193 protein-coding genes, 5 tRNA genes, 3 rRNA genes and 2 pseudogenes (1 of these 203 running past the window's edge) are annotated in these 230,686 nt (G+C 47.8%); 106 read left to right on the forward strand and 97 right to left on the reverse strand.

Features of this window, described 5'->3' with window-relative positions:
* Nucleotides 1-269 precede the first annotated feature (269 nt).
* The 4 genes from abc-f (at nucleotide 270) to SPI9445_RS0116690 (ending at nucleotide 3,696) form a co-directional block, all read left to right on the forward strand.
* Nucleotides 270-1,892 carry a ribosomal protection-like ABC-F family protein gene (gene abc-f, locus SPI9445_RS28745; protein ID WP_017305915.1) on the forward strand — a complete coding sequence of 541 codons (1,623 nt, stop codon included), beginning with the start codon at nucleotides 270-272 and terminating at the stop codon, nucleotides 1,890-1,892.
* Nucleotides 1,893-1,970: 78 nt separating this feature from the next.
* Nucleotides 1,971-2,627, forward strand: a complete 657-nt coding sequence (locus tag SPI9445_RS0116675) for a Uma2 family endonuclease (RefSeq protein WP_017305916.1) — start codon at nucleotides 1,971-1,973, stop codon at nucleotides 2,625-2,627.
* 464 nt (nucleotides 2,628-3,091) lie between these two features.
* Complete coding sequence (vapB, locus tag SPI9445_RS0116685; RefSeq protein WP_006622770.1) at nucleotides 3,092-3,310, forward strand: type II toxin-antitoxin system VapB family antitoxin; 219 nt, start codon at nucleotides 3,092-3,094, stop codon at nucleotides 3,308-3,310.
* Between the two features lie 2 nt (nucleotides 3,311-3,312).
* Nucleotides 3,313-3,696, forward strand: a complete 384-nt coding sequence (locus tag SPI9445_RS0116690) for a type II toxin-antitoxin system VapC family toxin (protein WP_017305918.1) — start codon at nucleotides 3,313-3,315, stop codon at nucleotides 3,694-3,696.
* 67 nt (nucleotides 3,697-3,763) lie between these two features.
* Here the strand turns inward: SPI9445_RS0116690 and SPI9445_RS0116695 are convergent, their stop codons facing one another.
* On the reverse strand, nucleotides 3,764-4,033 hold the full coding sequence (locus SPI9445_RS0116695; protein ID WP_006668949.1) for a hypothetical protein: 270 nt from the start codon (nucleotides 4,031-4,033) through the stop codon (nucleotides 3,764-3,766).
* 296 nt (nucleotides 4,034-4,329) lie between these two features.
* Here SPI9445_RS0116695 and vapB (SPI9445_RS0116700) point away from each other — a divergent pair, with 296 nt between their 5' ends.
* Nucleotides 4,330-4,560, forward strand: a complete 231-nt coding sequence (gene vapB / locus SPI9445_RS0116700; RefSeq protein WP_026079868.1) for a type II toxin-antitoxin system antitoxin VapB — start codon at nucleotides 4,330-4,332, stop codon at nucleotides 4,558-4,560.
* A 171-nt stretch (nucleotides 4,561-4,731) separates the two neighbouring features.
* Here the strand turns inward: vapB (SPI9445_RS0116700) and SPI9445_RS0116705 are convergent, their stop codons facing one another.
* The 6 genes from SPI9445_RS0116705 to SPI9445_RS0116730 form a co-directional block, all read right to left on the reverse strand.
* The gene (locus SPI9445_RS0116705) at nucleotides 4,732-6,429 is read right to left on the reverse strand and encodes a DUF262 domain-containing protein (protein WP_017305920.1); all 1,698 of its coding nucleotides are present in this window, start codon (nucleotides 6,427-6,429) and stop codon (nucleotides 4,732-4,734) included.
* Nucleotides 6,430-6,540: 111 nt separating this feature from the next.
* On the reverse strand, nucleotides 6,541-8,061 hold the full coding sequence (locus SPI9445_RS27730; protein WP_017305921.1) for a pentapeptide repeat-containing protein: 1,521 nt from the start codon (nucleotides 8,059-8,061) through the stop codon (nucleotides 6,541-6,543).
* A gap of 224 nt (nucleotides 8,062-8,285) precedes the next feature.
* Complete coding sequence (locus SPI9445_RS0116715) at nucleotides 8,286-8,639, reverse strand: DUF1257 domain-containing protein (protein WP_017305922.1); 354 nt, start codon at nucleotides 8,637-8,639, stop codon at nucleotides 8,286-8,288.
* A gap of 150 nt (nucleotides 8,640-8,789) precedes the next feature.
* Entirely contained in the window at nucleotides 8,790-10,343 is a 1,554-nt protein-coding gene (ycf46, locus tag SPI9445_RS0116720) for a stress-responsive protein Ycf46 (RefSeq protein WP_017305923.1), read from the reverse strand.
* Between the two features lie 230 nt (nucleotides 10,344-10,573).
* Entirely contained in the window at nucleotides 10,574-10,966 is a 393-nt protein-coding gene (locus tag SPI9445_RS0116725) for a slr0373 family blue light stress response protein (RefSeq protein WP_026079869.1), read from the reverse strand.
* A 153-nt stretch (nucleotides 10,967-11,119) separates the two neighbouring features.
* Nucleotides 11,120-11,509 (reverse strand): RidA family protein, encoded by a 390-nt coding sequence (locus SPI9445_RS0116730; RefSeq protein ID WP_017305925.1) that lies wholly within the window; start codon nucleotides 11,507-11,509, stop codon nucleotides 11,120-11,122.
* A gap of 132 nt (nucleotides 11,510-11,641) precedes the next feature.
* Here SPI9445_RS0116730 and SPI9445_RS0116735 point away from each other — a divergent pair.
* Nucleotides 11,642-11,714: transfer RNA gene (locus SPI9445_RS0116735), tRNA-Arg, on the forward strand.
* Nucleotides 11,715-11,735: 21 nt separating this feature from the next.
* Nucleotides 11,736-12,515, forward strand: coding sequence for a photosystem II electron transport protein, Sll1252 family (locus SPI9445_RS0116740; protein WP_026079870.1), 780 nt, complete (start codon nucleotides 11,736-11,738; stop codon nucleotides 12,513-12,515).
* Between the two features lie 38 nt (nucleotides 12,516-12,553).
* On the opposite strand, the gene SPI9445_RS0116745 is transcribed toward SPI9445_RS0116740, so the two are convergent.
* The 4 genes from SPI9445_RS0116745 to SPI9445_RS27735 form a co-directional block, all read right to left on the reverse strand.
* Entirely contained in the window at nucleotides 12,554-13,141 is a 588-nt protein-coding gene (locus tag SPI9445_RS0116745) for a hypothetical protein (protein ID WP_164674543.1), read from the reverse strand.
* Between the two features lie 170 nt (nucleotides 13,142-13,311).
* Complete coding sequence (locus SPI9445_RS0116750) at nucleotides 13,312-14,622, reverse strand: M16 family metallopeptidase (RefSeq protein ID WP_017305927.1); 1,311 nt, start codon at nucleotides 14,620-14,622, stop codon at nucleotides 13,312-13,314.
* Nucleotides 14,623-14,988: 366 nt separating this feature from the next.
* Nucleotides 14,989-15,597, reverse strand: coding sequence for an ATP-dependent Clp endopeptidase proteolytic subunit ClpP (gene clpP, locus SPI9445_RS0116755; RefSeq protein ID WP_017305928.1), 609 nt, complete (start codon nucleotides 15,595-15,597; stop codon nucleotides 14,989-14,991).
* A gap of 132 nt (nucleotides 15,598-15,729) precedes the next feature.
* Nucleotides 15,730-20,412 carry an adenylate/guanylate cyclase domain-containing protein gene (locus SPI9445_RS27735; RefSeq protein WP_017305929.1) on the reverse strand — a complete coding sequence of 1,561 codons (4,683 nt, stop codon included), beginning with the start codon at nucleotides 20,410-20,412 and terminating at the stop codon, nucleotides 15,730-15,732.
* A 93-nt stretch (nucleotides 20,413-20,505) separates the two neighbouring features.
* Between SPI9445_RS27735 and SPI9445_RS30705 the strand changes: the two genes are divergently transcribed.
* On the forward strand, nucleotides 20,506-20,658 hold the full coding sequence (locus SPI9445_RS30705) for a hypothetical protein (RefSeq protein WP_164674544.1): 153 nt from the start codon (nucleotides 20,506-20,508) through the stop codon (nucleotides 20,656-20,658).
* Nucleotides 20,659-20,693: 35 nt separating this feature from the next.
* On the opposite strand, the gene SPI9445_RS0116765 is transcribed toward SPI9445_RS30705, so the two are convergent.
* The gene (locus SPI9445_RS0116765; protein ID WP_017305930.1) at nucleotides 20,694-21,446 is read right to left on the reverse strand and encodes a DUF1995 family protein; all 753 of its coding nucleotides are present in this window, start codon (nucleotides 21,444-21,446) and stop codon (nucleotides 20,694-20,696) included.
* Between the two features lie 98 nt (nucleotides 21,447-21,544).
* Between SPI9445_RS0116765 and SPI9445_RS0116770 the strand changes: the two genes are divergently transcribed.
* Nucleotides 21,545-22,522: a DNA polymerase III subunit delta' gene (locus SPI9445_RS0116770; RefSeq protein WP_017305931.1), complete on the forward strand. Its 978-nt coding sequence runs from the start codon at nucleotides 21,545-21,547 to the stop codon at nucleotides 22,520-22,522.
* 42 nt (nucleotides 22,523-22,564) lie between these two features.
* On the opposite strand, the gene SPI9445_RS0116775 is transcribed toward SPI9445_RS0116770, so the two are convergent.
* The 3 genes from SPI9445_RS0116775 to SPI9445_RS0116785 all read right to left on the reverse strand — a co-directional run bounded on the left by SPI9445_RS0116775 (nucleotide 22,565) and on the right by SPI9445_RS0116785 (nucleotide 26,667).
* The gene (locus SPI9445_RS0116775; RefSeq protein WP_017305932.1) at nucleotides 22,565-23,524 is read right to left on the reverse strand and encodes a glycosyltransferase family 2 protein; all 960 of its coding nucleotides are present in this window, start codon (nucleotides 23,522-23,524) and stop codon (nucleotides 22,565-22,567) included.
* A 441-nt stretch (nucleotides 23,525-23,965) separates the two neighbouring features.
* On the reverse strand, nucleotides 23,966-25,231 hold the full coding sequence (locus SPI9445_RS0116780) for an NAD(P)/FAD-dependent oxidoreductase (protein ID WP_017305933.1): 1,266 nt from the start codon (nucleotides 25,229-25,231) through the stop codon (nucleotides 23,966-23,968).
* Entirely contained in the window at nucleotides 25,228-26,667 is a 1,440-nt protein-coding gene (locus tag SPI9445_RS0116785) for an NAD(P)/FAD-dependent oxidoreductase (protein WP_017305934.1), read from the reverse strand. The genes SPI9445_RS0116780 and SPI9445_RS0116785 overlap by 4 nt, the downstream gene beginning before the upstream one ends.
* Before the next feature lie 879 nt (nucleotides 26,668-27,546).
* Between SPI9445_RS0116785 and SPI9445_RS0116790 the strand changes: the two genes are divergently transcribed.
* The 3 genes and pseudogenes from SPI9445_RS0116790 to SPI9445_RS31795 all read left to right on the forward strand — a co-directional run.
* Entirely contained in the window at nucleotides 27,547-28,263 is a 717-nt protein-coding gene (locus SPI9445_RS0116790) for a Mo-dependent nitrogenase C-terminal domain-containing protein (protein WP_017305935.1), read from the forward strand.
* A gap of 99 nt (nucleotides 28,264-28,362) precedes the next feature.
* On the forward strand, nucleotides 28,363-29,397 hold the full coding sequence (obgE, locus tag SPI9445_RS0116795) for a GTPase ObgE (RefSeq protein ID WP_017305936.1): 1,035 nt from the start codon (nucleotides 28,363-28,365) through the stop codon (nucleotides 29,395-29,397).
* Between the two features lie 385 nt (nucleotides 29,398-29,782).
* Nucleotides 29,783-29,938 (forward strand): annotated as a pseudogene (locus tag SPI9445_RS31795) (RNA-guided endonuclease TnpB family protein); the annotation flags it as partial.
* Nucleotides 29,939-30,027: 89 nt separating this feature from the next.
* Here the strand turns inward: SPI9445_RS31795 and recJ are convergent.
* Both recJ and SPI9445_RS0116815 read right to left on the reverse strand, forming a co-directional pair.
* Entirely contained in the window at nucleotides 30,028-32,085 is a 2,058-nt protein-coding gene (gene recJ / locus SPI9445_RS0116810) for a single-stranded-DNA-specific exonuclease RecJ (RefSeq protein WP_026079873.1), read from the reverse strand.
* 108 nt (nucleotides 32,086-32,193) lie between these two features.
* Nucleotides 32,194-32,466 carry a hypothetical protein gene (locus tag SPI9445_RS0116815; RefSeq protein WP_017305939.1) on the reverse strand — a complete coding sequence of 91 codons (273 nt, stop codon included), beginning with the start codon at nucleotides 32,464-32,466 and terminating at the stop codon, nucleotides 32,194-32,196.
* A gap of 896 nt (nucleotides 32,467-33,362) precedes the next feature.
* Between SPI9445_RS0116815 and SPI9445_RS0116820 the strand changes: the two genes are divergently transcribed.
* Nucleotides 33,363-34,109 carry a CHAT domain-containing protein gene (locus SPI9445_RS0116820; RefSeq protein ID WP_237747977.1) on the forward strand — a complete coding sequence of 249 codons (747 nt, stop codon included), beginning with the start codon at nucleotides 33,363-33,365 and terminating at the stop codon, nucleotides 34,107-34,109.
* On the opposite strand, the gene SPI9445_RS0116825 is transcribed toward SPI9445_RS0116820, so the two are convergent.
* Nucleotides 34,072-34,878, reverse strand: a complete 807-nt coding sequence (locus SPI9445_RS0116825; RefSeq protein WP_017305941.1) for a cell division protein FtsQ/DivIB — start codon at nucleotides 34,876-34,878, stop codon at nucleotides 34,072-34,074. The genes SPI9445_RS0116820 and SPI9445_RS0116825 overlap by 38 nt on opposite strands.
* Before the next feature lie 365 nt (nucleotides 34,879-35,243).
* Between SPI9445_RS0116825 and SPI9445_RS0116830 the strand changes: the two genes are divergently transcribed.
* A complete protein-coding gene (locus SPI9445_RS0116830; protein ID WP_026079874.1) occupies nucleotides 35,244-36,569 on the forward strand; it encodes a P-loop NTPase fold protein in 1,326 nt (441 codons plus the stop codon).
* Between the two features lie 70 nt (nucleotides 36,570-36,639).
* Here the strand turns inward: SPI9445_RS0116830 and SPI9445_RS0116835 are convergent, their stop codons facing one another.
* Nucleotides 36,640-37,359 carry a PEP-CTERM sorting domain-containing protein gene (locus SPI9445_RS0116835; protein WP_017305943.1) on the reverse strand — a complete coding sequence of 240 codons (720 nt, stop codon included), beginning with the start codon at nucleotides 37,357-37,359 and terminating at the stop codon, nucleotides 36,640-36,642.
* A gap of 382 nt (nucleotides 37,360-37,741) precedes the next feature.
* Between SPI9445_RS0116835 and SPI9445_RS0116840 the strand changes: the two genes are divergently transcribed.
* The gene (locus SPI9445_RS0116840; RefSeq protein ID WP_017305944.1) at nucleotides 37,742-38,893 is read left to right on the forward strand and encodes a pyridoxal-phosphate-dependent aminotransferase family protein; all 1,152 of its coding nucleotides are present in this window, start codon (nucleotides 37,742-37,744) and stop codon (nucleotides 38,891-38,893) included.
* Nucleotides 38,894-39,002: 109 nt separating this feature from the next.
* Here SPI9445_RS0116840 and dndE read toward each other — a convergent pair whose 3' ends face one another.
* From dndE to SPI9445_RS31450, 3 genes are all read right to left on the reverse strand, one after another.
* Nucleotides 39,003-39,422 (reverse strand): DNA sulfur modification protein DndE, encoded by a 420-nt coding sequence (gene dndE / locus SPI9445_RS0116845; RefSeq protein WP_017305945.1) that lies wholly within the window; start codon nucleotides 39,420-39,422, stop codon nucleotides 39,003-39,005.
* 100 nt (nucleotides 39,423-39,522) lie between these two features.
* The gene (locus tag SPI9445_RS0116850; RefSeq protein ID WP_017305946.1) at nucleotides 39,523-40,500 is read right to left on the reverse strand and encodes a glycosyltransferase family 2 protein; all 978 of its coding nucleotides are present in this window, start codon (nucleotides 40,498-40,500) and stop codon (nucleotides 39,523-39,525) included.
* A 34-nt stretch (nucleotides 40,501-40,534) separates the two neighbouring features.
* The gene (locus SPI9445_RS31450; RefSeq protein WP_017305947.1) at nucleotides 40,535-41,767 is read right to left on the reverse strand and encodes a pentapeptide repeat-containing protein; all 1,233 of its coding nucleotides are present in this window, start codon (nucleotides 41,765-41,767) and stop codon (nucleotides 40,535-40,537) included.
* A gap of 547 nt (nucleotides 41,768-42,314) precedes the next feature.
* Here SPI9445_RS31450 and SPI9445_RS0116865 point away from each other — a divergent pair.
* The gene (locus SPI9445_RS0116865; RefSeq protein ID WP_026079875.1) at nucleotides 42,315-43,523 is read left to right on the forward strand and encodes an RNA-guided endonuclease InsQ/TnpB family protein; all 1,209 of its coding nucleotides are present in this window, start codon (nucleotides 42,315-42,317) and stop codon (nucleotides 43,521-43,523) included.
* 33 nt (nucleotides 43,524-43,556) lie between these two features.
* On the opposite strand, the gene SPI9445_RS0116870 is transcribed toward SPI9445_RS0116865, so the two are convergent.
* The gene (locus tag SPI9445_RS0116870) at nucleotides 43,557-45,203 is read right to left on the reverse strand and encodes a DUF3352 domain-containing protein (protein WP_017305949.1); all 1,647 of its coding nucleotides are present in this window, start codon (nucleotides 45,201-45,203) and stop codon (nucleotides 43,557-43,559) included.
* Nucleotides 45,204-45,531: 328 nt separating this feature from the next.
* Here SPI9445_RS0116870 and SPI9445_RS0116875 point away from each other — a divergent pair, with 328 nt between their 5' ends.
* From SPI9445_RS0116875 to hpsJ-A, 7 genes are all read left to right on the forward strand, one after another.
* The gene (locus SPI9445_RS0116875; RefSeq protein ID WP_017305950.1) at nucleotides 45,532-45,885 is read left to right on the forward strand and encodes a rhodanese-like domain-containing protein; all 354 of its coding nucleotides are present in this window, start codon (nucleotides 45,532-45,534) and stop codon (nucleotides 45,883-45,885) included.
* Nucleotides 45,886-46,074: 189 nt separating this feature from the next.
* The gene (gene hrcA / locus SPI9445_RS0116880; protein WP_017305951.1) at nucleotides 46,075-47,145 is read left to right on the forward strand and encodes a heat-inducible transcriptional repressor HrcA; all 1,071 of its coding nucleotides are present in this window, start codon (nucleotides 46,075-46,077) and stop codon (nucleotides 47,143-47,145) included.
* An 8-nt stretch (nucleotides 47,146-47,153) separates the two neighbouring features.
* Nucleotides 47,154-50,009 (forward strand): CBS domain-containing protein, encoded by a 2,856-nt coding sequence (locus SPI9445_RS0116885; RefSeq protein WP_017305952.1) that lies wholly within the window; start codon nucleotides 47,154-47,156, stop codon nucleotides 50,007-50,009.
* Between the two features lie 45 nt (nucleotides 50,010-50,054).
* The gene (locus SPI9445_RS27740) at nucleotides 50,055-51,677 is read left to right on the forward strand and encodes a serine/threonine protein kinase (protein WP_017305953.1); all 1,623 of its coding nucleotides are present in this window, start codon (nucleotides 50,055-50,057) and stop codon (nucleotides 51,675-51,677) included.
* Complete coding sequence (mnmE, locus tag SPI9445_RS0116895; RefSeq protein ID WP_017305954.1) at nucleotides 51,677-53,044, forward strand: tRNA uridine-5-carboxymethylaminomethyl(34) synthesis GTPase MnmE; 1,368 nt, start codon at nucleotides 51,677-51,679, stop codon at nucleotides 53,042-53,044. Before SPI9445_RS27740 ends, mnmE begins: the two co-directional genes overlap by 1 nt.
* A gap of 6 nt (nucleotides 53,045-53,050) precedes the next feature.
* Nucleotides 53,051-53,731, forward strand: coding sequence for a cyanoexosortase A system-associated protein (locus SPI9445_RS25955; protein WP_017305955.1), 681 nt, complete (start codon nucleotides 53,051-53,053; stop codon nucleotides 53,729-53,731).
* 44 nt (nucleotides 53,732-53,775) lie between these two features.
* On the forward strand, nucleotides 53,776-54,564 hold the full coding sequence (gene hpsJ-A / locus SPI9445_RS0116905) for an HpsJ-like protein, cyanoexosortase A-associated (protein ID WP_017305956.1): 789 nt from the start codon (nucleotides 53,776-53,778) through the stop codon (nucleotides 54,562-54,564).
* 109 nt (nucleotides 54,565-54,673) lie between these two features.
* Here hpsJ-A and SPI9445_RS0116910 read toward each other — a convergent pair whose 3' ends face one another.
* The 4 genes from SPI9445_RS0116910 to SPI9445_RS0116925 all read right to left on the reverse strand — a co-directional run bounded on the left by SPI9445_RS0116910 (nucleotide 54,674) and on the right by SPI9445_RS0116925 (nucleotide 57,430).
* Nucleotides 54,674-54,994: a DUF3593 domain-containing protein gene (locus SPI9445_RS0116910; RefSeq protein WP_017305957.1), complete on the reverse strand. Its 321-nt coding sequence runs from the start codon at nucleotides 54,992-54,994 to the stop codon at nucleotides 54,674-54,676.
* A 20-nt stretch (nucleotides 54,995-55,014) separates the two neighbouring features.
* Nucleotides 55,015-55,896, reverse strand: coding sequence for a 4-hydroxybenzoate solanesyltransferase (locus SPI9445_RS0116915; protein WP_193379277.1), 882 nt, complete (start codon nucleotides 55,894-55,896; stop codon nucleotides 55,015-55,017).
* A 32-nt stretch (nucleotides 55,897-55,928) separates the two neighbouring features.
* On the reverse strand, nucleotides 55,929-56,648 hold the full coding sequence (locus SPI9445_RS0116920; protein ID WP_017305959.1) for an HAD family hydrolase: 720 nt from the start codon (nucleotides 56,646-56,648) through the stop codon (nucleotides 55,929-55,931).
* 83 nt (nucleotides 56,649-56,731) lie between these two features.
* The gene (locus SPI9445_RS0116925) at nucleotides 56,732-57,430 is read right to left on the reverse strand and encodes a Crp/Fnr family transcriptional regulator (protein ID WP_017305960.1); all 699 of its coding nucleotides are present in this window, start codon (nucleotides 57,428-57,430) and stop codon (nucleotides 56,732-56,734) included.
* Between the two features lie 81 nt (nucleotides 57,431-57,511).
* On the opposite strand from SPI9445_RS0116925, the gene SPI9445_RS0116930 reads away from it, so the two are divergent.
* The 4 genes from SPI9445_RS0116930 to SPI9445_RS0116940 all read left to right on the forward strand — a co-directional run bounded on the left by SPI9445_RS0116930 (nucleotide 57,512) and on the right by SPI9445_RS0116940 (nucleotide 59,974).
* Nucleotides 57,512-58,345: a hypothetical protein gene (locus SPI9445_RS0116930; RefSeq protein ID WP_017305961.1), complete on the forward strand. Its 834-nt coding sequence runs from the start codon at nucleotides 57,512-57,514 to the stop codon at nucleotides 58,343-58,345.
* A 133-nt stretch (nucleotides 58,346-58,478) separates the two neighbouring features.
* Nucleotides 58,479-59,363, forward strand: coding sequence for a formylglycine-generating enzyme family protein (locus SPI9445_RS0116935; protein ID WP_017305962.1), 885 nt, complete (start codon nucleotides 58,479-58,481; stop codon nucleotides 59,361-59,363).
* On the forward strand, nucleotides 59,348-59,476 hold the full coding sequence (locus SPI9445_RS31690) for a hypothetical protein (RefSeq protein WP_272943239.1): 129 nt from the start codon (nucleotides 59,348-59,350) through the stop codon (nucleotides 59,474-59,476). Before SPI9445_RS0116935 ends, SPI9445_RS31690 begins: the two co-directional genes overlap by 16 nt.
* 171 nt (nucleotides 59,477-59,647) lie before the next feature.
* Nucleotides 59,648-59,974, forward strand: a complete 327-nt coding sequence (locus tag SPI9445_RS0116940) for a hypothetical protein (RefSeq protein ID WP_017305963.1) — start codon at nucleotides 59,648-59,650, stop codon at nucleotides 59,972-59,974.
* On the opposite strand, the gene moaC is transcribed toward SPI9445_RS0116940, so the two are convergent.
* Nucleotides 59,961-60,455 carry a cyclic pyranopterin monophosphate synthase MoaC gene (gene moaC / locus SPI9445_RS0116945; RefSeq protein WP_017305964.1) on the reverse strand — a complete coding sequence of 165 codons (495 nt, stop codon included), beginning with the start codon at nucleotides 60,453-60,455 and terminating at the stop codon, nucleotides 59,961-59,963. The genes SPI9445_RS0116940 and moaC overlap by 14 nt on opposite strands.
* A 55-nt stretch (nucleotides 60,456-60,510) precedes the next feature.
* Between moaC and SPI9445_RS0116950 the strand changes: the two genes are divergently transcribed.
* The 3 genes from SPI9445_RS0116950 (at nucleotide 60,511) to SPI9445_RS0116960 (ending at nucleotide 61,627) form a co-directional block, all read left to right on the forward strand.
* Nucleotides 60,511-60,584: transfer RNA gene (locus SPI9445_RS0116950), tRNA-Arg, on the forward strand.
* Nucleotides 60,585-60,695: 111 nt separating this feature from the next.
* Nucleotides 60,696-60,920, forward strand: a complete 225-nt coding sequence (yidD, locus tag SPI9445_RS0116955; RefSeq protein ID WP_017305965.1) for a membrane protein insertion efficiency factor YidD — start codon at nucleotides 60,696-60,698, stop codon at nucleotides 60,918-60,920.
* A 2-nt stretch (nucleotides 60,921-60,922) separates the two neighbouring features.
* Nucleotides 60,923-61,627, forward strand: a complete 705-nt coding sequence (locus SPI9445_RS0116960; protein WP_026079880.1) for a M15 family metallopeptidase — start codon at nucleotides 60,923-60,925, stop codon at nucleotides 61,625-61,627.
* 407 nt (nucleotides 61,628-62,034) lie between these two features.
* Here the strand turns inward: SPI9445_RS0116960 and SPI9445_RS0116965 are convergent, their stop codons facing one another.
* Nucleotides 62,035-63,051, reverse strand: a complete 1,017-nt coding sequence (locus SPI9445_RS0116965; RefSeq protein ID WP_017305967.1) for a DNA cytosine methyltransferase — start codon at nucleotides 63,049-63,051, stop codon at nucleotides 62,035-62,037.
* Nucleotides 63,052-63,262: 211 nt separating this feature from the next.
* Between SPI9445_RS0116965 and zds the strand changes: the two genes are divergently transcribed.
* The 4 genes from zds to SPI9445_RS0116985 all read left to right on the forward strand — a co-directional run bounded on the left by zds (nucleotide 63,263) and on the right by SPI9445_RS0116985 (nucleotide 66,623).
* Nucleotides 63,263-64,705, forward strand: a complete 1,443-nt coding sequence (gene zds / locus SPI9445_RS0116970; RefSeq protein WP_017305968.1) for a 9,9'-di-cis-zeta-carotene desaturase — start codon at nucleotides 63,263-63,265, stop codon at nucleotides 64,703-64,705.
* A gap of 506 nt (nucleotides 64,706-65,211) precedes the next feature.
* Nucleotides 65,212-65,538 (forward strand): Mo-dependent nitrogenase C-terminal domain-containing protein, encoded by a 327-nt coding sequence (locus tag SPI9445_RS0116975; RefSeq protein ID WP_017305969.1) that lies wholly within the window; start codon nucleotides 65,212-65,214, stop codon nucleotides 65,536-65,538.
* Nucleotides 65,539-65,763, forward strand: coding sequence for a hypothetical protein (locus tag SPI9445_RS25960; protein ID WP_017305970.1), 225 nt, complete (start codon nucleotides 65,539-65,541; stop codon nucleotides 65,761-65,763). It begins immediately after the preceding gene.
* A 197-nt stretch (nucleotides 65,764-65,960) separates the two neighbouring features.
* Nucleotides 65,961-66,623, forward strand: coding sequence for a response regulator (locus SPI9445_RS0116985; protein WP_017305971.1), 663 nt, complete (start codon nucleotides 65,961-65,963; stop codon nucleotides 66,621-66,623).
* A gap of 362 nt (nucleotides 66,624-66,985) precedes the next feature.
* Here SPI9445_RS0116985 and SPI9445_RS0116990 read toward each other — a convergent pair whose 3' ends face one another.
* Together SPI9445_RS0116990 and SPI9445_RS0116995 are read right to left on the reverse strand one after the other, a co-directional pair.
* Nucleotides 66,986-68,119 carry a CO2 hydration protein gene (locus SPI9445_RS0116990; protein WP_017305972.1) on the reverse strand — a complete coding sequence of 378 codons (1,134 nt, stop codon included), beginning with the start codon at nucleotides 68,117-68,119 and terminating at the stop codon, nucleotides 66,986-66,988.
* Between the two features lie 79 nt (nucleotides 68,120-68,198).
* Complete coding sequence (locus SPI9445_RS0116995) at nucleotides 68,199-69,746, reverse strand: NADH-quinone oxidoreductase subunit M (RefSeq protein WP_017305973.1); 1,548 nt, start codon at nucleotides 69,744-69,746, stop codon at nucleotides 68,199-68,201.
* Here SPI9445_RS0116995 and SPI9445_RS30710 point away from each other — a divergent pair.
* Complete coding sequence (locus SPI9445_RS30710) at nucleotides 69,745-69,909, forward strand: AraC family transcriptional regulator (RefSeq protein ID WP_071525301.1); 165 nt, start codon at nucleotides 69,745-69,747, stop codon at nucleotides 69,907-69,909. The genes SPI9445_RS0116995 and SPI9445_RS30710 overlap by 2 nt on opposite strands.
* A gap of 110 nt (nucleotides 69,910-70,019) precedes the next feature.
* On the opposite strand, the gene SPI9445_RS0117000 is transcribed toward SPI9445_RS30710, so the two are convergent.
* Entirely contained in the window at nucleotides 70,020-71,924 is a 1,905-nt protein-coding gene (locus tag SPI9445_RS0117000; protein WP_017305974.1) for an NAD(P)H-quinone oxidoreductase subunit F, read from the reverse strand.
* A gap of 1,073 nt (nucleotides 71,925-72,997) precedes the next feature.
* Between SPI9445_RS0117000 and SPI9445_RS0117005 the strand changes: the two genes are divergently transcribed.
* The 9 genes from SPI9445_RS0117005 to SPI9445_RS0117040 all read left to right on the forward strand — a co-directional run bounded on the left by SPI9445_RS0117005 (nucleotide 72,998) and on the right by SPI9445_RS0117040 (nucleotide 80,413).
* A complete protein-coding gene (locus SPI9445_RS0117005; protein WP_017305975.1) occupies nucleotides 72,998-73,309 on the forward strand; it encodes a carbon dioxide-concentrating mechanism protein CcmK in 312 nt (103 codons plus the stop codon).
* 98 nt (nucleotides 73,310-73,407) lie between these two features.
* Nucleotides 73,408-73,743: a carbon dioxide-concentrating mechanism protein CcmK gene (locus SPI9445_RS0117010; RefSeq protein ID WP_017305976.1), complete on the forward strand. Its 336-nt coding sequence runs from the start codon at nucleotides 73,408-73,410 to the stop codon at nucleotides 73,741-73,743.
* Nucleotides 73,744-73,762: 19 nt separating this feature from the next.
* Complete coding sequence (locus SPI9445_RS0117015) at nucleotides 73,763-74,071, forward strand: beta-carboxysome shell vertex protein CcmL (RefSeq protein ID WP_017305977.1); 309 nt, start codon at nucleotides 73,763-73,765, stop codon at nucleotides 74,069-74,071.
* 430 nt (nucleotides 74,072-74,501) lie between these two features.
* Nucleotides 74,502-76,526: a beta-carboxysome scaffolding protein CcmM gene (locus tag SPI9445_RS0117020; RefSeq protein ID WP_017305978.1), complete on the forward strand. Its 2,025-nt coding sequence runs from the start codon at nucleotides 74,502-74,504 to the stop codon at nucleotides 76,524-76,526.
* A gap of 118 nt (nucleotides 76,527-76,644) precedes the next feature.
* The gene (locus SPI9445_RS0117025; protein WP_017305979.1) at nucleotides 76,645-77,304 is read left to right on the forward strand and encodes a beta-carboxysome scaffolding protein CcmN; all 660 of its coding nucleotides are present in this window, start codon (nucleotides 76,645-76,647) and stop codon (nucleotides 77,302-77,304) included.
* Nucleotides 77,305-77,354: 50 nt separating this feature from the next.
* Nucleotides 77,355-77,525, forward strand: a complete 171-nt coding sequence (locus SPI9445_RS30715; protein WP_164674545.1) for a hypothetical protein — start codon at nucleotides 77,355-77,357, stop codon at nucleotides 77,523-77,525.
* 582 nt (nucleotides 77,526-78,107) lie between these two features.
* Nucleotides 78,108-79,526: a form I ribulose bisphosphate carboxylase large subunit gene (locus SPI9445_RS0117030; RefSeq protein ID WP_017305980.1), complete on the forward strand. Its 1,419-nt coding sequence runs from the start codon at nucleotides 78,108-78,110 to the stop codon at nucleotides 79,524-79,526.
* 96 nt (nucleotides 79,527-79,622) lie between these two features.
* Nucleotides 79,623-80,048, forward strand: a complete 426-nt coding sequence (gene rcbX / locus SPI9445_RS0117035) for a RuBisCO chaperone RbcX (RefSeq protein ID WP_017305981.1) — start codon at nucleotides 79,623-79,625, stop codon at nucleotides 80,046-80,048.
* Nucleotides 80,049-80,077: 29 nt separating this feature from the next.
* Nucleotides 80,078-80,413: a ribulose bisphosphate carboxylase small subunit gene (locus SPI9445_RS0117040; RefSeq protein ID WP_017305982.1), complete on the forward strand. Its 336-nt coding sequence runs from the start codon at nucleotides 80,078-80,080 to the stop codon at nucleotides 80,411-80,413.
* Between the two features lie 78 nt (nucleotides 80,414-80,491).
* Here SPI9445_RS0117040 and SPI9445_RS0117045 read toward each other — a convergent pair whose 3' ends face one another.
* Nucleotides 80,492-81,271 (reverse strand): sigma-70 family RNA polymerase sigma factor, encoded by a 780-nt coding sequence (locus SPI9445_RS0117045; protein ID WP_026079882.1) that lies wholly within the window; start codon nucleotides 81,269-81,271, stop codon nucleotides 80,492-80,494.
* A 292-nt stretch (nucleotides 81,272-81,563) separates the two neighbouring features.
* Here SPI9445_RS0117045 and SPI9445_RS0117050 point away from each other — a divergent pair, with 292 nt between their 5' ends.
* Nucleotides 81,564-82,292, forward strand: coding sequence for a Bax inhibitor-1/YccA family protein (locus SPI9445_RS0117050; RefSeq protein ID WP_026079883.1), 729 nt, complete (start codon nucleotides 81,564-81,566; stop codon nucleotides 82,290-82,292).
* Between the two features lie 475 nt (nucleotides 82,293-82,767).
* On the opposite strand, the gene SPI9445_RS0117055 is transcribed toward SPI9445_RS0117050, so the two are convergent.
* Nucleotides 82,768-83,901: a DegT/DnrJ/EryC1/StrS family aminotransferase gene (locus SPI9445_RS0117055; RefSeq protein ID WP_017305985.1), complete on the reverse strand. Its 1,134-nt coding sequence runs from the start codon at nucleotides 83,899-83,901 to the stop codon at nucleotides 82,768-82,770.
* 86 nt (nucleotides 83,902-83,987) lie between these two features.
* Here SPI9445_RS0117055 and SPI9445_RS0117060 point away from each other — a divergent pair, with 86 nt between their 5' ends.
* The gene (locus tag SPI9445_RS0117060; RefSeq protein WP_017305986.1) at nucleotides 83,988-84,770 is read left to right on the forward strand and encodes an ABC transporter permease; all 783 of its coding nucleotides are present in this window, start codon (nucleotides 83,988-83,990) and stop codon (nucleotides 84,768-84,770) included.
* A 91-nt stretch (nucleotides 84,771-84,861) separates the two neighbouring features.
* Nucleotides 84,862-85,614 carry a serine O-acetyltransferase gene (gene cysE, locus SPI9445_RS0117065; RefSeq protein WP_017305987.1) on the forward strand — a complete coding sequence of 251 codons (753 nt, stop codon included), beginning with the start codon at nucleotides 84,862-84,864 and terminating at the stop codon, nucleotides 85,612-85,614.
* Between the two features lie 235 nt (nucleotides 85,615-85,849).
* On the opposite strand, the gene mraY is transcribed toward cysE, so the two are convergent.
* Nucleotides 85,850-86,947: a phospho-N-acetylmuramoyl-pentapeptide-transferase gene (gene mraY / locus SPI9445_RS0117070; RefSeq protein ID WP_017305988.1), complete on the reverse strand. Its 1,098-nt coding sequence runs from the start codon at nucleotides 86,945-86,947 to the stop codon at nucleotides 85,850-85,852.
* A gap of 67 nt (nucleotides 86,948-87,014) precedes the next feature.
* Complete coding sequence (locus tag SPI9445_RS0117075; RefSeq protein WP_017305989.1) at nucleotides 87,015-87,251, reverse strand: DUF3134 domain-containing protein; 237 nt, start codon at nucleotides 87,249-87,251, stop codon at nucleotides 87,015-87,017.
* 120 nt (nucleotides 87,252-87,371) lie between these two features.
* Here SPI9445_RS0117075 and SPI9445_RS0117080 point away from each other — a divergent pair, with 120 nt between their 5' ends.
* Complete coding sequence (locus SPI9445_RS0117080) at nucleotides 87,372-87,965, forward strand: PAP/fibrillin family protein (RefSeq protein ID WP_017305990.1); 594 nt, start codon at nucleotides 87,372-87,374, stop codon at nucleotides 87,963-87,965.
* 8 nt (nucleotides 87,966-87,973) lie between these two features.
* Here SPI9445_RS0117080 and SPI9445_RS0117085 read toward each other — a convergent pair whose 3' ends face one another.
* The 5 genes from SPI9445_RS0117085 to hemB form a co-directional block, all read right to left on the reverse strand.
* Nucleotides 87,974-88,954: an ABC transporter ATP-binding protein gene (locus SPI9445_RS0117085; protein ID WP_017305991.1), complete on the reverse strand. Its 981-nt coding sequence runs from the start codon at nucleotides 88,952-88,954 to the stop codon at nucleotides 87,974-87,976.
* A 34-nt stretch (nucleotides 88,955-88,988) separates the two neighbouring features.
* Nucleotides 88,989-93,656 (reverse strand): CHAT domain-containing protein, encoded by a 4,668-nt coding sequence (locus tag SPI9445_RS27745; protein ID WP_017305992.1) that lies wholly within the window; start codon nucleotides 93,654-93,656, stop codon nucleotides 88,989-88,991.
* Nucleotides 93,657-94,185: 529 nt separating this feature from the next.
* Nucleotides 94,186-94,259: transfer RNA gene (locus SPI9445_RS0117095), tRNA-Val, on the reverse strand.
* 772 nt (nucleotides 94,260-95,031) lie between these two features.
* Nucleotides 95,032-95,367 (reverse strand): hypothetical protein, encoded by a 336-nt coding sequence (locus SPI9445_RS30925; RefSeq protein ID WP_017305993.1) that lies wholly within the window; start codon nucleotides 95,365-95,367, stop codon nucleotides 95,032-95,034.
* A 108-nt stretch (nucleotides 95,368-95,475) separates the two neighbouring features.
* A complete protein-coding gene (hemB, locus tag SPI9445_RS0117105) occupies nucleotides 95,476-96,459 on the reverse strand; it encodes a porphobilinogen synthase (RefSeq protein ID WP_017305994.1) in 984 nt (327 codons plus the stop codon).
* A gap of 259 nt (nucleotides 96,460-96,718) precedes the next feature.
* On the opposite strand from hemB, the gene SPI9445_RS0117110 reads away from it, so the two are divergent.
* Nucleotides 96,719-96,997, forward strand: coding sequence for a YggT family protein (locus SPI9445_RS0117110; protein ID WP_017305995.1), 279 nt, complete (start codon nucleotides 96,719-96,721; stop codon nucleotides 96,995-96,997).
* Nucleotides 96,998-97,175: 178 nt separating this feature from the next.
* Nucleotides 97,176-97,937 (forward strand): HEAT repeat domain-containing protein, encoded by a 762-nt coding sequence (locus SPI9445_RS0117115; RefSeq protein WP_026079885.1) that lies wholly within the window; start codon nucleotides 97,176-97,178, stop codon nucleotides 97,935-97,937.
* 479 nt (nucleotides 97,938-98,416) lie between these two features.
* On the opposite strand, the gene SPI9445_RS0117120 is transcribed toward SPI9445_RS0117115, so the two are convergent.
* Both SPI9445_RS0117120 and SPI9445_RS0117125 read right to left on the reverse strand, forming a co-directional pair.
* On the reverse strand, nucleotides 98,417-101,800 hold the full coding sequence (locus SPI9445_RS0117120) for a CHAT domain-containing protein (RefSeq protein ID WP_017305997.1): 3,384 nt from the start codon (nucleotides 101,798-101,800) through the stop codon (nucleotides 98,417-98,419).
* 315 nt (nucleotides 101,801-102,115) lie between these two features.
* Nucleotides 102,116-105,493 (reverse strand): CHAT domain-containing tetratricopeptide repeat protein, encoded by a 3,378-nt coding sequence (locus tag SPI9445_RS0117125; RefSeq protein WP_017305998.1) that lies wholly within the window; start codon nucleotides 105,491-105,493, stop codon nucleotides 102,116-102,118.
* A 323-nt stretch (nucleotides 105,494-105,816) separates the two neighbouring features.
* Here SPI9445_RS0117125 and SPI9445_RS0117130 point away from each other — a divergent pair, with 323 nt between their 5' ends.
* From SPI9445_RS0117130 to SPI9445_RS0117140, 3 genes are all read left to right on the forward strand, one after another.
* The gene (locus tag SPI9445_RS0117130) at nucleotides 105,817-106,422 is read left to right on the forward strand and encodes a vWA domain-containing protein (RefSeq protein ID WP_026079886.1); all 606 of its coding nucleotides are present in this window, start codon (nucleotides 105,817-105,819) and stop codon (nucleotides 106,420-106,422) included.
* Nucleotides 106,423-106,700: 278 nt separating this feature from the next.
* Nucleotides 106,701-107,747, forward strand: a complete 1,047-nt coding sequence (locus SPI9445_RS0117135) for a polysaccharide pyruvyl transferase family protein (RefSeq protein ID WP_017306000.1) — start codon at nucleotides 106,701-106,703, stop codon at nucleotides 107,745-107,747.
* Nucleotides 107,726-108,568 (forward strand): alpha/beta fold hydrolase, encoded by an 843-nt coding sequence (locus SPI9445_RS0117140; protein WP_017306001.1) that lies wholly within the window; start codon nucleotides 107,726-107,728, stop codon nucleotides 108,566-108,568. Before SPI9445_RS0117135 ends, SPI9445_RS0117140 begins: the two co-directional genes overlap by 22 nt.
* 88 nt (nucleotides 108,569-108,656) lie before the next feature.
* Here the strand turns inward: SPI9445_RS0117140 and SPI9445_RS0117145 are convergent, their stop codons facing one another.
* From SPI9445_RS0117145 to carA, 5 genes are all read right to left on the reverse strand, one after another.
* Nucleotides 108,657-108,941, reverse strand: coding sequence for a DUF1816 domain-containing protein (locus tag SPI9445_RS0117145; protein WP_017306002.1), 285 nt, complete (start codon nucleotides 108,939-108,941; stop codon nucleotides 108,657-108,659).
* Nucleotides 108,942-109,058: 117 nt separating this feature from the next.
* Nucleotides 109,059-110,108, reverse strand: coding sequence for a 23S rRNA (guanosine(2251)-2'-O)-methyltransferase RlmB (gene rlmB, locus SPI9445_RS0117150; RefSeq protein ID WP_017306003.1), 1,050 nt, complete (start codon nucleotides 110,106-110,108; stop codon nucleotides 109,059-109,061).
* Nucleotides 110,109-110,175: 67 nt separating this feature from the next.
* Nucleotides 110,176-110,631, reverse strand: coding sequence for a Mini-ribonuclease 3 (locus tag SPI9445_RS0117155; RefSeq protein WP_017306004.1), 456 nt, complete (start codon nucleotides 110,629-110,631; stop codon nucleotides 110,176-110,178).
* A gap of 200 nt (nucleotides 110,632-110,831) precedes the next feature.
* Entirely contained in the window at nucleotides 110,832-111,203 is a 372-nt protein-coding gene (locus SPI9445_RS0117160; RefSeq protein WP_026079888.1) for an STAS domain-containing protein, read from the reverse strand.
* A 107-nt stretch (nucleotides 111,204-111,310) separates the two neighbouring features.
* Nucleotides 111,311-112,459 (reverse strand): glutamine-hydrolyzing carbamoyl-phosphate synthase small subunit, encoded by a 1,149-nt coding sequence (carA, locus tag SPI9445_RS0117165; RefSeq protein ID WP_017306006.1) that lies wholly within the window; start codon nucleotides 112,457-112,459, stop codon nucleotides 111,311-111,313.
* A 465-nt stretch (nucleotides 112,460-112,924) separates the two neighbouring features.
* On the opposite strand from carA, the gene sigC reads away from it, so the two are divergent.
* The gene (gene sigC / locus SPI9445_RS25965) at nucleotides 112,925-114,289 is read left to right on the forward strand and encodes an RNA polymerase sigma factor SigC (RefSeq protein ID WP_017306007.1); all 1,365 of its coding nucleotides are present in this window, start codon (nucleotides 112,925-112,927) and stop codon (nucleotides 114,287-114,289) included.
* A gap of 770 nt (nucleotides 114,290-115,059) precedes the next feature.
* Here sigC and SPI9445_RS0117175 read toward each other — a convergent pair.
* From SPI9445_RS0117175 to psbD, 5 genes are all read right to left on the reverse strand, one after another.
* Nucleotides 115,060-116,310, reverse strand: a complete 1,251-nt coding sequence (locus SPI9445_RS0117175; RefSeq protein WP_017306008.1) for an RNA-guided endonuclease InsQ/TnpB family protein — start codon at nucleotides 116,308-116,310, stop codon at nucleotides 115,060-115,062.
* A 129-nt stretch (nucleotides 116,311-116,439) separates the two neighbouring features.
* The gene (locus SPI9445_RS0117180) at nucleotides 116,440-116,922 is read right to left on the reverse strand and encodes an RrF2 family transcriptional regulator (RefSeq protein WP_017306009.1); all 483 of its coding nucleotides are present in this window, start codon (nucleotides 116,920-116,922) and stop codon (nucleotides 116,440-116,442) included.
* Nucleotides 116,923-117,071: 149 nt separating this feature from the next.
* Nucleotides 117,072-119,273 carry an iron uptake porin gene (locus tag SPI9445_RS0117185; RefSeq protein ID WP_017306010.1) on the reverse strand — a complete coding sequence of 734 codons (2,202 nt, stop codon included), beginning with the start codon at nucleotides 119,271-119,273 and terminating at the stop codon, nucleotides 117,072-117,074.
* Nucleotides 119,274-119,590: 317 nt separating this feature from the next.
* Nucleotides 119,591-119,872 (reverse strand): 4a-hydroxytetrahydrobiopterin dehydratase, encoded by a 282-nt coding sequence (locus SPI9445_RS0117190; protein WP_017306011.1) that lies wholly within the window; start codon nucleotides 119,870-119,872, stop codon nucleotides 119,591-119,593.
* Between the two features lie 502 nt (nucleotides 119,873-120,374).
* Nucleotides 120,375-121,433, reverse strand: a complete 1,059-nt coding sequence (gene psbD / locus SPI9445_RS0117195; protein WP_017306012.1) for a photosystem II D2 protein (photosystem q(a) protein) — start codon at nucleotides 121,431-121,433, stop codon at nucleotides 120,375-120,377.
* A 257-nt stretch (nucleotides 121,434-121,690) separates the two neighbouring features.
* Between psbD and SPI9445_RS0117200 the strand changes: the two genes are divergently transcribed.
* From SPI9445_RS0117200 to SPI9445_RS0117225, 6 genes are all read left to right on the forward strand, one after another.
* On the forward strand, nucleotides 121,691-121,954 hold the full coding sequence (locus tag SPI9445_RS0117200) for a UPF0367 protein family (RefSeq protein WP_017306013.1): 264 nt from the start codon (nucleotides 121,691-121,693) through the stop codon (nucleotides 121,952-121,954).
* A gap of 99 nt (nucleotides 121,955-122,053) precedes the next feature.
* Nucleotides 122,054-122,716, forward strand: coding sequence for an energy-coupling factor ABC transporter ATP-binding protein (locus SPI9445_RS0117205; RefSeq protein ID WP_017306014.1), 663 nt, complete (start codon nucleotides 122,054-122,056; stop codon nucleotides 122,714-122,716).
* 420 nt (nucleotides 122,717-123,136) lie between these two features.
* Entirely contained in the window at nucleotides 123,137-123,682 is a 546-nt protein-coding gene (locus SPI9445_RS0117210) for an NYN domain-containing protein (RefSeq protein WP_017306015.1), read from the forward strand.
* 310 nt (nucleotides 123,683-123,992) lie between these two features.
* A tRNA-Glu gene (locus SPI9445_RS0117215) sits at nucleotides 123,993-124,065 on the forward strand.
* Between the two features lie 190 nt (nucleotides 124,066-124,255).
* On the forward strand, nucleotides 124,256-125,227 hold the full coding sequence (locus SPI9445_RS0117220; RefSeq protein WP_017306016.1) for an ABC transporter ATP-binding protein: 972 nt from the start codon (nucleotides 124,256-124,258) through the stop codon (nucleotides 125,225-125,227).
* 338 nt (nucleotides 125,228-125,565) lie between these two features.
* A complete protein-coding gene (locus SPI9445_RS0117225) occupies nucleotides 125,566-127,266 on the forward strand; it encodes a hypothetical protein (RefSeq protein ID WP_017306017.1) in 1,701 nt (566 codons plus the stop codon).
* 403 nt (nucleotides 127,267-127,669) lie between these two features.
* Here SPI9445_RS0117225 and SPI9445_RS0117230 read toward each other — a convergent pair whose 3' ends face one another.
* Genes SPI9445_RS0117230 through rsmG form a run of 3 tightly spaced genes read right to left on the reverse strand, consistent with a single transcriptional unit; the run spans nucleotide 127,670 to nucleotide 130,735 of the window.
* Nucleotides 127,670-129,214, reverse strand: a complete 1,545-nt coding sequence (locus SPI9445_RS0117230; protein WP_017306018.1) for an ArnT family glycosyltransferase — start codon at nucleotides 129,212-129,214, stop codon at nucleotides 127,670-127,672.
* A 47-nt stretch (nucleotides 129,215-129,261) separates the two neighbouring features.
* Nucleotides 129,262-129,963: a lecithin retinol acyltransferase family protein gene (locus tag SPI9445_RS0117235; protein ID WP_017306019.1), complete on the reverse strand. Its 702-nt coding sequence runs from the start codon at nucleotides 129,961-129,963 to the stop codon at nucleotides 129,262-129,264.
* 46 nt (nucleotides 129,964-130,009) lie between these two features.
* The gene (gene rsmG / locus SPI9445_RS0117240; protein ID WP_017306020.1) at nucleotides 130,010-130,735 is read right to left on the reverse strand and encodes a 16S rRNA (guanine(527)-N(7))-methyltransferase RsmG; all 726 of its coding nucleotides are present in this window, start codon (nucleotides 130,733-130,735) and stop codon (nucleotides 130,010-130,012) included.
* A 254-nt stretch (nucleotides 130,736-130,989) separates the two neighbouring features.
* Here rsmG and SPI9445_RS0117245 point away from each other — a divergent pair, with 254 nt between their 5' ends.
* From SPI9445_RS0117245 to SPI9445_RS25975, 13 genes are all read left to right on the forward strand, one after another.
* A complete protein-coding gene (locus tag SPI9445_RS0117245) occupies nucleotides 130,990-132,192 on the forward strand; it encodes an HhoA/HhoB/HtrA family serine endopeptidase (protein WP_017306021.1) in 1,203 nt (400 codons plus the stop codon).
* Between the two features lie 232 nt (nucleotides 132,193-132,424).
* Nucleotides 132,425-132,781, forward strand: coding sequence for a hypothetical protein (locus SPI9445_RS0117250; protein WP_017306022.1), 357 nt, complete (start codon nucleotides 132,425-132,427; stop codon nucleotides 132,779-132,781).
* Between the two features lie 46 nt (nucleotides 132,782-132,827).
* On the forward strand, nucleotides 132,828-133,076 hold the full coding sequence (locus tag SPI9445_RS25970; RefSeq protein ID WP_017306023.1) for a Txe/YoeB family addiction module toxin: 249 nt from the start codon (nucleotides 132,828-132,830) through the stop codon (nucleotides 133,074-133,076).
* An 86-nt stretch (nucleotides 133,077-133,162) separates the two neighbouring features.
* Nucleotides 133,163-134,173, forward strand: a complete 1,011-nt coding sequence (locus tag SPI9445_RS0117260) for a FliH/SctL family protein (RefSeq protein WP_017306024.1) — start codon at nucleotides 133,163-133,165, stop codon at nucleotides 134,171-134,173.
* 206 nt (nucleotides 134,174-134,379) lie between these two features.
* Nucleotides 134,380-135,378, forward strand: a complete 999-nt coding sequence (locus SPI9445_RS0117265) for a FliH/SctL family protein (protein WP_017306025.1) — start codon at nucleotides 134,380-134,382, stop codon at nucleotides 135,376-135,378.
* A gap of 15 nt (nucleotides 135,379-135,393) precedes the next feature.
* Nucleotides 135,394-137,046, forward strand: a complete 1,653-nt coding sequence (locus SPI9445_RS0117270) for a phospholipase D-like domain-containing protein (RefSeq protein WP_017306026.1) — start codon at nucleotides 135,394-135,396, stop codon at nucleotides 137,044-137,046.
* Between the two features lie 101 nt (nucleotides 137,047-137,147).
* Nucleotides 137,148-141,434 (forward strand): helicase domain-containing protein, encoded by a 4,287-nt coding sequence (locus tag SPI9445_RS0117275; RefSeq protein ID WP_017306027.1) that lies wholly within the window; start codon nucleotides 137,148-137,150, stop codon nucleotides 141,432-141,434.
* Between the two features lie 55 nt (nucleotides 141,435-141,489).
* Complete coding sequence (locus tag SPI9445_RS0117280; RefSeq protein WP_017306028.1) at nucleotides 141,490-142,572, forward strand: DNA cytosine methyltransferase; 1,083 nt, start codon at nucleotides 141,490-141,492, stop codon at nucleotides 142,570-142,572.
* Between the two features lie 192 nt (nucleotides 142,573-142,764).
* Nucleotides 142,765-144,867 (forward strand): glycoside hydrolase family 10-like protein, encoded by a 2,103-nt coding sequence (locus SPI9445_RS0117285; protein WP_017306029.1) that lies wholly within the window; start codon nucleotides 142,765-142,767, stop codon nucleotides 144,865-144,867.
* A 65-nt stretch (nucleotides 144,868-144,932) separates the two neighbouring features.
* Nucleotides 144,933-146,081, forward strand: coding sequence for a tetratricopeptide repeat protein (locus tag SPI9445_RS0117290; protein WP_017306030.1), 1,149 nt, complete (start codon nucleotides 144,933-144,935; stop codon nucleotides 146,079-146,081).
* 345 nt (nucleotides 146,082-146,426) lie between these two features.
* Nucleotides 146,427-148,217 (forward strand): DUF262 domain-containing protein, encoded by a 1,791-nt coding sequence (locus tag SPI9445_RS0117295; protein ID WP_017306031.1) that lies wholly within the window; start codon nucleotides 146,427-146,429, stop codon nucleotides 148,215-148,217.
* A gap of 9 nt (nucleotides 148,218-148,226) precedes the next feature.
* Nucleotides 148,227-148,565 carry a HEPN domain-containing protein gene (locus tag SPI9445_RS0117300; protein ID WP_017306032.1) on the forward strand — a complete coding sequence of 113 codons (339 nt, stop codon included), beginning with the start codon at nucleotides 148,227-148,229 and terminating at the stop codon, nucleotides 148,563-148,565.
* Complete coding sequence (locus SPI9445_RS25975; RefSeq protein ID WP_017306033.1) at nucleotides 148,562-150,088, forward strand: P-loop ATPase, Sll1717 family; 1,527 nt, start codon at nucleotides 148,562-148,564, stop codon at nucleotides 150,086-150,088. Before SPI9445_RS0117300 ends, SPI9445_RS25975 begins: the two co-directional genes overlap by 4 nt.
* 161 nt (nucleotides 150,089-150,249) lie before the next feature.
* Here the strand turns inward: SPI9445_RS25975 and rsgA are convergent, their stop codons facing one another.
* The 6 genes from rsgA to SPI9445_RS30720 all read right to left on the reverse strand — a co-directional run bounded on the left by rsgA (nucleotide 150,250) and on the right by SPI9445_RS30720 (nucleotide 156,557).
* The gene (gene rsgA, locus SPI9445_RS0117310) at nucleotides 150,250-151,314 is read right to left on the reverse strand and encodes a small ribosomal subunit biogenesis GTPase RsgA (protein ID WP_017306034.1); all 1,065 of its coding nucleotides are present in this window, start codon (nucleotides 151,312-151,314) and stop codon (nucleotides 150,250-150,252) included.
* Complete coding sequence (locus tag SPI9445_RS0117315; protein ID WP_017306035.1) at nucleotides 151,311-151,577, reverse strand: sulfurtransferase TusA family protein; 267 nt, start codon at nucleotides 151,575-151,577, stop codon at nucleotides 151,311-151,313. Before SPI9445_RS0117315 ends, rsgA begins: the two co-directional genes overlap by 4 nt.
* The gene (gene dnaJ, locus SPI9445_RS0117320) at nucleotides 151,577-152,710 is read right to left on the reverse strand and encodes a molecular chaperone DnaJ (RefSeq protein WP_017306036.1); all 1,134 of its coding nucleotides are present in this window, start codon (nucleotides 152,708-152,710) and stop codon (nucleotides 151,577-151,579) included. Before dnaJ ends, SPI9445_RS0117315 begins: the two co-directional genes overlap by 1 nt.
* A 144-nt stretch (nucleotides 152,711-152,854) precedes the next feature.
* Nucleotides 152,855-154,837 (reverse strand): molecular chaperone DnaK, encoded by a 1,983-nt coding sequence (gene dnaK / locus SPI9445_RS0117325; protein WP_017306037.1) that lies wholly within the window; start codon nucleotides 154,835-154,837, stop codon nucleotides 152,855-152,857.
* Between the two features lie 534 nt (nucleotides 154,838-155,371).
* On the reverse strand, nucleotides 155,372-156,148 hold the full coding sequence (grpE, locus tag SPI9445_RS0117330) for a nucleotide exchange factor GrpE (RefSeq protein ID WP_017306038.1): 777 nt from the start codon (nucleotides 156,146-156,148) through the stop codon (nucleotides 155,372-155,374).
* Between the two features lie 238 nt (nucleotides 156,149-156,386).
* Complete coding sequence (locus tag SPI9445_RS30720; protein WP_164674437.1) at nucleotides 156,387-156,557, reverse strand: hypothetical protein; 171 nt, start codon at nucleotides 156,555-156,557, stop codon at nucleotides 156,387-156,389.
* A 204-nt stretch (nucleotides 156,558-156,761) separates the two neighbouring features.
* On the opposite strand from SPI9445_RS30720, the gene SPI9445_RS0117335 reads away from it, so the two are divergent.
* Entirely contained in the window at nucleotides 156,762-157,508 is a 747-nt protein-coding gene (locus SPI9445_RS0117335) for a PEP-CTERM sorting domain-containing protein (RefSeq protein WP_017306039.1), read from the forward strand.
* Nucleotides 157,509-157,678: 170 nt separating this feature from the next.
* Here SPI9445_RS0117335 and ffh read toward each other — a convergent pair whose 3' ends face one another.
* The gene (gene ffh / locus SPI9445_RS0117340) at nucleotides 157,679-159,118 is read right to left on the reverse strand and encodes a signal recognition particle protein (RefSeq protein WP_017306040.1); all 1,440 of its coding nucleotides are present in this window, start codon (nucleotides 159,116-159,118) and stop codon (nucleotides 157,679-157,681) included.
* A 308-nt stretch (nucleotides 159,119-159,426) separates the two neighbouring features.
* On the opposite strand from ffh, the gene SPI9445_RS0117345 reads away from it, so the two are divergent.
* Nucleotides 159,427-160,605, forward strand: coding sequence for a WD40 repeat domain-containing protein (locus SPI9445_RS0117345; protein WP_017306041.1), 1,179 nt, complete (start codon nucleotides 159,427-159,429; stop codon nucleotides 160,603-160,605).
* 7 nt (nucleotides 160,606-160,612) lie between these two features.
* Here the strand turns inward: SPI9445_RS0117345 and SPI9445_RS0117350 are convergent, their stop codons facing one another.
* The gene (locus tag SPI9445_RS0117350; protein WP_017306042.1) at nucleotides 160,613-161,182 is read right to left on the reverse strand and encodes a dihydrofolate reductase family protein; all 570 of its coding nucleotides are present in this window, start codon (nucleotides 161,180-161,182) and stop codon (nucleotides 160,613-160,615) included.
* Between the two features lie 89 nt (nucleotides 161,183-161,271).
* Between SPI9445_RS0117350 and SPI9445_RS0117355 the strand changes: the two genes are divergently transcribed.
* The gene (locus SPI9445_RS0117355) at nucleotides 161,272-162,828 is read left to right on the forward strand and encodes a hypothetical protein (RefSeq protein WP_017306043.1); all 1,557 of its coding nucleotides are present in this window, start codon (nucleotides 161,272-161,274) and stop codon (nucleotides 162,826-162,828) included.
* On the opposite strand, the gene SPI9445_RS0117360 is transcribed toward SPI9445_RS0117355, so the two are convergent.
* Both SPI9445_RS0117360 and SPI9445_RS0117365 read right to left on the reverse strand, forming a co-directional pair.
* A complete protein-coding gene (locus SPI9445_RS0117360) occupies nucleotides 162,825-164,816 on the reverse strand; it encodes a methyl-accepting chemotaxis protein (RefSeq protein ID WP_017306044.1) in 1,992 nt (663 codons plus the stop codon). The genes SPI9445_RS0117355 and SPI9445_RS0117360 overlap by 4 nt on opposite strands.
* A gap of 143 nt (nucleotides 164,817-164,959) precedes the next feature.
* Nucleotides 164,960-165,538, reverse strand: a complete 579-nt coding sequence (locus tag SPI9445_RS0117365) for a pentapeptide repeat-containing protein (protein WP_017306045.1) — start codon at nucleotides 165,536-165,538, stop codon at nucleotides 164,960-164,962.
* A 347-nt stretch (nucleotides 165,539-165,885) separates the two neighbouring features.
* On the opposite strand from SPI9445_RS0117365, the gene SPI9445_RS0117370 reads away from it, so the two are divergent.
* The 3 genes from SPI9445_RS0117370 to SPI9445_RS0117380 are packed head-to-tail and all read left to right on the forward strand — an operon-like array spanning nucleotide 165,886 to nucleotide 169,810.
* A complete protein-coding gene (locus SPI9445_RS0117370) occupies nucleotides 165,886-167,439 on the forward strand; it encodes a phosphomannomutase/phosphoglucomutase (protein ID WP_017306046.1) in 1,554 nt (517 codons plus the stop codon).
* Complete coding sequence (locus tag SPI9445_RS25980; RefSeq protein WP_017306047.1) at nucleotides 167,432-168,562, forward strand: BtaA family protein; 1,131 nt, start codon at nucleotides 167,432-167,434, stop codon at nucleotides 168,560-168,562. Before SPI9445_RS0117370 ends, SPI9445_RS25980 begins: the two co-directional genes overlap by 8 nt.
* A 3-nt stretch (nucleotides 168,563-168,565) precedes the next feature.
* The gene (locus tag SPI9445_RS0117380; RefSeq protein ID WP_017306048.1) at nucleotides 168,566-169,810 is read left to right on the forward strand and encodes an FtsX-like permease family protein; all 1,245 of its coding nucleotides are present in this window, start codon (nucleotides 168,566-168,568) and stop codon (nucleotides 169,808-169,810) included.
* Between the two features lie 5 nt (nucleotides 169,811-169,815).
* Here the strand turns inward: SPI9445_RS0117380 and SPI9445_RS0117385 are convergent, their stop codons facing one another.
* Nucleotides 169,816-170,406, reverse strand: coding sequence for an Npun_F5749 family FMN-dependent PPOX-type flavoprotein (locus SPI9445_RS0117385; protein ID WP_017306049.1), 591 nt, complete (start codon nucleotides 170,404-170,406; stop codon nucleotides 169,816-169,818).
* Nucleotides 170,407-170,591: 185 nt separating this feature from the next.
* Between SPI9445_RS0117385 and SPI9445_RS0117390 the strand changes: the two genes are divergently transcribed.
* Nucleotides 170,592-174,176, forward strand: a complete 3,585-nt coding sequence (locus SPI9445_RS0117390) for a hypothetical protein (RefSeq protein ID WP_017306050.1) — start codon at nucleotides 170,592-170,594, stop codon at nucleotides 174,174-174,176.
* 214 nt (nucleotides 174,177-174,390) lie between these two features.
* The gene (locus SPI9445_RS0117395; RefSeq protein WP_017306051.1) at nucleotides 174,391-175,353 is read left to right on the forward strand and encodes a hypothetical protein; all 963 of its coding nucleotides are present in this window, start codon (nucleotides 174,391-174,393) and stop codon (nucleotides 175,351-175,353) included.
* Between the two features lie 144 nt (nucleotides 175,354-175,497).
* Here the strand turns inward: SPI9445_RS0117395 and SPI9445_RS30725 are convergent, their stop codons facing one another.
* The 7 genes from SPI9445_RS30725 to SPI9445_RS0117430 all read right to left on the reverse strand — a co-directional run bounded on the left by SPI9445_RS30725 (nucleotide 175,498) and on the right by SPI9445_RS0117430 (nucleotide 181,351).
* The gene (locus tag SPI9445_RS30725) at nucleotides 175,498-175,671 is read right to left on the reverse strand and encodes a hypothetical protein (protein WP_017306052.1); all 174 of its coding nucleotides are present in this window, start codon (nucleotides 175,669-175,671) and stop codon (nucleotides 175,498-175,500) included.
* A 54-nt stretch (nucleotides 175,672-175,725) separates the two neighbouring features.
* Nucleotides 175,726-176,871, reverse strand: coding sequence for an ABC transporter ATP-binding protein (locus SPI9445_RS0117405; protein ID WP_017306053.1), 1,146 nt, complete (start codon nucleotides 176,869-176,871; stop codon nucleotides 175,726-175,728).
* A 125-nt stretch (nucleotides 176,872-176,996) separates the two neighbouring features.
* Nucleotides 176,997-178,082 carry an ABC transporter substrate-binding protein gene (locus SPI9445_RS0117410; RefSeq protein ID WP_017306054.1) on the reverse strand — a complete coding sequence of 362 codons (1,086 nt, stop codon included), beginning with the start codon at nucleotides 178,080-178,082 and terminating at the stop codon, nucleotides 176,997-176,999.
* 115 nt (nucleotides 178,083-178,197) lie between these two features.
* Complete coding sequence (locus SPI9445_RS0117415) at nucleotides 178,198-179,076, reverse strand: ABC transporter permease (protein WP_033374986.1); 879 nt, start codon at nucleotides 179,074-179,076, stop codon at nucleotides 178,198-178,200.
* Nucleotides 179,077-179,184: 108 nt separating this feature from the next.
* Nucleotides 179,185-180,054: an ABC transporter permease gene (locus SPI9445_RS0117420; protein WP_017306056.1), complete on the reverse strand. Its 870-nt coding sequence runs from the start codon at nucleotides 180,052-180,054 to the stop codon at nucleotides 179,185-179,187.
* 24 nt (nucleotides 180,055-180,078) lie between these two features.
* Nucleotides 180,079-180,303, reverse strand: a complete 225-nt coding sequence (gene thiS, locus SPI9445_RS0117425; protein ID WP_017306057.1) for a sulfur carrier protein ThiS — start codon at nucleotides 180,301-180,303, stop codon at nucleotides 180,079-180,081.
* Nucleotides 180,296-181,351 carry a thiamine phosphate synthase gene (locus tag SPI9445_RS0117430; RefSeq protein ID WP_017306058.1) on the reverse strand — a complete coding sequence of 352 codons (1,056 nt, stop codon included), beginning with the start codon at nucleotides 181,349-181,351 and terminating at the stop codon, nucleotides 180,296-180,298. Before SPI9445_RS0117430 ends, thiS begins: the two co-directional genes overlap by 8 nt.
* A 65-nt stretch (nucleotides 181,352-181,416) precedes the next feature.
* Between SPI9445_RS0117430 and cas6 the strand changes: the two genes are divergently transcribed.
* From cas6 to SPI9445_RS0117450, 4 genes are read left to right on the forward strand one after another with little or no spacing between them, the layout of a single operon-like run.
* On the forward strand, nucleotides 181,417-182,247 hold the full coding sequence (cas6, locus tag SPI9445_RS0117435) for a CRISPR-associated endoribonuclease Cas6 (RefSeq protein WP_017306059.1): 831 nt from the start codon (nucleotides 181,417-181,419) through the stop codon (nucleotides 182,245-182,247).
* 29 nt (nucleotides 182,248-182,276) lie between these two features.
* Nucleotides 182,277-182,969: an HAD-IB family phosphatase gene (locus SPI9445_RS0117440; protein WP_017306060.1), complete on the forward strand. Its 693-nt coding sequence runs from the start codon at nucleotides 182,277-182,279 to the stop codon at nucleotides 182,967-182,969.
* Complete coding sequence (gene mtnB, locus SPI9445_RS0117445) at nucleotides 182,966-183,577, forward strand: methylthioribulose 1-phosphate dehydratase (RefSeq protein ID WP_017306061.1); 612 nt, start codon at nucleotides 182,966-182,968, stop codon at nucleotides 183,575-183,577. Before SPI9445_RS0117440 ends, mtnB begins: the two co-directional genes overlap by 4 nt.
* Before the next feature lie 39 nt (nucleotides 183,578-183,616).
* Entirely contained in the window at nucleotides 183,617-184,240 is a 624-nt protein-coding gene (locus SPI9445_RS0117450) for a hypothetical protein (RefSeq protein ID WP_017306062.1), read from the forward strand.
* A 184-nt stretch (nucleotides 184,241-184,424) separates the two neighbouring features.
* Here SPI9445_RS0117450 and SPI9445_RS0117455 read toward each other — a convergent pair whose 3' ends face one another.
* From SPI9445_RS0117455 to remA, 7 genes are all read right to left on the reverse strand, one after another.
* Nucleotides 184,425-185,804 (reverse strand): aldehyde dehydrogenase, encoded by a 1,380-nt coding sequence (locus SPI9445_RS0117455; RefSeq protein WP_017306063.1) that lies wholly within the window; start codon nucleotides 185,802-185,804, stop codon nucleotides 184,425-184,427.
* A gap of 164 nt (nucleotides 185,805-185,968) precedes the next feature.
* Nucleotides 185,969-186,148, reverse strand: a complete 180-nt coding sequence (locus SPI9445_RS28770; RefSeq protein ID WP_071525302.1) for a hypothetical protein — start codon at nucleotides 186,146-186,148, stop codon at nucleotides 185,969-185,971.
* Nucleotides 186,117-187,640, reverse strand: a complete 1,524-nt coding sequence (locus SPI9445_RS27750; protein WP_017306064.1) for a peptidylprolyl isomerase — start codon at nucleotides 187,638-187,640, stop codon at nucleotides 186,117-186,119. Before SPI9445_RS27750 ends, SPI9445_RS28770 begins: the two co-directional genes overlap by 32 nt.
* Before the next feature lie 295 nt (nucleotides 187,641-187,935).
* Nucleotides 187,936-188,112 carry a hypothetical protein gene (locus tag SPI9445_RS30730; RefSeq protein ID WP_017306065.1) on the reverse strand — a complete coding sequence of 59 codons (177 nt, stop codon included), beginning with the start codon at nucleotides 188,110-188,112 and terminating at the stop codon, nucleotides 187,936-187,938.
* 81 nt (nucleotides 188,113-188,193) lie between these two features.
* Nucleotides 188,194-189,411, reverse strand: a complete 1,218-nt coding sequence (locus SPI9445_RS0117470; RefSeq protein ID WP_017306066.1) for an ABC transporter permease — start codon at nucleotides 189,409-189,411, stop codon at nucleotides 188,194-188,196.
* A 3-nt stretch (nucleotides 189,412-189,414) separates the two neighbouring features.
* Nucleotides 189,415-190,062 carry a guanylate kinase gene (gene gmk / locus SPI9445_RS0117475; protein WP_017306067.1) on the reverse strand — a complete coding sequence of 216 codons (648 nt, stop codon included), beginning with the start codon at nucleotides 190,060-190,062 and terminating at the stop codon, nucleotides 189,415-189,417.
* 133 nt (nucleotides 190,063-190,195) lie between these two features.
* A complete protein-coding gene (gene remA, locus SPI9445_RS0117480) occupies nucleotides 190,196-190,462 on the reverse strand; it encodes an extracellular matrix/biofilm regulator RemA (protein ID WP_017306068.1) in 267 nt (88 codons plus the stop codon).
* Between the two features lie 56 nt (nucleotides 190,463-190,518).
* On the opposite strand from remA, the gene SPI9445_RS30735 reads away from it, so the two are divergent.
* The 6 genes from SPI9445_RS30735 (at nucleotide 190,519) to SPI9445_RS0117515 (ending at nucleotide 199,241) form a co-directional block, all read left to right on the forward strand.
* A complete protein-coding gene (locus tag SPI9445_RS30735) occupies nucleotides 190,519-190,683 on the forward strand; it encodes a hypothetical protein (RefSeq protein ID WP_164674547.1) in 165 nt (54 codons plus the stop codon).
* Between the two features lie 220 nt (nucleotides 190,684-190,903).
* Entirely contained in the window at nucleotides 190,904-192,664 is a 1,761-nt protein-coding gene (locus SPI9445_RS25990; protein ID WP_033374994.1) for an Rqc2 family fibronectin-binding protein, read from the forward strand.
* Nucleotides 192,665-193,167: 503 nt separating this feature from the next.
* Nucleotides 193,168-193,899 carry a transporter substrate-binding domain-containing protein gene (locus tag SPI9445_RS0117495; RefSeq protein ID WP_017306071.1) on the forward strand — a complete coding sequence of 244 codons (732 nt, stop codon included), beginning with the start codon at nucleotides 193,168-193,170 and terminating at the stop codon, nucleotides 193,897-193,899.
* 88 nt (nucleotides 193,900-193,987) lie between these two features.
* The gene (locus tag SPI9445_RS27755; RefSeq protein ID WP_017306072.1) at nucleotides 193,988-197,122 is read left to right on the forward strand and encodes an adenylate/guanylate cyclase domain-containing protein; all 3,135 of its coding nucleotides are present in this window, start codon (nucleotides 193,988-193,990) and stop codon (nucleotides 197,120-197,122) included.
* 251 nt (nucleotides 197,123-197,373) lie between these two features.
* Complete coding sequence (locus SPI9445_RS0117510) at nucleotides 197,374-198,606, forward strand: RNA-guided endonuclease InsQ/TnpB family protein (protein WP_017306073.1); 1,233 nt, start codon at nucleotides 197,374-197,376, stop codon at nucleotides 198,604-198,606.
* A 239-nt stretch (nucleotides 198,607-198,845) separates the two neighbouring features.
* Nucleotides 198,846-199,241 (forward strand): slr1601 family putative cell division protein, encoded by a 396-nt coding sequence (locus tag SPI9445_RS0117515; protein ID WP_017306074.1) that lies wholly within the window; start codon nucleotides 198,846-198,848, stop codon nucleotides 199,239-199,241.
* A gap of 91 nt (nucleotides 199,242-199,332) precedes the next feature.
* Here SPI9445_RS0117515 and prmC read toward each other — a convergent pair whose 3' ends face one another.
* The 3 genes and pseudogenes from prmC to SPI9445_RS28775 form a co-directional block, all read right to left on the reverse strand.
* Nucleotides 199,333-200,226: a peptide chain release factor N(5)-glutamine methyltransferase gene (prmC, locus tag SPI9445_RS0117520; protein ID WP_017306075.1), complete on the reverse strand. Its 894-nt coding sequence runs from the start codon at nucleotides 200,224-200,226 to the stop codon at nucleotides 199,333-199,335.
* A 112-nt stretch (nucleotides 200,227-200,338) separates the two neighbouring features.
* Nucleotides 200,339-201,070 carry a Tic22 family protein gene (locus SPI9445_RS0117525; protein WP_202803719.1) on the reverse strand — a complete coding sequence of 244 codons (732 nt, stop codon included), beginning with the start codon at nucleotides 201,068-201,070 and terminating at the stop codon, nucleotides 200,339-200,341.
* A gap of 525 nt (nucleotides 201,071-201,595) precedes the next feature.
* A pseudogene (locus SPI9445_RS28775) lies at nucleotides 201,596-201,688 on the reverse strand (element excision factor XisI family protein); the annotation flags it as partial.
* A gap of 47 nt (nucleotides 201,689-201,735) precedes the next feature.
* Here SPI9445_RS28775 and SPI9445_RS0117530 point away from each other — a divergent pair.
* Both SPI9445_RS0117530 and SPI9445_RS0117535 read left to right on the forward strand, forming a co-directional pair.
* Nucleotides 201,736-202,008, forward strand: a complete 273-nt coding sequence (locus SPI9445_RS0117530; protein WP_017306077.1) for a hypothetical protein — start codon at nucleotides 201,736-201,738, stop codon at nucleotides 202,006-202,008.
* 127 nt (nucleotides 202,009-202,135) lie between these two features.
* Nucleotides 202,136-202,459, forward strand: a complete 324-nt coding sequence (locus tag SPI9445_RS0117535; RefSeq protein ID WP_017306078.1) for a PIN domain-containing protein — start codon at nucleotides 202,136-202,138, stop codon at nucleotides 202,457-202,459.
* A 78-nt stretch (nucleotides 202,460-202,537) separates the two neighbouring features.
* Here SPI9445_RS0117535 and SPI9445_RS0117540 read toward each other — a convergent pair whose 3' ends face one another.
* From SPI9445_RS0117540 to SPI9445_RS0117550, 3 genes are all read right to left on the reverse strand, one after another.
* Nucleotides 202,538-204,934 (reverse strand): endonuclease MutS2, encoded by a 2,397-nt coding sequence (locus SPI9445_RS0117540; RefSeq protein WP_017306079.1) that lies wholly within the window; start codon nucleotides 204,932-204,934, stop codon nucleotides 202,538-202,540.
* Between the two features lie 120 nt (nucleotides 204,935-205,054).
* Nucleotides 205,055-205,525: a GNAT family N-acetyltransferase gene (locus tag SPI9445_RS0117545; RefSeq protein WP_017306080.1), complete on the reverse strand. Its 471-nt coding sequence runs from the start codon at nucleotides 205,523-205,525 to the stop codon at nucleotides 205,055-205,057.
* 262 nt (nucleotides 205,526-205,787) lie between these two features.
* Nucleotides 205,788-206,405: a thylakoid membrane photosystem I accumulation factor gene (locus tag SPI9445_RS0117550; RefSeq protein ID WP_017306081.1), complete on the reverse strand. Its 618-nt coding sequence runs from the start codon at nucleotides 206,403-206,405 to the stop codon at nucleotides 205,788-205,790.
* Between the two features lie 292 nt (nucleotides 206,406-206,697).
* Between SPI9445_RS0117550 and SPI9445_RS0117555 the strand changes: the two genes are divergently transcribed.
* The 5 genes from SPI9445_RS0117555 to SPI9445_RS0117580 are packed head-to-tail and all read left to right on the forward strand — an operon-like array spanning nucleotide 206,698 to nucleotide 212,428.
* The gene (locus tag SPI9445_RS0117555; RefSeq protein WP_017306082.1) at nucleotides 206,698-207,345 is read left to right on the forward strand and encodes a hypothetical protein; all 648 of its coding nucleotides are present in this window, start codon (nucleotides 206,698-206,700) and stop codon (nucleotides 207,343-207,345) included.
* A gap of 40 nt (nucleotides 207,346-207,385) precedes the next feature.
* A complete protein-coding gene (locus SPI9445_RS31695; protein WP_083883557.1) occupies nucleotides 207,386-209,731 on the forward strand; it encodes an OmpA family protein in 2,346 nt (781 codons plus the stop codon).
* 2 nt (nucleotides 209,732-209,733) lie between these two features.
* A complete protein-coding gene (locus SPI9445_RS0117570) occupies nucleotides 209,734-210,270 on the forward strand; it encodes a Rab family GTPase (RefSeq protein WP_026079897.1) in 537 nt (178 codons plus the stop codon).
* A 47-nt stretch (nucleotides 210,271-210,317) separates the two neighbouring features.
* The gene (locus tag SPI9445_RS0117575) at nucleotides 210,318-211,817 is read left to right on the forward strand and encodes a sensor histidine kinase (protein WP_017306086.1); all 1,500 of its coding nucleotides are present in this window, start codon (nucleotides 210,318-210,320) and stop codon (nucleotides 211,815-211,817) included.
* Nucleotides 211,814-212,428 carry a TIGR04282 family arsenosugar biosynthesis glycosyltransferase gene (locus tag SPI9445_RS0117580; RefSeq protein WP_017306087.1) on the forward strand — a complete coding sequence of 205 codons (615 nt, stop codon included), beginning with the start codon at nucleotides 211,814-211,816 and terminating at the stop codon, nucleotides 212,426-212,428. Before SPI9445_RS0117575 ends, SPI9445_RS0117580 begins: the two co-directional genes overlap by 4 nt.
* Here SPI9445_RS0117580 and glyQ read toward each other — a convergent pair.
* Complete coding sequence (glyQ, locus tag SPI9445_RS0117585; protein ID WP_026079899.1) at nucleotides 212,425-213,306, reverse strand: glycine--tRNA ligase subunit alpha; 882 nt, start codon at nucleotides 213,304-213,306, stop codon at nucleotides 212,425-212,427. The two genes, SPI9445_RS0117580 and glyQ, sit on opposite strands and share 4 nt — an antisense overlap.
* Before the next feature lie 358 nt (nucleotides 213,307-213,664).
* Between glyQ and SPI9445_RS0117590 the strand changes: the two genes are divergently transcribed.
* The 4 genes from SPI9445_RS0117590 (at nucleotide 213,665) to rrf (ending at nucleotide 218,574) form a co-directional block, all read left to right on the forward strand.
* Nucleotides 213,665-215,153 (forward strand): 16S ribosomal RNA (locus tag SPI9445_RS0117590).
* A gap of 117 nt (nucleotides 215,154-215,270) precedes the next feature.
* A tRNA-Ile gene (locus SPI9445_RS0117595) sits at nucleotides 215,271-215,347 on the forward strand.
* Nucleotides 215,348-215,523: 176 nt separating this feature from the next.
* A 23S ribosomal RNA gene (locus SPI9445_RS0117600) occupies nucleotides 215,524-218,420 on the forward strand.
* 36 nt (nucleotides 218,421-218,456) lie between these two features.
* Nucleotides 218,457-218,574, forward strand: a 5S ribosomal RNA gene (gene rrf, locus SPI9445_RS0117605).
* The 16S, 23S and 5S rRNA genes sit together here with 1 tRNA gene alongside, the layout of an rRNA operon.
* 154 nt (nucleotides 218,575-218,728) lie before the next feature.
* Here rrf and gyrB read toward each other — a convergent pair.
* Both gyrB and SPI9445_RS0117615 read right to left on the reverse strand, forming a co-directional pair.
* A complete protein-coding gene (gene gyrB / locus SPI9445_RS0117610) occupies nucleotides 218,729-220,660 on the reverse strand; it encodes a DNA topoisomerase (ATP-hydrolyzing) subunit B (protein ID WP_017306089.1) in 1,932 nt (643 codons plus the stop codon).
* Between the two features lie 132 nt (nucleotides 220,661-220,792).
* Nucleotides 220,793-222,031, reverse strand: coding sequence for a glycosyltransferase family 4 protein (locus SPI9445_RS0117615; protein ID WP_017306090.1), 1,239 nt, complete (start codon nucleotides 222,029-222,031; stop codon nucleotides 220,793-220,795).
* Nucleotides 222,032-222,284: 253 nt separating this feature from the next.
* On the opposite strand from SPI9445_RS0117615, the gene SPI9445_RS0117625 reads away from it, so the two are divergent.
* The 4 genes from SPI9445_RS0117625 (at nucleotide 222,285) to SPI9445_RS0117640 (ending at nucleotide 226,111) form a co-directional block, all read left to right on the forward strand.
* A complete protein-coding gene (locus SPI9445_RS0117625; protein WP_017306092.1) occupies nucleotides 222,285-222,794 on the forward strand; it encodes a hypothetical protein in 510 nt (169 codons plus the stop codon).
* Between the two features lie 13 nt (nucleotides 222,795-222,807).
* On the forward strand, nucleotides 222,808-223,695 hold the full coding sequence (locus SPI9445_RS0117630; protein ID WP_017306093.1) for a hypothetical protein: 888 nt from the start codon (nucleotides 222,808-222,810) through the stop codon (nucleotides 223,693-223,695).
* 408 nt (nucleotides 223,696-224,103) lie between these two features.
* Nucleotides 224,104-224,910 carry a hypothetical protein gene (locus tag SPI9445_RS0117635; RefSeq protein ID WP_026079900.1) on the forward strand — a complete coding sequence of 269 codons (807 nt, stop codon included), beginning with the start codon at nucleotides 224,104-224,106 and terminating at the stop codon, nucleotides 224,908-224,910.
* A 307-nt stretch (nucleotides 224,911-225,217) separates the two neighbouring features.
* Entirely contained in the window at nucleotides 225,218-226,111 is an 894-nt protein-coding gene (locus SPI9445_RS0117640; protein ID WP_017306094.1) for a hypothetical protein, read from the forward strand.
* Nucleotides 226,112-226,267: 156 nt separating this feature from the next.
* Here SPI9445_RS0117640 and SPI9445_RS0117645 read toward each other — a convergent pair whose 3' ends face one another.
* From SPI9445_RS0117645 to cas7d, 7 genes are all read right to left on the reverse strand, one after another.
* Entirely contained in the window at nucleotides 226,268-227,107 is an 840-nt protein-coding gene (locus SPI9445_RS0117645) for a hypothetical protein (protein ID WP_017306095.1), read from the reverse strand.
* A 97-nt stretch (nucleotides 227,108-227,204) separates the two neighbouring features.
* Nucleotides 227,205-227,477, reverse strand: a complete 273-nt coding sequence (gene cas2, locus SPI9445_RS0117650; protein WP_017306096.1) for a CRISPR-associated endonuclease Cas2 — start codon at nucleotides 227,475-227,477, stop codon at nucleotides 227,205-227,207.
* 186 nt (nucleotides 227,478-227,663) lie between these two features.
* Complete coding sequence (gene cas1d / locus SPI9445_RS0117655) at nucleotides 227,664-228,665, reverse strand: type I-D CRISPR-associated endonuclease Cas1d (RefSeq protein WP_017306097.1); 1,002 nt, start codon at nucleotides 228,663-228,665, stop codon at nucleotides 227,664-227,666.
* Between the two features lie 2 nt (nucleotides 228,666-228,667).
* Nucleotides 228,668-229,264, reverse strand: a complete 597-nt coding sequence (gene cas4 / locus SPI9445_RS0117660; RefSeq protein ID WP_017306098.1) for a CRISPR-associated protein Cas4 — start codon at nucleotides 229,262-229,264, stop codon at nucleotides 228,668-228,670.
* The gene (locus SPI9445_RS0117665) at nucleotides 229,261-229,515 is read right to left on the reverse strand and encodes a hypothetical protein (RefSeq protein ID WP_017306099.1); all 255 of its coding nucleotides are present in this window, start codon (nucleotides 229,513-229,515) and stop codon (nucleotides 229,261-229,263) included. The genes cas4 and SPI9445_RS0117665 overlap by 4 nt, the downstream gene beginning before the upstream one ends.
* Before the next feature lie 30 nt (nucleotides 229,516-229,545).
* Nucleotides 229,546-230,244, reverse strand: a complete 699-nt coding sequence (cas5d, locus tag SPI9445_RS0117670; protein ID WP_017306100.1) for a type I-D CRISPR-associated protein Cas5/Csc1 — start codon at nucleotides 230,242-230,244, stop codon at nucleotides 229,546-229,548.
* A gap of 249 nt (nucleotides 230,245-230,493) precedes the next feature.
* Nucleotides 230,494-230,686: the end of a type I-D CRISPR-associated protein Cas7/Csc2 gene (cas7d, locus tag SPI9445_RS0117675; RefSeq protein ID WP_017306101.1), read on the reverse strand. Its footprint extends 818 nt past the window's final position; 193 of the gene's 1,011 nt are visible here — the last part of the coding sequence; the start codon falls outside the window, past its right edge; it ends in the stop codon at nucleotides 230,494-230,496.

A 230,686-nucleotide genomic window follows, 5' to 3' on the forward strand; every position in this document is an offset into this window, starting at 1 on the left:
GGATTAGATGATTTCATCATGACCTAACGTTTGCTTAAAATTGTTAGGATCTAAAGTTTCATAAACCAACAGCGATGAATGATTCTCGCTATAGCTCCCTAACCTAACCACTTGTCGAATAGTGAGGGGATTTGTTATAGTCTAAAAGTCGGGTTGAAATTTCGCCCTCTCCCTTGTTTCTGTACTATATACCCTTAAAAACATGAAGCATCTTCTGAGCTATATCACCGCAACACGCAACAAGCAGGTCATGAGCCAGAGGATGAAGTATGGAAAAAACGAGCAATATCAGCAATCCCGTTGTTTTATCGGGCGAGAATTTAGCCTATACCGTTGAGCAAACCCGCACCCTGTTTTCTGGTGTGAATGTGGCGGTGGAAAAGGGCGATCGCATTGCCTTAGTCGGAGGGAACGGAAGCGGCAAGTCTACGCTCATGCAGCTATTAGCGGGACAGGTGCAATCCCCGACGGGTTCCGTGCTACGTCGCGGCTCCCTGTATTATTTGCCCCAAGTTAGCACCCTCCGCCACATCGAGCCAGAACAGCCCATTTTTCAGTTCTTAAGCGCCCTGTGTGAGGAATGGTGGCAAATTGATGAGCTTTTAAGGACTCACTTTAACACCCATTTAGATTTATCTTTACCCCTGCACCGCTTGAGTGGGGGAGAATTAACCAAACTCTTTCTCACTGTGGGGTTAGCTCAAGCGCCGGATGTGTTGCTGTTGGATGAACCGACTAATCACCTTGATTTACTGACGTTGGAGAGTCTGCGCGTCAGTTTGAATCAATTTGCGGGGGCTTTGATTATTGTCTCCCATAAACCCTTTTTTCTCGATCAGGTGGTGACAAAGATTTGGGAATTAACGCCTTTGGGGGTGAATGTTTATGGCGGCCATTATTCCTTTTATCGGGAACAGAAACGGACGGCTTTAGCGGCTGCACAGCGATCGCACGAAGTCGCCAAAAAAGCCTTAAAACGCGCTAGAATCACTGCCCTAGCTGAACAAAAACGAGCGGCACAGTCTCAGAAACGGGGGGAACAAAAAGCGGCGAGTGGTAGTATGGGGAAGATGGCGAAACGCTATTTTGCCAATCGGGCTTCTTCAACCGCAGGCAAGGCCGCCGAAAAAAACGAGGCCGCCCTTGAACAAGCGGCGCAAAAGGTGGCCCAGACGAAGATTAAAACGAGGAAAGCGACGAATATTCAACTGGAAGAAAAAAGCCTGAAACGCAAGACTCTGCTTGAGATTCACAACGCTTCCCTGACTGTGGGCGATCGCCTGTTAATCCAGAATTTTCACTTGCATCTGGTTTCCGGGGATCGAGTTGCCCTCGCTGGCCCCAATGGTTCCGGCAAATCCAGCCTGATTAAAGCTCTGTTTACCCCGGATGCGGCCGGGATGGTGACGGCCGAGCAATTGCAACTTGCCCCAGCCATGACTGTGGTTTATCTCGACCAGAACTATGGGTTCATCAATCGTCAGCAAACGATATTAGAGAATATGCAGGCGGCGAATCCCCAGTTATCCTATCAACTGTTACGGCAACAGTTGGGTCATTTTCTCTTCTTTAACGATGGGGTGTATAAGTCCGCAGGGGTGTTAAGTGGGGGAGAATTGGCTAGATTAGCGATCGCCATGATCAGCATTGCCGAGCTTGATTTACTCATTCTCGATGAACCCACCAACAACCTAGACATTGAAACCGTCGAGCAAATGATTCAAGCGATTAATGACTATCAAGGCGCAATGTGGGTGATTTCCCATGATCTTGACTTTTTGAGCCAAATCCAAATTAATCGGGCTTTTAAGCTTCAGGATCAAACCTTACAACCTACTACATTTTTACCTCAAGATACCGAAGCTTACTATCAAGAATTGCTCTATCATTAAAATATGCTACAGGTTGCCAAAGTTCTAGAGGACGAGTAACTTAGAGGAAATATCCATTTCGCCTCCGGGGTGATGAGCATGAATCCACTTTCTACTTTAATCGTTAGTGATACTTGGGTTTCGGCGACCTGGAATGAATACCTAAGTGCTTTGGATGACCCCGCCCATGCTAAATCCAAAGGCTATTATAGTGATGGGCGAATGCGATTAGAAATGCAACTCCCCGTAGGCTTTGACCACAGTAAAGATCATAGTGTGATTTCTCTGGCTGTTAACTTGTACAGCATTTTGCAGGCGATCGCATTTAGAGAATTAGACAACTGTTCTTTCCGCAAAGCGGGCTATGTTGAATTTCAGCCAGATTTAGCCTATTACGTTGGCAACAAGGCAACTGCCATCCCTAGCGGCACGGACATTGTGAATCTGGAACAGTATCCCCTGCCGGATTTGGTGGTGGATGTGGCGAAATCCTCTCTATTGGACGACCGCACCGTTAAGCGAGTATTGTATGAAGAGGTGGGGATTGCCGAATATTGGATTGTGAACGTGGAAACTGGGGAGGTTTTGGCCTATCAAATGAGCGATCGCGGGAGTCAGCGAATCGATGTCTCTCTGGTGTTTCCGGGGCTAGAGATAGGCACCCTAAACCAAGCGCTACAACAGAGTCGCAATCAAGAACAGTCCCAAGTGGGGGCTTGGTTAATGGGTCAGTTTCAGTCCATTGATCATAGATAATGCTCAATTGTAGTTGAAATATTGGCGAGGACGCAGAAACTCTCACAGAAGGTTTCTGAGTCTCAGACGATATGGTATCCGCGCCATTCATAAGAATTGGAGTTAAAATCGGAGCAGGTTAACTGAGTAAAATTATGTCAGAACATACCCTGATTCTATCTGAAAAAACTTATCAAACCCTGCTATAAGTCGCCCAAAAACAAGGGTTAACTCCGGAAAATTGGATTTTATCTCAACTTGAAAAACCCCAGCCTGAAGCGGAACCGTTATCTGAAAAAATCGGTGACTTAATTGGGGCGATCGATAGTCAAGCTGAACCATTACAAGAGCAAAAAAACTGTGTTCAAAAACCGGGTTTATAGCAAAATCTCTGTGTGGACTGACCCCCATCAAATTCCGGCTTTTGTGAAAGCCAGATATGAGAGTTAATTGATTCATAGAGAGGCATATTTTCAAGTAAAAAAATGATAGAAAATGCAATTTTAAAAAATGTGGAAAAACTCCCAGAATCTGTAAAACAGTCAGTTTTAGACTATACAGAATTTTTGGTGAACCGATATGCGGCAGACGCTGTTCAAACCGCCAAAGCACCCCAGCGAGGCGGACTGGGTATTTGGCAGGGTCAAATCTGGATGTCTGATGATTTTGATGAACCTCTGGAAGATTTAAAGGATTATATGTAAAGATGAATTGCCTACTGGATACCCATACTTTACTGTGGTACTTGCAAAACAGTGAAAATTTAAGTGATAGAACCACCGAAATTCTGGAAGATGCCAATAACAATCTCTCGGTAAGTATTGCCAGTTTATGGGAAATTTCAATTAAATTGGGTTTAGGCAAACTTAGGTTACAGAAATCATTCTCAGAATTAGAGGAAGTGCTACAACAACTAAAAATAGGCGTTCTGCCCATTACATTCGGTGATACCGAGTTCTACCTGAGCTTACCCCTCCATCATCGCGATCCGTTTGATCGGATTTTGGTGGCACAAGCCATGAATCATCGCTTGGTTTTGATTAGTCGCGATTCGGCTTTTGATGCCTATTCTATTCACCGAGTCTGGTGATAAGTTGGCAGGGTGTGAATATGGGGAATAATCGGTTCAAAATCTCTATTAACGATTCCAGTAATCATCAAATTCTCTTGCTTAGTCCACCGAAGCGACGGACATAGCCCGAACCGATTCGCACAATCCAGATTTGAGCATCAGGGTGAGTAGCTTCAAGGCGATCGCAGGCGGCAATTTCACTAGCATCGACTTCAAAATCTCCAGTTTCTAAATCAATCGCCACAATCTTGCCCTCATTACCTGCCTCTACTTGTGGGCGAACCTTAAATTCATAAATTTCATCCCCAAGACGAGCGAATTCCTCTTTACTGTAGCGAGGTTGTTTAGTGGTCACAGCTTTAACTTTCCTAAAATGGCTTGACCTGATTAATTTTATCATACCAACCTACGAGGGTTTTGATTGATGGTAATTGGAACTGAGAAACCGGGTTTATAGCAAAATCTCTGTGAGGATGTAGAAACTCTCACAGAAGGTTTCTGAGTCTAGGGGATAGGGTATCTGCAATTAGGAGCGATCGCCTGGACTAGGAAATCTAAATTAATTTTATAGATTGCCATACAGAATTGCTTGACGAGCAGAATATTTGCTATAAATAATAGTATATCCCTTCTGTATATACCGAGTGACCAATGGACACGGCAAAGCTGTTTATGAGCGGCAATAGTCAGGCGGTGCGCTTGCCTAAGAGTTACCGCTTTTCTGGAGATGAAGTGGTGATTAAACGATTGGGCAATGCGGTTGTCCTGCTGCCGAAAGAAGACCCCTGGCAAGTGATGTTTGATGCCCTTCAGGAGTTTCCAGAGGATTTGCAAATTGAGCGCGATCGCTCCCTACCGATGGAACGAGAGCAAATTGTATGAAAATTTTGCTTGATACGGATATTTGTATCTATACAATTAATCGTAAAAACCCCAAACTTTTAGAACGTTTGCGCTCATATTCCATCGGTGAAGTTAGTATATCAGCAGTTACTTACCCTAACACACCCTACCCCAAAGCTACTGAAACAAGCCCTAATTAGGGAAGTTAAATTAAGCACCATCAGATTCTAATTTTGGTGCAATCCAAACATCCAGTGCCATTTGAGAGAGTCGGTCTGCTCGTTGGCAAATAGCATTTTCATCCCACTGCTTAATCTGTCCCAACCCTTGATTCAACTTCAGGGGACTTTCTTTAAAGCCTTTTTCCATATCACGCTTCTCAGGAAAGGATTTATCACTATATCTTGAGTTGTATGCAGTTAGCGTTAGATTTCCTAGGGTGTGCAAGTAAGTTTTGTGAATACGTTGCCAGTCTAGACCCAGTGAAGCCCTCCAGGCGGGAGAAAGATTTGCATTCTGGGGCATAATATGTTCAATGGTGTATTCATCTACTGCTACTCGTTCTTTGCGATCGTGATTTTCTAAACGTCGCAGCCAGTAACTGCGATCACGAATATTGTAAAGGTCTTTAGTTTGCAGCACTCGCTTAAATTCCTCATCATTAGGGAAGCGTCGATAGGACGGTAATCGCATAAAATGAGCCTTAATGGTTTCGAGATACTCATCTTTTTTGATGAATTTCGTAAAGTTTGCAAAAGTTTTATTGACTGAATTAGTAGGAATACCACAAATTGCACGTCGAAAAACATAAGATTCTACCAGTCTAACGGCTTGCAAAAAATCTGTTCTAGGGAACTTACCTGACGCATAATCGTGATAAAGCTCTAAGAGAAATGGATAAGCTACATCTACCTTTAATTCTCGCAAGTCTTGAAAGGCTAGTTTCAGTTCTGGGTTCTGCTCATAGCCCAAAGCCATCGCGCAGTAGTACCGAGCAAAGGTATGAATATCATTGACCAACGCCTCCACACCAGCTTGATCCACTTGTGGGGATATTGAATATTTTTTAAACTCTTCATACACGGCACTTTTATTAGGAATAGCACCAGTTTTTACCGTCAAAAAGTGGCGCATAAAGCTGTCGAATTGTGTTCCATAAGCTTCTTGTCCAAACTCAACTTCCATCGGTCGCCAATATCTCTCATAAAGCTTAGTTTGAAGTTCAGGTTCAAGTCCCATCAAAATGTAATTACGGATTAAGTCTGCTTGAGTTAACTCACGACCCGTGGAGTTCATACTCTCAAAAATAAGTTGGGGATTGTCCTGTTCACGGTTCAGGGCAACATCTACAACCAGTAATTTTGCTAATCCTTTACAGACAATTTCCAAATTGTTTTGAGACTCCTTAATGAGGGACTCAAACAGCTTGAAATTTTGTGTGATACGGATAGAATAGTTTTTGGGCTGTTGATCTCGGTTAAGAATTGCAATCAATGAAGATTTGTCAGTTTGCGACAGAATCAGCTTATAGTGTTTTTCTCCATCCTCTTCCGGATTAAGCAAATAATAGTTTCGCAATTTGCGCGGGGAAAACCCTTCCACGGGTTCAGACTCCCCAAGGGCATTCGCCAAGGCTGCAATTAGTAATGTTACAGTGGTAATGCGTTGTTGTCCGTCAATAACAAGGAGGGGAGACTGACTAGAGACGTGATAAAGTCCTTTTTCAATATAGACAATAGAACCAAAAAAGTGAGAAGTAATTTCATCCTTTGAGCCAGTACGCAGGATGTCATTCCACAACTCCCGACATTCTTTTTCTGTCCATGAGTAGGTACGCTGGTAAATCGGGATAACAAACTGCGGGGATTTTTTAATGAAGGCGAGTAGCTTTGTTTCGGATGCTTTCATTTGAGTAAAATAACATTGACTGGACTGGAGAAAAAGTAGAAAATTCTAGAGATGGGAAAAGATGAGAGGGATGGCTCTATTTTTCCCACCTAATCAGTATTTTATCTGAACTCAACCTGCCCCTTGAGAAAACTTCGCCCGTGCCGTTTTTGCCCCCTCTAAATTCGTACCATCTAAATTAGCCCCGGATAAATCCGCCCCCCTTAAGTCCGATTCCCCAAAATTGGCCCCCGACAAATCCGCTCGTAACAATTTACCCGACTTTAAAACCGCCTCTTTAAAATCACCTTTACTCGCATTTACCCGACTTAAATCGGCTTTTTCTAGGTCAGTATCATTGAAATTGCCCCCCGTGAGATTCGCCCGTTTGAGAATTGTTCGTTCTAAATTAGCCGCCTTCCAAATCGCATCACTCCCATCAATTTGAACCAGACTAGAATTTTTCAGATTAGCTTTATTAAAATTGGCATCACTTAAATCCGCTTTATCCCAATCAAAACGCTTAAATTCAGCCAGTTTAAACGTCGTTTTCGTTAAATCTGCTTTTTCTAAACTGGCTTTTTCTCCCGTTGCTTTAACAAAACTCGCCTCGATGATTTCGGCCTTGTCAAAAATGGCTTCATCTAGAATGGCCTCATCGGCCACAACTTGAGTAAGAACCGCTTTTTCTAGATTAGCCCCAGTTAAATTCGCTCCGGTTAAATTCGCTCCGGTTAAATTCGCTCCGGTTAGATTAGCCCCGGTTAAATTCGCTCCGGCTAAATTTACGCCACTTAAGTCTACGTTTGATAAATCCGCCCCTTGTAAATCAGTTTCCTGTAAATTGGACTCTGCGAGATCGGATTTTTTCAGGTCAGAATCCCTCAAGTCCGTCCCTTGTAGGTTTTCTTCGCTCATGTCGCGATCGCGCAAATCCTGATCACTCAAGTTAGCCGTTTCCCCAATCTCCCCAGTTTGCACCGCTTCCGCCGCTTGATCCGCCTTTTCTTCCAAGTCCCCCCCGGCCGGATCATTCCACGCCTGCACAGGGGCAGGGGATTCCGTCTCCTCTTGGGCTGATTCCCCTTCCACAGCCCCCTGTTGCACCGTATGAACCGCCTCGTGAACAATTAACTCCTGACCTTCAGGAGTGGCAGGTTGATATTCTCCCGCCCCGAAAAAGATATGATGGCCACTGGTAAACGCACGAGCATTCAACTGTTCACACAGTTCATAGGCCACTGCATCATCATGAATCAACATCTGACTGGGATCTGAAACCCCCAGTAACTCCTGCAAGGGAATAGTATCCCAAGCTTCCGGGGGAATGGGAACCCCGCCCGTTTGTTTCGCCCGTTCAATTTGTTCTTCTAAGCTCAGGGGTGCTACATCGGTTTCCTCCGTGTTTTCTGGTGCTTCCACCGGGGCAACCGTATCTTGAGCCTCGTCGTTTTCTCCTTGGGTTTGTACCCCCAAATGACTTAAGCTATGGCCAAACCGCTCGGCCTGTTCCATTTGCGCTTGAATGGTCAGTGGGTTGTTTTTTTTCTCTTTTTTCTGAAGCGTAAACCCACTAGAAGACTGACCAAAGCGATAACGAGGCGGTTTTGAGGAATGGTCTTCTTTTCGTTGAATTCCGGTTTTGGCGCGCATAATCTCAAGTCCCCCTTCATCCAGTATAAGTTCTTGATAGATCCCCTGCCTCTAGTATAAATGCAGGAAGCCTGCGCCAAGACTGGACAGAAATAAGCGTCGGGTAGGTCACAAGAATCAACCAACACGACCCAAGGGGGTACGGAATCCCGCACCCCCTTGGGGAGAAAAAAGGGTTAACCTGTAAACAGTCAACCCATGAGCTTTGGAACGCGCCGCCAAAATTACTTTTGAACAACCAACTTCACGTTGGCATTTTGCAGACCGCGTTGTTTCACTTCCGCTAAGGTTTTGTTCACCGCATACTTTTGGTTGATGGAGTTGATCAACTCAGTTTGGTTGTGTTTTTTAGCAACACCCCAAAGGTCAGCAATCAGGTCAAAAGTACCGTCCGCATTGTGCGACCAACCGAGATCATATTCACCGTCGAGAACGGCAACCAAGTCGGCGCGCACACGCTGACCATTGTAGCCGCGAACATCGGCCTCGGTTTTCACAGAGATCCCCAAGTCACGCAAAGAAGCTTTGAGGATTTCGACATCGGTGATTTTGGTGCGTAAGGTGCTGAAATGAGACATGGGATTTTCCTCTTGAATTAAACGACAGTTGTTGATTTTGAGTTCCGCCTGATTTGAGCAAGAAGGCGGTTTTTCTTTTGCTGCTAGTCTAGGACGGACTAGCCTTTGCTTCTGCCCTCACCCCAAGGTTAAGGAACAGAAGAAAGCCTGTTAAAACTCCAAGCGTTGGTATTCCGCCGTGGAGGCCGCCGCAGGTCTGGCGCGGGTTCGCGCCCAATCTCGTAGGGCTGTGACCTGCTCGGTCATGGTGCGAGATAAGGGAAGGGTGGCCTTAATGGTCGCAATGATGTCCAGTTGAGTAAATTCCCGATCCTGGGCAAAGGCTTCATACATTGCGGCAATAATCGCCTGTTCAATCTCGGCACCGGAAAAACCTTCGGATATTTTGGCTAGCTGGTCGAGGTCAAAGCGGGAAATATCATCCCGTCGCTTGCCTAAATGAATTTGAAAGATGGCTTGCCGTTCTTCAGGTGTGGGCAAGTCTACAAAGAAAATTTCATCAAACCGACCTTTGCGTAAGAACTCACCGGGTAAACGCTCGATGCGGTTGGCGGTGGCCATGACGAACACGGGGGAGGTTTTCTCCTGCATCCAGGTGAGGAATGAACCGAAAATCCGGCTAGAGGTGCCGCCATCGGAATCGGCTGACCCGGTTCCCCCGGCAAAGGATTTGTCGAGTTCATCAATGAACAGGATGGCGGGAGAGATGGATTCGGCGGTTTTTAAGGCGTTGCGCAAGTTGGCTTCAGAACGCCCCACCATTGATCCATCATAGACGCGACCCATATCAAGGCGCAGGATGGGTAAACCCCAGAGGCGAGATGTGGTTTTAGCAATTAAGGATTTCCCACAGCCCGGAACGCCTAAGATTAACATTCCTTTGGGTTGGGGCAACCCGTACTCTCTCGCTCGTTCGGTGAAGGCGTTAGACCGTTGTTTGAGCCAGCGCTTCAGTTCTTCGAGGCCGCCAATCGCGTCGATGGTTTCGTCTTCCTCGATATACTCCAGAATGCCATTGCGCCGAATGAGTTGCTTTTTCTCAGACAGAACAATTTCCACTTCTTCTTCTGTCAGGCGACCGGCTTTAACGTAGGCTTTCCGATACACTTTCTCGGCCTCGTCTTTGGTCAAGCCTAATGCCGCTTTGAGGAGTTTTTCCCGGACTTCGGTGGTAATGCGTCGTCCTTTGACTTTATCGAGTTGGCGGGACAGAACTTGATTGAGTTCTGACATATCCGGTAAGGGAAAGTCTAGCACTACGACATCTTTTTCTAGTTCGATGGGAATTTGCTGCACGGGGGACATGAGAATCATAATTTTCTCTGTACCTTTGGCGGCTAAGATGGCATCCCGTAAGGCCCGTTTTACTCCTGCATCGGCGATGAAGTCGTGTAAATCTTTAAAAATAAATAGCCCGGGTTCTCGTTGCTGAATCACCCATTGAATGGCGGCTTCGGGAGAGATAGTGTTGTGTTGGGGGGAAGGGCGAGTCTGACCGTACTCCACCATGCCACGAGTCATAGTCCAAACAAAAACCCGACTGTATTGAGAACTAGAGGAGTTGCCGGAGTTGGCGGCTGTGTTGGTGGTGCTACCCAGTTGGGCGATTTTGGCGATCGCCTGCTCTGCTCTCTCTTCCTCGGGGGTGACGAGGTAGATTAGGGGATATTGAGCTTGTATGAGAATACTTAACTCTTCTTTCATCGCTGCTGTTTATGGGCTGCTTTCAAATGACTGTACAACTCAGTGGCTCAATGATTGACCCCCTTTGAGATAAGCAATAAGCTAAGATGAGCAATAAGCACTCATGGATTAATGATAGGTTTTGTCACAATTTACTTTGTCACAATTTACAAATTTCCTGAGAAATTCTTGCTTGATTGATGGTTTAGCTACCACCATCAGCTATCAAAATCAGCTATGCTAACCCCAATTCAACAGGGAACCAACGTCTCTTCTCCGTGAGAGTCAGACCGGGAGCCGACAACTTCTCGAACCTGCTCTACTGGAATCTCAATCTCTGGATTAATGTCCTGACCTATCTCTTTCGGCATTTCCTCTGCTAATACAGCAGGTGGTTGGTCGAGGGCGACCATTTCCCCATCACGCTTAACTAGAGGGCTGTGACATTCGGGACAGGAATAGACCCGATGGGTTTTGCCTTGAGAAGCTTCTACATCTTCCACTACTTCCGGATTCTGCAAGTAGAACGCAATTGCTTTTTCTACCATTGCAGACATGGACTCTACCTCAAGGGCGGCCTGAACTTTTAGCCTACGGTGGAGGTTGGGCGGAAGATAAAGTGTAACTTTCTGCTTGTCTTGCATCTCGCACTAATAAGATATCTACCCGGGTATGTTATGCCATGTTAGTCATTCCTTAGAAGACTGTCAAGCTGGTATGCCAGTATGACGGCATAATTGTTACATTTGTTAACAAAGTTATTCATGTAGAGCCTCGGTTTGGCTCTAGGGAATTGGCTACAACACAGCGATACAGTCAATTTCGACCTTAACTCCTTTGGGGAGGCGAGAGACTTCTACGCAGGCGCGGGCGGGGGCGCTGGTGTCCTCGAAGAATTGGGCGTAAACTTGGTTCATGGGGCCAAAATCGTTTAAGTCAGCGAGGAAGACGGTGGTTTTGACGACTCGTTTAAAGTCGGCTCCGGCGGCTTGTAGGATGGCGGCTAGGTTGCGCATGACTTGTTCTGTTTGTTGGCTGATGTCATCGCCGCCGACGATTTCTCCGGTGTGGGGATCGAGGGGGATTTGTCCGGCGACAAAGATGAGGGTTCCGGTGGCGGCGATCGCTTGACTATAGGGGCCAACGGGGGCGGGTGCTTCTTCGCTATGGATAATTTGCTTGGTCATGGATTTTGTCCGATTTAACGGGTTAACCTCGCTATTTTAATCCTTTTCCGGGTTTCTCTAACCAAGGCTTTTTGAGGAGGGACTTGGGAAAATCTAAATAGATGTGTTATTCTAGATGATCGCTGAACAAAAGGGCATGTAGCTCAGAGGATAGAGCACTGGATTCCGGTTCCAGGTGTCGGGGGTTCGACTCCCTCCATGCCCGTTGAATTTTCCCCAGACCCCTATGTTACCGAGAGAAGAATTACTGAAAGGTGTCGAAAATCGTCAAGAAGTCGCCCGCGTGATTGACCAGGCGGAACAGGCGATTAAAACGTGGGAAGTGGTGACGACGGATTTTGTCTCTCCTCCGGTGTTGATGGAGGTGCGGGGGAGGTTTGCCCAACTGACGGAGGTGGAGTTATTGCCTTGGGGCGGCTATCCCCAAGCGGAACGGCAACGAGTGGCGATCGCACGTTCTGAACTACCCATCGATTTTACTCAAGTTCCCCTCGCGCTGTTGGATATTGCGGGAAATTTCCTCTTTGACTCGGCCACCCATCGGGACTTTTTGGGGGCAATTTTAGGCACAGGTTTAGTGCGGGAAAAGGTGGGGGATATTGTGGTATTGGGAGAACGGGGCGCTCAAGTGATTGTAGCGCCGGAGTTGGTGGACTTTTTAACCAGTAGTTTGGTGCAAGTGCGTTCTGTCCCGGTGAAAACCCAACAGGTGGACTTTAGTGAGTTAAAATATCGCCCCCCGACGAAGAAGGAATTAACGACGGTTGAAGCCTCTTTGCGTTTAGATGCGATCGCCTCGGCGGGTTTGGGAATGTCTCGGAATAAGATGGTGGAGGCGATTAATGGGGGAGATGTGCGGGTGAATTGGAAGGAAATCACCCAACCCAGTTATACCATTCAGTCTGGGGATTTAATCTCGGTACGGGGAAAAGGACGGGTTGAAGTCGGGGAAATAATGATTACAAAAAAAGAACGCTATCGCGTCCAATTAACTCGTTTTAAGTAACGGAGTATTTAGGCTCAATTTTCTTCAATTAACAGGCCTTAAATCTCTTCCGGTTTCGGCAAAACAGTTAACAGTTCAAAAACTAAAAATTGCTCACCCGATGATAGGGTTTTTAGTAACTTAATCTTGGCTTCAGGGGTCAAAAAAACTCGGTGTCGGGAAGACAACAAAAAATCACGACCTTCTACATACCCTTCTTCCTCTAACCGTTGGCGCACTAAGGAAAGAGCCAGATGATTTAAGTCTAATTCCGGCATGAGATAGTCCGGGTTTTCCAGAATCCAACGGGCGGCCTCTGGCACAGTCTCAATTAAATGATAAACCCCTTGACTTAAGACTACTTCGATTAAGCTCGGATTGGGTAAAACGGTTAAAAAATCTTTCAAAGACTTGACTAATGCAGAATTGCGACTTTTTAAAACATCAACGGCTAACTCTATATAATATTCATCAACCTGACGACGACTCATGATAATCTGTCCTTGCCGAGTCATGGAGCGATCGCGAAGTACATCGGAAGGAGATTCACCACTAAAAGAAGAAACGGGAATACACTCTGAGCAGGAGACACAAGTCATATCGATACCAGATGATAAATAAAGCCACAAGCAAGAGAAAGGAGTCATAGGGGATTAGCCTCCTGACTCCTGTAACTACCTTGACCTGAGACTTTGTGACCCACAAACTGAAGTTCAACCAATGACTTATTGGGTTACTGTATTCACTCTAGGAAAAGATTGTGAGGATTTTGTGAGCAGTGTTCACAATTTACACAAGTCCCAGACTATTTTTGAGTTTAGTTCGATTTCGCGGTTGGTCGAACGACAACCACCCCATAAGCATCGGGGTTTAAATAACATTGAGCGACGTTTTGAATATCGGCCGGGGTAATAGCCTGAATGCGTTGGGGATAGGTTAAGGCAGGTTCTAAATTGCGCAATTTACAGTAATAGTAGCCGTAAAGACTGGTGCGATCACTCGGGCGCTCATTATTAAACACAAACCGATTCACCGCTTGAGTCCGAATGCGCTCTAAATCCTTGGGATTAACGGGTTCTTGTTGGAAGGATCTCAGGTGTTGTGCGATCGCCTCCTCCACCACCGCCACATTTTCCGTCGGTAACTGAGCCGCAATATAAAACACCCCTTGGAGATGATAGGTCATATTACTGACCCCAATGGAGGTCACTAACTGCCGTTCCTCCCGCAAATCCCGGAACAAACGGGAGAGTTTCCCCTGACCCAACAACGTCGCCAACACATCTAAACCGTAGGTTTTCCCCAACTCCAACAAACCCGGCACCCGCCACACCATCACTAAACGGGCTTGTTGCACGCGAGAATCAACCAACTCCCGACGCACAATTCCTTCAAAAGGCGGTTCTGCCAGAAAATCCTCCCAGGGGGGAGAGTCAAGAACATCAGTCAGGGGGGAGCGTGGTTCATACACCGCCCCAAAACTCTCCTCCACCTGCTCAATCAACGTTTCTACAGGCAAATTCCCCACCACAGCGGCCGTCATTTGGTGGGGTTGATACCATTGGGCATGAAAATCACGCATTTGTTGGGGGTGTAACCCTTGAATCACCGCCGTTGGACCCAATACCGGACGACGATAAGGCGATCGCTCAAAACAAGTCTCCATCGCCTGCATATAGACCCGCCGACTCGGATTATCCTCAGAACGGCGAATCTCCTCCAGCACCACCGACCGTTCCCGTTCAAAGGCCCCATCCGGCATACAGGCATTTAACACCACCTCCAACTGAAGGGGCAGCAAATCCCCAAAATCCTGCGCCGCCGCCGTCAAATAGTAGTGCGTGTAATCCTGACTCGTCGCTGCATTCGTCACCGCCCCCCGTTCCTCAATCCGACGCTCAAACTCCCCACTCGGCAAATTGGGCGTTCCCTTAAAGATCATGTGTTCTAAAAAGTGCGCCATGCCATTAATCTCATCCAACTCCAGCGCCGACCCCACATTGAGCCACAAATTAAACGACACCACCGCCCCCGGCATTTGTTGGGCTACGATCGTTAAACCATTGGGCAATTGATGAATCGTGGGTTGATTTAAAGGCAACGTCGGGGGTAGCACTGTATAGGTCATGGTTGAATCTCAGGAGGGGTTATTCTTAGTCGTGCTTCGCTGTTCTATGCTGGTCGGCTTTTCATCTCATCGGTGTTCGTGAAACGTTGCGCAGCAAAACCGAGAGCCTTTGCTGCGCAACGTTTCACGAACAAGCCGACATTTTAGGTAATCATTCGTGATAAGTAGGGTCTGCCGAATATCCATCTAATCACTGTTAATAGGACTTTCGATTGGGAGCGAGAAACTCAAGGTTTTAGGGATAAATTATCAAAAAGGCTTGCCTTTTTCCGACTCCCCCTGTTCCCTGTTCCCCATTCCCCACCGGGAATAGAGTTATTCAGCAAGCCCTAAGTCAGAGTCAAGAGGGAGGCAACAGGCGCAATTCTAGCCCTCATGGGGAGGAGGATTACTGGCCGAAGGTTTGCGGTCAATCACCTGATCAATTAAACCGTAATCCTTCGCCTCAGCCGGAGACATAAAGAAATCCCGGTCTGTATCCACCTCAATCCGTTCGATGGGTTGTCCCGTATGATGGGCTAAATGTTGATTTAACAGAGCCTTCAAATAGAGAATTTCCTTCGCTTGGATTTCAATATCCGTCGCTTGGCCTTGGGCTCCCCCTAACGGTTGATGAATCATAATCCGGGAGTGGGGCAAACTCAAGCGTTTTCCCTTCGTCCCGGCACTCAACAAAAACGCCCCCATACTGGCCGCCAATCCCACGCAAATCGTCGAGACATCCGGCCGCACTTGATTCATGGTGTCAAAAATCCCCAGTCCTGCCGAGACAGACCCTCCCGGAGAGTTAATGTAGAGATAAATATCTTTTTCCGCGTCTTCGGCTTCCAAATAGAGCAACTGCGCCACAATCAGGTTAGCAATTTCATCCGTTACAGGTTGCCCTAAGAAAACAATCCGTTCTTTCAGCAGGCGAGAATAAATATCAAAGGCACGTTCGCCACGGCCGGAAGTTTCAATAACAGTTGGGATCATGGAAAAGGCTCTATTGATGATGTTGATTGGGTTATTCCCATCAAGTCTAACAGAATATCGCTTGAAGCGGGGAGGGGGTCAAGGTTAGGGAATAGGGAATAATTCTTAATTCCCCGACTGATTCAGCAAACCCTATTTACGCCCCATTAACCAATAGGTGGTCATAATCCCTCGGCCTTTGACTTCAATCTCGCCTCGTTCCTCCAGCCAATAATTCTGTTTTAAGACATCATAGATTTCTGCGGTGACTTGAATGCGATCGCTCATTCCTTGAGATTCCATCCGCGAGGCCACATTTACCGTATCCCCCCAGAGATCATAAATAAACTTCTTAATGCCAATTACCCCAGCCACCACCGGGCCGGTATGAATACCAATGCGGAGACGGAACGGTTTACCATCCATCCGATCAAAACGGCGGATGGCTCGCTGCATATCTAACCCCATATCTGCGATCGCCTCAATATGATGCTGCATTTCCGTTTCCGGGAAACCCCCAGCCACCATGTAAGAATCCCCAATCGTCTTAATCTTCTCCAAATTGTACCAATCCGCCAACTGGTCAAAGGCCGAGAAAATCTGATTCAACAAATCCACCAACTCCGTCGGGGGAATCGCCGCCGAAAGGGAAGTAAAGTCCACAATATCCGCGAACAAAATCGACACATTATCAAACCGTTCCGCAATCGACTGTTCCTCCTGCTTCAACCGTTCCGCAATCGACCGAGGCAAAATATTCAACAGCAACCGTTCCGACTTCTCCCGTTCTAGGTGTAGGGCATCCTCCGCCGCCTTCTGTTGGGTAATATCCGCCACCGTCCCCTCATAGTACAGCGTCGCCCCCTCCTCATCTCGTACCACCCGCACATTTTCCGAAGTCCAGATTAAACCGCCATCCTTCCGTCGCACCTGCGCTTTAAAGCCGGAAACCGATCCCAACTCCTCCAGTCGTTCGATTAACTCCTCCCGTTGCTCCGAACACACATAAAGCTGTTGACCAATATCCTGCACCCCGGCCGCTAACTGTGCAAAATCTCTAAACCCATACATCCGCACTAACGCCGGATTGGCGCTAATATACCGACCTTGTGGCGTAATTTGGAAAATCCCCTCAGCCGCATTCTCAAAAATACTGCGATACTTCTCCTCCGCCTCTTGCAGGGCATTCAACACCCGGCGGCGTTCCGTCACATTACGCGCCACCCAAATTACACTATGATTCGGCAAGGGAGAGACACTAGCCGCAAACCAAGTTTCCTCCATCTCCCCTTCAGCATTGGGAATCAACAAACTGTAATCCGCGCTCACCGTTTGACCCGTATTCAAAGCCTCCTGAATGTGGGTTTTAAACATTTGCGCCTGTTCGGGGGGGTGTACCTCATCCACAGAACGCCCCAATAATTCCATCTGGGGACTATACAATAACTCAGAATTGGTCGTGACAATTTTGGCATAACACCCCGACCCATCAAACACCGTAATCACATCCGTCATGGCGGCAAATAACGCCCGTAACTCCGCCTCCGAGGTGCGTAAGGCGGACTCCACCCGTTCCCGTTCCCCAATCTCCATCAACAACTGTAAATTGAGGTCTTGTAACTCCATCGTCCGTTCATGTACCCGTTGTTCCAACTCCTCACTAAAGCGCCGTAAATCCTCCTCGGCCTGCTTCCGTTCGGTAATATCTTCAACGGTGCCCTCATAGTACAATAACCGCCCCGCCTCATCATGAACAGCCCGAGCATTTTCAGAAATCCAGCGCACCGTTCCATCCCGACGGCGAATCTGGGACTCATAAGCCACCACCGACCCCACTTGATTTAAGATATTGCGGAACTGTTGGCGACTGTTAGCATCCACATAAATTTCTTGGCTGAGGTCGGTGACTTGTTCAATTAAGGCATCGGGGGAATCATAGCCATAGATGCGCGCTAAAGCTGGATTGGCGCTCAGATAACGGCCTTGGGGGGAGGATTGGAAAATGCCCTCGACGGCGTTTTCAAAGATGGTGCGATATTTATTTTCGGCTTCCTTGAGGGCATCTAGTGCCGTTTGCCGTTCGGTGATATCAATGCCGACGGTAAAAGCGGCCCGGCCTTGGTCGTATTTTTGGGCGGCAATCAAGAAATTGCGCCGTTCTCCCCGGACTAGCGTTTGTACTTCCCGGAAAGCATCGGCTTGAGGACTGGCGAAAAATTCCCGGACAAAGGTATTAAATTCTGAGCTAGTTTGCAAAAAGCCGATATCTTGCCCGACAAAATCCTCTGCTTGGAGGTTAAAGGTTTCGGCTAAATGACGATTTACGCCCAAATAGCGCAGGTCGGAACTAATCCAAGAAACAATCCCCGGCACGGCTTCTAAAATGGCTTGGAGTTGGTCTTTTGAGCGGGCGAGGTCATCAAGGGCGCGTTGACGGTCGGTGATGTCAATGCCGACGGTAAAGGCGGCTTGGCCTTGGTCGTATTTTTGGGCGGCGATTAAGTAGTTGCGGGTGTCCCCTTTAACGATGGCTTCAACTTCCCGGAAACTGTCGGTGGCCTGACTGGCGAAGAAGGAGGAGACAAATTGATTAAAGTCGGTGCTGGCCTGTAAAAAGCCGATATTTTTTCCGACAAAGTTCTCAGGACGAAGGTTAAAGGTTTGGGCGAGTTGACGATTTACGCCTAAATAGCGCAGGTCGCAACTAATCCAAGAGACAATACCCGGGACGGCATCTAGAACGGCTTGGAGTTGGTCTTTCGACCGGGCGAGGTCTTGGATGGCCTGCTGGCGTTCGGTGATATCAATGCCGACGGTAAAGGCGGCCTTACTTTCATTATATTTTTGGGCGACTATTAAGTAATTGCGGGGGCTGCCGTTGATGAGGTTGGTGATTTCTCGAAAGTCGTCTTCCTGGTCACTAGCAAAGAATTCCTCGACAAATTGGACGAATTCGGAACCAGCACCTAAAAACCCGATATGTTGCCCAACGAAATATTCTGGGGGACGGTTAAAAACTTTCGCTAAGTGCCGATTTACGCCCAAATAACAGAGGTCAGACCCAATCCAGGAGACAATACCGGGGACAGCATCTAGGACGGCTTCTAGTTGATTTTTGGCGTTACGCAGGGCGCTTTCAGCTAGGCGACGATCTACAATTTCCCCAATCAGTTCATCGTTGGCGGCCATCAGGGCGGTGGTGCGTTCCGCAAACTTTTGTTCTAGGTTGGCGAGGATGCGACTTTTTTCCAGTTCAATTTGTTTTTCTTGGGTAATGTTGCGAATGACCCATAGCACGGATTGAGGGGTAATGGGGGCGAGGGTGGCGGTAAACCAAAAGTTCTCCTTGTGGTTTGGGTCCCGATTTAAGCCCCACTGTTGAGCCTCGCTGGGGGGGAGGGCATATTCACAGGTGACACTTTGACCTGTGGTGAGGGCTTCTTGTACTTTATTCAAGAGGTCTTGGGCTTGTTCGGGGGGGAAGACATCCTCAAGGGTTTTGCCAATTAATTCGGCGGAGGGTTTATGGCTGGGATTGGTGGGGGCAATGCGTAGGTAACAGCCTTGAGCATCGGTGACTAAAATGGCATCGGTGAGGGCGGAAAAGATGGTACGTAGTTCAAGGGCGTAGTCTTGTAGGGCGGCCTCGATTTGCACTCGTTTTTGTCGCTCCCCTTGGAGTTGTTCCCATAAATGGGGGGGGGGAAGGGGTGGGGTGTCTTGGGTGTTGCTGGGGGCGGTGAAATGGGGTAGGGGGCGCACGGGGCCGGGGGTTTGATAAACCAGTTGGGGGGGGTGGGCGCTAGGGATGTATTCAATATAAATGGGTTGTGCGATCGCCTGATTGGTTTCCAGATACACTAACCCTTGGGGGCCAGACCAGCCTAACCCATACAAGGCAGCCCCCAGTCTGCTCCCGTTCACGGTTCCGGCTAGGTCTACTCCCTGTTTCCAGAGGTGGACTTGACTATATCCCTTGAGTAAAGGCGCGCTGGGGGTGCGTTGACTGGCTTGGCAGTGGGCAAGAAAGGCCTGATTAAGGGGATGGTCTAAAGAGGGACTATAGGGGGTAACGCGGTAGTGGGGGGGATAGTCTAACGCGGGGTGGGATTCTTCCCAGGGGTCGGGAAATAGGGTTAACAGGGGGCAAGTTTCCCCCAGTCTGGCCTGGTGATAGTCTCGATAAAAGGGGCTATAGGGGGGGGTGGGGCTGTCCCCTAGGGAATAATGGTGAGGCATGAGCAGATTTAAGACCATATCGGGCTTTTGCTGCTCAATTTCGGCTAAAATGGCGGAAAAATCGGGCTGGGTAACGTTGACACAGCCCGATGCGATGATTTCTCCCCCTCGTTCTTGCCACAGATTAGCGGTTAAACGGCCGCGGTTTTGGGAGTTGGGATGATTATTAGTGAGTAAATAGCAGCGTTGCCGCCCCGTGATTTGTAACCAATCTAAAGCCGGTTCAAGGTGTTGATTGGCACAGCTTCCGGTGTAAAACACTTGGCGAGAACTGGCGACATCTTGAGGACAAAGGGGGGAAAATAAAAGGGTCTGGGTGGATTCTGCTAAATGTACTAGGGCTTGTTCCCCTTGGGGAGTCCACCCCCCGAATAAGGCGCCCACGTCTCCCTCAGCAAGCAGGGTTTCTAGGTCACGATACCAAGTTTCAAAGTGGGTTCTTTCGTCCCAAGGGGGGAGGGGAAGAAAGCGCAATTCAAGGGGTTGACCCAATACGCCCCCTTGTTGATTAATTTCTGCGATCGCCATGAGCATTCCTTCAACCGCCAAGGCTTCTGGGATAGATTGATGGGACTCAGAAACAAAGACAATTTGCACGGCTCAAGGAAGAAGGGATAGAACAAAAGGAATCAGAATCAAAGATGCCCCTAAACTCATCTTAATCGACGGAGGAAAATCCTTGAGTTAATTGTGAAGGCAAGAGGGAGTCGGGAGTCGGGAATCGGGAGTCGGGAATCGGGAGTCGGGAGTCGGGAGTCGGGAGTCGGGAGTCGGGAATCGGGAGTCGGGAATCGGGAGTCGGGAATCGGGAGTCGGGAGTCGGGAGTCGGGAGTCGGGAATAAGTCTTAATTCCCCCTCTCCCTCTCTCCCCCTCTCCCTAACTACTCAAGGCCTTTAAAAACTGCTGAAGACTGCCCAAAACTCCAGTTTTCTTAGGTACAGCCACCGCCGGATTATCTTGATCGGGGTCATTGGCGATCGCACCCATGATAATGCGTTCTAAGCGTTCTCCGATGGGCTTGGTGGCCTCTTCAGCAATCTTTTCGTACCCTTCCTCCTTCTCTAACCAAACCTCCCAAGGAGAAGGATAGGCGCGGAGAATCGTTCCCCCTTCAAACGGACGGAGATAATAAGCCGTTTCTAGGGTACTGAGGAAACGTTCCCGTAGTTGGCGGGCAGCGTAACCAATGCCAATGGTGGCCACGTTCTCCAATTGCGGGATAATGAGAACCACCGGGCGATCGCGCTCTAAAGCCCAATTACATAATTTTTCCACCTGCGCCACCTCCACCGCCGAAGCGGCCACCACCAGAAACACCTCATCATCCTCGGAAAGTTTCACCTCTACCGGAGTCCGACTACTGCCGAGATCCGTCACCTTAAACACCGTCTCCCCCCAATCTCGTCGCGCCAAAGCGGCCGCCCCTGTATCGGGAAACAGGATTTTTAACCCGGCACCGTAAGACTCGAACAGTTCGGCAAATTGAAGAGCGAGGGATTGAGCCTCTAAAGCAATTTCCGGGAGAACAATCTCCACCTGTACCCGTTGACACCCGGCCTCTAAAGCTCTCTGGGTGGCTGCTTTGGCTTGACTAACGGTTTCTTCTAAAGATTGAGGAATTGATAACATAAAATCAAGTTTGGTAATACTGCTTTTTTTCCATCTTATCGGCAAGAGTACGCCCCTTGATGACAAGTTAAGCGCTTTGTCCTATGGTCAATTGATTGATGAATCCTTTTCTTGCGCTGAGAGGACAACCCCAAGCGGTTGAACTCCTCCAGCAAGCCCTCCTGAAAGATAAAATCGCCCCGGCCTATCTATTTGTCGGCTCTCCGGGGATTGGGCGCAAAATCGCGGCTCTGGCTTTTGCTCAACTCCTCCTCGCCCACCATCAACCCCCAGACCAACAGGCCTTAATCTTTAAAAAAGTCGAAGCCAAAAATCACCCCGATTTTCTCTGGGTCGAACCGACCTATCAACACCAAGGCCAACGACTCACGGCAACGGAAGCAGAAGCGGCTGGCCTGAAACGGAAAGCCCCTCCCCAGATTCGCATTGAACAGATTCGGGAAATTAGCACCTTTTTAGCCCGTCCCCCCCTCAATGCTATGCGTGCAGTCGTGGTCATTGAAGATGCCGATACTATGGCGGAAGGGGCTGCCAATGCCCTCCTCAAAACCCTTGAGGAACCGGGGAGAGCCACTTTAATTTTAATCGCGCCCAGTGGGGACTCCTTGCTCTCTACATTGGTGTCGCGCTGCCAACGGATTCCCTTCTATCGTCTCCCTCAAGAGGAGATGGGGGAGATTCTGCGCGCCAAGGGCTACGGGGACATTGCCGACCATGGGGTTTTGTGTGCGATCGCCCAAGGCAGTCCGGGAGAAGCCCTCCTCGCGGCTGAACAACTAGCCGCTATCCCCCCAGAACTCCTCAACACGTTAGCCACCCCACCCACCACCCCCCAACAAGCCCTTTTCTTAGCCAAAGAAATCGACCAAACCTTAGAAGCGGAAACTCAACTCTGGCTCCTAAATTATCTGCAATACACCTACTGGCAAAAGTACCTTAACAATCCCCGTCACCTCCTCCCCCTTGAAACCCTCGAAAAAGCCCGTCAAGCCCTTTTAAGCTATGTTCAACCCCGTCTGGTTTGGGAATGTACTCTCCTAGAGTTCTGTTCACATCCCACCCAGAAACGTCGATGATCCCCCTTCCGTTAAACCGAAGATTCTAACAAAGGACCCCATTTAGCGGAGGTCAGACCGGAGATCAGGAAAAGGTGGAATCTCACGGGCAGCATCCGGTAAAACCGCCTGTTGCTGACCTCTACTCCGAGCATAAAAGGTGACTAAATCAAGGGGCGTGTTAATTAAATCAACCGTTTTAGCCTGACCTACAACTAACTTTAACGTAGCAATAGGAAGTTCTTTCAATAACCAACGACTGAGCCGATAAACGGTTTTTTGAGGGTTAATTTCGGTGCCTAACGCCACACCATGTAAATCATGTAAATAACGGTTAGAACGACCATAACGCCGCCACTGACTGCGTAATTCCGCCAGACTCGCCCGGTGACGATGCTGAACCACCGCATCCTCGACAAACTGGAATTGCCAATCCGTTGCGCGTAAAATGCGCCAACAAATATCCGCATCCCCCCCTGTCGTTAAGTAGGGGCGAAATAACCCCACATCACGAAAGGCTTGTTTCCGAATAGCCAGATTTGCCGTCTGTCCGTAAGGGCAAAAGCTATGATTGAGCGTGTGTTTTTGGGAAAGGGTATCCTTGCGCTCGGCATATTTTTCCAGCAGATTCTCACTGGGGAGGGCGAGGATTTCCCCGACAGCTAAACCGATATTGGCTTGATTAAAGGGTTTAAGCAGGTTTTCCAGCCAGGTGGGTTGGGGGCGACAGTCGGCATCGGTAAAGGCCAATAGTTCGCTCTGGGCGGCACAAATGCCCTTGTTGCGGGCAGCGTAGGAGCTTTGAATCTTGGGTTCTTGTAGGGGGTGCAGGGTTAGCCCTTGTTGGGCAAAGTCTTGACGGGCGGCTTGTAGTTGTTCAAAGGTGTTGTCTGTACTGTTATTATCCACCAGTAAATACTCAACCTGTGAGGCGGGATAGGTTTGGGCTTTTAAGCAAGCCAAGAGGTCTGGTAAGTCTTCGATCCCGTTGTAAATGGGGATAATAACGGAGGCCTTCAGCATAAGCGATTGACGAGTGGGGTTGTCCATTAGGGTATCGCAAAAATACCCCCTAGATAGGGCTTGCTGTTCACTTCGTGACGCTCCGCGTTCGCGTTCGCGTTCGCGAAGCGTTGCGTAGCAAAGCGTTGCGTAGCAAAGCGTCACGAAGTGAACGCGAAGCGTTGCGTAGCAATATAACTCTACTCCGGGTGGGGAACAGGGAACAGGGGGGCAGGGGAGCAGGGGAGCGGGGGAGCAGGGGAATAGTGGCTAGTGAATAGCTAAAACTCTTTTATTTTAGGGAACGGGGAACAGGAGGGAGGTCATAGGTAATAGGTAGGGTCTGCTGAATATCCCTCTAAGCAGTGTTACTAGGACTTTCAGCCATTTTAAGAGCGAGAAACTGCAAGGTTTTAGGGATAAATAATCAAAAAGGCTTGCCTTTTTTCGACTCCCCGTTCCCTATTCCACAGGCAAAACATCAATTTTCAACGCCTCCCCATGAAACTGATGGAGGAAACGGGGACGGACTTTGAGATTAACCATCTCAGCCGGGAAGACGTAGCGCAGGGGTTTTTCGTAGACTTCCCCTAAACGGAGAACGCTTTTTTCTAGGGGTTTGCGCACACGCAAATAAACCGTATGCTCGCGATCGCTAGAAATAGTATGAGGGACACAGTAAGCCACATTTTCCCCCGGAATTAAGCGAATATTATCCGGTGGCAACCGTTGACCTGTGGCATAAAGTCCCGCATATTCCCCCGTTAAACCAGATTCGGCACTCACAAAGTCCACCAAATCATGAATATGTACCACATTCCCACAGACAAACACCCCATCTTGAGAACTTTCCATGCGACTATTCACCATCGGCCCCTGAGTCACGGGATCTAAACGTAAATTCAATTGACGGGAAAGTTCATTTTCGGGAATTAAACCAATGGACAGTAACAGCGTGTCACAGTCAATGTCCCAACTTCTGGTTAAATCCGGGACAAAATGGGAGTCTACCGGGGCGACAGTGACTTTTTCTAGGCGATCGCGTCCTTGAATATCGACCACCGTTGTAGACAAATGCAACGGAATATCAAAATCCTGCAAACACTGAACAATATTACGGTTTAACCCATTGGCATAGGGCATAATTTCAAACACCCCCACCACCTCCACCCCCTCCAACGTCAGGCGACGCGCCATAATTAGACCAATATCCCCAGACCCTAAAATAACCGCCCGTTTGCCCGGTAAATAGCCCATCAAATTGACAAACTTCTGCGCTAATCCGGCCGTTAATACCCCCGCAGGTCTGCGTCCGGGAGTCCGAATAGCCCCCCGTGTCCGTTCCCTTGCCCCCATCGCTAAAACGGCCGCCTTAGTCTGCACCTGCTGCATCCCCGTCTCTCCCGACATTAACGTTACCCGTCGCTGGCGGTCGATATCTAGAACATAAGTATCCTTCGCTACCTGAATATCGGCCGCTAACACTTGCCCTAAAAACCGTTGAGCATATTCGGGCCCCGTCAACTCTTCCTTAAAATGTTGCAGGCCGAAACCGGGATGAATACACTGCAATAAAATCCCCCCCGCTTCCTTCTCACGGTCTACAATCAGAATACGCTCTGCGCCCTGTTTTTTCGCCCCTAAAGCCGCCGCCATGCCTGCGGGACCGCCTCCCACCACAACCACATCATAATCAGCTTCTAGGGGTCGATTTCCATAGGTATTCATCGACTTAAAACCTCCTCTCTATCACGGACAATCCAAGACTCACCCCCCCGTTTCGTCAAGGCCGAAATCGGACACCCTAATTCACGGGAGAGCAATTCTAAACAGCGCCCGGTACAAAATCCCCCCTGACAGCGCCCCATCCCTGCCCTCGTGCGGAATTTAATCCCGTCCAGGGTAGCAGCCCCTCGCCCAATAGCGGCCAAAATTTCCCCCTCAGTAATGCCCTCACAACGACAGACAATCCGCCCATAGGAGGGATGCTCTTGGGTTAAGGTCATCTGTTCTGCCCTCGATAAACTGGCGAAGCGAATCACCGGGGGGTTTTTGGCGATAAAGTCATCCTTGGGAATCAACCCTAGGCCGCTATCTTGGAGGATATCGAGGGCTAAACGTGCGATCGCCGGAGCCGCCGTTAAGCCCGGAGATTGAATCCCCGCCACCTGAATAAACCCCTTGCGGGAACTCGGTTCAATGATAAAATCTTCCCCATCGGCCACCGGACGCAATCCCGCAAATTCCGCAATGCAATCCCGGGGACTAATACCCGGAGCATACTGCATCACCGCCTCAAAAACCCTTTGTCCTCCGGTCGCCGTCGTGGTTAAATCCTCCTTATCCTCCACCCGTTCCGCCGTTGGCCCCACCATCAACGTTCCGTCATAGGTGGGAATGACTAAAATTCCCTTAGAAACAGGAGTAGGACAGGGGAAGATTACCCGTTGAATATGACCTTTTAAGCGTTTATCCAGTAAATATTCCTCCCCTTTACGCGGCTTAATTTTAAAGGTTTCCACCCCCGCCATAGCTGAAACTTCATCCGCAAAAAGTCCCGCCGCATTAATCACAAAACGGCTGTAAATGACACCTTTTTGGGCGTTAATTTGCCAAACATCCTCCCGGTAATCTAAACCCAGTACCGGGTTTTCGGTACTAATTTCTAACCCATTCAATCGGGCATTATCAATCAAAGCAAAACAGGCCTCATAGGGATTCACTACCCCAGTAGTAGGGGCATATAATCCCGCCACAATATCCGGGGAAAGGTGCGGTTCTGCCCTGAGAATTTGCTCAGTATCCCACAACTCCAAACCTGGCACCCCCTTCTGTTCCCCTTGGGTTTTAATCTGGTGTAGGGTGGGAATTTGCTCCTCACTCAGAGCAATTGTAATTTCTCCAATCCGTTTAAAACCAAAGTCCAAATCGTCCCGTAAGGCATCCCACAGTTGATTCCCCTCCCATTCTAATTTTCCTTTCAGGGTATCCGGTGAACTGTGGTGTCCTCCGTGAATAATGCCACTATTGGCCTTGCTGACACCAAAACCGACCTCTATCTCCTTTTCGAGTAAAATCACCCGTAAAGAATAGCGCATCAGTTCCCGTGCGATCGCACAGCCAACTATTCCACCACCAATGATAGCTACATCAAACACTTCCATAACTTAGCTCCTTGTTTTAGGGAATAGGAAAATAGGTAATCGGTAATAGGAAAAATTAACAGCTTTAACCCTATTTCTCCCCCTTCCAAAGGGGGGCTAGGGGGGATAGTCCATTAATTACAAAACTAAGGTAAATTTTTCTCATATCATCCCTCATGTTTTGAAGACACCCAAAAATACCTAGAAATAGGACACTTTTTATTAATCTAGTTTTATGAGTGAGAAAAAATGAGTTCACCCATGGTAATTTTAATTAATTTTTGATATTTTTTTGCAATCTTTACTCATACCACCAGATCCGAATGTCCTTGTTTTTGAGTTTTAGTTTGTTCAATTTCAAGCACTCAATTTTCTTGAAAAATTAACCTATTTCTTGGTATAATTTAACCCAAGTCTGCTGTTTTTACTCTCAGGCTAAAACTCAAATTTTTGATATTTTTTTACCTAGTTTAAACTAACTTACACTAAATTCATTATAGAATAATTTCGGTCATCACAGATTAAATCAATCTAAAATTTTGTGCAAAATGGTAATAAATCCTCTCCATAAAAATCCTCAAGAGGTTGGGGGAGGGGGAGTTCATGAATTCCCCGTAGGAGAATAAATTTAACCTTAAAAAATTAAGCTTGTGTGCATTTTGTCAACTCGTAGGGTGTGTCACAAGGAATAACTTGGGTAACAACCGAATCACTAAAGTCCTGACGCACCATCACTTTCCAATAAATTGGACAATACTATTTAGGGCTTGCTGAATAACTCCGAGAGTCGGGGCGAGGGTGAGTTGATTACTATTACCCCCATTACCTATTCCCCATTCCCTACCCCCCAAACCAGCACGCATATTAGAATAAGAGGGGAAGCATTCCGGGGAAATAGTGATGACCAGCAAGATTGAGCATCAATACACCAACGAACAAATCTCCGTCTGGCTGCGAGGATTATTAACAGTCGCGTGGGCCGATGGACATTTTGATCCCGAAGAACAAGAACTCATCGCTCAACTGACTCAAGATGAACTCGCCCCCCATACCGATTTAGGCGAACTAGAACCCATCAGTGCCGAAGAATTAGCCGCCACCCTCGGTCACGATTCCCAAATGGCGGAAAATTTCCTGCGCACGGCGGTTATGATGGCCTTGGCGAACGGCGTTTACTCCGTCGAGGAATCCAATGTCATTAATCAGTTTTTAGCGGCCTTGGGCTTGGAAATTAAGGCCTTAAAGGTTTTGGAACAGACCCTATACGACCCGACTAAACACGACTTACAAGCCAATGATGCCTTTGTTGCAGAAGCCCAAGAAACCGTCGTTTCTCCCCTCCGACCACCTCAACCGTCTAGTAATGTCCTCAAACCTGTTCAAGATTGGTTAGATGGGATGGAAGTACAAGATCGCCGAGTAGCCCGTTTTGTGTGTAAAATGGTTCCTCCTCAGTGTCCTTTTGAGCGGGATATTAAACTCTTTGGTCGGAAAGTGGTTCACATTCCCCCCATGTGCAAGTTAAACCCCCTCTATGAACAGTTAGTCGGGTTACGTTTTCGGGCGTTGTCCTACTTGGCGGATGATTGTGGAGAGGATGTCTCTAAATACTGTTGAATTCAGTATTTTTGAACCCATCAGCCCAGGGCAGGCGCTCATTTTGGGCGCTGTCTAGGAGCGAATTTTTAGAAACCCCAGTGAGGGGAAGAGTTAAAGATGCAATTTATTGATTACGCACAGATTGAAGTCAAAGCCGGAAAGGGAGGGGACGGGATTGTTGCCTTTCGACGGGAGAAATATGTCCCGGCCGGGGGGCCTTCGGGGGGAAATGGGGGCTGGGGGGGGTCGGTGATTATTGAAGCGGCCGAGAACCTGCAAACCTTGTTAGATTTCCGCTATGCCCGGATTTTCAAGGCCGATGATGGGAAACGAGGAGGACCGAATAATTGCACGGGGGCTTCTGGGAAGGATTTGCGGATTAAAGTTCCCTGCGGCACAATGATTTATGATGCCGAGACGGAGGAGGTCATCGGGGATTTAGTCACGGTGGGGCAAGAGATTTGTGTGGCCAAGGGGGGCAAGGGAGGCCTGGGGAATCAACATTTTTTGAGCAACCAGAACCGCGCCCCAGAGTACGCCCTGCCGGGATTAGAGGGGGAGGAACGGATGTTACGGTTGGAGTTGAAGTTATTGGCCGAGGTGGGGTTAATTGGGCTCCCCAATGCCGGCAAGTCTACGCTGATTTCGGTTCTCTCGGCCGCCCGTCCGAAAATTGCCGATTATCCTTTCACGACGTTGGTTCCGAATTTGGGAGTCGTGCGTAAACCGACGGGAGATGGGACAGTATTTGCGGATATTCCCGGACTGATTGAAGGCGCTCATGCCGGGGTGGGTTTAGGTCATGAATTTTTACGCCACATTGAACGAACCAAGTTATTGGTGCATTTGGTCGATATCACGGGGGATGACCCTTTGGGGGACTACCGCACGATTCAAGCGGAACTAGCCGCCTATGGTCGGGGTTTGGGGGAACGGCCTCAGATTTTGGCGTTAAATAAAACGGATGTGATGGATGAGGATTGGGTGCAGTTTATGCGGGGGGAATTTGCCCAAGTGACTCCAGACCCCATCTGTGAAATTTCGGCGGTGACGGGGGCGGGATGCGATCGCCTTTTACAAACCGTTTGGCAAAAACTAGAGGCCTTAGAAGCCCCAGAGGAAGCCTTTAGTACAGTCAACAATCCTCAGTAATCAAGAGTTAACCCCCACCGTATCAAGAGGGACACCAGAAGCAATCTGATCAAATACCCCCGTCCCTCTTTCCCCATCCCCCCGTGACCCGTTTCATCCACGACCAATTCGCCAAACAGTACCTTACCGAACGTCTCTCCCCCCTCGGCACTGTAGAAAGCAACGCAGAAACTTCCTCCGAAGTCCGTTAGCTCATCGTCGGGAAGCCCCGCACTGTACGTTCGCGTTCGCGTTCGCGAAGCGTTGCGTAGCAAAGCGTCACGAAGTGAACGCAAAGCGTTGCGTAGCAAAGCGTTGCGTAGCAAATGTCAGTGTCGGGATGAAAGACGGTTAATTGAGGGGTTCGATGCCCCGAAAATTAACCAACAATCATTTACTAGGGATTAAAGCTTTAACTCAAGCCAAACAGCAATACCCAGAACTAAAACGAGTTCAGTCTCAGGTCTTGCAAGAGGTTATGGGGCGTTTAGACAAAGCGTTTAACTTTTTCTGGAAAAGAAGTTTTGGTTTTCCCCGGTTTAAGAAATATGGTCGGTGTCGGGAGGATGTCACGTTGACATCTTCTTTAGAGAAGAGCAGGAGTTGATGGGGGAAATTCTTCGTCGTTTTCCCCGTGAGTAATCTAACCAGTTAACCCTGTTTTAAAGCCGCTAAAGCTGCTTTAATTAGGTCATAAAACGGGGCTTGGGTAACATCAACTTCCCGAGCAGAATCCCGGTTAACCCCTAATAATCCCCGTCGTTGTCCCCGCACAATGGCTAGCACTTTCCCCTGATCATTACGGATTCTCAGTTCATTTAAGGACTCCCATAAACTACAAGTGTAACGCCGATTGTTATAGAGAAAAGCCGCTTTTTTTACGACCCCATTTGGCTCAGGTAAGACGGGAGCGTTTATCTCATTAACCCGTTCAGAATGTGCCGTTTTAACCTCAGTTTTAGGGGGCACAAACTGAGGATCTGCCGGACGAACGCCTACAACTTCTAACTCTAAATTGGTCGCCCCATTAAAGGTATTTTCCTTTAATTTATAGGCAATATCTACCCAAGTCGGTAAAGGACAATACTCACCCCACCGCCAAGCAATGCCCTTAAATTCTTTATTTCCTTGGGGCGTTTCCTGTTGAAAGGTGGCTTTTAAATGATTCCCTTTCACGGCTTGCTGTTCCATAATCCGAACATTAGGGCTTAAAAATATAGGGGTTTCATTGCCAATTCCCCAAGGTTGAAGTTCCTCAATTTGTTGATATAAAAGGCTTTGGAGTTGACTAAAATTGACCTCTACATCAATCTCAATTAAAGGTTTAAGATGATGGGGATCTAAACATTGGTGAGCAAATTCGCTCAAACGAGCTTGAAAGGCGGCAAAATTTTCTGCTTTAACACTAAATCCCCCGGCGGCTTTGTGTCCGCCATATTTTTCTAATAAATCATCACAATAATTTAAGGCTTGGGATACATGAAATTCAGGAATCCCTCGGGCGGATCCGCGAATAATAGACCCATCATCTTCTGAGGTACAAATAAACACGGGAACGCCGTACCGTTCCACTAAACGAGAGGCTACAATCCCAATTACGCCATGATGCCAATGGGGTTGAAAAAGGACTAAAACCCGGTCATTTTGCCAGAGAATGGGGTCGTTTTCGATTTTCTCAAGGGCTTCTGACTCAATTTGAGAACACATCTCTTGTCGTTCTTGATTGCGTTGTTCGCAATACATCGCCCGTTCTAAAGCAATGCCGGGGTCATCGGTGGTTAATAGTTCAATGACTATCTGGGGGTCGCCAATGCGGCCGACGGCGTTAATGCGAGGTCCGAGACGAAAGCCAATCGTGTCCGGTGGCATGGGTTTATTTTGATCCCCTACTCCAGCCACCTGCATGAGGGCTTTAATCCCTTCTAAATCGGACTTAGGTAGTTGTTTTAAGCCTCGTTTAAGCCAGCGACGATTGACTCCAACTAAGGGGGCGAGGTCGGCGATGGTGCCGAGGGTAAAGAGTTCAAGGAGGGGATGAATGAGGCCTTTGGTGGTGTCCAGTTGTTGAGCAAGAGTGACGGCTAAAATATAGGCGACCCCGACTCCGGCTAATCCGCGATAGGGGGACTCTTCGGGGATGAGTTTGGGATTCAGGATGGCATCGGCCGGGGGGAGTTTGGGGGGGAGGTCGTGATGGTCGGTGACAATGACGCTGAGGCCTAAATCAATGGCTAAGGCGATCGCATCATAGGCCGAAATTCCATTATCCACAGTCAGAATCAAGCCCACACCCTGCTCGGCAAACTCCTTGACAATCCGTTTATTGATACCATAGCCATCTTTCATCCGGCTGGGGATGGCATAGTCTACATCAGCCCCCAAATGACGCAGCGCCCGAATCAACAAGGCCGTGCTAGTCATGCCATCCGCATCATAATCCCCACAAATAGCGATTTTCTCTCCTTCTTCTATGGCATGGATCAGCAAATCCACACTTTTCTGAAGGTCAGGGAATTCTTCTAAAGGGGGCGGCAATGACTCTGACCCGGGTTTCAGATAAACTTGAGCCGCGTGGGGGGTGGTAATGCCGCGATTGAGTAGAACTTGAGCCAGAATAGGAGAAAGTCCGGTGTTTTGCACCACTTCAGCAACAGCTTCGGGTTGGGCAGGGGCGATATTCCACCGTTGTTGGGGGAGTTTAGGAGTCATGGGTCTATTGCAGTCGTTTGCCTTCTGTTGATTTGCCTTCTGTTGATTTGTGGGCAAAATCCGAGGTTTTTGACGCTCCTCGCTCTTGCATAGATGGGGATTCTTCATTCATAGACTCGCCAAAATTACGTCCCGAAAGTTTGCCAGTTTCTTCGTGACACAGTGATTCACGTCTCCCATGAACCACTTCTCGCGCCCACTCATCGCTTTAAGGCGACGTTTAGCAGAACGAGTGCCTTTTTGCTGCAACGTTTTTCGGTTGTGTAAATACCGTTTCAATGCCCAGTCAATATGCTGGTTAAAAATCTCAGCACAAAAGCCCATGAGGGGCAAAAACCGCTCACCGGGTAAATCAACAGGGACAGAAACGGTACGCTTCATCAGGCAATGATCCAGTATTGAACTTCCGAGATAAAAGGACAATCTAGAGCTATCCATGCTCTACGCTCACCTAGCACATTAACTATTCTACACCTTCCCTGACTTGAAGCGGCGTAAGTTCTGGGGTTCTCGGATGTGGTCAGATGGTACTTATTACGGCAGTGTTGGGCAACCAGACCAAGATATTGTCCTAACGGCTTAGGCGGTTGCTATACCTCTCTTCTGTCACTATTGGATAATTCCACGAAGTTATCTAAAATGTCGGCTTGTTCGTGAAACGTTGCGCAGCAAAGGCTCTCGGTTTTACCGATGAGATGAAAAGCCGACCAATGCTTGACAATAAAACTAAAAACCCATAGGATTGAATTGGTTTGAATTCCCAGAGTGTTGCAGTAAGCCTGAAATAGGGGTGGAGCTTGAACTCGAAAGTGTCGCACAAGGATACAAATAGTGGGTAGCGAAAACCACGAAAAACATAGCTAGGGAAACTAACGTAAGCCCAAATCCAGAAAACTCAAGAATTAGATTGTTTTCAGTAATGTGGGGCGCACATTAACTCTAGGTAATTATCCTAGTACGCTCAGGGAGATAAAGCCCTCTGGGATTGTCTAAACTAGGCTTGCTAATTGGTTGGGCCGAACGGTTAGACGGTTTAGGTAATGCTCGCAAGAGATAGGCAATTGTAAGGCGTGTCGATGAACTGAGAATCCCTCGCTTTTAGCGATGGGAGCGTCAAACCATCACAGCCCAGGAGTTTTAGTTGTTTGACCCCAGTTTGACAGAAGAGAGATACATCGAAACGCAAAAACCGAGAGGTTAACTGTCATTCCGATGGTATTGAACCCCTGGGTCGGCCTTGCCTCTCATCCCCACTCCACTTGCGGGATGGGGTTTTCTTGGCAATTTTTATAAAAAATAAAGTCCTGATGGAGCCGATTCGCGCTCAATTGGGCAATACTAAACAATTACTTATCTCCCCAGATGGACAATTAAACCTACTACCTTTTGCGGCTTTGGTGGATGAAAAGGGAGAGTATCTGGTTGAGAACTATTCCATTACCTACCTCACCACAGGACGGGATTTAATCCGTTTGCAATATACTCCACCCAGCCAAAACCCGCCCCTGATTCTGGCGAATCCTGATTATATCCAAGCCAATCCCTCACAAACAGTCGCCAGTCGGGGAGAGGCGAAACGTTCCATGGATTTAGCTCAATTGCGGGTGGATTCTCTTCCGGGTGCTGCTGAGGAGGGTCAGGTGTTGGCCACTTTACTCCGCGATGGGGTGATATTAACGGGCAATGGGGCGACGGAAAATGTGGTGAAACAAACTCCATCCCCCCGGATTCTCCACTTGGCGACTCATGGCTTTTTCTTGCCGGATATTGAACAATCCACACCCCCCACTAGACCAGTGTCATCGGGGCAATCTCTCTCTGCACTGGGCATTGTGGAGAATCCTCTGTTGCGTTCGGGTTTGGCGTTGGCGGGGTTTAATGAACGGCGTTTATTCCGTCGGGGGATTGGCGGGGGATGGGGAAGTGAAAGATTAATCTGTCTGGCACACCTGACAAAAGATTGGGGGGTGTTTGGCTGTTTTCCTATCAATCTAATTCGATGGAGGGGGAATCAGGACTACTGAGGTCGATGTAACGGATTTTGCGGTCTTGAATGTGGGTGGGAAGGTCGCGCATTTCGGCGAGGACGCGCAATTGTTCGGTGAAACGGTCGCTGTTATAGACTCCCAGATGAACTTTGCCGATTTCGGTAGTTAGGATTAAGTTACCCGGGGTCTGAAGGTTGATCTCTTGGATTTGAACGGTGGAACGTTGGACGTTTTGATAGATTTCTGACCAGTAAGGGAGGAGGAGATGGGTTAATCCGACTACGACTAATTCAGGGGGGTCTGGGAGGCTGTCTAGGTCTTGGTAGCTGCTTTTGGGTAGCCAAACACCCTCGGCATCAATAAAGCCCATTTCGAGTTCTCCGGGGGTGTGGTGGGAGGGGTGGGAGGAACGGGCGATCGCAACGGGACGACGTTCTTGGATGATGACGGTTAAACTAGGGGGCAGGAGCTTCCGGGTGACGGTGGCTTTAGCAATGGGTGCGATCGCCTCAATTTCTTGGGTGAGCTTTTGAGGTTCGAGTTCTATAATGGGTTGGGGATAGTCTAAGGGCAAGAAAGAACGAATGGCCGCTACAGACAGCAGGTGATTCCCCTCAATCTCCACCTGGTCAGGTTCGTAGATCACCCAATTGGGCAAGGTAACAACCCACACTAAACCACTGGTTAAACCCGCAACAAAGAACGATCGCCAAATGGTCTGAATCAGTTTGACCTGGCGACGGCGTTTAAGCTGTTGTCGGCGACTTTTCAAATCGTTGGAGGAGATGGACGCAATCACAGTCATCTAGGGAGCTACGATTTTTTGTATCCTGTTAAAAGTCTGTTGACTTGGGGCATTCTGCTGATACAAGCATCATATCCCAAGTCTAAAAGATTGGGCAGTCCTTCCCCAAATTGATTCTTTCTAGAGAAAATAGTCCAGACCTCTATCTTGTTCACAAAATTTCACACACTTGTCATAATGCCCTGTTAGTCTGTTAGATAATCTTGACATTCAGGGACTGGGTTGTTGTGTGTCTTGCAGGGGGAGGTCAGACAATCTTCTCGTCTAGACTTCGATCATCAGGGAAATCAAAGCATACATCTTGACAACTGGGAATATTTATGGTCACTCAAACTTGTTTAGAGAAACCAGCATCAGGGTCTGACATGAAATTGCATCTACTTCAGTTTTTCAAAGCTTGTAACCCAAGCAAAACCATTAATTCAGCCAATCCCCAGGAACGGCAATATTACATTGATTTTTCGGCCGTGCGGGGGGGAAAAGTAGTGGAGGCACTCGAACGCACCATTACCCGTCTTTCCCCCGATGAACCCACTTGTCAACTGTTTACCGGACATATTGGTTGTGGGAAGTCTACGGAACTGTTACGGTTAAAAGCCCGTTTGGAAGAACAGGATTTTCATGTGGTCTATTTTGAATCCAGTCGGGATTTAGATATGGCTGATGTGAGTGTGAGTGATATTTTATTGGCGATCGCTCGTTCCGTCAGTGAGAGTCTGGAAAAGGCCGGAGTTCGCCTGAAACCGACCTATTTCCAAAACCTGTTTCAAGAAGTGAAAGACTTCCTCCAAGTTCCCGTAGAACTCAATGCCGAAGCAGAATTATCCCTCGGTATTGCTCGAATTACCGCCAAAACCAAAGAAAACCCCAAACTGCGCGAACAACTCAAACAGTCCCTAGAACCGCGCACTGAGAGCATTTTACGCGCTATTAATCAAGAAATTCTAGAGCTAGGCAATCAAGAATTACACTATCAAGGCAAACAGGGGATCGTGGTCATAGTCGATAACTTAGACCGTATTACACCCCGTCCGGCCACCTCCACGCGATCGCTCCCAGAACACCTTTTTATTGATCGGGGATCCCAACTGCGGCGCTTACAATGCCATCTGGTCTACACGATCCCCCTCAATCTGATTTTCTCCAACGATTACCAAACCCTGAAAAACCGTCTGGGGGGAGGAGTCGCCCCAACCATCTTACCCATGGTTCCAGTTCAGAATCGCAAAGGGGAAGAACACAGCCAAGGCATGGGTCTACTGCGTCAGTTAGTCTTAGCCCGTGCCTTCCCCGATCTTGACCCAGAAACCCGTTTAACGCAGATTTCCACCATCTTCGACCATCCCGACACCCTCGACCGTCTTTGTCGCGTCAGTGGGGGTCATATTCGGAACTTACTCGGCCTCCTCTTTACCTGTTTACGTCATGATGATCCCCCCATTTCCCGAGAATGTGTAGAAAGCGTGATTGGGGCCTATCGAGATGATATTCTCTTGGCCGTTGAGGATCACGAGTGGGATTTAATCTTAGAGGTGGTGAAGAAACAAGACCTCAGTGGGGAACAAGATTATCAAATCCTTTTGCGCAGTATGTTTGTTTTTGAATATCGAGATGAACAAGGGCGCTGGTTTGGCATTAATCCCGCTTTAGCTGAAACGGAGAAGTTTAAAGCTTTAACTAAGGTCTGCTAAATAGTAGTAGGGGGAACTCATTAATTCCCCCTAAAATCAACTCAAAAACCCAGTTTTCTTAAGGTTTCCCTCAACCATTCAATGACCGTTTCCGTTTAATAAATAACCCTAACAGTGCCAGAGAGAATAAAGAAATCCCGGCGGGTTCTGGAACTTTTTCTCCCGACAATTTAACTTGATAAGCCAATTCTGAGCCAACCGGAATGGCGCAATCTTTCCAACTCATGACAGATTGACCTGTTAAGGTAAAACTGCCCACAATATCACTAATATGTAAATATTTGGGGGTTGTATCACAATTTTGTCCCCAACGGCAACCTTGGTTAAACGTCCAACCTAAACGACCACCCCCTTGGTCATCCGTTAAAAACAGATTCATCAGTGCCATGCGGCTATCATATTCATAAGCGACAGTCCGAATAAGTAAATCGGAAAAACTGCTAACTCCTAAATTGGTTTTAGATAGTTCCACATCGCCCACAACATAGGTTAAAGTCTTAGCAACACTATCAAAGGTTAGGGAAAAATCCACCGATTTCCCACTGACCCAATTATAGTCTGCTTGTACCCGGTTGAGGTGACTATTTGTACTGTCGTGAATATTCAGTTGATGATCTCCGACACGACCAATACGAGATTCAGCCGTCCATTGCCAAGGCAGGTTTAAACCTAACGCTTCAAATTCAGTTTGAGTATAACGATTTAAGGTAAAAGCTTCTGCCGCACTGTTACCTAGGACTAAACCTAGGGTAGCGAGTGAAAGTGCGATCGCCGTTTGTTTGTATCCCATAATTATGACCCTCTGTGATAGAGCAAATCCTAGAACTACCTCCAATCTCCCCCATCCGTAATTTCAGGGAATACTCAATGGAGTGATAAAACGATAGACTAGAATTTATACTTAATACCCTTCCAAGCTAAGAACTTTTAATCTAGATCGTCAATGAAAACACGCAAAAGCTTATTAAAAATTTACATATAAAACCGCAATTACTTCCGTTCTATTACGGAGTTTTTCAAGTCAGATTGAACCGCTCGGTTTTCTGTCCGTTGGGGACAGGCAGAAATTGACAAGGGTCTAGGCCGCGCAATATAATGGGAAGCTATTTCTTTTTTCCCCCCTCTGTCCCATCAAGGAACGTTGGGGTTAATTTTAGTTATGCAAGGCGCAGATGAAAGATAAAAATATGTTAATGATTCCGGGGCCAACTCCGGTTCCGGCACAGGTGTTACAAGCGATGGCCAAGCACCCCATCGGCCACCGTAGTGGGGACTATAGCAAGATTCAGGAAGAGGTCAGCGCGAATTTAAAATGGCTGCACCAAACCGCCCAAGATGTCCAGATGCTGACTGTTAGCGGCACAGGGGCGATGGAAGCAGGGATGATTAACTTTCTCTCCCGAGGCGATCGCGTTTTAGTGGGATGTAACGGGAAATTCGGCGAACGTTGGGGAGAAGTGGCAGAAGCCTATGGTTTAAATGTAGAACGCATCAGTGCAGAATGGGGCAAACCCCTAGACCCGGCCGCCTTTGAAGAAAAATTAGCCGCCGATACCGAGAAACAAATTAAAGCGGTAATTCTAACCCATTCCGAAACCTCAACGGCGGTTTTAAACGACCTCGAAAGCATTAATAAAGCGGTCAAAGAACACGGGGAAGCTTTAATTATGGTGGATGCTGTCACCAGTATGGGTGCAATTAGTGTCCCTATTGATGAGTGGGGTTTAGATGTGGTGGCTTCTGGGTCGCAAAAAGGGTTCATGGTTCCCCCCGGTTTGGGTTTTGTGGCCGTGAGTGAGAAGGCTTGGAAGGCTTACGAAACGGCTAACTTACCCCGCTATTATTTGGATTTGGGTAAGTATCGCAAAGCAACGGCTAAACATACCACACCTTTTACCCCTCCGGTGAATTTGGTGTTTGGCTTACAAGTGGCCTTACAAATGATGCGGGAAGAAGGCTTAGAGGGGATTTTTGCCCGTCACCAACGGTTAACTCAAGGCACTCGTGCGGCCGTGAAGGCGTTGGGGTTATCTCCCTTTGCTCCGGATGATTGTGCAAGTCCGGCTGTAACGGCGGTTTTACCGACGGGTGTTGAGGCGGAGGCCATTCGTTCTACTTTACGGAACAAGTTTGATATTGCTATGGCGGGGGGACAAGATCACCTGAAAGGGAAGATTTTCCGCATTGGTCATTTAGGGTTTGTCTGTGAGCGAGATATTTTAGCGGCGATCGCCGCCTTAGAAGCCACCTTACAACAATTAGGCTACGAAGGGGCAACCCCCGGCGCAGGCGTAGCGGCCGCCGCCGCCGTGTTTGCAGGCTAAAAAAGAGGCCTCATGGGGGCTTGTTGAATAAATCCGGGAATAGGGAATCGGGAGTCAAGAACCCCTGTTCTCTGTTCCCTATTCCCTGTTCCCTATTACCTGTTCCCTATTACCTCTCCCCCCGTTCCCTGTTCCCTGTTCCCTGTTCCCTAGTTATCAATTGGATTAAATCCTCAATACGCCTTAAGTCCGAATCCCCGGCTAAATAGCCAATGCCTCGGTGGAGATGGAGACGGAACTGAGTGGCGAGGGTTTCGGGGTTGGTGCCGAGTCCATCTTGCTCACAGCGTTGTTTAAGGGCAATAGTCAGGAAATCGGCCATTTCTCCCCCAAAAACCCGCCACGTTAATTCAACATTACTATCGGCAGGTAACGGCACGGGGGAGGGAATGGTCGGTTCTGCCAGAGAACGACAAAACGCCCAACGACAGAGAATGTTCCACTGGTCAATTTTGGTCTGGCGCTTGAGTTTTGTTAGTTGTTCTTTAGCCGTTTGGGACAGTCTAACTCGTTCTACAGGGGGTTCCATAATTTAGGGAATAGGGAATAGGGAACGGGAAGGGAGAGGGGGGGAGGGGGAGAGGGGGAGAGAGGGAGAGGGGGAATTAAGACTTATTACCTATTACCTATTACCTATTACCGACTCCCGCCCCCCGACTCCCGCCTCCCACCTCCGACACCACATAAAGCGGACGGCCTTTGACTTCTTCATAAATGCGACCAATATATTCTCCTAAAATACCAATACTCACCAATTGAACCGCTCCCAAGAAAAACACCGCAATTAAAATCGTCGCTAAACCTGTTACCGGAGAATCAGGGGCGACAATGCGCCAATATAACACCATTCCGGCCATAATTAACGCCACCAGCGCCGCACAAAGTCCGGTATAGGTTGCCAGTCGTAAGGGGACTTTAGAAAAGGAGACTAACCCATCAATGGCAAGGGATAGGGACTTAGTGAAAGTGTATTGGCGATCGCCTGCAAAGCGTGGATTCCGTTCAAAGCGCACCGAGGTTTGAGTAAATCCCACCCAAGATCGTAACCCCCGCAAATAACGATTGCGTTCCGGCAAAGAATTCAACACCTCCACCACCTGCCGATCCATTAAGCAAAAATCCCCACTATCTAGGGGAATCTCTACATTCGCCAAGCGTTGCAAAATACGATAGAACACATAGGCATAAAAGCGTTTTAACCACTGTTCCTGATGTCGTTTCGTCCGTTGGGCATAAACCACCTGATAGCCCGCTTGCCAGCGTTCAATCATCATTAAAGCCACTTCTGGGGGGTCTTGTAAGTCCGCATCCATGATAATCACCGCCTCCCCCCGGGCAAAGTGTAAACCTGCCGTGAGAGCGATTTGTTGCCCAAAATTCCGCGCCAAACTGATATAGGTGACACGGGGATCCTTTTGCTGGAGATTCCGCAAGAGGGCTAAAGACTGATCCCGACTGCCATCATTGACAAAAACCCATTCTAGGGATCCATCTAGGCGATCGCTTAACCCATCCAAACGATGATACAACTCCCCCAAATTCCGTTCCTCGTTATACACCGGAATCACAAAAGAATAACGAGGATTGCCCCCCTCTTGATTGCCCATAACCTCCTGAAAACCCACTCTAGACCATTGTCTCCTAACGTCCTAAATGATTGGGAATGCCCTCACACCCCCCCGGAATCGTCGCCCGGGTTTTTTCTCCCCCCCAACAACAGCAATAATACCGTTGCTCCTCACTCAACCGTTGAACCCCGGTAAAATCGGCTTTTTCCACCACAGCCCCCGTATACTCCCCTGTTTCATAATTGGGTGTGGCATTAGGCAGACGGGGCGTTGCGGTTTCCACAAACCCATAGAATAAACGAGTCCCTTTGAGATCCGCCCCTCGTAAATTAGCATCATAGAGAACCGTCCGCGCCAAATTAGCTCGCACCAGATCACAACGACTCAAATCCGCCCCAATCATATAGGCATCACTTAAATCCGTCCAGCGCAAATCCGTTTCCGACAAATCCGCCCGCGCCAACATCACCCCCAAATCAATCACCCGTAGGCCATGCTGACGATCTTCCGCATAGCCCCCGGCCCCATCTAAAATCGCCCGCCCCAGCAAAGCATCCCGCTTGAGGGGAGTCACCAATTTAGACTGAGAGAGGAAGCGTAAAATCTTGGCCTTTCCTCCCGCGTCTACACTGCTCAAAATGGCGGCCGTGCGTCCTTCGGCAAAAGCGCGTTCTTGGGGCCAATCTTCCAGCAAGCCCTCATCACTCAAGGCCAAATCAGAAATCCCCTGAAAATAAGCATCAATGGTCTGTTGTTGGGTAATGGTATTTTGCCGGATGGTGAGGTCTTTAGAGATCACATATTGCTGCCAGGCTACATAAACGGCAATTACGGCAATCATAATCTGACCTACGGCTCCAAACCACTCGGCCCAGGAGCCAAATTCGTCCCATTTGGCTTGATTTAACCAACTTCTCACCCCTTGATAGACTCCGAACACTTGACCAAAGCCTGCGATCGCCCCCACAATGCCCACAATCCCTAAGAGAGTCCGTCGTTCATCGGGGGTGAGAAACTTGATTAACCAGCGTCGAATGGCTGGGATCGTGATTCGTAAGGAAATTAACAAGGCCACTAAAGCCCCCGCAAATAGCATTAAACCGACATTAAACAGCCAACCAATCATCATCACCGTAATAGCTACAATAATCAGCCAAGCGTTCAACGTTTCCAAGGGAATCACCAAGGGAGTAGATTGGGCTTGGGGGATAACAAAAGGTGTCGTTCCCTTGAGTAATAAGGAAGAGGACTCCTGAGCCACTGAATCGGGTTCTGAGTGAACCGGAGGTTTCCCTGAAGAGGTCATAGGGTTTTACTTTGACGGGGGTAGGTTAAGAGGGTTACTGTGAAACTGTAGTTTATTGTAGAAAAAACATGGAAGATTTTGAAACCCTCAATGGGATCATCGGCGGATTAGCGGTTATTATCGCCATTGGTGCTTTTTTGATGATGTTCACCACGGTATTCACCACCAAGCGCTGAGACTCCCATCGGGAGGGAACAGAAACAAGGGATTGGGGGCTTAAACCTAACTACCAACCCAGTTTGTTGTTGGGCTTTAGCCCTTAGTTTTTCGTTTTTTTGTAGGTTTGAGTAAGTTTTTTGTTACTAGCCAGCACGTCTAGAGCGCTTAAGCGCAACTACGAACCAAATCAGGACACCTTTATCGAGAATGTCGGGGTGAAGACCCTCGGGGACAGCTGCGCAACGTTTCACGAACACCGACGGGATGAAACCCCGACCAGTAGAGAAACAGCACTTCGACAGGCTCAGTGACAGGAAGCACGACTTAAACCTTGACAATTTGTGCTATATAGCATAGCATACAAATAGTTGTTTGGGGTCGAGAAACAATGATTATCTTAGAGATGAAAGCTGTGCTTAAGCCTTATCAGTCATTGGCTATAGACGAAGCTATTCGTACAGTACAATTCATCAGAAACAAAGCGTTAAAGCTTTGGATGGATGGCAAGAGAGAAGACAAAGTAGACAAATATTCTCTCAATAAATACTGTGCAGTTCTCGCCAAACAGTTCAAGTTTGTTGATACTCTAAATTCTACGGCCAGACAAGCATCTGCTGAACGAGCATGGTCTGCTATTGCTCGTTTCTATGACAATTGTAAGAAAAAGGTTAAAGGGAAAAAAGGTTATCCTAAATTCCAAAAGAATAACCGTTCTGTAGAATATAAACACTCTGGTTGGAAGCTATCGGAGGACCGGAAAAAGATAACTTTCACAGACAAGAAAAACATCGGGACGGTTAAACTGAAAGGAACTAGAGACCTAAACTTTTATCCTTTAGACCAAATTAAACGAGTTAGGATTATTAAACGAGCGGATGGTTACTATGTCCAATTCTGCCTTAACGTTGATATTCGGGAATACGCTAAACCGCTAGAACCGACTAAAAGATGTGTAGGATTGGATGTAGGCTTAAAAGTGTTCTATGGGAACAGTGATGGTGAAACAGTAGAGATACCACAATACTATCGCCAGGCAGAAAAAAGATTAAACCGTCTGAATCGGCAGAAATCTAAAAAGTTTAAGAAAGGTCAACCCCAATCAAACAACTATCAAAAGGCTAGAAAGAGATATGCTAGAAAACATTTAAGAATAAGTAGGCAACGTAGAGGCTTTGCTGAAAAAGAGGCATTGCGCGTCATTAAATCTAACGATTTCATCGCCTACGAAAACTTAAATGTCAAAGGCATGGTAAAAAACTCTAGACTAGCTAAATCTATTAATGATGCAGCTTGGTCAACGTTTCGTCAATGGCTAGAGTATTTTGGCTTTAAATATGGTAAGGCTACGGTAGCAGTGCCGCCCCATAACACGAGTCAAAACTGTTCTAACTGTGGTCAAAAAGTGTCTAAATCCCTATCTACAAGAACCCATGTTTGTCCCCATTGTGGTTATACCGAAGATAGAGATGTTAATGCTGCTATCAACATTTTGAAAAGAGGACTAAGTACGGTGGGACACACCGAAACTTATACGCTTGAGGAGAGATTCCCTCTAGCTTGGTTGGATACGTCCTGTCAAGTTAAGGAAACTCGGTGAACCAAGAATCCCTCGCTTTTAGCGATGGGAGTGTCAATTTTTCAGACCCAATTTAAAGAAAATAGTGGCACGACTGACCTCGTTTTGGCGGCCTTGACTGGTGAGGGTGAAGGAACGGAGATGATCTAATAGGGGTTGTCCCACTAATTCTAGGACTTTGACGACGGGGACTTTTTGGGTCAATAAGGGTTTACTTTTCGCCCAGTCTACATAGAAATAACCGTAGTTGGGCAGGGGAAGGGGTGCGATCGCCTCTTTAAATAAATTCGTCTTCACAAGGGGCGTATTATTGGGACTCAGAACCTGTGTAATGGCCTCTAAGGAACTAGCCACCACTTCATAATTCCCCACGCTACCATGCACCCCCTTCACTTGCGCACTTAAACGGCCTCCACTGGCCTCTAATGCTGTCCACACCGTCACGGGATAATCGGCAACGGTGACTTTCCCTAAACTTAAATTCTGGGACTCGGCCAATTCGTCGAGGTGGTCAATGGCCTGTTTCGCTTCTGGGGTGTTTTTTTCCGCTACAAAGACCCAATCGGGTTGGGTTAAGCTGGTGGGGAGTAAGGATAAGGCATATTCTCCTTGTACCCAGCTAAAGATGTCTTGGGGTAAGTCCACCCCCCAAGGTTCTTGTAAATTACTCAAGGCCTGTTCAAATAACCCAGCTACGGGACTATCCTCCCCGAAACCCTGCTGGATTTGCCCCCAGAAGCCCTCTAAATCCACGCCAGAGGCGGTTAATAGGGTACGGGGTGGCAGATAGTTCAACGCGCCCACAGGGGCATTTAAGGAGGGTTTGGAGGCGACGGGCTGCACGAGGCCGGAAATGGCACTTTCTGCGACTAAACCTTGAGGACTGAGGGTAAAGCCTAAAGTGAGGGTGGGAATGGGTTCGTTGGGGTCAATTTCGGCATTTTTCGCCAAGGCCAATAAGTTCACATAGGCCACCCCAATCCGGGGCGCTGTGAGGGTGTCTAGGGCTTGTTGATAGGCCTCGGCATTGGCTAAATTGAGGTTAGGAACTTGGACATTGTTGAGGGCATCCCGTAATACTTTGGGATGATTGGCAAATAATACATAGCGATCGCCCACTACCGCACTGGCCAAGGACGATTCCCCGGTTTCCCGGAGACGACGGTAGATGACGTTAACGCCCTTGTACTGTTCAAAAACTAAATCTGATTCTCCGGCGATCGCACTTTTGGCATAAAACACCTGTAAGAATTCTCGGGCATATTCCCCATCTTTGGCAGAAGCGACCAATAAATAACCCGGTTGTTGGCCATTTTCCCCATTGCGGTCATAATCCAAACTCGTCACCGCAACGGTAATTTCTTCCCCTAACCAGGATTGAACGTCCTTGCGATACTTTAACCCCGTTTTGCTTAACAGTCCCGCTTTAATCTCATCTAACTCCCGTCGTGACTGTTTCCGTTCCCCCACGGGCGTTCCCAACTGAAGCAAGGCCTCTAAACGGTCAGGATTAACCAGTAACGATAACATCGCCGGGGCTTGTCGGGGGACAAACATAGCGGCTGAGGGTGTTTCCTGCACTCCCCCATCCTTCAAGGTTAGAGGACTTTGGGCTAAGACCCAATACACCCCCCCTCCGGCTAAGGATAACAGGACAAGGGAAGCAACCAACAGAGCAAGGAAAAAGGAACGGAGCGTCATGATCGAGACTGTCTCGTAAAATTGGGCAAAATTGACTAGGGGAACGGGGGGAAAGGGAATAGGGAATAGGGAATAATTCTTGATTCCTCGACTCCCGACTCCCTAGGGCGCAAGCATTGCGCCCCTACACCGACTCCCGACTCCCGGACATTTCCAGCAAGCTCTATCTAGTCTACGCGATGTTAGGCGGGGAAAGGGAGAGGAGTTGTTAGAATACATCCATCGCTAGGTGACAGATTCCGCTAGTCTGTATTATTTCAGGTGTTGGTGACAGTTATCAACATTCATCGTTTATTTAATAAATACATCTGAACTTGTTTTTGAGCCTATGAATAATCCTCAAGATCCGATCCCCCAGATTTCCCCGCAAGCGTTAGCGCAACGTATGGCTGAGGCAGGGGAAGGGTTACAACTGGTAGATGTGCGGGAACATCAAGAAGTGGCGATCGCACAAATCCCCGGTTTTACCATTCTCCCTCTTAGTGAATACGAATATTGGTCTAAGGACATTACAGCCCGTCTGAATCCCGAGGCTGAAACCCTTGTAATATGTCATCATGGAATCCGTTCACAGCAAATGTGCCAATGGCTACGGAGTCAGGGCTTTACAGATGTTAAAAATATCCGAGGAGGAATTCATGAGTATGCGCGCATTGTTGACCCATCTATTCCTCAGTATTGAATAGGGAACGGGGAACAGGGAACAGGGAACAGGGAATGGGGAATGGGGGAGATTGATTGCTGTTCAAAAATGGTGCGTCAGGACTACGGTAATTCCTCTTTAATCTAAGTTGTTCCTTCTGACGAACCCTACAATTGACTACTGATTACGGTTAAAAAAATCCTTTAATAAAAGCAAAATTATCTTATGATGTCTCCCCAATTAAAATTGAGTGAACGTCACCAGCAAATTCTTTGGGCGACCATCCGCCATTATATCGCAACCGCCGAGCCTGTCGGTTCTCGGACGATTGCCCAAGAATATGGCTTACAAGTGAGTTCTGCCACCATTCGCAATGCTATGGGGCGCTTAGAAAAAGCGGGTTTATTATATCAACCCCACACCTCCGCCGGACGTGTTCCCTCAGACTCAGGCTATCGGATTTATGTGGATGATTTGATGAGTCTTGATCAGTCTTGGGGAGAACATTTAATAGAATTATATGCCCAGCAATTGAACTGGGAAACCTATAATGTCGAAACCCTTTTAAAACGCGCTGCTCAAATTTTAGCCAGTTTAAGCGGACATATTGCTTTAATTACACTGCCCCAAAATTCTCAAAACCAATTGCGCCATATTCAACTCATCCCAGTCAATGAAAAACAGGTGATGTTGTTAGTGGTGGCTGATGCCTATTATACCCAATCTTTACTAATTGACTTACCCCAACGGGATTCTAATGAAGAGGAAGACTTAGAAAGTGAATTAGAATTGTTGTCAAATTTCCTTAATCGTAGACTCAAGGGCAAATCTTTAGCGGTGTTAAATACCTTAAATTGGGGAGAATTAGACCAAGAGTTTCAAAAATATACCCAATTTGTTCAAGATATTGTTAAAGTCTTGGTGCGAGAAAATCAAGCCAAAGAATCTACACCGATTCTGATTCGCGGCATTTCTGAAGCCCTGCGCCAGCCCGAATTTTCGGAAGTCCAACAGGTGCAAATGTTGCTGCACTTACTAGAAGAAGAACAAGAACAACTCTTTCCGCTTATCTTTGAATATCCCGATTTTGAGGATAAATTTCCGCGAGTTTCCGTAAGAATTGGCGCAGAAAATTCCCTCGAACCCTTAAGCATTTGTACGGTCATTTCTGCCAATTATAAAAAGGGCGATATTCCTGTAGGGAGTATTGGTTTAATTGGTCCGACGCGGATGTTATATGAAAATGCCATTACCTTAGTTGAAGCGGCCGCCTATTCTGTATCTGAGGCGTTAAGTTAAGCCATTTTATGGACATCATTCTCTGTCACCAAACCGTTGATTTTGATGCGTTGGGCGCGGCTGTGGGCTTGACGCGGTTAAGGGTGGGGGCGAAGTTGGTGTTAACAGGGGGCGCTCATCCGGGGGTGAAAAATTTTCTGGCGTTGTATCGGGATGAGTTGTTGTTAATTGAACAGCGCAGTGTTACCCCCCAACGACTGAAACGGATTATGGTGGTGGATACCCAACAGCGCGATCGCCTAGGGAAAAGCGCCGCCTGGTTAGATTTGCCCCATCTCGAAGCCATCGAGGTCTATGATCACCATTGGGACAGCCACAGTGACATCCCCGCCACCCTGCGACAGGTGGAGAATGTGGGGGCGACGACGACGTTAATTGTGGAGAAACTCCAAAGCGCGGGGGTGTCTCTCGCCTCCCCAGAAGCTACGGTGATGGCGTTGGGAATTCATGTAGACACCGGATCCCTCACCTTTGATCAAACTACAGCGCGGGATGTGCGGGCGTTGGCTTGGCTGATGGAGCAAGGCGCGGATTTACAGGGCATTCGGGACTATATCGACCCCGGACTCACCCCCCGCCTACAAAAGCTGCTCTCGGCCGCGCTAGAGGGCTTAGAACGAGTGAAAGTACAGGGCTATACCCTGACTTGGGTTTGTTTAGATACAGAGGGCTTTGTTCCGGGCTTATCCAGTATTGCGGAACGGTTAATGGATTTAACGGAATCCGATGCCCTGTTTTTTGGCGTGCAGTATCAACGGAGTGCGGAAAGTGGGAGTCGTTTAACGGTGATTGGGCGATCGCGCATTCCCAACACAACCATCCTCCCCCTCTTCCAGGCCGTCGGTGGGGGCGGCCATGCCCAGGCCACCTCAGCCACGCTGAAAAATGTAAACGCCAGCGACACTTTACAGGAATTTGTTAACCAACTCATTGATCAACTGCCCCACCCCCTGATAGCACGGGATATTATGTCCTCCCCTGTGCGTACCATTCGCCCCCAGATCACCATCGCCGAAGCCCAACGGATTTTACTGCGTTATGGTCATTCGGGCTTATCGGTGGTGGATGAACAGGATCAGTTAGTGGGCATTATTTGCCGTCGGGATTTAGATTTAGCCCTCCATCATGGCTTCCAACACGCCCCCGTTAAGGGCTATATGAGCCAAACCGACACCCTGAAAACCATCACCCCAGAAACCACCGTGCCGGAAATTGAGTCCCTGATGGTGACCTATGATGTGGGGCGCTTACCTGTGATTGACCAAGGGCATTTAGTGGGGATTGTGACGAGGACAGATGTCCTGAGAGTGCGTCAAGGGGAAAACTGGGGCATGGGGGAAATGGGCAACACTTCGGGGAATGGGAAGCGGCACCGTTGGGCGAGTTGTTTAATCCCCAAACCTCAAGCGCTAATTCCGGGGGCGATTTGGCAGTTTTTAGAACAAGTGAGCCAAGAAGCCGAACAACGGGGCTGGCATTTGTATTTAGTGGGGGGTGCTGTGCGGGATTTAATCATGCAGCAAGATGCCCAAAAAGCGAGAGGAACAACACCCGAGGGCGTTAGGGGCGCAAGCATTACGCCCTCTCCTATCCCCCCTCTTGTCCCCCCCTTCCAAAAGGGGGCTAGGGGGGATAACTCCAACCCCCCCGCCTTCCTCCAAGACATCGACCTAGTAGTGGATGGCTTCCACCGCACCGCCCAAACCGGAGCCGGGGTAGAACTGGCCAAAGCGGTACAAAAACACTACCCCCAAGCCCGCCTAGAAGTGCATGGGGCTTTCCAAACGGCCGCCTTGTTGTGGCATAAAGATCCCACCTTTGGCTCCTTAGCGGTGGATATTGCCACAGCGCGGACAGAATTTTATCCCTACCCGGCCGCCAATCCCGAAGTCGAGGCCAGTTCAATCCGTCAAGACTTGTACCGCCGGGATTTTACCATCAACGCCCTCGCCATTCGCCTCACCTCACCCAGAGAGGGGGAACTGTTAGACTTTTTTGGCGGGTTGTTAGATTTGCGATCGCACACCTTGCGCGTCCTCCATGCCAACAGCTTCATCGAAGATCCCACCCGCATCTACCGCGCCGTGCGGCTTGCCGTGCGTCTAGGCTTTCACCTTGAAGCCCAAACAGAACAATATATCCGCTATGCCATCACAAGCGGCGTATATGATCGTTCTCGTTCCCAACAAAATCCCGCCCCCGCCCTGACGACCCGCCTCAAGGCTGAATTAAGATATATATTAGAAGCCCCCTACTGGAAACCCGCCCTAGAACTACTCAATGATCTCGGAGCCTTGCGCTGTCTCCATCCCACCCTAGAACTCAACCCTCGCCTCTGGTGGCAAATCCGCCTGTTTGACCGAGGTTTAGAACGCTTTGACCCCCAACACCACCTAGACCATTGGCAACTGCGTTTAGAACTCCTGCTGGCAGAGTTACCCCCCTCAGAAGGCTGGAAAGTCGCCCAAAGTTTGGAACTCTCCGCCGATGGTGTCAAACGGTTGAAACTCTTACCAGACGCTCGTCAAAGGTTGGTTAAAGTGTTGGGGCTGTCTGGGGATATCCCCCCCAGTGAGATTGTCCAGACCTTGCGGGATTATTCACTCCCCCTGTTAGCCCTTTTAGCCGTGAAAAGCCCCCGACCCGTGCGGCGGCAGATCTGGCACTATCTAATAGATTTATCCCACCGTCGCGCCCCTCTCACGGGTCATGATTTAAAACAATTGGGTTATAAACCGGGGCCATTGTACCGAGAAATCCTAGAACGGCTTCTTTCTGCTACCTTAGATGGAGTAATTAGCGATCGCCCTCAAGCCGAGGCATTCCTAACCCAATATTTCCCCCTACCCCAAACCAAACAGTAACCCAGTCCCCCTAATCCCCTGTTCCCCATTCCCCAGTACCGAACCATGACAACCACGGCAACCTACAACGATTTCAAATACAGCCTCGACACCACCATTGGTCAAGGAATCTTTAGCCTGACCTACCAAGCGGTAGAAGTCGGTACGGGGAAGCCCGTCATGATCAAAACCCTTGCCTCCAGCTTGCAAGACCATCCCCAATTCCCCAAATTTAGGGAACGATTTCTCAAGCTGGCTCAACAACTGAAACAATGTGTTCACCCCCACTTACCCGGCATTTGGGAGTTTTTCGAGGAAGACGGACAACCCTACATTGTCTATGACAGAATCCTAGGGGTAAACCTTGCCGATCACGTCGCCGCTCAAGGTAGAATCCCAGAAGACCAAGCTAGAGAGTGGATTAATCAAATTGCCTCCGCCTTGCAACGGCTCCATCAACAGGGCTTAAAGCATTTAGATGTCCACCCGCGCAATATTATCTACCGCCCCGAAACCAATGATGTGGTTTTGGTGGATTTTGGCTTTACCGCAGAACTTACCCCAGAAATTCGCCAAACTCACGCCAACTTAATCGCACCGGGTTATTCTGCCCTAGAACAACACAATCCGAAAAAACCCTGTTCTTCCGCAACGGATATTTATAGCCTCAGTGCGACGTTTTATTTTATGTTGACCGGGGATGCTCCCCCTCCGGTTCCGGTTTTGGGGCATATTCCCCCGGAAAAATGGCAGAAGTTCCCCCGGGAGATTAGTTCCCCCACCCGCGCCACAATTTTACGGGGGATGGCTCTCTCTGCCATTGACCGCCCTCAAACGGTGGCGGATTGGTCTTCCTTATGGCGGGAGGTCTGGGAACGAGAACAGCAGGCCTTACAAGCCCAGTTAGAGGCACAATTACAGGCGGAACGGCTGGAAAATGAACGTTTAGCCCGTTTAGAAGCCGAACGCTTAGAAAATGAGCGTCTCGCCCGTTTGGAAGCCGAACGTTTAGAAAATGAACGTTTAGCCCGTTTAGAGTTTGAACGCCTAGAAAATGAACGTTTAGCCCGTTTAGAAGCCGAACGCTTAGAAAATGAACGTCTCGCCCGTTTAGAAGCCGAACGTTTAGAAAACGAACGTCTTGCCCGTTTAGAGTTTGAACGCCTAGAAAATGAACGTCTTGCCCGTTTAGAGTTTGAACGTTTAGAAAATGAACGTTTAGCGCGTTTAGAGTTTGAACGGTTGGAAAATGAACGTCTTGCCCGTTTAGAAACCGAACGTTTAGAAGCCGAACGTTTAGCGCGCTTAGAGTTTGAACGGCAAATTCAACAGGAAATTGAACGTCAACAAGCGCCGACTGGGGAAATGGACCCCTCTCCTACCCCTCTCGAAGAGTTAGAAGCGGGATCTGTTGCCCTGACGGTATCCTCTCCCCAAAAACGCCCCAAAACTAGCCCCCGCCCCACCCAGAAACGGAAAGGGAAGGCGCGCCCCCAGAGCCAAATGGTGAAAGTCCGTTTTCCGATGGGAGCATTACTCATGACCAGTGCGATCGCCGCTTCGGCCGGGGCGGGCTTTGGTTTGTCCCTCCGTCTCAATCGTCCCACGGAGGCGGGATCGTCCTTCTGGCACGTTGAGCAGTCCTTCCCCCCGCGAGAATTTAAGGAACAAGAGACTGGGGATGAATGATGCAGGGTGAGACAATCGCAGCGATCGCAACGGCCATTGTTCCAGAACAGGGGAGCATCGGCATTGTAAGGGTATCGGGCAAAGAAGCCCTCGCCCTCGCCCAGCGTATCTTTCACCCACCGGGCAAGCAACGCTGGGTCAGCCACCGCATCCTCTACGGCTACATCCGCCACCCCCACACTGGGGAACAAATTGATGAGGCCTTATTGCTGATTATGCAAGCGCCCCGCTCTTTCACGCGGGAGGATGTGGTGGAGTTCCACTGTCACGGGGGCATGATTCCCGTACAACGAGTTCTACAGTTGTGTCTGGAAGGGGGGGCTAGACTCGCCCAGCCGGGGGAGTTTAGCCTGCGTGCCTTTCTCAACGGGCGAATTGACCTCACCCAAGCCGAAAGCGTGGCGGATTTAGTGGGGGCGCGTTCTCCCCAAGCGGCCAGCCTCGCCCTCGCTGGACTACAGGGCAAACTCGCTCACCCGATCCGTGATTTGCGGAAAATTTGTCTGGATATCCTCGCAGACGTGGAAGCACGCATCGATTTTGAGGACGATTTACCCCCGTTAGATGAGGAACAGGTCAAAAAAGACCTAAAGGGGGCGTTAAAGGTCGTCGAGGAGATTTTAGCCACAGCCGACCGGGGGGAATTGCTGCGTAGTGGTTTAAAAGTGGCCATTGTCGGCCGTCCTAATGTGGGGAAATCCAGTTTGCTTAATGCTTGGAGTCGGAGCGATCGCGCTATTGTTACAGAACTCCCCGGCACGACGCGGGATGTAGTCGAGTCTAGCCTGATTGTGGGGGGGATTCCTATTCAAGTCTTAGACACGGCCGGAATCCGCCATACCGTGGATACCGTCGAGCAAATTGGGGTAGCGCGATCGCGTCAAGCCGCCCAAAGTGCCGACCTCATCCTCTACACCCTAGACACCCCAAGCGGTTGGACTCCCGAAGATGACGAAATTTACCAACAAGTCAAACACCGCCCCCTCATCCTCATCCTGAACAAAATTGACCTCGCCTCCCCCCAACAAGTCCACTACCCCCCCGAAATCCAGCAAGTCGTTTATACCGCCGTCGCCCACCATCAGGGCATCCCCGACCTAGAACAAGCCATCCTGAACACCATCAAAACAGGACAACTCACCGCCACTAACCTTGATATTGCTATCAACCAACGCCAAGGAGCCGCCCTCACCCGGGCTAAAATTGCCTTAGAACAAGTGCAACAAACTATTAACGAACAACTCCCCCTAGACTTCTGGACAATTGACCTACGCAGTGCCATTCAAGCATTAGGGGAAATTACCGGAGAAGGTGTTACTGAGTCCGTTTTAGACCAGATTTTTAGTCGGTTTTGTATTGGCAAATAGCTAGCCATGAACCAATTTTTTGAACAAAAAATCCGCCTTCCTTTGCTCATCCTCATTTGTGTGGGGGTATGGTTTAGCTTCGTGAAAATTCTGTTTTCTCAACCCTCTCCCTCCATTCCTCAAGCGGTTGTAACAGTACCTGAGTTTCCCGCAAATGTCCCGATTCCTCACTGGAAATCTATCACAAAACCGTTAGAAATTAAGCAAAGGTCAGACCCCGATTTATTCCCCCAAGCCAAGACCTATTACTACCAACAGAATAACCGAGTGATTCAAGTCGAAATGCGCCTTGTTACGAATGAAGAAGATGCCAGAACATTAATGAAACAATATGCTAATATTTCCCAACCTGTAGAAATTCGAGAACATCCTACTCAAGGGTTTTATGCTGTGACCGCCAATCCAGATTATACTTATCTCACAGCCTGTATTAATGCCAGAGGTCATAGCACGGTGACTCATTTACAGTTTAAACAAAATGGTTATCGCTATGGTTTAGACGGAACAAGGCTGCTGGCTTGGTTAACGGGAGAACAACCCCTGCGAGATCCTCGGTGTTTTTGGACTTTAATCATCATGCCTGCATCCGACGTTCCTCTAGCGGATCCCTTAGAGGTGGTTGAGGAGGTTTGGACAGGTTGGTATGATTGGTGGCGATCGCATCTTCGGAATCTCCCCTCTACCTAACCCATCTCTGCTGCATATTTTAGCTTATAAGTCAAGAAAAAAATATGACCTCTTCCCCCCAATCCCCCGATCCTGAACAACCCTTAGAGTCTCAACACTCTAATCAATATTTAGCCGAAATGAGTGGAAAAGTTGAGGAAATCTGGAACTTTTCTCTCGCTCAAGTTCAGTCCATTAAACTATTAAGAACGATTGGCTATGGATTGCTAATTTTTCTGCTGTTTGATGTGATTAATCTCCTGATTCCCCCCAACTTTATGAACCCGACTTGGGAGTTTCAAACCTTTGGCGGCATTGTAGAACGGGTGGCTGTTCCTTTAATTGGCTTTAGCTTTATCTTTTTTGCAGAGAAAAAAGTCCGATCCGCTTGGGAAATTCCCCTCTTAAAAGTATTGTCTTGGTTAGTGTTAGGTTTAGCTTTACTTTTCTTTCTCTTCATCCCCTTGGGAGTCTTTAATACTGTCCGCATTCAAAGACAAGCTAACGAACAAATCACCAGTCGAGTGGCTCAAGGGGTGAGCCAAGTCGAGGAAGTTCAACAGCGTTTAACTGAAGTGAATTCTGTTCAAGAATTGGAGGAGTTAGTCGGACAAATTACCAATCAACCGACACGCCCCACCTTAGACAATCCTGAACAATACGACGAAGTAAAAACCCGTTTAGCGGATACAATGTCACTGGTTGAACAGAATATTAAACAGCAAGCAGAAAACCTCCAAGCGGCTCAACGCTTGTCTTTATTGAAGAACTCTGTTAAGTGGAATCTTGGTTCTTTGTTAGCGGCAGTTCTGTTTCTTTTCATGTGGCAAGGTACACGCTGGGCGAGAAAGTAATACCCATTTAATGTGAGTGGTGTGCAGAAGGGAAATTTTCGGGAATCGGGAGTCGGGAGTTGAGGAATCAAGAATTATTCCCAATTCCCAATTCCCTATTCCCAATTCCCTATTCCCCATGACGGGATTTTTGCTCAGGTGGGTTCTTTTTGTGGTTAATAATGGCTTGACGAAAACCTAACACAACTAAAATATTTGAGAGGGTGAGAAAGGCTTCTGCGCCCCCATGTAACCAGTCTACATTCGCGAGGTTTTCCTGATAGGCGACTTGGGCATAAATTCCGGCCGGAATGGTGACAGCGACGAAGATTAACAGCACATAAAAGCCAATTAAAGCTAGACGGGGGGTTTTGCCGGAACGAGTCATAAACCACAAAAACCCGAGATAGGGAAACAGGGATAAAGCAAAGAGGGTTTCTTTGGATAGCATGGGTAGATTAATTTAACAAATCACAATAAACACCCGGCAATAATACCCCCCAATAGGACAAAACCTAAGCCTACATTTTGCTGGAAAATTTGACCGTAGAGGGGACGGGGAGGGTCTGGTTGTCGCAGTTGGTTAAATTGCCAGAGCCAGCCGATGAGGGCAGCAGTCCACCCCAGCCAAAATGTCCAATGTAAGCCCTCCACAAAGGCTAAATCAGCGAGTAAAGCGGCAGTGAGGGCGAAAAAGACTCCCACGGCGAAAGGGGCGGCTTTGCCGAAGAATAGGGCGCTGGAGTTAATGCCAATTTTTGCGTCATCTTCGCGATCGCTCATGGCGTAGACGGTATCAAAGCCTAATGTCCAACTGACCACCGCCCCCCAGAGTAACCCCGAGGGGAGGGAAAGGTTAGCTGTCACGGCACTCCAACTGATCAACACGGCAAACCCCCAAGCGAGGGCGAGAACTAATTGAGGGACGGGAAAAAAGCGTTTAGCGGAGGGATAAAGGAGGATGAAGGGGACGGCAGCCACACAAAGCCCAAAGCTGAGGGGGTTCAGGTATAAGGCTAATCCGGCCGCACTGAGGAGGGCGATCGCACTAATGGCAAAACCCACCTGTAGCGACAGCGCCCGAGAGGCAAGGGGGCGGGTTTTCGTCCGTTCTACTTGAGGATCAATATCCCGATCCCACAAATCATTCACGACACAACCTAACGCACTGGTGCTAAGGGTGCCTAGGATAATCACCCCCACCAAGGGCCAAGGGGGTACACCATGAGCGGCTAAAAAGACCGCCCACAGTGCCGGAATCAGCAGAATCAATCGTCCTGCGGGTTTATCCCAGCGCAACAAACGGATAATTGTCCACCAAGTTGGTTCTGAGGAAGGTTGAGAGGATGTCACCATAGAATGGGTAATAGGTAATAGGTAAAAGATTAACTATTAACGGGTAGGGTTTTCTGAGCAAATACGGCTTTAACCCGTTCTAATTCTAATTCGGAAAAACGATCTACCGTCCAGTTGGTCTGGCGTTGTAACATATGGAAGGGGTAAGTATGGGCAATTCCCACGACCTGCATTTTAGCCTGTTTAGCGGCCGTAATTCCAGCCGGACTGTCTTCAATGGCTAGACAATTTTGGGCGGTAATATTGAGGTGAGGAAAGAGACGATTTAAACGTTCTACGGCTAGGAGATAACCATAGGGATCGGGTTTACTGGTGGTAACTTCATCCCCGGTTACGAAAACTTGAAAATAAGGGGCTAAATTGGTTCGTTGTAATACGGTGTCCACTTCACTCCGCAAGGCTCCGGTGACTAAGCCAATGATTAACTCCTCCCGTTGTAATTGCTGCAAAAATTCCTCAACTTCTGGGTAAATCGGTAAGGGGTCAAGGGTGGCAATGCGGGCTTGATAGGCTTGAGATTTGCGGGCAATCAGACTGTTGAGGTACTCTTCAGAAACGACGCGACCCCGACGGGCTAGGATTTCTTTGAGACAAACGCGATCGCTTCTCCCTAAACAAATTTCATGGAAGTCATGGGGAGAAGGCCGTAAATTTTCCTGCAAGAGAAGGTCATTAATGAGTTCTTCGTGAACGGGTTCGTCATTAATGATCGTACCGTTGAAGTCCAGTAAAACTGCTTTAAGACTCATGATTCAGGAAAGGGCAATTAGGGGCTGGGAATTATAAGTTGATAATTGATGTTTAATAATTAGTAATTACTAATTGATTTAAGCTAGGTGTCCGGGTCTTGAGATTTTGGCATGGTGGGTAAACAAATCAAATTATCTTCTTCAATTGAAATTAGATTTTGTTGCCGTAAACGACCCATGAGACGAGTGACTGTGACGCGGGTAGACCCGATGGCGCTACCGATTTGGGCGTGGGTGAGGGGATAGGGGAGACAATATCCATTGTCTCTCGGTTCTCCATACTCTTCGACTAAGAGGGTCAAAAAGCCTAGTAAACGGTCAATAGTGCGCCGTTGTCCTAGGGTACTTAACCACAACAGTTTACGCTGGTGTTGGTAACGGAAAGCGTCGAGAATTTCCCGGCGAAAATGAGGCCAGTTGTCGAGATCATGCCAATACATCCAAATGACAGAGGTTTGTTCAACATGGGCGTAAGCTTGGAGGGTAAAGGGCGACTGGGCGACAATTTCAAAGGGATGACCTGCCCCCACAAAGCCTAAAAATGCCTCTTCGGGTTCCGTGGGGATGTTGGCTTGTTTGCGTCGAGACGGCACACTAATTTGAGCCGTCCCCACGAGACGCACCGCCCCCCGTTGCACTAAGTATAACAAACCGGGACGGGCGGGAATCCGTTCGTCTTTGCTAAAGATGCGATCGCGATAGTGAGACTGAGCCCAATCTAAAATACGTTGCCATGTCAGAAAGGGACGGGATGCTTCTGATGCCGAGGGAAGTGATTGCATAGGGCTTTGTGGGATTGAAACAGGCATTTTTCTAGTTTATACTGAGGTCAAATGTATTTTTAAAAACACTATTAAAACAGAGTGACTGAGCCACTTGGGGAACTAAATCCACTTTATCGCTCTTATTCTTTCAAATTTAGGCTAAATCAGCATTTAACCCAAGTTCTGCTGAAGTTATCACGGGCGAAAAATAATTTAGCGGATCTTGTGGATATTACGGATCTTCCTTTGAGACAAGTCCCGGGACAATGGCGTTATCAATCGGCACTGGCCTTAAAAATTAGCGGAAAATACGGAAATAGCCCCGAGGAAATTGCTCAAATTTTGCTCAGTAATTTCCCTGATTCTACTGATTTTCTCATTAAACGGGTACAGATGGGGAGATTAGAGTGGGAAGTGGGGGAAAATGCGATCGCCTCATGGTTAACTCAATGTTTGCACCTTCCCACCAGTCCCGAAAAGCAACAAATCCCTAACCTTTCCCGCCTAAAAGCCCTTGACAAATACACCACTATCCCCATTCATTATACCTATAACCGTTGTGCCTCCTTGCTCCATCTAGGCGCGAGTGAACAACTGATTCAGCTATCCCCCCCCGTAGCCCATCATCCCCGGACATGGCTTGCCCCCCAGCCCGTACCTTGGACGGTAGAGGCTACCTCGACCCTAGCCTTCCAACACCCAGCAGAAATTAAGCTCATTGCCGCCCAAATTCAATTCATGGATGCGCTCACCGACTCCCCATCTGACGACTGGCCGAAATTCGGATTAGTCCTTAGTGAGGCCTTCCTTGAGTTTCATCGGTTTTGTCGGATTTGGGGAGAGGTACAACAGCACACCCCCCCGTTGAGTCAAGGGCGTTTAGGGTTAATCCAAGTCACTCAAAACCTATTGCAGCTTGTGCTAACTCCTTGACCCCCCCTAGGGGGAATTCATGAATTCCCCCGATCCCAACTAGGCCTAGGGCGGAAAGAGTGCTAGGATTTTCCCATTCACAGCCCTAGAACAAGGGTGTTGCGGCATTTTGTCTAGAGATTAACGCGCCATTATGTCTTCATTTTCTGAACAAACCGAAACGATTGAAATTGTCCAAGTGGACGCTTTTGGCACTATTTGCGATCGCCTCACGCCACAACATACCTATTGGGTCGAACCCTTAAACGCCAAAGTTGCCCTACTTTTAAGCCCCATCCCCTCAGGAACTTTTCTCATGGGAACCCCCCAGACTGAACTCGGATGGACTCCTGTACAAAGTCCCCAACACTCCGTCACCTTAGCCCCCTTTGCCCTCAGTAAATACCCCATCACCCAAGCGCAATGGCGGGTCGTCGCCACCTTCCCCCAAGTAGAACGCCCCCTCGTCACCCATCCCGCCTGTTTTGAAGGACGGAATCGCCCCGTGGAACAGATTACCTGGTGGGAGGCCTTAGAATTTTGTGCGCGACTCTCCCAACACACCGGACGTAACTATCGTTTACCCAGCGAGGCCGAATGGGAGTATGCTTGTCGCGCCGGAACCACTACCCCCTTTTGTTTCGGCGAAACCATCACCACCCAACTGGCCAACTACTCCGGCATTGACTGGGACTATGGCGGCAAAATATGCAGTTATGGGGCTTACGGCCAAGGCCCCCAAGGAGCAGACCTGCGAGAAACTACGGTTGTCGGTCATTATTGCGTCGCCAACGCCTTTGGCCTTTACGATATGCACGGTTTAGTCCGGGAGTGGTGCGCCGATGTCTGGTATCCCAACTATAACGAGGCTCCCCCTGATGGACAAGCGCGCAGGACTGGGGGAGAGGAGGATAAACGAGTGGTACGAGGCGGTTCCTGGAACAAAAGCCCCGTTCACTGTCGTTCCGGCGCACGTCTGAAGTTTAACGCTCAAGCCAGTTTATATGATGTCGGTTTTCGGGTGTGTTTGACGTTTTAGGAGAGGGAACAGGGAATCGGGAGTCGGGAGTCGGGAGTCGGGAGTCGGGAGTCGGGAGATTGCTGCTCCCCTGTTCCCCTGCTCCCCTGTTCCCTATTCCCCGATTCCCGTAATCCGGAATCAAGCCCGCTCAATTTGTAGCTCTCTCTTGCGTACAGGAAAACATCTCCCAGTAGGTCAAAATCCTAGGCTTATGCAGCTAACCTAAATTCCGTAATCCCTCGGATTTTCCTCAGAGATATTCCCAGATCACCTCATGATTATTCAACTTTCCCAACCCAAAAATGAACAAAAATAGCCTTGTCTTGTCTTTGGCCGCTCTGATCTTACTGGGTTCTCAACTTCCCTCCTCAGCTGCCTTATTCCGTCCTTCTAGTGGGGTAGAGGAATCCTCCACCCATCCGGGATTAACCCAAGTGGCACAAACCACCCGCACCCGAACCGTCAACAATACAGGGGGAGGTAGCACCACCCGCACCCGAACCACCACCACAACCACCAACGGGGGAAGCAGCACCACCCGCACCCGAACCACCACCACAACCGGGGGAGGCGGGAGCCGCACCACTACTTGTCAATATACTGGGAGGCGAACGATTACTTGTCGCTAGTTTCCCCCTGGTCTTTTGTTTTCTCGATGACCTGAATTCCCTCAATCATCATGGTTTTGTCTAACGCCTTCGCCATGTCGTACAGCGTCAGTGCGGCAAGGGAAACGGCGGTTAGGGCTTCCATTTCTACTCCGGTTTCGGCCTTGGTGCCAACGGTGGCGCGGATTTGATAACCGGGGAGATGGCGATCGCACTCAATCTCTACCTCAATCTTATGCAAGGGCAAGGGATGACACAAGGGGATTAACTGGGCGGTCTGTTTCGCGGCCATAATCCCCGCCAGTTTCGCCGTGGTGATTACATCCCCTTTCGGTGCGTTCCCCTGTTCAATGGCTTCTAGGGTACTTAAAGCCATGCGGATTTTTCCTTGGGCAATGGCTTGCCGTCGGGTGGCAGATTTGCCTGAAACGTCCACCATTTGGGCTTCCCCGCGACTGTTTAAATGGGTTAGACCTTTTTTTTCTGAAAACGCTTGCGCCATTCTTGATTCCTGTGTTATGATTATTAATCGTTGCATAGAGCAGCGCAAAGCGAAAGGGCTTGTAGCTCAGTGGACTAGAGCACGTGGCTACGGACCACGGTGTCGGGGGTTCGAATCCCTCCTAGCCCGTAGAACAAGAACGAGGAGATAGCATTATTCTATCTCCTGTTTTTTATTGGATTCCTGTTTTTTGGGGGGATATCTTATCCTAAAAAGGGCAGGACTTCTCAAAAATGTGCCATGAAAATGCTATTAATTGGGCTAATCCGAGCCTACCGCGCCTTAATTTCTCCCCTCTTTCCGCCGATGTGTCGTTTCCAACCGACTTGTTCTCAATATGGCATGGAGGCGATCGCCCGTTTTGGGGCAATCAAGGGCGGATGGCTGACGGTGCGCCGGATTGCGCGCTGTCATCCCTTCCACCCCGGAGGTTATGATCCCGTTCCCCCCCACAAGGAAGAGTGAACTTGAAACCCTATCAACAGATTCCCATTGTGGAATGTCACGAACCCCTAGCGCCCATTCCCCGCGAGGTGTTTGTTTTGCCCCCTATCCATCCCTACGCGGCCTTGGGGGCAGATTATCAAGGGCGATCGCCTTATTTTTTGCGCCAAGGGGTGATTCAAGCCCTAGAGCAAGCCCAGCAAGCCCTACAAGGGGAACATCCCCAGTGGAAAATCCTGATTTTTGATGCCTTTCGACCCATTAGCGTCCAGCAATTCATGGTGGACTACAGCTTTCAAACACTCCTGCAACAACGCGGCCTCACAGAAGCGCAGTTATCTGAAGGGGAAAAACAAGACCTCTGGCAAGTGGTTTATGAACTGTGGGCGCTCCCCAGTTCTGATCCAGCCACACCGCCCCCCCACAGCACTGGAGCCGCCTTAGATATTACCTTAGTAGATGCACAGGGGAACGTAGTCGATATGGGTTCAGAGATTGATGAGTTATCAGCGCGATCGCACCCCGACTATTACGCCAGCGCCCAAACGCCCCCCGAACAGACTTATCACCAGCACCGCCAACTCCTCCATCGGATCATGACTCAGGCCGGATTTCGTCGTCATCCTAGGGAGTGGTGGCACTTTTCCCTAGGGGATCAACTGTGGGCATGGTTAGGGAAACAGGACGATCCCGGTTTTGATGCGATCGCCCGTTATGGTCGAGTCTAGTTGGTTACCTAAAATGTCGGCTTGTTCGTGAAACGTTGCGCAGCAAAGGCTCTCGGTTTTACCGATGAGATGAAAAGCCGACCAATGTTTGACAATAAAACTAAAAACGCATAGGATTGAATTGGTTTGAATTCCCAGAGTGTTGCAGTAAGCCTGAAATAGGGGTGGAGCTTGAACTCGAAAGTGTCGCACAAGGAGACAAATAGTGGGTAGCGAAAACCACGAAAAACATAGCTAGGGAAACTAACGTAAGCCCAAATCCAGAAAACTCAAGAATTAGATTGTTTTTAGTAATGTGGGGCGCACATTAACTCTAGGTAATTATCCTAGTACGCTCAGGGAGATAAAGCCCTCTGGGATTGTCTAAACTAGGCTTGCTAATTGGTTGGGCCGAACGGTTAGACGGTTTAGGTAATGCTCGCAAGAGATAGGTAATTGTAAGGCGTGTCGATGAACTGAGAATCCATCGCTTTTAGCGATGGGAGCGTCAATTTCCTAGTCTGAACAATTTTCAGACTGTTAATCATTTCACTCGCAATGGACTGAATAACCGGAACCGTCACACTATTTCCCACTTGCTTTCTCAGTTGGGAATAGGGAACCACAATTTTAAAACTATCAGGAAAACCCTGTAATCTTAGCAATTCTCGCGCCGTAGGTCTTCTCACCCCATTGACCACCAAATAATTATAAGAAGCCCCGGCACGTAAAGCACAAGAATATTCTAACGCCGAAATATTCCCGCTTTTATTTTCATGCCAAATGGAAGGAATCGGATAATTAGGTTTAACCTTTGCCAGTCGTTTTTGTTTAATCGATTCCGACAAAAAATATTGAGGATCAACTTGGCTATCCGGTTCTAAAATATCCTCAAGTTGGGGACGGCTACCTAGAGGTTTGGGAAAGGAAAATTGTAAGTTTTCTTTAAACCCCACAATAAACGTCCGTTCTCGCTTTTGGGGAACGCCAAAATCTAGAGAATTTAAAACCCTATGATGGAGGAAATAGCCCAAATTTTCTAAATGCCTGAGAATCGTTTTAAACGTTCTACCCTGATCATGAGACTTTAAATTCTTGACATTTTCTAACAAAAAAGCAGCAGGTTGCTTGACCTGCAAAATTTCTTCAATATTAAAAAACAACGTCCCCCGGGTATCCAAAAACCCTTTTTGCTCACCACAAATGCTAAAAGCTTGACAAGGAAACCCCGCCAACAAAATATCATGATCTGGGATATCCTCCGGTCTGATTTGGGTAATATCCCCTTGAGGAATTTCGCCGAAATTGGCCTGATAGGTTTGTTGAGCGAAGGCATCCCATTCCGAGGAAAAAACACATTGGACACCCTGAGACTCAAACCCTAGACGCATTCCGCCAATTCCTGCGAAAAGGTCAATAAAGGTCAAGGGAACGAGTGAAGTCATAGGCGATTAGATTGGGGAATAGGTAACTTGTAATTTATTGAGCGATTTAAGTTATACCATGGCGGCAATTCATGAGTTCCCCCCACCAACCTAGATTAAATCATTAATTATGAATGATCAACGACCAACCTCCGATCTCTCACTATTTAGCACAAAGGCGATCAATCTAGAGTAGATTAGTTAATGTAACGAAACGTAAAAGGAAAGAGGAATGCGGGTTGCAATTGTTGGTGCAGGACTAGCAGGCATGGCGACGGCAGTGGATCTCGTGGATGCAGGCTGTGAGGTAGAAATTTTTGAGTCTCGCCCTTTTCTGGGGGGGAAAGTGGGGAGTTGGGTAGATGGCGATGGCAACCATGTAGAGATGGGATTACACGTCTTTTTCGGTTGCTACTATAACCTGTTCGGGTTAATGGAGAAAGTCGGCGCCCTTGATAACTTACGACTTAAAGAACATACCCATACCTTCATCAACACCGGAGGACGTATCGGAGAATTAGACTTTCGCTTCATCACCGGAGCCCCGTTTAATGGCCTGAAAGCCTTTTTCACCACCTCACAACTCAATACCCTCGATAAACTTTCTAATTCCCTCGCCCTCGGCACTAGCCCCATTGTGCGCGGTTTAATCGACTTTGAAGGAGCAATGAGACAAATTCGGGATCTCGACTCCATTAGTTTCGCCGATTGGTTTCGTCAACATGGGGGCAACAATAGCAGCTTAAAGCGGATGTGGAACCCCATCGCCTATGCTTTGGGCTTCATTGACACAGAGAACATTTCCGCCCGTTGTATGTTGACGATTTTCCAGTTTTTCGCCGCTAAAACTGAGGCCTCGGTGTTGCGAATGTTGGAAGGCTCCCCAGCCGAATATCTCCATAAGCCCATTGTGGACTATCTGGAAGCGCGGGGGACAAAAATCTACACCCGTCGTCGTGTGCGTGAGGTGTTGTATGAAAATGAGCAGGTAACGGGCTTAGTGGTGGCTGACGGGGAAAGTGAAAGCAAAATCACGGCGGATGTTTATGTGGCGGCCTGTGATGTGCCGGGGATTCAGCGCCTGTTGCCGGAAGGTTGGCGCAAGTGGCCGGAGTTTGACAATATTTATAAGTTAGAAGCGGTTCCCGTGGCGACGGTACAGTTGCGCTTTGATGGCTGGGTGACAGAGATGCAGGATGAGGCGAAACGCAAACAGTTAGAAAAAGCGGTAGGCCTTGATAATTTACTCTATACGGCGGATGCAGATTTTTCCTGTTTTGCGGATTTAGCCTTAACCAGTCCGGCGGATTATTATAAGCCCGGTGAGGGGTCTTTATTGCAGTTAGTATTAACGCCCGGTGATCCATTTATTAAAAAGCCTAATGATGAAATTGCCCAGCACGTTTTAGCCCAAGTGCGGGAGTTGTTCCCTTCGGCGCGGGATTTGAATATGACTTGGTATAGTGTGGTGAAGTTGGCTCAATCCCTTTATCGGGAAGCACCGGGGATGGATCCATTCCGTCCTAGTCAAAAAACGCCGATTGCTAATTTCTTTTTGGCGGGTAGTTATACCCAACAGGATTATATCGACAGTATGGAGGGGGCAACGATTTCCGGGCGACAGGCGGCGAAGGCTATTCTCTCGTCGGTGAAGGTGGAAGCTGTGGCTGTTTGAGGGATTATCCCCCCTAGCCCCCCTTGGGAAGGGGGGAATAGCAAAGACAGCCGGAAGTCTCTTTGAGGTGATTATCCCCCCTAGCCCCCCTTGGGAAGGGGGGAATAGCAAAGACAGCCGGAAGTCTCTATTCGCTAGCGTCTGGTTCTATTCAGCAAGCCCTACCCTAGGGTCTGCTGAATATCCCTCTAAGCAGTGTTACTAGGACTTTTAGCTGTTTTAAGAGCGAGAAACTGCAAGGTTTTAGGAATAAATAATCAAAAAGGCTTGCCTTTTTGCGATTCCCCCTGTTCCCTGTTCCCTAGCCCCACGAGCAGAGTTATTCAGCAAGCCCTACCCTAGGGCAGTGAGGGCGAAAAATTTTTCGCCCTCTTGCTCCTGTCTACTGTGGGCTAAAGCTTAAGTTGCACTTATCAATAATAGATAAAAGTTATATTGTTTTCCTGTTTACATCAGCCTGTTTTATTTATAAGCTAAAAACAAGCCACCCAAAGGAAATAAGTTCTATGACTTTTATAAACAACCTCAAAACCACTCAATCCCCCCAATCCGTGAATCAGCCTCGTGAGTTATCGGTTGATGTCCTCTCCCCTCTGCGCTACTGGCTCAATCGGTTTGAAATCCGCAATGCGGCGATTGCCCAATCAATCTGTCGCTGGATTCCCGATCAATGTCCCTTTGCCCGGAAGATTGTTTGGCAAGGGCGGACGCTGTTGGTGATTCCTCCCTTGTGTAAGCTCAATCCTCTTTATGAAGAGTTGATCGCCTTGCGCTTCCGCGCCCTGTGTTATCTGGCTGACGGGCCCGCTACAGATGTTTGTCTGGAGGGATAAATGCAGAAACTCCAATATCCCGTTAGTTCTGAAGGCTGGTCGATCCAAATTTATGGCAGCGATCGCCGCCTGCTTCTCTCCCTTGATGCTACCCACGCTTGGCTGTTGGGGATTGGGATTTTGGTGGGCTTTGTGATCGCCCTAATGGGGCTACGGAATCAATGTCAGGTATCCCAGCCCCCTGTAGAGTCTCCCCACCTTGTTGCTCCCCTAGAATTAGATTGACGCTCCACAGTAAGGACATATATTTTAGCTAAACGACGAGGATATTTTTGGGGATCAAGCCCCTTCCTGTACAGTCTCCCGACTCAAGGCGGGTGGGTTTCGGAGGAGGGGGCGGGGCTTGGTACAATGAGGAGTAGTTGATTCCGTTCGACAACCGGGTGATCCTTATTGATTTTCTCTGATTTTAACTCGCTCCCATGTCTGACACTGTTTCCCAAGGAAAACTCCGGATTCTGATTGTTGAAGATGAGCCGATGATGCAATTGGGCTTAGAACAAACCCTGAGTACCGTCTCTGATTTCGAGATAGTGGGGCAGGCGGAGGATGGTTATTTAGCGATAGAGGCGGCGGAAACCCTGAAACCAGATGTGGTGGTGATGGACATTGGTTTACCGCGTTTGGATGGGATTTCGGCAACTAAACAGATTAAGGAAAAGTTTCCCACTATGGGGGTGGTAATGTTAAAGTCTCATCGACTACAACGGGAAGTGGTGGCTGCTTTGTCGAGTGGGGCGGATGGGTATTGTATTAAGGGGGCGAATATTGAGCGCTTGGTGACGGCGATTCAAGCGGCCAAGGAGGGGGGATCTTATTTGGATCCACAAGTTGCCCGTTTGGTGATGAATAATCTCCACTCACCCACGTCTATGGAGAAGCGGGAGGCACTGCATACGTTATCGGAACGGGAGATGGAGGTGTTGAAGTGGATTGTGGAGGGGAAGAGCAATAATGAGATTGCGGAGATTCTTTATTTAAGTCCTAATACGATTAAAACTCATGTCCGAGGGTTGATGAATAAGCTTTCGGTGGATGATCGGGTACAGGCGGCGGTGATTGCGTTGCGTTCTGGGTTGGTTTGAGGGGTTTTCGGGGGAATAAATAGGGTCTGCTGAATATCCCTCTAATCACTGTTAGTAGGACTTTTAGCGGTTTATACCAAATTAAATAGACTTGAGGGCAAAAACCTGAATTTCCCCTGTTCCCTGTTCCCCGTTCCCTGTTTTCCACCCAGAGTAGAGTTATATTGCTACGCAACGCTTTGCTACGCAACGCTTCGCGAACGCGAACGCGAACGCGTTCGCGGAGCGTCACGAAGTGAACAGCAAGCCCTAAATCATCAAAAAAGTTTACCTTTTTTCGACTCCCCTTCCCGTTTCCTGTTCTCTAGCCCCACGAGTAGAGTTATTCAGCACGCCCCAAGTGAATTCCAAGACTTGAAAGTTTATCGATTAATGGCTTCTACCCGAGAGGTAATAAAGCGATTCATCCACCCGACTAAATATTCCCGGTTAGCTGCTTTTTCGGCTGGGTCGGTGGTGTTTAGGGGATGGGGGGCTAACCCGGTAATGGCGGCGGTGGTGACGCAAAACATGGACTTTTGAAAGGTGGCGCAAATCTGCACTAATAAATCATCTTCTTGCCGTTGGGTGGTTTGATAAATTTGGTGCAGATAGTCAGGGAGGTAGTGGCGCATATCTTGCATTAACAACGTGGGAGGAATGCCGGAACCGCCAACGGGGAGGGGATCCGCGTAGAGTGCGCCGTAGGTGAAACTGGCTTGGTCGCCGGGGATTTGGTAGGCTTGGGCGTTGTAGGAAATGGTGCCAGGGAAGGGGGTTCCTCGGAAGAAGACGGCCTCAACGTAGGGAACGGCGGTGTCCATGAGGAAGGTTAGGCCAACTTCGGGGGGGATAATGGGGTAGGTTTGGCCTCGGATTTCCACTTGGTAGGTGATGGGGCGGCTGGCATCGGCGACTAAACCATCCAGGATATGCTGCACGACTTGGGGAATATGTTGGATTTCGCCGTGATCGTAGCGATCGCTCAACTCGATAAAAATATCACTCATCACGCGCCAAAACTGACCTAGGGCGCTGTAGTAAGCCATGACCCGCACTTGTTCGGGCAGGAATTCAGGGAAAATTTTATTCAGGGTTAACAGGAAGGGATTACCCTGCCAACGGGCTTGAATGGCTTGTTTAGCCCGTTGTCTAAATTCTGGGGTGTCTAGGTATTCATCCAGCGCGCCCCCCCCGTGCCAGAACATGGCTTTCATGCAGTATTCGGCATATTCAAAGTTAATCCGGTCATGCCACCAATGTTTGACCAGACGGGAGGGGGAGACATCGCCGTTAAAGTATTTAAAGAAGGGAAAGAGGACGAGAAACTGATGTTGTGAGGTGTAGATCAGGTTACGGGAGTAGGCATCCAAGACTACGCCGTAACTTTTGAGGATGCCGACTACTTCGGTGACGTTTTGGGGAGAGTCTTGTAAGAGGGCTTCTCCTCGTTCTAATCGTTGGATGTAGTCAATGAGGGGGTGCCGTTCAAGGGATTTGGTGGGAGTGTTTACCATAGTGTTCTTTAGGGGGGCAAATCAAGATGAGAGGCTGGGAATGGGGTCTTGAAGGGACTGGTTTCAAGGGGAAGTCAGGTTAAGGCAAGAGGGAGAGATCCTCCCCCAGGATGCCTGGGGGGAGGGGTAAGGCGTGATCTTTGGCTTGGGCGACTTGACTGAGTAAACTTGGACTCACGACGAGGGCTGTAGCATCGGTTTCACTCCAGCGCACCATCCAACTGGGTTGTAATCCCAAAATAACAATAAATAAGGCGAGAATCATGGCGGGAATGCGATCGCCCCAGTCCACTTGAGGCAGTTGACTTAAGGACTCAGTTAAACGCCCGAAAAAGACTTTATTAATCATGAGCAGGAAGTAAACAGCCGTCAGTCCTGTTCCCACTAAACAAACTAAGGTTTGCCATGTGAAAATGGGGAAAGCCGCCCGGAAAACCAGAAATTCGGCGATAAAACCCACCATCCCCGGAATCCCAGCACTGGCCATCACACCTAAAATCATTAAACTCCCTGTAATGGGGAGGCCTTTCTCGGGATTCAACAGCCCCCGTAACACATTCACATCTCGGGTGCCGGTTTTTTTATACACCACCCCCACTAAGAGGAACAAGAGGGCAGAGATTAAAGCATGACTAATCATCTGACACATGGCGGCTGTTAGGGCGAGGGGGGTAGAGGCGCTGGCCGCTAAGAGAACGTAGGCCATGTGAGCAATGGAGGAGTAGGCGACCACCTTTTTCATATCTTGTTGTGCGATCGCCGCCAAGGCCCCATACAAAGCACTAATCGCCGCTAAGGTGGCTAACCAAGGAGCAAGGGTAATCCAAGCGTCGAAGAACAACCCCACCCCAAAGCGCAATAAACCATAAGTTCCCAACTTCAACAACACCCCCGCCAAAAGAACCGAAACCGGAGTAGAAGCCTCTACGTGGGCATCAGGCAGCCAAGTATGGAAGGGGAAAATGGGGATTTTGATCAATAATCCCACTAACAAAGCCCCTAATAACCATAGTTGAATCCCCAAAGGAATCACCTGCTCCCGTAAAGGTTCATAGTCAAAGGTACTGGCACCACTAAACCAAACTAAGCCTAAGAAGGCTGCCAAGACTAAAATCCCTGATACGGCCGTATAGATTAAGAACTTCATCGCCGCATAAGTTCGACGGCCGCCCCCCCAAATGGCAATCAGGAAGTAAAGGGGGATAATTTCCAGTTCATAGAACAGGAAAAACAGTAACAGGTCTTGGGCTAAAAAGGCCCCGGCTACCCCAGTGCTTAATAACAAAATCAGGGCGTAGTAAAAACGGGGGCGTTGAATATTGACGTTGCTGCTGTAAATGGCAACAACGGTTAAAAAGCTATTTAAAAACAATAGGGGTAAGGACAGGCCATCTAAACCCAGATGATAGTTAAACCCTAACCAACTAATCCAAGGGATATATTCTGTAAACTGCATGGTTGTTTGACTGGGGTCAAACTGAAACCCCAGAATCACATTCCACAGCAAGATTGCTCCCCCAAAAAAGAGGGCAATGATTCGGGGTCGATTTTGATTGGGGTTGGTATTGGGAATCAGACTAATTAGAATAGCACCCAAGACTGGAAGCAGAATAAAAGCACTGAGCATGGTTTTTTTCGGAGAAGCAACAAATAGAGGGAGTCGGAGAATAGGGAACAGGGAACAGGGAATCGGGAGTCGGGAGTCGGGAGTCGGGAGTCGGGAGTCGGGAGTCGGGAATCGGGAATCGGGAATCGGGAATCGGTGTAGGGGCGCAATGCTTGCGCCCTAGGGAATCGGGTGTCGCGAATAGTCAAGAGTTTTAGCTATTCCCCTGCTCCCCTGCCCCCCTGCTCCCCCGCTCCCCTGCTCCCCTGCTCCCCGTTCCCCGTTCCCCGTTCCCTAATACAATTGACTCAGAATCGAAGACCAATAGTTTAAGATAAACGACCATTGACCGCTAAAGGTGAGCCACAACAAGACGGCAACCCCCAATAAAATGGTCAGAACATAGAATTGGGATTGACCGGAAATGTTGTATTTCAAGGTATTGCCACTGAAAAAGGTGGCGAATCCCACTAAATTAACGGCTCCATCGACAATATACCGATCGACCCAATCCGTGAGTTGAGAAAGGGTAGCAACCGCCCAGACCACCGTTAAATCATAGATTTTGGCAATGTAGAAATCATAGGCGAAGAGGTCTTGAAAAAAGCGGATATAGACCCGACTAGACCTTGCCCAAGACCGATTTAGGGGTAGGGTGAAGCCAATCACACAGCCCAAAACACCCGAGGCCATGAGTAGGGGAAGGGCAAAGGGCAACCAAGGACTATCCGGTTCACTGAGGGGGGCTGTGAGACTCAGCCAAAAGGGCCAGCGAATGGGGACGATGGGGACGAGTAAGGTGAGAATGGTTAATGTCACCATAGGAAAGGCCATCGCCCAAGGGGCCTCGGGGGCGCGTCGGGTTTTGGGTTGGGTGGAGCCTAAGAAGACTAAACGGAATACTCGGGTGAGGTTAATGGCACTCAACAGATTGACGAATAAGAGGATGAGCATTAACCAGAGGGGGATGTGTAAGGAGCCATTTAACCAGCGTTGGAGGGTCCAAAACATTCCCAAGGGGAGTAAACCAATTAATCCGGCGGAACCGACTACAAAGGCGCTGGTGGTGGCGGGCATTTTCGCCCATAAACCGCCCATTTCGGTGATGTTTTGGTTGCTGGTGTTGAGGATAATGGAACCAATGCTCATGAATAGTAGAGCTTTGGCGATCGCATGAGTACAGAGTAAGATAAAGGCGATATCCACTTGTCCCAGTCCCACGGCAATAAAGACTAACCCCAGATAGACGCTGGTAGAGTGGGATAGAGTGCGCTTGATGTCAATTTGTGCGATCGCCATCCAAGAAGCTCCAATCGCCGTCACTGTCCCAATCAAAATCAACACATCCGAAGCAATGGGCGATAAGGTAAAAACAGGTTGCAACTTGACCAACACATAGGCCCCCGCACTCACCACAATAGAGTTGCGCATAATCCCCGCCGGATTCGGCCCTTCCATCGCCTCATCTAACCACAGATTCAGGGGGAACTGAGCGCATTTCCCTGTTGGTCCAGCAATTAAGGCTAATCCTAATAAGGTGGCTGTTAAAGGGGCAACCGGAGCCGTTTCAGCCCAGCTTTCTAAATCACTAAAGTCCAACCCTTCCCCATAACTCGATAGAGCCACCACACCCATTAACAGCATGATATCCCCCACCCGTTTGGTCAGGAAGGCATCCCGGGCGGCTGTCACTACTAAGGGTTGAGCATACCAAAACCCCACTAATAAATAGGTCGAGAGCGTTAAGCCCTCCAATAGTCCGTAACTTAAGAGTAAAGAATCACTAATGGTAATTCCCCCTAATGCTGCTTCAAAGAACCCCATCAGCCCATAAAAACGGGCTAAAGACCAGTCCTTTTCCATATAGCCTAGGGCGTAGATTTGAGTGAGTAAACTAATCACCGTCACCACTTCTAACGCCCCTAAACTCACCGGGGAAATTTCCACCGCTAAGGTTAAGTTTAAATCCGCTACCTGTAACCAATTTAAAATTAATTGCTGGGGCGGATTTCCCCAAATCGATTGAAAGGCAATTGAGCCATGCAAAAAAGCGGCAAAGCTCATCAGGAGGTTAAAGTAAGCCGCAGGTCGCGGTCCTGTTTGGCGAATAACCCCCATAGACCAAGGTAGGGTTAAAACCGCACCAATAAGTCCATAAACCGGAATAAACCAACTCGTTTCTAGAAAGAAGTTTGTCATAGAAGATGAGGGCAAATACAAGAACTAAAAGCCATAAATTAGCTAAACGGAAAATAACAAAATCACAAAAAACACAAAAAAAACCTATTGACCTAGGGATGCCCTTCAAACTGCATAGCATACTTTGGATCTTTAGTCTATTCACCCAGTCCCTCGTTAACTGCTAGGCGACCTCTAAGACTTTTGAGACGGATAGAATATAGAATTCGAGATATTTTTTAACGTTTTTGTGAGCAATTACTCATTGACAAATGAGTAGAGATCAGCAAGTTAAGATCAGCTAGTTAAGATGAGACGCAAGCGGTTAAACACTATACCCAGCCTTGAAGACCATTCTGCCTACACTTCCCTTCAGCCTTCAAGCAACTCCTAACAGGAGTTCCACCTTGTCTACCCCCCTCAAAAATCGCTCCCGACCGCCTTCTAACCCTTCTGAGCTTTAGCCTTTGACTCGCCGAAAATTGACCCGACGGCTTTTGAGGTGAAGAAATTATAAAACACAGTCAAGGCAAGGGAAATCCCCCTCGGGAAAGAACTGTCGCCCCTTGGGACAACGCTTTTCTCTTGACTTATTAATTTTTGTTAACGGTGTCATTTAAAAATATCATAAAGATTTATATTGTCAAAGGTACAACGGTTTCCTATGCTTGTCTCTAGGTTAAAAATTAACCCCCCCCGTGCTTCAAGTCCTAGTCTCAAAATTCATTGCCCAAAATTGGACTGACCCATGTTGGACTGCCCCATGTTGGACTGACCCAGATTGGGGAAGGTTGCGATTAGTGATGCAGACTGTTTATGACTAACTGTTCAGGCTGGGGGTGGGTGGTGAATTCATTAAGAATTAACCCAAGGAATGACACTCAAACTGAGTCAATCCAAAACTGAGTCAATCTGAAACTGGGTGAACCAATTCAGTCAGTTTGTGTCCCCTGCTCATGTAAGCTGGTTATGTGGGTGAAGTTGCCCAGAATTTTGGATCCTGAATTCGCTAAAGCTCAGATCCATTCAGTTTAGTTCATTCATGGATTGTCCTTTTTATTTTGTGATTGCTTGCCCCAGAGGAGTTTTAAGATATGCCAATTGCTGTAGGAATGATTGAAACGTTGGGTTTCCCGGCTGTAGTGGAGGCTGCCGACGCAATGGTCAAGGCCGCTCGTGTAACTTTAGTGGGTTATGAAAAAATCGGGTCAGGTCGTGTCACCGTGATTGTGCGGGGGGATGTTTCTGAAGTGCAGGCTTCTGTTTCTGCGGGAATCGAGTCAGCTCGTCGCGTCAATGGTGGTGAAGTCCTTTCGACTCATATCATTGCACGTCCCCATGAAAACCTAGAATATGTCCTACCTATTCGTTACACCGAAGAGGTGGAACAGTTCCGGACTTATTAGCCTGTGCTGAATAAGGGCGCGAATTCGCCAGTTGAGTGAGCGGGTTCGAGGGGCTTTAAGAACATCCCTTTCGATTATTTAAATAGGAGTATAAACTCATGTCAATTGCTGTTGGAATGGTTGAAACTTTAGGTTTTCCGGCCGTTGTAGAAGCGGCGGACGCGATGGTAAAGGCGGCCCGTGTAACCTTAGTGGGGTATGAAAAAATCGGTTCAGGTCGTGTCACCGTGATTGTGCGGGGGGATGTCTCTGAAGTTCAAGCGTCCGTCTCTGCGGGCATTGAAAACGTTAAACGGGTGAACGGTGGACAAGTGCTTTCGACTCATATCATTGCACGTCCCCATGAAAATCTGGAATATGTCCTACCCATTCGTTACACCGAGGCGGTGGAACAGTTCCGGGAAAGCGTAAACCCTAGTGCTTTAAGACGATAAGGCGATAAGAAATACCATAATGCAGATTGCAAAGGTTTGTGGCACGGTGGTCAGCACGCAAAAACTTCCGACTATGACGGGGGTTAAGCTGTTACTGGTTCAATTTGTTGATCGAGAGGGGGAACTGTTGCCTCGCTACGAAGTGGCAAGTGATCCAGTGGGAGCGGGCTTGGATGAGTGGGTGTTAGTCAGTCGTCGGGCGATCGCACCCCATCCCGAAGGCCCTGATGTCCGTCCCGTCGATGCAATCATTGTGGGCATTATCGACACGGTATCCGTGAGTAATGGTTTGCTGTATAGCAAAAAAGACGAATACCGTTATCGCTAGGCAGTGATCCCTAGGGAAATGAGGGGCTTCTCATTCGCGTCAAGTCTCAAAAAATATGTTCAATGACACCTTTTGACTTGCCGAATTTTAAGACGATTAGCGTTAGGAACTAGCGTTACTGCCTAACGGGAGGCAATGTAAGACCATCATCGGGGGCGCAAGTCATCCGTAAAGGCCGTTGCCGTTAAGTTGGGAAGCCCCATCCCCTTGTAGGTGGGGTAGTTCACCGCAAGCTCGCACCAGCCCAAGACCCTATCCTCTTGACCCGAGCAACGCCTAAAGCTCAAGTTGAGGCGGTCCAGGCCACCGGAAGTGCGATCCTTGCAAGGGGTGAGTGGGGTTGAACCTGAGAAACTAGAACGCTCAAAACCTGACCCCAACCCCCATCCAAACCGCACAAATTGCCCTTAATTTTGGGAGGGATAGAGTCATGGCAGTCCGCAGAACAGCGGCTCCTCCAACTCCGGGTTTAGCCGAACCCCAAATCAACAAAACTGCTCAAATCCACTCGTTCGCCAACATCATTGGAGATGTGCGCGTCGGTGCAAATGCGCGAATTTCCCCCGGCACATCCATCCGAGCCGATGAAGGTTTTCCTTTTTACATCGGGGAAAACGTAAGGATTCAAGACGGGGTTGTGATTCATGGGTTAGAGCGGGGTCGAATCATTGGAGATGATGGACAAATTTACTCCGCTTGGATTGGGAACAACACCTATGTCACCCACATGGCGTTGATTCATGGCCCGGCTTATGTGGGCAATGATTGCTTTATTGGCTTCCGCTCCACTGTGTTTAACGCTCGCATCGGCCACGGTTGTATCGTGATGATGCACACCTTAATTCAAGATGTCGAGATTGCACCGGGGAAATATGTTCCGTCTGGGTCTGTGATCACTAATCAGCAACAAGCGGATCGGCTGCCGGATGTGGAAGAGCAAGACAAAACCTTTGCTCGTCATGTAATGGGCATCGAAAAGGGATTCCATCCGGAATATTGTAGTACAGAAGATCCCTCTTGTGGCTCAACCCACGGTAATGGGGTGAGCCAGTTAAGTCCGGGGAATGGCCAAACGGCCGAGGTTGATTATCAAGTTGATTATCAAACATTGGTAGGAAGTATGAGTTTGAAGACAGAAACAGTTGATCAAGTGCGATCTCTCCTTAGACAAGGTTATGGCATTGGACTAGAACACGCCGATCAGCGTCGTTACCGTTCCAAATCTTGGCTCACTTGTGGAGCAGTCGAAGGACACCGCGAAGACCAAGTTCTCGCACAAATCGAAAACATCTTAGCCGAATATAGCGGCGAGTATGTGCGCTTAATTGGCATTGATACCAACGCCAAACGCCGCGTCCTCGAAGCCATTATTCAACGGCCTGATGGTATCGCCACCCCCCAACGGACTCGCCCCGGGAAAGTTGTCCGCGCTAAAGCTTCCAGTGGCAATAGTGGCAGTAGTTCCGGCGGTCTGAGTCCTGAAGTGGTCGAACAAGTGCGCGCTCTCTTGCGTCAAGGCTACAAAATCGGCACCGAACACGCCGACAAACGCCGTTATCGCTCCAAATCTTGGCTCACCTGCCCCCAAATTCAAGCCACCCACGAAGCCGGGGCATTACAGGAATTAGCCGCCTGTTTAGCCGATCATCAAGGGGAATATGTCCGCCTGATTGGGATTGATGCCAGTGCCAAGCGTCGCGTTCTGGAAATGATCATCCAGCGCCCCGACGATAGCGCCCCCAGCACCCCCTCTAGCAGTTTTACTAGCTCTAGTAATGGAGCTAGTCCTGCGTATAATGGCAACGGCAACGGGAACGGCAACGGCAGTGGGCACTTAAGCCCCGAAACCATCGAGCAAGTGCGCTCCCTGCTCCGTCAAGGCTACAGCATCAGCGCCGAACACGCCGACAAACGCCGTTACCGCTCTAAATCTTGGCTAACCTGTGAAGGGATTAACGGTAACACCGAAGCTCAAGTTTTAGCCGAACTGAAAAGCCGTTTAGCTGAACATAACGGGGAATATGTCCGGTTGATTGGCGTGGATTCTAATGCCAAACGTCGGGTGACACAAACCATCATCCAACGTCCCGCAGAAGCCGCCCCCGCCCCGGCCGCCACCTCTCGCACCGCCACCGCTAGCAGTGCCGTAGAAGCCCCCGCCCCCGCCAGTAACGGTAATGGGAAAGTTCAAGGGAAATTAAGCCCTGAAGTGGTGGACATGGTGCGCTCTATCCTGCGCCAAGGCTATCAAGTGGGAACCGAACACGCGGATAAACGCCGCTATCGGGTGAAATCTTGGCAGTCCTGCTCCCCCATTAACTCCTCCTATGAACCGGAAGTCTTAGCCCACTTAGAAGGCTGTTTAGCCGAACACCAAGGGGAATATGTTCGGTTGTTGGGGATTGATACCCAAGCCAAGCGTCGGGTTGTTGAAGAGGTCATTCAACGTCCATAAGGTGCTTTCATGGTCAGCCCACTGGAGGGGAAGAAGATTCAAGTCTGATCTCCCCCCCAACTTGACCCTTGATAAGAGTGAATTTTCTCTGATCTTGTTTATCCTGCCCCCTTGAACCATGCCTTTGCAACCTTTGCAACTGGTTGATACGCCCACTGTGCGAATCAACGGTGATGTAACCATTCATCCCAGTGCTGCGATCGCTCCCGGAGTTATCCTGCAAGCTGCACCCCAGAGTCGGATTATCATTGCAGCCGGGGCTTGTATTGGTATGGGTGTTATTCTCAATGCCTATCAAGGCATCATTGAATTAGAAGCCGGGGTAAGTTTGGGACCTGGGGTTTTAATCATCGGACAGTGCAAAATCGGAGCTAATACTTGTGTTGGGGGAGCAACCACTATTTATAACGCCAATGTTCCTAAGCTACAAGTCATTCCTGCCGGATCTTTAATCGGGGATCCTTCTCGACAAGTGGTTATTGCAGAAACCCCAGCTTTGGAGCCTAGTCCTGTAGAGTCTAGCGCGGCTGAGTCTAGTTCTTTAACCGAGGATTTATGGTCAGAAGACTCCCCATCCGAAGAACCCTCCCCATGGACAGAGGGAGAACTCCAAACCACTGCTCCTAATCCCGAAGCCAGCGAATTCTTGCAGGATTCAGAAGAGTCCCTCAAACCTCCGGGTACCCCAGTATTTGGCAAGGTTTATGTCAATCAATTATTACTGACCTTATTCCCCCAAGGTCACAGTTTAAATCAGCGCAATAGTGAGGAAAAATGAGTTAAACCTTCCTCCAGTTTCCCGTAGATTGGAGTTTACAAAACAGACTCTTGTTTGAATCTGTTGAGCTAGCTTTATCGCTCATCGCCCAGTCTGCAACAATTCGTAAATCAGGTTCATTTTTTTTACCGTTTGTGAGAGTATGTACTCAGGTAAAAAAAATAAAAATTCAAGAAAAACTTTTAACGGTGATTAGCGAAAGGAGCTTAAAAATTGCCTAACCCGCAAATACAAGGCAAAACATAAGTAATGGTTTTGACTCGGTTTTTGAGTCAAAAACAACTTCAATTGCCTTGATCCCTGAGAATTTTTTTGAAGGACATCTAAAAAGTTTTAAATAGCACATCATCTATCAAGGTTCTCCCAATGAGGATCTTGGAACTTTATGTTTTTTTACACCTATTTACCAATCATTAATTTATTTAATATTACTTAGAAGAAAGAAATATTGAAAAAAAAGCCACAAGTTAAAAATATTTATTAAAAAAAACCAAAGTTCATGGTAAGCTGAAGTCTATCAGAAGCAAATCGTTGACATTAAATTTGACTTCACAGTTAAGAAGAAGTGGGCTATCCGTCTTAGGCATTCTTCAGGCTTAGGGTGAAACAGCAAAATTGTCCAGTTACCCGAATTGTTGGCACAACTTGGGTAGCCAAGGGGTATGGTGTTTTCTCCCGTTGAGTCCGAGTAATGTAGACCGACTTTCCGTCGTGGTCGCTTCTCCCTAACAGATAAATTGCATTCAAATGCAAAAGCTAAGAGTAAGGAATACGCCTCAAAGTTGAAGGAGGAATCGAGGAATATGGTACAAGCGAAATCTGCTCCTGGGTTTAAGGCTGGTGTCCAAGACTACCGCCTGACCTATTACACCCCGGATTACACGCCCAAGGATACAGATCTTCTGGCCTGCTTTCGGATGACACCCCAACCGGGTGTTCCCCCCGAAGAAGCAGGTGCTGCGGTAGCCGCAGAATCTTCTACCGGGACATGGACAACGGTTTGGACTGATGGTCTGACCGACTTAGACCGTTATAAAGGTCGTTGTTATGAAGTCGAAGCCGTACCCGGTGAAGACAACCAATATTTCTGTTTCGTGGCTTATCCTTTGGATCTGTTTGAAGAAGGATCTGTCACCAACATTTTGACCTCTTTGGTGGGGAACGTGTTTGGGTTTAAAGCGCTGCGTGCGCTGCGTTTGGAAGACTTACGGATTCCCGTTGCCCTGCTGAAAACCTTCCAAGGCCCTCCTCACGGGATTGTGGTGGAACGGGACAAACTCAATAAATATGGTCGTCCTTTATTAGGGTGTACCATTAAGCCCAAACTGGGTCTGTCTGCGAAGAACTACGGACGCGCCGTTTATGAGTGTTTACGCGGTGGTCTGGACTTCACCAAAGATGACGAGAACATCAACTCTCAGCCCTTCATGCGTTGGCGCGATCGCTTCCTCTTCGTTCAAGAAGCCATCGAAAAAGCCCAAGCCGAAACCAACGAAATTAAAGGTCACTACCTGAACGTTACCGCCGCCACCTGCGAAGAAATGCTCAAACGGGCAGAATTCGCTAAAGAAATCGGTACCCCCATCATCATGCACGACTTCCTCACTGGAGGTTTCACCGCTAACACCACCTTAGCGCGCTGGTGTCGGGACAATGGCGTTCTGCTCCACATCCACCGTGCGATGCACGCCGTAATTGACCGTCAACGGAATCACGGGATTCACTTCCGCGTTCTCGCCAAGTGCTTACGGATGTCCGGTGGAGATCACCTGCACTCTGGAACCGTTGTGGGTAAATTAGAAGGGGAACGGGGCATTACGATGGGCTTCGTTGACCTGATGCGCGAAGACTATGTAGAAGAAGATCGTTCTCGCGGTATTTTCTTCACCCAAGACTGGGCTTCCATGCCTGGAGTGATGCCTGTAGCATCCGGTGGGATTCACGTCTGGCATATGCCCGCCCTAGTGGAAATCTTCGGCGATGATTCCTGCTTACAGTTCGGTGGTGGTACTCTGGGACACCCCTGGGGGAACGCGCCTGGTGCAACCGCTAACCGTGTGGCTCTCGAAGCTTGTGTCCAAGCTCGGAACGAAGGTCGTAGCTTGGCACGGGAAGGCAACGATGTCATCCGTGAAGCTTGCCGTTGGAGCCCTGAACTGAAAGCCGCTTGCGAACTCTGGAAAGAAATCAAATTCGAGTTCGAGGCAATGGACACCCTCTAAGAGGGAAGGACAAGTAAAAAGGAAAAAGTACCTAGAGTTACTTTTCTCCTTTTTGCTTGACTTTAAAATCAGTCGGGTTGGGACAGCTTATGCAGCATGAATCCAAAGCAAATTGCCAAAGACACCGCGAAAGTTCTGCAAAGTTATTTAACTTATCAGGCAGTACGGACGATTGTTGATCAGTTATCGGAAACGAACCCCACCCAAGCCCTTTGGTTAGGTCAGTATTCTGCGGGCAAAATGCAGGATGGTGAAATCTATCTAGAAGGCTTGATGTTGGAACATAAGGATCTGGTTCTGAGGATTCTCACTGTACGAGAGACGATTGCTGAGGCGGTTCTAGAATTTTTACCGGAGATGGTGCAAATCGGCATTCAACAGTCTAATGCTGAGTATCGTCGCCAAGTCTTGGAGCGCTTAACTCGTTCTCAACCCTTGACTGAGATCCCTTCTTTAGAGTCCATGACTGAGTTAGAGGGGGGTAGTCCTCCGCTACAAGATGAGCCTAGCTCTACTGATTAATTATTACCATCCACGAGGAAGAGAAACCCATGAAGACATTACCTAAAGAGAAACGTTACGAAACTCTGTCTTATTTACCTCCTTTGACCGATCAGCAAGTGGCCAAGCAGATCGAGTATATGCTGGAACAAGGCTTTATCCCGGCGGTGGAATTTGAAGAAGATCCCAGCCCGGCGGATCACCACTGGACCCTGTGGAAACTGCCTCTGTTCTCTGCGAACTCTGCTCAAGAAGTGCTCAACGAAGTGCGGGAGTGTCGTCAAGAGTATCCTAACAGCTATGTGCGTGTGATTGGCTTTGACAATATTAAACAATGCCAAACCATGAGTTTCATTGTTTACAAGCCCGGAATGAGCCGTTACTAAGGTTCTCGATTTCATACTGAACTCAAGAAGGGGAAGTCTTAAATGATTTCCCCTTTTTTTCGGTTAACGGTGGGAGTGTTAACACGCCACCTGTGAAGGGGTGAGCAGTGACTCTAAGTGTTTCATCCCTTTGTTCACATAACGAGTGACTGTCATGGGACTAATACCAATGGCTTGGGCGGCCTCGCGACGGGAGTATTCTTGTAGAAAGACTAATTCAATGGCGAGTTTTTCTTTGTGGTCTAATTGACTTAAGGCACTTTGGATATTGATACGATCTTCTTGTTGTTGACGACGGGAAAACTCGTCACCATCGGGCAAAATGTCGGCGAGGGTGAGGGGAGACTCACTCGAAGCGGTCAGATGAGCGTCTAGACTGACTAGGTTACATTGTTTGGCGGCGGCCTTACAATCTCGCCATTCTTCTAGGGAAACGCCTAATGATTGTGCGAGTTCGTGATCGCTCGGTGTATGACCTAAACAAGCGGTTAACTGCTTCTGCTGCTTTCTCCCCCGAGAATATAACTCTTGCCAACGACGAGGAATCCTCACGGTGTTGGCTTTATCTCGTAAGTAGTGCAGCATCGCTCCTCGAATATAGGGCAGGGCAAAGGAACTAAAGGCATAACCTTGTTGAATATCAAACCGTTCAATGGCTCGAATTAAGCCTAAGTAACCTGTTTGTTCTAAATCTTCGTAGGGTTCATTGCATTGCTCCCTCATCTGATGGGCTACTTTCCGCACTAACCCTAAATTTAGTCGGACTAATTGATTTCGTAACTCTAATGACGGATTTTTGGCGTAAGCCATCAATAATTCAAGTCCACGAGTTTGGAGAGATGCAGCAGAAGTTAACATAATAGTCCCAACAATTTGCCCTAGAAAGTAATCCCAACTACCTCTATTGTCGAAACTGAACGGGGTATATACCATCGTTGTTTCACGGAAATCCGATTCACCCACTTAAAGATTGCCCGTGAAAATACTGGATCTGAAGTCAATATCTTAAAGAATTGTTAAGTTGTGTAGACTGTAAGGGGTGCTGTTGGGGTTGGGATCTCCTCACCTCCCCTCCCGAAATTGGCACGGTAGAATAGAGAAAACACTGTTCATCTAAAGTTTTTCCGGATTGGAGTTACTGGGAGAAAATATGGCTAATAGTAGTAATTTCCTAGAAACCGCAAAAGCGGCACGCAGTAAAGCCCTGGTTGGGCCGAATGTGATCTCTAATGCTTTGCCCTATTTAGGGGGTGGTTTAGTTTTAACTGCCGTAGGCGTTTATGGTGGGTTGGGGGTTTTACAAAGTTACCCCAGTATTTTCTTCCCCACCTTTTTTGCGGCTATGGTCGTGGAATTGATTCTATTTTTTGTGGCGCGGGGTGTAGCAGAGAAGGGGAATAACTCTGTTGCTTTGCCTTTGCTGACTACTTATAGCCTGTTATCGGGCTATACTTTGAGTGGTTTAATCGCCTATGCTTTAGGGACTTCTGGTGTTGGATTCCGGGGAATTGCGATCGCCGCCTTGGGTTGCGGGGTTGCCTTCATTGCCGGACGCCGCATCGGTTCCAACCTCTCAGAAGAAGATGGTTTTGCCCTGGGCAAGACGATTAGTATTGCCCTGATTGCCCTATTGGTGGTCTTGGTGGGTCAACTGGGTTTTGCCCTGTTTGGTGTAGGGACTCCCACTTTCTTGGAAGTTGGCATCTCTGCGGCCGGGGTGTTCATTTTTGCCGGGGCCTCGGTGTTAGACTTCTTTATTCTGCCCCGTGCCTATCGTGACGAGCAATACCTGTCTGCGGCACTGTCGATGTATTTGACCTACATCAACCTGTTTATCTTCCTTCTACGGCTAATTATTGCCCTCAATGGTCGTGATTAGTGTAGATAATTAGGGCTTGCTGAATAACTCTACTCTGGGTGGAAAACAGGGAACAGGGGGAGTCGGAAAAAGGCAAGCCTTTTTGATTATTTATCCCTAAAATCTTGCGGTTTCTCGCTGTTAGAAGTCAAGGGAATAGGGAACAGGGGAAATTCAGGTTTTTGCCCTCAAGTCTATTTAATTTGGTATAAACGGCTGAAAGTCCTAGTAACAGTGCTTAGATGGATATTCAGCAGACCCTAATTAAGCTCTATCCTTTAGGGACAAGGGAAGAGGGAAGTTAATTCCTCTTCCCTATTATTCGCCCGATAATCCCCCTCCTCTAGACAACAGCAAGCTCTAACTGGGCGCTGAAGCGCAACTACGAACTAGACCGATAACCCCCCTCCTCTAGACAACAGCAAGCTCTAACTGGGCGCTGAAGCGCAACTACGAACTAGCCCGATAATCCCCCTCCTCTAGACAACAGCAAGCTCTAACTGGGCGCTGAAGCGCAACTACGAACTAGGGATTGTAGGGTGTTGGCGACTCGTTCCTGTTCACTGGGGGAGAGTTCAGGGAACATGGGCAGGGCGAGGATTTGGCGGGCGACTTGTTCGGAGTGGGGGAACGAATCGGGGGGATAGTTTAAGTGCTGATAAACGGGTTGTTGGTGTAGGGGGATGGGATAGTAAATCATGCTACTAATGCCCTGTTCAGCGAGTTTGGCTCGGATGTTGTCCCGCTCTCCCGTTAAAATCCGAATACTGTATTGATTCCAGACGGCTTTCCCTTGGTCGGGATTGGAGGGGAGGGCGAGGGTATCGAGGGGTGAAAGCAGTTGGTGATAGCGTTCTGCCACTCGTGAACGCCCTTCGTTCCACTGGTCGAGGTGGGAGAGCTTAATGGTTAAGATGGCGGCTTGGAGCGCGTCTAAACGGCTATTCACGCCGATTAATTCGTGGATGTAGCGTTCTTTGCTGCCATGTTCTCGTAACATCCGCAATTGGGCGGCTAGGTTGGGGTCGTTGGTGGTGATGGCTCCCCCATCTCCACAGGCCCCAAGGTTTTTGGTGGGGAAGAAGCTAAAACAGCCTAAATGCCCGATACTGCCCACTTTTTGCCCTTGCCATTCGGCTCCGGTGGCTTGGGCGCAGTCTTCAATGACAAGGAGGTTGTGGCGCTGTGCGATCGCCATTAAAGCATCCATGACCACCGGACGGCCAAATAAATGCACGGGAATAATGGCTTTAGTGCGTTCGGTAATGGCGGCCTCAACTTGACTCACGTCTAAGTTATAACTCTCGGGGTCAATATCCACAAAAACGGGTTTAGCCCCCACCAAGGAAATCACTTCTGCTGTGGCAATGAAGGTGAAGGGGGAGGTGATCACTTCATCCCCCGCGCCAATATTCAGGACGCGCAAGGCTAAATAGAGGGCATCGGTGCCGGAATTACAGCCTACGGCGTATTGGGTTCCGGTATATTGGGCAAAGGCCTGTTCAAAATCGCTGACGGTTGCCCCCCCGATGTAGCGACCCGAGCGCAAAATCTCTAGGACTTGGGTACTTACTTCTGAGTCAATTTGTTGATACTGTCGAGTTAAATCAAGAGGCGGAATGTTGTTCACTCGTTTACACCATGAAATAATTACAAAACTTTGGGGATGTGAGTCTCATGATAAACGCTCAATAGAATTCCTGTGAATCAAATCCTATGGATGCTTCTTTTATTGCTTTGGATTGGCTCGATATTGCCTTAGCTTTGGGACTGATGGGTTTAGTGGTGGTGTTGTCTCTTTGGCAAGGGTTAACACTGGCTGGGCAATGGGTAATGGCAACGGGGCGGACTATTTTGCAATTGTTGGTAGCGGGGTATTGGTTGACCTTGATTTTTGCCATAAACCAACCTTGGGCGGTTTTGTTGGCAATTGGGGTCATGGTGACAATTGCCGCGATTGTAGCCCGCAATCGTATTAGCAAGAAGATTAAAAACCTGTTGCCCTTGTTGTGGGTATCCTTGGGGGCGAGTAATGCTATCACTTTAGCCTATGTGATTGTGGTGATTATTCAACCCCCAACGTGGTACAGTCCCCAGTATTTAATTCCCTTAACGGGGATGGTGTTGGGCAATGGCATGAATGCGGCAACTTTGGCGGGGGAACGTTTGGTGAGTCGCTTAAAAGAGAGTCCGGGGGAGATTGAAACCTATCTCAGTTTGGGGGCAACTCCTCAACAGGCGATCGCATCTTATCGGAAAGCGGCCATGCAGGCGGGACTGATTCCTATTATCAATCAAATGATGGTTGTGGGTTTGGTCAGTTTGCCGGGGATGCTCACAGGTCAAGTTTTGAGCGGGATTGACCCCCTCACGGCGGCACTCTATCAGATTTTGATTATGATTATGATTGCCTTTGGGAACTTAGTTGCGGTGATTCTGGTGACTCAAGGCATTGCTCGGAGTTTTTTTAATAGTGCCGCTCAATTTGTTAATCATTAGACTGGATTAATCCGTAATGCCACAGGTGATTATTCCTCAGTTTTTGGTACGATAGTCAATGGCTGATTACAGAAAAGATTAAGATTATTCGATGCTCTCGACCCTAATTGCTGACTTTAAAATCATCTTCGAGCGAGATCCGGCGGCTCGCAACGGGTTAGAAGTTCTCTTTTGCTATCCCGGTTTGCAGGCGCTGCTCTTGCATCGCGTCGCCCATTGGTTATGGAATCTTGGCCTCCCGTTTATTCCCCGTCTTCTGTCTCATATCAGTCGCTTTTTTACAGGGATTGAAATTCATCCGGGTGCCACCATTGGAGAGGGCGTGTTTATTGATCATGGCATGGGTGTTGTGATCGGTGAAACAGCGATTGTGGGGGATTACTGTTTGATTTATCAAGGTGTGACTCTGGGGGGGACAGGGAAGGAAAGCGGCAAACGCCACCCTACCCTCGGGGAAAATGTGGTAGTCGGTGCCGGAGCAAAGGTTTTAGGGAATTTGTTGATTGGGAATAATGTCCGCATTGGTGCGGGTTCCGTTGTGCTGCGGGATGTTCCCTCGGATTGTACGGTGGTGGGTGTACCGGGACGGGTGTTATATCGTTCTGGTGTGCGGGTTGACCCTTTAGAACATGGTCGTTTGCCGGATTCTGAAGCGACGGTGATTCGCGCTTTAGTAGACCGGATTGAGGGGTTAGAACAACAGATCCAAGCTCTCCAAGAACAACAAAATCAAGATCGGGTTTTGGTGGGGGTTGCTACCCAAGGCATTCAAGGGTTGGAACGTTCCTATTGTCGGGTGGGCGATCGCGAGTTACAAGAATTTTTTGACGGCGCCGGGATCTAATCCAGTGATTCCTGAACCTCCTCCACTTGATCACGGTGGGGGAGGTTCTCGTTTCAATGGGGGTCAAAAATCAGCCCGGGACGAGGGCCGTACAGGGGAAGCTAAATCACGGGAGTCGGGAATAGGGAATAATTATCAATTCTCCCCTGCTCCCCTCCCCCGTTCCCCGTTCCCTCAAACTAGAGACGTTCTAGTTCACCAGTAGAGGAACGGCTAGATCTGTCTTGAGCATGGATTAACGCAGGATAAGCGTCAGTAAGACGAGACAACAACTCAGGACATAGAAGGCTCCGACAATTTGGGTTTCCTGCCAGCCTGTGATTTCTAAATGGTGGTGAAGGGGAGCCATTTTAAAGAGGCGCTTCCCTACACCATCGGGGCCTTTGGTGGCTTTGTAATACCCCACTTGAGCTAAGACGGAGAGGGATTCGACGAAAAATAAGCCACTGAGGAGGAATAAGCCCCAAAGATGCTGGGAAAGGAGTCCAACGGCGGCTAAGGCACCCCCTAGGGCTAGGGATCCGGTGTCGCCCATGAAGACTTTAGCGGGGTTGCGGTTGTGGAACACAAACCCCAGACAACCCCCACTCAGGGAGGCGCAGAAGATGGCTAAATCGGGGGAATTGGGGGCAATAAGGGCGGCGAGTCCGAGGAGGGCGATCGCACCTGTTCCCCCAGCGAGTCCGTCTACTCCGTCTGTAATATTGGTGGCGTTACTTTCGGCGGCAAAGACGAACACGGCTAAAAACCAGAAGAAAATGCCAAAGGGAATGGCTACCCCAAAGGGTAAGGCAACGGTGGTTATACTGTTGGGTTGGGTGAAGGTCATCCAGAGACAAAAGACGATGGCTCCGGCAAATTGAAAGAGCAGTTTTGCCCGGGGTGAGATGCCTTTATTGGACTTGAGGCGGAGAATTTGCCAGTCGTCTAACCAGCCTACTAAGCCGTAAAATAGGGTAATCAGGGAAACGGCGAGGACATTGGCACTAAACCCGGAGAAAATGAGGGCGATCGCAACGGCCACAGGAACAAAGAAAATACCGCCCATCGTCGGGGTTCCCACCTTTTTCAAATGGCTTTGGGGGCCATCTTCTTGGAACACTTGGGCGGCTTTTAGTTTTCTCAGGAGGGGGATCACCCAAAATCCTAGACTGGCGCTGGCGATCGCACTGAGGGCAAAAGGCAGGGTTAATCCGATGGTTTGATGGGTTAACAGTCCTAAAACGCCATCACAGAGCAGAACAAACCCCGTTAAGACGAGGGCTAATAACCCTAGTAACTGTTGCCCTGAAGGCTTGGTTAGAATCTTGCGCGATAATAATTTAGCTTCCACAACTCACTCACCCACTTGATCTCTTAGCCTTTGTTATACCAGCCAACGGGCAAACTTCAGCAAAAAATTACTCGTCGAGATCAATCAAATCATCATCATCGTCGTCGAAGTCCCGATCATCGACATCCATCAATTCTGCAATTTCCTCATCGCTGTCTTCTTCCTCAAAAACATCCTCTAGGGGTTCCCGAGGTAACAGACGACCTTCTTTTTCCAACCAATCCAAGAGAGAACCATCGCGCTTGAGGGGGATCACAGAAGCGGGTTCGTAGCGGGGTTCTTGGCGTAATGCGGGGTTTTGCATGGGCTTAAATTCCGTGCTGTGCCAGTTGTTGTTTACAATTTATCCTTTCCGAGTTTACCCCATCCGGGGAGTTAAATGGTAAGTTCAAAGATGGACTGTTTCAAATCGGAATGTAGGGAGATGACCCAGAAAGCTAAACTTTTAAGCGCGATCGCCGGGAAAAATCGCGGTCTGCTGGCTCGGGAATTGGATAAAGTGGAAATTCTGGGGGCGATCGCAGAATTAGAAGACTTAAACCCCACCCCCAAACCCCTCGAAGCCACTTCCTTATTAGATGGCAACTGGCGACTCCTCTACACCACCAGCAAGGAGCTTTTAGGATTGGATCGGTTTCCCTTGTTTCAGTTGGGGCAAATTCACCAATGTATCCGCACGGAAACTAAGCGCATTTACAACATAGCGGAGGTGGTTGGCGTACCTTTTTTAGAGGGGTTTATTTGTGTGTCCGCGCTGTTTGAACCCATTTCTGAACGACGGGTTAATGTGAAATTTGAACGCTTAGTCGTGGGATTACAACGTTTAGTGAGTTACAAATCTTCTCAGGATTTTATTAAGCAGTTGGAAGCTGGAAAACGCTTTTTCCCAACGGATCTTTCCATTGAAAATCGCGACCGTCAAGGCTGGTTAGATATTACTTATTTAGACGAAAACTTAAGGATTGGACGGGGCAATGAGGGCAGTATTTTTGTGTTGACCAGAGATGATCAAGGCTAAATGATGAATTAAAACTCTACCCAACAGGCTACTTGATGCTCCTCCTCGACGGTTCGTAATGTAGGATTTTCTTGTTGGCATTGAGGAAGGGCAAACTGACAACGGGGCGCAAAAGGACAGCCCGGGGGATAATCAGTTAAATCTGGGGGTAAACCTTCAATCGTTGACAACGGCTGGGGATTTTCGGGATCTTTCGGGTCATCTAAGCGGGGAATACTGGCTAATAATCCCCTTGTGTAGGGATGTTGGGGGTTTTGATAGAGACGACGCAAGGGCGCAATTTCCACAATTTGCCCTGCATACATGACCATAATCCGATCCGCTAATCCCGCCAAGAGCGATAAATCGTGGGTAATCCAAATCACCGCCATCTCTAGATCCTGCTTTAATTGCTTGACTAATTCGACAATCTGTGCTTGTATCGTCACATCAAGGGCGGTGGTGGGTTCGTCGGCGATGAGTAACTTGGGGTGACAAGCTAACCCCATTGCAATCATCACCCGTTGTCGCATCCCCCCGGAGAACTGATGGGGGTAGTAGCGGATTCGTTCTCGCGCTCCGGCAATCCCCACTTGCGTTAAAAGTGCGATCGCCCTCTCCCGTGCTTCCTCCTCATTAACCCCCAAATGTCGCCGCATTCCCTCCGTCAGTTGTCGTTCCACCCGCAACACGGGATTGAGGGAAGTCATAGGATCTTGAAAAATCATTGAGATTTCATTCCCCCGCACCCCTCGCATTTGCCGATCCGTCAACTGCAAGAGATCCCGTCCTTCAAACCACACCTGGCCCCCCGTCACCTTCCCCGGAGGAGAGGGAATCAAGCGCAGCATGGACAACATTGAGATACTTTTACCCGATCCTGACTCCCCCACAATCCCCAGCGTCTCCCCTTTATTGACCGTGAATGAGATGTCATTCACCGCTTGAACGACACCCCCACGAGTATAAAAGCGCGTTTCTAAATTCGAGACTTGCAATAAGGGAGACATTGAGTCATTACCCATGATGTAAATGCCCCACAGTTTACCAAGGATTGCCAATCAGGGTAAAGCCACTCCAGTAGTAGGGATGATCAAAAATGCGATCGCCGACATTCTCCAATCCCGGAGGCAACGGAAAGCGCTCCTCCCCAATCACCAAGTTTCCCCCCTCCGTGCGCACTCTCCCCCGCATCATCGCGATTTGTGCCTGTCGTAGCGCATCCGCCTTAATCGGAGCATGATGTAACTGTTCATACAACATCGTCATCAATCCCAATGTTCCCAAATCACTCACATACCACAAACTGCCAATTGCTGATTTAACCCCAGAAGCTACCGTAATCCCCGCAAAACCCAACTCTACCGATTTATCCCCCAAACCCGTCCGACAAGCACTTAAAATTAACAACTCCACCGGAGGTTCATATAACGTTAACTCTCGCCAACGATCCAAAGTTAAAGCCTCATCCCAAAACTGAATAAACGACTCCTTTAAACTGCCGGGATTGAACTCCGCATGAGTGGCTAAATGAATTAAAGGATACATTCCCCGAGAACGATTGGCTTGTAAATTTTCCAGGGTAAATGCTTCATTTAATAGCGTAGTTCCTCGCCAAATCTCCTCACTAATTAACGACAGTTCCACCGACACACCCGGTAAACTAGGCAACCGTTCAAAACGATCCGCCCCCATCGCTAACACATCAAAACTGCGCAAATCCTGATAGTCCGTATTCGTCAGCGCTAGGCTAGGCATTTGACCCAAACTATAGCGCTCAATTAAAAACCTCTCCCCATCATGGAGTACCGCCAAAGGAAACGTTCTTAGACCACTGTCCATAATAAAGGAAAGATTCGCAATCCCCAAACGTTGTAAATCCTTGGCTAGGGGTGCAATTAACCAAGCATGGAGTTGTTGCGCTGAATTCAGATAGCGATCGCGGCGACTCACCGTTTTAACCGTCCGATTCAGCGCTTCCACCTGCTCCATCACCCGTCCTCGCGTGGCTTCCGGCACAGAATAACGCAAAACATCCCCCGTCTGAGTCACTAACACCAACTCTAACGAATCCATCGGACTTTCCGCTTCCGAAACACTAATAAACTGCTCCCGATTCGTATTAAATCCAGTTTCCGTAAACTGCCATAAAATACTGCCCTCTGACAATGCTGCATCGCTACTTTGAACCGTAACAGGTCGAAAGAACGCATAAATTAAAGCCGGACGAATTCCCGTAATTTCTTCAATTTCTTTTAGCTTAGATTGGGCTTGATCTAACGTGACCATTTCAGACTCATCATCCGGCACATTAAAGTGAGTTTTAAACTCCGATGCCACCCCTTCATCTAAACTTTGAACCCTATCTATGCCCTCAATTCTCTTCTCCTCATGGCCGAATGATCCAACATCACTCCACTGTTCCCGCCAAGGACGCAAAGATAGAACAAACTCTCGCACTATCGGATCATTCTGATTTAATTGATTCCCTTCAAAAGTAGGAGGCTCTGCCGTAAATAGAACAATCTGATCGGGAATCGGTGCAGAATTAGGGGGCGGTGTCGGTAACAAAAACCTCAGCGTTAATGTCACCTCATTTCCTTGAGGTAACAGGTCAAAATTGCCATCTAATTGGGGAATTTGCCAAATCCCCGTCAGGGGGTCATAGCTGCCGTAAGAAGGAGTAAAATCCAATAAACTGGCAAAATTTTGTAAGGCAATAGTTTGAATAATATTCCCAATGGCATCCGGCCCCAAATTCCTTAAAATAATCGTTGTTGAAACAATATTTCCAGTCACTTGGGGGGGAGTAGTGGTTAAACTTAACGCCGCATTTACTTCAAACGATCCTAAATCAGGAATTCCCCTCTGTTGTCCCCGTTGATCCGTTGTAACTCCCCCAACGTTAACCCCAGCATTAATGGCAGGACTTCCGGGTAAAAGTGCATGAGTTTGAGTCGCCCCCCCATAGTTTCCCAAAGGGGCTAATTTGGGATCTTGATTTAAGATATTGGTATTCGATAAAGTAACCCCGGTTAACCCGTTTGTATTGCCAATTAAATTATACTCAAAAACTAGATTTGCGCCAAAATTACCCCCAAAATCAGGATGAATTGAGCCAGTACCTGAATTGCCCGGACTATCAAAATTCCCCGCAATAATACTATTGCGAATTGTTAAAGCTCTTGTGCTATCATTATTATAAATACCCCCACCATCTCCCGTTCCGCTATTACTAGCATCCGCCAAATTATTTGTAATAGTAGAGAAATTAATGCTCATATCTCCCAAACTTAAAATACCTCCGCCAAAGAAATTCGCGGAGTTGCCAGAAATGGTACTATTCGTAATCGTTAAATTATTTGCACTATGAACACCACCACCACGAACAGCCGCAGAATTGCCCGAGATTGTACTATTATTAATAGTAATGTTGCTCGTTGGCGTTATTCCAGAAATCCCACCCCCCATCAAAGCAGCAGTATTATTAGAAATAGTAGTATTATTAACAGCAATATTAACAGCACTGACCCCACCTCCTCCATTAGAAAGACTTCTATTTTGTGATATAGTGCTACCATTAATCGTCGCCGTAGTTGCCGCAATTCCCCCGCCATCAAAATCAGCTACATTATTAGAAAATGTGCTGTTATTAACAGTAACAGTTCCCCCAATATGCACACCCCCACCACTGCTATTGGTTGACGTATTATTAGAAATGGTGCTATTCGTAATCGTTAAAGTGCCGCCCATGTTAATCCCCCCCCCAGCATTGCCTAGGGCGGTATTATTGGCAATGGTGCTATTGGTGATAATCGCATTTCCTATGCTGCTAATTCCACCCCCCCCATAATTTAATCCACTAACATTGTTTGTAATGACACTATTATTAATAGTCAGTGTACCGGGACTTTGATCTAAAATTCCCCCCCCCGGGCCAGTCATACCGTTGCCATTACGAATCGTCAAATTCTCTAACGTAACATTAGGACTCCCTCCAGTTCCCTGAATTCTTAAAACCCTAGTGTTATTTTGACCATCTAAAATAATTTGATTTGCCCCCCCATTAATGGTTAAAGCTCCACCATTAGAGGCAATCGTTAACTCGGAATTTAATAAAATTGTAAAACTCTGAGCAAAGCGAATTTCATCGGCTACGGTGGTTCCATTCGCCGTAATAATTTGCTCCCTTAATGACCCTAGACCACTATCATTATTATTAGTTACCGTGTAAAGTAAAAACGTATTTTGATAATTCTCTAAAACCCGAGCATCTATGCCGAGGGTTGAATTAATTTCTCCTAGCTGTTTTTCTAACACCCAATCCCCCCCTAATTCAGCCCGACCCGTCAGGGTAGTAGAACCCGCTATATTTGCCCCCGTTGCGTTGGCAATATTGGCTAATAAGATATCCCCCTGAGTGCCTAATGCGGTGTAACAACTCCATAATAAAATATCCGCACCAATGGCTAAAGATTGACCCCATTGCTGCATCTGTTCTTGATATTGTCCGATATTTTCAGCACTTATAAAGTCTTTGCCTAACCAAAAATTACCCTCGTTTCCTTCCGAAATAATTTGTAAGGAATTAATCCCTGTAATCCCGGTTAAACTATCGGTAATCTTGCGGATACCTGATTCTCTGGGAGTAACCACAATATGGGTCGTTCCAGAAATGCCACCATAGAGAAACTGCTCATAATCTTTGACTGTGGCATCAATAAATGTAAAAATTTTGAGGTCTTGAGGGGTTCGAGGAAAAATTGTCACAGTGGGGGCACTTTCTGTGCCATCTCCGGTTAATATCCAAGGGCTGGAAGCGGGGAGAGGATAGACTTTTTCTTGTGCAAATAAGTTAACCGTTTCCCCTTGAATTTTTCCCCCAATGGTAATTTCTCCGGGGTAGGTTGGGGGGAGATTGCCTGTTATTTCGGTAACAGCAGGAGTAGTCAATAGGGTGGGTAAGTCGAGGGATGAGAACGGGATAATATGACCTTGGCTATCTCGCGGGGGAGCAATTTCTAAGCGTAATAAATGACCGGGTTGGGAGATTTGGATTAAATGGCTACCGGGGACGGCGGCAAGGGTAACAGTTCCGGCTTGAATGCTCCCTGTATTGACAATATTTCCCGCCAAAAAGGTTAAATTTTGTCCGGCCGTGAGGGCTAAATTTCCGGCGTTGAAAATGGGGGCAGATTGAGTTAAATCAAAGGCAAATTGTGAGGGTGTTCCGATCAGGTTTTGATAGTCGTTTTCTCCCCATACATTAAACCAGTTATTATTGAAGCCGATGCCTGTGGCTGTGGTAGCGAAAAAGTCTCCAGGAATGTTGAGTTGTGCATTTTGCCCAAAGATAATCCCGGCAGGATTCATGAGGTAAAGGTTAGATGAACCTCCGATGACTTGAATTAAACCGTTGATGAGGGAGGGATTGCCTCCGGTGACTCGTCCGAGGATGTTCTGGATTTCAGGGGTGGTGAAAAAGTTGGCGGTTTGTCCGGTTTGCAGGCTAAATTCTTGGAAACTGTGGAAGAGGTTGCCACCGTCTCCCGAGAGGGTGCCTCCGGTGATGTTGAGGTGTTGTCCGTCGGAGGTGATGTGGGTGTTGGCTTCGGGAAGAATTTGACTGTGGACGGGGATGAATGGGTCGGTAAGCAGGGCAAGGGTGGAGAGGAGACAGACTGTAGGGGTCAGGTGGCGAGTGAGTGGCATAGGTTTCTGGGCTAGGGCAAAGGATGGCTGTGCAAAACAGAGCAGATGTTCTGCTCTAAATGGCTATAGTGGAGGGTGAAATGTTGTGAGGACTGGTTGAAATGCCCAGTCGGATGCACCATCCCGTTGATGACTGATACTGTCCCACAGCATCGGGATTGCTTGATGATAACAAGTTTTTTGGGATTTTTTTGTGGACCAGGTGTGGAGTAGCCAGAGAACCAGCCATTTAGCGGAACATAAGGGTTAATTTCAAGAATAGGGGGGCTGCTTCTCTGTACAAAACCTGTACATAATAGCTCTTGTAGACAATACAGAGTTTGTACAGGACGCTCTCAAACCTTTATTACTAAGATAGGGCTTGCTGAATAACTCTACTCTGGGTGGAAAACAGGGAACGGGAAGGGGAATCGGAAAAAGGCAAGCCTTTTTGATGATTTATCCCTAAAACCTTACAGTTTCTCGCTCTTAAAACGGCTAAAAGTTCTAGTAACACTGCTTAGAGGGATATTTAGCAGACCCTAAGATATGGACGCAACTGGGTTCGAACCAGTGACCCCTACGATGTCAACGTAGTACTCTAACCAACTGAGCTATGCGTCCTTGCGACTTATTAATATAGCACACCCCCCCAGCTTTGACAAGCAAAATGGACAGCTAAATCATCAACACAATGGTTAGAAACCCTGTCCTTCTAGCACGGCTTTACCTAAAATGTCGGATTGTTCGTGAAACGTTGCGCAGCAAAGGCTCTCGGTTTTACCGATGAGATGAAAAGCCGACCAATGTTTGACCATAAAACTAAAAACCCATAGTATCGAATTGGTTTGAATTCCCAGAGTGTTGCAGTAAGCCTGAAATAGGGGTGGAGCTTGAACTCGAAAGTGTCGCACAAGGATACAAATAGTGGGTAGCGAAAACCACGAAAAACATAGCTAGGGAAACTAACGTAAGCCCAAATCCAGAAAACTCAAGAATTAGATTGTTTTTAGTAATGTGGGGCGCACATTAACTCTAGGTAATTATCCTAGTACGCTCAGGGAGATAAAGCCCTCTGGGATTGTCTAAACTAGGCTTGCTAATTGGTTGGGCCGAACGGTTAGACGGTTTAGGTAATGCTCGCAAGAGATAGGTAATTGTAAGGCGTGTCGATGAACTGAGAATCCCTCGCTTTTAGCGATGGGAGCGTCAATTTGCCTGATCTTCTTCTGCCCACCCTTCCCGAAAATTTTGGGCTTAAAGCCCCGTCCTTCTAGGACGACTTGTGAACTACCCCACCCTGCCTAGGCGCGAGGATGGAGCTTCCTGATTCAATGGGAAGTGCTTTCTATACCGAAATATAGCGAGTCTTATCTTCCCTCCCCAGGCAGAAGTCCTAGTGCCTAAGACCCAATTTTTCTCTTGCAACACAGCCCTTTTTAGCTTGGTTTTCGCTTTGGGAGTTAGTGGTCAAGTCCATCCCCTCCCTGCAAGCGAGGAAGGGGAATTCCGCAACATTTTTGTTAAAATAATCCCAGACTAGAGGGTATTCCAGTCCTGCATTGACTCCAATGCTGTTGGCTTGGTCGAGCAACGTGGACTTGCAGCCCTTGGACTGGGGGTCAAGCTGCCTGTAGAGGAAGAGGTTATTGCTACGCAACGCTTTGCGTTTGCTACGCAACGCTTCGCGAACGCGAAGCGTCACGAAGTGAACGCGAACGGGGATGTCCATAAAAAGACATCTAGAGCCTCCCGTAGAAGCACCGAAAGCCTCATAGTGATATGGGGAAGCCCGCACCGTACCCCTAGGGTCGGTGTCGGGAGGATGTCACGGCGCTCTCTAATCCTTTAACCAACGTGCTGCATCTTTGGCGTGATAGGTCAAGATTAAATCAGCCCCAGACCGTTTAAAGGCGGTAAGGGTTTCTAGGACAATCTTCTGTTCATCCACCCAACCCTTTAAGGCCGCTGCTTTGACCATGGAATATTCCCCAGACACATTGTAGGCGGCGACAGGTAACTGGGTGATTTCCTTAACCCGCCAGATAATATCCATATAGGCTAAGGCCGGTTTGACCATTAACATATCGGCCCCTTCAGCGATGTCTAATTCTACTTCCTTGAGGGCTTCGCGACCATTGGCGGGGTCCATTTGGTAGGTTCTGCGATCGCCAAATTGAGGAGCAGACTCCGCCGCATCTCGGAACGGCCCGTAATAAGCTGAGGCATATTTCGCCGCATAGGACAAAATAGGCGTATCTTGGAATCCGGCCTCATCGAGTCCTTGACGAATCCCCTGCACAAAACCATCCATCATGCCCGAGGGTGCAATAATATCCGCCCCTGCTTTAGCTTGGGAAACGGCGGTTTTCTTCAACAATTCCAACGTCGGATCATTTAGCACTCGTCCCGTCAAATCGCCCACCTCTAAATAGCCACAGTGACCATGACTCGTGTATTCACAAAGGCAAGTATCTGCAATCACCACCAAATCCGGCACCGCTTCCTTAACCGCGGAGGCGGCCTTCTGGACAATGCCGCAATCATGCCAGGCTCCCGTTGCGTCGTCATCTTTGCTGTCGGGAATACCAAATAGAATAATGCTGGGAATGCCTAAATCATAGACCTCCTTGGCTTCCTCCACGATTTTATCCACCGACAACTGATAAACTCCGGGCATGGAAGTCACTTCCTTGGCAATACTGCTCCCCGGGACGGCAAATAGGGGGTAAATTAAATCATTGACTGTGAGAAGATTTTCCTGCACCATCCGGCGAAGATTAGCCGTTTGCCGCAGACGACGAGGACGTTGGATAGGAAACATAAGGTTTTGATCTAAAAAGTTTGTGTGAAAGTATCTGCTCCAAACAGTTTAAGGCGATCGCGTTCCCCCCTTTACTCCTAGCCGCCTGTTTTGTAATGTTTCGCAACACACCTCATAGGGGTTGACACTTCTTCTCCAGTCCATCATCATACTGATGGGGATATTGTGGTGCAATAGTCCAGAAACTTGGTCTTGTAGCACTTGGACAGGACGACAGCGCATCCCCAAAAGCTCAAAGCACCACCCGGCTCAAAACACTATGTCAGATTGGCTAATCTTAGGAGTTGGACTCCTTTTAGGTCTATTCGTTTTCTTATTCATCTTCCGTATCGTCCTCACTTGGTATCCCCAAGCCGAAACGACCCGCTTTCCCTTTAACGTCGTCGTCCTACCCACAGAACCCTTTTTAGCCCCCACTCGCAAAATCGTTCCCCCCCTAGGAGGAGTTGACATTTCTCCCATTTTATGGGTGGCGATTATCTCCCTCCTGCGGGAAATTTTAGTGGGACAACAGGGACTGCTACGAATGTTTTTGTAGCACCAGTGCTTTCTTCCTTGAGATTATTTCCTTGAAGTTCACAAGCCGTCAAAAGCCGATACAATAAGAGGCATGACCGAATGATAGCCCGCCAAAATCTGCCCCTCCCCCAATCCAGAGGAAAGGGCGAGGAGCAGCCCGGTCAACGTGACGCAATGTGATTTTTTTGCAGATTCCTATGAATGATGATGGCCTTAATCCAGTGAACTGGGAGGATGATTTAGATAGTCCACTTGATGAACTTGACGCAATCAAAGAAGAAGCGGCACCAGATCCCGAGGAAATGTTACGCTTGTTATCCTCTGACGATACCTCTCAACGCATTGTAGCCGCCCGTGCCTTTAGTCAGATTCAGGATTCACGAGCGATTCCCCACCTCATGGAAGCTTTAACGGATATTTGTCCCTTAGTCCGTGTCAGTGCCGCCTATGGTTTAGGCCGTAATCCCAGCCCCGATGCAGTAGAGGCCTTAATTACTCAGTATTACCAAGATTGGAATGGTTATGTCCGCAAAGGAATTGTCTGGGCATTAGGCAACTGTTTAGATCGTCGCACCTTGACTCCCCTCACCCAAGGCTTAAAAAGGGACATCTCTGCCGTGCGTCTCTGGGCAGCTAGTGCCTTAGCCCAGATGGCTAAGTTGGATTATGAGGTAATGATCGCTGCAATTCCCCCTTTAATTGAGGCACTCCGTCAAGATTCTGTAGCCGCTGTGCGCAGTAATTGCGCTTGGGCATTGGGGCAGTTGTGCCGGGAGTTACCCTCTAATGTGGTCTATGCGACGGCTATTGATGCTCTGTTAGAGTCTTTAGTTGAAGATTCTGATCTCGGGGTGCAGGAAGATGCTAAGGCGGCGTTGCTTAAAGTGGGAGATCCCCGAGGTTTGCAAATGATTGAGGAATTGGAGTTAGAAGGTTTAGTTCACTTCTTAAAAGATTGATTGGCACTCCCCACTCCTGCATAGAATCTGCTGAATAAAACACCTACGCTAGACTCAGCAAGGGAACGGGGAACAGGGGGAATCGAAAAAAGGCAAGCCTTTTTTATTATTTATCCCTACAACCTTGCAGTTTCTCGCTCCTAAACCGCTAAAAGCCCTAGTAGTAGTGCTTAGAGGGATATTCAGCAGACCCTACGCTAGACTCAACAAAGCAACGGGGAACAGGGAACAGATCATCCAAAACTCCCACAAGTGCCTATTCCCAACTCTCCGACTTATGCAGCAAATCCTAATCACTATTGCCTCTTGTCTATTCCCTGTTTCCTCAAACTGATTAGCAAAGCTGATGAGCCATTGAAGCTCCCCACCCAGGAGGGGATGGGGCTTTCAACGCAACCTTGCTGTAAAACCAGCGAGTCACCCTACCCCTCGCTCGAAAGACGAGGGCTTGCGCGTCCCATGTTATTTTCGTCAAGGATTCACTCTCCTATCTTTCGCCAATCCCCCGACGGAATAAACGCCGACCAATAGTAAGGATGCCCATAGCGCTCACTCCCCAACATCCCCAACTGCACCCGACGCAGCGCCTCCCCTCGTCCCTCACCCCTCCCAATCCGCCCATAATACTCCACCATAAAATCCCTCGTCCCCCCATCCGACACATTCCACAAACTCATCACCTGACTCTCGGACCCCGCCATCACCAGCGCCCGACGCAATCCATACACCCCCTCCCCATTCTTCACCTCACCTATCCCCGTCTCACAAGCCGACAGCACCACCAACTGAGTCCCCCACAAATTCAACCCCGCCACCTCCAACGCCGTTAAAACCCCATCCTCGCCCCCACTACGGCGTTCATTAAACCCCGCCAACGCCAAACCCGAACGCAACAGAGGATTCTCCACAATGCCCAGTGCAGAGAGAGATTGCCCCGATGGCACTGGTCTAGTGGGCGGTGTGGATTGTTCAATATCCGGCAAGAAAAAGCCATGAGTCGCCAAGTGGAGAATCCGGGGGGATGGAGTTTGTTTCACCACATTTTCCGTCGCCCCATTGCCCGTTAATATCACCCCATCGCGGAGTAAAGTGGCCAACACCTGACCCTCCTCAGCGGCACCCGGAAGAGAATCCACCCGCAATTGAGCTAAATCCATGGAACGTTTCGCCTCTCCCCGACTGGCGACTGTTTGTGAGGGATTGGCTTGGATATAATCAGGATTCGCCAGAATCAGGGGCGGGTTTTGGCTGGGTGGAGTATATTGCAAACGGATTAAATCCCGTCCTGTGGTGAGGTAGGTAATGGAATAGTTCTCAACCAGATACTCTCCCTTTTCATCCACCAAAGCCGCAAAAGGTAGTAGGTTTAATTGTCCATCTGGGGAGATAAGTAATTGTTTAGTATTGCCCAATTGAGCGCGAATCGGCTCCATCAGGACTTTATCCAACTCCCGCGCTAGAGGCTTAACAGAAGCGTCTGGGGAACGAGTGCGAGTCGTGAGGGCGCGGTGGACTCGCACCCTGAGCGCATCAATGGGTTTTGCTAATCCTAAGTCTACCCATCGGGGGTTTCCGGTGGATTGGAGCAGATAAGCCCCATAGTGAGGTTCTCCCCATCGTTCTCCCCGCCCTGCTTTGGGGTTAAAGGGTCGATAAACCACCAGTTCAATTAAAGCCGCATCACGGGGAATCAGGGCTTGAATGGCTTCGATGGTAACGGGTGCTGTTTGTAGGCGAAATTCTGCACTGTTGCGGGCGAGTTGGGATTCTAGGTCATTAGCTTGGGTTTCGAGTTGGGTCAGTTGTTGGCGATATTGTTCTGGGGGGAGGTTTGCGGGAGGTTTGAAGGTGAGGGCGGCCAGTTGGGAACGGGTGTTCGTGAGGTTATCCAGGAGTTGTTGATTGGCTGGGGTGAGGTGTTGGCGCAGGGTTTGCAAGTTATCGGTAACGGCTTCTAGGATGCGTCCTTTACGACGGAGGAGGGTGGTGAGGGCAAGTTTTGCGGCGTCTGGGTCATTGGGGGCGCTTTGGAGGTGGAGGGAAATTGCTCTATCTGTTGTCCCAGAGAGGGTGTTCATATAATCTTGTTTCTGGGATTCTGACCCGGTAACAATGATCGTGTTAAGGTTGTGTTCTTGAACTTCTAATGCTTGGCGAAGGAAGTTAACCGCACGAGTGACATCGCCTTGGGATTGGTACAATACCGCTAAGTTATTTAAACTATTGGCTACATTCGGATGTTCTTGTCCTAATAAACGTTGATATATTTCTAAAGCCTGAATATACAGGGGTTCAGTTTCTGTGTATTTGCCTTGGGAGTGGTACAATCCTGCTAAGTTGTTGAGGCTAGTGGCTACATCAGGATGTTCTGTCCCTAATAGGCGTTGATTCATCTTTAAGGCTTCAATATACAACGGTTCGGCTTCTGTGTATCTGCCTTGGGATTCGTACAATTCTGCCAAATTGTTGAGGCTAGTTGCTACAGAAGGATGTTCTTCTCCTAACAATCGTTTCTTCATCTCCAATGCTTGAAGGTAAAAGGGTTCAGCGTCTGTGTATCTCCCTTGGGAAAAGTACAATCCTGCCAAATTGTCAAGGCTAGTGGCTATATCAGGATGTTCTGTTCCGAACAGACGTTTCATCATCTCCAAGGCTTGAATATAGAGGGGTTCGGCTTCTGTGTATCTCCCTTGGGATTGGTACAATAATGCTAAATTGTTGAGGCTGCTGGCCACATCAGGATGTTCTAATCCTAACAGTCGTTTCCTCATCTCTAAGGCTTGAATATGGAGGGGTTCGGCTTCTGTGTATCTCCCTTGGGAACGGTACAATCCTGCTAAGTTGTTGAGGCTAGTGGCCACATCAGGATGTTCTGTCCCTAATAGGCGTTGATTCATCTTTAAGGCTTCAATATACAACGGTTCGGCTTCTGCATATCTCCCTTGGAATTCGTACAATCCTGCTAAGTTGTTGAGGCCAGTGGCTACATCAGGATGTTCTGCTCCTAATAAGCGTTTCCTCATCTCCAAGGCTTGAAGATAGAGGGGTTCGGCTTCTGTGTATCTCCCTTGGGAACGGTACAATGCTGCCAAGTTGTTGAGGCTAGTGGCTACATCAGGATGTTCTGTTCCTAATAGGCGTTGATTCATCTCTAAGGCTTGAATATAGAGGGGTTCGGCTTCTGTGTATCTCCCTTGGAAAAAGTACAATACTGCCAACTTGTTGAGGCTGATGGCTACATCAGGATGCTCTGCCCCTAACAGTCGTTTTCTCATCTCCAAGGCTTGAATGTAAAAGGGTTCGGCTTCTGTGTATCTCCCTTGGGATTCGTACAATACTGCTAAGTTGTTGAGGCTAGTGGCTACATCAGGATGTTCTAATCCTAACAGTCGTTTTCTCATCTCCAAGGCTTGAATGTAAAAGGGTTCGGCTTCTGTGTATCTCCCTTGGGATTCGTACAATACTGCCAAGTTGTTGAGGCTGATGGCTACATCAGGATGTTCTTGTCCCAATAGGCGTTTATACATCTCCAAGGCTTGAAGGTAGAGGGGTTCAGCTTCCGTGTATCTCCCTTGAGAATTATACAATGCGGCCAAGTTGTTGAGGCTTTGTGCGACATCAAGATGTTCTCTTCCTAAGACTTGCTGACGAAGGGCTAAGACTCTTTCAGCGAGGGGAATGGCTTCCTCATATTTCCCCGCTTGATAAAGTTCAATCACTTGCTGATTCAGTGCTTCGGCTTCGGTGAGTCGGGAATCTTGAGGGATAGACTGAGTGGGGGGAGTTTGGGCGAGAAGTGGCGGAATAAAGCCGCCCCAGAGTCCTACTGTTGCTAGAAATCCTAACCAGATGCTGGGTTTCATTGCTCCCTCCTTGATTCGATGCTCGCTCAAACATCGCCTTAAGTATGGCAACTCTACTCTGAAATGTCGAGACAATTCTTGATTATTTTTGTTAAATTTATGAAAATTTGGGAGGAATATTTAAACATTGATTGACCTTTATTTACTCTGCTTAATCCATTTTTGCGTTGAAAAAATGACGAATTTTGTGACAGAAATGTGTAAAATTTAATTCAACTGTTGTTCTAGGAGTGTGTAGAGTGCGTCAGACCAATTAACTGGTGGGAGAAACAGTCATCTTACAGTTATTTTAATGACTGACGCACGGTTCACGGTTCACTCTCCTATCTTTCGCCAATCCCCCGACGGGATAAACGCCGCCCAATAGTACGGATGCCCATACCGCTCACTCCCTAACATCCCCAACTGCACCCGACGCAGCGCCTCCCCTCGTCCCTCACCCCTCAAAATCCGCTCATAATACTCCACCATAAAATCCTTCGTCCCCTCATCCGACACCTTCCACAAACTCATCACTTGACTCTCGGACCCCGCCATCACCAGCGCCCGACGCAATCCATACACCCCCTCCCCATTATTCACCTCACCTATGCCCGTCTCACAGGCCGACAACACCACTAACTGAGTTCCCCACAAATTCAACCCCGCCACCTCCAAGGCCGTTAAAACCCCATCCTCATCCCCACTGCGGCGCTGATTAAACCCCGCCAAGGCTAAACCAGAACGTAAGAGGGGATTTTCTTTGGAGAGTAACCTACTGAGGGATTGGGGCGCAGCAAATTCTGGACTGGCTATATCCGGCAAGAAAAAGCCATGAGTCGCTAAGTGAAGTATTCGAGGGGATTGGGTTTGTTGGAGGGCATTTTCCGTCGCCTCATCCCCCATTAAAACAACGGCCTCCGGGAGTAAGGTTTGCAGAGCTTTCCCTTCTACTTCTGTATAGGGAAGAGCCGCAAAGGTTAATTCCCCCAAATCTAAAGACCGTTGAGCCTCTCCCCGGCCACGACTGGCCACAATTGATAGGGAATGGGCTTGGCGATAATCGGGATTGGCTAGGATGAGGGGCGGGTGTTGGCTGGGGAGAGACTCTTGGAAGCGAATTAAATCGCGTCCCGTGGTGAGATAGGTAATGGAGTAATTCTCGACTAAATACTGTCCATTCTCATCCACCAAGGCCGCAAATGGCAGCAAGTTCAAGGCTCCATCAGGAGAGAGTAGGAGGTGCTTGGTCTTGCCCAGTCGAGCGCGAATGGGCTGCATGAGCATTTCATCCAATTGACGGGCATTGGGTTTGAGTGAATTTTCAGGACGACGAGCAGAATTGGTGAGGTCGCGGTGAACTCGCACTCTAAGGGCATCAATGGGCGCTGCTGGTCCTAAGTCTACCCATTGCGGGGGGCCACTCGATTGGAGAAGATAAGCCCCATAGTGGGGTTCTCCCCATTGTTCTCCTTGTGGCACTTTGGCGTTAAACGGTCGATAAATCACCAGTTCAATTAAAGCGGCATCACCGGGGATGAGGGCTTGAATGGCTTCGATAGTAACGGGTTTTGTTTGTTGACGAAATTCTGCACTGTTGCGAGCGAGTTGGGATTCTAGTTGATTGGCTTGGGTTTGCAGTTGGGTCAGTTGTTGGCGATATTGTTCTGGGGGGAGGTGTTCGGGGGGATTGAAGGTAAGGGTGGCGAGTTGGGAACGAGTTTTAGTGAGGTTATCAAGGAGTTGTTGATTGGCTGGGGTGATGTTTTGGCGTAGGGTTTGCAGGTTGTTCGTAACGGCTTCTAGGATGCGTCCTTTGCGACGGAGGAGGGTGGTGAGGGCGAGTTGTGCGGCTGCGGGGTCGTTGGGGGCGGTTTGTAGGTGGAGGGAAATGGCGGATTGAGTGGTACCTCGGAGGGTATTCATATAATCCTGTTTTTGGGATTCTGAACCTGTGGCGAGGATGGTGTCAAGGTTGTGTTCTTCTATCTCTAAACCTTGACGAAGGAAGTTAATGGCCGGAGTGACATCCCCTTGGGATTGATGGAGTAAGGCCAAGTTGTTAAGACTGGCCGCTACATCGGGATGTTGTTCTCCTAATAGATGTTTTCTCATGTCTAAGGCTTGACGGAACAGGGGTTCTGCTTCTAGGTATCTTCCTTGCAATAAGTACAAAAAGCCCAAGTTATTCAGGCTGGTGGCTAGAGCGGGATGTTCTGTTGTGAAGAGGCGTTTCCTCATTTCTAAAACTTGAATATAGAGAGGTTGAGCCTCTCTATATCGACCTTGAGAACGGTACAATTCCGCTAAGTTATTGAGGCTGGTTGCAATATCAGGATGCTCTTTTCCCCAGAGGCGCTCTCTTATCTCTAAGGCTTGGCGTAGGAGGGGTTCGGCTTCTGGATATCGACCTTGGGCATAATACAATGTGGCTAAGTTATTGAGGCTAGTGGCGACAGACCCATGTTCTGTTCCTAATAGACGTTGATTGATCTCTAAAGCCCGGAGATACAAGGGTTCGGCTTCGGAATATCGGCCTTGAGATTCATATAGTCCGGCTAAGTTATGGAGGCTTTGGGCGATGAGGGGATGTTCTATCCCGAATTGGCGTTTTCTCATCTCTAAGGCTTGAAGATACAGGGGTTCGGCTTTTGGGTATTGGCCTTGGAAACGGTACAATTCGGCTAAATTGTTGAGGCTGTCTGCGACGGAGGGATGTTCTGCCCCGAGTAGACGTTTTCTCATGCCTAAAGCTTGAAGATATAAGGGTTCGGCTTCTGGATACCGACCTTGGGATGAGTATAAAACCGCCAAGTTGTTCAGGCTTTGGGCGACGGAAGGGTGTTCTGCCCCGAATTGGCGTTTTCTCATCGCTAAGGCTTGAAGATACAAGGGTTCGGCTTCTGCGTATCGCCCTTGGGATTCATATAATCCGGCTAGGTTATTGAGGCTATCTGCTATATCAGGATGTTCTGCGCCTAACAGCCGTTTATATAGCTCTAAGGCTTGAAGATAGAGGGGTTCGGCCTCGGAGTATCGATCTTGGGATGAGTATAAGAAGGCTAAGTTATTGAGGGTTGCTGCTATATTAGGATGTTCTGCACCTAATAACCGTTTATATAGCTCTAAGGCTTGAAGATAGAGGGGTTCGGCTTCTGCATACCGACTTTGAGAGGAGTATAAAAAGGCTAAGTTATTGAGGCTGGTGGCTACGGCCGGATGTTCTTCTCCTAAAAGGTGTTTTCTGATCTCCAAAGCTTGAAGATACAGGGGTTCGGCTTCGGAGTATCGACCTTGGGAGGAATACAATCCGGCTAAGTTATTGAGGCTGGTTGCTACATCAAGATGTTCTGTTCCCCAGAGGCGTTTCCTCATTTCCAAGGCTTGAAGATAGAGGGGTTCGGCTTCGGAGTATCGACCTTGGGCTTCATATAAAAAGGCCAAGTTGTTGAGGCTATTGGCGACATCAGAATGTTCTGTTCCTAATACCTGCTGGCGAAGGGTTAAGACTTTTTCCATCAAGGGAATGGCGGCTTCATACTGCCCCGCTTGATAAAGTTGAATCACTTGCTGATTCAGTTGTTCCGCTTCTTCAAGGGCGGCGGAGTTGGGGGCTTGGGCTATTTCCACGGTTGCTCCTTTCACCTTGGCTGCATTCACCCCCAGCCCCGACAACAATACCCCACCCACTACCAACCAACTCCAAGGCTTCATTACTGTATCCTTCTATCGCTTTAAAATTCCCCTAGATTAACCCACGTTTTCCCCAACTGCAACCCTCTTTTTCCCCGTTTATCCGCTGTCGTTTGTAGTTGCGCTTTAGCGCGTTGGATTCAGGGCTGAAGCCCAATAACGAACATTGGAGAGGATGCAGGTCTAGGATAGGAGAATTATTTGTCTGGGAGATTCTACCGGATAGACTTGGGAATCAGGGACTAGAAACTTTTGCTTTTTCTCAAGGTCTGGAGGGGACAGAATCCGCTAGATTAAGAACAGCACCAAAAGAGGAGGTTAATCCAACTGTGGGTAGTGGTTCAATTGTTGAACAACGGGATTATACGTTGATTATCGATAAAAGCGGCAGTATGTCCACTCAAGACCAACCGGGGGGCAAAAGTCGCTGGCAAGCTGTGCAAGAATCAACCCTTGCTTTGGCGAAACGCTGCGAGGAGTTGGATCCTGATGGAATTACGGTTTATCTGTTCTCGGGTCGGTTTAAACGCTATGACAATGTTACGTCTGATAAAGTCTCTCAGGTGTTTGAAGAACATGATCCTATGGGAAAAACTGATCTGGCTAGTGTTTTGTTTGATGCGTTAGATAATTATTTCCAGCGCAAGGAGGCCGGGGAGACGAAACCTAATGGGGAAACCATTGTGGTGATCACGGATGGGGAACCGGATGAGCGGAAACCTGTGATGCGCTTGATTGTGGAAGCGTCGCGCAAAATTGATCGGGATGAGGAATTAGGGATCTCTCTGATTCAGGTGGGACGGGATAAGTTGGCGACCCAGTTTCTAGTGGCTTTGGATAAGCAACTAGAAGACATCGGGGCTAAGTTTGATATTGTCAATACGATTACGATTGATGATATGGAAAGTATGAGCTTAACGGATGTGTTGTTAAAGGCTGTCACTGACTAGGCTAGGGATTTTGGGAGATGGTGTTACGAGTGGGGTGTTCGGTTGGTCTTGGGGGATGATTTTGGTGTTGGAGTTTTAATGTTGCGATCGCGTCAAGACCCTTCTGGGTGAATTGCCCTTGACACGACTGTAAGATGTTGATCTCCTCATCGGAAAACCAGTTCTTTTCAACTAATCAAGGCTAGAATGGTTCAAGGGGTCAACCCCTCTTCATCGCAATAGATACCCCATTCAAGCCGGAGAACCTATTCATCATCAAAATGACTTGAAACTAGCTTATGAAAATTCTGTTGATGGGTTATTACGGACAGAAAAACCTCGGAGATGATTTATTTGTCAAGCAGCTTACTAATTATTTTGATCAGAGACTTGATGTGACTCAAGTTGATGTAATATGTAAAGCAAACTATTACCCTAAAACTAGCAACAAGATTGATTTTTGGTCAAGTCAGCAACTCTCTAAGCTAAAACGTCTAGGGTTGATTTTAAAAACGGACAAGATTTTTTGGGGTGGGGGAACTTTAAATATTGATAGTAAACCGACGAATTTACTGAGAATGCAGGGTCTTACTCAAATCATGGGGAAGCAATTTGGGTTCTTAGGAATTGGTTTGGAAGGAATAAAGTCAGAAGTACAAGATTCAAGTTATGACCTATTTAAAAAAGCTAACTTTCTGTATTGTCGGGACTCTTCTTCCTATGAGTTAGCTAAAAACTTGAACAAGGATCATAGGAATGTTTGTTTAGGTGGGGATTTAGCTTTTTTAGATTTAAGCATATACGATCCATTTTTGAGCAGTTTTCGTCGTTCTGAGATTAAGGAAATATCATTTTCTGGAATGTTTTGGTGGGGGGATGGTCGAGCTAAGTTTTATAGTCAGCAATTAATGCCACTGATCGAAAAATATAATACGGTTATTCATCTACTCCCCTGTCATGTTGGACAAGAAAATAATGATAATCGTTTTCATGAGTTGTTAAGGAAGTATATTCCTGAGAAAAACTGTATAGTTCATTCATGGAATCAGACCGAAGAAGCTTTAGAAATTTTGGGTAAAATGGACTTCCATTTTGGGAATCGTTTACACTCAATTATTGTGGCTGATATTTTAGGGATTCCTAATATTGGAATTGGTGAGAAGAATTCTAAAATTGGTAACTATATTTATAAAACAGGTTTATTATACGAGGAAAGAAGAGTTGATTTTATGGAAGAAATCTCTCTAGAAAGAATCGAAAAAATTTTTAGGGAGTATCAAAGACCCGAAGATTTTAGTAAAAATGAATCTGAGCAGGCTAAAAAATGTTTGGAGCAAATTTGTTAGGGAGTCGTTCCATCTACACTCACGTTAAGGGGGAGGGTTTTCCGGTGTTATGTATACATGGCCATCCGGGATCAGGACGGGCTATGTCGGTTTTTACGGATCCCCTCTCCGAGCAGTGTTTAACTCTGGCTCCGGATTTGCGGGGCTATGGTCAAAGTCGGACTCCCATCCCTTTCACCTTGTCTGAACATTTGCAGGATTTGGAGGCATTACTAGATCAGAGGCAGATTGAACGGTGCTTGCTGTTGGGCTGGTCTTTGGGGGGAATTCTGGCGTTGGAGTTAATGTTGCGATCGCCTCAACGCTATTCTGGCTTAATTCTCATCGGCACCGCTGCCCGTCCCCGAGGCCGTCATCCCAAAACCACCCCCTTTGAATTATGCGCCACAGGCATCGCCGGATTCCTGAACAGTTGGCGACCGGGCTGGCATTGGAATATTGAACAATGGGGCAAACGCTCTCTTTTTCGGTATCTACTTCAACAACACACCGCCGAAGCTTACGGCTACCTAGCCCGTGAAGGAACCCCCGCCTATTACCAAACCTCTCCCTTGGCTCATCAAGCCCTGCGCCAAGCCCTCCGCTCTGGGTATAACCGACTGCCGGATCTCCAACAGATCACGGCCCCTTGTCTCATGCTCGCCGGGTCAGAGGATGTTCACATTACCCCCGAGTCGAGTCGAGAAACCGCTCTGGCTTTACCTAACTGTGAATGGCACTGTTATCACAACACAGCCCATTTATTCCCTTGGGAAGTTCCCAGCGCCCTACAAGCACGCCTTCAGGAGTGGCTCAAGGCTCATCCTGAAGTGACGCAGTAAGGAGATGAATGTCGGGCAAGCTAACACCCACTGACCAGACCCTAACAACAGGGTTTAGACTGCCCTTCATTTCTCCTCCCCTGCGCCCCTAGGATAACTGACCACTAAGAGTGGGGAATCTCTCATGGTCAGGAGTCTCCCCCAACTCATCAAAGACCGTTAATTCATCCGGTTTCATGCGTTGGATATAAACACTAATGCCTTGCGCTCCCTCGTCTTTGAGGTCGTCAACGTATCCACTACTCATTTCTTGGGCTTCTTGTTGATTGGCGAACGGGCCAAAGTAATAGGTGCAACGGGGGTTTTCGGTTTTCACTTCCACCCACCATGCCCAGCCAAAGAAGTTAAGAATCTGAACCACAGTATCTTTCATGTTCTTCCCCGATTTAGCAGGATTCAACCCGGCATTATAACGCCTTGCTCTTTACAATACTTAACGATGACGGATTTTTCACTCTCTTTATACTCTGGATGCTCATTTTTTTAAAGTCTATTCAGACACAGTTTCCAAATAAACCGCTTCGCTCCAGCGTTGGCGATAGACTTCATAGAGGGTCATGGCGGTGGCAACGGAAGCATTGAGACTGGGGGTTTTTCCCGTGGTGGGGATGGAAACCAGAACATCACAGTTGCGCTGGGTTAATAAATTCAGACCTTTGCCCTCGGAACCAATGACTAAGGCGATCGCACCCTCAAATTTCACCTTATGCAGGGGGGTTTCTGCCCCGGCCGTAGTGCCGTAAATCCAAAAACCCGCCGTCTTCAAGTCTTCTAAGGCTCGACTGAGGTTAACCACCCTCGCTACGGGGAAATTTTCTAATGCTCCCGTGGCGGCCTTCGTCACCCCAGACGTGATCCCCACAGCGCGCCGTTGGGGGATCACCAATCCTTGCGATCCCATCGCTTCGGCCGTGCGAATCATCGCCCCTAAGTTATGGGGATCCTCGATCCCGTCGGCGACTAAAATCACCGGATGCTCTGTTTTGCTTTTTGCTTGGGCGATTAAGTCGGCTAATTCCCAGTAGGTATAGGGGGCAACTTGGGCGGCCACGCCTTGATGGTTTGCGCCTTGGGTCATCTGTTCGAGACGACGGGGGGCGACTTCATCGACGACGGTTCCTTTGGTTTTAGCCTGTTCAATCAGGGAGTGGAAATGGGGATCATAGCGTAGACGGGGAATAATCCAGAGGCGATTGAGTTGGCGATCGCTTTCTAAGGCCGCTAACACCGCATGACGACCATAGATCAAGTCTGGATTTTCCGGTGTTTCTAGGTGATCTCCTGCTCCAGAATCCCGTTGATGGCTGGAGGTGACAATTTTCTTCCGACTGGCAAAATCCCGACTCTCGCCCTGTTCTGAGCGTTGTTCTGAACGTTTGGCGACTCGATGGGGGACAGGTTTGGCGTGAGAAAACCGCTCCTCTCCGCGCCGAGCGGGTTTCCCTTTCACCCGAGCACGAATCCGTTTCCCAACAGCCTTACCACCGCCCCGAGTGGGACGGGCAGGAGAAGATTTAGGGGAAGAACGAGGCATATCCATAATACAATAGTCCTAGTATAGAGTTGACAAAAAAACGGGTAGAAGTTAAAGGCAAAACTTAAAAACTCTAATCCAATGGCAACTGCACCAGCAAATCATGAAGGCGCTGGGGATTCGTTAAATACAAATAGCCAACCAAAGCTTCTAAACTGGTTGCCTGCTGGTAAATGGCCGGAGCTAAACGGGAAGGACGGCGATGGGTAGCATTACGTCCCCGTCTGACAATGGTTAACTCTTCCTGCGTTAATTGAGGCAATAGTAATTGTAACTGAGCGGCCTGGCGTTCTGCACGGACTTGAGACACTACAAGCTGGTGATACTGAGCAATCCGACGGGGGGGAAATAGATAATACTGACGAATATAAAGCTCATAGATGGCATCCCCGAGATAGGCCAAGGCGAGGGGAGAGAGACGTTCCACAGGTTGCCCTTTGAGGGAAGAGGTCAGCGCACCAACTCCCCCCCACGGTTCCGCTAACCAGGAACTGGGATCAGATTGGCTGGAGGGTGAGGGTTGAATCACAAAAACCGACCTTCCCGTAGAACCGGGATTTGAGCAGGGTAGGAGGGGATAAGACAACAAAACCCCGTCTCCCCTCCTGTTGGCGGACGCGATCGCAATGATTTAAGACTTCTAGACTCGGGGAAACACCTGCTAAAACGCCTTCCTAGCATATTACATCAGAAAGCGTTTAACAGAGCATGACTGTTGGGTCTTACCCCCTAGGAGGCACTTTGAATATTCTCTAGTGCCTCCTCAACCGAGGGTTGTAAAGACAGAAACTTCTCTAAGCGAACCAGTTTCACCGTTTGGGTTACACGGGCGTTCGTCACAATTTGAACCGTTCCATTCTGGTTTTGCGCCTGCTTGACTAACTGCACGAGCGCACCGAGTCCGGAACTATCCACAAAGTCAATTTGCGATAGCACCAGAATAATATGTTTGGGGCCGGTCTCAATACAGCCACTTAACACTTTCCGAAAAGTGGGTTCAGAAAAAGCGTCAAGCAACCCAGTTAGCCGAAATATTTGGCAATCTTCCCTAACTTCTCGCGTGCCCCTTAAGCTTACGGTTAGGTTAAGTGCTTCAGGAATAACTTCCTCCTCACTGTAGCCTTATAGAATCAATGCTCTAGTATATCGGTTATTCGGTCTTTTTGGGCAAAAGAAATCGAAAAATCGCGATCGCCCCCTTCCCCCGTCTAATTCTGGGCAGCCCGATTTTCCGCCATCAGACGGACGAACTTCTCAAACAAATAGTCCGCATCATGGGGGCCAGGACTGGCTTCCGGGTGGTACTGCACCGAGAAAAAGGGCAGATTCTTATGAGCCAAACCCGCCACCGTCTTGTCATTCAGGTTAAAATGGGTGATCTCAATCTCCTCCCCTAATGATTCCGCCGTCACCGCAAAACCATGATTTTGGCTGGTAATTTCCACCTTCTGACTCAAACCACAGGGTTGATTTAACCCCCGATGACCGAACTTCAACTTAAACGTTTCCGCCCCCAGTGCCAGCCCTAAAATCTGATGCCCCATACAGATGCCAAACATGGGTTTTTGACTTTCCAAGAGGCTTTTCACCGTAACAATGCCCTCCTGAACCGCCGAGGGGTCGCCAGGACCATTAGACAGAAAGATACCATCAGGGTTGTACTTGAGAATCTCGTCCGGGGGCGTATTCGCCGGAACCACCGTAATCTGGCAGCCATAGCTAGCCAAACGCTTGAGAATGTTCCGTTTTACCCCGAAATCTACCGCCACCACCTTTAACGGTTCATCAGTGATAGCTTCTCCTTCTTTGAATTCCCAGTTTCCCTCGGTCACATCAGACCATTCATAGGGTGTTTTGGTCGTCACTTCCTTGACTAAATTCTGTCCAGCCATGGAAGGAGCGCCTTGGACTTGACGGCACAACTCATCGGGATCCAGAATTTCCGTTGATATACCCCCATTCATTGCCCCCACTGTGCGAATTTTTCGGGTGAGAGAACGGGTATCAATGCCATAAATCCCCGGAATGCGATGTTGTTTGAGATAGTCCGGTAAGGATTGGGTGGAGCGCCAATTACTGGGACGATAGCAAATATTACGGGCAATCACGGCGCGGATTTGGGGATGGGCGGACTCTTCATCCTCGGCATTTACTCCCGTGTTCCCCAACTCCGGATAGGTAAAGGTGATAATTTGGCCGCAATAGCTAGGGTCAGTCAAAACCTCTTGGTATCCGGTCATTCCGGTGTTAAACACAACTTCACCAATCGCTGTGCCGGGCGCACCGAAGGAAAAGCCACGGTAGGAGGTACCATCAGCCAGCACCAGTAGAGCAGGTTGAGCGTGGGAAATGGGCATAGGTCTTTTCAGATGAATCGATTAAAGATGGCTAGTTTCAGCCATCCTCCACTTTACCAGTCCTTTTTTCCAGACCCACTGGAATTAAACAATTGATTCAGAGTTGAGGGGGCCCAATTTTCAACTCGCAGTGATACTAAAATAGTTATAATTTTAACCCTAGATAAAATTACTCACGTTTCAGGAATCTGGGGGACAAGTGATGTAGATTAACATATCCTTTGACGAAAGTCACTACTGAGAAGGTATTTTCTCTCTATACTGAAGGTCAAGGATGTTCTCATGTCCTCACTGTGTTCACACAATTCCCTTCTATCATTGATACGCGATTTGCTTAAACGCATTCTATCCAGGGGAGATGGATCACAGTTTGCATCACAACACCAAATCTTGACTAGGATTAACTTAAATCAGACCAATCGGATTAATGCTGTTGTTGCCCCCGCTTGTTATTGAGAAATTACCATGCCAACCCCTCCTTTCTCTATCAGCCCCCCGGAAGACAATTTAGAATTGTCTCAAACCCCTGATTTCCCCTTTGAGGAGTCTAACGACTCAGCCCAAGGGCTGTCGTCGGATTTCATGGAGGAGGATTGGGACGGCTCAGACTCCAACCTAGAGACTCCGAAAAGGTCGGGTCGCTACACGACTGACCTTGTGCGTTTGTATTTAACCGAAATTGGTCGCGTCCCCTTATTGAAACGCGATGAGGAAGTCTCCGAGGCACAAATTATTCAACGCTATGTGACTTTGCTGAATGTGCGGACTCAGAGGGCGGTGGCGGCTCGCCGACCAACTCCTGTGGTGCTGATTAAAGCCATTTTAGAGGGGGCGGGTTCTCCTCTAGTCCAAGAACAGTTACTGGTTGGTCATCTACTGGCATCCTATCAAAACTCGGTAATGGCGCGCTTTGTGGGTTTAATAGAAGCTCATGATCGTTTAGCGGCGCAGTTAGGCCATCGCCCCTCTTGGGAACGTTGGGCCGGGGCGTTGGATTTGGATGTGGTAGACCTCAAACAAGCCCTCTGGAGTGGGAAACTCCACTGGGCAATTTTGGCGGATTTGAGTAGTGAGGAGTTGGAGCAGATCCAAAAATTGGGGATTCGCGCCAAGGAACACATGATTAAGGCGAATTTGCGCTTAGTGGTTTCGGTGGCCAAGAAATACCAAAATCGGGGTCTGGAGTTGTTGGATTTAATCCAAGAGGGAACGCTGGGATTAGAACGAGCGGTGGAAAAATTTGACCCGACGAAAGGGTATCGTTTCAGTACCTATGCTTACTGGTGGATTCGTCAAGGAATTACTAGAGCGATCGCCACTCAAAGCCGCACCATTCGCCTCCCAGTCCATATCACCGAGAAGTTAAATAAGATTAAGAAAGCCCAACGCAAGATTTCCCAAGAAAAGGGACGGACTGCCAAAACGGAGGACATCGCCAAAGAACTAGATATGACCCCGGATCAAGTGCGAGAAGTCTTGTTAAAGGTACCCCGTTCTGTATCTTTAGAAATTAAGGTCGGTAAGGAAAAAGACACGGAATTAGGGGATCTCTTAGAAACGGAAGAAGCTTCTCCTGAAGACGCCTTAATGCGGGAAGCCTTGGTTAGAGAACTGCAAAATATGCTCACGGATTTGACCAGTCGGGAACGGGATGTGATTCAAATGCGGTACGGTTTGAACAACGGACAGCCCTATTCTTTAGCAGAAATTGGGCGAGCGCTGGAGTTATCCCGAGAACGAGTGCGACAAATTGAAGCCAAAGCCTTACAAAAACTTCGTCAACCGAAACGGCGTAATCGGGTGCGAGACTATTTGGAGTCTTTAAGCTGAGTTTTTAACCTGAGTCTTTAACCTAATGTCGGGCAGAATTCCCTTCTCCTCAAGTTGAGTTGTTGCTGGAAACCCCAACTTCGGCCAAGCAAGTTGGGGTACTTCGTGTTGAACTTCCTGCAATGCCTTTGCTTTTCATCCGTTACCTAAAATGTCGGATTGTTCGTGAAACGTTGCGCAGCAAAGGCTCTCGGTTTTACCGATGAGATGAAAAGCCGACCAATGTTTGACCATAAAACTAACAACGCATAGGATGGAATTGGTTTGAATTCCCAGAGTGTTGCAGTAAGCCTGAAATAGGGGTGGAGCTTGAACTCGAAAGTGTCGCACAAGGAGACAAATAGTGGGTGGCGAAAACCACGAAAAACATAGCTAGGGAAACTAACGTAAGCCCAAATCCAGAAAACTCAAGAATTAGATTGTTTTTAGTAATGTGGGGCGCACATTAACTCTAGGTAATTATCCTAGTACGCTCAGGGAGATAAAGCCCTCTGGGATTGTCTAAACTAGGCTTGCTAATTGGTTCAGCCGAACGGTTAGACGGTTTAGGTAATGCTCGCAAGAGATAGGCAATTGTAAGGCGTGTCGATGAACTGAGAATCCCTCGCTTTTAGCGATGGGAGCGTCAAATAAGACTTACCCGAAGTTACCCACAAGTGGACATCTTTGGAACCTACTTCCGGCTTCCCACGTGGTACTCTACGACTAATTGTAGGCAAGCACTCGAATGTTTTAAGCCAACCCATCACAGGAACTTTAACTCAGGTGAACTACCCCACCCTGCCTAGGCGCGAGGATGGGGCTTCCTGATTCAATGGAACATCTAGCAAAACCGAAGTTTTACCAGGTTGTCTTACGTTCCCTCCCCAGGCCGTATCGCTGGTTCCCAACGACAATATCCGCAAGGCTTCATTTTTAATGTTTTGTGCTGCATTAATATCACGGTCGTGGTGAGTGCCACAATTTTGACATTCCCATTGCCGAACTTCTAACGGTAAGCTATCCACTCTGTTAAGGCAAACATGACAAGTTTTTGAAGACGCAAAAAAGCGGTCAACTTCAATATAGGTTTTGCCTTCCCACTCGGCTTTGTATTTCAGCATTGTGGTAAACATTCCCCAACCCACATCACTAATTTCCTTGGCTAGTTTAGGGTTTTTTACCATCCCTTTGACGTTCAGATTCTCTACAGCAATCACTTGGTTTTCGTTAACTATCTTAAGGCAGCGCGTTGCGGGGGTTCCCCCCGTTGTAGCGACTGCCGTGCGGGATAGCTTGTGTAGAAAATCCTCACGACATCGGGCTATCTTACTATGAACCTTAGCTACTTTTTGCTTCGCTTTAATCCGGTTCTGACTACCTTTTTGTTTGCGGGATAGCTTTTGTTGTTTGCGTTTGAGGTTGTTCTGATGCTTGGCAAAATGGCGAGGGTTGTCGTACTTAGACCCATCGCTAGTAATGGCAAAATGGGTTAGTCCAACATCAATGCCAATAACTTTGCCCTCAACCGATGGGCTAATGGCATCTTTCCCGTCATCCACTAACACCGAAGCATAGTATTTGCCATCAGGATTTTTGGAGAGAGTAACTGTTTTGATTGTCCCTTCAAGTTCCCGATGACGACGGCAATACACTAACCCAATCTTTCCCGGTATTTTGATGTAATCCCCCTCCAACTTAACGTTAGCAGGATAACTTAAAGACTGCCGACCATGCTTTGACTTGAAACGGGGTAACTGCGCCCGTTTCTCAAAAAAGTTTTTGTAGGCAGTAGAAAGATTAAGTGCAACCACTTGTAAGGATTGGGAGTAGGCATCTGTTAGCCAAGGATATTCCTTTTTTAGTTTAGGTAACAGGCTTTGAATGTATCCACGAGACAATCCTTTCCCCGTCTCGATATAGGTTTTTTGGCACAAGTCTAAGGCAAAATTCCAATACCAACGACAGCATCCGAACGCCTTAGCCAGGGATACTTTTTGCTCGTCAGTAGGATAGATACGATACTTGTAAGCCTTATACATTATCGAGAACCAGTGTTGCCGATAACAGTATAACCGATTATCTAAAGATTCGCTGTCGCTCAGTTTATTACTGGGTTGCTATCCATCCCCTCCCTGCAAGCGAGGAAGGGGAATTCCGCAACATTTTTGTTAAATGTAATACATAATATCTAATTTTTCTTGACGAGCATCCCGTTTGTCTAATAAATCTTGCAACGTATAGCTCTGTAACATTTTCTGCATTTGGTCATATATTTCTCCCCAAACTTCCTCCACAACCATCCCCTCCACTGTTTGAGGCAATCCTTCAGGTTTCATGCGACTATCCCCCTCCAAACAGTTAATAATATCCAACAGGGTGATTTTCCACGGGTCCTGTGCCAAAAGATAACCCCCCTTCGCTCCCCGTTGACTTTGCACAAATCCCCCCCGTCGTAAAATGGCTAAAAGCTGTTCTAAATAACGATGCTGTTCTAAATAACGATCTGGGATATTTTGCTGGGCAGCAATCTGTTTAATTTGTAATGGTTCTCCTTGGGGATAGTGGCGTGTTAATTCCAACAAGGCCAAGAGCGCGTATTCGGTGCGGCAAGAAAGTTCCACAATGGTTTTAATCCCTTGGGAATAGAGCATTATCTCCAGTATACTCCCATTCTCCGGTCGGGTTTGCAGGATTCGTTCACAAAATGACAAGAAACCCCACTTAGAGCAAGTGGGGTTTTTGCTGTTCTGACACTCACCCCATTGTTAGGGCGGTGATTCAAGAAACATTAAGTTAATCTCTAGAAGGAGAAGGTGGTTCTCAGGGTTCCGATAATCGCAGAATCATTCCCTTTCCGTTGGTTAGGATCGGTAATCCAAACCACACCGGGGGTAATAGTGATATTGTCGGTTAACTGGAACTTGTAGAACCCTTCAATGGTCCAAGAGGTGTCACGAGTCACCAGATTACCATTCACTCCGGCGGCTTCGATGCTGCGTAAGGTCGGTTGAACCCCACCAAAGAGCCCGAAGACACTACCGGGTCGTCCTAAATCAGGAACCGCAAGCCCTGCACCATAGGTCCAAATATCGCCATCACCACGACCCAACAGACGGAAATCGGTGCGAGTGACGAAACCACTCAAGGACAAGCTATTGCCTAAACGGAAAGCCAATTCTGCCCCGTAGGAGTTGGTGACTGTGGGAACTGGACCGCCATCTAGTAAGGCAGAGGGATTATTGGCAATAAAGCTGCCTACGGTTCCGGTTTGGGTATTCCGAGCGCGACCTTCAGCAAAGATAGGGCTGTTGGTGGCGTGATAACCATGAACGTAGGTCAAGCCCAAGGCGATGGTGTCGCTGATGTTGGCGTTGATTTGACCGAGGATGGCATAATCCCCATCGACTAAACCAGCACCCGCTTGAGGGGTTCCAGGGTTGCCTGCCATGTAGCCTATGGTTACGGTGCTAGGCCCAAGAACATTTTCCAGAGGGCTGAAACCAAAGCTCAGAGCCGCCCCTGCTCCACCACCAATGCGGTAGATAGGGTTTCGTTGGGCAAAACTGGATAGAGAACCTTTCCCACCATCAAAGTCTTCAAAGTAGGGGTTCAGAGTGGGGGCAATATCACTCCATTTCCCACCGACGGCGGAGATATAGGCTTGAGAGTTACCAAAGGGGAAATAATACCCTAACCAGCCTAAATCAACGTTGTTGGGACGGGCTCCTGTGCCGAAACCCAGTTGAGGATTGTTGAAGGTTTGACCTGCTTCAAAGCTGCCGGAGTTGGCTAAGGTGGCTCCTGTCAGGGTGTTGGCGACGTTAGCCGGTCTAAACACGCCTAAGTTACCAGCTTCTAAGCGAGTCACTAAACGATCTCGACCTGTAAAGCTGGTGTTTAAGTCTAAACGGACACGGTTGCCGAGGACGGCTTTCCCGAGATCCCCCACGACAGCAGACACGCCGCTATCACTGCCGAAGTTGGTGGTGACGGCAATAATGGCTTCCCCAGATAGTTTGGTAGTGGTGGAGAATTGATTATCTTCGAGGAAGGCCACTCGACCTTCTAAACTATCGACTCGGGTTCCGAGGGTCGCTAGTTCTGCTTCAAACTCTTGGATAAGGCGTTGCAGAGTTTCTAGGTCGGCTTGGGTCACAAAGTCGGCAGTAGAAGCGGCAATTAAACGCTCAATTTGTTGTAAACAAGCGTTCAAACCTGCGGCGAATTCAAAACGACTCAGGGGACGTTGACCGCGATAGGTACCGTCGGGATACCCCTTTAAACAGTCATAGCGACGAACTAAGTCGTCTAAGGCTTGGAATGCCCAGTCGTTAGGGGAAACATCGGTAAATTGCGCAGCACCGGGGACTCCTTGACCCATTGAACCGTTGACATCTTCGTTGCTATAACGGTTCAGTTGATCCAGCAGAGCGGGATTGGTTTCGGAGGGTAAGGCTTGAGCGACTTGGGAATTTTGCCCGGTCTGAATGCTCAAAAGTTCGGCAACGGAAGGTTCGTTGCTGGACTCGGTGCGCGCTAATTCTTCTAAGTTGTCGGGGTTAACGCGAACTTGACTTAAGTTGGCCTCATTTTGACGAGTTAGGGGTTTAGCGGCAGTGGTTACGGGAACTGTTCCTGTAACTTCTGGGGTTTCACGGTCTGAACGAGCTAGTTCCTCTAAAACTTCTGTGGTGTCGTTCGTTCCTAAGAGGGCTGAGAAATCAATTTCTGTGGCCGTTTCAGGTGCTACAGAAGCGGCAGCAAGTTCTAAGGGTTGCTGCTGGGTTGCTTTCTTGGCTGATTCTTGGGATACACTCTCGGCTACTTCCTGAGAGAATAGATCTTCCGAGAGTGTGGAAAATTCAGTGGAATCGGAAAATTGAGAAAATTGACTGGAACTACTGGAACTCGGAACTGATTGGGTTTCAGTCGGGGAACCTGCTGCGATCGCAACAGTTGAAGAAGAAAGTACAAGAGCCGCCCCCATTAGGGCAGGACTCATCAATTGCAGTCTCCAAAGCTTGTTAAACATTGTCCTACTGGTCCTCACACCTTGCTAACAAGTGACATCCTGATTGTGTTTTAGCCTATCATACACTACTAGAATCCAGACTAACAGTTCTAGACCCTGACTCGGCTCTCACGATTCAGATGGCTCGGTTCAGATTGCTCGGTTTACCGATTATCCTCCATTATAGATTGACCCGACAACCAATCAAGACGATACATAATAGAAATAATTAAGTTTCCCGTTCAACTGACCTAAACCCCCTTGAGGGTTTCCATCATCCAATGATAGCGATTTCTCAAGGAATCGACCTAAATGATTTGTGCGATTTCCTGAGCGAGGGCGAAATCCTTGCTCGTTAAGCCCCCAGAGTCATGGGTGGTTAGGGCGACGGTGACTTTATTGTAGGAAATTTCTAGATCCGGGTGGTGTCCGGCGGCTTCGGCGGGGTCTACTAATTGGTTGACGAAGGCGATCGCGGCCACAAAATCTTTAAACTTAAAGGTTTGATAGATTTTTTTCCCGTCCTGCTGCCAGCCCGGGAGTTGGCTGAGTTGTTCCTGAATTTGGGTTTCTGTTAACAGTTGCGCCATGTCCTAACCTCCTGTGTGCCTCAAGATAAACGGCCTCAAAACAAACTATCCGCCCTTACAAAAAAGTTAGTTTAGCAAAGTTCGTGTAACTTTGTGGCTTTAACTCTTTTGTAAGGGCGGTCTAGCGGGTTTCCTCTGTTGAAGTCTGACTGCTGGATGGAACTCTACCAGCCCAGAAAACGTACTCGGTACTGTGTTCCCAAGGGGTTAATCCCCATTGGAAATTTTTCTTAGCTGTTAGAGAACAGCCCCAGCGCACAGCCGACTATTACCAACTTGGAAACCCATGCTTTTACTACTATCACTCATGGGCATCACCTCCTTGTTGCCTAGACGGTTCTTGATTTCAAAAATTTAGCAGGCGTTCAACTTGAACGGCTTGCCCCATAGGATAGCACAAACTTTTCCCAGGGGGCAAAAATTTTTTCAATTTGGGGCAAAAAGCCTAAAGACTCCCGACCGTAGCCGGAAGTCTTAGGATGTTAGAAAAAAAGCTTAACCCTTACAGAGCGTTACCGCGAGGTAGAACTTCTTCGGGGAATTCAAAGTTTTCGTGGGGTTGGTCTTGAGGAGCCATCCAAGCTCGCAGACCTTCGTTTAATAGGATGTTCTTGGTGTAGAACGTTTCAAATTCGGGGTCTTCTGCTGCCCGGATTTCTTGGGATACGAAGTCATAGGCGCGTAGGTTTAAGGCTAAACCGACGATACCCACTGAACTCATCCACAAGCCTGTTACGGGAACAAACAACATGAAGAAGTGTAACCAACGTTTGTTAGAGAAGGCAATCCCGAAGATTTGGCTCCAGAAACGGTTAGCTGTGACCATGCTGTAGGTTTCTTCGGCTTGGGTGGGGTTGAAGGCGCGGAAGGTGTTGGCTTGGTCGCTGTCTTCAAACAGGGTGTTTTCTACGGTGGCTCCGTGGATGGCACAGAGTAACGCACCGCCGAGAATCCCGGCTACGCCCATCATGTGGAAGGGGTTCAGAGTCCAGTTGTGGAAGCCTTGCAGGAACAGGATAAAGCGGAAGATGCCCGCTACCCCGAAACTGGGGGCAAAGAACCAACTGGATTGTCCCAAGGGGTACATTAAGAAGACGCTGACGAAGACGGAAATCGGACCGGAGAAGGCGATCGCATTATAAGGACGAATCCCCACTAAGCGAGCAATCTCAAACTGACGCAGCATGAAGCCAATCAGCCCGAATGCGCCATGTAAAGCCACGAAGGGCCACAGGCCACCGATTTGACACCAACGGGTGAAATCCCAGTTGGCTTCGGGTCCCCAAAGGAAGAGTAGGGAGTGACCGAAGGCATCGGCGGGGGAGGAAACCGCAACGGTGATAAAGTTTGCCCCTTCAAGGTAGGAGGAGGCGAGTCCGTGGGTGTACCAGGAGGTAACGAAGGTGGTTCCGGTGAGCCATCCGCCTAATGCCATGTAAGCACAGGGGAAGAGCAATAAACCCGACCAACCGATAAATACGAAGCGATCGCGCTTTAGCCAGTCATCGACTGAATCAAACCAGCCTCGTTCCTGCTGTACGCGCCCGACTGCAATTGTCATAGTGCGTAAATCTCCAAATGGTTATATATGACTTTTCAACCTTACTCCTCACCCAAGCTGAGAACATTAAGCAGATAAAGGGGTGAATTGTGAGTAAAGTTTACTTTTCTTTACTTAACTATAATAAGGGATACTGTTCAAGATGGCTACCCCAATCCTTAACAAAAGCTTAAAAGTCCCTCGGCAGCCTAAGCAGATGGAAGGGTGACGGGGTAGCGGATAATCTAATCGTTAAGTGAAAAACTGAGAAAAGCTGAATGTTCACCATTGATCTCGTTCTAAAATTTTCCCCCATCCCCGTTTCCGTGCAACGGAAGGAAGAAGCCGACGCGAAAGCCCTCTATCAGCAAATTGTTCAGGCGTTATCCCAAACCCCCCCCCAACTCATTCAACTGACCTGTGAAAAGCAACCGGATAAACAGGTGGCGGTGATGAGTGATCAAATTAGTGCTGTTGTGGTATCGGAAAAATCGGCAGCGATGGCCGGGCGTTCTACAGGGTTCTTTGTATCTGGTGAGTGAGTCTCACTGGGATAGTATGATCGATGCTCCTTCGCCCTAGGCGGGGGAGCAAGTCCACTCTAAGGATTCGCCCACAAGCCCCTAGACAATTGCTGAAAGATGAAACAATCCGCCATTAGTGTCCATGATCTTTATTTTAGTTGGCAGCCCAACGCCAGCGTTTTAGAGGCTTGTTCCCTCAATATTCCTCGGGGAGAATTTTGGATGTTGTTGGGAACTAACGGCAGTGGCAAATCTACCTTACTGAAACTTTTAGCGGGTTTATTAACCCCCCAAGGGGGAGAAATTGATATTTTGCAGCCTGTGGGCTTTGTCTTCCAAAATCCCGATCATCAGTTAGTGATGCCCACTGTGGGGGCTGATGTGGCCTTTGGTTTGGTGGCGGAACAGTTGTCTGATGAGGCAGTTGTGGAACGGGTGCGGGAGGCTTTGCAGGCGGTGAACTTGTTGGAATTCCAGCGCCGCCCGATCTACGCCCTCAGTGGGGGACAAAAACAACGGATTGCCATAGCTGGAGCCCTTGCCCGTCATAGTGAAGTTTTGATTTTAGATGAACCCACCGCTCTTTTAGATCCCGACACCCAAATTGAATTAGTCGCCCAAGTGAAAAACCTAGTCAAAAGTCGGGGGATTACTGCCCTCTGGGTAACACACCGTTTAAATGAACTGGACTATTGCGACGGGGCGATTTTATTAGAAGGGGGTCGAATTGTGGATCAAGGAGAACCCGAACGCCTCAAACAGCGCTTAATGGGGTATTAGCGAGAAAAGTGAGTCAGGTGGCCAAGCATTGTGGTAGTTTGACACAACAATTCTAGTATTTTGGCTTTCGTGAATCAAAGTATAGACGGTTTTTCAAGGCTTAGAGCCATATTCAGCAGACCCTAGTGAGGGTCTGCTGAATATGGGAACGGGGAACAGGGAATCGTCACCCTCGTTACTGGACTCGGGCCAAGTAACGCCCTCTTGGAGGCTCTGCCTCCATTCCAAGCGGCAAAGCCACGCAATGCCTGTGTCGCGGCTCAGACCATGACGCGAGACGGATTGATTAATAATCCCCCCTTATTGCAAGAGTGCCTCTTGCCTTCTCATAGGAACAAAATTGAATTTGCTGTTAAGATTGATGAAGCCAGATAAAGACTATGACTGCAAATCCTTTGACCTTTAGATCCTATTTAAATCATGAAACCCTCTACTACTCGGGCTTTTCTCCTGGTTGATGGCTACAACATCATCGGTGCTTGGCCCACCTTAAAAGAAATGCGCGATCGCGATAGCCTCGAAGCCTCCCGTCAACACCTGATTGAAGCCCTGATTAATTACAGCGCCTTCCAAGGCCTCGAAGTGCAAGTTGTATTTGACGCACATCTCCAACGCACCCCCGCCTACCGGGAACCCCATACCGAGCATTTATCCGTTTACTACACCCACTTTGAGCAAACCGCCGATACTTATATAGAAAGAACCTGCGCCACCTTTAGAGAGAAACTAGAAGGCTTTCAGCGTCGGCTCATTGTCGCCACATCAGACCGCGCTCAAAAACAGACCGCCATCGGCTACGGTGCTGAATGGATGTCCGCCCTACAACTGGTGAACAATCTAGAACAAGCTCATCACCAGCGCCGCCGCCAACACCGACCCCAGAAAAAACATCAGGGTCGTTTTTTATTCCATTCCCTCGATGCCCAAGCTCAAGAGCGTTTAACCCAGTTGCGGATCGGCTTGTAAACTCCCCAACTCTACTCACGGGAGCAGGACTTCCTAGCATTTTTGGGTCAGGTCTCTAAATTAGGGTCTGCTGAATATCCCTCTAAGCACTGTTACTAGGACTTTTAGCCGTTTATACCAAATTAAATAGACTTGAGGGCAAAAACCTGAATTTCCCCTGTTCCCTGTTCCCCGTTCCCCGTTTCCCACCCGGAGCAGAGGTATTCAACAAGCCCTAAATCAATTATCAAGACTTCGCAAAAAAAAATTTAGGGAAAAGGTTGACATATCCTGACGAGTTCGCTATATTTAGAAATGTCCGAAAAAACAAGCCCCCATCGTCTAGAGGCCTAGGACACCTCCCTTTCACGGAGGCGACAGGGATTCGAATTCCCTTGGGGGTACTCAAAAAGAGAGCTTAGGAAACTATCCTGAGCTTTCTTTTTTTGGGGGTTCTTTTTTTGGGTTCTGGTTTCCGAGTGAATCCGGGAGGGAAAGGCCTCACGCCCAATAAAAACAGCAGGAGAAATGATCCGAAATTGCTAGACTAGACTCTGAAGAAGGGCCTAAAGTGCAATGGATTCGATCTGACCTATGATGCAACCGGAAACGACCCCTGACCGAGAATTAGCGATCGCCACCTACGGACTAACCAAGCAATTTGATCGCCAGATTGCCATTAATGACCTAGACTTGCGCGTAGAAGCTGGAGAAGTTTATGGTTTAATTGGTCCCAACGGAGCCGGGAAAACCACCCTCATCCGAATGTTAACCGCCGTCGAAGAACCCACAGCCGGGGAAATTTATTTATTTGGCGATCGCCTCCTGCGAGACGACAGCAACCCCAAACTCAAGCAGCGTCTAGGCTACCTCCCCGACGATTACCCCCTCTACGACGATCTCAACGTCTGGGACTACCTCGATTATTTCGCCCGTCTCTACGGTTTAAAAAACCCCCGTCGTCGTGAACGCATCTATGAGATCCTCGAACTCATTCAACTCGCCGAAAAACGCCACAGTCCCATCACCACCCTCTCCCGAGGCATGAAACAACGCCTCAGTTTAGCCCGTACCATCATCCACGAACCCATCCTACTCTTCCTTGATGAACCCGTCTCCGGTTTAGACCCCATCGCCCGGATGCAGTTCCGGGAAATCATCAAAATCCTGCAAGAAGCCGGAATGACCATCCTCATTTCCTCCCACGTCCTCAGCGACCTCGCGGAACTCTGTACCTCCGTCGGCATCATGGAACTAGGATTCCTCATTGAAAGCACCTCCCTCCAAGACCTCTACCAACGTCTCGCCAATCCCTACATCACCCTAAAAGCCCTGAACAACCTCGACACCCTCAAAACAGAACTGAATAACTGTCCGTGGGTGTCCAGTTGGGAAGCCCTCCCAGAAACCGGACACTTTCGCCTCCACTTCTCAGGCACCCCCGAAAACAGCGCCACCCTCCTCCGTACCCTTGTTCAGTGCGATATTCTTATCACAGAATTTACATTAAGTCAAGAGACTTTAGAAAGTATTTTCTTAAAAATGGGACATAAACAGGCCTCCTAGGGGAAATTTCCCAAAACCCGAAGCCGTCGGCTAATCTAATAAAGTAAAGAGGATCTCACCCGACCAGACACTTTTTCTCGTCCTTCACGTCATCAACAGTTAATTCATCGACGGTTCATGTCGCCAAAGTTTATGATGAACAGGTCTAGGGAGCATTCAATCTTTCCCCATTAGACCTTTCCAGTTGGGACAATCTTTGAACAGAATAGTGTAAGTATCGCCTTTTTTTCCTCTAGTCTTATAGGTCATCTACCCCCCGAATAGTAACTATTTTTCAATCCTTCAGGTGGATCTAAACTCGGCTAAAAACTTAACCCAATTGGAGATTAATTTACACTATGCCGCTTAATATTTTAAATACCATAGGGGAATGGAATCCCCAAATCTTTCGGGAATTTAAAGGTCGTTGGAAATCTCGCAATGTCATTGTCACCCTTGGAATTTCTGCGGCAACTCAACTCATTACCCTCCTCTTTTTCTGGAGTCAAATTCCCTTAGTTAAGCAATACACCAGTCGTTATTGTTTACACCCTGATGATTTTGACAATAAATGTCTTCAAGATGCAAGGGGTTACGTCCTAACTGCATCCATTAACCATGAACTCTTATGGCTTGATTGTTTTGTGACCATTGCCATTGGAATCATAGGGATTCTCTGGATACTGGGGACTTATTTCTTAATTGAAGATATCTCCAAAGAAAGCAACCGAGGCACTTTAGAATTTATCCGTCTCAGCCCTCAAAGTGCCGGAAAAATTATCGGGGGAAAATTAGCGGGAGTTCCCTCCTTGTTATTCTTGGCCGTCCTTGCTGCCCTCCCCTTTCATCTCTGGACAGGATTAGCCGCCCGTATTCCCTTACACCTGATTTTGAGCTTTTATCTGTTAGTCGCCCTGAGTTGTTTATTTATCTACAGTGCCGCTTTATTAGTGGGTTTTGTCAGCAGTGGGTGGGGAGGAATGCAAACCTGGTTAGGCAGTGGATTACTAGCGATAGTCTTCGGTGGTTTTACCCTCTTTAGTCTAGGATTGAATAACTCATCTAATGTCGTTATTCACAATGCCCTCGACTGGTTCACCATCTTACTCCCCCAGCGTGTATTACCCTTTTTAGTCAGTCAAACCCCCCATAGTTTAGGCACGATTGGCTATTTAAATATCAATGATTTGACCTTGAAATGGTTTGGGTTCTCCCTAGGACAATCCTACAGCATGACCTATGCTTTTATCTCCGTTAACTATTTGTTAGGAACTTATTGGCTGTGGCAAACCTTAATCCGACGTTTTCATCAGCCCAACGCAACCCTTTTAAGCAAGGCTAAAAGTTACTGGTTTTCTGGGGGACTAAGTATTGTATTATTAGGGTTTACTACCCAACAACCTCCTTGGGGAACAATGAATGATCATTTGCCCAGAAATGTGGGGGTGTTTTGCTTCTTAATCGCGCTGTTTAGTTGTCTATTGATGGCCGTTTTAACCCCTCATCGGCAAACCTTACAGGATTGGATGCGCTACCGTCACCAACAACCCAAGGAAAAACGGGCATTGTTGCGGGATTTGGTGTGGGGAGAAAAGAGTCCAGCGCCTGTTGCGATCGCACTCAACCTCTTGATCATTTTCTCCATCTTACACCTCGGTCTGATCCCCTTCTTCCCCTATCTGACCCTGCGCTTCTTAGAAGCTAGTTTAATCACCACTACAGTGATTTTAATTTATGCCAGTGTGATTCAATGGATTTTACTCATGAAATCCCCCCGTCGTGTTGCTTGGGCATTAGGGACTTTATGTGGGATGGTTTTCACTCCCATGTTGCTTTCTTTGCTCTTTGCCCTCCATTATCCCAACGAGGGGCTACTCTTGTGGTCAATTATATCCCCTACCATCGTATCTGAACGGACTCTCGCTTCAACCTACCTCTGGTTGAATGTCATTGGTCAAATCTTAGTGATTGTCGTCGCGAATGTAGAAATGTCCCGTCAACTGCGCAAACTGGGCGCTTCTCAAACACAAATGTTGCTCACCGCTAAATCGGCAACCTAAAAGCTTGTCTCCGCTAAAAGTTACGATTTTTAGACAAGGCAAAGGGAGGAAAAATGTATTTTTTTCCTCCCTTTCTGCTGGGTGAGTCAGAATAACTGGAGGATTGGTGAGGATAAAATCTCTTAACCTATTGACGGTTTACGGTTGTGTTGGGTTTCGCTGTCGCTACACCCAACCTACTAATACTATAGGGTTTTTATGGGATAAGTCCTGTTTTGTTGGGTTGCGCTGTCGCTACACCCAACCTACGAATACTATAGGGTTTTTATGGGATAAGTCCTGTTTTGTTGGGTTGCGCTGTCGCTGCACCCAACCTACGAATACTATAGGGTTTTTATGGGATGAGTCCTGTTTTGTTGGGTTTCGCTGTCGCTACACCCAACCTACGGGTTTTGTTGTTGTTTCAGTTTTTCATCAGGTTTTGCCGTAAATAATGGGTTGCACCCTTATAACGTTTTACCTCATGATAATCAATAATTGGAGACTGTTCAAAATAGCTGAGAACCTCGGGAAAACGAGCCATTAAAACTTGCTCCGGTTGATATTTTAAAATTAATTCGTCTAAATACTCACGGGTAAATTCATCCGAGGCCACTCGTTTACGGGAAAGTGTGGCAATTTCTGGGGGAACTTGCCAATGAGCATAAACCGCATACATGGGAATATCTGTAAAGAGCCATTGAGTGTTAGGATAGGTTTTAATTAGAGCTTGTAAAATACTGTTTTCGGCTTGGGATGCCCGCAGTAATGACTGATTATTGAGATGAGTTATTGCTAACTTAACGGGAATAACAGCTAGGGAAAAAATAAGAAAATAAACGGCAACATTGCGCGGCATTACTTCTGACCATTTTCGTTGTTGAAGGGCGGGTAAAACTGGATGTTTTTCGAGGGTTTCTAGAACAGATTTGATGCTAAAAACGGCTAACCAAGTGAGGGGAATAGAAATTAACTGGGCGTGGTGATACCAAATAGGTTTATGATTGATCAGCATGATGGTAGCTACAATCAGCCAAAACAAGGGAAATTGTTTCAGTTCAATCTGCTTAAATTGGAAGAGGGAGGGAAGGGTTAAAGCGGCGAGTAGGGTATAGTCCAATTCTTGCAGGTACATGACTAAGGTATCTAGAACACTATTTTCTCTGGCAAAGACGCTCTTTAAGTCAGTATCAATATGATTCTGAAAGATTTGTTCTAAGCTGAGTTGAGGAAGGAGAAAGAAGGGGAGAAGGTAAGTCAGACTGAGGGCAAGAAAAAAAGAAATTATGGGGGATAATATGGTGAAAATTTGAGTAAAAGAGCGCGGCAGGTATTTAGGGATTAAGTCGGTCTGGTTTTGCTGCCAAGAAAATATAAATAAATAGGCTACAATAAGGGGAATTAATAAAAGAGTGAACATTTTAAATTGTAGCGATATACCAAAAAATAGCCCTGAAAAAATTAGCCAATAACCTTTTTTTTGTTGCTCTAAATAACGAAATAGACTGTAGATAGAAAGTAGGGCAAATGCTAAGGCAGGTAAGCCAATCATTACGGAAACACTCAGTCGGAAAAAGTTGCAAGAAATGGCGAGGAGGAATGCTCCTAAGAGGGCGTATATGTTGCCAAGGGTGAGGCGTAATAGTTGGGCAAATGTCCAGATGAGCAGGGTGGCAAAACAGAGAATTAAGCTGCGTGCGGCTAAGATAGAATTGCCCCAAATCTTAAGCCATTGGTCTAAAATAAGGGTGAATAATGGCGGTTGATCGCTCCAAATTTCGCTATAAAGAGAGTATCCCTGCTGATAGAGTAGGGCTTTAATCATTTCCTGTCCTTCGTCGGTGTCGAATTGGAAAACGTCTCCCATCGGCATCAAAACAAAGGTGAAGAGGAAAAAAGTTAGGGGCAAGAGGCTATGAAAAATGAGGAAACGGTGATGATTCAAGAATTTTTCAACAGAGGTTAACATGGAGGGATTCAAATAAGGCTATAGATTGGCTTTGAAGGGGGATCTAATCACATCAAATTACCGTAGATATTAATATCCTGTTGCGCTGCATTTTGTAGTAAGGTTTTGGTCAGGGTTGCTAACTGATTGAGTTGGGTTTCTAGCTTTTGGGCTTGTTTTTTATAGTTGAGTTTACGTTGAAGGGCAGCCCGGGCTAAATCTTCGCGGTTTTGTTGTAGGGCGTTTTGGGCGACTTTTTGCCAAGTTTCCTGTTCTGCGATCGCCTGTTTATAGCGCGGTTGTAAATTATTCCACAATCCCTTAATCTCCCCAAGGGCTTGATGAACTAACTGTTCAGCATTTTTGCGATCTGTACCTTGTAGGGCTTCCCGTAAAGGTTGTTGTAGGTTTTCCGGTTTCCACTGACTCACCACAGGCACAAAATCCTCAACTTGTTGACTAAAACTAATCCCGGTTTTACACCAAGTCGCAAAATGTTCACAATTGTTGAACAGTAAGTTATAGTTGCGTTCTCCTAACCGACTCATAGCACGATGGAGTACAACATCAGGAATAAAGCTGGTGGGGTAGGTTTTCACATAAATCCGATTCCCTTGGCTAAACAATCCTAGAGAAGTCCGTTCGACGGTTTCACTGGGTTTGCGATAATGAATCACCGTCCCATCCCCGCAATCAATCCCGTGATGTTCATACACCCCTTGGAGATTTAAAAACTCACGATTTACATAAATCTGATCCCCTCGTGCCATGTAATAGTTCCTCAAACTGACTCATCTCTAGGATACAACCCCAGTCCTAAAAGGATAGGGGGCGCTGCTGGGGAACTCCCACACGACGGGGAAATTGAGGAGGAGTGGGGTGGGTTTTCTGAAGATAGACTGAGTGCCGGATACTGTGAGTTAGGGGGGTTTCGTAGGGAATCGTTGCGATCGCCTGACCTCCCAATTGTGGCGCAACTTGTGCGAGTTGTGCCGCTTCCTCCTCGGTCCACTGTCCACGATAGAGGAGGGCAATTCCACCAATTTTGACCAAGGGGAGGGCATACTCCAAACAGGTGACCGGGGAGGAAACCGCCCGCACAACCGCGAGGTCGTAAGTTTCCCGGTGTTGGGGGGTTTGACCCATTTCCTCCGCCCGGGATGCGATCGCCTCTACAGAAGACAGCGACAACTGTTCAATCACTGTCTGGAGAAACAGCACCTTTTTCTGAGTTGAATCTAGGAGGGTAATCCCATAGTCAGGATAAGTAATCGCCATCGGCACCCCCGGAAAGCCCCCTCCTGTCCCAATATCAATCACCCGCGCTGATGGGGGAATCGTGAGAGAGGGCGGCAAGTGCCACAGTCCAGCCAGAGAGTCCCAGAGATGCTTTTCCAGAAACTCCAAAGGCTCCGTAATCCGGGTTAAATTGAGAGTTTTATTTTGCGCTAACAAAATTTGATAGAATGCCTCACATTGGGCTTTTTGCGCCTCATTAAAAGCATTTAGGGGGAGTTCCTGCCAAGGTAGAGTCACGGTCATGGGGAGAGGGTAATTAAGAAAAATTTAGCGGAAAATCGCCTCCAGACTAAAGCATAAAATGCCCCCATTGTCAACCTTATCCGTGGGAGGAAACAGAGAGCTTCTACCTCTCCCCTTGGAACAGAAGGGAGGGGGAGGAAGTCGTAGAAACCGACCTTCTAGGATGACGGAAAACGGCTATCTTAGAGAGTAGACCGACTTTTCCTGTGTCTGCAATGTAAGTCAATTGAGATGTGACAATACATTTTTCTACAATGCGTTTTTCTAAAGTTATGACCCGAATTAGCACTCATATACTGGCGTTGATTGTAGGGGTAGCCCTGACCTTTGGAACGTTGCGGGTGGCGGCATCTCAAGCGGAACCTGCCCCCGCTAGTCCCTTGGTGGCCAGTTCTAGCCCCACTTTACTCGCCCAAGCGTCTCCCTCTCCCGGACGAAGTAGTTTTGTCACCCAAGCCATCGCCCGGACGGGGCCGGCTGTGGTGCGCATAGATACCGCCCGCACCGTGACCACAAATTTTAGTCCCTTTTTTGAAGATCCCTTTTTCCGGGAATTTTTTGGCGATCGCTTTTCCCAACAAATGCCCCAAGAACGTCGAGAACAAGGGCAAGGATCCGGTTTCATTATCGACAGCAGTGGGATTATTTTAACCAACGCCCATGTAGTCAGTGGGGCTGAAGAAGTAACCATTACCCTACAAGATGGGCGAGAATATGAGGCCACCGTGCGAGGAAGCGATCCCGTAACCGATTTGGCCGTAGTGAAAATTAATGGCTCTCCCAGTAACCTCCCCGTGGCAGCATTAGGGGATTCTGGACAGGTACAAGTGGGAGATTGGGCGATCGCCGTCGGCAGCCCCGGAGGCCTGAATAATACCGTCACCTTGGGCATTATCAGCACCCTCGATCGTCCCTCCTTCCAAGTCGGTATTCCCGACAAACGGGTGAACTTCCTGCAAACCGATGCCGCCATTAACCCCGGAAACTCCGGCGGCCCCCTGCTCAATGATCGGGGAGAAGTCATCGGCATTAACACCGCCATCCGCGCCAATGCCACCGGAATTGGGTTTGCCATCCCCATTAACAAAGCCAAGGAACTCAAAGATATTCTAGCGGCCGGGAGACAAGTTCCGCATCCCTTCGTCGGGATTGAAATGCGGGATATGACCCCAGACATCGCCAAACGGTTCAATCAAGACCCCAACTCTACGATTATTCTCCCAGAAGTAAACGGCGTATTCGTGGCTCGGGTTTTACCCAATACCCCCGCAGAACGAGCCGGACTAAGACGGGGTGACGTAATTTTAGAAGTAGAGGGTCAACGAGTCACCAGAGGGGTGGAAATTCAGAACAAAGTAGAAAATAGTGGGGTCGGAAAATCCCTTAAATTCAAAGTACAACGCGGGAATCAAACCCTAAACCTCAACATCACCACAGCCCAGTTACAAAATAGCTAATCTGACAGTGATTTGAACAAAAACCCAACATTTCCCCTGAAGGAATGTTGGGTTTTGTACCGTCAACTTTCAACTCCTCTCACCGCTAACCTTTCAGGTCTAGCGGAAGCCCCCTCGGAATATTTAGTTGGGTTGAGGGGAATGGACGAGTCGCTTAAAGAGTTGCCTTTGCATCGTCGGATAGACGCGCTAGACTAAATCTAATCGACTTTCTTTTCCGACTGAGAGGAATATGATGGTTGCTCAAATTCAGGCTGAGAAACCCAACCTACAAGACCCGATCGCAGTGGGACAGGCAATCCTGCTCCTTCCCGTTGGTGTGGATGCAAAGCCTTATATCAGACAAATTCTTTGGGTTGAGTTGGAAGCGATAGAGCATCCAAAGGCAAGAGAATGTTTAGAATTCGGATTGCGTAATGCTCAAACAGATGAGGATTTTTCGAGCTTGATTGAGTCATTTCATTTGTGTCGCAGTTATGCCAATGCAGAAGTTTTGTTTAATTCCTTGGAAAATGACGTAGCGACGGCGGTTTATGCCTCAGTAGATGAGTTGCGACGGGAGTTTGGTCTTGAAGAAGAAGCTTCCTAAATCTCAATCTTCACCGGATGAGTCTCAGAAAACTCGACGGATTGAGATGGAACCCCGTTTTCTGGAAGATCTGCGGTTTTGGATTGAGTGCGATCGCAAAGTGGCGCTACGAATTATAGGATTGGTCGATGCAGTAATGCGCAATCCTGTTGATGGGATTGGGAAACCAGAGTCGCTGAAGTATTTGCGCTCCAATACTTGGTCGAGAAGGATTACAGATGAGCATCGATTGGTTTATGTGGTTGAGGGTGATCGGGTATTGTTTAAGTCAGCACGTTTTCACTATGAAAAATGAGTGCTAAAAAGTTCGCAATGCCATCAGACTAAAGCACTACAGCTACGGCATGGTAAAATCTGGCTAATTTTGACCGAAAAAACCCCGTGACTCGCTTCCTCCATGACCAATTCGCCAAAGACTACCTCGAAGAACTACTCACCCCCTACGGCACCATTCAATCCCCCCGTCGTATCCCCGCAGAAGTGCGAGAAGTAGACCTTTGGTTTTCCCCCCATCCAGCATTCACCCTTTCCCCCGACTCCTTGGGCATCTTAGCCCGTGCCATTGAAACCCCTGCCCTATTTGAACCCTTCCGCAATCCCGCCACTCCCCAAGCCATCCTAGATTGTTTAGTCAAATTAGTGGAAATTGACCGAGAATGGGAACGGGACAGTAATCGTCAAGGGGGGAGCATTGCCCTGGGTACTCCACCCCCTCGCTTGTGGATTCTCACCCCCACAGCCTCTAGAACCCTCTTATCGGGATTCGGTGCTACCCTAGATTTAGAATCTTGGCCAATGGGGGTTTACTTTCTCCCCTCAACCTTGCGGACAATTATTGTCGCGATTCATCAACTGCCCCGAACGCCAGAAACCCTATGGTTAAGGGTATTAGGACGGGGAAGAGTACAAACCCAAGCGATTGAGGAATTAGAGGCCTTATCGCCAGAGAATCCCTTTCGAGAGAGTACATTGATGGCATTGAATCGCTTAAAAGCTCATTTAGACGAAGATGTTAATCCAAATTGGGAGGATAGAGAATTAATTATGCGGTTATCTCCTCTTTTTGATCAACAGTTAGAAGCAGCCAAACTATCGGGTTTGGAACAGGGTCTAGCACAGGGTCTAGAACGGGGTCTAGAACGGGGTCTAGAACGGGGTCTAGCACAGGGTTTAGAACGGGGTTTAGAACAGGGTTTAGAACAGGGTCTAGAACGGGGTGAACGTCTGGTTGTGGAGAATTTGCTTCAGTTTCGTTTTGGAGTAGTTGATGCTGAGTTAGCCGAAATTATAGAGGCTATCTTGAGTTTGCCCGCTTCAGAATTTACGCCCTTGTTAATGCAGTTATCTCGGGAAGAATTGATTGAGCGTTTTGGTGGCGCATCTCCCCGTTAAATTGAGTCTGAATCCAGGAAAATGGGGCGTTTCTTCCTTGAATGGGTTGTGGGGGATTCGTGGCTCGGGTCTTACCAATACCCCCGCAGAACGAGCCGGATATAAAATGGGGTAATGTAAGGGAATGTTGGGTTTTGGGTTTGAATTCTCCCCTCACTTGGATCACAAAATGGTAAAATCTGGCTAATTTTGACCGAAAAAACCCCGTGACTCGCTTCCTCCATGACCAATTCGCCAAAGACTACCTCGAAGAACTACTCACCCCCTACGGCATCATTCAATCCCCCCGTCGTATCCCCGCAGAAGTGCGAGAGGTAGACCTTTGGTTTTCCCCCCATCCAACATTTACCCTTTCCCCCGACTCCTTGGGCATCTTAGCCCGTGCCATTGAAACCCCTGCCCTATTTGAACCCTTCCGCAATCCCGCCACTCCCCAAGCCATCCTAGATTGTTTAGTCAAATTAGTGGAAATTGACCGAGAATGGGAACGGGACAGTAATCGTCAAGGGGGGAGCATTGCCCTGGGTACTCCACCCCCTCGCTTGTGGATTCTCACCCCCACAGCCTCTAGAACCCTCTTATCGGGATTCGGTGCTACCCTAGATTTAGAATCTTGGCCAATGGGGGTTTACTTTCTCCCCTCAACCTTGCGGACAATTATTGTCGCGATTCATCAACTACCCCGAACACCAGAAACCCTATGGTTAAGGGTATTAGGACGGGGAAGAGTACAAACCCAAGCGATTGAGGAATTAGAGGCCTTATCGCCAGAGAATCCCTTTCGAGAAAGTACACTGATGGCACTGAATCGCTTAAAAGCTCATTTAGACGAAGATGTTAATCCAAATTGGGAGGATAGAGAATTAATTATGCGGTTATCTCCTCTTTTTGATCAACAGTTAGAAGCGGCCAAACTATCGGGTTTGGAACAAGGTCTAGCACAGGGTCTAGAACGGGGTCTAGAACGGGGTCTAGCACAGGGTTTAGAACAAGGTCTAGAACGGGGTTTAGAACAAGGTTTAGAACGGGGTGAACGTCTGGTTGTGGAGAATTTGCTTCAGTTTCGTTTTGGGGCAGTTGATGCTGAGTTAGCCGAAATTATAGAGGCTATCTTGAGTTTGCCCGCTTCAGAATTTACGCCCTTGTTAATGCAGTTATCTCGGGAAGAATTGATTGAGCGTTTTGGTGGCGCATCTCCCTGTTAAATTGAGCCTGAATCCATGAAAATGCGGCGTTTGTTTCTTGGACTGGTTGTGCTGAGTTTTTTAATCGTCCTCCTGTTGGGATGGGGGCTGAAATCGGGTTTTTTCTCGTCCCCTAGCAGTGCCTTAAATCGTCCGGATCCTTTGCCTCAAGATCCTTGGGTGAAGGTGTATATGAACCAAAACCAAGCACGGGGGGCGGACTATACTGAACCTTACCGCCAAATAACCCGACCGGGGGATGATTTAGAACAGATCATGGTGGAGGCGATTAATCAAGGACAACGGCGGATTGATGTGGCGATTCAGGAGTTCCGCTTGCCGCGATTAGCCCAAGCGTTAGCCCAACGTCATCAAGCGGGGGTGAGGGTGCGTGTTATTCTGGAAAATCTTTATAGTCGCCCTTGGAGTAGCTACAGCGCGGCGGAAGTTGAACAACTGGATGAACGGCAACAGAACCGTTATCGGGAGTTTATGGCGTTAGTAGACCAAAATCAAGATGGTCAACTGAGTGCGGAGGAGATTAATCAGGGGGATTCTTTAGTTATTCTCAAAAATGCGGGAATTCCGGTGATTGATGATACCGCAGATGGGAGTAAGGGGAGTGGTCTGATGCACCATAAGTTTATTTTGGTGGATGATGCCACGGTGGTTACAGGGTCGGCGAATTTCACGACCAGTGGGGTGCATGGGGACTTTTATAATCCCGAAAGTCGGGGTAATGCTAATAATTTAGTACGGATTAATAGTGAGGCGATCGCAAATTTATTCCGCCAAGAGTTTGATCTCATGTGGGGCGATGGACCGGGAGGACAGCCGGATAGTTTATTTGGGCTACAAAAACCTTATCGTCCCCCCCAAACGGTCACGGTTGGTCACTCGACGATTACGGTACAATTTTCCCCGACTTCTCCCACTCGCCCCTGGAGGGAAAGCACCAATGGTTTAATCGCTCAAAACCTAGAACAGGCGAGGGATTCGGTTAAGTTGGCTCTGTTTGTCTTTTCTGAACAGTTCATTACCAATATTTTGGAGGAACGTTCTCTGGCGAATGTCTCTATTCAAGCTCTGATTGACCCCGGTTTTGCCTATCGCTACTATAGTGAGGGGCTGGATATGATGGGGGTTGCCCTACTCCACAATTGCCAAGAAGAGGCCAATAATCGACCTTGGGCAAATCCGATTCAAACGGTTGGGGTTCCCCTGTTGCCCCGTGGGGACAATCTCCATCATAAGTTTGGGCTGGTGGATGGTCATAGGGTCATTACAGGTTCTCACAATTGGTCAAGGGCGGCGAATCATACCAATGATGAGGTGGTGCTAGTGATTAATAATCCGGTGGTGGCTGCCCACTATGAACGGGAATTTGACCGTCTCTACAGTCGTTCTAATCTGGGGCTGCCGCCTTTTGTACAGGAACGTATCGAACAGGCGGCGGAAAATTGCCCCTCTCCCTTGCCTGCGGCGACGCCCTCTGTGGGGGGTTTGGTGAATGTTAATCGGGCGTCTCAAGCGGAATTGGAAACTTTGCCGGGAATTGGTCCAGCGCTGGCTGGGCGGATTATAGAAGCGCGTCAGGAACAGCCTTTTCGCTCTCTGGAGGATCTCGAACGGGTGCGGGGGATTGGTCCGAGGGTGCGGCAAAATTTGGCGGGGAAGGTGACTTGGTAAGGGGTCGGCATAATAGATTGTCTGTTCTATCCGTCACAAATCTCAAAAGTATTGGACAATGGAAAATGGAGGTATCAGCAGATACAGATTAGGATTTTGGGATGTACGTTTATCGCACCGACACTTTTAATGAGCAGGTTCTAGAAAAGGGGGTGGGGGATCATGTGGATCGCCTCTGTGAAGACCTCAAAACGATGAATTTAGAGCAGGTTCTCGCCCGTTTTGAGCGGGTTTATCCCTATCTGAAGCGTAAGGAGGGGAATTTACGCCTGATTGCGCGGATTCGACGCATTGGGGGGGAACCGGTTCTCTGTTGGTTAAAGGTGTTTCGTCGGGGCGATCGCGAATATGAGGAGTTTTTGCGCGATCGCGAAAATTTTGCCAATCATGCGCTGGAAAGTCAAATCAAGGAGGGACACCTCTGGCAATGGTTGAATCAACAAAAGACGGCGACTCTCAATTTACACGCGATCGCTACCCCCCTGCCCGATGAGTTGCGCCCTTGGTTAGATCGTCCCAGTTTACGCATGGATTTAACGGGGGTGGTAATTTATGAAAGTGAGGTCTGGTTAACGCGCTTCATGACTCCCGAAATTCAAGCCCGGTGGATGACGTTTAATCGGCTGATTGCGGACTTGGCGGATAGTATCGAGAACATGGGAGAGGCTACCCCCTGGCCAGGTATTCAACGCTATCAAGAGGGGGATTGCTGGGTTTTCTATCAACAAATTACCACCCTAGAACCCCCAGAACGGAACATTTTGTTACTTTTGACCCTTTTTGCCCATTCCCCTAGCTCAGAGGAGCTACAAGAGGACTTACAGGCGATTTTTGGGGAGGATACCCCCCCCCAATCTCCCTTGAATTTTGATGAATTAAGTGCGATCGCCCGTCGTGCTTACCCCAGTTATTTATTAGCCGATGAACGCCACTGGTTAGCCATTGAAAAAGACGAAATGGCTAATCTCGCACTCTCTGCCGAAGAAGAGGCTATTTTACATGATGTTTCTACCAGCAAACCCTCTTTACCCCTCTTTTTAAACGGACAAGCTGGCAGTGGAAAATCTACCCTTTTATTCCATCTATTCGCCGACTATGCCCACCGCCATCTCCGGGAACGTCAACAACAAAAACGACGACTTTTAGACAAACCCCATCCCCTCTTTTTAGCCTATAACAACCGTCTTTTAAAAGTCGCTCAAGAGCGAGTGATTCCCCTTTTAGCCTCTCATCACCGCTTCCTTGCCAAACGAGGTTATTTAGAAGAATTACCCGATATTCGCCCCTTTTTCCAGTCCTTCCGTAGCTTCCTCCGTAACTTATTGCCTTTGGAAGAACGGGACTATTTTAATGATGCCAATTATATCTCATTTCATCAATTTAGACAACTGTTTTATAAAACCACTTGGCGGGACTATACCCCCGAACAGTGCTGGCAAGTTATCCGCACCTTTATTAAAGGGTATCATTTAGACGAACGGGATAGTTATTTAGAACCAGAAGACTATCAAGAAATTCCCAAAAAAGAGCGCACCGTTACCCCAGAACTCTTTGAGCAAATCCATGAAACCGTGTGGAGATGGTATGATCATCATCTCAAAGAAACCGGAAAATGGGATGATCAAGACTTAATTCGTCGGGTGTTGCAACTCAAATGTTATAAAGCCGAATATACCGCCATTTTCTGTGATGAAGCCCAAGACTTCACCCGTTTAGAATTACAGTTAATTATGCGCCTGTCGGTACTTTCCGAATATGACTTAGAACATCAACATATTGAAAGTTTACCCTTTGCCTTTGCGGGAGATCCCCTACAAACACTCAACCCCACGGGCTTCCGTTGGACGAGTTTAAAAGCCGCGTTTTATAATGAAGTGATTACCACCCTTTCCCCCACTGGGCAACTTGACCTAGAAATGAACTTTGCGGAGTTAGAATGTAATTATCGTTCAACTCCCGCTATTGTGGGACTTAATAACTTAATTCAACTCTGGCGGCGGGTATTATTTGACCTGCCAGAAATTAACCCCCAAAAAGCCCGCAGACATGGAGATTTTCCCATCCAGAAACTCATCTTAGGGGAAAATATCGCCCCTGATGAATTACAAGATTATTTGCAGGATACCATCATCATTGTTCCCTGTGATCAAGGGGGAGAAGCGGATTATATTCAACAGGATTACTTACTTTCTAATCTCTGTCACTCTCGCCCCCAACAGGGCTTTTCTCCTTGGAATGTTCTGAGTGCGATTACGGCCAAGGGATTGGAATTTAAGCAGGTAATTTTATATAAGTTTGGGGAGGCCTGCCATCGGGATGTCTGGACAATTTCTGAGAGTCATTCCGAAGAGGTTAAGTTCTTTTTCAATAAACTCTATGTGGCCACCAGTCGGGCAACGGAACGGTTGTTTGTTGTAGACACTCCCCTGGGTGATCAACGACTCTGGCGCTATGGCAGTCATGAGTTAGAATTAGAGCGGTTTTTAACCCGTTTAGCTGATGAGGAAGAACGGGAAAAATGGCAGAATCGGGTTTACTTGTTTGGGGTGAGTAATGGGATTGCGGCCATGAGTGCGGATAATATTGCGGCCATTGCCCTAACGTTTGAAACCGAGGGCATTAATAGCGAAAATCCCGATCTCCTGCGTCGCGCACAGGCGGCTTATGAACAGATTGGTGATGAATTTAAGGCGGTATCTTGTGAGGCTTGGGCGTTAAAATTAGAGGAGCATTACCAAGAGGCGGGGAAATTATTCCAAGGGGTGGAAAATTGGGCGGAAGCGTGGAATTGTTTCTGGGCAGGGATGAACTGGGAGGAGCTTTGGGCGTGGTATAATCATCCGGGGGAGGTGGAGAAAAAAGCCCAAACGATGCGCCCTCTGGTGGAGTTTTTAGCGACGGATCAACCCACTTTTAAGCAGATTGAACAGTTGACAGATTTGTTCTGTCAGGAAGTGGCGGCCAATACTCTCGATAGTCACCGTTTCCAAGCCCAATGGCAAATAGCAATTCAAGGCTATGCTCAGGCCATTGAGAAGATTTTAGAGCCTGCTGGGGAGGTAGAACGGGAACAGTGGCAACAATTCGGAGAAGTTTTAGCCCATTTGGTCACGGGGAAGGATCCTAGAATGTGTGCTTTAGCGGGGGATTGTTTCTATCGGGCGAAAAACTATGAACAAGCGGTTCACTGTTGGGATAGGATCGATCAGACGGCAACCTTAGATTATCAACTAGCAAAAGCGGCAATTGTGGGACTTCCTGAGAGTTTAGAATATTGGGCGCACGCTCAACAATTTGGTCATATTCTGACGGCATGGCACGGCGAAAATCAACCCCGTACTCCGGATTGGTTAACCTATGTGGGGCCGGCGTTAGAATCGAGTCAACTCTGGTTAGAGGCTTTGTTAGTGTATGCGGAGTTGGGGAATCGGGACAAGGTGGGGTTTTGTTTGGAACAGGCGATCGCCGCAGGGGAACACAAAGTCGCCCTTCAGTCGGTGTTGTCTGATGAAATCGAACATCACCAATGGGGGGAGGCGATCGCACTTTTAGAAAAATATCCCCTTCCCGGAGAGGAACAAGTGGCGTTAACCGGATGGTTTGCCCAACAGTTGGCCTATTCTGAATTAACCCCAGATCAACTCTCTAAGGACGTACAACGGCAGTATCAACAGGTCTTGAAGGATTATATCCTCCTGCACCCTGACTGGTCTTTATGGCTCTCTGTGCCGCAATTGGGCGTTACCTTAGAACGAGTGGGTATTTTAGGCGATATTTTGGACTATTACGACCGTTACACCCAGCATGAGGAGGCAGAGATTGCTGATTTTGCCCGTCATCGTTGGTTAGCCAATAAGAAAACCCAAGAAGAGGACTTTAGTCAACAGGGACAAGTGAAAAAAGCCCTCAAAAGTCGGGCTGATTTGCAGCGTAAATCCCAACAGTGGGGGATTGCCTTAGATCACCTCTCTCGTCCGATTCCGGTTCCTCCCGATGCCACTCCGACGGTCCCTTCTCCCCCCCCCAGTGACAGCGACACCTCGATTCAAGGACTCCCCCCGGATGTGGTGATTGAGTCTGTGCAACCGAATATTCTCAGTTTTCAGGTGCGTCATTTGCTATTCCGGGTGATGCCCTTGACCCAACAGGTGTTAATTTTGGATCAATTAGGCGATCGCGAATTGCGCATTGATGCCCACCTGCAACAAATCACCCTCGGCAGTTTCACCCTCCACACCCAAGGTCAAAGTAACTTATTATTCAGTGATAGCAGTGGTAGCTATAGCGGAATTTTACTCTGTCACGAGTCCCCCCCCCGTCTCGAAATTACCATTCAGGCGATCGCCAACAAAATCGTCATCCCCTTTACCTGTTCGCACCCCAAATAAAAGATAGGGCTAAAGCCCAACAACCAGCCAGCCTTTCCTTATTTCCTATCCGCCCTTGAACGAGCATAAACCCATAAAATTTATAGATATTTTTGCCGGAATCGGAGGATTTCGTTTAGGATTTGAACCCGTTGGCTACCACTGTGTTTATTCCTGCGAAAATAACCCCCATTGTCAAACCGTGTATGCTCAAAACTTCGGAGAACATCCCGCCGGAGACATTACTCAAATTAACCTAGAAAAAATTCCAGATTTTTCGGTTTTAACCGCAGGATTTCCTTGTCAACCCTTTAGTATTTGCGGCAAGCGCGAAGGATTTAATGATACCAGAGGGACATTATTCTTTTATGTATGTCAGATCATTAAAACTCATCAACCGACCGTTGTCATTTTAGAAAATGTAAAACACCTATTACATCATGATCAGGGCAAAACGTTTGACGTTATTTTATATGCCCTAGAAGATTTAGGCTATCACGTCAACTACAAGCTTTTAAACGCCAAGGATTTTGGCGTACCTCAAAATCGAGAGCGGGTGTTTATTGTCGCGTCGTTGTTTAAAAAATTTGATTTTACCAAACTTGAAGCCAATGCCGTCACACCCCAATTAAAAGAATATTTGGTAGAACAAGGAGATTTTGAATATCTCAACCCCGAAGACTATACATTAATTGAAAATCCGAAAAAACAAGACTCTGGTTTAATCTTTGTCGGATATCGGAATAAAGGAATTTGGCGCAAAGGCATTCGACCTAATACCAAGCATCTGTCGAGAGTGCATCGCCAACCCAATCGAATCTATTCCATTGAAGGAGTACATCCTACTCTTCCCTCTCAAGAAACGTCTGGACGCTTTTTTATTTATTTGCCTGACGAAAAAAGAGTCAGAAAACTAACCCTTAAAGAATGTTATAGAATGATGGGTTTTCCTGATGACTTTTCCATTCATTCTAACTCAAGTGAAGCGTACAAACAAGTTGGTAATTCGGTTTGTATTCCGTTAGTTAAAGAACTCGCTCATCAAATTAAGCAACAGTTTTTTTCTCCCCCGGAAACTTCAGCCAAAAACCAACAGAGGCAAGCCCTTGTTCAAAAAGTGCTGGAGATATTGAAATTTTTAATCAAAAGATTCGCTTAGAATTCATAACGTTTTTTAGTTAAATAGCTATTTTCAGGTGTAAAGATTTCATGAAGTTTATTTTTATTCATAAAATCCAACGGGTTTCATGTAGTAATGAATCATTAATGATTCCTCCCCCCACTCTCCCCAGCAATTTCAGTGAGAAAATAGAACATGGATTTAGAAAACGCTTAAGGATTGCCACCTGTTATGAAAACCCTGAAAACCACCGCCACAGTCACCGCCGATGGGATGTTAATTGCCAGAACGCCCAATGTGTCTCCGGGCGGTTATCAGGCCGTGATTGCGCTGGATAACCCCAGTAGTGCGCCGCTTTTCCCGGATATTCGAGGCCATTGGGCGCAACCGTTTATTGAGGCTTTGGCGAGGCAAGGGATTATCACTGGGTTTCCCGATGGCACGTTTCGCCCCAATCAAGCGGTCAATCGGGCGCAGTTTGCGGCTTTGATTCAAGCGGCGTTAAGGCGGCCGGCGGTGCGGCCAGCGATTCAATTTAGAGATGTGGCGGGGACATTTTGGGCGGCTCAAGCGATTAATAATGCTTACACGATGGGCTTTATTTCGGGGTTCCCGAATCAAGAGTTTCGCCCCCATCTGGAAATCCCTAAAGTTCAGGTATTGGTGGCTTTGGCGAATGGTTTAAGGATTGAACTGCCCCACATCCCGGATGTGAATTTAACGGACTATTATCTTGATGCGGCGAGCATTCCGGCCTATGCGATTGAACCACTTAAAAATGCTACTCGCGCCAGTTTGGTGGTGAATCATCCCAATGTGAGGCAATTAAGCCCTAATCAGCCCGCGACGAGGGGGGAAGTGGCGGCGATGATTTATCAGGCGATGGTTTACTCTGGGCAGGTGGGGGATATTTTCTCTAATTTTATTGTCAGTCCTCCCCAACCGGCGACGGTGGCGGTGAGTCATCAACGGGAGTTTCGCGGGGTGTGGGTTCCGGCGATTTGGAATCGGACGTTCCCCTCAAAACGGGGGATGTCTACAGCCGAACAACAGGCAGAAATTCGGAAAATTGCTGATGCGATTCGGGATGTGAAGTTAAATGCGGTTTGTGTGCAGATTCGCCCGGAAGGGGATGCGCTGTACGCGTCGGGGCGTGAACCTTGGACGGCTTGGTTGTCGGGGGTTCAGGGACAACCGCCCCATCCGTTCTATGATCCGTTGGAGATGTGGATTCAAGAATGCCATGCGCGCAATATTGAGTTTCACGCTTGGTTTAATCCTTACCGGGCGAGGAGTGGCAATCAAACCTATACGACGATTCCTCCCCATATTGGGGCGGTTCATCCCGAAGCGGTTTTGAAGTATGGCAATGAGGAATGGATGGATCCGGGTCAGCAGGTGGTGATTGACCGGACTTGTGAGGTGATTCTGGATGTGGTGCGTCGTTATGATGTGGATGGGATCCAGATTGACGATTATATCTATCCTTACCCGATTCAGGGGGTGCCGTTCCCGGATCAGGAGACGTATCGGGCTTATCAGGAGCAGGGGGGGACGTTATCGTTAGCGAATTGGCGCAGGGATAATGTGAATCGTTTGGTGGAACGTTTGGCGCGGGAGATTCGGCAGGCGAAAGCTCATGTGAAGTTTGGGATTAGTCCGTTTGGGATTTATCGTCCGGGGGAACCGGAGGGGATTCGGGGGTTGAGTCAGTTTGATGATCTCTATTCGGATCCGAAAAAGTGGTTGGCGGAGGGCTGGGTGGATTATATGGCACCTCAGTTGTACTGGAAGATTGACCCTCCAGCGCAAAGTTATCCGGTTCTGTTGAAGTGGTGGACGGATAATAATCCGAGGGGGGCGCATATTTATGTAGGAAATAATGTGGCGCGTTTGTCTAGTAATACTTGGGATGTGAATGAGTTTGAACGGCAGGTGGAGATTACGCGGGGGATGGCGAATCAACGGGCGCTGGGCAATATTTTTTATTATATGAGTCCGTTTCTGGAGAATTGGCAGGGGTTGACGGAGGCGTTTAAGAGCCGGGTTTATGTGAAACCGGCGTTGGTGCCGTTGATGGCAGGGAAACCGAGTCAACCGCCGATGATTCCGGCTCGGGTGCGGGTGGTGAATGGTCAGTTGTCGTGGGATGCGACGAATGTGGGGGAGGTGCGGGCTTGGTCGTTGTATCAACAGGTTTCAGGTCGTTGGGAGTTACGGGATATTTTGCCGTCTGGCACGCGCCGGGTGACGGTTCCGGCGGGGACTTATGGGGTGTCTACGGTGAATCGTTTGGGGGTGGAAAGTGAGGCGGTGGTGGTAACGGTGCGGTAATGGTGGTTTTTCTGGGTCGGGGTGTGTTGGGTTTTGCCTCGACTGTCCATTGATGGGAGGTTGTGATGCGTTTATTCTACGGTTTGGCGCTGGTGTTGGGTTTGACGGGATGGGGGGGGGCTGTGTTGGCGCAGTCTGTGCCGACGGGGTTACGTTGTGAGGGGGTGGAGATGCCGTCGGTGGTTGAGGAGCCGATGGATGGGGTGAGGGTGGGGGATTTTCGCTTGTGTGGGGGAGATGTGGCGGGGGCGATCGCGGCTTATAAGGAGGTTTTGGCGCAATTGTTGCCGGAACAGGGGATGGAGGGGGTTTATGTGCGGTTACGGTTAGCCCGGGCGTTGGTGGTGGCGGGTGAGTTGGAGGGGGCTTGGGGGATGTATCGGGGGGCTATTGCTCAAGATCCGTTCTATGGTCGAATTTTGGATGATCGTCAGTACACTCCTTTGGGGGAACCGGTGACGGATGGGGGGGTGGAGGGGGAGGCGAATAAGGCTCCGGTGTTTGTAGAGGGACCGGTGGATGCGATCGCCTATTTTGAATTAGGTTGGGCGTTAGAACAAGGAGAACGCTGGACTCAGGCGGTGGAAGCCTATCAAAAAGCCCTAGAAATTAACCCCCAGTTTGCCTTTGCTTACAATCGCCTCGGATATACTCTATTTCGTTTAGAAGACTATGAGTCAGCCCAGGCCGCTTTAGAACGAGCGCTCGACCTCAACCCAGAATTAGTCTGGGCTTATTATGATTTGGGCTATCTTTTCACGTGGATTCATCAAGCTAATTTAGCCTTTCCTCTATTTCGTCAGGTGGTGGAGTTCCACACAGCCTTACAGCCGTTTACTGATGATGATAAGGACGCCATTGTTTATCAAATGATTGCTGATGTTTTCATGGAACAAGGCACCTTTGCCCCGGCTGCCCAAGCTTATGAACAAGCGATTTTCTTAGCCCCCCAACAAAGTTGGGTCTATTTCCGTTTGGGGGTGGCTTTTTTGAACTTAGAGCAGGAATCCAAGGCAAGGGAGGCGTTCCGTGAGGCCTTATCCCGCTTACCCCATGATGTTATTCCCGATAACAACACAATGGCGTTAGATTTAGCCCAAGCGTTAATCTTTGAACAGCAATGGACAAGAGCAAAAGCGGTGATTGAGGAGGTGTTACGGCGATATCCCAATTCTATTCGAGGCCAACAATTGTTAGAACAAGTCGAGCGTTAGCGTTGAGCAATCTTGTGAACTCCAGTGATCAAAGATTCCGGCTTATTAAGCACAGTCCTTGGTTATAGACTTCACAAGCAGAGTGGCTGTACTTGATGGTATGGTTAAAAGCTCTATATTGGGACAAATCCAGTTCTCCGAATTCATACCGAGTCAGAATGGCCACTTTAATACGAATTGCTACGCTACGCTATAATCAGGACAGCATAGAAACTTTCTCAAATTGATTAGAGGTCTTATCCCATTAGGTTAAAACTTCTGTACCACTGCAAAAGAAAGGCTATCAGAGGTTTCTGTTTATAAGCTGTTGACAGTAACGTAACTAAAGACACCGCAATCAGAATTATGTCCAATACTCCAACAATTGAATCCCAAAACTTAAGCATTTCAAAGATATTTCAGGATTTTTATATTGTTCCTAGCTTTCAGCGTGAGTATGTCTGGAAAGAGGAACAGGTTGAAAAACTGCTCCAAGATGTTTTAGAGTATCTGGATTTAGATGAAGGAGAAAGCAGTTCATCGGAGTATTTTTTGGGTTCAATAGTTGTATGCCCCGATTCTACTGATAACAAGCAAACTTTTCAGTTAATAGATGGTCAGCAAAGATTAACTACAATTTATTTGATATTTTGTGTCATAAAATACTTTATCGAGAGTTTAGATGGTCAGTCTAAAGCCATAGAAACCTACTTACAAGGTACCACACAAAATACTGAAACTGGAGATGACATTGATAAACCAAGATTGTTTTTAGAATATGATGGTGACGCGCAACAAGTTATTACCAATTATATTTCTTCTGCAAAAGAACCATACACGGAACTATTGAACCGTTCAGGATCTGCACGTAATTTAGCAGACGCATGGGATGTGATAAGTAAGTTTCTTTCAGAAAATCTTGAGCAAGATGTTAGAATTTATAAAAAATTTTCAACTGCAATTGCTAATCGTACTAAGTTAATCCGCATTGAAACTCCTAACCTACGAAATGCTTTAAAAGTTTTTGAAACTATTAATGAAAGAGGAATCGGTCTAACTCCAGTTGATTTATTGAAAAATTACCTGTTTATTCATACAGCCAACCAGAAAGATAGAGAAAATCATTGGCAAACTTTAACACGAAAATGGCAACAACTTTTGAATATATTATATAAAGATAAACAACAACCTTTACAGTTTTTACGTTATTACCTAATGTCTCATTATGACGAAATTGATTTTTCTAATAGTTTTCCTGAAGATGAAATCTATGACTGGTTTTTAAAATATGGACAGCAGAAAGGTATTCAATCAAATCCCATTAATTTTCTTGACAACTTAATTAGTGCAGCTAGTGATTATTGCAAGTTTCTCAACGGCAAAAATGTTGATGGTTCGGATAATAGTCATCTCAAAGCCATCTCCAAAATTCAAGGTAGACTTAAGTCTCATCTTGTATTGTTGCTAGCTGGTCGAAAACTCGGTCGTGAATCATTTGAAAAATTATCATATTATACTGAGAACCTATTTTTTATTTTTTCTATTACCCGTAAGACTAGACGAAAAGATTTTAACATTACTCGTGAATTTACTTATTGGTCTAGAAAATTAAGAAAATTGAAAACGGATCAAGAACTAGATCGTTTTATCAAAGAGCATTTCTTAGTTCAAATACAAGAGCTTAAATCGGAATTTAAGGAAACTGTAAACGTGACTTCTGGGGCAAATTTAGCTAAGTATAGACTCCGTTATTTATTGGCTAAAATAGCACAATATGTTGAGCAAAGGTGTTTCGGTAACTGTGAATCTCTAGATTTTTATTTAGACAAATCTATAACAATTGAGCATATTCTACCACAATCTCAAAAAGATGTTATATGTAATAATCTTGGTAATCTTACGCTACTCGAAAAAACGATAAACAGTTCAATTTCTAATAAATCCTATGATGAAAAAAGAAAAGGTTATAAGCAATCAAAAATATTAATAACTCGCTCCCTATGTGAACAGCCGTCTCTTGGGAATAATACTCAGTTAAATCGTGCTGTCAAAGCTTTGTGTTTGACAGAATTTCTGGAATGGGATCATAACTCTATTCAGAAGCGTCAAAAAATCCTAGTTAATATTGCTATGAAAGTTTGGGGTTTAGAAAATTAATAGGGCTTATTGCTTCGAGGGATATTCAGCAGACCCTATTTAGCAGGATATGCCATTGAATGCAGTTTAAAAGCACTTTTACAAAAGCGGGGGACAGGTTTTCCAAAACATGGTCAACAGGGGCATAATTTGCGAGGCTTATGGGAAGCGGCCAACTTTCAACTTTCTGATCTTGCCGATCCTACCGGAGCAAAAACATTCTATCTGGAAAAATGGGACACTTCCCTACGATATGAAGTCAGTTGTGATAGTTCTTTGAGCCATCAAGAATTAGTAGAGGGAGCTAAACAGTTAACAGTTTGGATACGAACTCAAGTGCGTCGTAATCGACTGAGGAAGCGTAGATGAACTATTTAGAAATTAAAGATAAAATTGAGCAAAATATGTTAGCGGCTCATCTAAAAATTGAAGACTTACGCATTCAACAGGATGAATATACCGGGTGGCGTATTGTAGTTATTTCTTCAGATTTTGCCGAAAAAGCTCACTCCGAACGGCAAAAAATAGTCCTAAATGGACTTGAATCTCTAACCATTCAATGGTTAGATTTACTCACCCCTCAAGAGCAAGAATGGGCAGGTTCTCTTCCCTTAGATGCCCCCTTAGAAAACTTGCCCTTATGGCCTGAAGCATTGGAATCTTTTAAAGAGATTGATAGGCAGTTGGAAGTCCATCAAAAAAGTTGGCGTGAATTTTGGCTGATTCAAATGTGCCTTGCTTGTTATTTGTCTTGGTCAGAGGAAAAACCTCGACCTAACGAGGCTTTAGATGATGTTTTATCCAGTCCATTAAAGACTGAACTTGACTTAATTAACTGGATTGAAAATTTATTACAAAAACCAAAATGTGGTCTTTTGATGAAAGATTGGCTGATGGGGTTTGATCAGGCTGCTTCGGATAGAACTTTTTTATTAATTGATGGGTTAGATACAGGTTTTGGCAGTGGTAAGCTGGAACAAGCAATCAGAACAAAATCTATTGCTAATTTACTTTCCTTAATCAATGATTTAGAATATGATTTGACTCACTTTAAGTTTAAAGTGATGTTACGGGAGGATATTTGGCGCAGATTGCGGTTTGAGAATAAAAGCCATTTTTTTGGTCGTTCAGTCACGCTGCAATGGTCAGAATCGGTGGACTTCTTTAAGGTAATTGCTAAAACAGCGTTACAGGCGAATACGTTTAAACTTTTAGTGCAATCCCTTGAAGAACAACACAGTCAAGGACGTTTTTTATTCCACAGTGATGATTTCAACTTAACGGAGCAACAAGTCTGGAATATTTGGAATCTGCTTGTAGGTGAACGAATGCGGGGAGGAAAATCAGCCTTTACCCGGAATTGGGTTTGGAAACGAATTGCGGATGGGAGTAATAATCATAGTCCCCGTGCGTTGTTACAACTTTTTGCCCAAGCGAAGGATTGGGAAAGGGGGGAACAAGAAAAGAATAGCTATGGGAAAACAGTGATTCGACCGAAAGCGTTGATTGTCTCGTTAGAAGAGGTATCAAGACAGAGTTTAGATGCTTTGATTCAGGAAGAGTTTCCTAATCTAGGCAACTTGGTTGAATGTTTAAGACAAATAGGACGTTCTCCTTTTAAAGCCAATGAGGTGGAAGGATTAGAGGACGAGTTAAGTCTGGCAATAGAAGTCGGTTTATTGTCGGTTTATGAAGGGACAAATGATGAAGTTGAACGCTATAAAGTACCGGATTTATATTTATCAGGGATTGGGATGACTAGGAAAGGTCAAGCGCGAGCAATATCTCTCAATGACAGAGGCTTTAACATGGGATCAAGGGTGCAGAAAAGCAGTAAAATAAGAGATTATTTCGCCTTACCTTGGGGAAAAATATATCAAGAGTCTAAGTAGGGTCTGCTGAATATCCCTCTAACTTTTGTTCATAAGGCTTTAGGCTGTTTTAATGGCAAGGTTTTAGGGATAAATAATCAAAAAGGCTTGTCTTGTTCCGACTCCCCCCTGTTCCCGGTTTCCCGTTCCCTAACCCCACGAGTAGAGTTATTCAGCAAGCCCTACCTATCCAATTCCTCACTCTGTACTTCTTCCACTAAATCTTGTAAAGCTTGGTGACGGGAACGACGGGAACGACGGCGGTATTTTTTACTCTCTAAACGGGGTTCATAGACCCGTTCCCCAGACCCCTTAATTTTCAACTTCACGCTGTCCTCTTCGTCGGGGCGCTGTTGGCGTAATTCTTGACGGGCGATCGCCTCTGCCAGAAACTTGAGATAATGCTCGTACCGTTCCCAGTCCCCTCGAACCTGACAATTCGGCTCGTCCCGATGTAAACAATCACTAAACTGACAAGCACCTTGTCCCAACACCTCCCGCGCTTCCGGGAACGCATAAACTAACTCCGTGGGATCACAATCTAAATCCGGCTTATTAAACCCCGGACTATCGGCCAATAATCCCCCCATCGGTAACTCGAATAACTCCACATGGCGGGTCGTGTGGCGGCCCCGTTGCAGTTTCCCGGATACTTCCCCCACCCGTAAGGCCACATCAGGAATCAGTTGATTAATTAAACTCGACTTACCCACCCCAGAAGGCCCTGCAATTACCGTAATTTTGCCCGCTAACTGCCCCAAAACACGGTCTAACCCCTCCTGTTGCTCCACACTGATTAAAAGGGGGTTATAGCCCCATTTTCCCAGCCGTTCCTGCCAGGCGGCTTGTTCCGAGGGGGAGACTAAATCCTGCTTGTTTAAACATAAACAGGGGGTGAGTGCCGTTAATTCCGCCTTGATTAAAAAACGGCTTAATTGCCACGGGTCTAGGGGGGGTTCAGCCAAGGAAAAAACCAATAAAATCTGCTCGGCATTGGCTACGGGAGGGCGTTCTAATTGGGTTTGACGGGGGAGAATTTCCGCGATCGCACCCCGTCGCGCCACCTCGTCGATTTCCTCCACTACCACGCGATCGCCCACCATCACTTTCTGACCCAATTTCTTCAAGCGCGATCGCCGGGTACACAATACACTATCCCCACCCCCCACCAAACGCACCTGATAAAAATTCGCCTGCACCGCCACCACCGTCCCCCGGAGCAATTCGGCCCCCCCCTCCGGTATCATACCGACTGAGGACGACAAACCTGCAAGGCGAAAAACTCCCCTCGGTCTTCAATCGCCGCCAAATGATACCCCTCCATCACCAAACTATCCGGCACCTGTTCAATGGGTTCCCCCCCATCTAACCAGACCTCCAACCATTCCCCCCTCGGCATTTGCTCTAAACGCAACTTCGTTCGCACAAAATTAATCGGACAAGGCGTTCCTCGCAAATCCAACTTTGTGGCAATCTCTTCCGTAATCTTCCCTGCAACTGACTCGTTCATCATCCCCGGAACATCTTCCCTAGAAAACCCTCTAACCCACCTTTCCCAGTGCTTTCACCCTTCAAGTGCGCCAACTGCTCCAATAACTCTCGCTCCTCTTGGGTAATCCGCGTCGGAATATCCACCTTAACCGTAATCAAATGATCCCCCCGACTCACCGCATTACCTAAACGGGGAACCCCTCGGTCTTCCAACTTAATCACCGTATTGGGTTGAGTCCCCGCCGGAATGGTCATTTCTACATCACCATCCACCGTATTCACCAACAACTTACAGCCCAAAATCGCCTGTAAATAACTCACCGTAATTTCCGAGAGGATATTCACCCCATCCCGTTGGAATTCCGCATCCTCTTCCACAAACAAATACACATACAAATCTCCCGACGCGCCGCCGCGAGAACCAGCATCCCCTTCTCGGGCAACCCGTAAGCGCGTCCCATTATCCACACCAGGAGGAATTGTAATCTTTAACTTCTTCGTTTCCTGCTTGCGGCCTGCCCCACCACAAGCCTCGCATTTCTCCTCAATGACTTGTCCGTCCCCGTTACAAGTCGGACAAACTGACACCTGAGCAAAACTCCCAAAAGGCGTGCGTGTTGCTCGTCTCACCTGACCCGTCCCGTTACAAGTCGGACAAGTCCGCGCCCCCGTCCCCGGTTTCGCTCCCGTACCGTTACAAACATTACAATTTTCTAAATGGGGAATACGGATTTCCTTCTCACCGCCAAAAATGGCCTCGCGAAACTCCAATTTCAAATCCAGCCGTAGGTCATCCCCACGCACTGGTCCCGTGCGGCGGCGGGTGCTAGTGGTGCCGCCCATGCCCCCAAACCCACTAAAAATTGTCTCGAAAATATCGGCGAAACCGCCCATATCGCCGAAGTCTGACCCATACCCTGCACCAGCCCCAGAAGCCACTCCCGCTTCACCAAAGCGATCATATCTCGCCCGCATTTCCGGATCCGAGAGAACCTCATGAGCGCGATTAACTTCCTTAAAACGGTCTTCTGCCCCCGGTTCTTTATTGACATCGGGGTGATATTTGCGAGCCAAACGGCGGTAAGCCCGTTTAATTTCATCTTGTGAGGCATCACGCGAGATACCGAGAGTTTCGTAGTAGTCGCCTGCCATAGAGCGGTGATAGTTTGGGTAAATAGTCCTTACTCAGTGTATCAAAAATCGGTTCACGATTGGGGAATAGGTGATAGGGAATAGGTAATAGGGAATAGGTAATAGGGAATAGTCTCCCCCTCTCCCTTCCCGTTCCCTCTTACATTAATCTACAGGCTCATAATCGACCGCAACAGTTTCGTCCTCATCGTCAAAATCAAAACTAAACTCGTCTTCTTCCTCCTCGGGTTCTGGTTCAGGGTCAATCGTGGTCGCCTGTTCCGAGAAGGGGGATGGAGTATCGGCCACGGCCTCAAACTCCTCGCTGACCCCTTGATTGGCTCGATTATATAAATCCGTCCCCACCGCTAACACAGCTTGTTTAAATTCGTCTAAACAAACTTTAACGGTTTCCACGGTCGCTTTGGGATCGGCAAAGGCTACATCTAAGGCCTTGCGTTTTCGTTCCGCTTGGACTTTTAAATCTTCCCGGATTAACGCCGCGTTGTCCTTCAGGGTGGAGTCGTGGGTGTAAGCGATACTGTCGGCTTGGTTGCGCAATTCCACCAATTCCATGCGCCGACGGTCTTGTTCGGCGTACTGTTCGGCTTCTTGGCGCATCCGTTCCACTTCGTTGGAACTTAATCCTCCGGTGTTGGTGATGCGGATACTTTGTTCTTTTCCGGTAGCCTTATCTTGGGCTGAAACCCTGAGAATCCCATTAACATCAATCTCAAAGCTCACTTCAATTTGCGGCACTCCCCGAGGGGCGGGTAAAATCCCAGTCAGCAGGAATTTCCCTAGACTCTTATTATCCCGTGCCATTGCTCGTTCCCCTTGCAGAACGTGGATTTCTACGGATGTTTGCCCATCAATGGCGGTGGAGAAGATTTGCGATTTGCTGGTGGGGATGGTGGTGTTGCGTTCAATAATTTTGGTGAACACTTCGCCTAGGGTTTCAATCCCAAGGGAGAGGGGGGTCACATCCAATAACAGCAGGTCTTCTACTTCCCCGCCGAGGATACCCCCTTGAATGGCAGCCCCCAAGGCAACGGCTTCATCGGGGTTAACGGAACGGTCGGGTTCTTTGCCTTTGAAGAATTTTTTGATCGCATTGGCGACGGCTGGAATGCGGGTAGACCCTCCCACTAACAAAATCCGGTCAATGTCATCAACGGTAAGATCACAATCTTTTAAGGATTGATTGACCGGGAGAACAGTTCCTTCGATGAGATGAGAGGCGAGTTCCTCGAATTTGGAACGGGTGAGTTCTGTTTCAAGGTGTTTCGGTCCGGTTTCGTCGGCGGTGATGAAGGGCAGGTTAATGGAGGTTGTCCCCATGCTGGATAACTCGATTTTGGCTTTTTCGGCGGCTTCCCGTAGCCGTTGTAAGGCCATTTTATCGTCGCCTAAGTCCACCCCTTGTTCTTCTTTGAAGTTTTCGATCATCCAACGGACAATCACGTTGTCGAAGTCATCGCCGCCGAGATGGTTGTTGCCGGAGGTGGATTTGACTTCAAATACACCGTCGCCTAGTTGCAGGACGGACACATCAAAGGTTCCTCCGCCTAAGTCGAAGACCAGAATATGCTGATCTTGATCTTGTTTATCTAGCCCATAAGCTAGAGCGGCGGCGGTGGGTTCGTTGATAATCCGCAGCACTTCTAACCCCGCGATGGTTCCCCCGTCTTTGGTGGCTTGGCGCTGGGCATCGGTGAAGTAGGCGGGAACCGTGATCACGGCCTGGGTTACGGGTTCTCCGAGAAATTTTTCCGCGTCGGCTTTTAATTTCTGGAGGATCATGGCGGAGATTTCTTGGGGGGTGAAGTTTTTCCCCCGGATGGCTACGTCCACGGTGTCATCCCGACCGCGTACACAGTTGTAGGGGACTCGCGATCGCTCTTCGACGGTGTCATCCCAACGCCGACCAATGAAGCGTTTAATACTATAGACGGTGTTTTCCGCATTGGTGACGGCCTGACGTTTAGCTAATTGCCCAACCAAGCGTTCTCCTGATTTGCCAAACCCTACCATACTGGGGGTGGTTCGCCCGCCCTCTGTATTTTGAATCACGAGTGGTTTTCCACCTTCTAAGACAGCAACGCAACTATTGGTTGTCCCAAGGTCAATCCCGATGACTTTTCCCATAGCACTTCGGCTCTAAATATTTGTGCAGTAGACTGGATAAAAATGGGGAATAAAGCGATGAAATATTAGGTTTACTCAGCGATTGAAATCAATAGACTAATCTCAATTGAGATCAATAAATAGACTGATCTCAACCCCGTTAAGGAACGAGCAAACTGTTGATGACTAGACATTCCATGGAGTTTGTTATCTAGAGCTTAAGGGATTAAACCCTTTTTTTCAATGAATTTTACCTTCACTCAGTTCTCTAGATCAGTTTTGAGCCTTCACGGATTTTTATTCCCCAGTATTCGGGCTAACAGTAGGGGCTGTTCAACTGTATTCCCTCAATAATCGATTTAAACTTGCTTTTAAATTGCTTTAAAATCGATTTTTTTAGTCGATAGACTAATTTATGATGTAGCCCTTTTGGTTTGATCGGTTTGGTTGAATTGAGTGGTTTCAAGACCCCTAGGATTCTAACACAAGCCCTAGAAGGCTTCCCCCAAAATGCCCCACAACGTAAATAGACTTTACTCCGAGGGGAGAATGGATTTATTCCCCTTCCCCGGCTTCTGGGGGGGCTTCTTCTTCTGAAACCATTGGCGGTTCTGGGGCAGCAGCGACTTTAACCATCGCGTGCCGTAAAACCCTATCATGGAGAAGATACCCACGAACTAGCTGTTCCATAACAGCCCCTTCTGGATATTCGTCGGTGGGCTGTCGTAACATGGCTTCATGGAAGTTGGGGTCAAATTCCTGGCCTTCGGGGCGCATGGCTGACACTCCAATCCGTTTGAGTCCATCGACTAGGTTTTTGTAAACGCTTTGATAACTCTTGTGGATGACCATTTCCGCTTCGGTGGCGGGTTTAATTTGCGATCGCGCCCGTTCAAAGTTATCCACCACAGGCAAAAGCTCCGTAATGGTATTCCGTTTAACGTGATACTCCTGTTCTTCTTTTTCCTTTTGAGTTCGCTTACGAAAGTTATCAAAGTCGGCGGCGATTCTCAAGGACTGGGCTTTATAGGTTTCGAGTTGTCTCCCCTGTTCCGCGAGTTGCTGACGCAGGGACTCGACTTCTAACTGAAGCGCTTCGATAATTTGGGCTTGTTCACTAGAAACAGCATGAGTTTCCGGTGCATGAGTTTCCGGTGCAACTTTTCTAGCCTCTTCCCCTTCAGGGATAACTGTTTCCCCGTCAGGGCTAGGAATTGCTTCACTCGTGACCTGCTCATCTAAGCTGGTTTCCGAGTCTAAAGAATCTGTATTAATCTCTGCTCCTTCATCAGGATGATCTATATTCACTTCTGGCTGCTTTTGCTCGTCCATCATAACGTCTTGTATCTACCTCGAACACGCTGTACAGCATACCTGCACTCACGCCGTTAAGAATGACACGCATTCCCTTTCAATATCATACCCCCTCTCTTTGAGGGATGTATCAGCTTTTTTTCTAGAAACGAGGAAACCCGGAACTTTCTCGCTTGTCAAAGGGGAGCAGGGGAGCAGGGGGGCAGGGGAGCAGGGGAATAGCTAAAACTCTTGACTATTCGCGACACCCGATTCCCTAGGGCGCAAGCATTGCGCCCCTACACCGATTCCCGATTCCCGATTCCCGATTCCCGATTCCCGACTCCCGACTCCCGACTCCCGACTCCCGACTCCCGACTCCCGATTCCCGATTCCCGACTCTTGCCTCTCTAGTTCTCTGGGCTAGAATAGAAAAGAGGCAATTCACCCCCCTTTTTGTCTGATTTAACTCTATGGGGTGTTTACATTTCCCCTAGTGTTCTTAAAGATTAGATAAATTTGCCGGGATTGCTATAGACAGTCCGCAATTCCGTTGTTTAACCTTGAAGATAAGAAGAGAAGGTTTGAACAACCGGATTCTGTTTAGGGAAAAGAAGGCTGGATCAATTACCGAAAAGGGCTAGGAGAACAAATGAACAACTTATCTACTCTTGTTAAAAATACTGCCATTTCTGCTGGTGTTGCGATCGCCGCATCTACATTCTTCGCCGCTACCCCGGCCGATGCGTTTACGATGAGATTCGACCCCGCTTTAGGTGGAGCAGCAACAAGTGATTATACTGGATCCACGGGTGAATTAAAATTTGACTTTTTGGATGCAGGTAACGACTCTGTTAAAATTTTGCTGACCATTAGCAACACCACCCCCTCTGAAATCGGTTCAAGCTTAGTGGGTTTTACTTTTGATCAGTTCGACTGGATGGAAACGCTGTCCTACACCTATGACGACATGGGGACAAACTTCACCCGCGTCTTTGATCCTGTTACAATGCAGCCTTTTGGCTCTTTCGACTTTGGGATTCGCACGACGGGTAATGGTAATTTCCAAGGGGGAAGTGCTAACCTCGGTTTGAGAGAAGGGAATTCGGCTCAGGTTGCCTTTACCTTCCAAAAAGTGGGTAAAACAGCTAGTGAATTAGAAAGCCTGTTTTCCAGTGCCTACGAAAAAGGCGAGTTACGCTCCGGCGCTCGTTTCCAACAAGTTGGTCCAAATCAAGCAGATAGTGACATCGTTTTGGGTCACTACTTCCAAAGTGTTGAAATTCCTCCTGAAGAGCCTGTTGTTTCTGTTCCTGAACCCACCGTTACCCTTGGTTTAGGGATGTTCGCCCTTGGCGCTTTAGGGGCTGGTCGCAAAAACCGCAAGTCTGAGTGCTAATTCACCCTCAACGGTAGTCAAGCTTTTTACCCAACATCAGGAATCCAAATGAAGGAGCATGAGGAATAACACTCATGCTCCTTGTTTTTGGCAGAATCATTAGGGCTTGCTGAAAAAGTCAGAGAGTCGGAGTCGGAAATGAGAGACATTAAACCCCTCAAATTCCCACCCTACAGCGTGCCGAATCCTTTCTTTTTCTTCTTCTTACCCGCCTTTTTCTTACTGCCCCCACTGTAGCCTCGGAAACCGGGCTGAGGTCCACCGCCCAGAGGATTGCCCATTCCCGGCATCCCCGGCATCCCCGGCATTCCGCCCCCCATGCCCATTTGTTTCATCATGGCGCGCATCCGGGTAAAGTCGGCAATCAGTTTAGACACTTCCGCTTCACTATGACCCGACCCTTGGGCAATACGACGGCGACGACCGGGGGATTTCGCTAATAAATCGGGGTTGCCGCGTTCCTCTTTGGTCATGGAATTAATCATGGCCTCAGTGTGTTTCAGTTGACTTTCGCCTTTTTGCAACACATCACCGCTAATTTTGTTCATCCCGGGGATTAATTTCATCACCCCCGCTAAAGACCCCATATTTTTCAAGAGGCGCATTTGTTTGAGGAAATCGTTAAAGTCAAAGCGGGCTTCGAGGATTTTTTCCTGCATCGCCATGGCATCGGACAGGTCAATTTCCTCCTGGGCTTTTTCGACTAGGGTGACAACATCGCCCATGTTGAGGATACGGGAGGCCATGCGGTCGGGATAGAAGGGTTGTAGGGCTTCGACTTTTTCCCCCACCCCGATAAATTTAATCGGTTGCCCGGAAATACAGCGCACGGAGAGGGCGGCCCCCCCGCGACTATCCCCGTCCATTTTGGTGACGATGGCTCCGGTGATGCCGATTTCTTCGTGGAAGGTACGGGTGAGGGTGGCGGCCTCTTGTCCGGTCATGGCATCGACGACCAGTAGGGTGTCGTGGGGTTGGACGGTGGCCTTAATTTGGGCTAATTCGGCCATCATTTCCGGGTCGATTTGTAACCGTCCGGCGGTGTCGATGATAACGGTATCTACGCCCATTTCTCGGGCTTTGGCTACCCCTTGTTTGGCAATTTCAACGGGGTTTACGTCTTTGCCGAGTTCAAAGACGGGGACATCAATTTGTTGACCGAGGGTGATGAGTTGGTCGATGGCGGCGGGGCGGTAAATATCGGTGGCCACCATTAAACAGGTGCGCTTTTCTTTGCGTAAATAGAGGGCGAGTTTAGCGGTGGCGGTGGTTTTCCCGGTACCTTGCAGCCCGGCCATGAGGATGACGGTGGGGGGGGTGTCGGCTTGGGCGAGGGGGGCGTTGCTTTCCCCCATGACGTTTACTAATTGGTCATAAACAATTTTGACAAATTGTTGGTCGGGGCGCACTCCGGAGATGACTTCTGCACCGAGGGCTTCTTTTTCAACTTCGCTGATGAAGGTTTTAACGACTTGCAGGTTTACGTCGGCTTCTAGTAGGGCGCGCCGGACTTCTTTGAGGGCTTCTTTTATATTATTTTCGGAGATTTTATCTTGACCGCGTAGTTTTTTCCAAGCGTCTTCTAAGCGTTCTGCTAGAGCATCAAACATAATTTTTCATTCCTGCGTTTTTCAAGTGATCTCTGGACTCGGGAGAGTCCGGGATTAGCATAAGATACCCCCACCTCGCGCCCTCGCAGGTGAGGAGAGCTTTATCCAGCCTCTATCATGTTTAGGTTTCAGCGTTTTGGGCTTCTTGCGATTTTAGCATTTTCAGGGTCTAGGGGGGAAATCCTCATGGATTCGGCTGTGTTCTGGTTGAGGTTCCCCTGCTTAAAGGCGAAGGAATTCTTCATTCACAGACTCGCCGTAAGTCAAAATAGGAGGAGAGTTCTTCAGATGGTGAAACTTCTGTCCTTATGGTTCATGGTCAACCCCAACAACCGAGAGATTTTGATGTGGTGATGGGATCCCAATCTGTCACTCCAGAGACGGCGTTAGTTCTGGGGGGTCTAGAAGGGGTGAGACGGCGGGTGAGTAGTCCGGTGGTGGAATCGCGTAAAATGGCGCTGCAAGAGGCTTTAAAGTACGGAAAAGGGGGCTTAGAGCTAATTATTTCGGCGCTCTATGATGAGTCGGAACAGGTGCAACGGGTGGCCTATCAGTTGTTGCGCTATCGGACGGAGGGGGATGTGCTGGGGGCGCTCAGGGCTTATTTGCCCTATCATCTGTTTGAGGAACAGGGGGGGATGCGGGTAGGACGGGGGGCGACGGTGGATGGGCTGGGACGGGCGATCGCACACCTCAAGGGAAAAACCCTAGAAGTCTTGGATATCGCCACTCGTGAGGTTTTATATTCCCTCCCCCGACAGCGTAATGAACGTTTATTTCTCTGTTCTCCTGACTGTCTGATTCGCGTGATTCAACAGAAAAATGCTCGGATTGAAGTGTGGGAGGAGGGGGAGTTAAAATGGGAGTTTTCGGGTCATCAAGGCCGCATTGATGCCATGGCTTTTTCCCCGGAACAACAAATCCTTGCTACCGGAGGCAGTGATACAGTCATTCGTCTCTGGAACCTCAAAACCGGGAAATTAGTCGGAACACTGGGGAAACATTTAGTTTTAGGCGCTCATAGCGATCGCATTTTTGCTTTACAATTCAGTCCCACAGGCAATACCCTAATCAGTAGTAGTCAAGATGGTACCCTTAAACTTTGGGATCTCCGCACTCGGGATCGACCTCGCACCCTACACACCTATACCCTCCACTTTGCCTTAAGTCCCGATGAATTAACCCTCGTCACTACCGACTGGTCTGGAAATCTAGCCTTTTGGGACTTATCCTTACAGAAAATTCAGCGCACTATTGCTGTTTCTTATACCCACTGTCTCACCTTTACCCCCTATGGTCGCATTCTCATCACAGCCGGAGGGGATCGGATGATTCATTTCTGGAATCCCTACACCGCAGAATTAATTCATTCCCTTTCTGGTCATCATCAAAATATTACTTCCCTCATCCTAACGGCTCAGGGTCAACAATTGATTAGCCTAGGACAAGACAACGAGCTAAAAATTTGGGCTGTCCTTGAACAGTAAACAGTCATCAGGACATTAATTCATCTCCCAAAATATGATAATGACTCTGCACAAAACCATTAGCAAAATACTTTGTCTCACCATGCTTTAACCTTATATCCCGGGACAGAGAACCAAATAAAGGAATCCCTTCCCCTAACAAAATTGGAACTCTAGTAATGATCAAATTCTGTAATAATCCCTCCCGTAAAAAATGTTGAACTGTCTGACCACCATCCACATATAAATGCTGAAATCCCTGTTTTTCTAGTTGTTGGACTACATCCCGAGGATTCGCACAAAGAGAGGACACCGTTTGAGCTAAAACCGGAGGAATTGCAATTGACTGATGACTTAAAACCACAATCTTTTTATGCCCATAAGGCCAGAAGTCAAAAGATAATACCACCTCATAGGTATTTCGTCCCATCACCATCACATCGACAGAATTCATAAACATCTGATAACCATAGTCTTCTATTTCAGTTCCATCAGAGGAGGTGGAACTGTAATCTGGATCATTCAGCCAATCAAGATCGCCATTTGTGCGAGCAATAAATCCATCTAAACTGGTAGCAATATAGCTGGTAATTTTCATGGTATTTGATTAATCCAATCTAAAATCAGTTAAAAACAAGCTCAAAATGTTACAATTGACAGAGGCTTGTCAAGACATTATCTATTAACATGAAACCTATTGTTACAATTGCCCTGCTATTGGGACTGTTAAGTGCCTGTGGGAACGAAGGAGGTTCTAATGGGGTGGGACAATTACCTGCGGGGAGCAGAAACGACGGGAATTGTCCAGCACCTCCCGCGTCTCCTGTGGAATTAACAGCCGTTGAAAATGTGGAATTTTATGCAGATCGCTTCAATTTTCAGATTCGAGACATTCAACAGGATGGTCAAATTTTACGGTTTCAATCCTCAAATTATGATTTTGTTTACTGTAACGAAACCTGGACCGTTCAACGGGGAACCTATCAAGCGCCACCCCCCAAAACATGGGAAGAACAACAAGCAGAACTTGAAGATCCAACCTATCAATCCTTCGAGGTAAACGGACAGCTTTATTATTATCGCGCTTATTTAGATCCGAGTCCCCTAGCGAATCCCAATCAACTCTCCCAGAGAGTCATTTTTGAGATCGTTCCCCCCGGTCAAGATGAACCCATTGTAACAACACTCTACACCGTGCAGCAGTTAAGAAACGCCAATCTGGGGGCGGAATTATCGGATCCGCGAGAGATTCATGGAATTGTTTATCGCGATCGCCCGCTTTGGGTAGTTTCCGCCTATAAAGGAGAAGGATTTAGTGGAATTGCCACCTTCATCACCTACGATCCCGAACAGGAAACCGTTATTATCAGTCAACCCCCAGAAATTGCGGGTCAAGTAATCACCGATCTCAAAGTGAGTCCCGATGATACCCTCTGGATGACCACCCAACTCTCTGGGGAAGGGAATCCCTTCTATCCCGGAATGGGGTTAGTCTCCTATCAACCCCCTGCCAACAGTCTCCAAGGGGGACAAGTGCGCTCCTTCCATGTGCGCAATAGTCCCCTCCTTGGAGCCATTCCCACCCGGATTCACATGGATGGAAATACCCTCTGGGTGGGTACTGGCAACGGCATCTGTCAAGTGAACACCCAACAAGTCGAAACAGCCCAAGGATGGGATTGTTGGCGCTTTGCCTTAATGGTCGAGGGTGACAATAGAACCATTGCACTCCATAGCCATTCCCAAAGTGAGAATCCCAGCGCGGAAATGACCCTAAACGACCCCCTAGAGGTGTTATGGTGGGTACCCGGGGGTGAATCCGTCTCAGATCCCGGACGGTATGAAGTCCGCTATGAACCGGGATTTGAAGCCACCTTACGGGAAGGTCGCCGATTTTGGGGGTTTGACCCTGAAGACTTCCCCCCCGATTATCTGTATCCCCTATATTGGTCTGGGTCAGAATGGCATTGGAATGGCGATCGCTTTATTCGGGGATTTGATGCCGTTAGCTTGAACTTCTTCGGAGGAGGCCCCCCAGCCATCCGACAAGATCCCGACAATTACGACTTTCCCCCCGATTTACGCGCTGTGCGAGGAGACTTAACCATTCTAGACATCCAAGACGAAACAATGAATATTCGGCACCATTCCGCTTGGATAGACGACAAACAACTCTCTCCTTACCTCACCCTTTTACCCGTCCAACAGGTCGAAAATCCCCAAGGCGATCCACTCCTCCCCTAATCCCCCTCTTTTCCCATCCCCTTTAAATGTTTCATGGTCGCTAAAATTTGTTCAATAGCGACCGATTGCTGATGAGTATTCAAAGAAATCTGCTCCGAATTGACCACAATATGATTGACTGCACTAACCACCGTTTGCAAAGCATCCTGACTATCAGAAGTGACTTGGACTGTTGAACTCATCGCAGATTGGATCTTTTCCACTAAGTGATTAATCGCTGCCGCAGAACTTTGACTTTGGTCTGACAAACGACGGATTTCCTCGGCAATAACATTAAATCCCGCTCCATTTACCCCTGAACGAACTGCTTCAACCGCCGCATTCAACGCCAGCATATTCGTTTGATTCGCTAAATCACTAACCACAGCAGAGATTATGCCAATTTTATTAACTTGCTGATTTAAATCACCAATTTCTGTAGTCAATCTTTTGACATTCTCTTGTAAGCTAAAATGATTATAACTTTCCACTAAATTGTCTTGTCCCTCAATCAAAGATAATACCCTGTGCGCTCCCTTCGCTGCCTCTGAAGCTTGATCGGCTGAACTACGAGAAGAAGCACTTAGCTCATCCATACTCGTTGTGACTTGCTGCACAGATGTCTCTTGATTCTCTAAGGTTTCAGTTACTTTTTTAAGCAATTGCTGCTGTTTCAATAACGCACTTTCTAAGGCTTGATTTCGCTGAGAAATTTCATCCGCCATCAAATTAAAAGCCTTTGCCAAAATACCGATTTCATCTTGACGATCATTTTGAATTAAAACAGAATAATCCCCCGCAGAAATTTGACGAGTAGCCCTGATAAGTTCTTTTAAAGGTGTAGCAATTTGTGACCGAATAATGAATCCTAGAGCAACACTTAAACACCCCAGAAATATCAAAGCAAAAATGGCATTAAATACAGCTATACCTAGCACTTTTTCTCGTAAAGTATTCTTAGGTAGAACGGTCACAAAGTACCAATTAGGTGTCGGAATACTTTGTACAGCTAAATATTCACCATTCAATTTATTATCGATAATCCCTTCTTCAGAAGGTGCATTTGTTACTAATTCAAAAATATGGCGTAGATGGGGATCTTCCGATTCGGCTATACTATAAGCAACAGTGCTTTCTGAAATTTTTTCCATTAAATTAGGATGAGCAATTAACTTTCCTTCCCGATTAAAAATGAGATTATATCCTCCCTCGATATGATCATCAATGGTGCGCTCAATTAAACTGTTTAAGCGAATATCATGGGCTACTGTAGCAATCGGTTGATCATTTATTTCTACCGGAGTAGAACAACTAACTAACCAAATTTCACTGACTTCTTCAAGATAGGGAGACGTGCAAACTGTTGTTCGTTCCGGATTATTTGCAGGAGTAGCAACCTCATACTCTTCTTGATCTGGCATATTTAAAGTAGCCGATGTTTCTTGACTCCAAGTGGGGAATTCTGGCCAATAAACAATAATAATATTGTCAGGAGTCATGACAAAAGTGCTTTGAAAACGATTATGCCATGCTCGACCATAGGATTCTATCAATCTCTGAAGCATTAAAACCCTGCCCTGAAGCTCAGGAGTAATTGATAAAGACGGATCAATATGTACTCCAGCTTGACGCTCCCCATCGAAATTTTCAGGACGATTACGCACCACACCATCGGGAAAACGGACAAACAAACTATTAAATTCCTCTTCTAAATTATCCGTAGCGAGATCCTCTATTTGTTCAATAATTTGCTGTTTTAGAATTTGGTGATTATCCGCCGCCAATTGAAATACTTCCTGTTCTCGTTCTACCCTTGTTGTTACAGAAGAACTGAGTTGTTCCAGGCGCTGATCTCGCAATAGGGAAAACATTTGTTGATAACCAACAAAGGTTGCCGAAACGACTAAAATACTCGAAGCAATCACAATTCTTGATAAAGTCTTTTGCGTTATTGAACCTTTGATCAGGTCGTCTTGAGTGAGTTTTTTGTTATCGGGAAAGTTAAACATAATTGACCTCGCCTTGTTATCTTGCCTTAGTATTTTTGCCTAGATACTTTGACAAAATATAGGTTGATTGCTCAAATCGCAGGAGGAATTCATAAATTCCCCCTACCATCACCTATTTAGGATTGTTATAAGTAAGCCAACTTCTACAATCCTACTGATTGATATTGAGGGCTACTATTGCTGGCAATAAACACAGCACCTTGACTCATAAACAATGTCATCAACTCAGCAGATAATCCTTCAACACTGATAAATTCTGCTTTCTCTACCCCCACATCTACCCAAGTTGCACCTTGAGCATTAGTCTTAATTAATTTGGCGTGATTTAACGTCGTATCGACTAACTTGGCTCGCTTCAAAGTCGCATTACTTAAATCCACATAACTTAAGGTAGCATGACTTAAATCCGCCCCACTTAAATCTGCCCCACTTAAATCCGCCCCACTTAAATCCGCCCCACTTAAATTTGCCCCAATTAACTCCGCTTCACTTAAATCCGCCCCACTTAAATTTGCATTACACAGATTGGCATTAATCAAGTTAGCGCGGAATAAATTGGTTCCTAATAAATTCGCTCGATAGAGATTGGCACTAAACAGGTTACAGCGAAACAAACTCGCACCGCTTAAATTCACCCCCTCTAAGTCACAACGAAAGAGATCCAGATCCCGAAAATCTCTGGCTCCGGCTGCATATTTTTGTAACAAAGTATTTACATCCATGATGGTTTGTATCGCTAAGGTTGACCAATACTTCTATTGTCCCAAAATCCTACAAATTCATGGCTTTTGTAAAGTTATTTTGCAATTTTCGGTAATCTGGGGTGTTTTATTGGCAACTCTACCCCCATTCTAGGGGGAATTCATCAATTCCCCCTACCATTACCTATCCACCTATTTAGAGTTTGCGGAAAAAACCGTTCTCTGCGAGACGCTAGACTCAACAAGGGAATAGGGAATAGGTAATAATTCTTAATTCCCTGACTCTCGGATTTATTCAGCAAGCCCTATTTAGGATAGGTTTTGCTAGGGTGTTCTATAATATTTGTGCAGTTGTACCGATTGAGATGATGATCACAATCCCAGCAGATTTTAACTGGAAAAAGCTACAAAATGGTTCAGATATTCGTGGTGTTGCCTTGGAAGGTGTGCCGGATGAAGTGGTCAATTTAACGCCCGAGGTGGCGACAGGTTTAGGGCAAGCTTTTGTTCAGTGGTTGAGTGAAAAACGGGCAAAATCTACGCCAGAATTAAAAATAGGAGTAGGGCGAGATAGTCGATTGTCAGGGGTTGAATTAATGGGGGCTACGATTAGGGGAATTCAAGCTTTGGGGTGTCGGGTGTATGATTTTGGTATGGCTTCAACTCCGGCGATGTTTATGAGTACCGTAACGCCAGATTTTGAATGTGATGGGGCGATTATGTTAACGGCTAGTCATTTACCCTTTAATCGCAATGGATTTAAGTTTTTTACGGCCGAGGGAGGGTTAGGAAAGCAAGATATTAGTGCTATTCTCAGCTTGGCGGAAGGTCAAGATTTTCCCGAAAAGGTAGAGGGGGGAAGTATTGAGCAACGGGATTTTATGGCGGTTTATGCGGCGGGTTTGGTACAGAAAGTTCGGGAGGGGGTGAATCATCCTCAACGATTTGAACGGCCGTTAGAGGGGTTAAAAATTATTGTCGATGCGGGTAATGGGGCTGGGGGTTTTTATGTGGATCAGGTGTTGAAACCCTTGGGGGCAGATACCACAGGAAGTCAATTTTTAGAACCGGATGGAATGTTTCCTAATCATGTGCCGAATCCTGAAAATAAGGAGGCAATGGCGGCAATTTGTCAAGCGGTTTTAGCGGAAAAGGCAGATTTAGGGATTATCTTTGATACGGATGTAGACCGGGGGGCGGCGGTTGAGGAAAATGGACAGGAGTTAAACCGGAATCGGCTTATTGCTTTGATTGCAGCGATTGTTTTAAGGGAACATCCGGGGTCAACAATTGTCACGGATTCGATTACCTCGGATGGATTATCTCGGTTTATTGAGGATGAGTTAAAGGGGGTTCATCATCGGTTTAAACGAGGATATAAAAATGTGATTAATGAGGCGATTCGTTTAAATCAAGCGGGTCAAGAATCTTGGTTAGCGATTGAAACTTCAGGACATGGGGCTATGCGAGAAAATTATTTTCTCGATGATGGGGCTTATTTAATTACAAAGTTATTGGTTGAGTTGGCGAAGGCGAAACAGGAGGGGAGACAGTTGGGGGATTTGATTGCTCAGTTGGAAGAACCCCTAGAAAGTGAGGAGTTCCGGCTTAAGATTAAGGGGGAAGATTTTAAGGAGTATGGAAAACAGGTAATTGAGGTGTTGGAAAGGTGGGCTGGGGAACAAGAAAATTGGGGGATTGTGTTGCCCAATTATGAGGGGGTACGGGTGAATTGTCACGGGGAGAAAGAAAGGGGCTGGTTTTTGTTGCGTTTGTCTCTGCATGATCCGGTGATTCCGTTAAATATTGAGTCGAATGTTAAGGGGGGAGTGAGCAAAATTGCGGGGCTGTTGTTTGAGTTTTTGCGCGGTTTTGATCGCTTGGATTTATCGGCTTTTCAGGTGAATTCTGGGGATGCCTAGTGAAATTGTCCAGTTTGCCGATTTTTCCCGGATTCGTTATGCCCAATGTTGGGAGGATGCGGATGTTTTATTACGGGGATTGGAGATACAATCGGATGATGTTTGTTTGTCGATTGCGTCGGCGGGTGATAATACGTTAGCACTGTTAACTTGTTCTCCGAAACGGGTGATTGCGGTGGATTTGAATCCCGCCCAGATTGCTTGTTTAGCGTTGCGGGTGGCGGCTTTTCGGGTGTTGAATCATGGGGAGTTGTTGGCGTTTCTGGGGTCAAAATCTGCGACGAGGGGGGAACGTCGGGCGTTCTACGGGCGCTGTCGGGGGCTGCTGGATGAGACGGTGCGGGAGTTTTGGGATAGTCGGGAGGGGGCGATCGCACAAGGTTTCGGTAGTGCAGGAAAGTTTGAACGGTACTTGACAATTTTCCGTAAATATGTATTGCCTTTAATAAGCGATCGCACCACCCCGGAACATTTCCGACAAAACCACCCCCAGCCCGTCCGGGAGGCCTTTTATCAAACCTACTGGAATAATAGGCGGTGGCGCTTACTCTTCCGCCTTTTTTTCTCCCGTCCCCTCTTAGGTCGTTGGGGGCGAGATCCCCAGTTTTTCCGTTATGGAGAGGGCGCAATCAGTCAACACCTCCTAGAACGCACCGAGTACGCCCTGACCCAGCTAAATCCCGCAGAAAACCCCTATCTGCAATGGATTCTCACGGGATACCACCCCCACGCCCTGCCCTTTGCCCTTCGTCGGGAAAATTTTGACCCCATTCGGGATCATCTCGACCGTCTGGAATGGCACAATTTAGCCCTAGAAGACTTTTTAAGCCAAAATCCGGAGCTATCCATTAATCGCTACAATTTGAGCAATATTTTTGAATATATGTCCCCAGACAACAGCGAAAAATTACTCCGACAAATCATCCAACACAGTCCCCCGGGGAGTCGTTTATTGTATTGGAATCTTTTCGTCCCCCGTCAGCGTCCAGAGAGCCTAGCGGCGGATTTACGCCCCCTGACTGAGTTAGCCCAGACCTTATTTCAACAAGATAAAGCCTTTTTTTATCAAGCTTTAGTCATTGAAGAAACAACAGCCCCAACATCTGCCCCCAGCCCCCATTGATTCATGGTATCTATCGCCCGCAAAAACCTATTTGAAGACCTGCCCCGTTTTCTCGTAGCCCAAGCAGGCATCATGTTTGCCGTTAGTCTTGTGACTATTCAAACCGGACTCCTAAACGGGTTTACCCGTTCCACCGCCCTCCTCATTGACGCATCCCCCGCCGATATTTGGATCACCTCCGACGAATTAGTTCACATGGAACTTACCCTTCCCCTCCTTTTAGAACAGGTGAACCAAGCAAACCAAGTCCCCGGAGTAGCGCGGGCTGAACCCTTAATGACGGGATTAGGGCGCTGGCAAATTCCGGGGGGGGAACTCACACCCCTACGATTATATGGCTTTGACCCCAACGGGGTGCTATTCCGTCCGGGTCAGTTACAATCGGGTCAACTAGCCGACTTAAACACACCCTACAATGTGATGGTAGATCAAGGGAGTTTGAATAGTTTATCGGTTCGAGGCTTGGGCGATCGCGGTTTTATCGGCAATCTCCCCGCCACCATCGTGGGCATTACCTCCGACTCCCAAGCTATTACCTCCGCCACTTATATCTTTTCCTCCCTCGAAACCGCCAAAGCCTTCGCCAGTGCCGGATTCTCCTCCAGTGTAGACTGTCGAATGCAGCCCGACGGAACCATCCAATGCACCACCTTATATGAAAAACAAGACCAACCCCTTGAGGGAGTCCCGACACCCGAACCCATGAGTTCCACTGACCCCATTCAATATATCTTGATTCAAGCCGAACCCGGTCAAGATATTGGCGAATTACAAGCCCGTTTAGAGGCCACGTTTCCGAATACTAAAGCTTGGACTCAAGAAGAACTTTCCCAAGCCACGCGCAATTATTGGCAAAAGCGCACAGGGATCGGTTTTATTCTGGGTTTAGGGGCAACGGTAGGGGTCATTGTGGGCATAGTCATTGTAGGACAGATTCTTTATTCTTCCGTCGCCGATCATTTAAAAGAATTCGGCACCTTAAAAGCCATGGGAGCCTCGAATCGAATGTTATACGGAGTGATTATTGAACAAGCCGTTTATATGGCTGTTTTAGGGTATATTCCCGGAATTTTGCTCTGTTTAGGCTTAGGAAAATGGACAATGGCCAGTCAAGGAATCATGATTTTAATTACCCCCTCTACAGCAATTGTCGTTTTGGGGATTACCCTAGTGATGTGTGTTGGGTCTGCCCTCTTTGCTATTCAAAAAGTTACCCGTGTTGATCCCATTATTGTGTTTAAAGCCTAGGAGAATCAAGGATTAACCCCCTGCTGTTGCCAGAGATTCTCCTCATCTAACCAAAAAAGCCAACGATTTTGGGGTTCTCCCCGTAACTCCAAATGTTCCACCCGTTGGGGACTCAAACACAATAGGCAAAAGGTAGGGAGGGGCATCTCTGGGGAAGGGGGAGGAGGGCGAAAAGCTTCGGGATTTGGCTCTCGGGGAGCCTTGGGGGTGGGCCAAGCCAATTGGAGACGGGCGGCCTCGCTGAGACTTTGCCAAGTCTCTAAGCGCCATTGTTGCCCTGTAGCATCGGGAGAATGGGCATCAATGACTTGAATTGACCCAAATAGGCGGAATTGTTCCCGAGTTTGGCTGAAATACCAGCAAATTTCACCCCAAGGGCAATGGTGTAATTGTTGGAACTTCTCACTACGAACGTCGGTAATGATTTTGAGCTTATTTCCTTGGGGGGTAAAGCCCCGAAAAACCACCGTCCGATTGGCGGGATACCCCTCTGGGGTAATGGTGGCCAGTTGAAGGTAGCGGGAGAAGGGCTGGCTTCGATTACGATGGAGGGCGCGGGATAAAGGCGATCGCCAAGGGGCAAGAACATTAGACATGGGAGAGTTGATTGACCCGTAATCATGGATTTGAGCGGATATGATCCGACACAGCGCGAACTACAATGGGGGAGGGTTTATCCCCTAAAATGGGGTAGCAATGCCCCCTCTGGGAATCTCCGCGACCATCTGGGTGGACGCTGGAGGATGTCAAGCCATTCTGGATTTTAGTCCCTAAAACTACTATGTGCCGTAACTTTAACGCTTTCCTGAGTCCTGTCAAAATCGAACACCTGTTTTTTACCAAAAATCCAGAAACGGGACGTTATGAGATCCGTCCTCGTGAAGTGATTCAGGCGGATTTACAAGATCGGATTCATTATGCCACGGCTTTAGCGGAAGATTGTTCTAAGAAAAGCACCAAGGCGGGTTATGATGCGGCGGGAATGGCGATCGCATCCATCCCCCTTGACCCCATTTTTGACCTCCTCTCCCACTACCCCCACAATAACGGCGGATTCGCCCTTGGGGAAATGGAGGAGATCATTGAGCAAATTCAAGGCCAAGTAGAAACAGGAGTTAAAGTCGCCCGAGATGGGGGAGATTTATTAAAAACGTGGGACACCCTCTTAAGTCGCATTGCCCCCCAGAATACAGAATTTATCACCAACTGGGAAACCCATGTCCGCCAAGCCTCTCAGGGGGATATGTACTCCGAAAGTAACGCCCACCCCCATCAAGAATTGTGGGCAACAGACAGGATTCGGATCTATCAGGTGACGGAACAAGGGGAGTTATTTTTTGCAGAAGGCGATCGCACCCTCAGCCCCAGTTTATTCTCCGACACCCACAACGGCGACATCAACGACGCAGCCCGTTATAAACGCTTCCTCACCTACGAAGGATTCCGCTTCTCCTCCAACTCCGATTCCTGCGTAGAACCTGCCCTCAAACGCTTTATTTACGAGCATTTGCGCGCCCAACAACTCCCCGGCGTCCTCCATCGTCTCGCCTACATTGACCCCGATTATTTAAACCAAGATACCGCCGTAGTCGATAGTAGCGGGCATATTGGCTATTACTTCCTCGGAGAAACCTTCGCCCATCAAACCCTACGAGTCACCTTAGAAGGCAAAAAAATCACCTTCCGTCACAGTACCGGACAAGAAATTCAAACCTTTATTCAACAGGGTTTTTTACGCGATGATGACTATTCTTCCGCCTCCGAAAAAATCCAAGAACTCTTAACCTTAACCCAACAACTCACCGAAGCCGGAGCGCAATCCGTCACCATTGCATCGGCCTTAGTTGCCCGAGTTTTAGAATATTCCAACCCCAAAAATAAATTCACCTTTCAATCCTTTACCCCCCTTGGACAGCCCGATCAAGCCTTACTTAGTGGCGGAACTTATAATATGTTGCGCGGAGGCACAGAACGAGGAGGAGAAGAAGGCGGCGAACTGATTTTTTATCGTCCCAAACCCTACGACTTACGCAACTATAACCGCGTTGCCTTTCTCTCCGCCTCCGAAGAAAACGCCATTAAAGAACAAGTAATTCTCCTTAAATCCGAATCCGTTTATACCGAAAAAATCGAAGTCGCAGAAAAAATTTCTCAAGAATTAGGCTTTCTCTCCGGTTTACGGGCAACCGCCTATATTACCGAAGGAGTCGCCCCCATTTATGATGTATTACCGGGAGAAATTGTCGAAGTTACCCCCGATGGGAACGTGCGGATGTTCAATATTTATCGCGGGCAAGAAATCCCCTTAGTGAGTATTGAAAAACAAAAAAAAGACGAGTTTATTAGCGCCGCAACCTTTCGGAAAGAACGCCTTGCTCCGCTCAAAGTCTTTAAAATTGAGTACCGCGACTTAAACAATCAAATGATTCCCTGTCCTTACAATAAATACGGGGAAGAAATTATTGTTATTCAACCCCTCGCCCTACGGAAAAACACCGAAAAATTATTTTTTAAAACCCCCGATGGGAAAGTGAAAGTCCGAAGTGGAGAACAGGGAATCGGTTTAGTCATGGGAACCGAACACGAGGAACTCCGACTCCATCGGATTAAGCAAATTGATCAGATTCTCACCGGAGCCGCCGGAACTTCCTTTTTAATTAATATGATTGCCGGGAATGTCGCCCGTAAACTCTGCTTAAATACCCTGCCTGTGGTCAATTTAGATGGTTTTACTGGGTCGGATACTATTCCCCCCTCGGTGAGTCATAAAACCCTGTTTTTAGCTAACTCTAACTCTGGGGGAACATCCGATACGATTAAACTCACCCATGAGTTAGCGAGTCTTCCTTCAGTGGTAGAACGGATTGAGCAAGAAGTAAACCGACGAGATCCCATGTTGGGCGAAGTGATTATTGCTCAAGCCCGTTTAGCTGAGATTAAAACCTACTTAAAGCCAGACACAAAACGGCAAGATTTACCCCAACATTTACAGGATTTTATTGCCCAATATACCCCTTGGATTTATGTAGTCACTAACATTGAAGCCAGCGCATTAGGCAATATTGGACGGGGTTTAGATGGAGTAATTCAGCCCGCGGCCGGGGCAGGAATTACCAACTTACCAGAAGAGGAATGTGTAGGCTCTACCTTTGCGGCGATGGCCTCCTTACAATGGCAATTAGCCCTACATACTTATTTAGGGGAAATTCGAGGGGATATTTCCCCCGATTATGCCTCCCAAGTTTATGCAGAATTAGCCCAGTTGCCCGATATTGTGGAAACCATTGTGAGTGACACCCGGTTAATTGCTGAAATTAAACAGATGTGTGATGAATTAGTGGGGGGGAACTTCGATTTTGTTTATACAGGTTATTTAGACGGAGTGCCAGAAGAACAAGCCCACAAAGCCGCAGAAATGATTCAGGAAATGTTTGCCGGGTGGCATTTCTTCCAGTTTCAACATGGCAAATATGCCCACATGAAACGGCGCACTCGTCACACTTTGGGGTCAATTTTAGGACACAATGCACCCCCTCCCTCCTGGCCCTTTTTCAATGCCCGGGCGATTAAGTCAGCGAGTGAAATCGGTCCCCGGGTGGCGACTTCGTTCTTTATTGCCCACGAAAGCGATCGCGAAACCTTACAATCTATCCCAGACTACGCCCCCGACTACGTTTTCACCTACCCGGCTGATAGCATTGTGTTATATCCCTTTCAGGTCATTATTGTCAGTCATTTAATCTCCTATTTCTGGGGGCTGAAAAAGAAAGAACTAGCGCGCAAAATTGAAGGCTGGAATCAGCCCTTTGTGGATTTACTTTGTCAAGTTTCCCCCCAAGGAACTCAGATGCCCGAAGGATTACGTCAACAAGTTGCCCAACAAGCTAAACAGGTATTACAGGAATTTGTCCAGTTATACCAAACGACTCATTATTTTGACCGCATCGAAGGGCAGCGCCGCGAAGTGATTGTGAATAATCTATCAATTTTAGCCGAAGAAAACGCCAGTTATGAAATGGGGCAAGAAGTCGGGGGCTTTTTTCATAGTTCACCTCGTCAAGTATCGGTCACAGTGCAGCGTCAAATGGCACAATCTCCCAATGATGAAACCTACTTAGCCGTGTTAAAAGATTTGGCATTAGAGTTGAGTAATGGGGAACAATCAAAACAATTAGCCGATCATTTCTTGATTGATGAGTTTGGAGCAACAATTCCCACACAAATTGAAATTGAACGACCTCATGGACGCAATCGTAAGGTTTATGAAAGTGATTATTTGGCGGAGTATGAAGGATTAGGTACATTTTATGATGTTGAACCCGTACATCCGCCCAAAATTGCTAAAGCAAAGAAAGGATGGTTGTAAACCCAATTTATCAGTTGAGTAGAACGAAGTGAAACCCAACCTTTTCCCCAGAGCAAGGTCAATAGTTTTGCCCCATCAATGATTAGGAAACCCCCACCCGGTTGGGTTGCGCTATCGCCTCACCAAACCTACAAACCTAAATCTTTGACCTCATAAATTATTGAGCATTCACCGCCAATGGTAGAATTTTTATCGTTCCCTTTCTAAACCCCCCGTGACTCGTTTTCTCCATGACCAATTTGCCAAAGACTACCTTGAAGAATTGCTCACCCCTTACGGCACCATTCAATCCTCCCGTCCAGTTTCCTCGGAAGTCAGAGAAGTAGACCTCTGGTTTTCCCCTCACCCTGAATCTACCCTTTCCCCCGACTCCTTGGGTCTTTTAGCCCGTGCCATCCAAACCCCTGCCATCTTTGAACCCTTCCGCAATCCGGCCACAACCCGGGAAATCCGAGATTGTTTACTCAAATTATTGGAAATTGACGCAGAATTACGACGGGAGAGTAACCGTCAAGTTAGCCTTGCTCCCGACACTTCACCCCCCCACCTCTGGATTCTTACCCCCACTGCCTCAAGAACCCTCTTAGGGGGATTTGGTGCTACTCTAGACTTAGAATCTTGGCCGAGGGGGGTTTACTTTCTACCCCCACAATTGCGTACAATTATTGTAGCGATTCACCAGTTGCCTCGTACCCCAGAAACTCTATGGTTAAGAGTTTTAGGACGGGGCAGAGTTCAAACTCAAGCGATTGAGGAACTAGAAGCTTTATCACCGGATAATCCTTGGCGAGCCAATGCTTTAATACTGCTCAATCGCTTAAAAGCTCATTTAGAAAGAAACCTCAATCCAGATTGGGAGGATAGACAATTAATTATGCGGTTATCTCCTCTTTTTGATCAACAGTTAGAAGCAGCCCAATTGTCAGGTTTACAACAGGGTTTACAACAAGGTTTACAACAGGGTTTACAACAGGGTTTACAACAGGGTTTACAACAGGGTTTACAACAGGGAGAAACTCTGGTAATTGAAAATTTACTACGGTTTCGTTTTGGGGAAGTTGATGAAGAATTAGCCCAAATTATACAGGCTATATTACGCTTACCCGCTTCAGAATTTACCCCGTTGTTGATGCAGTTATCTCGTGAAGAATTAATTGAGCGTTTTCGTGAGGAGTGATTAACTGATTGGGGATTGGTCGATTGAGTAGAACGAAGTGAAACCCAACCTTTTCCCCAAAGCAAGGTCAATAGTTTTGCCCCATCAATGATTAGGAAACCCCCACCCGGTTGGGTTGCGCTATCGCCTCACGCAACCTACAAACTATTGATTGATAAACTTTTCAATTTTTTGCAAATGTTCTACAACTTTATCAAATGTAGGAGCATTTTCTAACATCATACCCTGCATGGCCTCGTAATCTTTCATCAGATTTTTCAATAATTGACCCTTTGGCGCTAAGTTCAAAGATCCGGGAATTGCTTCATCTAATTTCATCCAAGCTCTTGAAAAAAAATGCTGAGGACGCTCCCATCGCTAAAAGCGAGGGATTCAACGATTCTCTCGACGAGAAGCGGTGAAGGTTTGAGAGGGTAATAACTGACCCTCCCCTAAAATTTGAATACTATCCGAGGCCATTTGAATCTGTACCGACTCACCCACCGCGAAACAGTCCAAATTACTGCGATAAATATTCTGCCGTCGTACCACAATCGCACTTTGCGGGGTGAGACGAATCACAAAACGGGTATCTGTGCCTAAATAGACCACTTCCGTTACAGTTCCCGCTAAACAAGGCTGATCTAAATAATGGGCGGGGTGAATGGTGGCTTTTTCCGGGCGAATGACTAAGGTCACAACTTTTCCCACGGGGAAGGTTTCGGAACAGGGGATGGAAATGGGTAGGGTTTCATCCACCAACACTACAACCCCCCCACTATCTTGTTCAATCACACGACCCACCAAAAAGTTACTTTCCCCAATAAAGTCGGCCACAAAACGACAGTTCGGTTGTTCGTAAATTTCGGTGGGAGTGCCAACTTGTAGCACTTTCCCCTCTTGTAAGACGGCAATTTGATCGGACATAGTAAGGGCTTCTTCTTGGTCGTGGGTGACGTAGACGAAGGTAATGCCTAGCTGTTGCTGCATATGTTTCAGTTCAAGCTGCATTTCCTTACGCAGTTTGAGGTCAAGGGCGCCGAGGGGTTCGTCAAAGAGGAGGACTTGAGGCTGTTTGACCATTGCCCGCGCTAGGGCGACTCGTTGCTGTTGCCCCCCGGAAAGTTGGCGGGGGCGACGATCTTCTAGACCGTTCAAACGCACTAAGGCTAAGGCATCCCCCACCCGAGTACGGATTTGTTGCCGGGGGAGATTTTCCATTTCTAGACCAAAGGCCACGTTTTCGGCGACGGTTAAATGGGGGAACAGGGCGTAGTTTTGAAAGACGGTGTTCACGGGACGATGAAAGGGAGGGCGATCGCGCATTTGTTCCCCCTGTATATAAACCTCCCCCGTCGTGGGCAATTCAAACCCCGCAATCATGCGTAAAATCGTTGTTTTCCCACAGCCCGATGGCCCCAGTAAGGAAAAAAACTCCCCCTCGGGAATCTGTAAACTGACTTGATTCACTGCCCGAAATTCTCGGTTATTTTTGCCCGGAAAGACTTTGCTAACCTCAACTAATTCTACGGCCTTCATTTAATCCACCCCTTGCGCGTCACTCCAAAACAGCTTAGGTTTTCACCAATCACCGTTATTTTTAACATTCCCTATTTTCGCGAAAAAATGTAGCTCAAAGCCAGTTTTTACCCAACTCTACTCTTTCAGCTTCCAATGGCTACTTTTAACTCCGTCCAAATATCATCATAAAGCGCGGTATCTCGCCCTAAATCTCGGGCATATTCCAGACGATCTAAGGTTTCCTCTGGGGGGTAAATCCCCGGATTGGCTAGGTCTGCTTCATCAATTAAACCTTGTTCAATAGCCGCTTTATTAGGAGTGCCAAACTTCACATAATTAGAAATGGCTGCCCCAATTTCCGGTTCTAAGATGAAATTAATAAAGGTTTCCGCCAGTTTTTTATGGGGGGCATCTTTGGGAATGGCGAGATTATCCGTCCAAATAATCGCCCCTTCTTTAGGAATCACATAACGAATATTTTCGTTTTCTTCCATCACTTGAAACACATCCCCACTCCACTCTAAAGCAATATCAACCTCGCCTTGATCTAACAAATCCTGTCCCGTATCTGGAGCAAAAGTCGCTACAATAGACCGATGTTCAATCAGAAAGTCTCGTGCTTCTTCTAATTCTTGCCGATTGGTCGTATTCGGACTATAGCCCAGCATAATTAACACTGACCCTAACATAGCCCGAGAGTCTTCCATTAAGGCGACTCGTCCCCGGTATTTATCATCAAAAATCTCGCGCAAGGATTTGATTTCTCCCCCAGTGGCTTGGATATTATAACCAATGCCAAAAGTTCCCCACTGGTAGGGAACGCTGTATTTATTGCCGGGGTCAAAAGGATTATCTAAAAACCGAGGATCAACATTTTCTAAGTTAGGAATATTCTCATGATTAAGTTCTTCTAATAACCCTTGATTCGCCATACTTTCCACATAATCATCGGTGGGGACAACAATATCATAACCGGGGTTTCCGGGTTGAATTTTGGCTAATAAGGTGTCATTACTATCATAGGTGTCATATTGAACCCGAACATCAAATCTTTGCTCAAATTCTCGAATCACCTCGGGATCAATATAAGTAGACCAATTATAAACATTCAGGACATTACTAGCGCGGCTTAGTTGACCATCAGAACCACCGGGGCGACTGGCGGCACAAGCGACGGGAAATGTCACCCCGATGATGAATAAGAGGACTAAAATGAGCAGTCGTTTCATAGACGGTTCCTCGCTAGAAAAATGGTGATGCTATAAAGTTCTCTTTAGTCTAACCTAGGTTTGCTCAAACGGCTGGTTTAGGGGGACAATTTTTAAATTTTGTTGCAATAAAGCGTTAGGTTTTCTGTCGTTGAAGGACAAGGGAGCAAGCGAGAATCATTAAGGAGGCCACTAACATCAGGGTTGAAATGGCGTTAATGGCCGGGGTAACAGATAATTTAATCATGCCGTAGATGAAAACCGGGAGCGTTGTTGCTCCTACTCCGGCGGTAAAAAAGGTGATTACAAAATCATCAAGGGAGAGGGTGAAAGCTAATAATGCTCCGCTTATAATACCGGGAGCAATTAAAGGTAATGTAATCCGGTAGAAGGTGCGCCATTCGTTGGCTCCAAGGTCTAGGGCGGCTTCTTCTAAGGTGGGATCAAGTTCAGCAATTCTGGTTCTGACGGTGACGGCAACGTAGGAAATATTAAAGGCAATATGACCAATAATAACGGTGGGTAAACCGAGGACTAAACGGACTCCGGTGAGGGTTTGGATGAGTTGAAAAAATAGGCTAAAAAAGATGAGGAGGGAGATTCCCATTGTAATGTCAGGAATAATAATGGGGAGGAAAAGGAGGGCTTCTAAGGCAGATTTTCCTTTGAATCGAAACCGTTCCATTGCCAGTCCGATTAGGGTTCCCATTACGGTGGCGGCAATGGTGGCAATTCCCCCGACCCAGAGGCTATTAAAGAGGGCGTTCCAGATTTGCTCTGTGGCAATGTCTGCTTGTCCAGCAACCCCTTCAAATAGGCTTTGATACCATTTTAGGGTAAAGCCTCGCCAAACGGCGTTTAAGCGCGATTCATTGAAGGAATAAATCACTAGGATAATAATGGGAAGATAGAGAAAGATAATACTAACAATTGCTGTTAATTCTAGGAGCTTTTGTCCTACAATTCGTGTCCATTTGTCAATTTTTTGATTGGTTTTTAGGCAAGAAGTGATCATGATCATGGTAGTGCGTAGGGAATGGGGAATTAGCAAGGGAGCATCTCACAAAGTGGACTACCAAAGATTGGACAAGACTATCCCTAAGTGATGCTCTTGCTCTGCACCCTATAACGGATTACTGTTTTCTGAGTTGCGGAAGTAAAGCAAAATGGGGGCGAGAACAATGGCCATCATGACAATGGATAACACAGAACCAAAAGGCCAGTTTCTCGCGCCTAGAAATTGATTCTGGACGAGGTTTCCAATCATGATGGATTTTGCACCGCCTAGAATATCGGGGGTAATAAATTCCCCTACGGCGGGAATAAAAACGAGTAAAGATCCGGCGATAATTCCCCGGAATGTGAGGGGAAGAACGACACGGATTAAAGTTTTTAAATCGTTTGCGCCGAGGTCGTGAGAGGCTTCGATGAGAGAAAAATCGAACTTTTCAAGGGTGGCATAGAGGGGTAAAACCATGAAGGGTAAATAACCATAGACTAAGCCAATACTGACGGCAAAGGAGTTAAAAAGGAGGTCTAGGGGTTGATTAATGAGGTTTAAACTTTGTAGGAGGGTGTTAACTACCCCTTCGTTGCGCAAAATGATAATCCAGGCGTAAATTCGGATTAAAAAGTTAGTCCAAAAGGGAATAATAATTAATAGAAGTAGGGGGTTTTGCCAACGGGGGGGGCGGGTGGCGATGAAGAAGGCGAGGGGATAACCGACGAGGAGACAGATGGCTGTGGTGAGGAAGGCCAGACTGAGGGAACGAGTGAGGACTCCCCAGTAAATGGGGTTAATCAGTCGTTGATAGTTTTCGAGGGTAAAAACCCAACTTACCCCCCCATAGGTGCCGCGTTCGAGGAAACTATAGAGGAAGACGATGAGAAGGGGGAGGAGGAAGAAGAGCATCAGCCAAAAGGTGGCGGGGAAGAGGAGGATGGAGAGGTTAATTTTTTGTCGGAGGGTTTGGGAGGGGGAGGAATGGGTCATGATGGCCAAGGGGAGGTAGAAAGGCTAAAGACCACCGCCAACGATGGTTACGATTTCGAGGCGATCGCCTGTTTGTACGATAGTGGCTTCCCAATACTGACGGTGCAGGATTTCGCCGTTGTACTCAATGGCAATGAGACGGGGGTTTAAGTCCAGTTGGGTCAGCAGTTGGGGGAGGGAACTATTAGCCGGACAGCTAACGCTTTCTCCGTTCACTTCTAAGGTAATCAGCGAGGTTGAACTAGACATAATGCACCGGATGTTGCAGTTGAGCTAAAAAGTATTGGGTCATTAAGGTGGGTTGTTCCGCCTGCATAATAGCGCGAACAATCGCAATGCGTCGCGCCCCAGCTTTGAGAACTTCGGGGAGATTTTGGCTATTAATCCCCCCAATGGCAAACCAAGGGATAGGGCAGTTTTCGAGGGCGTGGCGGACGTATTCAAACCCGGCTGGGGCTTTGTCGGGTTTGGTGGGAGTTTCGTACACTGGACCCACGCCGATATAATCTGCCCCTTCTGCGATCGCCTTTTGCATTTCCCCCGGATTCGTTGTGGAACGGCCGATAATACGCTGCGGCCCCAAGACCTGCCGCGCTAGGGCAATAGGCGCATCTTGTTGGCCTAAATGCACCCCGTCAGCCTTCACCGCCAAAGCAATATCAATCCGATCATTGACAATAAATAAAGCCCCATACTGGTGGCACAATTGACACAGTTTTTGCGCTTGGCTAAAACGCACCGTATCATCAGCATTTTTTTCCCGATACTGCACCAAAGTTAACCCCCCCTGTAAGGCCGCCTCAACCACCGCGAAGAGGTTCTGAGACGGGGCAGTGACCAGATAGAGGGATGACTGTTTCAGCAGATGATGGCGTTTCTTTCCCAACAGTTCACTTTCCAAGCTATACACCTCATAGCGCATCTGCTTACAACGGGCTGCCATGTCGCTGTTGTAAAGTTTGGCATACTCTTCCAAAACCCGTAAAGCCTCTTGAACCCGACAGAGATTAACTTGTAACAGGTGGTCAATGTCCGTTCGTTCCACTTCTTGGGGATGGGTGAGGTGGGTTCCTGGGTCGCCGGGAGTATCTCGGGCTTGGCGCAACTCGTTACTGTGCCACTGTCCCAGTTGTTGGCGCATTTGTTTACAGAGTTGGGTCAAGTCACTATCATTCAACCCGAAACGGCACCACTCCTCAATGATGCGCAGGCCTTCACGGGCCCGGTCTAGGTTAGCATCTAAAATGCGGTAAATGGCTTGACTGTTATTCAAGGGGGGCTTGTTTTGTTCTCCCATTACATTTGATTCAAGTTTTGCATTTTCAGAATATATCAATCTGTTGTCTTTGCACCTGATTTTCCATGCCCTATAGTCTCGTTTTGAACCTAACCCCCACCTCTCCCATTTATCCCAACTTCCTGCAAGGGCGACATTTCCACGCCCTCTTTCTCAAATTGGTGCAGGCCGTAGATCCCGAACTGTCCGCCCATCTCCATGATTCCTCCGCCAACAAGCCCTTTAGTCTCAGTCCCTTACAAATCCAATCCCCGAAAAAACTGCCCCTGCAATGGCACCATAAAGAACTTATCCCCCCCGGAACCCCCTGTTGGTGGCGGGTGTCCCTGTTGGATGATGGCTTATTCAAACGCTTAACCCAACTCTGGCTAAATCTCAATCCCGAACGCCCCTGGCATTTGGGGCCGGCGGATTTAAAAATCACCAGTATTCTCGGCACCCCCCAATCCCGACAACCTTGGTCTAATGCCTGTTTATATGACCAACTCTACGAACAGGCCTCGGCAGAGAATACCCTGTTGGCGTTTTCCTTTGCCACCCCGACGGCTTTTCGTCAGGGGAAGTATGACACGGCGTTTCCCTCCCCGGAGTTGGTGTTTAACAGTTTGCGCAGTCGTTGGAATAAGTACAGTTCCGTCCCCATTGAATCGCTCAATTTAGAGTCTATTTTTCCCAGTTTTTTTGAGGTTCACAGCGAGATGATTAATGATGGACGGACTAAGTTTATCGGCTGTGTGGGGAGTTTAACCTATCGGATTTTCGGTCGGTTGGAACCCGAGGAGATCAAGAATTTTAATGCTTTGGCGGATTTTGCCCTCTATGCGGGGGTGGGACGAAAAACCACCATGGGGATGGGGATGGTGCGCCGATTGGAGACGGGGGCTAAATCTGGTTAAATAAGAGTCTGTGAGTTTGAGGAAAGAGTTTGTCTAAGGAAGTCGAGGGCGGTTCGGCGCAAAGAGCCGTTTTTTGTGATTTTGATGGCACAATCACGGCAGTAGAAACCTTTGTGGGGATGTTAAAGGAGTTTGCTCCGGAACAGTCGGCGGTGATTTTGCCTCAGATGTATGCAAGGACGTTAACGCTACGGGAGGGGGTGCGGCAACTGTTGGAGTCGATTCCTACGGCCTATTATCCGGCGATGCTGGAGTATGGGGATCATAAACCTCTGCGGCCGGGTTTGCCGGAGTTGTTGGATTTTTTAGCCCGTCAAGGGGTGCCGTTTCATGTGGTGTCTGGGGGACTGGGGGGGATGGTTGAACGGGTTTTGAGTCGGGCAAGGGCGGGGGAAACGCCTATAATAGAAGGTGTGGCTTCTATTACGGCTGTGGAGGTGGAGGTGAATCTGAGTCACCCTTGTTTAAGGGTTCCGGTTCAGCCCTTTGAGGCCGATTCAGAATTGGTGGCGAAAGTAAAGGTTATGGAACAGTATCCAGCCCGGGAATGGGTCGTGATTGGGGACTCTCTCACGGATATTAATATGGCGTTGCGGGCTGATCTGGTGTTTGCACGCGATCGCCTGATTGATTATCTGGAGCAAGAACAAAAGCCCTATATCCCTTGGCAGGATTTTCTAGATGTGCGCGATCGCCTAAGTGAACGATGGGGGGTATCATGACAACAACAGCAACAGTACGAGCCGATTTAGTCGCCTCAGCCCAGCAATTTTATCAGTTAGGTTGGATGTTAGGCACAGCCGGGAATTTATCCGCTAAAAATCCCGATGGGAGTTTCTGGATTACCGCCAGTGGCAAATCAAAAGGCCGTCTGACTGAACAAGATTTTGTGCGACTTTCTCCCCACGGACAGGTTTTAGAAACCCCCTTACCGGAGAATCGCCCCTCGGCAGAAACCAGCATTCATCAAGCCATCTACGACTTATTCCCCGAAGCCCAAGCTTGTTATCATGTCCACTCCGTCGAGGCCAATTTAGTCACCCAATTTTGTGAGGGAGACTGTTTAAGTTTACCCCCCTTAGAAATGATTAAAGGCCTGGGAATTTGGGAGGAAAATCCTCACGTTTCTATGCCTGTGTTCGAGAATTATCTAGACGTGCCGAAAATTGCCCAGGCCCTGCGCGATCGCTTTTCCCAATCCTGTCCTGAAGTCCCCGCCCTCCTCATTCGCCATCACGGAGTCACCGTCTGGGGAACATCCCCCACCGAAGCCCACAATCGAGTGGAAATCGCCGAATATTTATTCCGTTATATCGTCGCCCTCGGTTAGTTCTATCTTAAATGTCGCAACTTTGGGGGATTCCAAGTTATGAACCACAATTCACTCAGCGCTAGAATCGCGGCACAATTTCATTTAAACTATCAAGAACAGTCTTTTATTCCCACACTCAAACCCACCTTTTTGAGTCAAGAATTGTGTCAAAACTTGACGGAGATAATGCAAGATCATCAGGTAAATATTTCTCAGCCTGAAGCTCGGAATAAACTGCTCATTGATATGGTCATCCGTGGGGTTTGTCATTACTACCGAGATCATTTAATCCTCTGGCATCACGTCACCACAGAGGAGGATTTCACCCAACCCATGATTCCCAGTTATATTGTAGCAAGACGTTCACCTTTACAAGGGAAAACAGTTTTTGATCAGCCCTATTTACTACTGTGTGAAGTACAAAAAGGCAATTTTGATGATGTTTGGGCGGTCTGTTTAAATAAATTAGTTAAGGTGCAACGCATCAGTCAAGGTGAATGGACAAGAACTCTATTCGGCGTTGTTTCTGATGGAGAAATCTGGCAATTTAGCAAGCTTCAAGGGGGCTTATTTATTCGAGAGCCGAATGATTATAAAACGGCTGAATTGTCTCAACTTTTAGCGGTGATGTTCTATCTTTTTGAGAAATGTCAGTTACAAATTATCTCGAATTTTTATTAAAAATTGGGACAGAAACCGGGTTTTTAAGAGAGGTTGGAGGCACTCATGATAAGATGAACACAACCCGGTTTCTTGCTGTGGTTATACTCATTTAAAGCGTCAAATCCTACTGGGTTGGTGTTGGGTTGCGCTTTTCCTGTGCCTAACCTACAAATTACGATGAATACTGTTCCCCATTCCCTAATTACCTTAACAACATCTTGATATATTTTAACTTGCCCTCATAGGGAGGATAACGTAACTTGAGGTCAAACAGAAAAGACCGAGTTAAAACACTCTTATAGTGGGAAAAAGTGTCAAAGGTAGCCTTCCCGTGATACGCCCCCATGCCACTATCTCCTACCCCTCCGAAAGGCATTTCAGGAGAGGCAATGTGCATGATGGTATCATTCACACAAACCCCACCGGAAGAGGTTTGAGTTAATACCTGTTGTTCCGTCTGCTTGTTGGTTGTAAAGAGATACAGCGCTAAAGGTTTGGGGCGTTGGTTAATTTGGGCGATCGCATCTTCCAAAGACTCATACTCTAAAATGGGTAAAATCGGGCCGAAAATCTCATCAGCCATCACCTTATCCTCCCATGTCACCCCATCTAACAGCGTGGGGGCAATATAGCGGGTTTTAGCCTCAGACTCTCCCCCATAAATGACCTTAGCTGGCTCTATTAAGCCCGTTAAGCGTTGAAAATGCCCCGCCGTGATGATTCTGGCATAGTCGGGACTAACGGCCGGATTTTCCCCATAAAACGCCTTTATCTGTTCCACCATTGCCGCGATTAAAGGCTGTTTGATACTGCGGTGAACCAATAAATAATCCGGGGCAATACAAGTTTGTCCGGCGTTGATAAATTTCCCCCACACAATGCGCCGTGCTGTATAGTCCAAGTGGGTGTCTGGGGTGACAATACAGGGGCTTTTTCCCCCTAATTCAAGGGTGACAGGGGTTAAATGTTGGGCGGCCGCCTGCATGATAATTTTGCCGATTTTTGTTCCGCCTGTAAAGAAAATATGGTCGAATTTGTGTTTTAACAAATCTTGGGTAATTTCTTTATCCCCTTCCACAACGGCGATGTATTCGGAGGGGAAGCTACTGCCCAGAATTTTGGCGATAATACTGGAGGTGTAGGGGGCGAGTTCTGAGGGTTTCAGGATAGCACAGTTTCCGGCGGCGATCGCACCAATTAAGGGCGCAATCCCTAACTGAAAGGGATAATTCCAAGGACTAATAATTAAAACCACCCCCAAGGGGTCAGCCATAATGCGGCTAGAAGCGGGAAATTGGGTAATTAAGGTTTTCGCCTTTTTCGGTTTTGCCCACTTTTTAATGTGTTTCAGGCTATAGTTAATTTCTTCGAGACAGAGGGTTAATTCTGCCGCAATGGCTTCAAAGGATGGCTTATTTAAATCCCGTTGCAGGGCTTCTAAAATCTCGTTTTCGTGGTTTTCAATAGCAGATTTTAGGGTTTTAAGTTGGGTGATTCTAAACTCAATAGCTTTGGTCTGACCCGTCGCGAAAAAAGAACGTTGTTGTTGAATTAGGTCAAGGTTAGAAGCAATGGTTAACATAGGTAGGGCTTGCTCAATAACTTTACTCGTGGGGCTAGGGAACAGGAAGGGGAATCGAAAAAAGGCAAGCCTTTTTGATTATTTATCCCTAAAACCTTGCCGTTTCTTGCTCCCAAACCGCTCAAAGCCATATTAACACTGCCTAGAGGGATATTCAGCAGACCCTAGGCACAGTAAACGATGGGGTTTAGGGAGAGAGGGGGAGCAGGGGAGATGTCTATTCGTCCGACTCCAGATTCCCGACTCCAGATTCCCGATTCCCGACTCCCGATTCCCGACTCCCTGTTCCCTGACTCCCGACTCTTGCCTATCTTAGAGCGCCTGACCCGAACGGTGTTGGGCATACTCCCAATAGGCCTGATACTCTACCGCTTTTTCTTGAGCGAGATTGTAGTGGGGACTTCTCGAATCAACCGCCTGCATGAACTGAATGGCTAGTTCCCAGTGCGTGGCCGCTTTTACCCAGTCTTCAGGACTCACAGCCCCTTGACTCGATTGAACCGCTTGTAGGGCGTTATTCACGGCAATTCGGAACACTTCATTAGGGTTAGTTGCCCGATCCTTAGCATAGGCCAGATAGCCTTGATACTCGTGAATTTTCTTCTGAGCCAAGGCATAATTCCGATCCGTAGATGGCACAATTTTGAGCAGTGCGATCGCCTGTTGCCACTGTTGAGCAATTTGATCCCAATCTTGGGGCAATTCCGCCCTCTCCAATAATCGCACCGCGTCACTGGCCGCGTTAATCGCCAGTCGGTAAGCTTCCTCTTTCGGCACTTCTGGAGTCGGGGCTTGCCATAAATTCCCCGCAATCGTAGCTGGGGTTAAGGGGTTATTCTCCCAACTCCAGCCCAACATGGCACTAACTCCCCATCCCCCCAAAACAACCGGAATCAGGGCTAATAACGCCGCTTCTGGGATACGATTTCCCCGTTGGTAGCGTTTCTGATACTCTAGCTGGAGAGAACGGGCGATTTTCTGCACAGGTTTTTCTGCCACAGTCGCCGGATTAGCGGCCGGAGTCTGAGGGGCTATCACTTCCCCCTCTGGGCGGGTGGAATTTGTCCCCAGATCAGATTCCTCTCCTTTAGCTTCTACATCGGGTTCCTCTGTGAGCAGTAAGCTGGGAATGTCTTGCCACTGTTCAACCGCGACCTGATTAGACTGTAGGGCGATTTTCTCTTTTAACCAAGTCTCAAATTTATCCTCAATCAGTCGTTGCCGTAAGGGTGGGGTTAACTCAGCCGGAATATAACGCTCTAGCCGCACAATTACCAACCATTGATCGACCCGAAAGGGCGGGGAAATTTGCCCCGGCTGACTGATGCGCAACATTTGAGCCAGTCGAGGGTGAATATTTCGTAATTCCAACGGCCCCACTAAACCATTGGTGCGCGCCTCAGGGCCTTGGGAATACTGGGTGGAAAGTTCCGAAAAAGAGGCCTCGCCCTCTTGTAAGCGAAAATAGAGTTCTTGCACCACTTCCACTACTTCACTTTGAATCAAAGAGAAGAGAACTTGATCATAAACGTGGGAGTGATTGCGAAATTCTTCCTCGACTTGCGCCCCCCAAGTTTCCTCCTTAAATTTGCCTAATCTCAGTTGGCGTTTTACCAACCAGTCCATCTGTTCGGGAGAATGGTTAGCAAATTGGGGGAGTTGGGCGAGTTGTCGATAAGCGAGTTCAAATTCTGCTGGAGTATAGGAAACGGAGGCGATCGCCTGTTCAATCGCCAATTCGCGTAAAAGGTGGGGCAGGATTTGAGGAGACGTAAGCAACGACACCACTTCATCCGCACCTAGTTGTTGATTGCCAAGTTGTAACGCTGCACTCATCGGTTGCCTCCAACTAGAGAGTAGTTGGGTGGATAGATGGGGAATTGAATCATCGGGGTACTTGTCAGTTTAACGTTATCTTTTCAATTCAGCCAGTTTTTCTCTGTTAGTAGGTTTAGAGTCGGGGATAGGAAATAGGTAGGGCTTGCTGAATAAGTCGGAGAGTTGGGAGTCGGGAATTGGGAGTCGGGTTTTTCAGTCAGCCCTATAAACGGAAAAGGATATGGTGAGCATATCCTTTTCTGGCTTAGAGTTTGTTCAGTGTTATGGCCTATCCGTCACCGTCACCCTACCACTACACAACATAAGTCGTGTGACGGGCTAACAACCAGCACAGAATCGGTGACAGGATTGTACTGAAAATCGTAACAATCAGAATCACCCACAGGGCATCAATTAAATCTGGACTCATAAACTTCTCCTCCCCAAAATAAAACTGGGCTGCAATAGTGATGGTTTGATCTTTCCCCATCCATCACCATTCCCCCCCTTGAGCCTAACCTAGCTTTTCGGTAATTCGTATCTTTTGTTACAGAAAAGCAACACGGGAGTATCAAAGACGACGTAACGCAACAATGGGGTCAAGTTGGGCGGCTTGTCGGGCGGGGAAGACTCCGAAAAATAGACCAATGCCACCGGATACACCCACAGCCAGCAGAATCGACAGGGGGGAGATAATGGAGGCCAAGGGACTGACGGCTCCGATGAAGACGATGCCGCCAATGCCGATGACAGTTCCGACGACTCCCCCCACAGCAGAGACAATCACGGCTTCGATGAGAAATTGACTGAGAATGTCTTGTTGAGTTGCCCCTAGGGCTTTCCGCAGTCCGATTTCTTGGGTGCGTTCGGTGACAGAAACGAGCATGATGTTCATAACACCGATGCCCCCGACGAGGAGGGAAATGGCCGCGATCGCCGCTAACATGATAGTCAGGCCTCCGGTGACAGTTCCCACAATGCTCAGGACATCTTTTTGCGTGCGTACAGTAAAGTCATCTTCTCCGATGATATTGTGGCGCAGACGGAGTAAGTTCTCGATTTGGAATTGAGCGGCCCCAATGCTTTGGGCGTTGCGGGCGGAAACGGTAATCACAGACACTTCCAGACCATAGGGGGAGGTACGGCCGACGATTTGATTGGCCATTGTGGTGAGGGGAAGATATACGGCTTCGTCTTGATTGGTGCCTAAAAAGGCTCCTTTAGACTCCATCACGCCAATCACTTCTAGGGAAATGTTCTTAACGCGGATGCGTTCGCCGAGGGGATTGCGATCGCCAAAAAACTGATCCGCAATGTCTGATCCTAACACCACAACCCGAGCATTGCGCCTTAAATCGGAATCTTCTATAAACCGCCCCTGCTCGACTTGGAACGTCCGCACGGGGGAAAATTCCGGCGTTACTCCTAAAACCGTGATATTGGTCGTTTGCTGTTGATAGGAGACAACTTCCCGGGCGTTGATTTGGGGGGCAACTTGGGAGACAGCAGGGACTTGACGGGCGATCGCGTCGGCATCCTCTAAAACCAGCGTTTTGGGCAACTCAAAGGTTGTCCGTCTGTCCTGTTGTGTGCCGGGGATAATAAACAATAAGTTAGGGCCGAGAGCTTCAAATTCCTCCTCGGCCAAACGTTGCGCCCCTTGTCCAATGCCCACCATCGTAATCACGGAGGCATTGCCAATCACAATCCCTAACATGGTTAAAGCACTCCGCAACTTATTACTCTTTAAAGCGCGGGTGGCCATCTGGACACTTTCGAGCAACTGCATAAATTAGCCCTGACCCAAAATTGCTTTTTCTAGTTTAGCTAAGGCGCTTTCTAAGTTGTCGTTGACCACTTGTAAATCAAATTCATGACTCGCAGCAATTTCGGCCTCGGCGTGTCCCAGGCGCTTCACGATGGCTTCCTCCGAGTCTTGACCGCGATCGCGCAGACGGCGTTCTAATTCCGCACTAGAGGGGGGTAAAATGAAAATACGGAAGGCTTTGGGGAAGGTCTGCTGAATCAAGCGCGCCCCCACTAACTCAATTTCTAGCAGCACAATCTGACCCCGGGCAATTTGTTGTTCTACATTTTGCCTCGGGGTACCGTATAAGTTCCCCGCATATTCCGCCCATTCGAGAAACTCACCCGCCGCCACCATTTGCTGAAAATGGCTGCGTTCCAAGAAAAAATAGTGTTTCCCCTCCACTTCCCCCGGACGCGGTTGGCGAGTGGTTGCGGATACGGAAAGATGCAGTTCCGGATGACGTTCTAATAGGGCTTTAACCAGTGTTCCTTTCCCTACCCCACTGGGTCCCGTCAGCACAATTAATTTACCTTGGGGAGGAGGTTCAAGGGTTAGGGTGGCGGGGTGTTCAAAGGAGGGGGTGAGTTGGGTTGTAACTCCCTCCTTGGTTAAGGTGTTCTTCTGTCTCATGATTAATCTGGGGTTAGCCGCTTACGGTGCAGGAAAATTAGGGTAGGTGCTGGGTGTCTTCAGAAAACTGAAGACCTTAATTTTGCCCTGACTGTTTAGATAGGGACTTCGCTCAATTTTAAGCCATCGGACGTTAATTGCTCAAATGGCTATCTTTGGGGTTCGTCACAAAACGATGGGCAACGGTTTCCGGTTGAATCGCTGATAATACCACATGACTTGAATCTGTAATAATCACCGCCCGGGTGCGACGGCCATAGGTGGCATCAATGAGTTGACCGCGATCGCGAGCATCCGTGATAATGCGTTTAATCGGTGCAGATTCAGGACTCACAATAGCAATAATGCGATTCGCAGAGACGATATTGCCAAAACCAATGTTAATCAGTTGAATATCCATAAGGCATAAACGGCCCTGCCGTTTGAGTGTGAATCATAAATTTAGGTTCAATTTTCATGGTACCCACAAAAATTGGGCTTTACAATTATAACGGCCACAAATTTGGGATTTCTTTGGATTTTTGCCCTTTTTATGGTCTACAAGGAGAAAAAAGGCACGTTTTTGACCTAGGGTGTGGGGGAATAGGGAATAGGGAGTCGGGAGTCGGGAGTCGGAAGTAATTTCATTGCGTTTGCTGCGCAACGCTACGCGTTCGCGAAGCGTCACGAAGTGAACGCGTAGCGTTCCGAAGGAAGGTACGAAGCAATCTAGTCAGGAGTCAGGAGATTGCCTCTCCCTCTCTCCCCCTCTCCCTCTCTCCCCCTCTCCCCCTGTTCCCCGTTCCCTGTTCCCTGTTCCCTGTTCCCCGTTCCCCGTTCCCCGTTCCCTCTTAACCAATTTATGCAAGCCGTTGACCTTACCACATTAATAGCAATCTGTCAAGAGTTACGGGAGAATTGGATTCCAGCGCGACTCGAACAGGTTTATCAGCGCGATCGCCACACCCTCAGCCTAGCCCTGCGCACCCTGCAAGGTCGGGACTGGCTCACCCTCGCCTGGCATCCCCAAGCCGCCCGAGTTTGTGTAGATCAACCCCCGCCCCGCACCCCCGACACCTTCACCCTCAGCGATCAACTACGCCATCAACTCAACGGCCTCGCCCTCATTGCCGTGGAAACCCTAGCCCCTTGGGAAAGAGTCCTCGACCTTCAATTTGCCCAGCGCCCCGGAGATCCTCCCCTCTGGCACATTTATCTAGAAATTATGGGCAAATATAGCAACTTAATCCTAACCGACAGCAACCAGCAAATTGTCACCACTGCCCAGCAAATCAACGAGAAACAATCTAGCGTCCGCACCATTCAAACCGGACAACCCTACACCCCCCCACCCCCCCTTTTAGGGGCAATACCCAGCCTCTCTGAACCCTTAGAACGCTGGCAAGAACGAGTGAGCCTCATTCCCGGCCAATGGTCGAAACAGTTGCTCAAAACCTATCGGGGAGTGAGTCCCCAAGTGATTCAAGCCCTCGCTCAATTCGCCCAACTCGACCCCAGCCAAGAAGTGCAAACCCTCTCCCCGCAACAATGGCAACACCTTTTTAACGCTTGGCAAGCTTGGTTAAATATCCTTGACTCCGGCCAGTTTACCCCCCTTGTCACCCCCCAAGGTTATAGTGTCTTGGGCTGGGGAGAAGGGGAGCAGGAGAAAAGCCTGCAAACCTTAGTCAGTGGTTACTATAGCCGACAACTCGCCCAACAGGACTATCAACAATTGCGCCATCAACTGCAACAAAAACTCAAGGGATGGCTGAAGAAATTGCAGACCAAAGCTCAAACTTTTCGCGATCGCCTCAGTCAATCCACAGAAGCCGATCTCAAGCGCCAGCAAGGGGATCTGCTCATGACCTATCTCCACCAATGGCAACCCGGAATGACCACCATTACCCTAGAAGACCTCACCACCGGGCAACCTGTCACCATCCCCCTCAATCCCGAAAAAAACGCCGTCCAAAACGCCCAACTCCTCTATAAACAGCACCAAAAACTCAAACGAGCGCGCCATGCTGTCACCCCCCTCTTAGACAGTGTGGAAGCCGAAATCTTCTACTTAGAGCAAGTGGAAGACACCCTAGGGCAACTGGGACAATACCAAACCCCCGACGACGGGCAAACCCTAACCGAAATTCGCGACGAGTTAATCCAACAAGGCTATTTAGAGGCCGGGAAAGACCGTCAAAAAGTAACGGATCAGGAATCCCAACCCTATCGTTATCAAACTCCCTCGGGGTTTGAATTATGGGTCGGGCGCAACAATCGGCAAAATGATCATCTGACCTTTCGCGTAGCTGGGGATTATGACCTCTGGTTTCACAGTCAGGAAATCCCCGGCAGTCATATCCTGTTACGTTTAGAACCCGGTGCCCTACCCGAAGAGGTTGATCTCCAATTTGCCGCCGACTTAGCCGCCTACTACAGTCGTGGCCGGGAGAGTAATCAAGTCCCCATTGTTTACACTCAACCCAAATATGTCTATAAACCCAAGGGCGCTAAACCGGGCATGGTGATTTATAAACAGGAAACCGTCCTCTGGGGGAGTCCGAAACAAGGGGAAGTCTTGGTCAGTGGGAGAATTGAGAAGAAATACTTATCAGGGGCTTAAAAAAGTTTGTATTAGCTGCTACAATGCCACTAATGAAGAAATATTACAGGCTACTGCATTAATCCTGCTGCTCCGCCTTTGGCTTGCAAGATAGAATTGCCAAAGTGGAAAGGGGGGAAGTTGTCGCTTGGGTTTTCTCAGAATTAAACGACAGACTACGAACTAGCAAAACCCGCAGTTTTTTCAACTGGGGGTTTTTTGTTTGCTAGGGAACGGGGAATAGGGAATAGGGAATAGACATCTCCCCTGCTCCCCCTCTCCCCTGCCCCCGACTCCCGGACTTTTTCAGGGGGAGCTTTTTTCCGGGTGTTTCGATAGGATCAAGAAGTTCAAGGCATCGGGAAAGTATTTCACGACTTCCTGTTCTTGTCATCCGTTTGAGGGATAGCTTTCACTCGTCGCTGTGACACTGAGAAAATCCAGCGTCGAAAAAATCATCATTATCCGGTTGTGTCTCCGGGAATCTCTAACTATTCTGTTCCTATAGCGAGGAAAACAGACCGATGAAATCCTTTAAAACCTTCCTGAGTTTAGTAATTATCACCTTCCTCAGTTGCTTGTTATTCGCCGCTTGTAGCCCTAAAACGCTGGTGATGGGAACATCGGCGGATTATCCTCCCTACGAATTTAAAGAACAGTCAGGGGAAATTGTGGGCTTTGATGTGGATATTGCCCGCCGACTGGCCGCAAAGTTGAAGTTCAATCTAGAAATTGAAGACATGAACTTTGATAATTTAATCCCTGCTTTGACTGAGGGTGAGGTTGATTTTGTCATGGCGGGAATGTCCCCGACGGAAGAACGAAAACAGCAAGTCAACTTTACGGAAATTTACTATAAAGGGAGCAGTATTTTATTAACTCGTCGCGGGAGTAATTTTACCCTAGGGGATAATGCACCGGGGGCGAAAATTGGGGCGCAAAAGGGATCGACTCAAGCTAGTGCTGTGGGTAAACTAGACGGGGTTGAGTTGGTGGAGATGGATCGTATTGGCAATTTAATCCAAGGGGTGAAGGAGAATCAACTTCAGGGGGCGGTGATTGAGGCAACGGTGGCTGAAACCTATGCCGCGTCTAATCCTGATCTAGATTTTAGTGTACCCTTTGACACCGGGAGTCAAGGCAGTGCGATCGCTTTCCCCAAAGATTCTCCTCATCTGGAATCTTTTAACAAGGCATTGAGGGAAATGGAGGAGAATGGAGAAATCACAGAACTGATTCGCAAATGGTTCGGGTGAACTACTCCGCCCAGAAGGGGATGGAGAATTCCCGGCAAATTGATTGAATTAACGATTCTACCTTTCCCCTGTTTTAGAGTCATGGCGAATGTTCAAATGGCTTACTACCGCGAAATTACGCCCACAACTCCCTAAAATTCCCCTGGGGGTGGTGTTGGTTGTGCCGTTTGTGCTGCAAATTTCTGGGGCTGTGGGGCTGACGGGGTGGCTAGCTCTGCGCAATGGACAGCGAGCGGTGAATGATGTCACTCGTCAACTGCGGCAGGAAGCGACAGAACGCATTCAACAGGAGGTGAGGAATTATATTGAAGCCCCCTATTTAGTCAATCGGATTAATGGGGATTTGGTGGATTTGGGACGATTGGATGTGGGAGATTGGGAAGGCTTAGAAGCTTATTTTTGGCGACAACTGCAAGCCTTTCCGACGGTGAACGGGGTGCGCTTCAATGATGCAGAGGGGGGCTATTTGGGCATGGAGCGTTTACCCGATGGTTCCGTTCAAGTGGCGATCGCCAACTCCACCACCCCAGACACCCTGAACACCTACCTCCTCGACTCCCAAGGACAACAGAAAACCCTCCTCAGTTCTACCCCAGCCCATGACCGCGCCTATCAAGTGGGGTATAACGAAGCGGTAGAAGCGGGAAAAGTGACCTGGGGGGGGATTTATACCCATCAACGCTCTGAAACCCTCGCCAGTACCGTTAATCAGCCTGTGTATGCTGAAAATGGGGAGTTATTGGGGGTGTTTGGGGCTGAGTTTTTACTCTCGGAAATTAGCGAATTTTTGCGGGATCTCTATGTTAGTCCTTCCGGTCAAGCGTTTATCATGGAACCGTCGGGTTTTTTGGTCGCCAGTTCTACCCTAGAACGTCCTTTTCTCGTGACTTACGGCACCACCCTACGCATTCGAGCAACGGCAAGTAGCGATCGCCTCATTCAAGCCTCTGCCCAATATTTACAACGACAATTTGACGATTTAGCCGCCATTCAACAGGTTAGACAGTTGGATTTTTTCCTAGAGGGACAGCGCCATTTTTTACAAGTAACACCCTTACAAGATCAACAAGGCATTGATTGGTTAATTGTCGTTGTTGTGCCGGAGGAAGATTTTATGGCACAAATCCACCGCAATACTCGCCTGACTGTTTTACTCTGTTTAGCCGCCCTGTTTGGTTCAATTTTCCTCGGGATTCAAACTTCGCGCTGGATTAGTCGCCCCATTTTACGCCTCTTAGGAGCTAGTCAAGCGATTGCTCAAGGAAAATTGAATCAACAAATTAAATCCAGTCGCATCCGGGAATTAAATATCCTCTCCCATGCTTTTAACACCATGTCCCAACAACTCACCGAGTCTTTCACCATTTTAGCCGCCAGCAATGAGGAGTTAGAGCGACGGGTTGAACAAAGAACGGCTAAATTAGCGGAAGCAGAATCAGAACTGAGAGGGCTATTTAGTGCCATGATTGAATTAGTTATTGTTAAAGATATTGAAGGATGTTATTTAAAAATAGCCTCAGCCAATCCCCAATTACTTTATAGCCCAATGGATGATTTAATTGGCAAAACAGAATGGGATATTTTTCCCCCAGAACAAGCGGAACAGTTTGTGCAGTATATTCAAGAAGCCATCCGAGAACGTAAAACCCTTTCAGTAGAATATAAATTAGCGTTAAAGGAGGAAGAAGTAGATCAAAGTGGTTTAAAAAATGTCTGGTTTGCCGCCAATATTTCTCCCATTTCGGATACAACTGTTGTCTGGGTCGCCCGAGATATCACCCAACGGAAACAACTGGAACAAGACCTCTATCAATCGCAAAATTTCCTCGATAGTATTATTGAAAACCTACCCTTAGCTCTGTTTGTCAAAGATGTATCGCAACGCTTCCGTTATGTGATCTGGAATCATGCGGCTGAGAGTTTATATGGAATTCCCGCCAAAGATGCCCTCGGACAGAATAGTTACAGCACCGTTAATGCAGAATTGGCGGCTCAGTTTGAAGCCGAAGATTGGGCTGTGGTCAAAGAGCGTAAATTAACGATTATTGAGGACGAATCAATTGTCAATGTCTTGAATCGCAAAATTAGACAACGACTTTTAAAAGTTCCTCTACAAAATCAAGAGAGAGAAGTGACCCATCTGCTCTGTATGGCCGAGGATATTACAGAACGCAAACGAGCGGAAGAAACCCTCCAAAAAAATGAGGCAGAATTTCGCCATTTAGTCCATAATGTAAATTCGGCAATTGTACGCTGGGAGGCATCGGGTGAAATCTGTTTTATTAATCAATTTGGCTTAGAATTTTTTGGCTATTCTGAAGAGGAACTGATTGGCAAAAACTTAATTGGAACTATTGTCCCCGAGGTTGATTCATCGGGTCTTGCCATTGGACAAATTATCCTTAATGCCCGTTATAATCCTGAACAATACTTGCTTTATGAAAATGAAAATATGCGCAAAAATGGGGAGCGGGTTTGGGTGACTTGGGCGAATCAACCCATTTATAATGAACAAGGGGAACTGATCGAGTTTTTGTCGGTAGCAACGGATACAACAGAACGACGATTAGCTGAGGAAGCGCTGCGCAATGAACAAAAACGCTCTGAGCGTTTGTTGCTCAATATTTTGCCAGCCGCTATTGCCCAAAAACTTAAACAAAATTCGGGAGCTATTGCTCAACAATTTGATGAGGTAACGATTATTTTTGCTGATATTGTAGGATTTACTCCCCTTTCCGCCAAAATGGCCCCGACGGAGTTGGTCAGTTTATTAAATCGGATTTTTTCGCTGTTTGACCAATATGCAGAATGGCACGGACTGGAAAAAATTAAGACGGTGGGGGATGCCTATATTGCGGTGGCGGGGCTTCCGGTGCCAAAATTAGATCATGCCGAAGCGGTGGTTGATTTTGCCTTGGATTTGCAAAATGCGATCGCCATCTTCCAAGACCATGATGGACAATCTCTCAATCTCCGCATTGGTATCCATACTGGGTCTGTGGTGGCTGGGGTGATCGGGATTAAAAAGTTTATCTATGATTTATGGGGAGATACTGTTAATGTGGCTTCTCGTATGGAGTCCCAAGGAGAACCGGGTAAAATTCAGGTGACAGAAGCTATTTATCAATGTCTTAAAGATAAATATTTATTTGAGTGTCGGGGGAGTCTTAATGTGAAAGGAAAAGGGGATATGACGACTTATTGGGTATTGCGTCGTCTTTGAGGGATGCTAGACTATTTTTTCCATCCCCTTTTCTCCTTTCTTTTGACCGTTGATTAATACAGAAGCGCTGATGATTAAAGTTGAATATTAAGTCAATCCAAAACTTCCTTATTATTTAAGGGTGGGGGGTTTCAGGGTCTGGCAATATCTTCAGTAGAGTGTTATCAAAAAATTGGGTCTAAAATCTCGTCCTTTTAGAACGACTTTATGCTTTGTGTGTTAACATAAGGTAAATTCAGGTGGTTTATACCATGATTGTTTACGAGTTCAAGCTTAAAGGGGAAGATAAGCAATATCGGGCATTAGACGAAGCTATTCGTACTAGCCAATTCATTCAAAATAAGTGCTTGCGCTACTGGATGGATAACAAAGACATCAAGGTAGACAAGTACGCATTGAATAAATATTGTGCCGTATTGGCGGCTGAGTTTCCTTTTGCGAATGAACTCAACTCAATGGCTAGGCAATCGGCGGCGGAACGTTCTTGGTCGGCAATAGCTCGGTTTTACCACAACTGCAAGAAGAGGATTAAGGGGAAAAAAGGGTTCCCTACATTTAAAAAGAATTGCCGTTCAGTTGAATACAAATCATCTGGATGGAAGCTTTCAGAGACGAGAAAAGTGATTACATTTTCAGACCAGAAAGGAATCGGTACTCTGAAGCTAAAGGGGACTTACGATCTTAACTGCTATGACATCAAACAAATTAAGCGAGTGCGATTAGTGCGACGTGCTGACGGTTACTATGCTCAATTTGTAATTAGTGTTGATGTTAAGATTGAGACTCAACCAACAAATCAAGCTGTTGGTATTGATTTGGGATTAAAATACTTCATTGCCGACAGTCAAGGCCATGTGCAATCTTCACCCCAGTTTTACCGTCGAGCAGAAAAGCAGTTAAATCGTGCTAATCGTAAGAAGTCCAAGAAGTTTAGTCGAGAGCGAAAAAAGGCCAAGGTTAAACAATCGAACAATTACCACAAAGCTAGAAATAGATATGCCCGGAAGCATTTAAGGGTAAGTAGGCAGCGAAAAGAGTATTGCAAGAGACTAGCATACTCCGTTATCCAATCTAACGATTTGGTGGCCTATGAAGATTTGAATGTCAAAGGGCTGGTTAGAAATCGACATCTAGCGAAATCAATTAGTGATGCGGGTTGGTACACTTTCCGCAGTTGGTTAGAATACTTTGGGCATAAATATGGGAAGGTAACTGTTGCAGTTCCTCCCCATAACACAAGTCAAAAATGCTCTAGCTGTGGCGAAAAAGTGAAAAAATCTTTGTCTACTAGAACCCATGTTTGTCCTTATTGTGGGTATGTGGAAGACAGAGGTATCAATGCCGCTATCAATATCTTGAAATTAGGACTCAGTACGGTAGGGCATACCGGAACTTACGCTACAGGAGATTTGCCCTCTTGGGCAGTTGGCGCAAGCCTGCTGTCTAACGGCGAGTCGGTGAATGTAGAATCCCCACGCCTTTAGGCCCGGGAGTGTCAAATTTGTGTCCATCCTGTCTGTTGTTTTTGGTCGAAAACAAAAGAAAAAAAGCCCATCGCGGTAAGTTAAACGACACATTAACCCATTATTCCCAAATTTCCTAACCCCGAAATGAAAAGACCCGTCAGCATCGGGGCATAAAGGGAAAAAATTGACGGGATCTTGTGCAATGTGTTTTGCTAAGTTAGAACCGCAACCTGCTGGTCAAAAAAGATTGTGATTCCATGAACGCACTTAGAAAACCTGTATTACCTTTAGAAGCTGTCCCCCAACGTCGGGTGGTCCCTCTCCATCACCGTCGGCGGAAGCCCCGTCGTTCCTATGGCTTGGTCGTGGCTGAAATGACGGTCAAGTTCGCTGTGAATGGAATCTTATCGGCGGCGGCCTTAATGGCACTGGGGAATTTATTTCCCTATTATTGGGCGCAACAAGCCCGGTTACAAGAACTCAAACTGGAGATTCGAGAAACGGAAAAAGAAGTGAGTCAACTTCAAAGTAAGGTGAATCGCAGCTTTGACCCATCTCAAGCGAGAACTATGATGAAGGAACAAAGTGCCATGCTTGCCCCGAATCAACGCCGTGTAGTGTTGTTAAATCGTCAGGATGCCAATACCCCTTAAGATTGAGTCTCCCTTTTGGGGAAATCAGAATAGAGGGGGATTAACCTAGAATGCCAAGTCGGGAGTCTCAGACTCTCTGGCTAAAACTCCCTTAAGGGGAGTTCGTAAAAGCACTCACAAAGCGCTCTCGTCCGGTCAAGTCAGGTCGGATTTTCGGGTCTTGGTAATGCCCGGATTCTCTTAAAAGGTCGAGGATGGCTGTTCCTTGACCTACCATCATTTCCACGAGCCAAAACCCCCCCGCTTCTAGGTAAGCGGGGGCTGTTTTTATGAGGTGTCGTAAGGCGTTGAGGCCGTCTGCTCCTCCATCAAGGGCGAGGTGGGGTTCATGGTGGGCGACTTCGGGTTGGAGGTGGGGAATTTCGGCGCTGGGAATATAGGGGGGGTTGGATACCATGCCTTTAAGGGTTCCCTGTAAGCCCTCTAGGGGCTCCCACCACGAGCCTTGATGGAATTGGATACGGGAGGTCAAGTTGAGGGTTTGGGCGTTCTCCTGAGCCACAGAGAGGGCTTCTGGACTACAATCAACGGCGTGTACGGTGATCTGGGGGAGGGCTTGGGCGAGTCCGAGGGCGATCGCACCACTGCCTGTTCCCAAGTCTACCCAATCCCCGGAGGCAAGGTGAGGGTGGGTTTCTACGGTTTCCAACACCAGATCAATGATTAATTCCGTTTCTGGGCGAGGAATTAACACTCCGGGGGTTACTTTTAGCTCAAACTCGCGCCAGGGGGTAGTTCCGAGGAGATATTGTAGGGGAAGGCGATCGCCTAAGCGCCGTTGCCAAAGTGCATTCAACTCCGACAAGGACATTTTGAGTTCGATCTGGGGCTGGGTTTTATAGGTTTCTAATCGTAAACTCAAACCATCTAAACCCGCCACAGCGCGTAAAAGCCAGTTAATTTCTTGGGGGGGGATGTTAAAGGCGATCGCCTCCTCTCGCGCCCCTTTTTGCCATAGCCACAATTGAGATCCGGAAACCCACATAAGCCGTCCACACTAAACAAACCAAAAACAATCAAAGCGAAAAGGTCTGAGGGACAAACCACAGACCTAATCTGCATTAATCTTCTATTGGTCTTTTCTCAATCCTCAGCCCCTAACGAGGTTGACGAGATTGGATGTATTGAATCGCCGACTGGGAAGGCACTAAAACGATTTGATTTAAACCAGCATTATTACTCGTTTCCATCGCTTGAATCACCCCTTCTAACGGCACGGCTTGAATCGACACCGTAGAAGCCAGACTAGGTTCTTGTTCTTTAAACCGCTCAATCATTTGTTGCAACTGTTGCTTGTCAAAGAAGAAGGGAATCACCTGTTCCTCCCCTTGTTGCAAGGTTAAATAACCTTGTTCCGGGCCTCCCCGTGCCACAAATAACGGAGTCCCTTGGAAATCTTGACTCAGTTGGCGGGCTTGTTGAACCTGTTGCTCCGTGGGAACATAGGTAAAACCGAAATTCGCTTGAGTATTTTGGCTTGCTTGGCGATCTAACTGGTAAATCTCCGCCAAGGACACTACAACCACTTGTACTTGATTCCCCAAGGTCGGATTATCACGTTTGAGATTCTGCACAAAACGTTCTGCATCTTGGGGGCTAATGAACACACCCGCCACACTCCCCGCACTAGGGTTATCTGCATCAACTTGAGCCACTAACGGTTTCCCTTCGCGGTCTGCAACGGTGAATACAGGGACATTTTGTAAGCGTTCCACAATTTCTTGTTCCGTTAAAGCTAACACTTCAAGCGCTCCACCGAATAGAGTTCCTGCCATTGCAGCACCCGCAATTCCTAACACAGCAAACCGACGTAAAAGTGACTTCATCATAACCTACCTCAAAATACATTGTCCTGAATATTAAAGGGCATCCTCACGGCAGAACGCCTCACAAAGACAACCGTAGCAAACTGGGATTATTGGGGACTCCACTCTAGGAAACCCTCGTTTTAGGGCTAATCTAAAAGCGAGTTTGTTTAGACTCACAACCCAAGGGAGTGGAATTTTTCTCCACAATACCGCATTTGTTTGTCCTTTGTGTTTCCTTTGACCCTCATCCCCTCGATAGAGTTCCGGGAATTGCTCGGCATTTCTGCTGAACTTTCTCGCCTTTTGACATCCTCCCCGGCAGTAATCGCCTAGGCGGTGGGGTGCGGGGCTTCCTCTGGGCTGCCCCAGACTTGGGCTTTATCCTAACAAATTAAGGAGCGTTTTGGAAAAGCACCTTGATACCCACCCCCACTGACCCAGGGCGATCCCGGATTATACTGGTCTGGGGAGGCGATCGCACCACTCGGGCCAGACTAGCTTAAACCAGCGATTCCCTAGTTTCCACTTGTGAAGATTGATCATAATTTAAGCCATCGCAAACTCAGTATATTCACGAGTTTCAGGAGCATGAAACGCCAACACAATATCCGATTTAGGTACACCTTCCCTTAACAACTCAAGTAGGTTGGCCATAATTGAATTATGGTTTAAAAAATAAAAAAAGCATGAACAACCTTGACTTACAACAAAAAATCACTCAAGAGTTATCAACACTAAGCCCTGATAGTCTAAAAATTATTGCTGAATTTGTGCAATTTATCAAACAGAAACAACAAACAAACTTATCAGAACCAATTAACTATAAACCAGCTTCAGGACGTTCAATTTTACGTCATGGGGGTAAATGGGAAGGAGATGACTTAGAAGACTGTCTTAAATTAATGTATGAAACCAGAGGTAAATTAACAGTAAACAATCCCATCGATCCCTTTCAATAATGTATCTTTTAGACACTAATTATTGTAGCTTAATTATCCTCAGAAATCAGGAGATTTTGACTGTATAAGGAGAGTAAAAGAAACCAATATAGCTACCACAATTATAACTGTAGGTGAACTGACTTTTATGGCTGAAAATTCCAAGTATCGAGAGCAAAACTTAGCTCATTTTGATGGATTTTTAGCAGACATTAGAGTTTATTCTGTGGACAAACAAACAGCTAAAATATATGGACAAATTAAAGCAAATTTAATCAAAAAATTCGGACCAAAACAAAAAACGAAACGCCAGACCACGAAAATCAATAAATTAGGTTTTGATGAGAATGATCTTTGGATAACAGCAATAACAATTCGTAATCAATTAACATTAGTTACTGCTGATAGTGATTTCTCTAGAATTAAAACCATTATTGATTTTTCCTTAGAAAATTGGCTGGACAATAATTAATAATAATGCTCATGGATTTAATCTATATGGGAGATTATTAGTAAAAAAATGTTCTGATCAATCCATAAGGTCCCTGGGTCAAACCAAATAGGCAATAGTAACACCAGAACCCCCTTCATTTTGTGGGGCCAGTTCAAAGCGCTCGACTTGGGGATGGCGAGTAAGCCACTCATGGACTCCTTCCCGCAATTTCCCGGTTCCTTTGCCGTGAATCACCCATAAAATACCGCTTTGAGTCGCCTTATTAATCGCTTGTTCTAGATCCGATTCCACTTGATGAACTCGTTTCCCGCGAATATCTAGGGTATTGCTAGAAGTACGAATAGCGACAGGGGGTTTTGCTGGGGGCGTAATCGAAACGGTGGGCGTTTTGCGCGGTTCTTTGGGGGGGAGTTCTACTTTTTTACCATCGAGTGACTCAATATCCGTGATGGGGATGGTCATTTTCATTAAACCAAAACGCACCGACAGTTCCTCTTGATTGTCACTGAGGCTCAAAACTTCTGCCGTTTGCCCTAAACGAGGGACCCGCACCCGTTCGCCAATTTTGGGGAGGTAGCTGGGTTTTTTCCGGGCTGGAGGGGGGGGTAAATGACGCTCCTGCACTTGCTGGAGGGCTTGGGTGGCTTTTTGGGCATTTTGTCCGGTTTTGGGCTGTTGTTGCAGTTCTCGGATGACTTGGGCGATTTCGGCTTTGGCTTGGGCGATCGCATTTTGGACGGTCTGTTCCTGAGATTGTTTCAGGGCTTGTTCTCGTTCCTGTAAGGATTGGGCGCGTTCGGATACTTCTTGATAAAACCGTTCGGCTTTGGTCAATAATTGGGCGGCGGCATCGGCTTTATTTTCCTGTCGTTTCCGTTGGGCTTCTAGTCCGGCAATTACTTCATTAACATCCTGTGAGAGGCCTCCTACGCGCTCTTGAGCAAGGCTTAAAATGGTCTGAGGCAGTCCGAGACGTTGGGCAATAGACAGGGCGTTAGAGCGGCCAGGGATGCCCCACAACAGGCGATAGGTGGGGGATAAACTGGCTTCGTCGAACTCTACGGAGGCGTTTTCAAAGCGTTCGTCTTGGTATTTGAGGGCTTTGAGTTCTCCGTAGTGGGTGGTGGCGATGGTGAGATGGACGTGAGCGGCGAGGTATTGGAGAAGTGCGATCGCCAAAGCGCTCCCTTCGGCGGGATCGGTTCCGGCTCCGACTTCATCTAAGAGAATTAAATTCGGGGTAATGGTTTCTTCTGGGGTTTGAATAGCGTCTAAAATCCGACTAATACGGCGGATATGACCGGAAAAGGTGGATAAACTCTGCTCTAAGGATTGTTCGTCCCCAATATCTGCCAAAATATGCTCAAACCAAGGCAGTTCGACCGGTTCACGGGCGGGGATAAATAGACCCACTTTCGCCATCAGTGCCGCTAGTCCAATGGTTTTAAGGGTGACGGTTTTTCCCCCAGTGTTGGGGCCGGTAATCGCCACAACTCGGGTTTTCGGATTGACTTGTACATCAATGGGAATCACGGCGCTCCCCTGTTCGTGTTTGTGTTGCCACACCAGCAGGGGATGGCGCAGTTGGCGCAGGGTGATCCCTTCGCTCTGCTCAATGAAGCGGGGAGGATTGCCTTCTAACCAGAGACTATAACGGGCTTTGGCGGTGGCGAGATCCAGTTTAATGGCGGTGGCGAGTAAATGTTCTAAGTCGCCTTGAACTTCGGCGATTTTTAGGGTTAAGGCTTGTAAGATGGCTTCTTGTTCCCGTTGTTCTTGCCGTTGGAGTTGGCGCAGTTTGTTTCCCGTTTCTACAATGGCGTAGGGTTCAATGTAGAGGGTGACTCCGGTGCTGGAGGTATCATGAACAATGCCCGGAATGGTGTCTTTATGGGAGGCTTTAACGGCTAACACGAAGCGATCGCCCCGTTGGGTAATCACCATCTGTTGTAAGCTGGTGGTCTGCCGTTGGATGATTTTGTTGAGGCTCTGATAAATGCGATCGCGCACGGTCTTCAATTGTTGCCGCAGGTCTGCTAATTTAGCACTGGCTCGATCGGCTACCTCCCCCCGATCATCAATACAATGGTGGATGTGCTGTTCTAATTCCGGGTAGGTACGAATTTCTGATACTAGGGCTTGTAGGGTGGGAACATCCTCCTGTTCATCCAGCATCCGCCGTAAACGCCGCATTCCCGCCAACGTGGTGGCAATATCGAGTAATGCTTTGCCGCTTAAAATCCCTTGCCGTTCTGCTCGTTCTAAAGAATCCCCAATATCCTGAATCCCTTCAAAGGATAACCCCGTAGTGGTGCGACTTTCCAATAAATAAGCCTCTTTGGTCTGTTCTAGGAGTACCGCGCTCTCGGCCGGATGGGAGGGCAACTGTAAATGACGAGCGGCGATCGCACCTAATTTTGTGGCCGCGAAGGTTGCTAAATGTTGACACAAACGCGACCATTCCAACAGTTCTAAGGTTTCCGCTTGAATCAATGTCTTACCCTTAAGTACCTACAAACCTTTATTATAGGCGATTCTCCCGAGGCTTGGGCTGAATGGAACTGGGGGAATTGATAATTGATAATTATTAATTCTCCATTGATCAGCCTTATTTCAGGCCAAACTTTCTACAGATTCCGGGATAGATTGAGAGGTGATTAACACCCCATGATCTGAACCATGAAGTACCATCGTTGTACTTCCATTGGTTTCAAACCCAATGCGTCGATAAAATTCCTGTTGATAGGTCGTCATTAAATAAATCCGTTCCACGCGATTCATCTTGGGATGAGCGATCAGGGTTTCCACTAATTTACGACCTAATCCTAGCCCTTGGTAATCCGGATGAATCACTACATCCCAAATAGTTGCACGATAAACCCCGTCTGATGTAGCCCTCGCACAACCAATTAACTGGTCTTTATCCCAGACCGTAATCACCGGATCACTGTTCATAACAGCCGTCGATAAGTCTTCTAGATTGCGGGATTTCGCCCAAAAGGCTGTAATTTGAAATAAATGCTGAAGCTGATGTAGGTCGATCGAAAACTTACAATCCCGAAACTGGATATGTCTACAATCCATTGTAGGTGTTCCTAGATTTTATCGGATAGTTGGGCAGAACTTTACCCTGTAAAATTCTACCGAATTCTTGAAAAAATACAATAAATTTTTTATTAACTTTGTCTGTATTTCCTGACATTTAACGCCATCTAAACGGTAATTATTACCCCCTAAAAGGAAAGGGAGAAGACCGGAAAAATATCCCGTTTTTCCGGTCTTCTCCCTCCCGATAATCAAACCCTTGGCGAACCTTTAGAGAACCCCAAGGGCAAGCCCCCATTGATTACTGGGATAATTCTGTATTAAACTCATTCAGGGTGCGGCGTTTCAATTCCACCGACTCAGAACGAGGCAAGAGGTTAAAGATTTCCCGCAATACATCATCCGCCTTTTCGTAGGCAATCATTCCCACCTCATTTAACCGAACCTTGCCCTCTTGGTCAAAAATCACGGTTTGGGGGACTCCTCCCTGATAATAATATCCCGGTTCATTGGGTTCATAACGGTCTTTAACCGGAAGGGCATCCACACTGATGGGGATGATAGAAGCCGCACGACCATAATATTCTTGGAAACGGGAGACTACGATAGCATACTGTTTACAATCTCGACTGTCATCTACATAAAACACAAGAATAGCAGGTCGCTGTTGTTTGAGAGAGTCCGCTAGGCTAGTAGAAGAGGGGACTAAAGAGCCATTTCCAGCGTAGATGACAAATATATTGCCATCGTAGCGATCATCATCTAAATTAGCCCAAGCGGGTGCTACCCAGCAAAACAGGGCGATCGCACCAATCAGTAAACCGAATACACTTTTTTGAACACTGTTTTGAACAATGGTTTGCCAAATATTTGATAATTTCTGTTTATTAAAGAACTTTTGTACTTGCAAAACCCTCATATCGTCCTTATCTTAATCCTTAGTTTCCCAATCCCCTATCCTATAACGATATTGGCACGGAAAACCCATTAAGATGGCGATGGGGTTCATCGCGAGAAATCAAGGAGAAAGGGTCAACACCGGAGGTTATCCCGTGAGCCATGATAGAGCGGCAGATCCGAAAGCAGAGGGGTCAATCCCCTTTATGATTTAAGAGAACGCTTAAAGAAGCAGTATAAAGTAGGATAACTTAATATCATTTAGGGCAGATCCCGCTCAATGTACATAGGTTAAACACAGTAGAGGAGTAGAAATGGCTGAACTCAACAAACGAGAAATGCGCGATCGACTAGGAAACGTCGAGCAAATCCGCGACATTCTGCTAGGGTCAGAACTGCGAGGGTATGAACAACGCTTTCAACGGCTAGAAACCGACTTGTCCTCCCTCCAGAAAGAAGTGCGCGATCGCCTTGATCTCATACAAGACACTCTCTCCTCTGAAATGAAAGCGATGGCCGATGCTTTGGAGAAAAAACTCAAGTATCTCAGCCTGACTACCCACGACGAAACCACCAAATTATGGCAAAAAATTGACCAAACGAACCAAAAGACCTACAACACCATTGAAGCCATCAACAAAAACTTCGCCGCGAAAACCTCCACCCTCAAAGACGACATCACCCAAACCCGTGAGCAACTGCAATCGGAAACCCAAGTTCTCAAAGCTAGAATTTTTGAAGAACTCGAAAAAGGATTCTCTAATTTAGTCGAAAATAAAGTTTCTCGCGCTGACTTAGCTGAAATCCTCTTTGAACTCTGTATTAAGGTAAAAGGCACTGAATTTGTCCCAGACCTACAGGAAGCCATGGAAAACCGACTTCAAGCTGAGTTTCTCTTACCTGAAAACGAAGACGATTCAGAAGAACAGCCTGAAACAGCATCTCCTTCTGGTGTTGTCTAGTCTGAGGAAATTTGGGCAAGGTTGCCCAAATTTCTAAATCTTGCCTTTTTCACTCTTCCATCCCGAGCCATTAATTTCCCAAGTCATTTGGATGGCCGTTATGCCCTTGCCCCCGGAAAATCCTGTATCTCCATCTCCTGGAGACAGAGAAAGCCCATCTAAAACCATCGTGGACAGCCCTCAAACCCCAGAATCTCTTGAGGGCTTGTTCAGTCTTTTAGATGACCTTAATCTGATGGAAAAACCGACCTCTGTCTCTCCCCCCCCAGCCCCTAAACCTCCCCAAAAAAAACGCCCTAAAGCCCCACCTCCGCCGAAAAAGGAAAAGACCAAAACCCAAAAAATTATTCCCCCCCCGCCCCCACCTGAAGAGCCTAAAACCAATGGCAAAACAAGCACTAGGGATTCTCGGTCAGACCTTCGGCTTCCTGAAACCCAGCCCCCCGAAATCTCTCTAGGGCCGAATTCGTCGCCCGATGGCCAACCCCTCTCCGAGGAGGCCGTGGAACAACTGCGCGCCCTCTTCTTAGACTTACTACTAGGGGATAATAACTATCCGGCCAATGAGTTAGAGGCCAAAGTCGCTCAACTAGAACAAGAACTCCATAGCCCCAATACCCTCAATCGTCTGCTTTCACCGGGTTTTCTGCAACTCTTCGCCAGTCAAGTCAATCAAGCTCCCCAAGAAGTTGTACAAGCCCTATTTCCGATTATTGATTTAGTCATTGGGGCTAAAAGCCACCAAGACACCCAAGCCATGAGTAAAGCCTTGGCTTCAGCCATTCCGGGGGCTTTTTCCAAACAACTCGGCGACGCACCAGATGAAATTATTCAGGCGATCGCACCCGCTATGGGACGCGCCATCAAAGAACAAATCCGTCTAGAAAAAGATGCCATGGTAGACGCACTCTATCCTGTCATTGGGAACACCGTTTCCAAATACATGGAAGAAGTCGTCAGCCAAATTAACCAACGAGTCGAAAGTGCCTTTAGCCTTCAAGGCATTTACCGCAAAATCCGCGCCAAAATGCAGGGCGTCTCCGACGCAGAACTCATTCTCAGCGAATCCCTCCCCTTCACCGTCCAAGCCGTTTTCCTCATCCATAAAACCTCCGGCCTAGTCATTGCCGAAGTCCAACAAGAAGGCAACGACACCACCCTAGAAGCCGATATGCTCGCCGGAATGCTCACCGCCATCCGGAGTTTCGCCAGTGAATGCACCGTCCACCCCGACAACACCTCAGAACTCACCGAAATTGACTACGAGAACTTTAAAATCATCCTCGAAGTTGCCGGATACTGCTACATCGCCGCCGTTACCCAAGGGGATCCCCCTCCCGCCTTCCATACCAAACTGCAACAAACCCTCAGCACCATTATTCTTAACTATGGTTACGGCAACCTGATTGAAGAATTCAACGGCGACCCGGATAGTATCCCTCGGGCCGTCTATGATCTGCTAAACACCATCCTCAACAGTCCCCTAGAATTAGAACCAGAAGAAAAAACCCCCTCCTCCTCCAAACCCCGAGGAGTAGTGATTATTTTCTTACTCTTGCTACTCCTCATTAGTATCCCCCTGAGTCTCTATCGCACTCGTCAGCACAAAATCCAGGAACAAATTGCCACCGTCCTCAACGCCTTATCCACTACCCCAGAATTAGCCATTTACCGACTCGATGCCACCATTGAGAAAAATCAACTGATTTTAACCGGAAAACTCCCCAATAGCTATCTTCAGGAAAAAGCCGCCGTAGTGGCGGGGTCAGTCGTGCCGAATCTAGAAATCGATAATCAAATCCTGGCCGTTCAAGTGCCTCCCGATCCCACCCAGATTGAAGCCGAAGTACGACGACATACCAGCGTCCTCAATCGGATCGGGGGGGTCTATATCATTGCCGTTTATGACCCCATCAACAATAAAGTTTCCGTCGAGGGGAGTATTCGCCAAGCTTCCGCAGAAAACATTGTCACTGAAGCGTTTACCCAGATTCCCGGTGTCACTCAAGTTGTTTTCCGTTTAAGCGATCGCCTTCTCCCCGTTAAAGAACGGATTTACTTTGATACCAATGCCACCGTAATTTCCCAAAACGACCGCGACAACAAGTTAATCCCCCTCGTTGATTTCCTCCAACGCTACCCCTACATCAAAATCCGTCTAATTGGCCATACTGATGCTAGTGGAGATGAGCAATATAATAGAACATTGGCCCCAAGACGGGCAGAAGTGGTCAGAGAGGCTTTAGTTGCACAAGGCATTCCGGCCGAACGCTTGGAAATCAAAGGGGACATCGGCTCTCCCCCTGATGTTGCAGGCACTGATCCCTTTTGGAAAAGTCGATGTGTTCGCTTTGAGTTGATCGGATTAATAGAAAATAACGAGTGATTATGGCGATTATTTCTAAAAAACTGTGTATGATTGGGGATTTTGGGGTCGGGAAAACTAGCCTAATCCGTCGTTTTGTAGAACGTCAATTTAGTGATCAATATCTCTCCACGGTTGGGGTTAAAATTTCCCGTAAAATCATAAACTTGCAACACATAGAAGCCGATTTGTCTCAAGAAATTAAGCTACTGATTTGGGATATTGAAGGTCAAACTAAATTTAAAGCCATTGCCTCCTCCTATCTACAAGGAGCCAGTGGAATTTTAGTCGTGGCCGACTCCACCCGACCGGAAACCATTGATCACCTTCAGGATCATGTGAAACAGTTTGTCTCCATTAACAGCAATGGTATGATTGCTGTTGCTTTAAATAAAATTGATTTAATGGACTCTGAAGATATCGAACAAATTCGCAAAAATATATCTTTTTCGGAACATCAAATGCTGGGAATTTATAATACTTCTGCTAAAACTGGGCAAAACGTCGATCATATTTTTGAAACCCTAGCTCTAAAAATTTGGCGACAGGATAACGAGTAAACTTCCGCTAAAAACAGGTTCAGTGAATTGTAGGAATCAACAACATCATGAACTCCCTCTTACAAAAACTTTATGTCCCCGGTCATATTGAATATCTGATTCTCGATCCCCATTTAGTCATTCTTGACAAATCCCCTCGGGTAGAACGCTTTGCCGAGTTTCCTGAAGATTTAGCAATCGGTCAAGATGCTCGCTTAAGTTTCCCGGAATTAGTAGGCAGTGAAACCATTGTTCAACAAATCATTGCGGGAAATACTCAAAACTCCTACCTCGAAGGGATTACACGCTCATCTCAAGCGGGAACTCCCCTCTATATTGATTTTAATTTTGAACGCATCGGTAATAATGCCATTCTGTTGATGGAAGATGTCACAGAAATTATGGTCTTAAAACAATCACTTTTACAAAGAGCCAATGAAGCAGAGTTATTACTCTGTGCTTTAAGAGCATCGGAAGATTACAATAAGAAAATTATTTCTTCTATGGGGGATGCTTTATTTGTTACCACAGGATCAGGAAAAATAAAAACAATTAATCAGGCAGCACAGCGACTGTTTGGTTATAGCGGAAATGAACTAATGGGTCAGCCGATCGCCTTAATTATCGAAGATGAAAAGTTTTTATTAGAGGCCAGTCAACAGAAGTTAAGCTCTCAGGAGTTTTTGGCTGATGTAGAAGTCCTTTGTCACAAAAAAAATGGACAAGAATTGATTGTAGAGTTTTCCTGTTCTGTGATTCAAACCAGAATTCAAGGTTCTCCAGCTTTTGTTTATATTGGTCGAGATATTACAGCCCGCAAAAATGCTGAAATTGAAATGAATAAAGCCTTAGAGAAAGAGCGGGAACTCAATGATTTAAAATCACGCTTTATTTCCATGACCTCCCATGAGTTTCGCAATCCCCTTTCTAGTATTCTAATGTCTGTTGATATATTAGAAAATTTTGCTGATGAATGGTCAGAAGATCGTAAGAATAGTCATTTACAACGTATTCGACAATGCACCACCACCATGACCAGTCTGCTCGATGATATCTTAATCATTGGTCGTGCAGAAGTGGGAAAACTGGAGTTTAAACCAACTCCCTTAAACCTGATAGAATTTTTGCAATATATTGTAGAAGATATTCAATTATTGGCTGGCTCAGACTATAAAATTTCCTTGAATCTACCCCCTACTTTACAGGGAAAAGTTTTTCAATTAGATGAAAAATTACTGCGTCATATCTTGACAAATTTACTGACTAATGCTGTGAAGTATTCACCCCAAGGGGGACAGGTTGATTTTGAGGTGAAGATTAAGGACAGTTGGCTACATCTCACCATTCGAGATTATGGGATTGGTATTCCACCAACAGATCAAGAACATCTCTTTGAATGTTTCCACCGTGCGGGTAATGTGGGAGGGATTTCTGGGACAGGATTAGGACTTTCTATTGTGAAAAAAGCGGTTGATTTGTCAGGAGGCACTATTACCTGTCGTAGTGAATTGGGTGTGGGGACTAGCTTTCAGGTGGACTTGCCTCTGAATGGACCCCCAAAATCATGAACAGCTTAATTATTTTTACTCGTTATCCAGAACCGGGGAAGACAAAAACTCGGTTAATTCCTGTTTTAGGTGCAACAGGGGCGGCTGAAATTCAACGGCAAATGACGGAACATACCCTTAAACAAGCGCGCTGTCTATCTAATCTTTCTCTAGATATCTACTTTGCAGGGGGGAATCCTACCCTGATGGCAGAATGGTTAGGCAGTGATTTACACTATAAACCCCAATCTCAGGGAGACTTGGGGCAACGGATGGCGGAGGCTTTTCGTCAAGCGTTTCAGGAGGGACAAGAGCGGGTTTTGATCATTGGCATTGACTGTCCTGGCCTGACTCAGACCATCCTAGAGCAAGGATTTCGGGCTTTACAGCATCATGATCTGGTGATCGGTCCGGCAGAAGATGGGGGGTATTATCTGATTGGCTTAAATCGTCTGATTCCTGAACTATTTCAAGGGATTGCTTGGGGGACAGACCGGGTTTTTGCTCAAACTGGCGAGATTGCCCAAGGGTTAGGATGTGCGATCGCCACCCTCCCCCAACTCCCCGACATTGACACCCCCCAAGACCTCCCCCTCTGGGAGCAATACTATCCTCTCCCCCCCATGCCTTAAGACACCTTCTCCAACAACGGATAACCCAGATTTTCCCGTTGCTGTAGATATAAATGCGCCACCTCTCTGGCTAAATTGCGAATCCGGCCGATGTAGCGCGTGCGTTCCGTCACCGAAATCACCCCCCGCGCATCCAACAGATTAAACGTATGAGAGCATTTCAGGACATAATCATGCCCCGGAAACACTAACCCCCGCTCAATCAACTGCTTCGCCTCCTGCTCATACAACATAAAGAGATTCAACAGTAAATCGGGATCCGAAGCCTCAAAATTATAAGTACACTGCTCAATCTCCCCCTGGATGTAGATATCGCCATAGGTTAACTGATCATTCCATTGGATTTTGGCGATCGCATCCACATCCTGTAAATACATCGCCAACCGCTCCAACCCATAGGTAATCTCAATCGACACCGGACGGCAATCAATCCCCCCACACTGTTGGAAATAGGTAAACTGGGTGATTTCCATGCCATCCAGCCAGACCTCCCAACCCACACCCCAGGCCCCCAACGTCGGAGACTCCCAATTGTCCTCCACAAACCGGACATCGTGATCTTCCGGCCGAATCCCCAACGCCCTCAACGAATCGAGATAAACCTCCTGAATATTATTCGGAGACGGCTTAATCAAAACCTGATACTGATAATAGTGTTGATAGCGATTCGGATTTTCCCCATACCGTCCATCCGTCGGACGACGACAGGGTTCAATATAGGCCACCGACCAAGGCTCCGGTCCAATCGCCCGCAAGAACGTATGATGACTCATCGTTCCCGCCCCCTTCTCCGTATCATAGGGTTGAGCAATCAAACAACCGCGATCGCTCCAAAAATCATTTAACCTCGCAACAACCGCTTGAAAACTAATAGACACCACTTTTCCTATCCATACCTATAGTTCCCCCCCATTATCTCAACTCCAGACCTTCCCCCCCATCAAAAAAAACATTTTTAATCTATAAGCCTTAGCCAGCAGTGATTCCAGCGAATGAAGAGAGGCAGACGAAAAAAAAGTTAAAAAAAGGGGTTGACAACCTTGGGGAGAGTGGCTATATTGGTAAATGCGCACAACGGAGGAACACAACGCCCCGACGCGCTGAACCTCGAAAAATCAATAGTTTGAAAGAATTTTAGCACCCCCCAAGTCAAGAAGAAACAACAGGAAAAAAACACCTCCTAGAAGTTTCGGCAAGGGGAAAATAAAACTCAAGCCAAAAACCATCTAGAGAGCCAAAATGGAGAGTTTGATCCTGGCTCAGGATGAACGCTGGCGGTATGCTTAACACATGCAAGTCGAACGGACTCTTCGGAGTTAGTGGCGGACGGGTGAGTAACGCGTGAGAATCTGCCTCTAGGTCGGGGACAACAGTTGGAAACGACTGCTAATCCCGGATGAGCCTGCGGGTAAAAGATTAATTGCCTAGAGAGGAGCTCGCGTCTGATTAGCTAGTTGGTGAGGTAAAAGCTCACCAAGGCGACGATCAGTAGCTGTTCTGAGAGGAAGAACAGCCACACTGGGACTGAGACACGGCCCAGACTCCTACGGGAGGCAGCAGTGGGGAATTTTCCGCAATGGGCGAAAGCCTGACGGAGCAATACCGCGTGAGGGAAGAAGGCCTTTGGGTCGTAAACCTCTTTTCTCAGGGAAGAAGTTCTGACGGTACCTGAGGAAAAAGCCTCGGCTAACTCCGTGCCAGCAGCCGCGGTAATACGGAGGAGGCAAGCGTTATCCGGAATTATTGGGCGTAAAGCGTCCGTAGGTGGCCTTTCAAGTCTGCGGTTAAAAACTAGAGCTCAACTCTGGGTCAGCCGTGGAAACTGAGAAGCTAGAGTACAGTAGGGGTAGAGGGAATTCCCAGTGTAGCGGTGAAATGCGTAGAGATTGGGAAGAACACCGGTGGCGAAAGCGCTCTACTGGGCTTGTACTGACACTGAGGGACGAAAGCTAGGGGAGCAAAAGGGATTAGATACCCCTGTAGTCCTAGCCGTAAACGATGGAAACTAGGCGTAGCCTGTATCAACTCAGGCTGTGCCGAAGCTAACGCGTTAAGTTTCCCGCCTGGGGAGTACGCACGCAAGTGTGAAACTCAAAGGAATTGACGGGGGCCCGCACAAGCGGTGGAGTATGTGGTTTAATTCGATGCAACGCGAAGAACCTTACCAGGGCTTGACATCCCGCGAATCCTGCTGAAAGGTAGGAGTGCCTAAGGGAACGCGGAGACAGGTGGTGCATGGCTGTCGTCAGCTCGTGTCGTGAGATGTTGGGTTAAGTCCCGCAACGAGCGCAACCCTCGTCCTTAGTTGCCATCATTAAGTTGGGAACTCTAGGGAGACTGCCGGGGACAACTCGGAGGAAGGTGGGGATGACGTCAAGTCAGCATGCCCCTTACGTCCTGGGCTACACACGTACTACAATGGTTGAGACAAAGGGCAGCGAACTCGCGAGAGCCAGCGAATCCCAGCAAACTCAGCCCCAGTTCAGATTGCAGGCTGCAACTCGCCTGCATGAAGTAGGAATCGCTAGTAATCGCCGGTCAGCATACGGCGGTGAATCCGTTCCCGGGCCTTGTACACACCGCCCGTCACACCATGGAAGCTGGCAACATCCGAAGTCGTTACTCCAACCGTTAGCGGAGGAGGGCGCCGAAGGTGGGGCTAGTGACTGGGGTGAAGTCGTAACAAGGTAGCCGTACCGGAAGGTGTGGCTGGATCACCTCCTTTAAAGGGAGACCTGTTGAATGGAGAAAAACCCCAAAAGAATCCATTTGAACACAAGCAGGTCAGAGTTGGGGGACTAAACTTTCAAACTATTAGATGGGGTTCACCTATCAAAGAAACGGGCTATTAGCTCAGGTGGTTAGAGCGCACCCCTGATAAGGGTGAGGTCCCTGGTTCGAGTCCAGGATGGCCCACCACATCGAAAGAGACCCAGCAATTGAGCAACTCAACCTGCTGGATTCTCGAATCCAGTCCAGAACCTTGAAAACTGCATAGAAGAAAAAAGAGCAACTCAAAATAGAGAAAGCTGGAATCAATCGAAAGAGAGAAGAAAGCGAAAAACTATGAGTAGGGAGCTCACAGACAATCAAGAGGTCAAGATAGAAAGAGCTAACGGCGGATCCCTTGGCACACAGAGGCGAAGAAGGACGTAGCGACCGACGAAACACTCCGGGGAGCAGGAAGCAGGCATTGAGCCGGAGGTATCCGAATGGGGCAACCCAAAAACGGCTGGTTGAATCCATAGACCAGCACGAGCGAACCTGGCGAACTGAAACATCTTAGTAGCCAGAGGAAAAGAAAGCAAAAGCGATTCCCCGAGTAGCGGCGAGCGAAAAGGGACAAGCCTAAACCCTCGGTTTTAATCGAGGGGGTAGTGGGACAACCAAAACGACCGTGAAAATTAAACGAAGGAGTTGAAAGCTCCACCAGAGAAGGTGAAAGTCCTGTAGTTGAAAATGGAAGCGGCGAGGTTGAATCCCGAGTAGTCCGGGGCACGTGAAATCCCGGGTGAATCAGCCAGGACCACCTGGTAAGGCTAAATACTCCTGTGTGACCGATAGCGAACCAGTACCGCGAGGGAAAAGTGAAAAGAACCCCGATGAGGGGAGTGAAAGAGAACGTGAAACCGTTAGCTTACAAGCAATGGAAGGACGATTAAACGTCTGACCGTGTGCCTGTTGAAGAATGAGCCGGCGACTAACAGGTTATGGCAGGTTAAGGCGGGAAAAGCCGAAGCCCAAGCGAAAGCGAGTCCGAAAAGGGCGAATAAGTCATAATTTGTTGACCCGAACCTGGGTGATCTAACCATGTCCAGGATGAAGCTTAGGTAAAACTAAGTGGAGGTCCGAACCGACCAATGTTGAAAAATTGGCGGATGAGGTGTGGTTAGGGGTGAAATGCCAATCGAACCCAGAGCTAGCTGGTTCTCCCCGAAATGCGTTGAGGCGCAGCGGTTAAGAGAAAACTTGAGGGGTAAAGCACTGCTTCGCTGCGGGCTGCGAGAGCGGTACCAAAGGGAGGCAAACTAAGAATACTCAAGTGAACTTAACCAGTGAGACGGTGGGGGATAAGCTTCATCGTCGAAAGGGAAACAGCCCAGACCACCAGCTAAGGTCCCCAAATGGTGACTAAGTGAGAAAGGAGGTGGGAGTGCATAGACAACCAGGAGGTTTGCCTAGAAGTAGCCATCCTTAAAAGAGTGTGTAATAACTCACTGGTCAAGCGCTCCTGCGCCGAAAATGAACGGGGCTAAGTCACTTACCGAAGCTGTGGACTTACTGTAATACTACATAAGTGGTAGGGGAGCGTTCTGTATTGGGAGAAGCATTAGCGGCAAGCAGATGTGGACGATACAGAAGTGAGAATGTCGGCTTGAGTAGCGAAAATAGGTGTGAGAATCACCTACCCCGAAACCCTAAGGGTTCCTCCGCAAGGCTCGTCCACGGAGGGTAAGTCAGGACCTAAGGCGAGGCTGAAAAGCGTAGTCGATGGACAACGGGTTAACAATCCCGTACCGTTAAAGAATAGGAACTGGGGGACGGAGAAGGTTAAGACCAGCCAGGGGATGGAAGTCCTGGTGCAACTGAACGAGGTGTTGAGGTTGGGAGAAAACCAACTGAGCTGAGTCAGGAGTCCGAGTGGCCACGGCCGCGAAGTGGAAACTAATCATGCTTCCTAGAAAAGCCCAAAATTCCGCTTGAAGTCTTTAATGCCTGTACCCGAAACCGACACAGGTAGGGTGGTAGAGAATACCGAGGGGCGCGAGATAACTCTCTCTAAGGAACTCGGCAAAATGACCCCGTAACTTTGGGAGAAGGGGTGCCAGCGAGAGCTGGTCGCAGTGAAGAGGCCCAGGCGACTGTTTACCAAAAACATAGGTTTCCGCCAAGTCGCAAGACGAAGTATGGGAGCTGACGCCTGCCCAGTGCCGGAAGGTTAAGGAAGTTGGTCAGGAGAAATCTAAAGCTGGCGACCGAAGCCCCGGTGAACGGCGGCCGTAACTATAACGGTCCTAAGGTAGCGAAATTCCTTGTCGGGTAAGTTCCGACCCGCACGAAAGGCGTAACGATCTGGGCGCTGTCTCGGAGAGAGACTCGGCGAAATAGGATTGTCTGTGAAGATACGGACTCCCTGCACCTGGACAGAAAGACCCTATGAAGCTTTACTGTAGCCTGGAATGGGGTTCGGGCTTTGCTTGCGCAGGATAGGTGGGAGGCGTTGAAGTATTCCTTGTGGGGGATACAGAGCCAACGGTGAGATACCACTCTGGCAAGGCTAGAATTCTAACTTCTGCCCGTGAGCCGGGAGAAGGACAGTTTCAGGTGGGCAGTTTGACTGGGGCGGTCGCCTCCTAAAAGGTAACGGAGGCGCGCAAAGGTTCCCTCAGGCTGGTTGGAAATCAGCCGCAGAGTGTAAAGGCACAAGGGAGCTTGACTGCGAGAGAGACATTTCGAGCAGGTAGGAAACTAGGCCTTAGTGATCCGACGGCGCTGAGTGGAAGGGCCGTCGCTCAACGGATAAAAGTTACTCTAGGGATAACAGGCTGATCTCCCCCAAGAGTCCACATCGACGGGGAGGTTTGGCACCTCGATGTCGGCTCATCGCAACCTGGGGCGGAAGTACGTCCCAAGGGTTGGGCTGTTCGCCCATTAAAGCGGTACGTGAGCTGGGTTCAGAACGTCGTGAGACAGTTCGGTCCATATCCGGTGCAGGCGCAAGAGCATTGAGAGGAGCCTTCCTTAGTACGAGAGGACCGGGAAGGACGCACCGCTGGTGTACCTGTTGTCGTGCCAACGGCAAACGCAGGGTAGCTATGTGCGGAGCGGATAACCGCTGAAAGCATCTAAGTGGGAAGCCCACCTCAAGATGAGTGCTCTGTTTGGGTTAACCAAGTAAGGTCACGGGCAGAACACCCGTTACATAGGCGTTCGGTGGAAGTCCTGCAAGGGATGAAGCCAAGGCGTACTAACAGACCGAGGGCTTGACCTCTTTCTTCTATGCAGTCTTGAGGGGATTCTCCCCCGGCTTGGTGAGTTTAGCCTAGCGGTCCCACTCCGATCCCTTCCCGAACTCGGTTGTGAAACGCTAGCGCGGCTACGATACTTTGAGGGTTGCCTCCTGGGACAATCGCTCCTTGCCAGGCCTAAATATTCTCCACAACGCTCTACTGCTTTTTCAGTGGGGCGTTTTGGCTTGGTGGTGGTCTGTATTTTCAAGGTCTTAGGGCACAAGTGCTGAAGAAACCCGGTTTCTTAAATCAGAAACCGGGTGAAGAAAAGCTTTAAATACCCCAAGCCCTAAATATCGAGATCCGTGAGGTTGAGACGAGGGCCGTGGGTTTCGATATATTCCCGTCGGGGGGCGACTTTATCGCCCATTAGGGTGGTGAACATATTTTCGGCTTTGGCGGCATCTTCAATGTCTACTCGTTTGAGCATTCGGGTTTCAGGATTCATGGTGGTTTCCCAAAGCTGTTGGGGCATCATTTCCCCTAACCCTTTGAATCGTTGGATGGTGTAGTTGGCGTTGGCGGGGAATTGTGCGATCGCCTGTTGTAATTCCCGATCGCTATACAAGTATTGATGACTGCGGCCGCGTTCTAGCTTATACAGGGGCGGACAGGCAATATACACATACCCCTGATCGACTAATTCCCGTTGATAGCGGTAGAAAAAGGTCAGTAACAAGGTGCGAATATGCGCCCCGTCTACGTCCGCGTCAGTCATTAAGACCACGCGATGATAACGCAGGTTAGAGGGATCAAATTCTTCCCCTTTAATGCCTAATCCGAGGGCTGTGATTAGGGATTGAATCTCAGCGTTTTTATAGATTTTCGCGTCATCGGTTTTTTCAATGTTCAGGATTTTACCCCGTAACGGGAGAATGGCCTGAAAACGGCGATCGCGTCCTTGTTTTGCTGAACCTCCGGCCGAATCCCCTTCCACAATGAAAATCTCCGACTCAGACGGATCCCTCGTACTACAATCCGCCAATTTCCCCGGCAACGGAGAAGATTCTAACACCGACTTCCGACGCACCAACTCCCGCGCCCGTCGTGCCGCTTCCGCCGCCTTATAAGCCTGCACCGCCTTCTCAATAATCGAGTCGGCCACTTGGGGGTTAAACTCTAAATACTCATTGAGGACTTCCCCCACCAGAGAATCCACAATCCCCCGGACTTCCGTATTCCCTAACTTGGTTTTAGTTTGTCCCTCAAATTCCGGGTCCGGAACCTTCACGGAAATCACCCCCGTTAAGCCCTCCCGCACATTCTCCCCGGCTAAATTGGACTCATTCTCTTTAATCTTGTTGCGCTTGCGCCCCACAGAATTCAACGTGCGGGTTAAAACCGTCTTTAAGCCCTCTAAATGGGTTCCCCCGTCAATAGTGCGGATATTATTGGCAAAGCCCAATAAATTATCACTGTAGGCATCAATACACCACTGAAGCGCCACCTCAACGGTCACACCATCCCGTTCTCCTTCCACATAAATAATATCCGGGTGTAGAGCCTCTTTCTCCCGCGTCATATAGGTCACATATTCCCGAATCCCCCCCTCATAACAATAGCTTTCGCTGCGGGTTTCGGCGGGGCGGTCGTCAGTAAAGGTAATCCGTACCCCTTTATTTAAATAAGCTAACTCCCGCAATCGTCCGGCGAGGGTGTTGTAGTCAAAATCTCGGGTTTCGGTGAAAATTTGCTCATCGGGGAGGAAACAAACAGCTGTCCCCGTGCGGTTTTTCTCCTTGCTGGGAGCCTCGGTGAGATCCCCCATCGGCACGCCTCGTTCATAGCGTTGGGTGAACACTTTATTCTCGCGGTAAACTGTAACATTCACCCAAGCGGAAAGGGCATTGACCACAGACACCCCAACCCCGTGTAATCCCCCTGAGACTTTATACCCGCCTCCGCCAAATTTCCCCCCTGCGTGTAACACTGTCATCACGGTTTCTAGGGCGGATTTCCCGGTGGTGGGGTGGGTGTCGGTGGGAATGCCCCGTCCGTCATCAGTGACTGCAACAGAACCGTCGGCATTAATTTCGACTTCAATATGGGTACAATAGCCTGCTAAGGCTTCGTCAATGGAGTTGTCCACCACTTCGTAAACTAAGTGGTGGAGGCCACGGGGACCGGTTGAGCCTATATACATCCCGGGGCGTTTCCGCACTGGCTCTAGACCTTCTAGAACTTGAATCTGGTCGGCGCTATAACTGCTGCTGCTAGTCATGGACATTCCTCAGTAAAGCCTCAGAGTCAGATTTGACTCGTGAAATGACAAAATCAATCAAAATTCTAACACAAAAGCGTTCAAGGCGACGCTAGGGCAGTTCTCTTGAATGTTTGGGGAGGGGATGCACCGTTAGGGTTTTAACTTCTGTTTGAAGCTTTGGAACAGTTGTTCGTAGCGGTCTAGGGCGGACTCGAAGGAATAATTTTCGATGGCGTATTGACGGCTATTTTGACCTAATTCTTTGACTTTCTCTGGATGATTATACAGATCCCGGATGGCTTCGGCGAGGGCGGCTGGGTCTTCGGGGGGAATCACTACGCCGCCTCCACTGGCTTTGAGGGCTTTGGCGGCGGTGCCAATGGCGGGGACGGAACCGATAATGGCGCGACCACTGGAGAGGAGGACTTGAATTTTTGAGGGCATATTAAAGGCTACCACATTGCTCTTTTGGACGACTAGCCCCACGTCGGCGGCGGAGAGCATTTCGGGTAGTTTTTCTCGGGGCTGGAAGGGGCAGAGGGTGACGTTGCCGACTTGTTGTTTTTGGCGGTATTTTTCCAGTTTCTCTAGGCGCTTTTCTTCGCCAACGATGACCAGTTGAATGTCGGGGGTATCTTGGAGGTAGGTGGCGGCATCAATGACGGTTTCTATGCCTTGGGTGAGGGCAATGTTACCGGAGTATAAGACAACAAATTTGTCGTTGAGGTGGTAAGAGGAGCGAAAATAGTTGTTGTCCCGGGGGTAGGGTTTGATGAAATCGACTTTCACCCAGTTGGGAATGAGGGTGATTTTCTGGTCAGCAACACCTTTTTCTAGGAGGTTATCCCGGAATCCTTCGGCAATGACGCTGATTTGGCGCGCCATCCAGTAGTTGTATTTTTCGAGGGCGGAGAAAATGGCGATCGCTTTTTTGCTGGTAATTAACCCCACATGAACGGCGGCATCGGGCAGGATATCCTGTAAATTTAAGACTACCGGGCAACGATAAATCCAACCCAATAGGGAGGCCGGCACCCCCACAGGTAAACCGGGTACGGTGAGCAAGATAACATCCGGTCGCCATCCCATGAGGGCTTGAAAAAAACTCAAACTGGCGAAACTGAGTTCAAAGAGAGCCCGATTGAACAGGCTGCGTTTGGGGCTACAACGCACATAACAGCGTTGAATTTTTACCCCGTTGCGTTCTTCGGTGAGGTAGAGTTTCCCCCGGTAGGGTTCATAAATTTCACTTTCGGGGTACCAAGGCATGGCGGTAACAACGCGCACCCGATGCCCTCGTTGCACTAATCCCTCGGCTAATTCGGTCATGAGGGGGGCGATGCCGATGGGTTCTGGGTGATAGTTGTAGGAGTAGATCAGGATACGCATGGACTCTCTAGAATTGGGGTGACGGGGGGAGGGGGAGCGGGGGAGCGGGGGAATAGTGAATAGCTAAAACTCTTGACTATTGCCTTTTCCCAACTCCCGCCTGTTCCCTTGGGTAGCCTTGAGCCGACCCTCGTTATCTACCTTAACTTTGCCCCGTTTTTCAGTCAGGGTAAACATTTTTAACAGAATTTACGGTCGGGCAGGAGTTCGGTCAAAATAGACAGAATATCTCTCATCCCACAGAATACGGTGAATGGTTATGTTCCGACTCAAGAAATTTTTAGCTCCCTTATTATTATCCCTGCTGTTGTTGATTACAGCCTGTGATTCTGCGCCGCCTTCTGATTTTCAACAGGCCCAACAGGAGAGTACCCAACGGGGGGCCAGGGCAGTGGATCGCGAGGCTGTGGCCGGAGGGGAGTTTAATAAATTCTTCCCCCGTTCTCAAGAGGATTATGAGGTGGTTTATGCTCAGGAGAAAAAGGGCTTTGCGGAGGCGAAGTTAAAACAGGGGGGGAAAGATGTAGCCATGTTGGCGGTGTCGGATACGGTGAGTAATCCCGAAGCGGCGCAAAAGTTCGCCAACAGTACGGAGCAGATTCAGGGCTATCCGGTGGTGGCTCAAGGGAATACGGCGACGGCGTTGTTGGTGGCGGATCGGTTTCAGGTTAAGGTGTTGTCGCGGGATCCGGAGTTTACGGAGAGCGATCGCAAAACTTGGTTAGGAAAGTTCGATCTCAATGGTTTAGCACGGTTGAAGTAATTGGAGGCCTGTGATGAGTAAGCCCATTTTTGAGTTAGTGGATGAATTGCCGACGGATAATTTCACGGTGAAGGTGTTGCGCAGTCTGGATTTTGTCATTCCGGGGCAGTGGAATAATTTGGTGGGGTTTAAAAACACCATTCGGGAGGTGACGGGAGAAACTGATGCGGATTTGATCCAACAAATTGGCGATCGCGCTGTTTGGCTCTACAATGACAAATCCCAAGGCTATCAACGGGCGATGTGGCTTTACCAAACGGTAGATCGCACAGATTCAGCCCTCGGTGCCGCCGCTTTAGCCAATAAGGTGGGGGAAAAAGTCCCCCTCTTGGGCTTTTTGAGCAATATTACCCCCAAAGCCGACAAAGCCCAAACCATTGATCTCTGCTTAAAGTTAGTGGTGGAAGTGGTGGCGTTTTGCCAAATTAACGGCATTCCGGGGGACAGTTTGGGGGATTTTGTCCGTTCTTTAGCTGACTATGGGGGAGAATCCTTAATGCGGATGTCCGCCCTCGTCTGTTTAGATGCCTTGATTCCCCTGGGCCCGGATTTTATCCAAAAAGCCCAAGGACTGTTAGGGGATTTAAGCCCTAAAGAATTGGAAAGTAATGGCACCTTTAGTAGTATCAAGGATTCCATTCCGGGGAATAATGCCGCCAAAAAACTGGACTTTATTGGCCAGAGTTTTGATTCTGTGCAAGGGTGGATGGGGGGATTGGTGCGCGATCGCAATTTAACCCCTCAAAACGTCACCAGCAACCTCACCCGCTTTGTGGAAATTGCTGATGATAAACTAGACTACCTCGCCGCCTTTCTGGATATGAGTACCAATTACTACGAACACACTGGCACTCAAACCCTCGCACGGCGTTTAATTGAACGGGCTGTAGCGGAAATCTAACAGCCTCTGCCCCTAAAATTCTCTGCGCCCACTTAAAAGACAAGGCCTAGCCTTGTCTTTTAATTTTATCGCTCACTGCATCAAACTTCTGGGAATCTCAGAGAGAATAATAGACCGACGATTGATCATCATTCTTCCATAATTAAGTACAATTACTTAATTTAAAATCCTAGATTCTAACAGAGTTTGCGTAAAAACTTCAACTCCCTTTAAACTTCATCAAAACTTTAAAAATTTTCCTAGAAAATTCACAGAATATTCCGTATAATCTCTGAGTATGAGATGGAAAAAGTGCGGTTGACAAGTTTAACATCCGTAAATCAAGGGAATCGTGTTTTCACTGTAAGTGTTTCCATCTAGGCGTGCAGCATCGTTGAAAACCTCAATCTTAAAACAGGGACACACTGTATGAAAGGGCTTCTAAAACCGACCAGCACTAAATACCATTATCACACCAGCCAACCCGTTCAAAGTAGCACCATTTGGGCAGCTGGCGGTATTTTTTTAGTCGTCGCCTACTTCATCGGGGCTAGTTCCCATTACCAGTATTTAGACCACATGAAAGCCGAATTTCTGGAGTCTAAAGCAGAAAAAATAGTCTCCCTTGAAGAACAGATTGATTGGGCTGCCGTACAGTATTTACATTCTACTGATCCCTCCCTTGATCAGTTTTTTGAACCGCCAACCCCCTCCTCCTCACAAAACACTCCTCAATCCCCTGCCCTCTCTTCCTCAGAATCCCTCACCCCTTCCCCCAAAACCCTAACCTCCTCCACTCAAACCCCACAGCCATCCTCCCCGTCCCGCCCCTCTTCGGTCTTCTCTGGGGCAAAACCTACTCCTTCCCTCCAACCCCCCTCCCGTCCCACGACAAGCCAACCCCAAAACAACCCCGCTCCGGTTGCCGTTGCCCAGAATAGAAGACCGACGGTCACTCCCGCCAGCAGCGCCGGAACTTATCGCCCTCCCCAGCCCATCACCTCCACAGATTTAGAAAAAATGCCCGTCAATACTGATGTCGCCCAACAAGTGCGTCATCTACGGCAGGCCGTCAAGCAAGGAGCCTTAGAACCCACCCCCCAACTCCAAGAAGTCCGTCAACGGATTACTGGCTTACAAAATGAATTAGAAGGCACAGAAGAAGCTCGCCAAGTCCGACAATACCTAGAAAATTTACGGAGTTCAACCGTTAGTCAGGCCAAATTTCCCCAATAAAACCCACCTTTTTCTCTACCCTATCCCCAAAGTTTACATACCGTTATACAAGAAGAATCACTTAATATTCTTGAATTTTATCTTCCGTCACAAAAATTAACCCGTAATTACACTTAAATCACTTACAATAGGTCGTCACAGGGTGAGATGTAAGAGATGTAAATGCTCCAGTAGAACCTATAGATTTTCAGCCAAATTGCGGGTTTTACTGGCAGGCGGGTTAAGTTTTAATGAAGTTCTTGGTGGAATCCTCAAGCAACCTATCGGGTGGACTTGGGGTGCTGTGATAGGGGGAGAGAAAAGGGCCATGACGAATATACCTGCATTCAAAACACATCACCATCGACAACCTCAAGATTGTAGTAATCGTTTTTTAGTGACCGGGGGGTTAGTGTTGCTGGTGGCCTATATGATTGGGGCCAGTTCTCACTATGGGGATTTAGATCGGTTGAAAGCAGAGGCACTGAATCCACCGGATAGAGAGAGTCTAACCCTAGAACAGCAGGTGGGGTTATGGGCGAGTCAATCTCTTGATACTCGTTTAGGCCATCGCTCCGAAAATGGAATTTCCTCGGCATTAGATCAATTTTTTAATCCTCCGATGACCCGTTCTGAGCCAGATCAAGCCAGTGAAACGACCCTTTCTGCTGCTCCAAAACCCTCTGATGGAAGGGTTTCCCCTCCTTCCACCTCTTCCACAACCCGTATTAATCGTTCAGCGTCTAGTGTAGCCGTGTCCCACCCTGTAACACCCAGTCCGTTTAATCGGAGTCGAGGGGGTTCTCCCGTCGAATCAGACAGGATGGAAGTGAAAGCTAGGCAGGTTTCCCAGAGTAAGCGTACTCCTTCGAGAGTAGCGGAAAACCCAATCCAACCCACTCCCTCAAGGAGTCAACCTGTGGTCACGACTCCCCAACCTGTGGTCGTACAAACTCCCCTACCTACTCCCTCTGTTGCTCCTGTTGAGGAAATTCCCCTCTATAACAGTCCCAGTCAACGGATTGTGACAATGCGAGAAGCTTTAAGACGAGGTGAAATGACTCCCTCGCCTGATTTCCAAGAAGTTCGTCAGGGTGTTACGAGGATACGCCACCAAGTAGAAGGAACTGAGGCTGTCACCCGCAGACGGCAACAGTTAGAAGAGTTAAGGAGTCAAAATGCTCATTCCACCTCGGTGGCTGGACAAGTGAGAGGGGAATAGTGCTGAGAGTAGTTGGTCGTAGCACTTAGAATCCCGAAGAGAGAGGGAATTAGCCCTCTCTCTTTTTTGTTCAGAACTCCGGGATGGAGTTGTTTTCCTCTTGACCCAGTAACAAGAATCTCCCACCAACCCTAACGGGTATGCTGGGAGAGTATGTCAACGACGACGACCTCCGACTGAGCGACGGGTGCCACTGCCAAAACTGTTCCGAGAACGATTGGCGGGACGATTGGTTTGGGGGCGAGATTGACCCGAGGATCTTAAATTGCTTGACCCAAACCCGGAGCCGGTGGAACGATTGGCGTTAGGATTATTGCGGCCTGTGTTGGCGTTATTGCGCAAATTGCCCGTTGTGCGTAAGGTTTGACGATTTCTCACGGCGGCGGGTGGGGCGTTATTTTGTTGTTGGTAGCGGTTGACGGCCTGATTGTAACTCGACCCATAGCCACCATATCCGGTCATGACTCCACCGGTATAGACGGGGGGAACGTAGTATTGGGGGGTGAACAGTAAACTGCCTAATGCTTGACCCGCTAAGGCTCCAGCAAAGGGAGTCCAGAAACTGGATTCTCGACGGACAATGACGGTTTCGGTTTGTCCGGTTTGGGGATTGGTTTGGGTTTCGGTCACATTATGGACGTATTCAATTTTAAAGTCTTCGGTAAGGTGCAAAACGGCTTGGTCGTTGTCAATTTTGAGATGGGTTTTTTGACCGGCTTCGATTTCCTCATCTGTCAGTCGTGCCATTTGTAAGTCGGTGGTGCGATAGAGGGGAGGGGTGCCGGGGGGAGTATTTAGCACCATGAGGGTATATTCCCCGGTGGCGTCGTCATATTGCGCTTGTTGGACGGGATATTCTCCCCCGGCGAGTTGGGAACGGGAGGCGGCAGGGGGTGCATTGTTGGCGCTGGGACTTTGACTGACGGTGGAACTACCACAGGCTACGGTGGTCCAACAGAGGGTTAGGGTGAGAAATAGGACAAGAATTTTTCGCATGAGGATTTAATTCAGGGTATTGAGTGAACTTTTTCTATCTTAATGGAGTGAGAAGCCCCCCGGACGGATGGGGGAATACGGGGGGAATTCTGGGGGACTAGGCAAAAAAGACGGTAGCATCTCGCACCGCTTCTCCTCCGATGCGTTCTACCTTGCCTTGACAGCAACCACAGAGGAAGTAGAAGCGGATGCTGTCTGTCTCGGAGTTGATGATTTTGTTGAGGCGCGATCGCAGTTTAGCATACTGGGTAGGGGTTAAATCGCACTCAAAGACGCTGTATTGCATCCATTGTCCATAGGATTTAAGGATATTATGAATTTTGGTGCGGCGTTTATCCTCGGAGATATCGTAACTCACAACAACAAACATAAATGATTGAGCCTCGTTACAGAACTTCGTAGGTTGGGTGAAGCGATAGCGTAACCCAACAAAACAAGAAACCAGCCATTCGTAGGTTGGGTGAAGCGACAGCGTAACCCAACCAAGTCGGGAGTCAGGGAGTTGATTACTATTACCTATTATCTATTCCCTGTTCCCTTATTCAGCAAGCCCTCTTTACTTTAAAATGAGGGGTGGATATTGCTCCGTTTCTGCCATTAAGTATTTAGCTAATAAACGTCCTTGAATTTCAAAGGATTCTTGATAGGTACATTGACGACCTAAGACGGGATGCTTAAATTTAGCTTGTTTTTTTTCTTCATACAAACGGAGGAAAATTTTTAAGCCTTCTGGGGTTAACGAAACAGCTTCACTTAAGGATTCTGTGCTGAAATGGTCTGGTTTTAATTTTTGTTGGTTCAGACTGGCTAGGACGACGGCATCAACGACGAGGGGGCGAAACTCTTCCATGAGGTCTAAGGCTAAGGCAGGACGACCGTAATGGGGAACGTGAAGATAACCTAGGTAGGGGTCAAATCCGACGATATTAACAGCGCTTTGGATATCATGACGTAGGAGAGCGTAACCCAGACTCAATAAGGAGTTAACGGGATCAGTAGGAGGGCGACGATTGCGGGTTTTAAAGCTAAATAAGGGGTTTTGGATGAGTTGATTAAAGCAGGTGAAGTAAGCGGCACTTCCCGCCCCTTCTAGACCGCGTAAGGAGTCTATCTGGTCGTTTTTGGGCAGGGGGTTTAGGGCTTGTTCTAGCTTCTGGATGGTGGGTTTAAGGTTTAGGGCGGAATTTTGGCGATCGCGCCGTAATAACGCATTTTTATAATTCTTGAGTTTTCCGCGAATAAACCCCCGCACAACTTGAATGGCTTTATCTGTTCCTCGGGCTTCCCATTGCGCTTTTCGGACGAAGATATTTTTAGTCATTTCGGGTTCTAATCGTCCTAAATATTTCCCGGTTACTTTAAGAAAACTGAGGGGAATTTTGCGCTCTAATAATTCGGTGACGACGGCAGGAGAGACGGTGGCACGTCCTAATGCAACGATTCCTTCTACTTTAATTAAAGGAATATCTAATAGTTGTTTTTGGTCTGCTTTAATGGTTAATCGTTCATCGGTTTTGCCAATAAAAGCATCTTCTTGTGTAACGTAGACTGTACCCATGATTACGGTTCCTCGTGATAGGTGTTGACTTTTTTTACCGCTTGGGGGAGACAATTCTGATACAAACTGCATCCCTTACAACGCTTGCTATAATTGGGTTTTGGGATTTCCCCGGTTTGGCTGATTTGGTGAATTTTTTGGAGAATTGCGATCGCCTCTTCCCGTAATTCCCCCAAAATTTGCACCCCTTGCCGTTGGTGAGACTGGGCATAATAGAGATACCCTAACGCAATCTTTTGTCCCGTCATTTCCTCTAAACACAGTGCTTGTGCGCATACTTGCAAAGCATCATTTCCCCACTCTCCCTTTTTCCCCCGTTTATATTCAATGGGGTAGAATTGCCCTCCTTCTGCTTCAATTAAGTCTGCTTTTCCGATGAGTTGATATTGCTCTGATTTGAGCCAAATGGAGCGAATTTGCCAAGTTTCCCCTTGATTGGCTGTGCCGAATTGGTGAACGCGATCATGTAAACTTGTCCCTTCAATAGTGTATTGATTGTCGGTAAATTCTCCTGCTTCAAACATTCGCCAATAGCGATGGGGACAATAGCTATACTGATTTAAAGCCGCAATGGGGATGTATTCATCTGTTAGATTCATGGGGTTTTATCGGGTGAGTAGTTAGGGTTATATCCTCCGAGAAAAATCGCCGATGCTTGCTGATTTTTCGGGAGATTGAGGGAAGCCAAAGAATGAGCGCCGTTACAAGGATGACGCTGGGTGTTCAGTTGCAGGCAGACGGGATAAATGGTGAAAATATCGTTATATCCACTATGGTATCCAGCGATAACGACTCGCATTTTGGGGTCATATTTTTGCAGGTGTTCGATGAGTTCTTGAACGGTAATCATTGGAGTTTGATGGAGGGAAGATGAGGGGATTTAATGACTGAAACGGTAGGTCATAGTGGCGGGAATTTTTAAGCTTTCTATTTCGTAGTATTCCCCTTGTAGCGTCACATTGCGAATGAGGCTAACTGGGGGCATATTAATCACATCATAGCTAACTACTTGATGACTAAACATGACATCTAAAGGATTGAGGGCATTGGGATATAAAAAGATTCCAGATTTTTGACGAGGTTTTGGTAATTCTTTAACGTTTACTTCTGCTTTACTTGACCATTTCCCTAAACGAATCCATTTAGGCAGTTTTAGAGGGTTAGCAGATATGACAAAACACTCAAAAACACTCTCTGGTGCAATTTCTTTTGCTCTGCCAAAACTCGGAATATTTTTCTGAGTTTTTTCCATTTCGACATGGTAGTTATTATTGGCATATTTCCAAGTGTTTAAAACAGCCGTATGGGAACAAGAATGAGCGGGAGTTACATAAATTTTTTGTTCATTGAGGGGGGTCAGGTGTTCTTCATATTGCGGAACTTGTGTCGGGCAGAAGTAGCGGTATTCTTGCTCTGGAGACGCTACACGGGTATGATGGCGATCGCTATCCACTAATCCCAACGCATAACACAAAGCATAATTATGTAAAACAGGTTCAGTTTCATATAATCTGCCTATTTCTCGCGTTGCAAAATAGAGACTATCATGCAATTCAATTAAACAGCGATAAATGTACATAGTTTCACCAAAACTTCTTAGAAAGTTTATGAAAGGTCAAAAGTTCCAAAAGGCTTAATACAATAAACTCCTACAGTAAAAAATGTTGTAGGGGCGTATTGCATACGCCCAAAAGTTTAGTTAGGGTGCATCAGCTAGCACAAATGTTGTAGGGGCGTATTGCATACGCCCAAAAGTTTAGTTAGGGTGCATCAGCTAGCACAAAGTAGAGCAAAACCAGAGTCAATTGTAAGCTGACGCACCACATTTTTAAGCTTTTGCTTTTGCTTTCTCTTTCTTTTTAGCAATATGTCGCTCTGCATAAGCTTTCGCTTCACGATCTGCCTGTTGCAAAATAGACAGAATCCCTTGCTCTGTTCCCGTCAAGGTTTTAACTTCAGCTAATAACCCTTGAAAACTTTCCCCAATAAAATCAGTATGCACAATAAACTCATTCTCCATT

The organism is Spirulina subsalsa PCC 9445 (genome assembly GCF_000314005.1).
Classification (GTDB): domain Bacteria; phylum Cyanobacteriota; class Cyanobacteriia; order Cyanobacteriales; family Spirulinaceae; genus Spirulina_A; species Spirulina_A subsalsa.

Bases quoted from the DNA above. Each gene is read 5' to 3' on its own strand.
- SPI9445_RS0117455 (WP_017306063.1), bottom strand. From the start codon at position 185,804: ATGTTAACCATTGCTTCTAACCTTGACCTAATTCAACAACAACGTTCT.
- SPI9445_RS25975 (WP_017306033.1), top strand. From the start codon at position 148,562: ATGAACTATTTAGAAATTAAAGATAAAATTGAGCAAAATATGTTAGCG.
- SPI9445_RS0117145 (WP_017306002.1), bottom strand. From the start codon at position 108,941: ATGAAAGATACTGTGGTTCAGATTCTTAACTTCTTTGGCTGGGCATGG.
- SPI9445_RS0117225 (WP_017306017.1), top strand. From the start codon at position 125,566: ATGCCGCTTAATATTTTAAATACCATAGGGGAATGGAATCCCCAAATC.
- carA (WP_017306006.1), bottom strand. From the start codon at position 112,459: ATGCCCATTTCCCACGCTCAACCTGCTCTACTGGTGCTGGCTGATGGT.
- clpP (WP_017305928.1), bottom strand. From the start codon at position 15,597: ATGATCCCAACTGTTATTGAAACTTCCGGCCGTGGCGAACGTGCCTTT.
- SPI9445_RS0116935 (WP_017305962.1), top strand. From the start codon at position 58,479: ATGTCTTCATTTTCTGAACAAACCGAAACGATTGAAATTGTCCAAGTG.
- mnmE (WP_017305954.1), top strand. From the start codon at position 51,677: ATGCAGGGTGAGACAATCGCAGCGATCGCAACGGCCATTGTTCCAGAA.
- SPI9445_RS0117495 (WP_017306071.1), top strand. From the start codon at position 193,168: ATGAAATCCTTTAAAACCTTCCTGAGTTTAGTAATTATCACCTTCCTC.
- SPI9445_RS0117250 (WP_017306022.1), top strand. From the start codon at position 132,425: ATGATGGTTGCTCAAATTCAGGCTGAGAAACCCAACCTACAAGACCCG.
- SPI9445_RS0117030 (WP_017305980.1), top strand. From the start codon at position 78,108: ATGGTACAAGCGAAATCTGCTCCTGGGTTTAAGGCTGGTGTCCAAGAC.
- yidD (WP_017305965.1), top strand. From the start codon at position 60,696: ATGAAAATGCTATTAATTGGGCTAATCCGAGCCTACCGCGCCTTAATT.
- SPI9445_RS31450 (WP_017305947.1), bottom strand. From the start codon at position 41,767: ATGACCTCTTCAGGGAAACCTCCGGTTCACTCAGAACCCGATTCAGTG.
- SPI9445_RS0117430 (WP_017306058.1), bottom strand. From the start codon at position 181,351: ATGGGAGAACAAAACAAGCCCCCCTTGAATAACAGTCAAGCCATTTAC.
- dnaJ (WP_017306036.1), bottom strand. From the start codon at position 152,710: ATGGCAGGCGACTACTACGAAACTCTCGGTATCTCGCGTGATGCCTCA.
- SPI9445_RS0117000 (WP_017305974.1), bottom strand. From the start codon at position 71,924: ATGACAAACTTCTTTCTAGAAACGAGTTGGTTTATTCCGGTTTATGGA.
- SPI9445_RS0117010 (WP_017305976.1), top strand. From the start codon at position 73,408: ATGTCAATTGCTGTTGGAATGGTTGAAACTTTAGGTTTTCCGGCCGTT.
- SPI9445_RS0117050 (WP_026079883.1), top strand. From the start codon at position 81,564: ATGGCTAATAGTAGTAATTTCCTAGAAACCGCAAAAGCGGCACGCAGT.
- abc-f (WP_017305915.1), top strand. From the start codon at position 270: ATGGAAAAAACGAGCAATATCAGCAATCCCGTTGTTTTATCGGGCGAG.
- SPI9445_RS0116840 (WP_017305944.1), top strand. From the start codon at position 37,742: ATGAAAGATAAAAATATGTTAATGATTCCGGGGCCAACTCCGGTTCCG.
- SPI9445_RS27730 (WP_017305921.1), bottom strand. From the start codon at position 8,061: ATGCGCGCCAAAACCGGAATTCAACGAAAAGAAGACCATTCCTCAAAA.
- SPI9445_RS0117185 (WP_017306010.1), bottom strand. From the start codon at position 119,273: ATGAGTCCTGCCCTAATGGGGGCGGCTCTTGTACTTTCTTCTTCAACT.
- SPI9445_RS0117025 (WP_017305979.1), top strand. From the start codon at position 76,645: ATGCCTTTGCAACCTTTGCAACTGGTTGATACGCCCACTGTGCGAATC.
- SPI9445_RS30735 (WP_164674547.1), top strand. From the start codon at position 190,519: ATGGTACCCACAAAAATTGGGCTTTACAATTATAACGGCCACAAATTT.
- SPI9445_RS0116925 (WP_017305960.1), bottom strand. From the start codon at position 57,430: ATGCAATCACTTCCCTCGGCATCAGAAGCATCCCGTCCCTTTCTGACA.
- SPI9445_RS0117570 (WP_026079897.1), top strand. From the start codon at position 209,734: ATGGCGATTATTTCTAAAAAACTGTGTATGATTGGGGATTTTGGGGTC.
- SPI9445_RS0117220 (WP_017306016.1), top strand. From the start codon at position 124,256: ATGATGCAACCGGAAACGACCCCTGACCGAGAATTAGCGATCGCCACC.
- SPI9445_RS0117335 (WP_017306039.1), top strand. From the start codon at position 156,762: ATGAACAACTTATCTACTCTTGTTAAAAATACTGCCATTTCTGCTGGT.
- vapB (WP_026079868.1), top strand. From the start codon at position 4,330: ATGGACACGGCAAAGCTGTTTATGAGCGGCAATAGTCAGGCGGTGCGC.
- SPI9445_RS0116885 (WP_017305952.1), top strand. From the start codon at position 47,154: ATGGACATCATTCTCTGTCACCAAACCGTTGATTTTGATGCGTTGGGC.
- SPI9445_RS0117110 (WP_017305995.1), top strand. From the start codon at position 96,719: ATGTCAGATTGGCTAATCTTAGGAGTTGGACTCCTTTTAGGTCTATTC.
- sigC (WP_017306007.1), top strand. From the start codon at position 112,925: ATGCCAACCCCTCCTTTCTCTATCAGCCCCCCGGAAGACAATTTAGAA.
- hrcA (WP_017305951.1), top strand. From the start codon at position 46,075: ATGTCTCCCCAATTAAAATTGAGTGAACGTCACCAGCAAATTCTTTGG.
- SPI9445_RS0116910 (WP_017305957.1), bottom strand. From the start codon at position 54,994: ATGCTATCCAAAGAAACCCTCTTTGCTTTATCCCTGTTTCCCTATCTC.
- gyrB (WP_017306089.1), bottom strand. From the start codon at position 220,660: ATGACTAGCAGCAGCAGTTATAGCGCCGACCAGATTCAAGTTCTAGAA.
- SPI9445_RS0117295 (WP_017306031.1), top strand. From the start codon at position 146,427: ATGTCCAATACTCCAACAATTGAATCCCAAAACTTAAGCATTTCAAAG.
- SPI9445_RS25980 (WP_017306047.1), top strand. From the start codon at position 167,432: ATGCCTAGTGAAATTGTCCAGTTTGCCGATTTTTCCCGGATTCGTTAT.
- SPI9445_RS0117530 (WP_017306077.1), top strand. From the start codon at position 201,736: ATGAACAACCTTGACTTACAACAAAAAATCACTCAAGAGTTATCAACA.
- SPI9445_RS0116690 (WP_017305918.1), top strand. From the start codon at position 3,313: ATGAATTGCCTACTGGATACCCATACTTTACTGTGGTACTTGCAAAAC.
- SPI9445_RS0117450 (WP_017306062.1), top strand. From the start codon at position 183,617: ATGAACCACAATTCACTCAGCGCTAGAATCGCGGCACAATTTCATTTA.
- SPI9445_RS0117575 (WP_017306086.1), top strand. From the start codon at position 210,318: ATGAACTCCCTCTTACAAAAACTTTATGTCCCCGGTCATATTGAATAT.
- SPI9445_RS0117345 (WP_017306041.1), top strand. From the start codon at position 159,427: ATGGTTCATGGTCAACCCCAACAACCGAGAGATTTTGATGTGGTGATG.
- SPI9445_RS0116725 (WP_026079869.1), bottom strand. From the start codon at position 10,966: ATGCAAGACAAGCAGAAAGTTACACTTTATCTTCCGCCCAACCTCCAC.
- SPI9445_RS0117360 (WP_017306044.1), bottom strand. From the start codon at position 164,816: ATGTTTAACTTTCCCGATAACAAAAAACTCACTCAAGACGACCTGATC.
- SPI9445_RS0117125 (WP_017305998.1), bottom strand. From the start codon at position 105,493: ATGAAGCCTTGGAGTTGGTTGGTAGTGGGTGGGGTATTGTTGTCGGGG.
- SPI9445_RS0116780 (WP_017305933.1), bottom strand. From the start codon at position 25,231: ATGAATACCTATGGAAATCGACCCCTAGAAGCTGATTATGATGTGGTT.
- SPI9445_RS0117510 (WP_017306073.1), top strand. From the start codon at position 197,374: ATGATTGTTTACGAGTTCAAGCTTAAAGGGGAAGATAAGCAATATCGG.
- SPI9445_RS0116965 (WP_017305967.1), bottom strand. From the start codon at position 63,051: ATGACTTCACTCGTTCCCTTGACCTTTATTGACCTTTTCGCAGGAATT.
- SPI9445_RS0116770 (WP_017305931.1), top strand. From the start codon at position 21,545: ATGAATCCTTTTCTTGCGCTGAGAGGACAACCCCAAGCGGTTGAACTC.
- SPI9445_RS0116995 (WP_017305973.1), bottom strand. From the start codon at position 69,746: ATGCTCAGTGCTTTTATTCTGCTTCCAGTCTTGGGTGCTATTCTAATT.
- SPI9445_RS27755 (WP_017306072.1), top strand. From the start codon at position 193,988: ATGTTCAAATGGCTTACTACCGCGAAATTACGCCCACAACTCCCTAAA.
- moaC (WP_017305964.1), bottom strand. From the start codon at position 60,455: ATGGCGCAAGCGTTTTCAGAAAAAAAAGGTCTAACCCATTTAAACAGT.
- mtnB (WP_017306061.1), top strand. From the start codon at position 182,966: ATGACAACAACAGCAACAGTACGAGCCGATTTAGTCGCCTCAGCCCAG.
- SPI9445_RS27745 (WP_017305992.1), bottom strand. From the start codon at position 93,656: ATGCCACTCACTCGCCACCTGACCCCTACAGTCTGTCTCCTCTCCACC.
- vapB (WP_006622770.1), top strand. From the start codon at position 3,092: ATGATAGAAAATGCAATTTTAAAAAATGTGGAAAAACTCCCAGAATCT.
- SPI9445_RS25955 (WP_017305955.1), top strand. From the start codon at position 53,051: ATGAACCAATTTTTTGAACAAAAAATCCGCCTTCCTTTGCTCATCCTC.
- hpsJ-A (WP_017305956.1), top strand. From the start codon at position 53,776: ATGACCTCTTCCCCCCAATCCCCCGATCCTGAACAACCCTTAGAGTCT.
- SPI9445_RS0116675 (WP_017305916.1), top strand. From the start codon at position 1,971: ATGAATCCACTTTCTACTTTAATCGTTAGTGATACTTGGGTTTCGGCG.
- SPI9445_RS0117470 (WP_017306066.1), bottom strand. From the start codon at position 189,411: ATGCAGTTGCTCGAAAGTGTCCAGATGGCCACCCGCGCTTTAAAGAGT.
- SPI9445_RS0116765 (WP_017305930.1), bottom strand. From the start codon at position 21,446: ATGTTATCAATTCCTCAATCTTTAGAAGAAACCGTTAGTCAAGCCAAA.
- SPI9445_RS0117020 (WP_017305978.1), top strand. From the start codon at position 74,502: ATGGCAGTCCGCAGAACAGCGGCTCCTCCAACTCCGGGTTTAGCCGAA.
- SPI9445_RS0117535 (WP_017306078.1), top strand. From the start codon at position 202,136: ATGGCTGAAAATTCCAAGTATCGAGAGCAAAACTTAGCTCATTTTGAT.
- cas4 (WP_017306098.1), bottom strand. From the start codon at position 229,264: ATGAATCTAACAGATGAATACATCCCCATTGCGGCTTTAAATCAGTAT.
- SPI9445_RS0117415 (WP_033374986.1), bottom strand. From the start codon at position 179,076: ATGATCACTTCTTGCCTAAAAACCAATCAAAAAATTGACAAATGGACA.
- SPI9445_RS30925 (WP_017305993.1), bottom strand. From the start codon at position 95,367: ATGGACATCCCCGTTCGCGTTCACTTCGTGACGCTTCGCGTTCGCGAA.
- SPI9445_RS0117045 (WP_026079882.1), bottom strand. From the start codon at position 81,271: ATGTTAACTTCTGCTGCATCTCTCCAAACTCGTGGACTTGAATTATTG.
- zds (WP_017305968.1), top strand. From the start codon at position 63,263: ATGCGGGTTGCAATTGTTGGTGCAGGACTAGCAGGCATGGCGACGGCA.
- SPI9445_RS0117060 (WP_017305986.1), top strand. From the start codon at position 83,988: ATGGATGCTTCTTTTATTGCTTTGGATTGGCTCGATATTGCCTTAGCT.
- SPI9445_RS0117175 (WP_017306008.1), bottom strand. From the start codon at position 116,310: ATGTATAAGGCTTACAAGTATCGTATCTATCCTACTGACGAGCAAAAA.
- SPI9445_RS0116705 (WP_017305920.1), bottom strand. From the start codon at position 6,429: ATGAAAGCATCCGAAACAAAGCTACTCGCCTTCATTAAAAAATCCCCG.
- SPI9445_RS0117615 (WP_017306090.1), bottom strand. From the start codon at position 222,031: ATGCGTATCCTGATCTACTCCTACAACTATCACCCAGAACCCATCGGC.
- SPI9445_RS0117080 (WP_017305990.1), top strand. From the start codon at position 87,372: ATGACCCAGAAAGCTAAACTTTTAAGCGCGATCGCCGGGAAAAATCGC.
- SPI9445_RS0117385 (WP_017306049.1), bottom strand. From the start codon at position 170,406: ATGTCTAATGTTCTTGCCCCTTGGCGATCGCCTTTATCCCGCGCCCTC.
- SPI9445_RS0117635 (WP_026079900.1), top strand. From the start codon at position 224,104: ATGAAAGGGCTTCTAAAACCGACCAGCACTAAATACCATTATCACACC.
- SPI9445_RS0116745 (WP_164674543.1), bottom strand. From the start codon at position 13,141: ATGACTCCTTTCTCTTGCTTGTGGCTTTATTTATCATCTGGTATCGAT.
- cas2 (WP_017306096.1), bottom strand. From the start codon at position 227,477: ATGTTTGTTGTTGTGAGTTACGATATCTCCGAGGATAAACGCCGCACC.
- SPI9445_RS0117200 (WP_017306013.1), top strand. From the start codon at position 121,691: ATGTTCACCATTGATCTCGTTCTAAAATTTTCCCCCATCCCCGTTTCC.
- prmC (WP_017306075.1), bottom strand. From the start codon at position 200,226: ATGTGGGTTTCCGGATCTCAATTGTGGCTATGGCAAAAAGGGGCGCGA.
- SPI9445_RS25960 (WP_017305970.1), top strand. From the start codon at position 65,539: ATGCAGAAACTCCAATATCCCGTTAGTTCTGAAGGCTGGTCGATCCAA.
- SPI9445_RS0117275 (WP_017306027.1), top strand. From the start codon at position 137,148: ATGTACGTTTATCGCACCGACACTTTTAATGAGCAGGTTCTAGAAAAG.
- SPI9445_RS30730 (WP_017306065.1), bottom strand. From the start codon at position 188,112: ATGGGGAAAGATCAAACCATCACTATTGCAGCCCAGTTTTATTTTGGG.
- SPI9445_RS0117640 (WP_017306094.1), top strand. From the start codon at position 225,218: ATGACGAATATACCTGCATTCAAAACACATCACCATCGACAACCTCAA.
- SPI9445_RS0117235 (WP_017306019.1), bottom strand. From the start codon at position 129,963: ATGGCACGAGGGGATCAGATTTATGTAAATCGTGAGTTTTTAAATCTC.
- SPI9445_RS0117290 (WP_017306030.1), top strand. From the start codon at position 144,933: ATGCGTTTATTCTACGGTTTGGCGCTGGTGTTGGGTTTGACGGGATGG.
- SPI9445_RS0116865 (WP_026079875.1), top strand. From the start codon at position 42,315: ATGATTATCTTAGAGATGAAAGCTGTGCTTAAGCCTTATCAGTCATTG.
- grpE (WP_017306038.1), bottom strand. From the start codon at position 156,148: ATGGACGAGCAAAAGCAGCCAGAAGTGAATATAGATCATCCTGATGAA.
- SPI9445_RS0117040 (WP_017305982.1), top strand. From the start codon at position 80,078: ATGAAGACATTACCTAAAGAGAAACGTTACGAAACTCTGTCTTATTTA.
- SPI9445_RS0117390 (WP_017306050.1), top strand. From the start codon at position 170,592: ATGTGCCGTAACTTTAACGCTTTCCTGAGTCCTGTCAAAATCGAACAC.
- SPI9445_RS0116825 (WP_017305941.1), bottom strand. From the start codon at position 34,878: ATGACTGTGATTGCGTCCATCTCCTCCAACGATTTGAAAAGTCGCCGA.
- psbD (WP_017306012.1), bottom strand. From the start codon at position 121,433: ATGACAATTGCAGTCGGGCGCGTACAGCAGGAACGAGGCTGGTTTGAT.
- SPI9445_RS0116985 (WP_017305971.1), top strand. From the start codon at position 65,961: ATGTCTGACACTGTTTCCCAAGGAAAACTCCGGATTCTGATTGTTGAA.
- SPI9445_RS0117580 (WP_017306087.1), top strand. From the start codon at position 211,814: ATGAACAGCTTAATTATTTTTACTCGTTATCCAGAACCGGGGAAGACA.
- SPI9445_RS0116940 (WP_017305963.1), top strand. From the start codon at position 59,648: ATGAACAAAAATAGCCTTGTCTTGTCTTTGGCCGCTCTGATCTTACTG.
- SPI9445_RS0117230 (WP_017306018.1), bottom strand. From the start codon at position 129,214: ATGTTAACCTCTGTTGAAAAATTCTTGAATCATCACCGTTTCCTCATT.
- cysE (WP_017305987.1), top strand. From the start codon at position 84,862: ATGCTCTCGACCCTAATTGCTGACTTTAAAATCATCTTCGAGCGAGAT.
- SPI9445_RS0116830 (WP_026079874.1), top strand. From the start codon at position 35,244: ATGAAATTGCATCTACTTCAGTTTTTCAAAGCTTGTAACCCAAGCAAA.
- SPI9445_RS0117245 (WP_017306021.1), top strand. From the start codon at position 130,990: ATGCGTTTTTCTAAAGTTATGACCCGAATTAGCACTCATATACTGGCG.
- obgE (WP_017305936.1), top strand. From the start codon at position 28,363: ATGCAATTTATTGATTACGCACAGATTGAAGTCAAAGCCGGAAAGGGA.
- SPI9445_RS25990 (WP_033374994.1), top strand. From the start codon at position 190,904: ATGCAAGCCGTTGACCTTACCACATTAATAGCAATCTGTCAAGAGTTA.
- SPI9445_RS0117405 (WP_017306053.1), bottom strand. From the start codon at position 176,871: ATGAAGGCCGTAGAATTAGTTGAGGTTAGCAAAGTCTTTCCGGGCAAA.
- SPI9445_RS0116870 (WP_017305949.1), bottom strand. From the start codon at position 45,203: ATGACGCTCCGTTCCTTTTTCCTTGCTCTGTTGGTTGCTTCCCTTGTC.
- SPI9445_RS0117550 (WP_017306081.1), bottom strand. From the start codon at position 206,405: ATGAGGGTTTTGCAAGTACAAAAGTTCTTTAATAAACAGAAATTATCA.
- SPI9445_RS0117205 (WP_017306014.1), top strand. From the start codon at position 122,054: ATGAAACAATCCGCCATTAGTGTCCATGATCTTTATTTTAGTTGGCAG.
- SPI9445_RS0117135 (WP_017306000.1), top strand. From the start codon at position 106,701: ATGAAAATTCTGTTGATGGGTTATTACGGACAGAAAAACCTCGGAGAT.
- SPI9445_RS27740 (WP_017305953.1), top strand. From the start codon at position 50,055: ATGACAACCACGGCAACCTACAACGATTTCAAATACAGCCTCGACACC.
- SPI9445_RS30725 (WP_017306052.1), bottom strand. From the start codon at position 175,671: ATGAAATTAGATGAAGCAATTCCCGGATCTTTGAACTTAGCGCCAAAG.
- SPI9445_RS0117625 (WP_017306092.1), top strand. From the start codon at position 222,285: ATGGTTATGTTCCGACTCAAGAAATTTTTAGCTCCCTTATTATTATCC.
- SPI9445_RS0116785 (WP_017305934.1), bottom strand. From the start codon at position 26,667: ATGGAAGTGTTTGATGTAGCTATCATTGGTGGTGGAATAGTTGGCTGT.
- dndE (WP_017305945.1), bottom strand. From the start codon at position 39,422: ATGGAACCCCCTGTAGAACGAGTTAGACTGTCCCAAACGGCTAAAGAA.
- SPI9445_RS0116835 (WP_017305943.1), bottom strand. From the start codon at position 37,359: ATGGGATACAAACAAACGGCGATCGCACTTTCACTCGCTACCCTAGGT.
- SPI9445_RS0117180 (WP_017306009.1), bottom strand. From the start codon at position 116,922: ATGCTCTATTCCCAAGGGATTAAAACCATTGTGGAACTTTCTTGCCGC.
- SPI9445_RS0116790 (WP_017305935.1), top strand. From the start codon at position 27,547: ATGACCAGCAAGATTGAGCATCAATACACCAACGAACAAATCTCCGTC.
- SPI9445_RS0117545 (WP_017306080.1), bottom strand. From the start codon at position 205,525: ATGGATTGTAGACATATCCAGTTTCGGGATTGTAAGTTTTCGATCGAC.
- cas1d (WP_017306097.1), bottom strand. From the start codon at position 228,665: ATGGGTACAGTCTACGTTACACAAGAAGATGCTTTTATTGGCAAAACC.
- SPI9445_RS0116715 (WP_017305922.1), bottom strand. From the start codon at position 8,639: ATGTCTCATTTCAGCACCTTACGCACCAAAATCACCGATGTCGAAATC.
- SPI9445_RS0117085 (WP_017305991.1), bottom strand. From the start codon at position 88,954: ATGTCTCCCTTATTGCAAGTCTCGAATTTAGAAACGCGCTTTTATACT.
- SPI9445_RS0116730 (WP_017305925.1), bottom strand. From the start codon at position 11,509: ATGACCAAGCAAATTATCCATAGCGAAGAAGCACCCGCCCCCGTTGGC.
- ycf46 (WP_017305923.1), bottom strand. From the start codon at position 10,343: ATGAAAGAAGAGTTAAGTATTCTCATACAAGCTCAATATCCCCTAATC.
- rsgA (WP_017306034.1), bottom strand. From the start codon at position 151,314: ATGATACCGGAGGGGGGGGCCGAATTGCTCCGGGGGACGGTGGTGGCG.
- SPI9445_RS25970 (WP_017306023.1), top strand. From the start codon at position 132,828: ATGGAACCCCGTTTTCTGGAAGATCTGCGGTTTTGGATTGAGTGCGAT.
- SPI9445_RS0117370 (WP_017306046.1), top strand. From the start codon at position 165,886: ATGATCACAATCCCAGCAGATTTTAACTGGAAAAAGCTACAAAATGGT.
- SPI9445_RS0117115 (WP_026079885.1), top strand. From the start codon at position 97,176: ATGAATGATGATGGCCTTAATCCAGTGAACTGGGAGGATGATTTAGAT.
- SPI9445_RS0116875 (WP_017305950.1), top strand. From the start codon at position 45,532: ATGAATAATCCTCAAGATCCGATCCCCCAGATTTCCCCGCAAGCGTTA.
- SPI9445_RS28770 (WP_071525302.1), bottom strand. From the start codon at position 186,148: ATGCCCAACACCGTTCGGGTCAGGCGCTCTAAGATAGGCAAGAGTCGG.
- cas6 (WP_017306059.1), top strand. From the start codon at position 181,417: ATGCCCTATAGTCTCGTTTTGAACCTAACCCCCACCTCTCCCATTTAT.
- dnaK (WP_017306037.1), bottom strand. From the start codon at position 154,837: ATGGGAAAAGTCATCGGGATTGACCTTGGGACAACCAATAGTTGCGTT.
- SPI9445_RS0117075 (WP_017305989.1), bottom strand. From the start codon at position 87,251: ATGCAAAACCCCGCATTACGCCAAGAACCCCGCTACGAACCCGCTTCT.
- SPI9445_RS0117665 (WP_017306099.1), bottom strand. From the start codon at position 229,515: ATGATTACCGTTCAAGAACTCATCGAACACCTGCAAAAATATGACCCC.
- SPI9445_RS0117140 (WP_017306001.1), top strand. From the start codon at position 107,726: ATGTTTGGAGCAAATTTGTTAGGGAGTCGTTCCATCTACACTCACGTT.
- rlmB (WP_017306003.1), bottom strand. From the start codon at position 110,108: ATGGATATGCCTCGTTCTTCCCCTAAATCTTCTCCTGCCCGTCCCACT.
- SPI9445_RS0116990 (WP_017305972.1), bottom strand. From the start codon at position 68,119: ATGGTAAACACTCCCACCAAATCCCTTGAACGGCACCCCCTCATTGAC.
- SPI9445_RS0116975 (WP_017305969.1), top strand. From the start codon at position 65,212: ATGACTTTTATAAACAACCTCAAAACCACTCAATCCCCCCAATCCGTG.
- SPI9445_RS0117285 (WP_017306029.1), top strand. From the start codon at position 142,765: ATGAAAACCCTGAAAACCACCGCCACAGTCACCGCCGATGGGATGTTA.
- gmk (WP_017306067.1), bottom strand. From the start codon at position 190,062: ATGAGACAGAAGAACACCTTAACCAAGGAGGGAGTTACAACCCAACTC.
- hemB (WP_017305994.1), bottom strand. From the start codon at position 96,459: ATGTTTCCTATCCAACGTCCTCGTCGTCTGCGGCAAACGGCTAATCTT.
- SPI9445_RS0116775 (WP_017305932.1), bottom strand. From the start codon at position 23,524: ATGCTGAAGGCCTCCGTTATTATCCCCATTTACAACGGGATCGAAGAC.
- SPI9445_RS0117005 (WP_017305975.1), top strand. From the start codon at position 72,998: ATGCCAATTGCTGTAGGAATGATTGAAACGTTGGGTTTCCCGGCTGTA.
- SPI9445_RS0117270 (WP_017306026.1), top strand. From the start codon at position 135,394: ATGAAAATGCGGCGTTTGTTTCTTGGACTGGTTGTGCTGAGTTTTTTA.
- SPI9445_RS0117645 (WP_017306095.1), bottom strand. From the start codon at position 227,107: ATGCGAAAAATTCTTGTCCTATTTCTCACCCTAACCCTCTGTTGGACC.
- SPI9445_RS0117315 (WP_017306035.1), bottom strand. From the start codon at position 151,577: ATGAACGAGTCAGTTGCAGGGAAGATTACGGAAGAGATTGCCACAAAG.
- SPI9445_RS0117120 (WP_017305997.1), bottom strand. From the start codon at position 101,800: ATGAAACCCAGCATCTGGTTAGGATTTCTAGCAACAGTAGGACTCTGG.
- SPI9445_RS27750 (WP_017306064.1), bottom strand. From the start codon at position 187,640: ATGAGTGCAGCGTTACAACTTGGCAATCAACAACTAGGTGCGGATGAA.
- thiS (WP_017306057.1), bottom strand. From the start codon at position 180,303: ATGTCTAGTTCAACCTCGCTGATTACCTTAGAAGTGAACGGAGAAAGC.
- SPI9445_RS0117210 (WP_017306015.1), top strand. From the start codon at position 123,137: ATGAAACCCTCTACTACTCGGGCTTTTCTCCTGGTTGATGGCTACAAC.
- SPI9445_RS0117190 (WP_017306011.1), bottom strand. From the start codon at position 119,872: ATGGCGCAACTGTTAACAGAAACCCAAATTCAGGAACAACTCAGCCAA.
- recJ (WP_026079873.1), bottom strand. From the start codon at position 32,085: ATGACTCCTAAACTCCCCCAACAACGGTGGAATATCGCCCCTGCCCAA.
- SPI9445_RS0117515 (WP_017306074.1), top strand. From the start codon at position 198,846: ATGAACGCACTTAGAAAACCTGTATTACCTTTAGAAGCTGTCCCCCAA.
- SPI9445_RS0117525 (WP_202803719.1), bottom strand. From the start codon at position 201,070: ATGATGAAGTCACTTTTACGTCGGTTTGCTGTGTTAGGAATTGCGGGT.
- cas5d (WP_017306100.1), bottom strand. From the start codon at position 230,244: ATGTACATTTATCGCTGTTTAATTGAATTGCATGATAGTCTCTATTTT.
- SPI9445_RS0117410 (WP_017306054.1), bottom strand. From the start codon at position 178,082: ATGAAACGACTGCTCATTTTAGTCCTCTTATTCATCATCGGGGTGACA.
- SPI9445_RS0117365 (WP_017306045.1), bottom strand. From the start codon at position 165,538: ATGGATGTAAATACTTTGTTACAAAAATATGCAGCCGGAGCCAGAGAT.
- SPI9445_RS0116920 (WP_017305959.1), bottom strand. From the start codon at position 56,648: ATGAGTCTTAAAGCAGTTTTACTGGACTTCAACGGTACGATCATTAAT.
- ffh (WP_017306040.1), bottom strand. From the start codon at position 159,118: ATGTTTGATGCTCTAGCAGAACGCTTAGAAGACGCTTGGAAAAAACTA.
- SPI9445_RS0116740 (WP_026079870.1), top strand. From the start codon at position 11,736: ATGTTACCGAGAGAAGAATTACTGAAAGGTGTCGAAAATCGTCAAGAA.
- rcbX (WP_017305981.1), top strand. From the start codon at position 79,623: ATGAATCCAAAGCAAATTGCCAAAGACACCGCGAAAGTTCTGCAAAGT.
- remA (WP_017306068.1), bottom strand. From the start codon at position 190,462: ATGGATATTCAACTGATTAACATTGGTTTTGGCAATATCGTCTCTGCG.
- SPI9445_RS0117555 (WP_017306082.1), top strand. From the start codon at position 206,698: ATGGCTGAACTCAACAAACGAGAAATGCGCGATCGACTAGGAAACGTC.
- SPI9445_RS0116850 (WP_017305946.1), bottom strand. From the start codon at position 40,500: ATGGGCAATCAAGAGGGGGGCAATCCTCGTTATTCTTTTGTGATTCCG.
- SPI9445_RS0117630 (WP_017306093.1), top strand. From the start codon at position 222,808: ATGAGTAAGCCCATTTTTGAGTTAGTGGATGAATTGCCGACGGATAAT.
- SPI9445_RS0117355 (WP_017306043.1), top strand. From the start codon at position 161,272: ATGAAACCTATTGTTACAATTGCCCTGCTATTGGGACTGTTAAGTGCC.
- SPI9445_RS0117015 (WP_017305977.1), top strand. From the start codon at position 73,763: ATGCAGATTGCAAAGGTTTGTGGCACGGTGGTCAGCACGCAAAAACTT.
- SPI9445_RS0117420 (WP_017306056.1), bottom strand. From the start codon at position 180,054: ATGACCCATTCCTCCCCCTCCCAAACCCTCCGACAAAAAATTAACCTC.
- rsmG (WP_017306020.1), bottom strand. From the start codon at position 130,735: ATGACCGTGACTCTACCTTGGCAGGAACTCCCCCTAAATGCTTTTAAT.
- SPI9445_RS0117350 (WP_017306042.1), bottom strand. From the start codon at position 161,182: ATGAAAATTACCAGCTATATTGCTACCAGTTTAGATGGATTTATTGCT.
- SPI9445_RS0116750 (WP_017305927.1), bottom strand. From the start codon at position 14,622: ATGACCTATACAGTGCTACCCCCGACGTTGCCTTTAAATCAACCCACG.
- SPI9445_RS30710 (WP_071525301.1), top strand. From the start codon at position 69,745: ATGGTTTTTTTCGGAGAAGCAACAAATAGAGGGAGTCGGAGAATAGGG.
- SPI9445_RS0117380 (WP_017306048.1), top strand. From the start codon at position 168,566: ATGGTATCTATCGCCCGCAAAAACCTATTTGAAGACCTGCCCCGTTTT.
- SPI9445_RS0116815 (WP_017305939.1), bottom strand. From the start codon at position 32,466: ATGAAGCGTACCGTTTCTGTCCCTGTTGATTTACCCGGTGAGCGGTTT.